Origin of the sequence: Pseudomonas sp. YJ42 (genome assembly GCF_047225135.1) — a bacterium.
Taxonomy (GTDB): Bacteria; Pseudomonadota; Gammaproteobacteria; order Pseudomonadales; family Pseudomonadaceae; genus Stutzerimonas; species Stutzerimonas stutzeri_E.
On the sequence record NZ_CP178378.1, the window covers coordinates 3,161,285 to 3,388,368 of the forward strand.

The window sequence follows — 227,084 nt, forward strand, 5'->3', positions numbered from 1 at the left end:
CAAGGTAGGTGTCTGCCTGGTGGATCGATGAAGCGTGATCCACCCTACGCCCCCCGCGCCTTGCTACCCTCCGCCCTCAATTAAGGGCGTGACTCACTGTGTAGGGTGGATGTCGCCTCTTACATCCACCGCAATGCCACTGTGATTTGTCTGGTGGAACGGTGAAGCGTGATCCACCCTACGCATCCCGACCCTTGCTACCCTCCGTCCTCCAGTCAAGGGAGTGACCCAGCATGATCGAGCAGACGCTCAAACAGACATTCGGCTACGACGGCTTTCGTCCTGGCCAGGAACAGGCCATTCGTGCCGTGGTGGCGGGCCGCTCGGCGGCAGCCATCTTTCCGACCGGCTCAGGCAAGTCGCTGTGCTATCAACTGCCGGCACTGCTGTTGCCGCATCTCACCCTGGTGGTCTCGCCGTTGCTGGCGCTGATGCAGGACCAACTCGCCTTTCTGCACCGCCACGGCATTGCCGCCGGCAGCATCGATTCGGCCCAAAGCCGTGAGCAGACCAGTGCGACCATGGCACGGGCCAAATCGGGCGAACTGAAGATCCTGATGATTTCGGTGGAGCGGTTGAAGAACGAGCGCTTCCGCAACTTCATCAGCCAGGTGCCGATCTCGCTGCTGGTGGTGGACGAGGCGCACTGCATCTCCGAATGGGGTCATAACTTTCGCCCTGACTACCTCAAGCTTCCCGAGTATCAGCGCCAGTTCAACATTCCACAGACGCTGCTGCTGACTGCCACGGCGACGCCGCCGGTCATCGCCGACATGCAGGCCAAGTTCTCGATTGGCGCGGATGACGTGGTGACCACCGGCTTCTATCGACCCAACCTCAATCTGCTGGTGGAGCCGGTCAGCGGCTTCAACAAGCAACGTCGGCTGGTGGAATGGCTGGCAGACAAGGGCGGCCAACCGACCATCGTCTACGTCACTCAGCAGAAGACCGCCGAGCAGGTCGCCGAGCATCTGGCGCAGCGGGGTTTCCCCGCCAGCGCCTATCACGCCGGCATGAACCACGAAGTGCGCGAGGCGATCCAGCGGCGCTTCATGGCGGGCGAGCTGAACTGCATCGTCGCCACCATCGCTTTCGGCATGGGCATCGACAAGGCGGACATCCGCAACGTGGTGCACTACGACCTGCCGAAATCGATCGAGAACTACAGCCAGGAAATCGGCCGTGCCGGGCGTGATGGTCAGGCATCGGATTGCCTGGTGCTGGCCAATCGCGACAGCCTCAGCGTGCTGCAGAACTTCGTCTACGGCGATACGCCGGAACGCGAGGGCATCCGCTGCGTACTCGACGAGCTGCTGCAGGCGGGCGCCGGCGGGCAATGGGAGCTGATGCTCAACCAGCTGTCGGACCAGAGCAACATCCGCCAGCTGCCGCTGAAAACTCTGCTGGTGCAGTTGGAGCTGCGCGGCATCATCGCGCCACGCTTCGCCTATTTCGCCGAGTACCGCTACAAGTACCTGCTCGAACCTGAGGCGCTGATGGCGAAGTTCGAAGGGGAGCGGCGTCAGTTCGTCGAGGCGATCGTGCATAGCTCGGCGCGGGCGCGGACCTGGTGCACGCTGGATTTCGATGGGCTCTATCAGCAGCATGGCGCCGACCGCGCGCGGGTGGTCAAGGCACTGGAATATTTCCAGGAAAAAGGCTGGATCGAGCTTGAGAGCAAGCAGATGACCGAGGTCTATGCGTTGCTCGACGGGGGCTTCGATGCCGAGGCATTGAGCGCCGAGCTGCACGCCTATTTCAGGCAGCACGAGGCGAGCGAGATCACCCGCATCGACAACATGCTGGCGCTGTTCGAATCTGCCGAATGTCTCAGTCAGCGGCTAGCCGCCTACTTCGGCGACCACCAGGCGCCGCAGCGTTGCGGGCATTGCTCGGTCTGCGGGGGGCAGGTGGCGCAACTGCCCGATCCGCCGGCGCTGGCGCCGCTCGCTGAGATCGATGTCGAGGGTCGCTGCGCAGATTTCAGGCAGCGTTACCAACAGCTCAAGGGCGGCGCGCCCAGCGTCGAATGCCTGACGCGCTTTCTCTGCGGGATCAGCGTGCCGGTGTTCACCAAACTCAAGGCCCGTCAGATCCCTGGGTTCGCCTCGCTGGATGCTTATCCCTACGGCGAGGTTCGCGCGCGGTTGGCGCCGTAAATCCCTCGCTGCACCGCCTCAGCGGGCCGTCAGACCAATCAATCGGTCCGCCACGCCCTTGGTCTGGCGTGAGGTTCCGGCGGTGAGATTGCTCGAGTTTTCCAGCACATCGAGCAAGCTGGTGAGCGAGCCGACGTCCGCTGACTGCGTTTCGATGTGCTGCGCCACCGCACGAATCTCGCTGGCCAGGCGGTCGATATCGTTACCGATCTCCTCGGCATTTTTGCCGGTAATTTCGGCCAGCTTGCGCACTTCGTCGGCGACCACCGCGAACCCGCGGCCTTGCTCGCCGGCACGCGCCGCTTCGATTGCGGCGTTCAGCGCCAGCAGATTGGTCTGCCCGGCGATCTGCTGAATGGTCTGCACCACCGACTGAATGCGCTGACTCGACTGCGCCAGATCGCGGGCGCTGCCGACCACCTCGTCGGCTTGATGGACCATCTGCTTGACCGAGGTACCGGCCTGCTCGATGACCGCGCCCTGTTGAGTGATATTCAGCGTCAGGTCGTCCATCGAGCCGTGCAGTTCGGTGGCGCACTGGCTCAGTTGCTCGGACATCGAGCGACGCTCCTCGTCGGCCTGTGACAGCACCTGTCCCAGGTCGGCCAGGCCGCGGAACACCGGGCGGATGTGCTCGTCGAGCCCGTTGACGTCTACCGCACTGCTGTAATCCTGACGCTTGAACTGCTCGATCTGCTTGACCACCACCTGGCTCAAACCCGTGAGCTTCTTGATCTGTCGGCGCAGGAAGAACGCCTTGAACTCACCGTGATATGCGATGAAGTTGTCTGTGTATTCGTCATGAAAGTCATCCTTGCCGTAGGTGCGGAAGAAGAAGACCGCGGTCAGGGTCTGGTTGAGGTTGAGGCCGAGAATTTCGCCGAAGGTGGAATAGCCGGCCACCGGTACGTCATCGAATACCGGATCCATGCCGGCCAGTGCCCGCTCATTGTTCAGCCGACGCAGGATGCAGTCGTTGAGGATGCCCACCAACGGCTTCCCGGGTTTGTTGCGCATGAAACGCTGATAGTCGCGTCGGGTGGTCTCGGCCAGCGGCGTTCGCTTGACCATGATCAGCTCCTCGCCGGGCGCCACGTCGCAGAACAGGTGCACGCGTTCTTTGGCGAAGTCGATCTGCGAAATCGAGCGGACGAAGACTTCATCGCCCACGCGAATGGCGAAGGAATAATCCGACAGACGCTGCTCCAGCTCTTGCGGCGCGCACTTGAGTGCCTCGCACAGCGCTTGGACCATGCTGCGGATGTTGCCTTTGGCGTCCACCACTTGGCTGATGTAGCGGTCCTCCAGCGAGGCACTGAGCACGCTCAGGCTGAGCGAAGTGGGCTCGAAGTTCTGGCTCTTGAACACGCCGAAACGCACGTCCCGGGCGCACTTGAGAAAGACGATCAATGCATGGTTTTGATAACTGCGCTTGCCGTCGTGCAGCTGAGTCTTCTGGAAATCCAGCTTGCCGCCGGCCGAGCCGCCGACGAACAGACAGGGGAAGCGCCCGGATTCGTAGAGCGCTTCCATGAAGAAGGATTCGGATGCCGAAAGGCCGTCGAAGAAGATGTTCGCCAGAGTGTCGCGATAGTCGATTTTCATCGACACCTGCAACTGCTTGATTGACGCGGTGAGCTTGGCGATCCGCTGCGACATGCTCTTGCGTTGTCCCTGTCCACGAATGTCCTCGCTCTCCAACGGCACCCGGACGATTTCAGCGGCGGCAATGACGCTGGCGTCGAACAGCTGCAGCACCACCCGGTCCCACTGCGTGCCAGTGGTGCAGTAAAGCCGCTGATTCTCGCTGGATAGCTCGCCCGAGGTGGTGCACAGGCTGATGGCCGCGTGCGGAAAACGCTGTGAGATCTGCCGCGCCACCTGGTCCAGATCGACATGTGGCGAGACGAATCCGGCGATATAAGTCGGTTCGAAGCGCAGGGCGGCTAGCTGCTGCGCGAGCTTTTGCGCGGTACCGAGCAGACTCAGGGTTCCGTTGGTGGGCGTATGACCTGGCTTGAATCGAGAGAACGAAAACATGGGCGTTACTCGCGCATTGCGGGTGGGTGAGCGGTCCCGAACCCGCCCGTTCCCGATGACCGGATGATTCGCTATCAGCCTCGTGCAGGCATGCCCTGCAGACCGTTCGGCAGCGGCTCGGTGGTTTCAGGTTATCGGCCGCTTCGGCAATGCTGGCTATGCAACCTTGGTGTTCGTTCTGAAGTAGTAGGTGCGCTGGGACGAGGGGCGGGCGCGCTGTTCAGGCCGCAGGCGACCGGCGCGATAGCGGCTGCTGTGATTGTGCAAATTTCGACCAGAGGCCTCTTGTTGTGGAAGAAATTGCCGATAGCCACGGTATTCACCCCAGGAGCGGCGCCATGTCTCGCTTTCTTTCAGATCTCGGATTCCGTTGGAAAATCACCCTGCCCATTGCTGTGCTGGCCCTGTTGCTGGTGTTGATGGGGGGCGTTGGCATGCGTGGCATCGACCGGGTGGCCGACTCAAGCCAGCAGCTGGCCAAGCGACATCTGCCCGCTATCAGCCTGCTGCTCAATGCCGATCGCGACCTTTACCAGGCCTTCGTGGCTGAGCGCAGCCTGCTCGATAGCGACGCCGGCGAACATCGTCAGGCGCTGCGTGACAGTCATACGGAAAACCTCAAGCAGGCCTATGACCGGGTGCAAAAATACGCCGCCACCCAGCCGGGTTCCGAGGCCCTGGCATTGATCGAACAGTTCAATCGCGGCTTTCAACAATGGTCGGAGGTTTCGCAGCGGGTGATCGGTCAAATCGATCTCGAGCGGCAGGCGGCCAGTGCGCTGAGCTTCGGTGACAGCGAAGCGCGCTTCGATGCCATGCGCGATGCCATCGACAAGCTGGGCGAACTCGCAGATGAGGCCGCAGCGGCCGAGGGCGAGGAGGCAATGGCCGAGGGGGCTGCGACCGCCAGGCAACAAGGCGCAGTGCTGGTGGTCGGTTTGCTCGGCTGCACGCTGCTGGTGCTCGGCCTGCCGCTGGTGGTGTTGCGCCCGCTCCGCCGTCTGCTCGACCGTGTGCAGCAGATTGCAGAGGGTGATGGTGACCTGCGCACCCGGCTGGAAGTGCGTTCGGCCGATGAGCTGGGTCAGCTCGGTAACGCATTCAACCGTTTTCTCGACAAGCTGCAGCCGCTGATCGCTGAAGTAAGGCGGATGACCGGTGAGGTCGATGCCGCCGCGCGGGGCATGGCGGGGATGGCCGCGACCAACGATCAGCTGATTAGCCGCGAACACGTGGCGGTCGACCAGGTCAGCACGGCGGCCACAGAGATGAGCGCCGCGGTTCATGAAGTCGCGCAGAATGCACAGAACGCCTCGGATGCGGCGCGGGATGCCGAGCGCCAGTCACGTGAGGGCGCAGCGGCGGTTAGCAACACCATCCAATCGATCCGCCAGCTCGCGCAGGAAGTGGAAAGCACCTCGCAGACCATCGAGGCGCTGGCTGAAGAAACCGCCAGCATTGGCGCCGTGCTCGAAGTCATTCGCGGCATTGCCGAGCAGACCAACCTGCTGGCGCTCAATGCTGCCATCGAAGCCGCACGGGCCGGTGAGCAGGGCCGAGGCTTCGCCGTGGTCGCCGATGAGGTGCGAGCCTTGGCGGCCCGTACCCAGGATTCGACCAAAGACATCCAACTGCGTATCGAGCGCTTGCAGACTGGCGTCGCCAAGGCCGTGCAGGCGATGCATGTCGGCAGCAACAAGGCGCGCGACAGTGTCGAGCGCGCCGCCGGCGTCGATCAGGTGTTGGCCGACACGACGCACTCGGTCCAGCGCATCAACGACATGGCGGCGCAGATTGCCACCGCCTGTGAGGAGCAGAGCAGCGTCACCGAAGAGATCGCGCGCAATATCAGCGATATCCGCGACCTGTCCAATGATGCGGCGGGCAATTCGGCCGAGAGCATGCAGGCTAGCCAGCAGCTCTCATCGTTGTCCCAGAGCCTGGCAGAGTTGGTTGGGCGCTTTCGGGTCTGATCTCAGCGCTCATGCGCCGGCTTTTGCAGCGGCGTTGAGCGTTCCCCACAGCAACTTGCCGAGGCCGGTGTCGTCGGGCAATAGCAGTACGTTGAGCAGAAGTACCAGTATCAGGCCCGCTGCGTAGGCCAGGCTGATCATTCGCTGCCTTCGCCGCCGGCGCGTGTCTGGCGCGTAGGTTGACGAATGCCCGGAGGGTCGGGAGGAGGTTGGGTGCATCGTTGTCTCTACAGGTGGCGAACCGCGGATCGCTGATGGCATTCGGGACAGGCGCGGAGGCGCGGCGAAGTAAAACCGAAATAGAAGCATAATGCCACTATTGCGATAGCGGTCCGACGGACTGCGCGGGGGCTCCCGGCTTCGCGTCTTGCGATTCGCTCATACCCCTGAAACAAACGGAAAAGCTCTCGTTCGTCAGTCTGCCAGTGAGGCGTGCGGTGTCGACCATACTCAAGCGTCGATATTGCCGACCGCAACACCGAACCGGAGGCTTTCATGCAGACGCGCCGCCAGCTGCTTCATCGTTCCGTCCTGTTCGCTACCCTTGCCGTGCTCGGGCCGTCATGGCCGTTGCTGGCGAAAGCCGCCGAGCCGTTACGGATGCGCAAGATTCCGGCCTCAGGCGAATTGCTGCCGGTGATCGGCCTGGGTACCTCGCGTACGCATGACATCCGCCTCGATGACGACGAGATGCAAGCCCTGCTCGAGGTTCTGCGAGTCTTCATCGAGGGGGGCGCCCAACTGATCGACACGGCGCCGAGCTACGGCAACGCCGACCGCGTGGTGGGTGAGCTGGTTCGGCGGCAGAACGTGCGTGAGCGGGTGTTTCTCGCCACCAAGGTCTCCGCCACCGGCCGGGACCGCGGCATGGCACAGCTCGAGAAGAGCTTCGAGGCGTTGCAGGCCGACACGCTCGACTTGGTCCAGGTGCACAACCTGCAGGACACCCGCACCCAGCTCGGCCTGCTGCGCGACCTCAAGGAGCAAGGGCGGATCCGCTATATCGGCGTGACACACTATGTCGAGTCGGCCCACGATCGCCTGCTAGAGGTTCTCAAGCAGGAGCCCGTCGACTTCGTCCAGTTCAACTATTCGGTCAGCGAGCGCAATGCCGAGAAGCGCCTGTTGCCCTATTGCGCAGACAAGGGCATCGCCACGCTGATCAACCGGCCGTTTACCCGTGGCAACCTGCTTTCACGGGTCAAGGGCAAGCCGCTGCCGGCCTGGGCCGCCGAGATCGACGCCAGTTCCTGGGCGCAGATGCTGCTCAAGTTCATCCTCGCCGAACCGGCGGTCACTACGGTGATCCCGGCGACTTCCAACCCCCGTTACATGGCTGACAATATTATGGCGGGGCAGGGAAGGCTGCCGGACGCGCGCCAGCGGCAACTGATCATCGACGCTTTCAGCTGATCACCACATGGCACAGCCTGAGTGTCGCCGCCGTCGGGAGGCCGCATGCCTGCCCATCTAGCCACGCGGTTTTCCGCATCGATCAATGCGCGCCCCGGCGAGCTGCACGCGGCGCTCGCGGGGTTCGGGCTGTTTTTCTGTCTGTTCACCGGCTATTTCATGCTACGCCCGATTCGCGAGTCGATGGGCATCCAGGGCGGGGTCGACAATCTGCAATGGCTGTTCACCGCGACCTTTTTCGCCATGCTGGCGGCGGTGCCGCTGTTCGCCTGGCTCAACTCGCGGGTCGCGCGCATTCATTACATCGATTGGGTGTACGGGTTCTTCTGCCTGAACCTTTTGCTCTTCGCCGGATTGTTCTTCGTGCTACGCGACAGCATCTGGCTGGCGCGCGTGTTCTACGTATGGATCTCGGTCTACAACCTGTTCGTGGTCTCGGTGGCCTGGAGCCTGATGGCCGATGTGTTCGACGCGCCCCAGGCGCGTCGCCTGTTCGCCTTCATCGCCGCCGGTGCCAGTGTTGGCGGCCTGGTCGGGCCGGCGCTGAGCGCCTTGCTGGTGGGGCTGCTCGGACAGTTCGGCCTGATGCTGTTGGCCGCACTGTTGCTGGCTGCGGCCGTGGCGCTCAAGCATTACCTGATGGCGTGGCGCGAAATCCATGGCGCCGGCCGGCCCGGTGCCGAGCATGCCGAAAGTTCGCGGCGGCCGGTCGCCGGTAATCCCTTCAGCGGCCTTACGCGGGTGCTCGGCTCGGGCTATCTGCTGGGAATCGCTGCATTCGTCCTGCTGCTGACCACGGCCAGTACCTTTCTCTATTTCGAGCAGGCGCGGCTGGTAGCCGAGCTGTTTGAAGACCGCGCCGAGCAGGTGCGGGTGTTCGGCGCGATCGACTTCGTGGTGCAGGCCGGTGCGTTGCTGTCCCAGCTGTTCATCACTGGCCGCATCGCCCAGCGCCTCGGTGTGCGGGTGCTGCTGACGGCGGTGCCGGGGTTGGTCTGCCTGGGCTTCATTGGCCTGGCGCTCGCGCCGACCTTCGCCGTGCTGGCGACAGTGATGATCGTGCGAAGGATTGGTGAGTACGCCTTCGTCCGACCGGGACGGGAAATGCTCTTCGCGCCGCTGGACGCCGAGAGTAAATACAAGGCGAAGAACTTCATCGACACCGTGGTCTATCGCGGCGGTGACGCCTTGAGCGGCTGGGCCAAGAGCCTGCTCGACAGTCTAGGTCAGGGCGCCTGGCTGATCGGCGTGGTGGGAGCGATCTGCGCCGCGGTCTGGGGTGCGGTGGGGTGGTTTCTCGGTGGGCGTGCCGATCGTGCCGATGTGACCAAGGCCACAGGGCACGACTAAAGCGGTGCAGCTGAGATTGTTCGCAGCCATGGCTTGATCTTGCCTTCGGGCAGCTTGTTGTGGCGTGCGCTGTCTCGCCTGTGCCGATTCACTGACCTGGGTCAGGAGCGGCAATCGCGCCGCTGATGACAATTCCTTCAAACGAAGCCGCTGAACCTCGGCGATGCGGGCGCCTCGAACCCTTGTAGGTACGTTATCAATCAGGAGTAGTCGTATGCATGTTCAAGTCAACAGCCATCACATCCCCGGCAGTGTCGAGCTGCATGAATGGGTGGGGTCGACCGTGGAGGAGCGGCTGGAGCGCTTCGACGAATTCCTCACTCGGATTGAGGTGCACGTCAGCGACGAGAACGCGCAAAAGGCCGGAGCCGACGATAAGCGCTGCCAGATCGAGGCACGGCCCAAGGGCCATCAGGCGGTTTCGGTAACTCACAAGGCCGATTCGCTGCAGCTGGCGGTCGAGGGCGCGGCGGAAAAGATGCGCCATGCACTCGATCATTTGATGGGCAAGCTGGACAACAACGTCCTGTCTACTGGCGAACTCAACGATCCGTTTCTCGACGAGCAACCGCAGGCCGTCAAGGACGCCATGATCGAGGAAGACTTCCTGGAAAAGCAGGACGAACTCGATAAGTAATTCCAGCCCCGGCGCACAGCCGGGGTCTGTTCCCATCAAAGTTGCGCAGAGCCCGGAACCCATCGCTACCGGTGCGTTTCAAACCCAGCATCTCCTCTCGGTGGGCTTTTCATGCAGATCATTCTGGTGCGTCATGGACGGCCCGATCACCGTGCCAGCCCATGGAGCACGCCGGCCGGCATGCAGCGCTGGGTCGAGCGCTACAACGCCGCCAACGTCGTGGTCGCCGAACGACCGGAAGCGTTGCGCCGCCTCGCTGGTTCCGCCGGCACAGTGCTCTGCAGTTCGCTTATGCGCTGTGTGGAGTCGCGTGACGGGCTTGGTTGCGACTGCCGTTCCGAGCCTGATCCGCTATTTGCAGAGGCGCATCTGCCTTACCCCGATTGGTCGTTCCCACCGATGCCCTCACGCTTCTGGCGCATCACCTTTCGCACGGCTTGGTTCTTCGGTTTTGCCCGGCACACCGAGCCGGTGAGTGACTCGAGGCAACGCGCCCGCGCAGCCGCCGACAAGCTCATCGAATTGGCGCATACCCACGACTGTGTGTTGCTCATGGGGCACAAGATCATGAATGCGTTGATCGCTCGTGAACTGCGCCGGCGCGGCTGGCATGGGCCGGCGTTGCCGCTGCTGTCCGGCTACTGGCACCCGAGTCGTTACCACAAACCGTCCTGATTGGCCTTCCATCGCTGACCTCGCCTGAAGCCTCGCAGTCCGCCCTTCCTGGATGACCTTATGCGTTTGCCTCTCGCTTTGGTTTGCAAGCTGAAACGTTTCAGCTAACGTAATCAGGCATGCATAACAACAAAGGAAAACCTCATGACGCGTTTGCAGCTTCTTTGCGGTCTGGGCCTGTGCCTGTCCAACCCTGCCATGGCCTGGGAACAGGTGCTGATCGACCCTGACAAGCCTGTGCAGAATTGGCGCATCACCAGCCAAGCGCTCGGAATCAAGGCCGAGCAGCCGTTCAGTGTCAGCCTGCGCACCCTGCATGGTGGGCGCCAGGAGGGTGTCAGCCTGATCGAGATCGACAACGGCGCGATGCGGATCACGGTCGTCCCGACGCGCGGCATGAACGTGCTCGAGGCCGTGGCTGGTGATGTGCGCCTGGGGTGGGATTCGCCGGTGGACGAGGTGGTCAACCCGGCCTTTATCGAACTCAACGGTCGCGGTGGTCTGGGCTGGCTGGAAGGCTTCAACGAGCTGGTTACCCGTTGCGGTTTCGAATGGGTCGGCCACCCCGGCGAAGACAATGGCGAGTTGCTCACGCTGCATGGCCGCGCGGCGAATATCCCTGCCTCTCGCGTGGTGCTGGAGATCGACGAGAAGCCACCTTACGCCATTCGCCTGCGTGGTGAGCTGAAGGAAAAGGCGTTCAAGAAGGTCGACTTTTCGATCATGACTGAACTGAGCACCGAGCCCGGCCGCAGCGGTTTCTCGCTGCACGATACCCTGACCAACCAGGGCGACTACGCAAAGGAATATCAGGCGCTGTATCACACCAATTTCGGGACGCCCTTGCTGGAGCAGGGTGCTCGCTTCGTCGCGCCGGTGAAGCAGGTCTCGCCGTTCAACGCTAAGGCCGCCAAGGAGCTCGGTGACTGGCAGACCTATCGTGGCCCGACCCCGGACTACGATGAAACCGTCTACAACGTTGTGCCCTATGCCGATGCCCAAGGCGAAACGCTGGCGATGTTACATAACCGCGACGCCGAGTTAGGTGTCACCGTCGGCTTCAATACGCGCGAGCTGCCGGTATTCTCGCTGTGGAAGAACACCGACACCCACAAGCAGGGCTACGTCACCGGGCTGGAACCGGGCACCAGTTTTTCCTACAACCGTTCCTACCAGCGCCCGCTCGGATTGGTGCCGAAGATCGAACCGGGTGAGCAGAAGCATTTCCACGTGCGCTACGAGTTGCTGGCGAACAAGGCGGCCGTTGCGGACGCCCGTAAACGCATCGAGGCGATCCAGGCTGGCCGCCAGAGCGAGGTCCGCCAGGAGCCGTTGGTCGACCTTGACAAGAACTAATACGCACTCAATGCAAGGTTATTGACGGAAAGCCGGCCTGCGCCTTGCCTGCTACGCTGTGAACCGTTTCCACGGTTCGCCAACGGCCTGTTGATTGAACCGTTGCAGCTGCTCTGCCTTGGGCATCCAAGGCGGGCGCAACCAGCGTCTTGTGAGCATTTGGGGAAGTGCTCATAGTGCGTCGTTCGATGGACGCCACTCACGCAGCTATGGCAAAAGGCTTACAAAAACCTGCGCCATTGGCTGCTTCAGCTCAGGGCGGGGAATGCTTAATCTACTCCCACTCTGAAGCGCAGGACGCGCTCAGGATCAGGATGATCGACCACCGCCAGGATGGCACTCGAACGGATTCGATACGGTCAGAAAAAAACCCGCTTCGGCGGGTTTTTTGCTTTCTGGTCAAAGCTGCATTCGCGACGGCGGTCATTGCGATCATGCAAAGCTACAACTGCATGGCGTTTTGATCGATTTAGACGATCTGCAGCATTTGTTGGACTTTGTGAGTCCGTAAAGATCCTTTCGGTAGGCACCATAGCTTCATCGGTTGGGCACATCCCGCTCACCGTTCAGCCTTCCACCTATCGAGGATAAGACCATGCATACACTCAATCGCGCACTCACCCTGGCCGCCCTGGTCCTGGCTACTACTGCAGCCAACGCCGCCGAGCCCGCCGGCACCGGCACCGGCACCGCCGCGGTACTCGGCAGCGAACGAACTGAAAGCTATGTCACGACGAAAGACGGTGTCAGTCTCTACTACAAGGACTGGGGCCCGCGAGACGGTCAGGTGGTCACCTTCAGCCATGGCTGGCCTCTGAATTCGGATAGCTGGGAATCGCAGATGATGTTTCTGGCCTCGAAGGGCTATCGGGTAGTCGCCCATGATCGGCGTGGACATGGTCGTTCCAGCCAGCCGTGGGACGGCAACGACATGGATCACTATGCCGACGACCTGGCCGCGGTGCTCGACGCGCTTGATCTGAAAGACGCCACCCTGGTTGGCTTCTCCACCGGTGGCGGTGAGGTGGCCCGCTACATCGGTCGTCACGGCACCGCTCGTGTGAAAAAGGCAGTATTGGTCGCCTCGGTTCCGCCACTGATGCTCAAGACAGATAGCAATCCCGATGGTGTTCCGCTGGAAGTCTTCGATGGTCTGCGTCAGGCGTCTCTGGACAACCGCTCGCAGCTTTATCTGGACATCGCGTCCGGGCCCTTCTTCGGCTACAACCGACCCGGCGCGACGCCTTCTCAAGGGTTGATCCAATCGTTCTGGGTGCAGGGCATGCAGGCCGGGCACAAGAATACCTACGACTCGATAGCCGCGTTCTCCGCTACCGATTTCCGCGAGGACCTGAAGAAGTTTGATGTTCCGACCTTGGTGATTCATGGCGACGATGACCAGATCGTGCCGATCGACACCTCGGCCCGTGCGGCCGCTGCCATCATCAAGGATGCCGAACTCATCGTGTATCCCGGCGCTCCGCATGGCCTGGCCGATACTCACAAGGACCGCCTGAATCAGGACCTGCTGGATTTCCTAGAGCAATAAGCTGTCATCGATCGGCCCGGATACCGGGCCGGTCGGTACCTGCTGGCGACCGGCGCCAGCCTCCGTTGCGATTGCGTGCTGGCTCTGGGGCGGGCTCATTAAACATCAGGGCGCATCAGATCAGTGTGCGGGCTCCCTGACAGCGAAACGCCTAATTGGTTGCCGATATAGCGAAAGGCTTACACGGATCGCAGCGATCGGCTATTTAGCTGAGGCCGTCCGAAGCCTAATCTATGCCCATCTCTGAAGCGCAGGACGCGCTCAGGATCAAGGAAGATCGGCCATCGCCAGGACGGCAACCGGAAGGATTCGGGATGGTCAGGAAAAACCCGCTTCGGCGGGTTTTTTGTTGTCTGCAAGAAAGCGGCGGTGAGCCTTAAGCGCTGTGTTCACTGGCCCGCACTGCTGCCCGGTACCGCCGTGATCTGCTCGATCAACCACTGCAGCGCTGCATCCCGCTCGCGCTGGGCCACGCTGACAATGTCCAGCTGAAAGGCGCCGAGGTCGAACGGCAGATTGAAGAGTTGCAGTGGCAGCAACCGGGCGAAATGCCGGGCGAGCTGGGTTGGGAGTACGGCGGCCAGATCGCTGCTGGCCACGATGTGCGCGGCCTGGAGATAGTTGGGCGTGGTATAGACGACGTCGCGGCTGAGCCCTTGGCCTTCCAACCACTGATCGACCATGCCACGCGTCTGGCCGCCATGGACCCAGAGGTGACGCAGGCGCAGAAATGCGTCGAGATTCAGCGTTTTGCCAATCAGCGGATGCCCTTTGCGCACCGCGACCTGCAGTGTCTCGCTGGCCCAGCGGCGGGTGTGGAAACGCGTCGGCACATCGACGAAACGGCCCAGTACCAGATCCAGCTCGCCGTCATCCAGCGCCGCCGCGGGCAGGCTCGGGGTCAGGTGTTGAATCGCCAGTTGGATGCCCGGCGCTACACTCGCCAGACGGGCCATTAGCGAAGGCATGCAGATCAGCTCGACGTAATCAGTCACGGCAATGACGAAGCGCTGGCGGCTGGTGGCGGGGTCGAAGTAATCGCCGGCGTTCAGCGTGTGTTCGATCTGCTGCAGCGCATCGCGAATCGGCACTTCCAGGCTCAGCGCGCGCGGCGTCGGCTGCATGGCGCGCCCGACCCGTACCAGCAGCGGATCATCGAGCAGTTCGCGCAGACGGTTGAGTGCGTTACTGACCGCCGGTTGACTGAGCGAGAGCCGTTCGGCAGCGCGGGACACGTTGCGTTCGCGAAGCAAAGCGTCAAGCACGCGGAGGAGGTTGAGGTCAAAATTGTAGATATTCATTTGGTGAATCTGAAACATCACAAGACTAAATTTCAAAAATAGTATCGTCATCGTCTATGGTTGGTCTCCAGTTTTTTCCGCCTTGCGACGAGGACAGCTGCAATGAGCCAAACCCGCTTCGATATCCAGACCGCCGCCGTGATCGGCGCGGGCACCATGGGCCGCGGCATCGTCATGAGCCTGGCCAACGCCGGTGTGCAGGTGCTGTGGCTGGACAACAATCCCGAGATGCTCGAACAGGCGTTGAGCGTTGTCGCCGATACCTACGCGCATAACGTCCGGCAGGGGCGCATCGACGAAACCCAGGCCGAAGCGCGCCGCGCATGCATCAGCAAGGCCGCCGACTATCAGGCGCTGGCGGACGTGGATCTGGTGATCGAGGCGGTGTACGAGAACCTCGAACTCAAGCAGAACATCTTTCGCGAGCTGGACGGCATCGTGAAGCCGGCCGGCATTCTCGCCAGCAACACCTCGGCGCTGGACATCGATGCCATTGCTGCCGTTACCGGGCGCCCAGAGCAGGTCGTGGGCCTGCACTTCTTCAGCCCGGCGCACATCATGAAATTGCTGGAAATCGTCCGCGGGGCGAAGACCTCGACAGCGGTGCTCGAGGCCTCCACCGAGCTCGGCAAGCGCATGGGCAAGGTCAGCGTGATCGCCGGCAACTGCCCAGGCTTTATCGGCAACCGCATGCTCGCCACCTATGTCCGTGAAGCGCGGATGATGCTACTCGAAGGCGCCTATCCGCATCAGGTGGACGCCGCGCTGCAGGGCTTCGGCTTCGCCATGGGACCGTTCCGCATGTATGACGTGGTCGGCATCGATCTGGAATGGCGCGCCCGGGAGCTGGCGGGCAAAGGGCAGGATGAGCCCGAGGTGCAGGTCGACAATCGCCTCTGCGAGTTCGGCCGCTTCGGCCAGAAGTCGCGCATGGGCTACTACCGCTACGCCGAGGGCAGCCGTCAGGCCGAGCACGATCCGGAAGTGGATGCGCTGGTGCAGCGCGAATCCGAGCGGCTTGGCTTCCAGCGTCGCGAGATTGGCAGTGAGGAGATCCTTGAGCGCTGCCTGCTGGCACTGGTCAACGAAGGCGCGAAGATCCTCGAGGAAGGTATGGCCGAGTCCAGCGCCGATATCGACACCGTCTATCTCTACGGCTACGGCTTCCCCGCCGAAGTTGGTGGGCCGATGACTTGGGCCGATCGCCAGGGGCTGCCGGCCATTCGTGATCGCCTCAACGCCTTGGCTGAGCGTCACGGCCCACATTGGCAGCCGGCTGAGTTGATCGACAGCCTGGCCACCTTGGGTGGTCGCTTCGTCGACTACAAGCGGGAGGCTTGAGCATGGAATACAAGGCTCCCCTGCGTGATATGCGCTTCGTACTGCACGAGCTGTTCGACGCCACTGCCCATTGCGAGCTGCTCGGTAATGGCCTTGATCGCGAGCTGATCGACGGCGTGCTGGAAGAAGCGGCGCGCTACACCGGCGGCGAGATCGCACCGCTCAATCGCAACAGCGACGAAGAAGGCGTGACCCTGGAAAACGGCGAGGTCCGCACGCCGCAGGGCTTCGTCGAGGCATACCGGCAGTACGTCGATAACGGCTGGGCGAGCATGACTGGGCCGACCGAGTATGGCGGCCAGGGCTTCCCGCAGCTGGTGGCGTGCAACTTCCATGAGATGCTGATGGCCGCCTCGCTGTCGTTTCGCATCTATTCCGGCCTCACCGAAGGCGCGGTGCTGGCGCTTTACAAGCACGGCAGCGACGCGCTGAAGAATGCCTATCTGGAGAAGCTGGTCAGCGGCAACTGGAGCGGCACCATGTGCCTCACCGAGCCCCAGGCCGGCACAGACCTCGCGCTGCTGCGCACCAAAGCCGAACCTCAGGCGGACGGTAGCTACCGCGTCACCGGCAGCAAGATCTTCATCTCCGGCGGCGAGCACGACATGAGCGAGAACATCGTGCATCTGGTGCTGGCGCGCCTGCCGGATGCGCCGTCCGGCGTGAAGGGCATCAGCCTGCTGCTGGTGCCCAAGTTCATCGCCAATGCCGATGGCACGCCAGGCGAGCGTAACTCGCTGTCCTGCGGTGCCGTCGAGCACAAGATGGGCATCAAGGGTGCGGCCACCTGCGTGATGAACTTCGATGGAGCGACCGGCTGGATCGTCGGCGAGCCGAATCAGGGCCTGGCGTGCATGTTCACCATGATGAATGACGCGCGTTTCCAGGTCGGCCTGCAGGGCCTAGGCATCGCCGAGCAGGCTTATCAGGGCTCGCTGGCCTATGCCCGTGAACGCCTGCAATCCCGCGGGCTGGCAGGCGTCCAGCATCCGGACAAGGTCGCCGACCCGATCATCGTTCACCCGGACGTGCGGCGCATGCTGCTCACCCAGAAGACGCTGGTGGAAGGCAGCCGCATGCTGGCGACGTACTGCGCGCGGCAGCTGGATCTGGAACACGGCCATCCCGAACCAGGCTATCGCAAGGCGGCGAGCAAGCGCGCGGCGTTGCTGATCCCGATCGTCAAAGCCTTCTTCACCGATATGGGCCAGGAGGTCGCCAGCTTGGGCGTGCAGGTCTATGGCGGGCACGGCTATATCCGTGAGTGGGGCATGGAGCAGCTGATGCGTGACAGCCGCATCACGCAGCTTTACGAGGGCACCAATGGCATCCAGGCGCTGGATTACATCCGTCGCAAATTGCTGGGCGACGGCGGGGCAGAACTGTCGGCGCTGCAGGCGGAGTTCAGCGAGATTTGCGACCAGCAGATCGATCGGCCAGCACTGCATGAAATGGTCAGCAAGGTGCAGGCGCGTATCGGCGAGTGGCGCGAGCTGAGCGCCGAGATAATCGCCGCGACTGGGCGTGATCCGCAGGAGATCGGTGCAGTGTCGGTGGACTTTCTGCAGTACTCGGCCTATGTCTTGTTGGCCGGGCTGTGGCTGCAGGCGGCGGCGCGGGCGCAGGATGCGCTGGAGCAGGGCGCCGGCGAAGAGGCGTTCTATCAGGCCAAGCTGGCCAGTGCGGACTTCTATTTGCGTCGCGTCCTGCCGCGGGCGAGTGCGCATCGGGAAGCGATTCAGGGCGGAGCAGGATGTCTGATGGCGTTGCCGGAGACGGATTTCGCTTTTTGATCGGAATCGTGCAACCCATCAGCCCCGGATAGAGCAGCACCGGGATGCCTTAGGCAACCAAGCGCCTCCGCCAGGAGAGCCCAATATTCGACACAGGAGGCACCGATGCATCCGTTCAGCTTTGCCACAACCGCTCAACTGATCTGCGAACCCGGCTCATCGCGCCGGCTGGCCAGCCTCTGCAAGGAGCGCGGCGCGCGTTCGGTGCTGGTGGTGACCGACCCCGGCATCACCCGCTTCGGCCTGCTCAACGAGGTGCTACCCGGCTTTGAGACGGAAGGGCTGCAGGTCGCCGTTTACGATCAGGTCGTCGCCGATCCGCCAGAAAATATCGTGATGGCTGCGGTCGAGCAGGCGAAAGCATGCGGTGCCGATCTGGTGATCGGCTTCGGTGGCGGCAGCTCGATGGATGTCGCCAAGCTGGTGGCGTTGTTAGCGCATCCAGCGTGTGCGCAATCGCTGCAGGACATCTATGGCGTGGGAAACGCCAAGGGCCAGCGTCTGCCGCTAATCCAGGTGCCGACCACTGCGGGTACCGGCTCCGAGGTCACCCAGATCGCCATCATCACCACTGGCGAGACGACCAAGATGGGCGTGGTCTCGCCGCTGTTGTTGCCGGATCTGGCGCTGCTGGATGCCGACCTCACCCTCGGCCTGCCGCCAGCGGTGACCGCCGCCACCGGTATCGACGCCATGGTGCATGCCATCGAGGCCTATACCAGCGCACTGAAGAAGAACCCGATGTCCGACCTGCTGGCCCGCGAAGCGCTGCGTCTGCTGTCCGCCAATCTCGACGAGGCGGTGCACAACGGCGGTAACCGCGAGGCGCGCCAGGCGATGCTGCTCGGCGCCTGCTTGGCCGGACAGGCGTTCGCCAACGCGCCAGTGGCGGCTGTGCATGCGCTGGCCTATCCGCTGGGCGGCAACTTCCATATCCCTCACGGGCTATCCAATGCGCTGGTGCTGCCGCAGGTGCTGCGCTTCAACGTCAGCGCGGCTACCACTCACTACGGCGAACTGGCACCGATCGTCCTCGGTGACCGGCTGCGTACGGGCGACCCCACTACCTACGCCGAACAGCTGATTGAGGAGTTCGAGCAGATGAGCGCTCGCGTCGGCTTGCCGACTCGCCTGCGCGATGCCGGTGTGCCGGAAGACATGCTGCCGCAACTGGCCAAGGAGGCGATGCTTCAGCAGCGCCTGCTCGTCAACAATCCGCGCGAAGTGACCGAGGCCGATGCCCTGGCGATCTACCAAGCAGCATACTGAGCCGCGCGCTGCGTCGCGTTAGCGTGGCGCAGCGCTTTGCCTACTCAAGGATTTCCAATGGCTGAACAACCGCAGCACCTGCGCGCCGATTATCGCCACTTCCAGCCTATCACCACGCGCTGGCATGACAACGACATCTACGGCCACGTGAACAACGTCGTTTACTACAGCTATTTCGACAGCGCGGTGAATGCCTACCTGATCGAACGCGGTGGGCTGGATATCCATGAAGGCGAAGTGGTCGGCTTCGTGGTCAGCTCATCGTGCGACTACTTTGCATCCATCGCTTTTCCCGATGCGCTGGAAGTAGGCATGCGGGTTGGCAAGCTCGGGAACAGCTCGGTGCAGTACGAATTGGCGATCTTCAAAGTAGGTGAAGAGCAGGCCTGCGCGGCGGGGCGCTTCGTGCATGTGTTCGTGGACCGCGCCAGCAATCGGCCGACGCCGATTCCGGATGGGTTGCGCACGGCCTTGGAGGCTTTGGCGAAATAGCGGGACGAGGGCGAGGCGGGCCTGAAGGAGCGGCCCGCCCGGAACGTATGTATCAGTCGTGATGCTTGTGTTTGTGCTTCCAGTGACCCTTGGCTTTGCCTGGGTGCCCGTAGTAGCGACGATCGTCACGATAACGGCGGTCACGATGATCATCGTCATCGCCATATTCGTTGCCGAGCGCTCCACCAGCGCCACCGCCCACCGCTGCACCGATCAAGCCGCCGGTGCTGCCGCCGACTCGTTGGCCGATGACGTTACCACCGGCGGCGCCCAGGCCGCCGCCGATGGCTGCTTCGGTGCGGCTGCGCTTGTCGGCACCGACCATACCGCCGGCTGCCCCGCCAACCCCGGCGCCGATGGTCGCGCCGGTCGATCCGCCCAACTGTTCGCCGACCACCGTGCCCAAGGCACCTCCCAGCGCGCCACCCACGGCGGCTTCGGTATTGCCCGCCAGGGCGTAGCCGCCACAGGTCAAGCCAAGCGAGAGGAGGAGCAACTGCAGAGACTTCATAGACACCTCGAGGACAGAGCCGCCTTGCGGCGAGAATTGCGCCATAGACTGGTGAGTCCGCGTCGAGTTCCCGCTTCGGTTGTTCGCTTGCCAGCTTTGTGAGCTGGTTCACGATTCATCCGCCAGAGGATAGGAATGCTCTCAGAGCAGGCTCTCGCGACTCCATTGTTCCAGCGCCTGGGTTAACGGCAGCACCTCGCCAGGACGGCTCAAGGCGTACCCGGGTAGTTGACTGATGCGCGCCTGGAATTCCGGGTTCTGCAGCACCCGTAGCAGCGCGGCCATGGCCGGTAGCTCAAGACTATCCTCGCGGCACAGCAGGCAGTAGTGCTCGCGGGCCATGGGCAGGAAGGTCAGACCGAACTGGCGTGCTGCCGCCTCGACCCCGAAGCCGACGTCGGCCATGCCGCTGGCCACGTAGGCGGCCACTGCGGCATGGGTAAATTCCTCGTTGTGGAAACCCTTGATCGCGGTGCTGTCCAGCTCGTCGCGGCGCAATAGATCTTCGAGCAGCAAACGCGTGCCCGAACCTGGCTCGCGGTTGACGAAGCGCAGCTCGCCACGCGCCAGGTCCGCCAACCCCTCGACGCCGTGCGGATTGCCGGGGGCCAGCATCAATCCCTGGGTGCGCACGACGAAGGTGATTACCCGCTGGTCGGGCCGCAGCCACGGCTGTATGCGGTTCATGCTGAGCGCGCCGAGCGGCCCGGCCGGCACATGCAGGCCGGCGACTTCGCAGTCGTGGCGATGCAGGGCGATCATCGCCTCGCTACCGCTGCGAAACTGCACCTCCCACTGCCAGCTCGGGTCGCGCTCCAGCCACTCGCGCAGCGCCGCCACGGCGAAACCGTGGCTGGCGTGAATGCGCAGGCCCGGGTTGCTGGCTTGCAGCACCCGGTTCAGTTCCAGCTCCAGCTCGCCGGCCAGGTTGTCCAGCTGAGGCGATAGCCGCGCGCGAATCCGTTGGTCGGCCCACAGCAGTTTTTCCCCCAGCGGCGCCAGACGTGCGCCCTTGCCGCGTTCCAGATCGATAAGTGGGCTGCCGAAGAAGGCCTGCCATTTGCCCAGCAGGTTCCAGGCATGGCGATAGGAATAGCCGACGCGGGCAGCGGCTTCGGTCAGCTTGCCGGTGTCGTGCACGGCCTGCAGAAGTTCCAGACCTTGGGGATCGAGGCTGCTGCCGTCGCGTTGATGAAAACGCCAACGTGGCTGGATTTCGATGCGTATCATATGCTCAAGACTTCATATTTGTTCGGCTGATTGCCCATGATAGTGTGCCGCACATGGGCGCTCTGCGGCCAAGTATAAGAACTTTTATTCATATGTGGCGATCCTTCGAACGCCACCTGGGATAAGCGTCAATCAACCGTGGGAGGTTGTGAAGAAATCGTCGCGAGTGAAGGCAGATTGCGTTTCGCCGGAGCGCAGCAAGCGGAATGTATTGAAATACATGAGCATTGCGAGCACCGCCCGAAATGCGAGATGCCGAACGCAGTAGATTTCCTCACAAGCTCTGATGCGCTTGTCTCCCGACAGTACCGGTATAGCCGCCGGCTGGAGCATAGAACATGGCCATTCTTCCCCAGCGCTTCGCCCCCGAGCAGTGCCAGGCCGTCGCCCGTGAGGTACTGGCCGCCCACCGCGGTCGGCCAGGCGCCCTGTTACCCATCCTGCACGACATCCAGGATCGCCTCGGTGCGGTGCCGCCGGAGCTGCTGCCGATGATTGCCGAGGACCTCAGCCTGTCGCGTGCCGAAGTGCACGGCGTGGTCAGCTTCTACCACGACTTTCGCGCCACGCCGCCGGGCCGTCAGGTGCTCAAGCTGTGCCAGGCCGAAGCCTGCCGCTCGATGGGGGTCAAGGCCTTGACTGCCGAACTCGAGGAAAAGCTCGGCCTGCCGCTCGGCGAGACCCGCGAAGACGGCAGCCTCACCTTCGAGCCGGTGTATTGCCTGGGCAATTGCGCCTGCGCGCCGAACGCCATGCTCAACGGCGAGCTGCATGGCCGCGTCGATGCCGAGGGTCTGTTGGAACTGTTGGCTGAACAGGAGGTTCGCGCATGAGCGAGTCCATTACCGTTTACGTACCGCGTGACGTCACCGCGCTGAGCCTGGGTGCCGACAAGGTCGCCCAGACCATTGCCGCCGAGGCTGCGGCTCGTGGCCTCGACGTAAAGCTGGTGCGCAATGGCTCGCGTGGGCTGTTCTGGCTCGAGCCGCTGGTCGAAGTCGCCACCGCCGCCGGCCGTGTCGCCTATGGTCCGGTCAAGGCCAAGGATGTCGCCGGACTGTTCGATGCCGGGTTCCTGTCGGGCGGCGAGCATCCGCTGGGCCAGGGTCTGACCGAGGAGATCGAGTACCTCAAGCGTCAGGAACGCCTGACCTTTGCCCGCGCTGGCATCACCGATCCGTTGTCGCTGGATGACTATATCGCTCACGACGGCTATCGCGGGCTCAAGCGTGCTCTGGGCATGACGCCTGAGGCCATCGTCGCCGAGGTCACCGAGTCCGGCCTGCGCGGCCGTGGCGGCGCGGCCTTCCCCACCGGTATCAAATGGCGCACCGTGCTCGGCTGCGAGGCGGCGCAGAAATACATCGTCTGCAACGCTGACGAAGGCGACTCGGGGACCTTCTCCGACCGCATGGTGATGGAAGACGACCCCTATGTGCTGATCGAGGGCATGACCATTGCCGGTCTGGCCGTCGGCGCCACCAAGGGTTACATCTACCTGCGTTCGGAATACCCACACGCCGAGGCGGTGCTGCTCGAGACCATCGCCCGCGCCAACGCCGCCGGCTACCTGGGGGACAACGTGCTCGGCAGCGGTAAGGCCTTCCACCTGGAGCTGCGCCGTGGCGCCGGCGCCTATATCTGTGGCGAGGAAACCGCGCTGCTGGAGAGCGTCGAGGGCAAACGCGGCACCGTGCGGCCGAAGCCGCCGCTGCCGGCCATCGAAGGCCTGTTCGGCCAGCCGACGGTGATCAACAACGTGATCTCGCTGGCCTCGGTGCCGATCATCCTCGACAAGGGCGGCGCCTATTACAAGGATTACGGCATGGGCCGCTCGCTTGGCACTCTGCCGATCCAGCTGACCGGCAACATCGCGCGTGGCGGCCTGATCGAGAAGGCCTTCGGCATCACCCTGCGCGAGCTGCTATATGAATATGGTGGAGGTTCGGCCAGTGGCCGGCCGATCCGTGCGGTGCAGGTGGGCGGCCCGCTGGGTGCCTATCTGCCGGAGTCGCAGTTCGATACCCCGCTGGACTACGAGGCCTTCGCCGCCCTCGGCGCGGTGCTCGGTCACGGCGGCATCGTGGTGTTCGACGATACGGTCGACCTGGCCGAGATGGCGCGCTACGCCATGGAATTCTGCGCGGTGGAATCCTGCGGTAAGTGCACGCCCTGCCGGATCGGTTCGACCCGTGGCGAGGAGCTGCTCGACCAAATCATCGTCGCCCGTTCCGAAGGGCCGCAGCCGGGCCGTATCGAGCTGCTCAAGAGCCTCTGCGACACCATGCTCGGCGCCTCGCTCTGTGCCCTCGGCGGGATGACGCCCTACCCGGTGATGAGCGCTATCAACCACTTTCCCGAGGACTTCGGGGTGTCGCCAGACACCGCCGAAGCCCGCTGATTCGGAGGCACAGACATGGCCCTGTATCGTGAACTCGACTATGGCACCCCCGCCCGCACCGGCGCCCCGGTAACGGTGGAAATCGACGGCACCGCCATCACCGTGCCAGCTGGCACCTCGGTCATGCGCGCTGCACAAGAGGCTGGCATCGCCGTGCCCAAGTTGTGCGCCAGTGACAGCCTGGAGCCGTTCGGCTCATGTCGCCTGTGTACCGTGGAAATCGAGGGCCGCCGCGGTTATCCGGCGTCCTGTACCACTCCGGTTGAGCCGGGTATGAAAGTGCGCACACAGAGCCCCAAGCTCGCCGAACTGCGCCGCGGCACCATGGAGCTGTACATCTCCGATCACCCGCTGGACTGCCTGACCTGCTCGGCCAACGGTAACTGCGAACTGCAGGACATGGCTGGTGTGGTTGGCCTGCGCGAGGTGCGCTACGACCCGGTGAAGACTCACCTGGCCGAGCCCAAAGACGAATCCAACCCCTATTTCACCTACGACCCATCCAAGTGCATCGTCTGCAACCGTTGCGTGCGGGCCTGTGAAGAAGTGCAGGGCACTTTCGCCCTGACGATCGACGGCCGTGGCTTCGACTCGCGAGTGGCCGCCAGCCAGGACGAAAGCTTCATCGATTCCGAGTGCGTTTCCTGTGGCGCCTGCGTGAATGCCTGCCCGACCGCCACCCTGACTGAGAAGTCGCTGATCGAGATGGGCCAGGCCGAACGCAGCGTGACCACCACCTGCGCCTATTGCGGCGTTGGCTGCTCGTTCAAGGCCGAGGTCAAGGGCAACGAAGTGGTGCGCATGGTGCCGAACAAGGACGGCCACGCCAACCACGGCCATGCCTGCGTCAAAGGCCGCTTCGCCTGGGGTTACGCCACTCACCCGGACCGCATCAAGACGCCGATGATCCGCGACAGCATCAGCGAGCCCTGGCGTTCGGTGAGCTGGGACGAGGCGATCGGTTATGCCGCCAGGCGCTTCAAGGAGATCCAGGCGCAGTACGGCCGCGACTCGGTCGGCGGGCTGACCTCCTCGCGTTGCACCAACGAGGAAACCTATCTGGTGCAGAAGCTGGTGCGTGCCGCCTTCGGCAACAACAACGTCGACACCTGCGCGCGGGTCTGCCATTCACCGACCGGCTATGGCCTCAAGGTCACTCTCGGCGAATCCGCCGGTACTCAGGACTTCGACTCGGTGCTGTCCGCCGACGTGGTGTTGGTGATTGGCGCCAACCCCACCGACGGCCATCCGGTGTTCGGCTCGCAGCTCAAGCGCCGCCTGCGTGAAGGCGCGCGGCTGATCGTCGCCGATCCGCGCGGTATCGACCTGGTGCGCAGCCCGCACATCAAGGCCGAACACCATCTGCAATTGCGCCCCGGCAGCAACGTCGCCCTGCTCAACAGCCTGGCTCACGTGATCGTCACGGAAGGGCTGGTCAATGAGGTCTTCGTCGCCGAGCGCTGCGAGGCCGAGGCCTTCGAGCAATGGCGTTCCTTCGTCAGCGAGCAGCGCAACAGCCCCGAGGCCATGCAGGAGCTGACCGGCGTGCCGGCCGCCGAGGTACGCGCAGCCGCCCGGCTGTACGCCACCGGCGGCAACGCCGCGATCTACTACGGCCTGGGCGTCACCGAGCACAGCCAGGGCTCGTCCACCGTCATGGCGATCGCCAACCTGGCCATGGCCACTGGCAACATCGGTCGCCCGGGCGTTGGGGTGAATCCGCTGCGCGGACAGAACAACGTGCAGGGCTCCTGCGACATGGGCTCCTTCCCGCATGAATTGCCGGGCTACCGCCATGTCTCGGATCCGGTGGTGCGGCCTCAATTCGAGGCCGCCTGGGGCGTCCAGTTGCTCGACGAGCCGGGTCTGCGCATTCCCAACATGCTCGCCGCGGCCCACGCCGGCACCTTCAAGGGCCTCTACGTGCAGGGCGAGGATCCGGCGCAATCCGATCCGGATACGCAGCACGTCACCGACGCGCTCAAGGCCATGGAGTGCGTGGTGGTGCAGGACCTCTTCCTCAACGAAACCGCCAAATACGCCCATGTGTTCCTGCCGGGCGCCTCTTTCTTGGAGAAGAACGGCACCTTTACCAACGCCGAGCGGCGCATTTCACCGGTGCGCAAGGTGATGCCCGCGCTGGCCGGCAAGGAAGACTGGGAAGTGACAGTGGCGCTGTCCAACGCCCTCGGCTACCCGATGAACTACACCCATCCGTCGCAGATCATGGACGAGATCGCCCGCCTGACCCCGACCTTCACTGGCGTCAGCTACGCCAAGCTCGACCGGATGGGCAGTATCCAGTGGCCGTGCAACGACGAGGCGCCGGAAGGTACGCCGATCATGCATGAGGACGCGTTCGTGCGTGGCAAGGGTCGCTTCATGGTCACCGAGTACATCCCGACCGAAGAGCGCACCTCGCGCAAGCGTCCGCTGGTGCTCACCACCGGCCGCATCCTGTCGCAGTACAACGTTGGCGCACAGACCCGGCGCACCGCCAACGGCGCCTGGCACGCCGAGGACATTCTCGAACTGCATCCAGTGGATGCCGAGGACCGTGGGATCAACGATGGCGACTGGGTCGGCATCAACAGCCGTGCCGGCGAGACGGTGATGCGCGCCAAGGTCACCGAGCGCATGCAGCCGGGTGTGGTCTACACCACCTTCCACCACCCGGAATCCGGCGCCAACGTGATCACCACCGACAACTCGGACTGGGCCACCAACTGTCCCGAGTACAAGGTGACTGCGGTACAGGTGCACAAGGTCGAGGTGCCGTCGAAGTGGCAGCAGGAGTTCGAGGCCTTCACCCGCGAGCAGGTCGAGTTCCTGCCGCGCATCCAGGTCACCCAGCTGTAAACCCCAGCGGCGGGCCTTCGCGGCCCGCCGTTGGCTCCTGTTTTCTCTTCAGCGCATCGAGGTGTGCAGATGGGCATGAATGCCACGCAACTGATCAAGATGGCCAACCAGATCGGCGCCTTCTTCGCCTCCCAACCCGACCCCGCCCAGGCGCGCAGCGAATTCGCCCAGCACCTCAGGCGCCAGTGGGACCCGCAGATGCGCACCGCACTCTATGCGCATCTGGACGCCCACGGCGGCGAAGGGCTCAGCGAGTTCGCCCTGCAGGCGCTGCAAGGGCTGCGTGAGCAAATCGAACCGCAGGTGGCGTGAGCAGCATAATGTCCCGGTTCGGCGTAGGGTGGATGACGGTCTTTTCATCCGCCGTCGCGGCGCTTATGGTGGATCGATAAAGCGCGATCCACCTACGATCATTGCGAGGAACCCAACGCCATGTCACGCCGTGCCTCCCGTCCGCTCGCCGCTGATCGCATCACCAACCCGGCGCCGGAGGCCTACAGCTACGTCGAGCTGGACGCTGCCGCGCAGCGGGGCAATGCGGTGCTGGCCGAGGAGTGCGCCCTGGCCATCGCCTACAACGGCATCAGCCATGCGGTGATGATGGTCTCGCCCAGTGCCCTGGAGGACTTCGTCGTCGGCTTCAGCCTGAGCGGCGCGCTTGTCGAAAGCGTGGATGAAATCTACGACATCCAGCTCAGCCGTCGCGGCGAGGCGTTCAGCGCCGAGGTGCAGATCGGTAATCGTGCGTTCTGGGCGCTCAAGCAACAGCGCCGTAGTCTCGCTGGCACCAGCGGTTGCGGTCTGTGCGGCGTGGAGGCGATCGAGCAGGCGTTGCCGCAACTGACCACGCTGACGCCCAGCCCCTTGCCGCCGGCCGCGCATCTGCATGAGCTGCGCGCGCGGATCAACGATGCGCAGCGCCTGGCGCGGCAAAGCGGTGCGCTGCACGCCGCGCTGTACGTCGACGAGCACGGCGAAATCGTGCTGTGTCGCGAAGACATCGGCCGGCACAATGCGCTGGACAAGCTGATCGGCGCGCTGCGTCGAGAAGGCCGCGACAGCCGGCGGGGCTTCGCCGTGGTCACCAGCCGTTGCAGCCTGGAGCTGATCCACAAGGCCGTGCGTGCCGGGTTGTCGACGCTGGTCAGCCTGTCGGCACCGACCGACCTCTGCGTGCGCTGGGCGCGCCAGCACCACCTCAATCTGATCCATCTGCCGCACCACAGCGCGCCGCGGGCCTACAGCCCCTGTAATAACGCCGAATAGCCCTTCCGCTTCACGAATGCCGCGGTGTTCTTGTGCCGATCGCGCTTGTGTGAGCGGCCCCAGACGATGCTTCAATGCGCGTTGCGCACAGGTGGGTATCCGGTGCGCTAGGAATCGCTTGCCAGCATGTCGCGCACCCGCGTCGCCAGATGATCGACGGAGAATGGCTTGCTGATCATGTCCATGCCGGTATCGAGAAAGCCGCTGCTGGCCGCCTGCTCGGCGTAACCGGTCATGAACAGCACACGCAACCCGGGGCGGTGCTGACGCGCGATGTCAGCCAGCTGGCGACCGTTCATGCCCGGCAAACCGACGTCTGAGATCAGCAGGTCGATGTGCTCGCCGCTTTGCAGAATCTTCGCTGCGGCATCGCCTTCGGCTGCTTCCAATGCGCGGTAACCGAGCATACCCAATACGTCCAACACCAGCAGACGCACGGCGGGATCATCCTCCACCACCAGCACGGTTTCACCCTGCAGTGCCTGTGGGGCCTGTTTCGAGGGCTCGGACAGCGCTGCTGGCGAAGCCATCCCTTTGTACGCTGGCAAATAGAGCGTGACCTCGGTGCCGTTGCCCGGTTCGCTGCGGATCTGCACGTGACCGCCGGCCTGGCGCGCGAAGCCATAAATCATCGACAGGCCGAGACCGGTGCCCTGGCCGATCGGTTTGGTGGTGAAAAATGGCTCGAAGGCCGCAGCCAACACCTTGCGTGTCATGCCGAAACCGCTGTCGATCACACTGAGGCTGACGTAGCGCCCGGGTGCCAGCTCGCCCACCTCCGATGGGCGCTGCAGATGCACGTTGGCGGTGGCGATGTACAGGCTGCCGCCGTCGGGCATGGCGTCGCGGGCGTTGATCACCAGATTGAGCAGAGCGCTTTCGAGCTGGTTCTCGTCACTGTTGGCCGGCCACAGATCCGGCGCCAACATGGCGTCGATCAGAATATGACTGCCGAGGGTGCGCACCATCAGGTCGCGCATCGATTCGACCAGGGCATTCAGATCGACTCGCTTGAGATTCAGCGGCTGGCGCCGGGCGAAGGCCAGCAGTCGATGGGTCAGTGCGGCGGCGCGATTGGCCGAGTTCACCGCGGCATCGATGAAACGCTGGGTTTCGCCGTGGCGGCCCGACTGGTTGTACCGCTGGATCAGATCCAACCCGCCGATGATACCGGTGAGCATGTTGTTGAAATCGTGGGCGATGCCGCCGGTGAGCTGGCCCACTGCTTCCATCTTCTGTGCCTGGCGCAGGGCTTCCTGTGCCTGTTCGCGGCTGGCCATTTCAGTGACCAGCCGCTCATAGACTTCGGCCAGGGCCTCGGTACGTTCCTGCACCCGGCTTTCCAGCGTCTCGTTGAGTTCGCGCAGTGCCTGCTCGGCCTGCCAGCGCTCGGTGACGTCCTGCGCCAGGACGAAGAATCCCTGTACCTGCCCGTTGGCATCCCGACGTGGCAGGTATTGCACCTGGCTGTGGCGTTCCTGGCCGTCACGGTGTGGACTCGAGGTCTCGAAGCTGATGGTCTGTCCGGCGAGGACCGCTTCGATATGGTTCTGGCGCAGCGCGTAGCCTTCCTCGCCAAGCACCTCGCGCACGGTTTTGCCCCGCAGCCATTCGGGTGAATGCCCGAACCATTCTTTGTAATAGTGGTTGTTGAAACGAAAACGCTGGTCTCGATCGATGTAGCCGATAAGGATCGGCAGCGCATCGGTGATCATACGGATCTCCGCTTCGCTGCGGCGCAGCGCTTGTTCCTCGCTATGGCGCAGGCACAACAACTGCCCGCCGACTGCCTGGCCATCTCTGATCGGGCTGAGGGCCAGATCGAACCAGGCGGCGGCCCCGTCGGCGGTACCGTCCTCTGAAAGACGGTGGTTGCGTAGCAGACACGCCTGGCTGCGGTCGTTGGTTTCGCGGGCTTCGATCAGCTCGGGCCAGATGGCACCCCAGGTGATGGCGACTGGCGCACCCAAAGCGTCAGGATGGTAACGGCCGATCAGCGCGGCATGGGCATCGTTGTACAGCTGCAAGCCGGTCTCGCCCCATAGCACGCACATGGGCAGCGGCGCGTCGAGCAGCGTGTCGAGAAGGATCCGCAGCGGGACGGGCCAGTTTTCGATCGGGCCCAGTGGCGTTGCGCTCCAGTCGTGGCCGCGGATGCGTCCGCTCATTTGACTAGTACCGGCCGGCCAGGGCTCTGGGTTTACTGCCATAGGTTGTCCATCGATGCGCGACGAGCGATTTCGCCGGTCGTCGCGTTTATGCGGCATCGGATGCCTGGTGCGGCGCAGCCAGAGGCTGGGCCTCGTTGTCTTGTCTGTTTGGACGCATCGCCATCCTAATCATTCCTGTCGAATGGCCACTGGCTTATGGGCGACCTCGGGCCGCTGTAATTAAGTCATCACAGCGGCGGTTCAGGCCGGATATCCCTGCAGGCTGCGGATCAGCTCCAGGTAATCGTCGACGGCTGTGAATTCTTCGGTATTTTTTTGCCCGCGCCGACTGTCCGGTTCGCTGACGGCCAACAGGTACGCGATGCCGAAATCACGAGCGCTGCGCAAAACAGGCAGACTGTCGTCGATGAACAGCGATGTGGCCGGGTCGAAGTCCAGATCCGCCTTCAGGGCGTCCCAGAACTGTGCCTGCTCCTTTGGAAATCCGTAGTCGTGAGAGCTGATCAGGCGGTCGAACCAGGGCGCCAGTTCGATTCGCTCGAGCTTCAATGACAGCGAGTCGCGATGGGCATTGGTGATCAGCACCACCCGCTTGCCTGCATCACGCAGGGCGGCGAGGAACTCGTCGGCGGCTGGCCGCAGGGCGATCAGGTCGGCGATTTCGCGCTTCATTTCGCGAATCGGCAGGTTCAGCTCGCGGGTCCAGAAATCCAGGCAATACCAGGTGAGCTTGCCTTCGTGCTCGTTGAATAACGGAGCCAGCTCCAGTTCGGCCATGGCGTAGCTGATGCCGTGCAGTTCGGCGTAACGTTGCGGCAGGAATTCGAGCCAGAAATGATTATCGAAGTGCAGGTCCAGCAAGGTGCCGTCCATATCCAGCAGGACGGTATCGATGTCGGACCAGGGCAGTGAAGCGATCATGGCAGGCTCTTTTTTTCGGCGATTGATGCAATGGTGCGGCAGTGGTCGGTTCGATGCAAAGCGTTCACGGCGATGGCAAAAAGGCGGGTTATGATTGCGGTTCGCGTTTCAAGGATATCCCCATGCGCCAGAAACCTACCGTGCTTGCCCGTGAGATCGTTGCCACCAGCCGTCTGTTCCGTGTCGAGGAGCTGCAGCTGAGGTTTTCCAATGGTGTCGAGCGCACCTACGAACGGCTGGTTGGCCAGGGCACCGGCTATGGCGCGGTGATGATCGTCGCGCTGGATGCCGACGGACGGGCATTGCTGGTCGAGGAATATTGCGGCGGCACCGATACCTATGAGCTGTCGCTGCCCAAGGGCCTGATCGAGCCGGGCGAAGACGTGCTCGATGCTGCCAACCGCGAGTTGAAGGAAGAAGCTGGTTTCGGTGCGCGCCGCCTCGAATTGCTCACCGAGCTATCCCTCTCGCCCGGCTACATGAGCCAGAAAATTCAGGTGGTCCTGGCCCGCGACCTTTATCCCGAACAGCTGCCAGGCGACGAGCCGGAGCCGATGCGCGTCGACCGGATCGATCTGCGCGAGTTGTCGAGCCTGATCCAGAACCCGCAATTCAGCGAAGGACGCGCTCTGGCGGCGCTGTATCTGGCGCGGGACCTGCTGACCGAGCGAGGGGAGTACGTCCGATGAGTCATCCGTATCTGGCCAGGGTCATCGACCTGGTGCGCGACGCCGGGCAGGCGATCCTGCCACATTGGCGCAATGAGGTACGGGTGCACGAGAAGGCGGACGCCTCGCCGGTGACTGCGGCCGACATGGCGGCGCATCACCTGTTGGCCGACGGCCTGCGTGCGCTGGATCCGAACATTCCGGTGCTGTCCGAAGAAGATTGCAATCTGAGCCTGGCCGAGCGCGCCGGCTGGACCCGCTGGTGGCTGGTCGATCCGCTGGATGGAACCAAGGAATTCATTGCCGGCAGCGAGGAGTTCACCGTCAACGTGGCGCTGATCGAGCAGGGGCGGGTGCTGTTCGGCGTGGTAGGCATTCCGGCCAACGGCCGCTGTTACTACGGCGGCGCCGAATTCGGTGCCTGGCGTGCCGAAGCCGATGGCGCGGCCCAGCCGTTGCAGGTGCGCCATGAACCGGCCGAGGGGTTCACCGTGGTCGCCAGCCGTCGTCATTCGAGCCCGGCGCAGGAGCAGTTACTGGACGGGCTGCGCCAGCGCTTCGGCGAGCTGGTGCTGGCCAGCGTCGGCAGTTCGTTGAAGTTCTGCCTGCTGGCCGAGGGCGCTGCCGACTGCTATCCGCGACTGGCGCCAACTTCGCAGTGGGACACCGCCGCCGCCCAGGGCGTGCTCGAGGGTGCAGGGGGCGAGGTGTTGGACATTGGCGGCGCCACGCTGACGTACGAGGCACGTGAAAGCTATCTCAACCCATCCTTCCTGGCGTTGCCACGCGGTGTGGCGTGGCGTGCCGGGCTGATCGAGCTGGCGAACCGCTGAGTCGCTGGGCTATCGGTCATTACACTGAACGCGGTCCGGTTCCGCCAATGCAGTGCGCACCGTGGCCAGCCGGGGGCCTGAGTCGGATCGCTGGAGCAGCGCAGTGTCATTGAAAACCCCTGTCGGGATACGTCAATGGATCTGGCGCGCCTTCGTTCAAAGCGCGCTGATTCCGCTGGTGCTGGTCGAGGTGGTGCTTATCGCGGCCTACCTGCTGACCAACACGGCCATCCGCGATGCGCAGATAGAGTATCTACGCGAGACAGCGCTTGCCGAGCTGCAAGCGGCGGTGGACCGCGAAGCGCGGATCATCAGTCAGCAGTTGCAGCAAGTGGCGAGTACCACCGCCCTGTTTCGCAATTTCACCCTCCGTGCGCTGGAGGACGACAGCCCGGTGCCGCCTGCATCGCTGACCCTGAGTGAGGGTGGGGTGCGCTATAGCCCGATCGATAACGGCGGCGCGGCCAGTTTCTACTCCGCCGCCACCGCGCCCGAGCAGCAGGATCTGGAAAAGGTGGCGCGCTTGCACCGTCTCGATCCGCTGATGAAGGAGTTGCACGCCGGCAACCCGCTGATCGCCAGCCTCTATTTCAACAGCTGGGACAGCTATAACCACATCTACCCCTGGTTCAACACCGCGGAACAGTATCCGCCGGACATGGACATCCCCCGCTACAACTTTTATTACCTGGCCAACTCCTGGCAAAACCCGGCGCGGCGGGTGGTCTGGACCGACGTCTACCTGGATCCGGCTGGGCACGGGTGGATGATGTCAGCCATCGCGCCGGTGTATCGAGGCGATTTCCTGGAAGGGGTCAGCGGTATCGACGTCACGGTCAGCGGCATTCTGCAGCAGATCGGACGTCTGCGAGTGCCTTGGAACGGTTATGCCATGCTGGTCAGCCGCGACCTCGACATCATGGCCCTGCCCGAGGCGGGCGAGCGCCAGTTCGGCCTCGCTGAGCTGACCGAGCACTCCTACGACGAAGCGATTCGGCGAGAGATCTTCAAGCCCGAGGATTTCCGTCTCGGGCGTCGTCCGGGTACCGACAAGCTGGCCAGCGCCGTCGCCGCGCAGGCTGACGGGGTGCAGCGCCTGAGCCTCGATGATGGTCGGCAGCTGGTAGCCTGGGCCACGGTGGAGCCGACGGGCTGGCATCTGCTGGCGGTGGTGGACGAGGCTGCGGTGTTCAGCCAGACCACGACCCTGGCCAGCCATTATCGGCAGATCGGCTATTTGCTGATTGCCGGCCTGCTGCTGTTCTATCTGCTGTTCTTCGCCTATATGTGGCTGCGTGCTCGGCGGCTCAGCCAGGCGCTGCTGGCGCCCATCGCCAGCATCTCACGGATGATGGGACAGATCGGCCAGGGTCAATGGCGGCCTCAGTCGGTCTCGTCCAATATCCGTGAACTGGACGATCTGGCCCAGCACACCCAGGCCATCGGTGGCCAGCTGGAGCTCAGCGAGGCGCAGCGGACGCAGACGCAGAAGCGTCTCGAACTGGTGCTCGAGAGCTCGACCGAAAGCCTCTGGGAAAACGACATGCGCAACGCCACCCTGCAGCTGCGCGGGCGCCTCCCGTACCGCTTCGGCTTGCCCTCGTCGAAACTCGCCTCGGCGCAATTTTTCCAACGCATCCATCCGCGCGATTTGCCTCGCGTGCGTGCCGAGCTGGCGCGTATGCAGTCGGGAAATGCTACGCGCTATGAATGCGAGTTCCGCTTTGCCGACGCGCTCGGTGAATATCACTGGCTGCTGAGTCGCGGCCGCGTGCTCGAGCGCGATCCGCAGACAGGCGAAGCCACGCTGTTGGCGGGTACTCATGTCGACATCGATGCGATCAAGCGGGTCGAAGAGGATCTGCGCCATGCCACGCAACAGGCCCAGGCGGCCAACGAGGCCAAGACCCATCTGATTTCCAGCATCAGCCATGAATTGCGAACACCGCTCAATGCCATCCTCGGCTTCGCCCAACTGATGCGCATGGACTGTTCCCCTGAAACCGACCCGGAGGCGGCCGACTATCTCGACGAAATCCTGCTGGCCAGCCGCCACCTCAATCAGCTCCTCGCTGACATCCTCGACTGGTCGAGCCTGCAGGCCGAGCGGCCGCGGCTGGAGCTCAAGCGGGTGGAGGTCTGTGCGCTGATGCGAGAGTGCGCCGAGCTGGTCGCGCTTGATGTCCAGCGTCATGACTTGCAGCTGGAATTCGACCTGCCAGCGTCACCCATCGAGGTGCTGGCCGAGCCGAGACGGCTGCGCCAGGTGTTGCTCAACCTGTTGTCCAACGCGATCAAGTACAACAACCCGTCCGGCCGGATACGGATGTCCATCGAAACGGCTGCCGGGCAGGTAAGGCTGATGGTCGAGGACACGGGACTGGGCATCGACGAGGCGTTGCAGGCGCAATTGTTCGCGCCGTTCCAGCGTCTAGGACGTGAGCATTCGAATATCCAGGGCGCCGGTATCGGGCTGTCGCTGAGCCTGGAATACGCCAAGCTGATGGGAGGCAGCATCGGTGTGAAGAGCAAGCTGGGTGCGGGGAGCCTGTTCTGGGTCGCGCTGCCGGTGCTCGAGCCGGAGCCTGTACTGCCGCCCCACGAGCGGCCGCGGATCGTCTACGTGGAAGACGATCCGGCCAGCCAGCTGCTGGTACGCAAGGCGTTGGCCGACATCGGTGAAATCAGCGTGATCGATAACGGCCGGACCGCCCTCAAACATGTGCTCGCCGATCCGCCGGAGTTGTTGCTGCTGGACCTCAATCTGCCGGAACTCAAGGGCAAGGAATTGCTGGCGCTGCTACGCCAGACGCCGGCTACCCGGGAGGTTCCGGTCATCGTGCTGAGTGCGTCCAGCGAGCTCGCTGATGAGATCGACTGTCAGGCTCGCCTGGCCAAACCGCTGGACCTGGACGAGCTGCGCAGGCAGGTCCGCGCCTGTCTGCAGCGCTGAACCTCAGCCCGGACTGAGTCGTCGATACCGCTAGTCGGCACGCTCGCCGCAAAGATCGAGGGCGAACCAGTGTTCGGTTTCTGCCTGTGACAAACCTGCGCCGAGCAGCGCGAACAGCTTGCCCAGCGCGGCTTCACGGGTCATGCCACCGCCGGAGATCAACCCTGTGGCCGCCAGCGTGCTGCCGGCGGCGTAGATGCCGAACTCGACGTGACCTTGCGGGCACTGACTGATTGCTGCCAGCACCACACCACGCTCATGTGCATCCTTCAATACCGCCAGCAGCTCGGCATCGTCCGCCGGGCCCGTACCGCTGCCGTAGCATTCGAGCAGCACACCTTGCACGCCGCAGGCCAGCAGGGCGCGTAGATGTGACGCCTCGATGCCCGGGTAGAACGGCAGCACCGCAAGGCTGACCGACCGGCGCGGCTGGCGATAGTCGAGCGTGGCCGGGATGCCTGGCGCACGTTTACCCTGACGCAAACGAGGCGCGACACCGAAGGCATCCAGCGTCGCGGTACCGCGTTTGCTGGCCCGCACGCCGGACATCAGCTTGCCACTGAAGTACAGATATACCCCCGGCTCGATCCCGGCCTGCAGTGCGTGCATGGCGCCGAAGAGGTTGCTCCAGGCATCGCTGTCAGGCGCACCGGCCGGCAGCATGGCGCCGGTCAGCAGCACCGGCACCTCGAGCCCGAGCAGCAAGAAGCTCAGGGCGGCAGCGCTGTAGGCCAGGGTATCGGTGCCATGCAGCACCAGCACGCCATCGCAGCCGTCCTGCTCGACGCCGGCACGAATGGCCTCGACCATGGCCAGCCAGTTGGCCTGGTTCATGTTGGCGCTGTCGATTGCCGGCAGCAGCTCGCGGAACTGCCAGCTGGGCAGGGTCAGCTGGGGTTGCTGATCCTGCTGCTCGCGCAGCCTGCTGGCGAAGCCAGAGGCGGGCATCAGGCCTTCGGCGCTCTGTTGCATGCCGATGGTGCCGCCGGTGTACAGCACCAGGATGTTTCTGGAAGCCGGCATAGGGGGTCTCCTGTCAAAGAAAAGGGGGCCGCAGCCCCCTGTTCATACAGCGCTTGCGGGCACTTAGTGCTGATGCGCCTGGGCGTTGGCAACAGTCCCGTTCGCCGGGGCTTCATTCGTACCGCGGGCTGGCCAGACGGTCAGATCCAGGTCCAGATCGGCGAAGTGCTTCGGATCGAACACCGGCTGTTCGACGCCCGCGTCACGCTGGCTGTCGTAGTCGCGCATCAGGCGCAGCCCGACCTTGAACAGCAGCGCCAAGGCGATCAGGTTGCATATCGCCAGCAGACCCATGGTGACGTCGGCAAAGCCGAACACCGTGCCCAGGTCCTGGATCGAGCCCCACATCACCAGGCCGATCACCATGACGCGGTAGACCTGCACCGGCCAGCGCTTCTCAGTGAAGAAGCCCAGCGCATTCTCGCCGAGGTAGTAGTTGTAGATCAGGGTGGTGAACACGAACAGCAACAGCGCTACGCTGATGAACACCCGGCCCCACTCACCGACAACGGCCGCGACGGCAGTTTGCGTCAGGACCACACCGGCCATCTCGCTGCCCGGCTCGAACACGCCGGAGAGGATGATGATCAGCGCGGTGCAGCTGCACAGCACGATGGTGTCGATGAACACGCTCAACGACTGCACGATGCCCTGTGCCACCGGGTGCTTGACCTCGGCGACTGCGGCCACGTTGGGCGCGCTGCCCAGGCCGGCTTCGTTGGAGAACAGACCGCGCTTGACGCCCATGATGATCGCCGCGCCGATGCCACCGGCGAATGCCGGTTCGAGGCCGAAGGCGCTACGGAAGATGGTGCCGAAGGCGGCAGGGATATCGCCGGCATTGCTGCCGATGACGAAGATCGCCATGGCGATGTAAGAGAACGCCATCACCGGAACCAGCACGTCAGCGAACTTGGCGATGCGCTTGATGCCGCCGAAGATGATCAGGCCGATCACCACCATCAGCACGATGCCGCTGACGAAGGTCGGCACGCCGAAGGTATCGTTCATCGAACTGGCGACGGTGTACGACTGCACGGCGTTGAAGCCGAAGCCGAAGGTCACCAGCAACAGCAGCGATACCACGATACCCAGCCAGCGTTGACCAAGGCCGTGCTGGATGTAGAACGCCGGGCCGCCGCGATAGCCGCCGTCGGGTTCACGGCGCTTGTACAGCTGCGCCAGGGAGCACTCGAAGTAGCTGGTGGCCATGCCGACCAGGGCCACAATCCACATCCAGAAGATCGCGCCTGGGCCGCCGAGCATGATGGCGACCGAGACACCGGCGATATTGCCGGCACCGACGCGGCCGGCGACGCTGAGCATCAACGCCTGGAATGAACTGAGCTGGCCCGGCTGGCGTTTGAAGGCTTCGCCGAAAATCTGAAACATGCTGCCGAAGTAGCGGAACTGGACGAAGCGCGAGGCGATGGTGAAGAACAGGCCGAGGCCTATCAGCATCACGATGAGCAGCTTGCTCCAGATGAGATCGTTGAGAAGATCGAGCATGCGGAAGGGTCTCTCTTGTTGTTTTGGACGAATGTAAGGACGCAGCCGGGGAATGGTTGGCCAGATGCCTCAGTGATGCAATTGCGCGGATCGCGGCGAACTGACGCGAGTTGATGCTAGAATCGCGCCGCTCGCATCACTGGGATCGACTATGCAAGACCACCTCGGCGCCAATCTCAAGCTGCTCTGCAGCCATTACCGGTCGATTGCCGAGGTGTGCCGCAAGCTTTCGATCAACCGGGCGCAATTCAACAAGTACCTGAGTGGCCAAAGCCGCCCCACTGCGCATAACCTCAAACGCATCTGTGATTTCTTCGGGGTCGAGGGCTACGAGCTGAGCCTGCCCGGTGAACAGTTCGCGCAGTTGATCGGTCTGCGACGAAACGATCAGGAGCGCATCGCCGCCAGTGACCCGCTGCTGGAGTTGTTCCAGCCGATGCGCGACAACGCCAACAGCCTGTCCCGTTACTGTGGCTACTACTTCGAATATGCCAATTGCATGTCGGTGCCGGGGCAGATCCTGCTGTCGCTGGTGCATCTACGCGAGGATCGCGGCAGCTTCGTCTTCGAACGCCAGGAACGTCAGGAACAGTCGCGTCCCGACAATCCCAAACAGGAAGACGGCGTGGTGCGCTGCCGCTACCTGGGCGCCGCCTTCTATTTGCAGGATCGACTGTTTCTCATCGACTACGAGTCACTGACCGACAACGAGATGAGCCAGACCATCCTGATTCCCAGCTTCAAGAGCCGTATCAGCCGCCTCAATGGCTTGAAAACCGGTGTCTCCAGCGGAGACCGACGTACGCCGGCCTGTACCCGCGTAGTCTGGGAGTACCTGGGTACCGAGATCAACCGGGTCAATGCCTACCGGCAGGTAATGCTCTACGGGCGGGATGATCCGCGGATCGATCCGGAGATCCGCGATCGGTTGGCCTCAGCGCAAATGCGTGACGGCTTGTTCGAGATCGAGTAGCTGGTGGCGCTTGCGGGTCCGGCACGAAGGTGCCTTCCGCGAGGTCGCTGCTGATTCAGCAGAGTTCGGGGTGCTTGACGCAGCTGCCGTAACCCTCGGTCTTCATCTGATCCAAGGCGCTTTGCAGGCGAGTGATCACTTCATCGGGCGTGTCCTTGTTGAGGGCCAGGTACAGCGGCGACGAGTTGAACACCAGCACCGTGTTCAGGCCGCTCACGCCCTCCTGCTTGGCGTAGTAGCGCCACACCGGGTCGGACGTCGCCCAGAGGTCGATCTTGCCGGTGAGCAACTTCTGCAGGTTTTCCTGATCGCGCAGCGCATTGACCGGTGCAAGACCCTGAGCCTCCACGCGCTGACTCACCGCGCTGCTCTTGTAGGCACCTATCTTGTACCCCTGGGCCTGGGCGAGGCTGGTCAGCTTGAGGTTCGAGCCGGGTGCCGAGAGCAGGACGCTTTCGTATTGCGCGATGGGGCCGACCCACTTGAACAGCGACCGGCGCTCATCGGTCATCGACGTCGAGAACAGGCCGTGGTTAGGCAGATCCAGCGTCGATTGGTAAATGCGATCCCAAGGAAAGCGTAGCGTCATCGAATAGGCGATGCCGGCGCGCTTGAACATCTCGCGCACGGTGTCGGCGCTGATGCCGTGGATATGCTCTTCCTTCGCGAAGTTCTTGCCGCCCTCCGCCATGTTGAAGGGCGGAAAGTTCTCGGTCTGCAGGACCATCTCATAGCCTTTCGGGAGCTCCGCCTGGGCGAACGGTGCGGCAATGAAAGAGCTGAGCAACAGGGTAAGCGTGAGTAGTTTGCGCATGAGGCCTCCAGGAAATCGGCGGAGTCTACGCAAGGGCTGAAAACGGCGGCTTGTGCCGTATCACGCTTTAGCCAGCGGGGTCGACGCCGCCTCGCCCGGATCGCGGCGTTTGTCTGCGGGTTTGCTGGACCGCCGAGTCAGAGCGGCCCAGCGAGGCTCATTCCTTGTTCCTGCTGTTGTATACGTCTTGATCCAGCTCGTTCTCGCTGCGCCCGACCAAGGTAGTGGTCATCAGGTCACCGGCGACGTTCACCGTGGTGCGCGCCATGTCGAGGATCCGGTCGATGCCGGCGATCAACGCCACACCTTCGAGTGGCAGGCCGGCCGAAGTCAGTACCAGTCCGAGCATGATCAACCCCGCACCAGGGATGCCCGCGGTGCCCACTGATGCCAGGGTCGCGGTGAGGATGATCATTAGATACTGCCCGGCATTGAGGTCGATGCCGAACGCCTGAGCGATGAAAAGCGCCAGCACGCCCTGATAGATGGCGGTGCCGTCCATGTTGATGGTGGCGCCAACGGGGAGTACGAAGCCCGCCACGCCTTCGGACACGCCGAGATTCTTGCGTGCGCATTCGATGGAAACCGGCAGGGTGCCGGAACTGCTCGAAGTGCTGAACGCAACCGCCAGTGCCGGTGCAATGCCCTGCAGGAACCGCAGCGGGCTCAACCGCCCCACTAGTCCGAGCAGGCCGCCATAGACGAGCAATACATGGGCAATGCTAGCCAGGTAGATCACGCCGATGACGCCGGCCAGGGGCAGCAGCACTTCGGCGCCGTGGCTGCCGACCACGCCGGCGGTCAGGGCAAAGACCCCGATCGGCGCAACGCGCATCACTAAATCGGTGAGCTTGTAGAAGGTCTCGGCTAGGCCATCGAACAGCCGCACCGCCGGCGCCGCGCGTTCACCGACCAGATTCATGCTCACGCCCAGCGCAATGGCGAAAACGATGATCTGCAGGATATTGCCTTCGGCCAATGCAGTGACCGGGTTGCTCGGGATCAGGCCGACCAGGATGCTGACCAGAGACGGCGCCTGCTTGGCCTCGCCGGTGGTGCTGGCCACCATGTTCATGCCCTCGCCGGGGCTGAACAGCGCACCAAACAGCAGCCCGATGCTGACCGCGAACGCGGTGGTGATCAGGTAGATGGCGATGGTCTTTACGCTGATCCGTCCCAGTTTGGCGCTGTCCTGCATGGAGGTGATGCCGGCCACCAGCGAAACGAATACCAGCGGCACGATGAGCATCTTGATGGCATTGAGAAACAGCGTGCCGATCGGTGCCAGAACCAGCGCGTCCTGCTTGAAAACGAGGCCGGTGACGATGCCCAGGCCCAGGCCGATGAGGATCTGCTGCCACAGGGCCAGGCGGCCGAGCAGGCGCAGGGGATTAGCGAGAGTGGTGCTCTGATTCATGCGGATACCTGTTTGTTGTTCTTATTGAAACGAGCCGTTTGTGGCGGCTCGGTATGCAAGGGCGCCCGGCACAGCGGGCGCCTTTACAGCGGGAAACACCAGCGCGTCAGGCCTTCAGCGGCACCAGCCGCGGTGCGATCATGTTTTCCGGACGCAGGATGTCGTCGAGGGTGGCGTCGTCCAACAGCTGCTCCTCGCGCACCAGCTCCAGCACGCCGCGGCCGCTGAGCAGCGCCTGGCCGGCGATGCGGGTGGCGTTTTCGTAGCCGATGTAGGGGTTCAGCGCGGTGATCAGGCCGATGGAGTTTTCCATCAGACGACGGCAGTGGTCCTCGTTGGCGGTGATGCCGACGATGCAATGCTCGCGCAGCATGTCCATGGCGCGCTGCAGCAGGCGGATCGAGTCGAACAGCTTGAAGGCGATCAGCGGCTCCATGACGTTGAGCTGCAACTGCCCGGCCTCGGCAGCCATGGTCAGCGCCAGGTCGTTGCCGATCACTTCGAACGCCACCTGGTTGACCGCCTCTGGAATCACCGGATTGACCTTGCCCGGCATGATCGAACTGCCCGGCTGGCGCGGCGGCAGGTTGATCTCGTTGATGCCGGTGCGCGGGCCGCTGGAGAGCAGCCGCAAGTCGTTGCAGATCTTCGACAGCTTGACCGCCAGACGCTTGAGCATGCTCGAGAAGGTGACGAAGGCGCCCATGTCCGAAGTGGCTTCGATGAGGTCGGCGGCGGGTTTCAGCGGATGCCCGCTGATGGTCGCCAGGCGTTGCACGGCCAGGGCTTGATAGTTCGGGTCGGCGTTGATGCCGGTACCGATGGCCGTTCCGCCGAGGTTGACCTCGACCAGCAGTTGCGGGGCGATCAGGCGTAGGTGCTCAAGGTCTTCACCGAGCGTGGTGGCGAAGGCGCGGAATTCCTGGCCGAGGGTCATGGGCACGGCGTCCTGCAGCTGGGTGCGACCCATCTTGAGAATGTGCGCGAACTCGGCGGACTTGCCAGCGAAGGCCTGCACCAGGCTGTCGAGGCTGGCCAGCAGGGTGTCGTGGCCCAGCAGCAACCCCAGGCGGATAGCCGTGGGATAGGCGTCGTTGGTCGACTGCGCCATGTTCACGTCGTTGTTCGGGTGCAAGTGGCGATACTCGCCCTTGGCGTGGCCCATGTATTCCAGCGCCAGGTTGGCGATCACCTCGTTGGCGTTCATGTTGGTCGAGGTGCCGGCACCACCCTGGATCATATCGACGACGAACTGATCGTGATGCTCGCCGCGGATCAAGTGCGCACAGGCCTGGCTGATCGCCAGGTGCTTGGCGTCGCTGAGGTGCCCCAGCTCGCGGTTGGCGTCTGCCGCCGCCTGCTTGACCATCGCCAGCGCGACCACCAGCTTCGGGTAGTGTGACAACGGCACGCCGGAAAGATGGAAATTGTGCACGGCGCGTAGGGTCTGGATGCCGTAATAGGCATCGGCAGGTACTTCGAGCGAGCCAAGCAGATCTTTTTCGAGGCGGAAGGATGCAGCGGAGGACATGAGGTTCTCATCCGAGAGAAAAGCGGCATTTGCCGCGAAGGCCGCTACCATAGGACTGAGGCCCTTTCTCGGCCAATGCCGTTAAACACTGGCCTATGCACAATCGGCATAATTGCGGTGTGACGCCGTTAGGCTGGCGAGCGTTATTGCGCTTCATCCCGATCCCATTCCCAGCCTGCCAGGAGCCGGCATGAACATCGAAACCAAGTGGCTGGAAGACCTGGTCGCACTGGCGGCTACTCGCAGCTTCTCCCAGGCCGCCGAGCGACGCTTCGTCACCCAGCCGGCCTTCAGCCGGCGCATCCGCAGCCTGGAGAACACCCTGGGCCTGACCCTGGTGAACCGCGCCCGTACGCCGATCGAGCTGACCGAGGCGGGACAGCTGTTCCTGGTCACGGCACGCAACATGGTCGAACAGCTGGGCGAGGTGGTGCACTACCTGCACAACCTTGAGGGGCAACGCGGCGAGGTGTTGCAGATCGCCGCTGCTCATTCGCTGGCGCTCGGTTTTTTTCCAGGTTGGTTGGCCCGGCTACGTCTCGATGGTGTGCCGGTCAACAGCCGGCTGGTGGCGACCAACGTCGGCGAGGCGGTGCATTCCCTGCGCGAAGGCGCCTGCGACCTGATCCTTGCCTATTACGATCCGGATGCCGCGCTGCAGATGGATCCGGAGCTGTTTCCGTCGTTGTCGCTGGGACGTACCGAGATCGTGCCGGTCTGCGCTGTCGATGACGCCGGCAGGCCGCTGTTCGATCCCGACAGCGGCCAGACCGTGCCGCTGCTGGCCTACAGCGCCGGCGCCTCGCTGGGTCGGTCGGTTAATTTGCTGCTGCGTCAACGCGGCCTGCGCTCGTCCACGGTGTACGAAACGGCGATGGCCGACAGCTTGAAAAGCATGGCGATGCAGCGGCTGGGCCTGGCCTGGGTGCCACGGCTCTCCGTAACCGCCGAGTTGGAGCGTGGTGAGCTGGTGATCTGCGGAGCCGAGCATTGGCGGGTGCCGCTGGAGATTCGCCTGTATCGCTGTGCGCTGGTGCGCAAGGCGCCGGTGCGACTGCTCTGGCGCAAGCTGGAAAGCGGCGCGGGTCAGGTTGCTGAGATGGCGGTCGAGGATTGAGTTGGGCCCGGACACGAGCTTGGCGCATCCGGGCCTGCGCTTAAAGGCTCAGAACAATGCGTCCCTCGATGGTCCCCGCGCGCATCTGGTCGAAGATCTGGTTGATGTCGTCCAGTTTGCCAGCATGGATAGTCGCCTTGACCAAGCCTTCGGCGGCGAAATCCAGCGCTTCCTGCAGGTCGGCGCGGGTGCCGACGATCGAGCCGGTAATGCTGATGGCCTTGAGCACCACATCGAAGATCGGCGTGGGGAAATCGCCTGGCGGAAGGCCAACCAGCGCGACCGTTCCGTGACGGCGAGCCATGCCGATGGCCTGGCCGAAAGCGCTGTTGGACACCGCAGTGACCAGCACCCCATGCGCCCCGCCGATGTCGCGCTGGACGATCGCCACCGGGTCTTCGCTGCGGGCATTGATGGTCAGGCTGGCGCCGAGCTTCTTCGCCAGTTCCAGCTTGGCGTCGTCGACGTCGACCGCCACCACGTGCAAGCCCATCGCCTTGGCGTATTGCACCGCGACATGGCCCAGTCCACCGACACCGGAAATCACCACCCACTGGCCGGGACGGGCGCCGGTCATCTTCAGGCCTTTGTAAACCGTGACGCCGGCGCAGAGGATCGGTGCAATCTCATCGAACGCGACCTTGTCCGGCAGGATGCCGACATAGTTGGGGTCAGCCAGGACATATTCGGCATAGCCACCGTTGACTGAATAACCGGTGTTCTGTTGCGCGGTACACAGGGTTTCCCAGCCGGTCAGGCAATGCTCGCAGCAGCCACAGGCGGTATAGAGCCAGGGCACGCCGACGCGGTCGCCCTCCTTGACGCGCGTCACCCCGCTGCCCACGGCGGCGACGTAGCCGACGCCTTCATGGCCGGGGATGAAGGGCAGGGCGGGGCGTACCGGCCAGTCGCCTTCGGCGGCATGCAGGTCGGTGTGGCAGACGCCGCAGGCTTCGATTTTCACTAGTATCTGGCCGGCACCTGGCACCGGCACTTTCACTTCCTCGATACGCAGTGGTTCGCCGAAGGCATGCACCACGGCGGCTTTCATGGTCTGGGTCATTGGGGAGTCTCCTTTGCATCGGAGCCGCCAGTCTGCTCCCGGCCCCGGGGGCGCACCATTGACTTCGAGCAATACCCGCCGCGATCGACGGCGTGGCCGGACGTACGGTCGCGGGTGCCGGCGGGCGGGGGCTTGCGCTATACTGCGCGGCCTTCGGTCGGACCGGTTCCGGCCATGTACCTGCACGGCCGCGCTGTTTTCAGCGCGGCCGTTGTTCCTGATGCGCCCGCAGGCGCCGAAGAGAGGCACGACGATGACCGCACTGGTAGGCGTGATCATGGGCTCCAAGTCCGACTGGTCCACCTTGAGCCACACCGCAGACATGCTGGAAAAGCTCGGCATTCCGCACGAAGTCACCGTGGTGTCAGCGCACCGCACCCCCGATCTGCTCTTTCAGTACGCCGAACAGGCCGAAGGGCGTGGCCTGCGCGTGATCATTGCGGGCGCCGGCGGCGCCGCCCATTTGCCCGGCATGTGCGCGGCCAAAACCCATCTGCCCGTGCTCGGCGTGCCCGTGCAGTCCTCGATGCTCTCGGGCGTGGATTCGCTACTGTCCATCGTGCAGATGCCCGCAGGTGTGCCGGTCGCTACCCTGGCCATCGGCAAGGCAGGCGCGATCAACGCCGCACTGCTCTCGGCCAGCATCCTTGGCCATGAGTTCCCCGAGTATCACGCCGCGCTGAAGAAATTCCGCGACGAACAGACTCAAACCGTGCTCGACAACCCGGACCCGAGGGACGCGTAAATGAAGATTGGCGTGATCGGTGGCGGCCAACTGGGCCGTATGCTGGCCCTGGCGGGGACGCCGCTGGGCATGAACTTCGCCTTCCTCGATCCGGCACCGGATGCCTGTGCTGCCGCCCTGGGCGAGCACCTGCGTGCCGACTACAGCGACCAGGACCACCTGCGCCAGCTGGCCGACGAGGTCGATCTGGTGACCTTCGAGTTCGAGAGTGTGCCAGCGGAGACCGTTGCGTTTCTCTCGCAGTTCGTCCCGGTCTACCCGAGCGCCGAAGCGCTGCGTATCGCCCGTGATCGCTGGTTCGAGAAGTCCATGTTCAAGGATCTCGGCATCCCGACGCCCGAGTTTGCCGATATCCAATCCCAGGCCGATCTCGACGCCGCGGCGGCCAGCGTCGGCCTGCCGGCGGTGCTCAAGACGCGCACCTTGGGCTATGACGGCAAGGGCCAGAAGGTCCTGCGCAAGCCGAGCGATGTCGCCAATGCCTTCGCCGAGTTGGGCAGCGTACCCTGCATTCTCGAAGGCTTCGTGCCGTTCACCGGGGAAGTCTCGTTGATCGCCGTGCGTAGCCGCGATGGCGAGGTCTGTTTCTATCCGCTGGTTCACAACACCCACGAAGAAGGCATCCTGCGGTTGTCGGTCGCCAGCAGCAATCACCCACTGCAATCGCTGGCCGAGGACTACGCCGGGCGCGTGCTGACCAAGCTGGATTATGTCGGTGTGCTGGCTTTCGAGTTCTTCGAGGTCGACGGCGGGCTCAAGGCGAACGAGATCGCGCCACGCGTGCACAATTCCGGGCACTGGACCATCGAGGGCGCCGAATGCAGCCAGTTCGAGAATCACCTGCGCGCCGTGGCCGGTCTGCCGCTGGGCTCGACCGCCAAGGTCGGCGAGAGCGCCATGCTCAACTTCATCGGTGAAGTGCCGGCCGTGGAGAGTGTCATCGCTGTCGAGGACTGCCATCTGCATCATTACGGCAAAGCGTTCAAGGTCGGTCGCAAGGTCGGCCATGCCACGCTGCGCTGTCCCGACCGTGCCACGCTGGACCGACAGATTACCGCGGTCGAATCGCTGATCAGCCGCGACTGAACTCCGGCCGTCCGGCTTGATGTGATCGCCGGCGAACTGGCTGGCTCGCCTCAGGTCCGAGAATACGTAACACATTTTTTCGGACCTGAGGAGATCGCCAAATGGGCATCATTGGAACCATCATCATCGGCCTGATCGTCGGCCTCATCGCACGTTTCCTGAAGCCAGGCAACGACAGCATGGGTTGGATCATGACCATCCTGCTGGGTATCGGCGGTTCGCTGCTGGCTACCTATGGCGGCCAGGCGCTCGGTCTCTATGAGGCGGGTGAGGGAGCAGGCTTTATCGGCGCCGTGGTCGGTGCGATCATTCTGCTGGTGATTTACGGCATGGTTACCAGCCGTAAGCACTGATCCGCTCGGGGCCGTGCCTGGCGGCCCCGTTTTCCTATCGTTCGGTTGCCATGCGCCAGATATTTCTCTTCCTGCTGCTGTGCTGTGTCTCCTTCGTCCAAGCCGCTCCGGCGGAACTCGACTGGCTCGAGCTGATGCCTGCCGAGGACCGCAAGGCGCTGGAAGAAATGCCGGAGATCGAGCACAACTCCCCTGAAGCCGGTGGTTTCAGCGATCAAGGCGGGCTCAAGCAAGGGAGCGGCCTGCCAGCGGTGATGTATTCGGCCAAGACCGTGCCGTCATTGAATGGCAAGCAGGTGCGTCTCGGCGGCTATCCCGTACCGCTTGAAACCGACAGCAAGGGCCGCAGCACCGAGTTCTTTTTGGTGCCTTATCCCGGCGCCTGCATCCACGTTCCGCCGCCACCGCCGAACCAGATCGTCATGGTTCGCTATCCGAACGGGATTACCCTGGAAGATATCTATGCACCGCTCTGGGTTGACGGCACGCTCGCGATCGAACCGGTGAGCAATGATCTGGCCGATGCGGCGTATGTGATATCGGCGGCCGAGGTGACGCTGGTGGACGAAAGTGACCTCTAAGTCGAAACGCAGTCCGATTCCCCTCGATCAGACCGAGCGTGAGGCTTTCCGCGCGCTCGCAGCCCGGACCGAAGGCATTGACGTGTCGGTCTATCAGAAATTCGATAAGGACCCGTTGGAGCCGATCATCGGCCTCGGTCGGGCGGACGCGCCCATCGCCTTCTTCGGCCGGGATCCGGGACGCGAGGAGGTTCGCTATGGCGAGCCCTTCATCGGTGGCGGTGGTCAACTGGTACGGCGTTCGCTCTACCGGCATCTGCACGGCGAAGACATGCCGGATTTCGAGGCGAGCCGGGCGGTCGGTGCGGGCTTTTTCTGGATCAATACGGTGCCCTACAAACCACTGGGCAATCGCGCCTGGTCGATGGCGGTCAAGCGTCGTTTTCATCCGCTGATGCGCCGGGTGCTGATCGACAACTGGCGCGGTCGCGACATCGTCACGCTCGGGCGCGAAGCCTTTCTCTGGTTCGGCTTGGAACAGCCGCGCGAGGTGCGCCGGCAGCTCGAAGAGTTCTGGCAGCGTGAAGACCGTTTCACGGCCTGTTTCGATATTGAGCTGGCAACGGAACAGGGCACTACGCGAGCGTTTCGTCTGCATCCGCTTCCACATCCCTCGCCGCGCAACCGTGCCTGGTTCGAACGCTTTCCGTCGCTGCTGGAGACACGTCTGCAGCAACTGCTCGATTGAGCGCGTCAGCCTTCGCTGCCATGACGGCGCATGAAGCGGCGATCGATATAATCCTTCCAGCGGCCCAGTAACCGACCTTCGGCCGCCAGGCTGCCCCAGCTCAGCAGCGCCCCTCCGCGACCGTCGGCCAACAGGGCGAGGCTGTGCGTTGGTGGATGGTAATGACGCAGCGGCTGGCCGATGGCTGCTCGACCAAGGTTGGTGGCGAGTACAGCCGCCTGGCGCACCGCGTGAACACCGTTGTGGAGGGCGCCGGGAAGACTGGCGCAATCTCCGCTGGCGAAAACGTGCGGATGAGAGCGGCTTTGCAATGCTGGCGAGACATCAATGAAGCCGCGTGCATCCAGCCGCAAGCCGGATTCGCGCACCCACTCCAGCGGGCTGGGTCCGGTTGCGACGACCAGACGTCGGCCCCGCCAGCGGATCTGGCCGTCGCCGATCAGGGTGTTGCCATGCACCGCCTGGATCGGAGTGTTTTCATGGACTTGCACCTTGGCGTGCTGCAGATGCCTCAGCGCGAGACGGCGCAGGCGTGGCGGATGCGCGGTAAGCAGCTGGCCATCGGAGAACAGCTCGATGGACGGAGCTCGACCGGCCATCGCCAGCGCCAGTTCGACACCTGCCGCGCCGCCGCCGACAATCGCCAGCGGCTCAGGGATTTCCTGCCATTGTTGCCAGCGCCGGATGAAGTCGGCGAACGGCTTCACCGAGAGCAACTCCATACCATCTCCGGATTGCTCCGGTAGCCAGGGCAGGGAGCCCAAGTTCAGTGACAGCCAGGTGCTGCGCAATGTCTCGCCAGTCGCCAGGAGCAGCTCGGGGGTTTCCGGAAGTAGCGCAACCATCGTGCCCTGGATGAACTCGACTTCGGCCGCTGCGCAGAGTTTGGGTAGCGCGATCCGGCATTGGCGTGCCTGGTAATGCTCGGCAATGAGGCCGGGCATCATGCCCGAGTACCAGGCATGGGGATCGGCCGAGATCAGGCCGATCCGGCCCACGGGGCGTTCACGGCTGGCCCATTGGCGCAGCGCGCCGAGGTGGCTATGACCAGCGCCAGCAAGCAGCAGGTCGAAGTCAGTATTCATGGCGCATCAGAGCAAGGCTGATGCGGATGAGGAACAGGGTTGGCTAGGGCTCGTGTGGCGCAGCGCGGCATCCATGACATCGAGATAACCTCCAGAGCATCGCAACTGACCGGCAGGCTGCATCAGTCGCCGCCTGGCGGTTGCCAGGGCGGTGAAGGGATGCTCGTTGCAGTATAGATTCAATGCGCGGCTGGACGCTTGAATCTTGGCTATCGAGGTGGGCGTCGGTTCGGCCTCAGAGCGTTTCGACGTCGATCGAGACACTCAGAGAATGAGTGGCGCCGGGGGCCAGTCGGACCATGTCGTCCAGCACGTTTGCCGTCTCGATGCAAAGCATCCGCTGCCAGGCATCGTCGGCGAACTGTGACAGGCGCTGCGCCTTGGCGACCCATGGGTTCCACAGCACGGCCGAGCGGGAGCCGCGGGTCTTCAGGATAATCCGGCGGTTGAGTCCCGGATCACGCAGGCACAGCGTCGGCGGCAGCTCGAGGTAGATACGGTCGGTCTCGCCATCGAAGGCGAGATCACCCTGCTGCTGGCGTTGCTGCCAGGCGTCCAGGGTTTCGATATAGGGGCAGCCGTCCAGCCCTTCCACCGAGACCTGATGGATGTCGCTGATGGTGAAATAGCTGTGCATTGCCTGGGACAGCGCGATCTCTGCCTGACCACGGTTGTGGCTGGTCAGCGTCAGGTGCAGCCCTTTATGGTCCAGGCGAATCTGCAGCTTCAAGTCCACCGCGTGAGGCCAGCCAGGCAGGCTGCCAGCTTCGTTGCAGGCGAATTCCAGCGTGGCGCCGTCGGCGTCGCTGCACGAATCTTTCAGCAGCCAGTCGATGTTGCGCACCAACCCGTGCGCCGGAGCCGGTTGGCTGCCCCGGTAGGCGTCCTGGATCGGTTGCGGATTGCGGATCAGATCGCCGAACCAAGGCCAGCACACCGGGATCCCGCCGCGCACCGCCTGGCCGCGTTCGAATGACGCCTCTTCGCTGAGCCAGATGACCGGCGACGCATCGCCCTGACGGTAGCTGAGCACCTGCGCGCCCTGTTCGGCGACGATCAGTTCGGCGGCACCGTTGCGGATGCGCCAGCAGGGCAGTTGGTCCATTTCGATGCGCTGAATGTCGGCGGGCATGGCAGTCTCGTTGGCAAATGCTGGGTTGTTCTGACCTTGTTCGCGCCAGGGGATTCCGCACCGGCCGGTTTCGGCTGATCGGGCTGCGGGACGGACTCGATCACTGTCGGAAGTAGTGTCGAGCCGTCGGGTCTCGGTAGCGGGGGCTCAGCGTCCCTGGCAGGCATCCACGCGCAACCATCGCTCCAGCAGTTTGAAACCCTGCATCAGGATGAAAGCGATGATCAGATAGATCAGGCCCGCAGTGAGGAACATTTCTTCGTGCATATAGGTGCGCGCCGCGATTTTGCGTGCCATGCCGGTCAGTTCGAGCAGGGTGATGGTGCTCGCCAAGGCGCTGGCCTTGAGCATCAGAATGACTTCGTTGCTGTAGGCCGGCAGACCGATGCGCGCCGCGCGCGGCAGGATGATGTGCCACATCGCCTGGCTACGCGACATGCCCAGCGCACGCGCCGCTTCGATTTCCCCCGGCGGCACATTCTGGATCGCGCCGCGGATGATTTCGGCGATATAGGCGGCGGTATGCAGCGTCATGGTGATGATCGCGCACCAGTACGGATCGCGCAGGAACGGCCAAAGCGCGCTTTGGCGAACCACCTCGAACTGCGCCATGCCGTAATAGACCAGGAACAGCTGCACCAGCAGCGGTGTACCGCGGAAGAAAAAGATATAGCCGTAGGGCAGGGCGCGCACCGCCAGGATGCGTGAGGAACGGGCGATGCCCAGCGGCAGCGCGAGGATCAGCCCAGCGACGACCGAAGCGCCGACCAGTTGCAGGGTCAGCCAGGCGCCGTCGAGGAAGCTTGGCAGCCACTTGATGAACAGTTCCCAGCTCATGCGGTGCTCCTGGCGAAGCCGCGACCGGCGCGTTTTTCGAGGAAGTACATACCGCTCATGGCGATAACGGTCAGGCCAAGGTAGATGAAGGCGGCGACGACGAAGAAGGTGAAGGGCTCCTTGCTGGCGGTCACGGCGATTTGCGAACTGCGCATGATCTCGTCCAGGCCAATCACCGAAACCAGCGCGGTGTCCTTCATCAGGATCATGAACAGGTTGCCCAGGCCGGGCAGGGCCAAGCGCCACATCTGCGGCAGGATCAGCCGCAGGAATATCCGCGGCTTGCCCAGGCCCAGGGCCAATCCGGCTTCGCGATGGCCCTTGGGAATAGCCAGCAACGCGCCGCGAAAGACTTCGGTGGCATAAGCGCCGAAGCACAGGCCGAGGGCGATGGTGCCGGCGGTAAACGGGCTCAGGGCAAGATTCTCGATACCGAATATCTCACCGATGCCACGCACCAGGCCGATGGTGCCGAAATAGATCAGCAGCACCCAGAGCAGTTCGGGTACGCCGCGCACGATGGTCGAATAGGTGCCGCCTATCCAGCGCAGGGCGGCGAACGGAGAAGTCTTGGCAAGTGCGCCAAGCAGGCCGAGCACGAGGCCCAGGGCCAGCGCCGCGAGGGCCAGTTGAATGGTCATCCAGGTCCCGGCGAGCAGCGCGGGACCGAATCCATGAAGGTCGGGGATCATATGGGCTCAAACACCAAAGCCCGGCCGACCAGATTGGCGACCGGGCCTTGATTCAGACGGATCAGTAGATATCGAAAGGGAAGTACTTCGCGTTGATCTTCTCGTAGGTGCCGTCGGCTCTGATTTCAGCCAGTGCCTTGTTCAGCTTCTCGCGCAGCTCATCGTTGCCCTTGCGCACGGCGATAGCGATCTTGTCGTTATCGAACACCGGCTCACCCTTGAATTCGAAGTCCTTGCCGGCGTCGCTCTTGAGCCATTCCCACTGCACGAAGGAGTCGGCGAGGATGCCATCGACGCGGCCGGAAGCCAGATCGAGGTAGGCATTCTCTTGGGTGTCGTAGAGCTTGATGTCGACCACGCCATCCATGTTGTCTTCCAGCCAGGTGCCAGCGATGGTGGCACGCTGCGCTCCGATGGTTTTGCCCTTCAGATATCCCTCGTCAGTCTTGAAGTCGACCGATTTGGGCGCCACGAACTGCAGCTTGTTGGTGTAGTAGTGGTCGGTGAAGTCGACGGCATTCTTACGCTCCTCTGTGACCGACATGGACGCGGCGAGGAAGTCGAATTTGCCGGCGTTCAGCGCCGGAATGATGCCGTCCCAGTCGGAGGTGACCACTTCGCACTCGACTTCCATCTTGGCGCAGAGTGCGTGGGCGATATCCAGGTCGAAGCCGACCACCTGGCCGCTGGCGTCGATCAGGTTGAAGGGAGGATAGGCGCCCTCAGTACCGATGCGCAGCTTGTCGGCGGCAAAGGCGTTGGCGCCGAGCATCAGGGTGGCGGCGGCAGTCAGCAGAATTTTCTTATAGCTTTTCATGCGATGTGTTGCTCCATTAGCGATGGCTGGACATGAACTGTTTACAGCGTGCCGATTGGGGGTTGTCGAACACCTGCTCCGGCGTTCCTTGCTCTTCGACCAGGCCCTGATGAAGAAAAACCACCTCACTGGAGACCTGTTTGGCGAAATTCATTTCATGGGTAACGAGCAGCATGGTACGACCCTCATCGGCCAGTGACCGGATTACTGCAAGCACTTCTTGTACCATTTCCGGATCGAGCGCCGAGGTCGGCTCGTCGAACAGGATGACCTTGGGTTGCATCGCCAAGGTGCGTGCGATGGCCGCGCGCTGCTGCTGACCGCCGGATAGCTGATTGGGGTAGACATGGCGCTTATCGGCGATGCCCACCTTGGCCAGCAAGGCCTCGGCGCTTTCGGTGGCTTCAGCCTTGCTCAGGCCGAGCACGCGTCGTGGCGCCTCTATGATGTTGTCCAGCACGCTCATGTGCGGCCAGAGATTGAAATTCTGGAACACGAAGCCGAGCTTGCTGCGCATCAGGTTGATCTGCTTGGCGTCGGCTGCCACCAGGTCGCCGTCTTTGGCGCGTTTGAGGCGCAGCTGCTCGCCAGCGACGAGAATCTCGCCCTCGTTGGGGTTCTCCAGCAGATTGATGCAGCGCAGAAATGTGGATTTTCCGGAGCCGGACGAGCCGAGGATGGAAATCACATCGCCGTCGCGCGCGGTCAGCGAGATGCCCTTGAGTACTTCCAGATCGCCGTAGCGCTTGTGCAGGTTGCGGATTTCCAGTGCTGGGATGGCCTCAGCCATTGAGCTTCCTCTTCTCGGACCAGGGCGTTGCGTGGTCCTTTTCTGTGTAAATTGCGCTCCGGCCGACTGCTCGCCCTCCTGGCGAGGCGCAAACCTAGCATGGGCGGGGGCATGCGCCAAGCGCGGCACCATACCAAGCTTCGTGACCGGTTGGTCACCGATGGTTGGCCTCGTTAATCGGTCTTCTATATATAGATGAATTTAGCGCCATTGCCCGAAACCCGGAGCGAAACGCGGACAAACGACGCGACCGCTTGCGCAGAGTCGCGGTCGCTCCTCATGGCTGATCGGGTTTGGGCAGATCGGTTTCGCCGCTCAGCATCTCGTCGTGTTCGTTCATTTTCCACGGCAGGCTTCCCGGCGATATATGCAGGAAGTGCAGGTACTTTTCGAACTGGTCGAGGATGTCGCTGATGATGTCCTGCTGGTCATAGCCGTAAATGTCATAGTGCTGCCCGCCGCGGCGCAGGAAAACCTCGGCGCGATAGTACTGCTCATCAGTATCCGGCCCTTCGGAAAGGGCGAAGGCGGGCATGGCGTAGCCCACCATGCGGATTTCATAGATGAAATCTACCTGGGCTTCCTTGAGCACTTCCAGATAGACGCGAGAGTTGGCTTCGTCCGTATGCACCTCGGCGTTCCACTCTTGGCCGCTGAGTTCGCGCTGCACACGGCGCATGGCCTTGAGCACGGTGCTGCTCATGAAGTCTTCGACCTGCTCGCGGTCTGGGAAGCTGACCATGCCGGCAAGGCGCTTCTTCCACAGACCCGGCCCGGCGTTGCTGGCCAGGCGGCTGCTTTGCATGTGGTTCTGCAGGCTGGTTTCGTGATGCCCTTCGATCACCAGCGCGCGCCACATGCCCAGCGCGGAGATCAGCATGATGATGGCGAACGGCAACGCACTGGCGATGGTCATGGTCTGCAGCGCGCTAAGGCCACCGGCGAGCAAAAGCGCGGCCGCCACCAGCCCCTCCGTACTGGCCCAGAACACGCGTTGCCAGACCGGCGTATGGCTCGCGCCGCCGGCTGCCAGCGAGTCGATCACCAACGAGCCGGAGTCCGACGAGGTGACGAAGAAGGTGACGATCAGCAGCACCGCCAGGAACGAGGTGATAGCGCTCATCGGGAGCAGTTCGAACAATTTGAACAGCGCAATGGCGTTATCGGCCTGCACATCGGCGATCAGCGAGGTGTAGCCCTCGACCATGATCAGATGCAGCGCGGTGTCGCCGAACACCGAAAACCACAGAAAGGTAAAGATCGTCGGCACGAACATCACGCCGAAGACGAACTGCCGAATCGTCCGGCCGCGGCTGATCTTGGCGATGAACAGACCCACGAACGGCGACCAGGCGATTGTCCAGCCGAAGATGAACAGGGTCCAGTTGCCGATCCAGTCGCTGCGCGAATAGGCCTGCAGATTGAAGGTACGCTCGATGATGTTGTTCAGGTAGCTGCCTGTGTTCTGCAAAAAGGTTTCGAGAATGAAGATGGTCGGGCCGGCCAGAAACACGAACAGCATCAGCGCGATCGCGAGAATCATGTTCAGCAGCGAGAGATTCTTCACGCCCTTGTCGAGGCCGGCGACCACCGAGCAGATCGCCATGGCGGTGATGACGGCGATGGCGGTGATCTGGACCCCGATACTCACCGGAATGTCCGGCCACAGATAGTTGATCCCGGCGTTGATCTGGGTAACCGACAACCCGAGCGTCGTGGCGATGCCGAACAGCGTACCGAGAATGGCGAAGACATCCACCACGTGACCGATTGGCCCGTAGATGCGTTCGCCAATGATCGGATAGAGCGCCGAGCGCATGGACAGCGGCAGTCCGTGGCGAAAGGAAAAATACGCCAGCACCAGGCCGGTCAAGCCGTAGATCGCCCAGATATGAAAGCCCCAGTGGAAGAAGGCGATCTGCATCGCCTGCTTGGCTGAGTCGACCGTTTCCGCTGCACCGGCCGGCGGCGAGGCGTAATGCAGCACCGGCTCGGCCACGCCGAAGAACAACAGGGCGATGCCGTAGCCGGCAGAAAACAGCATGGCGAACCAGGCGGGGAAGCTGTATTGCGGTTCCGCGTGGTCAGGTCCGAGCTTGATGCTGCCCCAGGGTGTCATCGCGATACCGACGATAAACACCAGAAAGAACGCCACCGACAGCATGTAGAACCAGCCGAAGTTAGTGGTGATGAACGCCAGCGTAGAGCTGAATACCTTGCCGGCCAGGTCCGGATTGCTGATGGTGCCGAGCACCAGCAGCAGCGTTACGGCGACGGCAGGAATGAACACCGGGAAAAGGATGATGGCTTTGGGTAGCTTCTTCTCTGCATCCATGTGTGTTCGGGCCTCTGGTTGGCGAGTGGAACGGAAAACGCTTTGGCTCTCCAAGCGCGATGGCAATCAGGAAGGTAGACGGCCATTTGCGACGAAATACTCACCAGCATTGCCGTGTGGACGTCCGTTGCTCAAGAGACTGGTCGGACTTCAAACGGGCATGGGGCGCCACGGCGGGGGCAGCGCGACTTGGCGTGGGTTGGTTGAGCGGTCGCTCAGAAGGCCGGCTCCAGTTGGTAACGGCGCAAGATGCTCGGCACCGTACCGTCGGCGATCGCCTCGCCCAATGCATGCTCGAACGCCATGAACTGGGTCTCGCTCACCGTCTTGCGCGACAGCCCGATACCGTAGGTGATCGGGCCCATTTCGCCCGCCTCTCGCAGTCCATCGAGGTGTTCGTCTTCGATCAGGTGCCAGGCCACATCCTGATTGAGCACCGCCAGCCCTTCCTTGCCGAAGCGTCCGGACTGCAGCATGCGCAACAGGCGCCGGTTGTCGGCAGTCAGGTGGAAGTCCACGTCAGGTACGGCCTTGAGGCGTTCGGAGAGGACATAGGAGGTTCCCGAAGGGCCATAAACACCAACCCGTCGGCCGGCCATATCGCTTGGTTGATGGAACACGAAGGTACTGTCATCACGGGCGAAGACGCTGTAGTGAGAAGTCACCAGCATCCGGGTGATGTGGAATATCTGTTGCCGTTGGGGCGAGCGTACCAGTGTGAAGATGCCATCCGCCTGGCCCTGCTCGGCGAGCCGCAGCGCTCGCCGCCAGGGATACAAGGTGATCGTGCAGTCCTGCTGCAAACGTACGCAGACCGTTTGCACCACCTCCACCAGAGGGCCACCCGCATCGACGCCGGCATCCGTGCTGAGCGGGGCGTCAGCGGGGTAGGTAAATGGGGGGAAGTCTTCGGTGACGAAGCGCCACTGCGCTGCGCTGACCTGCGCGGCGCCAAGTAGTAACCAGATCGTTAGAATCGAGAGAACCCTACGCACAGCTTGGCTCCTTGCATTGCGTTAAGCCTTCCTTAGCGGGCGATAGTCAGGGTGGTATGGCGGTCGTCGCCGTACGCTGGTATCAGCCTAGCCCAGAATTAAGTCAGGGCGGCTAAAACGACCTAAGACTTAACGAGCCGGTTTTCCGGTCGTCTGGAGCAGTGGGCGCAACCAGGCGGGTTTTCCCCTCGGGGGCAGCGATAGGCCGAAAGCCCCCGCGCTGACCAGCAGCATCCAGAGAATCGCGCCGAATCCCCTGCCTTGTACAGCCACTAGCAGTGCCAGTGCTGCCCACCAGAGACGAGGCTGCCAACAGCTTCCGGGTCCTCTGGCAGGCCGGGCGAGGGGTAGGTCAGCGGGTCGATCGCCTTGCGGTGCACCATCTGGCAGAGCGCTAGCAGGGCGAACGCGAAATAGCACAGGGCGAATGCCAGCCTTGAAGCGAGCAGCTCAGACACGCTGATTCCCCTCGCGTAAGGCGCGTGTCGCCGGTTGCGGTGCGGTGCGGTGCGGTGCGGACTCGGCCTGGCCGCCGCGTCGCCAGCAGACTAACGCCGGAGAGGGCCAGCAGCATCAGGTCCATGCCAGCTACGGCCGCATGTCCAGCGGATAGGCTGCGCAACAGATGGTCGTCAGTGGTAAGCCAGTTCAGCAACACCGCACCTACCGCCAATCCGGCGGCCAGTTGCAGTTGCCTGCGCCATACCTGCGTCGGGTACAGCACGGCGTGAGCCAGCGCGAGCAACCAGTACAAATTGAACGCCCAACCTTTCAGAGCCGCAGCGCACAACTTGGAGCGCGCCGCATGACTGGATGCGTCGTCATGGATCGTGAAGAGCGCTGTAAAAACGCAGCAGAAAACAAAAAGGCCCACCGCATGGGTGAGCCTTTTCGTTCGGATTAGTGGTGCCCAGGGACGGAATCGAACCGCCGACACGGGGATTTTCAATCCCCTGCTCTACCGACTGAGCTACCTGGGCAACGGGGCGCTATTAGACGGATTTGGCTTTTGCCTGTCAAGCGCGGCCAGGAAAATATTTAGCCAGAACGGGCGTTTAGCGTTGTGCTGGACCTTTTGCAGCGATCTTGGCGTCGCGGGCGGCTTGCGCGGGGCGAGCAGGGCGCGGTGCCTTGCTCGCTCTGGACGCGGCGGATCATTCGCTCGGCGGTACGTAACCCTCGGCCTGGGCGTAATCCTCTCCGGAGAAGAACTTGTCCATCTCGGCTTGCAGGAACTTGCGGTCCTCGGCGTTCATCATGTTCAACCGGCGCTCGTTGATCAGCATGGTCTGGTGCTTCTGCCAGTCGTCCCAGGCCTTCTTCGACACGTTGTTGTAGATGTCTTCGCCCTTCGGGCCCGGATACGGCGGGCGATCGAGGCCGGGCAGTTGTTCTTTATACTTGCGGCAGTTCACGGTGCGGGTCATGACATCTCTCCTGCGTTCAATTCGGCGGCGGCGCGCTTGAGCAGCGTCTTCACCGGGGCGGCGAGCCCCAGTCGCGGCGGGGTGGCGAGGTTATACCAGAGCCAGTCAGGCTCGGCCACGGCATCGCCCTTGGGCTTGACTCTGATCAGCCACGGCTCGATCGCCAGCTGGAAATGGCTGAACGTATGAGTCAGGCCCGGCAGCTCGCGGCGCTGCTGCAGTTGCAGTGCATGCCGTGCGGCGAGCGGGTCAAGCGCGGCCAGATCATCCAGTTCCGGCAGGCTCCAGAGTCCGCCCCATAGTCCGGTGGGTGGACGGCGATAAAGCAGGATGGCGCCTTCATGGTTGGCCAGCAGCGGCATCAGGGTGCGCTTCTGCGGCAATGCCTTGCGTGGTTTGGGCACTGGGAAATCGGTTTCGCGACCGAGCAGATGGGCTCGGCAGCCGCTCTTTAACGGGCAGAGCAGACAGCTGGGCTTGCTGCGGGTGCAGAGCGTCGCGCCGAGATCCATCATCGCCTGGGTGTAGTGATTGACACGCGCTTGCGGGGTCATGCGTTCGGCCAAGTCCCACAGCTGTCTGGCGACTTTCGGCTCTCCGGGATAACCGTCCTGCGCGACGTAGCGAGCCAATACGCGCTTGACGTTGCCGTCGAGTATCGGGGCGCGCAAACCCATGCTCAGGCTGGCGATAGCGCCGGCGGTGGAGCGGCCGATGCCGGGTAGCTCGGCGAGCTGATCGACGCATTGCGGAAATTCGCCGCCGTGCTCGGTGACGATCAGCTTGGCGGTCTTGTGTAGGTTGCGCGCGCGGCTGTAATAGCCCAGGCCGGTCCACAGGTGCAGCACTTCGTCTTCGGTGGCGTCGGCCAGGGCTTCGACCGTTGGCAGGGTGGCCATGAAACGGTCGAAGTAGCCGAGCACGGTGCTGACTTGGGTCTGTTGCAGCATGATCTCCGAGACCCAGACCCGGTAGGGCGTGATGCCCTGCTGCCAGGGCAGATCTTTACGCCCGTGGCGGTCGTACCAGTCGAGCACGGCGGTGCCGAACTGCTCCGGGCTCATGGGGTGGTCAATCATCGGTTGAACAGGCCTTTAAGTGCGTCTTTCAATTCAGGACTGACCTTGTCGCCAAGCTTCTCTTCGATTTTTTCGTTGAGCTTTTCTCCGGCGAGCCTGGCGGCGATCTTGCCGAGGCCGTCCTTATCGAAGCGGCACGCCTTGGCGCCTAGTTCCAGCGGGCCGCGGCAGCGCAGTGGCCATTCGAGGCCGACATAGCGCTCATTGACTGCGCAGGCCGGGTCGGGCATCGCACCTTTGTCGCCTTCGACGACGATACCGACGCGGTAGTCCATGCCCAGCACACGAAGGTCGATGTCGCCGTTGCCGTTGACCGTCAAACCGGGAATGCTGGCCTTCAGGTCCGGGTTGCTGGCGATGCCGTTGTGCAGGTTCAGACTGCCCTTCAATTGGCGGAACGGGGTGTCCTTGCTACGCGGGTCGCTGGAGAGGGGTTTGCGGTTGAGGGTGGCGATGGCGTGGCAGAGTTGCTGCTCGAGGTTGGCATCGACGAGGATGCCATTGTCGACGATGAAGCCGATGTTGCCGTTGAGATTGTCGATCCAGGCCTTCTGGCTGTTGCCCTGGCTGCGAAGGTCGCTGTCCAGGTTGAGCAGGCCCTTGATGATGACCTTTTCATCCTGGCTTTGCAGCAGGCGCTCGACTGGAACGCGGGCGAGGTGGGTCTGGGCGGTTATCAGTGGTATCTCTGGTCGCACGTCGAGGCTGGCCGAGGCTTCCATGCGGCCGTTGTAGATGCCGCCGCGCAGCTCCTGCAGCGTCAGCAGACCGCCAGCGCTGCGTGCCTTGAGCGCGAAACCGTCGAATGGCAGTTTCATTGCGGTGAGGCTACCGATATCCAGGTTGATCCGGGTGTCCAGGCTGCGCAGTGTGCCGATCGGCAGTACCTGCGCTTCGCTCCAGGCTTGCTGGGTCGGTTTGTCAGGCAGAGGCGTGGTGCCGCTGCCGATTGCCGCGGCTTCGGTGGCTTCCACTTCGCTCTGGCGAGTCGCGCCAGCTGCATCGTCCTTGCCTGGCGGCGGCAGGTAATGATCGAGGTTCAGCTGGTCGCCCTTGAGGTCGACGCGCAGTGCCTGCTTGGCGAAATCGCTGATGCCAACCTGGCCGGTAAAGGTGCTGCCGTCCAGCTTCAGGTCGAGTTCTTCAAAGGTCAGGCTGTTCGAAGTCCCGGCCAGGCGAGTGACCAGTTCGGCTTTGCTCAATGCCTTGTTGTCGGCCATGGTCGGAAGCTGCTGGCCGATGCTGTCGAGAAATTCGCGCAGGTTGAATTGGGCGATGGACAGGGTGCCGGCGATCTTCGGCTGCTCCCGCAGATCGCGCGCTTTCAGCTCACCAAGACCACGCAGCTGGTTGGCGGTGAACTTGAGGCTGGTCCACTCGGCAACGTTGGCCGCCAGGTCGGCCAGCAGCTGGCCTTGAGCGCTGAAGGAGAGAGTCTTGCCTTGCAGCGGCTCGCCGGAAGCCTCCCCGCTCAGGCGCAGGTCTTCGAGCTGATAGCGTTGGAGTTTGGTATCGAAGCGCAGCGCGCCTTGCAGTTCGGTACGCGCACGCATCACCGGCTTGTTGCTGCCGAAGAAGGCGTTGAGTTTGACCGGGATCGAGGTGGCTTCGCGAATGGCGCCCGTGCTCAGCTCGATGCCCTCGGCACTGAATTGCTGGCCGCTTTTCGCGTCGTGGTAGGACACTCGGGCATCGCTTATGGTCAGGCTATCGATATCGAGTCGCAGGGGTCGCTTGCGATTGTCGGATTTCTGCTCGTCAGTCGAGGTTTCGGCCGGTTCCGCTGGTGGCGTGTCGCCAGGCTGCGTTTCGCTGGCAACCGGTTGGCCCACGCCTTCCCAGTTGCCCTTGCCGTTTTCGTCGCGGCTCAGGGTCAGGTTGAGGCCGTTGAGCGTGATATCGCTCATCTGCACTTCACGGCTGAACAGCGGGAGCACTCGGACCGAGAGGCCAAGCATACGCAGGTCGGCGAAAGGCTGTTGTGGAGTCCGGACGCTGGCCAGGGTGGTGTCGTGTAGCTCCAGGCCGAGCCAGGGGAACAGGCTCCAGCCGATGTCGCCGGCGATATTCAGCTCGAGTCCGGCCTTGTTGCGGGCAAGTTCGCGAATTTCGTCCTTGTAATCATTGGGATCGAACAGGTGGGTCAGGGCAAAGCCCAATGCGACGATGAGCAGCAGCAACCCGAGGATTACCAGGCCCAGGATCTTGCCGAGCGCTTTCATGGACAGGTCCTTTGTGTTTGGCATTCAAAAGCAGCGAGTATAGCGCTGCGAACCATGGCTTTCGTCGCAGCTGGCGTTGGAGTGGTTACAGGCACCGGGGTTCCTGGCCGGCTGCGCAGGCGCAGGTAGCGGTCCAGCCATAACTAGCTGGGGTCTAGTGGCAGATGTGTCCGTGCGGCCAGCGCCTGGGCTTCGAGGTGCGCCGGCGGCGCTACGAGATGCAGCTCGTTCGAGGCTTCGGCAGCCAGGCGCCGGCACTCGTCCAGGATCCGTTTGCCAACGCCACGACGGCGGGTGACCTTGCGGACGCATAGATGCGAGAGGCGCCAGTGCGGAGCGCCCCGCTGCAACAGGGCCGCGCCGAGCAGGCGATCATTGAAGCGGCCGGCGATCAGGCTACGGTTGGCCAGTCCCGCCTCGATCAGAGCTGTGGCATCCGCATAAGGCGCCAGCAGCCAATCCGGGGCGTCGGCATATATTTTCGCGAGATCGATGCGATCCTGCTGGCTGGGCTCGGTTACGGTTTCGACGAATACGGGCATGTTGACCTGGTGCGCTGTGTGGTTGCGGCAAGCATAACTGCGCCGGCTTGCCAGCGCACGGTGGCGGTGCGCCGTGTTCCGATGTGCTGGATCTCGGGCGATCTGCTTTTGGGGACCCTGAGGCTTTAGCACCACCAGACGAGATGTTTCGACGATCGCCCGTCCGGCTTCCCGCTAGCCGTATTGTGAGCCGCCGGGGCGCGTATCCCCGCAGGCGGGTTTGCGCCTATAATGCCGATCTTTTTAGCCCCACGATCAGCGGAGCTGTCGATGTCCGAACGTACGGCATGCGTAGAGCGCAACACCCTGGAAACCCAGGTCAAGGCCACCATTAACCTCGATGGCACCGGCAAGGCCCGTTTCGCCATTGGTGTGCCCTTTCTGGAACACATGCTCGACCAGATCGCCCGCCATGGGCTCATCGATCTGGATATCGAGTGCAAGGGCGATCTGCACATCGATGACCACCATACTGTCGAGGACGTCGGCATCACCCTCGGCCAGGCCTTTGCCAAGGCGGTCGGCGACAAGAAGGGCATGACCCGCTACGGACATGCTTACGTGCCGCTGGATGAGGCGCTGTCGCGCGTGGTGATCGACTTCTCCGGGCGTCCGGGCCTGCAGATGCACGTCCCTTACACCCGCGCCACCGTCGGCGGTTTCGATGTCGATCTGTTTCAGGAATTCTTTCAGGGCTTCGTCAATCACGCGCTGGTCACCCTGCATATCGACAACCTGCGCGGGCACAACACCCATCACCAGATCGAAACCGTGTTCAAGGCCTTCGGCCGCGCGCTGCGCATGGCGGTGACGCTGGATGAGCGGATGGCCGGGCAGATGCCGTCAACCAAGGGTTGCCTGTAATGCAGACCGTCGCCGTCATCGATTACGGCATGGGTAACCTGCACTCGGTTGCCAAGGCGCTCGAGCACGTCGGTGCTGGCCGAGTGTTGATCACCAGCGATGCGCAAGTCATCCGCGAAGCCGATCGGGTGGTGTTCCCCGGCGTCGGCGCGATCCGCGACTGCATGGCCGAGATTCGCCGCCTGGGTTTCGACGAGCTGGTGCGCGAAGTCAGCGTCGATCGCCCGTTCCTGGGCATCTGCGTCGGCATGCAGGCGCTGATGGAGCGTAGCGAGGAGAACGGTGGTGTCGATTGCATCGGCCTGTTTCCTGGCCAGGTGCGCTTCTTCGGCAAGGATATGCAAGAGGGCGGCGAGCGCCTGAAAGTGCCGCACATGGGCTGGAACGAGGTGGAGCAGGCGATTGCCCATCCGCTCTGGCACAACATTCCCGCCGATGGCCGCTTCTATTTCGTGCACAGCTATTACATCGAAGCGGGAAATCCAAGACAGGTGGTCGGTCGCGGCCACTACGGCAAGGATTTCGCCGCCGCGTTGGCCGACGGCTCGCGCTTCGCCGTGCAGTTCCACCCTGAGAAGAGCCACACCCACGGCCTGCAGCTGCTGCAGAACTTCGCCGCCTGGGACGGCCGCTGGTAATGAGTCGGGCAAAGCTCAAAGCGCCGATCCTGACGCTGGATTCTGTGCAGGAGCAGGCCGCACAGCAGATCATAAAGCGCTTTCTGGAAGATCGTTTCGAGCTGGAGCTCGGCTCTTTCGAAGCGCAGGAAGTGCTTGATCTGTTTGCTCGCGAGATTGCTCCGCTCTATTACAACAAGGCGATTTTCGATGTGCAAACACACCTTAAAGAAAGGTTTGAAAGCATCGAAAGCGACTTGTGGGCGCTCGAGAAGAGCTGACCTTAACCGATATCCGATTTGAACAGGTTCGAGCCATGCTGATTATTCCCGCCATCGATCTCAAGGACGGCGCCTGCGTGCGTCTGCGTCAGGGGCTTATGGACGACGCTACGGTGTTCTCCGACGACCCGGTGGCCATGGCCGCCAAGTGGGTCGAGGCCGGTTGCCGTCGTCTGCATCTGGTCGATCTCAACGGTGCCTTCGAGGGGCAGCCGGTCAACGGTGAAGTGGTCACGGCGATCGCCAAGCGTTATCCGGACCTACCGATCCAGATCGGGGGCGGCATTCGTACCCTGGAAACCATAGAACACTACGTACGCGCCGGCGTCAGCTACGTGATCATCGGCACCAAGGCGGTCAAGCAGCCGGAGTTCGTCACTGAGGCCTGCCGCGCCTTCCCGGGCAAGGTGATCGTCGGCCTGGACGCCAAGGACGGGTTTGTCGCCACCGATGGCTGGGCAGAGGTTAGCAGCGTGCAGGCCGTAGATCTGGCGCGTCGTTTCGAGGCCGATGGCGTTTCGGCAATCGTCTACACCGATATCGCCAAAGACGGCATGATGCAGGGCTGCAACGTCGAGGCGACGGTGGCCCTGGCCAACGCCAGCCGTATTCCGGTGATCGCCTCCGGCGGTATCCACAACATCGGCGATATCCAGAAGCTGCTCGATACCAATACCCCCGGCGTCATCGGTGCCATCACCGGTCGAGCGATTTACGAGGGCACGCTGGACGTGGCCGAGGCGCAGGCGCTCTGCGATCTCAAATTTAAAGACGAATAAAAAGTCGTGAGCTGAAGCCGGAAGCAGCTCGACCGGCTTTCAGCTTCTGGCTCAAGGCTTCAAGCTCTTTTCGGAGAAAAGCATGGCCCTCGCCAAACGCATCATTCCCTGCCTCGACGTGGACAATGGCCGCGTGGTCAAAGGCGTCCAGTTCGAGAACATCCGCGATGCCGGTGATCCGGTGGAAATCGCCCGTCGCTACGACGAGCAGGGCGCCGACGAAATCACTTTCCTCGATATCACGGCCAGTGTCGACAACCGCGACACCACGCTGCACACGGTAGAGCGCATGGCCAGCCAGGTGTTCATCCCGCTGACCGTCGGCGGCGGCGTGCGCAGCGTGCAAGACATCCGCAACCTGCTCAATGCCGGTGCCGACAAGGTCTCGATCAACACCGCCGCCGTCTTTACCCCCGAATTCGTTGGCGAAGCCGCCGAGCGCTTCGGCTCGCAGTGCATCGTGGTCGCCATCGACGCGAAAAAGGTATCCAAACCTGGCGAAACGCCGCGCTGGGAAATCTTCACCCATGGTGGCCGCAAACCCACGGGGCTCGACGCCGTACTCTGGGCGCAGAAAATGGAAGCGCTGGGCGCCGGGGAGATTCTCTTGACCAGCATGGACCAGGACGGCGTCAAGAGCGGCTATGACCTCGGCGTGACCCGCGCCATCAGTGAGGCCGTGCACATCCCGGTGATCGCATCCGGTGGCGTCGGCAACCTGCAGCACCTGGCCGACGGCATCATCGAGGGCAAGGCTGACGCGGTGCTGGCGGCCAGCATCTTCCACTTCGGTGAATACACGGTGCCAGAAGCCAAAGCTTACATGGCCAGTTGTGGCATCGTGATGCGTTGACCGGCGCCGCGCCAGTCAACCAGGAGCACAGCCGCGAACATGCCGCGGCTGCCGCTTCGTCAGGGAGTCACATCATGTTCAAAACCCTGCTTTTTGCGATGGACGTCGACTCTCGCTGATCGCTGGCGCCGTGCAGTCGGCACCAGAGCCGCTAAAGCTGCTCACCGAGAACTTTCCGCCGCTACAACATGGCAGTCGATGGCAAGAACTTCGCGCGTGACGAAAACATCACCGCGATTGCCACCGATATCACTCTCGGAACGTTTAGGCGCACCGGCGTCATTACACGCTAGACACCATCAGCGGCCGCAATCTGTAGCGGTTTGCCTTGCTGCAGCTCCGGTCGACGTGCCGAATCGCAGCGTTTATAGCGCTGCGATGCTCTATTTCGGAACGCCACGCTCGCGTTTCTCTGCTTGCCGGCCGGTATTTCCCTCCCGTTGATCCGTCAGGCAATTGCCTGGCTGTGAATGATGGCAATATGATTCCCTGGATCTGTGCGGTTTTTCACATTGCGGTGGTCGCTGCGCTGCGTCTGGTTCACAAGTTGCTAAACATAATCGAACGAGGTCCGCATGGAGTCTGCTCGGCAGGGCCAGCGCGGTGTCGTATGGGATGTTCGCTGACGTGGGGGAAGGATCGATGAGACGAATTCTAATGGCCGGGCTGTTGCTGTTGATGGCGACTTCGGCCAGGGCCGCACTGCCTGATGACTACAAGCTGGTGTTGCTGACAGAAAACTTTCCGCCATTCAACATGGCGGCGGACGGCAAGAACTACGCTGCAGATCGCAACATCAGTGGAATCAACGCCGAGATCGTGCGCGAAATGTTCAAGCGTGCCGGGATCGCTTACAGCCTGACGCTGCGTTTCCCCTGGGAGCGTATCTACAATCAAGCGTTGGAGCATCCGGACCAGGGCCTGTTTTCCACCACCTACACGCCCGAGCGTGAGCCGTTGTTCAAATGGGTCGGTCCGCTAGCCAGTACCGGCTGGGTATTGCTGGCTCCGGCCGGCAGCCCGATGCGGCTGAGTTCGCTTGACCAGGCGCAGCAGTACCGGATCGGCGCATACAAGAACGATGCGGTCAGCCAGCATTTGGAAAGCCAGGGTTTCGAGCCGATCAATTCACTGCGCGACCAGGAAAACATCGGCAAGCTGCTCAAGGGGCAGATAGACCTATGGGCGACAACCGACCCCGTCGGGCCCTACCTGGCCAAGCAGGAAGGGGTAAGCGGATTGACCACGGTGCTGCGCTTCAACGACGCGCAGCTGTTCCTTGCGCTGAACAAGCAGACGCCAGATGAAGTCGTAACGCGATTGCAGAAAGCGCTGAACGAAATGAAGAGTGACGGCGCTATAGACGCCATCATGCGTCGTTACCTGTGATTCAACCTCAACGATAAAGGCCGTTTGCGCCATGGGCGATCATGGCGCGGTTGCCCCGGGTGGCGATCATCTGGTCGATGTTCACCCAATCGATGCCCTGTGCTCCGAGCTTCGGCAACTCCCGCTCCAACAGGGCAAGTGTGGCCGGGTGTGGATGGCCGATCACCACGACTGAACCTTGTTTGCGAGCCAGCTGTATGGCCGCGCGAAACTGCTCGGCAACGGCTTTGGGGCTGGGGTCGTCATCGAGAAAAATGTCGCGCGACAGGCTGGCCAACCCGATCTTTTGCGCGGCAGCTGCGGCGACGGTTCCGGCGTTGGTGCGGCTGTCCAGAAAGAATAGATGACGTTCCTGCAGCTCGCTCATCAGGGCGGTCATGGGGCGCTGTCGATCGGTCATCTGACTGCCCATGTGATTGTTCACACCGCTGGAATGGGGAACCTTAGCCAGTGCGCTGTCCAGGCGGCGATCCAGCTCCGCCTGCGGTAGTTGTGGCTGCCAGGCGTAGGGGCCGCCGGCGGGGGCCATGGGCAAATGCAGCATGACTGTCTTACCTGCCGTCCTGGCCTGCTCAGCCAGCTTCGTGGCGTGGCGGGTATCTGGCAGAATCGCCATGGCCACCGGGCCGGGCAAGGCCAGTACACGCCTGTCCCGAGCGGCATTCTGGCCCAGATCATCGATCACCAGAGCGAGCTTGGGCATCCGCGCGACGACTGCCAGATCATCTGCGCCTTCTATATCGCCGGCTTCAACGCTGGCCATGACGACCATTAGCAGCGGTGCGAGGATTCCCAGCAGAAGACGTACGACCTTGGGCATCCGCTACTGACCGCGAGTGAGGTTCAACCCCTTGAGCAGATTCAGCGCCTGGCCGAGTTGGAAGTCATCGTCCTGTGGGCGTGGCGAATCGCTGACGATCGGAGCGCCGCTGGGGCGTTCCGGCCCTCCGTTGCCGTTGCCCAGATGGCCGGCCAGATCGGCCTCTCGTATGCCTTCGGCGGCCTGTTCGCGTGTCAGCTTGGCGCGGGTTACCTCGATATCGGGCTCGATGCCCTGAGCCTGGATGGAACGGCCGTTGGGTGTGTAATAGAGCGCAGTGGTGAGTTTCAGGGCGCGGTCATTGTTCAGTGGCAGCACGGTCTGCACCGAGCCCTTGCCGAAGCTGTCTGTACCCATCACGACGCCGCGCTTCTGGTCCTGCAGCGCACCCGCGACGATCTCCGACGCAGAGGCGCTACCGCCGTTGATCAGTACGACCAAGGGAACGCCTTCGCTGGCGTCGCCTGGATCGGCGCTGAAGCGCAGCTCGGAGTTGGCGATGCGCCCTTTGGTGTAAACGATCAGACCATCCGTGAGGAAGTGATCGGACACCTCCACTGCCGCCTGCAGCACGCCACCCGGGTTGTTACGCAGGTCGAGCACCAGGCCGTTGAGTTTCTTGCTATTTTCCTTGCGCAGACGCGCCAACGCCTTGCCGACTTCTTCGCCGGTATTGATCTGGAACTGGGTGACGCGTAAATAGCCGTAGCCGGGTTCGAGCATCTGGCTCTTGACGCTGTTGACCTTGATTACCGCACGGGTGAGCTTGACGGTGAAGGGCTTGCCACCCTCGCGCACCAGCGACAACGATATATCGCTGCCCGGCTTGCCGCGCATCATGCTGACCGCATCCATCATCGACATGCCCTTGGTCGGCTTGCCATCGATCTTGACGATCAGATCGCCCGCCTCGATACCAGCCTTGGAGGCTGGTGTGTCGTCGATCGGCGACACCACCTTGATGAAGCCATCTTCAATGCCGACCTCGATGCCGAGCCCGCCGAACTCGCCGCTGGTGCTTTCCTGCAACTCGGCAAAGGCCTCGGGCTCGAGATAGGCAGAATGCGGATCGAGGTTGCTGAGCATGCCCTTGATAGCATTCTCCAGCAGGGTTTTGTCATCGACTGGTTCGACATAGGCGGCCTTGATCCGGTCCAGCACTTCGGCGAAGGTGCGCAATTCGTCCAGCGGCAGCGGGGCCTTGCGGGTCGCGGTGTCCAGCGCAATTGGCTCTGGCGCCAGCTCTGCGGGCGATTGCTGGGCCCAGGCGCTCCCGTACAACCCCAGCATGATGGTCAGGGCCAGGGTGGTGGGTTGGGCTATACGTCGCAGGTGCAGCATGTCTGACTCCAGTTGTGAGGGGCGCTAGCAGCCGGACCGGCCTATCCTTGCGCGCGACACCATTGTGCTGGATCGCTTGGGCGACCCTGTTGGCGAATGGCGAAATACAGTGCGGCGGACTCTTGTCCGCCACTGGTTCCTACGGTGGCGATCGGGTCGCCTGCCTTGACGATTTCTCCGGCGTCGCGCAGCAAGCTCTGATTGTGACCGTACAGGCTCAGGTAACCATTGCCATGGTCGAGGATCACCAGCAGGCCGGCACCCCGCAGCCAATCGGCGAACACCACCCGGCCGCCGTGCACGGCACGCACCTGGGTGCCGACTTCGGCCCCGATCAGCACGCCATCCCACTTGGTTCGAGCATCACCGCCGCGCGGAGTGCCGTAGCGGGCGACCAATCGTCCGTCCACCGGCCAGGGCAGCTTGCCTTTGGCGCTGGCGAATGGGCCGCCGAAATTTCCTCCGGCGCTGGATACGATCGGCCCTGACGGTGCCGGGGCGGTGCGACCTGCCTGTTGCTGGCGGACTTGTTCTTCGCGTGCCGCTGCGAGCGCGCGTTGGCGCTCCTGTTCGGCTTCACGTGCTTGCCGCGCAAGGGTTTGCTCGATGGTCTTGAGGACTCGCTCCAGTTGCGCCTGCTCCTGCTGACGCGCCTTGAGCTTCTGGTCGCGGGTGGAAAAGTCGCGATCGAGCTTGGCCAGCGTCTGACGGCGCTCCTGACGTACCTCGGCCAGCTGGGCGCGGCGCTCCTGCAATCCGTCCTGCTGCTCGGCGAGCGTCGTCTGCTGCGCCTCGATGTTTGCTTCGACCTTGGCCAGCTGGCTGAGCGTTTCGTTGAAGTTTGCGACCTGCTCGAAACGGGCCTTGCTGAGGTAGTCGTAGTAGGTCAGGGTGCGGCTGAATTTTTCCGGGTTCTGCTGATTGAGCAGAAGCTTGAGATATTCCTGACGCCCGCTCTGGTAGGCAGCCCGCGCCTGGATTCCGATCAGGCGCTGCTGTTCGAGGCGAGCGCCTTCCAGTGTGGTCTTTTCATCATTGAGGCGCTCGAGCTCCGCTTCGCTGCGATCGATTTCCTGCTGCAGCGAGTCCACCTGCTTTTCCAGCTGACCCATCTCGCTTTCGGTGGTTTGCAGCTGTTTCTGGACCGCCGATTTCTCCTGCTCGATCTGCTTGAGCAGCTTTTGTAACTCGGCGACGTCCTTGCGTGCCGCTTCGATTTGTTTACGGGCGTCGGCGCGCTCGTCTGCCATGGCCGAACCGAGCAGACAGAAAAGTGCGAATGCGAGAAGAATACGAGGCATGTAAGGGACAAGCCGGAAGGTTTGGGATCGCCGTAGTATGCCTAAAAAAGCGGCTGGAAGCTCGAGCCCTCAGCTGAAGCGAAGGCTCGGTTTCCAGCTGCCATCGTCAGCTTTGCAGTTCGATGATCGAGCGGCCGGTCATCTCTGCAGGCACCGGCAGGCCCAGCAGCGTCAGCATCGTCGGAGCCACATCGGCGAGCACACCGCCTTCGCGGATCGTCAGGTTGCGCTTGCCGTAATAAATGAAAGGCACCGGTTCGCAGGTATGGGCGGTGTGCGCCTGTCCAGTCATGGCGTCTTCCATCTGTTCGACATTGCCATGGTCGGCAGTGATCAATGCCTCGCCGTCAACCTTGTCCAACGCTTCGGTGATGCGACCTATGCAGGTGTCCAGGCATTCCACTGCTTTCACGGCAGCCTCGAACACGCCGGTGTGGCCCACCATGTCGCCGTTGGCGTAGTTGACGATGATCACGTCGTAGCGCTGCTGCTCGATGGCTTCGACGATGCGATCGGTGACTTCCGGGGCGCTCATCTCCGGCTGCAGATCGTAGGTGGCGACCTGTGGCGATGGAATGAGAATGCGTTCTTCGCCGGGAAACGGCTCCTCACGACCGCCGGAAAAGAAGAAGGTGACGTGGGCGTACTTCTCGGTCTCGGCGATGCGCAGCTGGGTCTTGCCATTGTTCGCCAGGTATTCGCCCAGCACATTGGTGAGGGCTTCGGGTGCGAAAGCCGACGGTGCGGGGATGCTTGCGGCGTACTGGGTCAGCATGACGAAGCCAGCCAGTTTCGGTACGCGCGCGCGCGGGAACTCGTTGAAATCGGGCTCCACGAAGCAGCGGGTCAGTTCGCGCGCGCGGTCGGCACGGAAGTTCATGAACACCACGGCATCGCCATCTTCCACGCGTACCGGCTCGCCGATAGTGGTGGCTTTGACGAACTCGTCGCTTTCGCCGCGCTCGTAAGCGGCGATCAGGCCATCCACCGCATAGTCGGAACGATAGGCCGCCTTGCCGTCGACGATCAGGTGATAGGCCTGCTCGACACGGTCCCAGCGGTTATCGCGATCCATCGCGAAGTAGCGACCGATCAGGCTGGCGACGCGGCCTTTGCCCAGACGGGTGAAGGTGGCCTGCATCAGTTCGATGGAATGTTGGGCGCTTTTCGGCGGAGTATCGCGGCCATCGAGAAAGGCATGCAGATAGATCTTTTCGGCGCCGCGCTTGGCGGCCAGTTCGGCCATCGCCACCAGATGGTCTTGATGGCTGTGTACGCCGCCATCTGACAGCAGGCCGAGGATATGCACGGCCTTGCCCGCGGCGGCGGCCTTGTCGACCGCGGCGCAGATGTTCGGGTTCTCGAAGAACTCGCCGTCCCGGATGGACTTGGTCACTCGGGTGAAGTCCTGATACACCACGCGACCAGCACCCAGGTTCATGTGCCCTACCTCGGAGTTGCCCATCTGGCCGTCCGGCAGGCCCACATCCATGCCGCTGCCGGAAATCAGACCGTGCGGCTGGCTGGTGAGCAGACGGTCATAAACCGGTTTGTTGGCGGCGTGGATGGCATTGAATTCAGGACTGTCGCTGTGTCCGAAGCCGTCGAGAATCATCAGTACCAGGGGTTTGGGCGCGGCAGGCATGTATCTGGCTCCTTGCACGAGGGCGCGAAAAATGGCGGCCAGTCTACTGGCTGGCCCGTTTGGCGTCACGATTCGCAGGGTTCAGCCCGGTGGAGGGGCTGTGTATACTGGCCCGCATTTTATCCCCCGGGTACCCTATTGATGGTCGCTAACCTGATTGAATTTGTCTCCAACCACTATGTACTGGTCAGCATCTTTCTGGTGCTGCTGGTCCTGCTTGCCTTCACCGAGGCGCGCAAGGGCGGCAAGAGCCTGAGCAATCGTGAGCTGACCAATCTGGTCAATCGCGACGAAGGCGTGGTGTTGGACGTGCGTGCGAAGAAGGAGTTCGACGCGGGCCACATCGTCGACTCATTGAACATTCCCTACGAGAAGCTGGTCAGCCGAATGGGCGAGCTGGAAAAACACAAGGGCAAGACGATCATCGTCGTCGACGCCATGGGCCAGCACGCTGGAGCGGCCTGCCGTGAGTTACAGAAGGCGGGCTTTACTGCTGCCAAGCTTGCTGGGGGAATTTCCAGCTGGCGCGGCGAGAATTTGCCAGTGGTCAAGTAAATATGCCAAAAGTCGTCATCTATACCACCGCCTGGTGCCCGTACTGTGTCCGGGCCAAGAGTCTGCTCGATCGCAAGGGTGTCAGTTACGAGGAAATTGCCGTGGACGGCAAGCCGGCCTTGCGTTCCGAAATGGCGAACAAGGCCGGACGTACCTCGGTTCCGCAGATATGGATAGGCGACGAGCATGTCGGTGGCTGCGACGAGCTGCACGCGCTGGAACGGGCAGGTCGGCTGGATCCGCTGCTACAGGCATGATTCGATTACAGCTCTGTCGGGCGGGCGACTCGCATCGGCGCTGGCAGGGCGATCTCCAACACGACATGCACAACAAGAAGGCTTCACATGACTGAACAAGCAAACAACGGCGCAGCGGCTGGTCAGGACGAGCAGGGCGCACAGTTTTCCCTGCAGCGGATCTATGTTCGAGACCTTTCTTTCGAGGCGCCGAAAAGTCCAGAAATCTTCCGTCAGGAGTGGAATCCGAGCGTTGCGCTGGACCTGAACACAAAGCAGAAGTCGCTCGAAAACGATTTCCATGAGGTGGTGTTGACTCTGTCGGTTACCGTCAAGACGGGCGAGGAGGTGGCGTTCATCGCCGAAGTCCAGCAGGCCGGTATTTTCCTGATCAAGGGGCTTGAAGCCCAAGCCATGAGTCACACGCTTGGCGCCTTCTGCCCGAACATCCTGTTCCCCTATGCCCGCGAAACCTTGGACAGCCTGGTCACTCGTGGTTCTTTCCCGGCGCTAATGCTGGCACCGGTGAACTTCGATGCGCTGTATGCCCAGGAAATGGCTCGCATGCAGCAGGGCGGCGAAGCGCCGGCTACCGCTCACTGATTAGCGTCCTTTCGTAAGATCCTCTCGTTACACGCTAGCGCGGGACGCCTGGCGTCCCGCGCTAGCGGTTTACGGTTCTCAGCGTACCTTCACGACCAGTTTGCCCACAGCCTTGCGCTGGGCCAGCGTGTTGATCGCGTTGGCGGTCTGCTCAAGCGCGAAGGTCTGCGATACCAAGGGCTTCAGCTTGCCTTCGGCGTGCCAGGCAAACAGCTGCTTGAAGTTGGCAGCGTTGTCATGCGGCTGACGGCGGGCGAAGCTGCCCCAGAACACCCCTATCAGCGAGGCACCCTTGAGCAGTGGCAGATTGGCCGGCAGCGAAGGTATATCGCCGGCGGCAAAGCCGACCACCAGCATGCGGCCGTTCCAGGCAATGCTGCGAAACGCTTCTTCGAACAGCTTGCCGCCCACTGGATCGTAAATCACGTCTACACCCTGGCCGTCGGTCAGTTCCTTCAGGCGCTCCTTGAGGCTGCTGTCTGTGTAGTTGATCAGCTCATCGGCACCCGCAGCCTTTGCGACCTCGAGCTTCTCGGCGGAGGACGCGGCGGCGATGACTCTGGCCCCCATTGCCTTGCCGATCTCGACGGCGGCCAAGCCGACGCCGCCCGATGCGCCCAGGACCAGCAGGGTTTCGCCGGGCTGCAGGTTGGCGCGTTGTTTGAGTGCATGCATCGAGGTGCCATAGGTCATGCTGAAGGCCGCAGCCGTCTCGAAACTCATGCTAGGTGGAACTGGCAGCACATTGTCTCCCGGGACGGCGACTTGCTCGGCAAAGCTGCCCCAGCCCGTCAACCCCATGACGCGGTCGCCGACTTTCAAGTGGGTAATGTTCTCGCCCACCGCGGCGACCACGCCTGCAGCCTCACCGCCCGGCGAAAACGGAAAGGGCGGCTTGAACTGATACTTGCCTTCGATAATCAGCGTGTCCGGAAAGTTGACGCCGGCGGCATGTACATCGAGCAGCACCTCGCCCTTCTTGACCTGCGGGCTATCGATTTCTTCGATGACGAGTTTCTCGGCCGGGCCGAATTCTTTGCACAGGACAGCTTTCATCGGGTTTTCCTTATTGTCGTCAGAGAGGGGCCATTGCCATTTTCGAGTTCAACCAGTCTAGGAGCCTGCTCGCGGGGTGCAATGAGCATGGTCTGTCCTGATGGCGATACATAAGGCCGGGCTTGGGTCCGCGCGTGGCACTGGTTATGCTGGTGACCGTATCCCTTGGAGTTTTCACGTGAAGCAACTTCTTGCTGTTTTCTTCGCGCTTTGTATGGCGCAGCCGGTTCTGGCCGAAACGTCCGAAGCCGATGCGGCCGCCACCAAAACCATCTATTACGCGTTGGTCCCTGCGTTGGTAGGAAACTACGGTTCGGGCGGCAGGCTGAAGTACTACAAGGCCGACATTGCGCTGCGTGTCAGCGGGAGTGAGGCGGAAGCGAAGGTCAAGCATCACGAGCCGTTAATCCGCAATCAGCTGGTGACGCTATTTTCGCAACAGACCGACGCCAGCCTCGGAGCGGTCGAGGCCAAGGAAACCCTTCGGCAGGAAGCGCTCAAGCAGGTACAGGCGGTGCTCACTCAGGAAGAAGGTGAGCCCTTGGTGGAAGACCTGCTGTTCAATAATCTGATTGTTCAATAGTGGCCCGAGGGCACGGCAGCCCAATGGCTCAGCGCATACCGAGAATGGCGAGCCACTCGCTTTCACTGACCGGCATTACTGAGAGCCTGCTACCCTTCTGTACTAATGGCATCTGCGCGAGAGCCGGCTCCGCTTTGAGTCGAGGTAACGTCAGCGTCGAATCGAAGCGTTCGACAAAGCCGACGTCTACGGCGCTCCAGGGGTTTTTTGTTTCGTGGGCCTTGACGTCAAAATAGCTGCTGTCGGGGTCAAGGGCGGTCGGGTCGGGATAGGCGGTGCGCTGAATTTCTCCTATTCCGGCGATACCAGGCGTGGCGCAGCTTGAGTGGTAGAAGAAGAACCGGTCACCTTCAGCCATCTGGCGAAGGAAATTGCGGGCCTGGTAGTTGCGTACGCCATCCCAGCGACTCGTGCCGAGTTGCTCCAGGTTTCGAATAGAAAATTCGTCCGGTTCGGACTTCATCAACCAATACGGCATGGTCTTTGCTCGCTGCTGATTGCATTGATGGGTTCTCAAACGCAACATCCCCGACAATCGGTCGCAACGCAAGTTTGCGCTGTACCGAGGCATGGCGGAGAATGCCGCGCTTGAGGTTGGCATTGTCGAGTCTGGAAAACTAAAACGATACTGACTCGACGTAACACTGTCGCCTAGCAGGGGGAGGCGAAAACTATGAAACGCAAGCCAGACATTCTTTGGATCCTGGTACTGATTTTTGGCCTCGGGGTCGTGACAACGGGCTACACCCAGGGGTTGTGGGATCGGCCAGGCGACACGTCTTCAATGGTTCCGATCAGTCATTCGCAACAGCTTCAGCGCTGAGCGCGCCCGCCGCATGGACGCGGCCCCAGATATTCCTCAGCTATTCCCGCCTCGCTTCGCATACCAGCCCCGGCCCGTCACCGTAGCCTCCAAGCTCACATCCCAGCTGGCCAATGGCAAGCGATCAACCTTCTGACATTCGTGGGCAAGGCCTAGAAGCGTCGGTTTGTGACCTTTTTTGCGCCTACTGCGGTAGGCCAGGCTGCGATCATAAAAGCCCCCTCCCATGCCCAGCCGGCCACCGTGTTCGTCGAACCCCACCAGCGGCATAAGAATTAGATCGAGGGCCCAGATGGAGCGCTGACGGGCATGACAAAAAACCGGCTCGGAGATACCGAATCGGTTCGGCTTCAGCTGCTCGTTCGGAAGTATTCGCTGGAACACCATGCGCGTGCGTGGCCAGGCATTGAGCACCGGCAAGTAGGTCGCCTTGCCGCGTCGTTGCGCTTCCAGTAACAGCGGGCGGGGATCTATTTCACCGTCGTTGGGCAAATACAGAGCGACGTGGCGCGCACGGCGAAACAGCGGATGCTGAGCCAGTTGCCGATAAAGGTTTCTTGCGGCCTGACGTTGCTGGACGGGCGAGAGCTGGCGGCGAGCTTGTCGCAATTGACGTCGCAGCGCCGGGCGCGAGAGGCCTTCGGCTGCGATCATGAAATGAGGCTCCCCAGCATGCCGCTGCCAGCGTAGGCCCTTGAACCCGAGAGTTCAAGGTGGCGACTACAGAGTACCTTAAGGCTTTCCGTCAGGCGGACATGCACACCGGCACTACGTGTAGCCTCCATGGTGTTGCTTATCGGGAGAGGGTCATCGCCGACTGGCGAACATGCCAGGGAGTGGGCGGAATTATAACGCAATCTGTCTGCCGTTCATCAGTTGCTGGAGGGGTTTGGATCAGTGGCCAGCGCGCTGTCGACCCGCTCAAGCAAAACGCGGACGTGCTCGCGGGCGCTGTTGGCTTCGGCGTCCAGCCGGTCATGCTTGTGTAGCAATTCATGGGTGATGTTGAGCGCGGCCATTACCGCGACACGGTCGGCGCCAATGACCTTTCCGCTGCTGCGGATTTCCCGCATCTTGCGGTCCAGGTACTGCGCGGCGCCTTCGAGGTTGCTGCGTTCTTCGGGTGGGCAGGAAATGCAGTATTCCTTGTCCATGATGTGCACGGTTACGGTGTTCGGCTGGGTCATGAGTCCTGCTCCAGGGCTTTCAGGCGCGAAATCATTGATTCGACCTTCACTCGTGCCATTTCGTTCTTTTCAATCAGATGAGCGCGTTCCTCGCGCCAGGCCTGCTCGCTGTGAAGCAGCAAGCGATTCTGCACCTTGAGTTGCTCGATGCGCTGAATCAGCTGTTCCAGCTTGGCGGTCAGCAATTGCAGATCGGCGTCTTCCATGGGATTCCCGGTAAGTGGCGCGAGCATCTGGCGGTCCGGCTTCGATGGTCTTGGCTCGTTTGCCGATGCTAGGATACAAGGCCTCATTCTAGTCATTAGCGCCACTGCGCGCCTAGCCGCCAATGCCCATTCAGAACTCGCCGTATGCCGCTTTCGCCACATTGCTGACCAGCAGTGCCCAACCCGTCACACCCGCCGAGCTGCACGGGCTTTTGCTCGGGCGCAGCTGTGCCGGCGCCGGTTTCGATGTCGACATCTGGTTGACCGATGCAGCCGAGCTGCTCGGCACCGAGCCCGAGGAGTCGGTGCGCCAGGCGCTTATCGGCTTGCAGGAGATGGTCAAAGGCGAGCTTGCCGGTGACGACATCGCCATCGTGCTGCTGCTGCCCTCCGATGATGCACCGCTCGCCGAGCGCGCGCTTGCCCTGGGGCAATGGTGCCAGAGCTTCCTGACCGGCTTCGGCCTGATCGCCGGTGACCGCGCGCTGAGCGGCGAGGCCATGGAAGTCCTGCAGGATCTGGCAGCCATCGCGCAGATCCAAGACTCCCTGGAGGAGTCGGAGGACGGTGAAAGTGACTACATGGAAGTCATGGAATACCTGCGCGTGGCGCCACTGCTGCTGTTCACCGAGTGTGCAAAGCCGGTACCGCCGGCACCCAAGCCCTCCTTGCATTGAGGACCCAGCCGTTCATGACCCGCATCCCGAAGTCGGAATACAGCCGTCGGCGCAAGGCGCTGATGGCCGAGATGGAACCCAACAGCATCGCCATCCTGCCGGCGGCGCCGATGTACATCCGCAATCGCGACGTCGAGCACATCTACCGCCAGGACAGTGATTTTCAATATCTGTCCGGGTTCCCTGAGCCGGAATCGGTGATTGCGCTGATCCCGGGCCGCGAGCATGGCGAATATGTGCTGTTCTGTCGTGAACGCGATCCGGCGCGGGAACTGTGGGACGGGTTGCGGGCGGGCCAGGACGGGGCCATCTCCGAGTATGGCGCTGATGACGCCTTTCCCATCGGCGATATCGACGACATTCTGCCTGGCCTGATAGAAGGGCGTTCACGGGTTTACTACGCCATCGGCAGCAATCAGGAATTCGATCACCGGTTGATGGAGTGGATCAACACTATCCGCTCCAAGGCGCGTCAAGGAGCGCAGCCGCCGAACGAGTTCGTCGCCCTCGACCATCTGTTGCATGACCTGCGTTTGTACAAATCGACCAACGAGGTGAAGGTGATGCGCGCCGCGGCGGAGATCTCCGCCCGCGCCCATGTTCGCGCCATGCAAGCCAGTCGCCCAGGCCTCTACGAATATCACCTGGAAGCGGAGCTGGACTACGAGTTTCGCAAGGGCGGGGCGAAGATGCCGGCTTACGGCTCCATCGTCGCGGCTGGCAAGAACGCCTGCATTCTGCATTACCGCGAGAACGATGCGGTGCTTAAGGATGGCGACCTGGTGCTGATCGATGCCGGCTGTGAGATCGACTGCTACGCCAGCGACATTACCCGCACTTTCCCGGTCAGCGGTCGCTTTTCAGCCGAACAGAAAGCGATCTACGAGCTGGTGCTGGCGGCCAATGAAGAGGCCTTCAAGCATATTGCGCCCGGCAAGCATTGGAACGAGGCCCACGAGGCTACCGTTCAAGTCATCACGGCCGGACTGGTCGAGCTGGGTCTGCTTCAGGGCGATGTCGAGGAGCTGATCGCCGCCGAAGCCTACAAGCCTTTCTATATGCATCGCGCCGGTCACTGGCTGGGCATGGATGTCCATGATGTCGGCGACTACAAGGTCGGCGGCGAGTGGCGCGTGCTCGAGCCGGGCATGGCGATGACTGTCGAGCCGGGCATCTATATCGCCGCTGACAACCAGGACGTGGCGAAGAAATGGCGCGGCATTGGTGTTCGCATCGAGGATGATGTGGTTGTGACCCGCACCGGCTGCGACATCCTCACCACCGGTGTGCCCAAGACCGTCGCGGAAATCGAGGCCTTGATGGCGACCGCCTCCGAGGTCGCCTAGGCATGGGTCGGCTCGCCATCGTGGGTGGCGGACTGGTCGGTGCCAGCCTGGCGCTGGCGCTGCAGCAGGGCGCCAGGCAACGCGGCTGGACCATCGAGCTGATCGAGCCGTTCGAGCCGGGCAATGAATATCAGCCCAGCTACGACGCGCGCTCCACCGCGCTTTCCTACGGTACCCGGCTGATCTACCAGCGGTTGGGCGTCTGGGAGCGGATTGCCGAGCGTGTTGAGCCGATCAGCCGCATCCATGTTTCCGATCGCGGGCGGGCGGGTGCTGCTCGGCTCGATGCAAGCACCGAGCAGGTGCCTGCACTGGGCTATGTCGTGGAAAACGCCTGGATTGGTCATTGCCTGTGGCAGGCGCTGGATGATCGGGTCGTGGTTCGTCATTGCCCCGCCGAAGTCGAGCGCATGCAGCCCTTGGACGGCGGTTATCGGCTGATCCTGACTGACCGGCAACAGCTTGACTGCGATTTGGCCGTGCTCGCCGACGGGGGGCGGTCCGCATTGCGCGAGCAACTCGGCATCGAGATCAAGTGCACGCCTTATGATCAAACGGCGCTGATCGCCAACGTGACGCCGGGCAAGCCTCATGGCGGACAGGCGTTCGAGCGCTTCACCGATAGCGGGCCGATGGCGCTGTTGCCGTTGCAGGACAATCGCTGCGCCTTGGTCTGGACGCGTTCGGAGCAGGATGCAGCGCGTCTGGCCGCGCTCTCGGAAGCGGAGTTTCTCGGCGAACTGCAACAGGCGTTCGGCTATCGCTTGGGAGGTTTCCAGCAGGTCGGGGCGAGGCATCTCTATCCGCTGATGCTGATAGAGGCAGCAGAACAGGTTCGCTCCGGGTTGGTCGTACTGGGTAACGCCGCGCACAGCTTGCACCCTATCGCAGGGCAGGGATACAACCTGTCTCTGCGAGACACCGAGGCGCTCGCGAATGCGCTATTGAGCAGTCCTAAGGGATTGGGGGATCTGGGTGTGCTGCAGGCTTATCATCGGCAGCAGCGGACGGATCAGCGACTCACCGTGGGTTTTTCCGATCGGCTGACCCAGCTGTTCGGTGATTCGGCCCGTCTTTCCAGCGCGGCGCGCAACGTCGGACTGCTGGGGTTGGATCTCATGCCGCCAGCCAAGAGCTGGTTTGCGCGGCAAGCGATGGGGCTGGGCGTACGCGAACGTTGAGCGTCTTGGGCTGATCGTTCGGAGTGGTCGAGTTGTTTCCTGAACCCGCTCAGCATTGGACCGTTCCGGGCGATTGGAGAGCTACGGCGGGAGCAGTCCTGCCGGGTTGAGTATCGAGCGTGTAATGCGCAGGGCCGTCAGTTCGGCTTGCGGACCCACCAGACATGCCGCAGCCGAAGGCCGGCGCGGTGTAGGAGAGCAGCAATGCAAGCGGACCTCATCATCGTCGGTGCCGGGATGGTCGGCAGTACTCTGGCCTTGGCACTGCAAGACGCCGGCTTCGCCATCAAGCTGATCGATGCCGGCCCGCTGGACGTCCAGACTTTCGCCCCCGACGCCCCATTCGAACCGCGTGTCAGTGCGTTGTCCGTCGCCAGCCAGCGGATTCTCGAGCGTGTCGGCGCCTGGTCTGGAATCGTCCGGCGCCGTGCCAGCCCCTATACCGATATGCATGTGTGGGATGGCTCCGGCACCGGGCAAATTCATTTTTCCGCCGCATCGGTACATGCCGAGGTGCTCGGCCACATCGTCGAGAACGCTGTGGTGCAGAACGCCCTGCTAGAGGTTTTGGAGGCGCATGGCTCGATCGAATTGCTGGCCAACGCACGTCTGGAGCGAATGCAGCAGAACGAACATGGCTGGACCCTGACCCTGGCCGACGGGCAACAACTCAGCGCCGGTCTGGTGGTTGCGGCCGATGGCGCCAACTCCGCGGTCCGCCGTCTGGCAGGTTGCGAAACGCGCGAATGGGATTATCTGCACCATGCCATCGTGACCAGTGTGCGCTGTGCCGAACCGAATCAGCAGACGGCCTGGCAGCGCTTCACCGATGACGGCCCGTTGGCCTTCCTGCCGCTGCAACGCGGAGACGATCCGCATTGGTGCTCCATCGTCTGGTCGGCCACCGAAGACGAGGCTCAGCGTCTGATGGCTCTCGACGATCAAGCGTTCTGTCAGGCGCTTGGGCGGGCCTTCGAATACCGCTTGGGCGAGGTTCTGAAGGCCGATCCGCGCCTTTGTATTCCCTTGCGGCAGCGCCATGCCAAGCGCTATGTGCAACCAGGCCTGGCGCTCATTGGCGATGCTGCGCACACCATCCACCCCCTGGCGGGGCAGGGCGTGAACCTAGGCTTGCTTGATGCCGCAGTGCTTGCAGAGGTACTGCTGGCGGCTACCGCTCGGGGTGCCCAGTTGGGTGATCCCCGTGTATTGGGCCGTTTCGAACGACGCCGGATGCCGCATAACCTGGCCATGATGGCTGCGATGGAAGGCTTCGAGCGCCTGTTCCAGGCCGATCCTCTGCCGCTGCGCTGGCTGCGCAATACCGGCCTGAAAGCGATTCAGGCCATGCCGGAAGCCAAGGCATTGTTCGTGCGTCAGGCTTTGGGTCTGAGCGGTGATCTACCGGATCTGGCACGCGTCTGACCGACGATGGCTCGCGGTCTCCGGGTGGCGCGAATAGTCGCGTTGAGAAAGTAAATGACATTCACTACTATTCAGCCTCGTTCATCAATGAAATGAGGCTGATCCATGCAGGCAAGCAAAGGTTTACTCGCCGCTCTGGCGCTCACTGCGCTGTCGAGCGCTGTACAGGCTGCCGATGAAGTGGTGGTTTACTCCTCGCGGATCGATGAATTGATCAAGCCTGTTTTCGATGCCTACACGGCCAAAACCGGCGTCAACGTCAAGTTCATCACCGACAAGGAAGCGCCGCTGATGGCTCGCATCAAGGCCGAAGGCGAGAACACGCCGGCGGATCTACTGTTGACGGTGGATGGCGGCAACCTTTGGCAGGCCGAGCAGATGGGCATCCTGCAGCCACTGAAGTCCCAGGTGATCCAGGACAATATTCCCGCCCAGTACCGCTCATCCAGCAACGCCTGGACTGGCCTGTCGCTGCGTGCTCGGACCATCGTCTACTCGCCCGAGCGGGTCGAGAAGGGCGAGTTGACCACCTACGAAGCGCTGGCGGACAAGAACTGGGAAGGCCGTCTGTGCCTGCGCACCAGCAAGAAGGTCTATAACCAGTCGCTGACGGCCACGCTGATCGAGACCCACGGCGCTGAGAAGACCGAGGCGATCATCAAGGGTTGGGTGGATAATCTCGCAACCGACGTATTTGCCGATGACACTGCCTTGATTCAAGCAGTCGATGCCGGCCAGTGCGACGTGGGTATCGTCAACACCTATTACTTCGGCCGCCTGCATGCGCAGAATCCTGAGCTGAAAGCCAAGCTGTTCTGGCCAAACCAGGGTGATCGCGGCGTACACGTCAACCTGTCAGGCATCGGCCTGACCAAGTACGCACCGCACCCCGAAGCGGCACAGAAGTTGGTGGAGTGGATGACCTCGCCGGAGGCACAGAACATTTTCGCCGACATCAACATGGAGTTCCCGGCCAACCCGAATGTGAAGCCTTCTGCGGAGGTCGCCGCGTGGGGCGATTTCAAGGCGGACACCATTCCGGTCGAGGTTGCCGGCAAGCGGCAGGCTGAAGCCATCATGCTGATGGACCGTGCCGGCTGGAACTAATCGGCTGCGGCGAGCTGCAAGCAGGTTTCATATCACGGCGCCGGGCAAAGAAAGGCTTCGGCTTCTCGGTCTCGGCGCCACACTGCTTACAGCTATCGCTGTCGTTATACTCGACGCCCCCGGCATGCTCCGGGGGCGTTGTCATTTTTGCTTCCGAGGCCTGAGTGTCCCACCCTGTCGAGCACCGTTGGTACCCTATCTCCCTTGCCGTCGCCGCGCTGGTATTGCTGCCGCTTAGCGTCCTGCTGTTCAGCTGGAGCGACATCGACACGGGCATTTGGTCGCACCTCTGGCAAACCCAGATGCCACGACTGCTTGGCAACACGCTGACGCTGGTCCTGGGTGTCGGCTTAGGGGTGACGGTGCTTGGGGTCAGCCTGGCGTGGCTGACTTCGTTGTGCGAATTTCCGGGGCGGCGCTGGCTTGACTGGGCGCTGATGTTGCCCTTCGCGATTCCCGCCTACGTGCTGGCATTCGTCTTCATCGGCCTGCTGGATTTCGCCGGCCCGGTACAGACGTTGGCACGCGAGTGGTTCGGCAGCGGGGTACGCTTTCCTCGGGTCCGTTCCACCGGCGGGGTGATCATCGTTTTGGTCCTGGTCTTCTACCCCTACGTGTATCTCTTGGCGCGCTCGGCATTCATCGCCCAGGGCAAGGGATTGATGGAGGCGGCGCGAGTCCTCGGGCAGTCGCCCTGGCGAGCGTTCTGGAGCGTGGCATTGCCGATGGCGCGGCCGGCAATCGGCGCCGGGCTGGCCTTGGCATTGATGGAAACGCTGGCCGATTTCGGAGCTGTCGCGGTATTCAACTTCGATACTTTCACCACCGCCATCTACAAGACCTGGTACGGGTTCTTCAGCCTCACCAGCGCGACTCAGTTGGCCAGCCTGTTGCTGCTGGCGGTGATGCTGGTGCTCTACGGCGAACGCCGTGCGCGCGGTGCGGCCAGACCCACCAATGACCGGGCTCGCTCGGCTGTGCTTTATCGACTACATGGAATCAAGGCGCTCGCCGCCAGCAGTTGGTGCGGCCTGGTGTTTCTCTGCGCCTTCGTCGTTCCGGTGCTGCAGCTGCTGGTGTGGCTCTGGCAGCGTGGGCGATTCGATCTCGATGAGCGATATACCGGGTTGATTCTGCATACGCTCTACCTGGGAGGCCTGGCGGCCTTTATCACGGTCGCGGTGGCGTTGCTGCTGGCCTTTGCTCGGCGCCAGGCACCGGTACGCACGGTGAAGACAGCTGTTGGGTTGGCAAACCTGGGCTATGCGCTGCCGGGTTCGGTGCTGGCGGTTTCGATCATGCTCGCGTTCAGCTATCTCGATCGTGAACTGGTCATTCCTCTGTCCGCATGGCTAGGCGGCGCCGGCAAGCCGTTCCTGCTCGGTAGCCTTGCGGCCTTGCTGTTGGCTTATCTGATCCGTTTCATGGCCGTCGCGTTCGGCCCACTGGAAAGCGCGCTGGCGCGAATCCGTCCGTCACTACCGCAAGCGTCGCGCAGCCTTGGTGTGGGCGGGCCGGCGCTGTTTTTCCGGGTATATCTGCCGTTGCTGTTGCCCGGCACGTTGAGCGCTGCACTGCTGGTATTCGTCGACGTGCTGAAGGAAATGCCGGCGACGCTGTTGATGCGCCCGTTCGGGTGGGACACGCTGTCGGTGAGAATCTTCGAAATGACCAGCGAAGGCGAGTGGGCGCGTGCTGCGCTGCCTGCGCTGACGCTGGTGCTGGTGGGCCTGTTGCCGGTCATCCTGTTGATACGCCGTTCGGCCCGACGAGCGGGTTGAGCATTCGCTCCATCGCCGCACCGTGACCTGTCACATCCTTGGGGCTACAATGCGCGCCATTCAAAAATCGTCGGGCTTGTCTGCTCGACTCTAATGAGCTTCACCCACGCCGCTTCGGCGACCTGCCCGGAAGGAGAAACCCATGGGTCAGCGTACTCCCCTCTACGATCAACACCTCGCACTTGGCGCCAAGATGGTCGACTTCGGCGGCTGGGACATGCCGCTGCATTACGGCTCCCAGGTAGAGGAGCATCACCAGGTGCGACGTGATTGTGGAGTGTTCGACGTCTCTCACATGACGGTGGTCGACGTCGCGGGCCCCGACGCCATGAGCTATCTCCAGCGCCTGCTGGCCAACGATGTGAGCCGCCTCGGGCCGGTAGGTAAAGCGCTGTACACAGCGATGCTCAATGAGCGCGGCGGCGTGATCGATGACCTTATCGTTTATCTCACCGACTGGGGCTACCGCCTGGTCGTCAACGCCAGCACTCGCGATAAGGATCTGGCCTGGATGCAGGCGCAGGCGGAAGGCTTTGCCGTCGAAGTGACCGAGCGACCCGAGCTGGCGATGCTGGCTATCCAGGGACCGCAGGCGCGAGCCAAAACGGCTGAGCTGGTCAGTCAGCCTCGGGCCGCGCTGATTCAGGAATTGAAGCCGTTTCATGGCCGGGCCGCTGGGGACTGGTTCATCGGGCGCACCGGCTATACCGGCGAGGATGGTCTGGAGATCATTCTGCCGGCCGAGCAGGCCCCCGATTTTCTCAGTGAACTGGTCGGGGCCGGTATTTCACCAATCGGATTGGGTGCGCGTGACACGCTGCGCCTCGAGGCGGGCCTGAATCTCTACGGCCAGGACATGACCGAAGACGTCTCGCCGCTGCAAGCCAACATGGGCTGGACCGTGGCCTGGGAGCCGGCCGAACGTGACTTCATCGGCCGCGCGGCGCTGCAAGTGCAGAAAGAACAAAGCGACCTGCCGAAACTCGTGGGTCTGGTGCTCGAAGAGCGCGGCGTGCTGCGTGCCCATCAGACCGTGCGGGTCAATGGTGTTGGCGAAGGCGAAATTACCAGCGGCAGTTTTTCGCCTACGCTTGGCAAAGCCATCGCGCTGGCGCGTGTGCCGGCCGCAGCCGGTGACCGCGCCGAAGTGGAGATCCGCGGTAAGTGGTATCCCGTGCGCGTGGTGCAGCCGACTTTCGTGCGTCACGGCAAAGTACTGGTGTAAATTCGGCCAACTGCTTCCTAGCAGCGGGCGGTCGAGCCTGTTTCGTGCCCGCAAACCGACAGTTTTTTTGAGGACATACGAATGAGCGACATCCCCAGCGATCTGCGTTACGCCGCCAGCCACGAGTGGGCTCGCCTCGAAGCGGACGGCAGTGTAACCGTCGGCATCTCCGATCACGCCCAGGAAGCCCTGGGTGATGTGGTGTATGTGGAACTGCCGGAGATCGGCCAGCAACTCACCGCCGGCCAGCAGGCAGGCGTGGTGGAGTCGGTAAAGGCCGCTTCGGACATTTACGCGCCGATTTCCGGAGAAGTGGTCGCGGTCAACGAGCAGCTCACCGACTCACCGGAGATGGTCAACAGCGAGCCCTATGGCAGCTGGTTCTTCCGGCTCCAGCCGAACGACGCTTCTGAACTGGACAAGCTGCTCGACGCAGCGGGTTACAAGGCCTCCTGCGACGCCGAAGCCTAAGCGGTCCCCTAACAAAAAGCCTCGCGATGCAGGTGTGTGAGAATCGATCACATCGGTTTCACAAAAGCCTGTGTGTCGGGGCTTTCCTTTTTCGAGAGAGCAGTGATGTCCCACGTGCCGCGCCTTTCCCAGCTCCAGCAACCTGACGCCTTTTTGCGTCGCCATCTCGGTCCCGATGCGGCTGAACAGCAAGCCATGCTCGACGCGCTGGGCTTGTCCAGCCGTGAGCAGTTGGTCGAACAGACCGTACCGCCGGCGATCCGCCTTCAGGGGGAGCTGGCATTGCCACCGGCGTTGGACGAGCAGGGCGCACTGGCACGGCTGCGCAGCTATGCCGAGCAGAACCAGCTCTGGACCAGTCTGATCGGCATGGGTTATCACGGCACCATCACGCCGCCGGTAGTCCTGCGTAACGTGCTGGAGAATCCGGGTTGGTATACCGCCTATACCCCCTATCAGCCGGAAATCGCTCAGGGCCGTCTGGAGGCGCTGCTGAATTTCCAACAGCTGACCATCGATCTTACCGGGCTGGACCTGGCCAACGCCTCGCTGCTCGATGAGGCGACCGCGGCGGCGGAAGGGATGACGCTGGCGCGGCGCATGGCCAAGAGCAAGAGCAACCGCTTCTTCGTCGATGAGAACTGTCACCCGCAGACGCTCTCGGTGGTGCAGACCCGTGCCGAGGCCTTCGGCTTCGAACTGGTGGTCGGCGCCGTCGAGGATATCGCGGCGCAGGAGGTGTTCGGCGCGCTGCTGCAATACCCCGACACCCACGGCGAGATCCGCGACTTGCGCCCGGCGATCGAGGCGCTGCATGCCCAGCAGGCGCTGGCCTGTGTCGCAGCCGATCTGCTCAGCCTGCTGCTGCTGACGCCACCGGGCGAACTCGGCGCGGATGTGGTGCTCGGTTCGACCCAGCGCTTCGGCGTGCCGATGGGCTACGGCGGCCCGCATGCGGCCTATTTCGCCACGCGTGACGCCTTCAAACGTGCCATGCCTGGGCGCATCATCGGTGTGTCCAAGGATGCCCGCGGTAACACGGCGCTGCGCATGGCGCTGCAGACGCGCGAGCAGCACATTCGTCGCGAGAAGGCCAACTCCAACATCTGCACCGCCCAGGTGCTGTTGGCCAACATCGCCAGCTGCTACGCGGTGTACCACGGCCCCGAGGGGCTCAAGCGCATCGCCCAGCGCACTCATCGATTGACGTCGATTCTGGCCGGCGCGCTGGAGCGGCACGGCATCAAGCGCCTCAACCAGCATTTCTTCGACACCCTGACCCTCGAAGTGGGCGGCGCTCAGACCGCGGTCCTCGAAAGCGCCCGGGCCGCGCGGATCAATCTGCGTATCCTTGGTCGCGGCAAGCTGGGTGTCAGCCTCGATGAGACCTGTAACGAACAGACCGTGGAGCAGCTGCTGGCGGTGTTTCTCGGTGCCGATCACGGACTGGACATCGCGACGCTGGACGCGGGTGAAATCGTCAGTGGCATCCCGACCGAACTGCAGCGCAGCAGCGCTTATCTGACTCACCCGGTTTTCAACACCCACCACAGTGAAACCGAGATGCTGCGCTATCTCAAGCAGCTGGAAAACAAGGACCTGGCATTGAACCAGGCAATGATTCCGCTCGGTTCATGCACCATGAAGCTCAACGCCACCAGCGAGATGATCCCCATCACCTGGCCGGAGTTCGCCAACCTGCATCCCTTCGCTCCGCAGGAACAGGCGCATGGCTACAAGTTGATGATTGACGAGTTGGAGGCCTGGCTCTGTGCGATCACCGGCTTCGATGCGATCTCGATGCAGCCCAACTCCGGCGCGCAGGGTGAATACGCGGGCCTGGTCGCGATCCGCAAGTATCACGAGAGCCGTGGCGAAGGGCAGCGGGATATCTGCCTGATCCCGTCCTCGGCGCATGGCACTAACCCGGCGTCGGCGCAGATGGTCAGCATGCGCGTTGTGATCGTCGAGTGCGACAAGGCGGGCAACGTCGACCTTGAAGATCTCAAGCGCAAGGCCGCCGAAGCAGGCGACAAGCTGTCCTGCCTGATGATTACCTACCCATCGACCCACGGCGTCTACGAGGAAGGCATCCGCGAAATCTGCGAGGCGATCCATGCGCAGGGCGGCCAGGTCTATATGGACGGCGCCAACCTCAATGCGCAGGTCGGCCTGGCGCGACCTGCCGACATCGGTGCGGACGTCTCGCACATGAACCTGCACAAAACCTTCTGCATACCCCACGGGGGCGGCGGTCCTGGCATGGGCCCGATCGGCATCAAGGCGCACCTGCAGCCGTTCGTGTCCAACCATCCGGTGATCGAGTTGCAAGGGCCGAATCCGCAGAACGGTGCGGTCAGTGCGGCGCCCTGGGGCAGCGCCAGCATCCTGCCGATCAGCTGGATGTACATCGCCATGATGGGGCCGCAGCTGCGCGATGCCACCGAAGTTGCGATTCTCAGCGCGAACTACCTGGCGATGCGCCTCGGTGAGGCGTTCCCTGTGCTCTACAGTGGCCGCAACGGCCGGGTCGCGCACGAATGCATCATCGACCTGCGGCCGTTGAAGGCGCAGACCGGTATCACCGAGGAAGACGTCGCCAAACGCCTGATCGACTACGGCTTCCACGCGCCGACCATGTCGTTCCCGGTGCCGGGCACGCTGATGATCGAACCGACCGAGAGCGAGTCGAAGGTGGAGTTGGATCGCTTCGTCGAGGCGATGCTGAGCATCCGCGCTGAGATTGCCAAGGTTCAGGACGGCGGCTGGTCTGCCGAGGACAACCCACTGGTTCGTGCGCCGCACACCCTGGCCGATGTGACCCACCTGTGGGATCGCCCCTACAGCATCGCCGAGGGCGTGACCCCTAGCGCCCACACCCAGGCGCACAAATACTGGCCGGCGGTAAACCGGGTCGACAACGTCTTCGGCGATCGAAATCTATTCTGCGCCTGTGTGCCTGTCGAGGATTACCGGGACTGAACTGCCGCGGTGTAGGCGGATGCCGCTTTCTTGCATCCGCCGCAATTCCGCAGGGTGGATCGTTAAACGTGATCCGCTCTGCGGCGCTGTTGCAGCGTCAGCCTTGTGCTTCTGCGTCTTCTTCCAGCATTCCAAGCAGTTCAGCCAGTTTCAGCTGCGCTTCTTCCACGCCCTGCCGCTTGGGCGCTGAGAATAATTGCACGCTGACCCCATCTCCCCAGCCCTTGCGAATGTCTCGCTGGATCGCCAGCAGGGCGTTTTTCGCCGCACCGAAGGCGAGCTTGTCCGACTTGGTCAGCAGGATATGCAGCGGCATCTCGCTGGCGCTCGACCAGTCGAGCATCATCCGGTCGAACTCGGTCAGGGGGTGGCGGATGTCCATCATCAGGAATACGCCGGCGAGGCTCTCGCGGCTGCTCAGATACGCCTCGAGGTGACGTTGCCAATGCTGCTTCAACGGGATCGGCACCTTGGCGTAACCATAGCCGGGAAGATCGACCAGGCGGTGATCATCATCGAGGCGGAAGAAGTTGAGCAGCTGGGTACGACCCGGCGTCTTCGAAGTACGAGCGAGGCTGGCGTGGGTGAGCGTGTTCAGCGCGCTGGACTTGCCCGCATTCGACCGGCCGGCGAAAGCGACTTCAAGGCCCTCGTCAGCCGGGCATTGATCGACCTTGGCGGCGCTGGTCATGAACGTGGCTTGCTGGCAGAGGCCGAGAATCGGGTTTTTGGGGAGCATGGGCTTTCCGGTGAGTGCGCGGGGTGCGGCAATGGTTCATTTCCGTTTCAAGAGCGCCAGTATATAATGCCGCAGATTTTGTGTGCGCTTTGGTCTTAAAACCGCCCTGTACCACGGTTCCTCCGGCTGTCATGAAGGGCACGTCGGCAGGCCGTTCGGGTGCTAGATCAGGCGCCACTTTTAACGAGCGGGCCATGACCCCAGCGGTCGGCTTGCCGAATAAGATTTCTTTAAACCCCTTTAGCCGTAGTTGGATGAGCTGATGAACAAAGTACTCGTGAGTCTGCTGTTGACCCTTGGCATCACCGGTATCGCCCAAGCGGCTGGAAATGCCGAAGCCGGTAAGGAGAAGGTTGCAGTTTGTGGCGCCTGCCACGGTGCCGATGGCAACAGCGCCGCACCGAACTTCCCTAAACTGGCAGGACAAGGCGAGCGCTATCTGTTCAAGCAGCTGCAGGACATCAAGGCCGGTAGCAGTCCTACCGCCGAGCCTGGTGTTGGCCGCAAGGTACTGGAAATGACCGGCATGCTAGAGCCGTACAGCGATCAGGATCTTCAGGACATCGCCGCCTACTTCGCCAGCCAGAAGGTGACCGTCGGCATGGCGGATCCGGCGCTGGTTGCCCGAGGCGAGAAGCTTTTCCGTGGTGGCAAGGTTGAAGATGGTATGCCGGCCTGCACCGGCTGCCACTCGCCGGATGGCGTGGGTAACAACCTGGCGGGCTTCCCGCATCTGGGCGGCCAGCATGCGGCTTACACCGCCAAGCAGTTGACCGACTTCCGCGAAGGCAACCGCACCAACGATGGCGATGCGGCGATCATGCGGACCATCGCGTCCAAGCTGAGCAACAAGGATATTGAAGCCCTGTCGAGTTACATTCAGGGTCTGCACTGACAGCATCGGCTACGGCCGATAAGGAGGGCGTTCAGGTCGCGAACCTGAACGCCTTTTTTGTTTTTGGCATCGCTACAATGATTGTCAAGATATTGAAAAGCGTCGAAAAGCGCTGGCGAGCAAAGATGATTTGCTGCAGCCTGTGGCGCTGTCGGTCAGCCGCTCAAAGCCAAGGAGTCATCATGCGTAAACTCGTTCTCAGTGCCGTTCTTGTCACCGCCAGCCTGTTCGGCTTGGCCGCTCACGCGGCGGATTTCCAGGCGGGCAAGGAGTATGTCGAACTCAAGACGCCAGTGCCCGTGGCCGAGCCAGGCAAGATCGAGGTGGTCGAGCTGTTCTGGTACGGCTGCCCGCATTGCTATCAATTCGAGCCGACGATCAATCCGTGGGTTGCGCAGCTGCCCGATGATGTGGACTTCAAGCGTATTCCGGCCATGTTCGGCGGCGTTTGGAACGTGCATGGCCAGATGTTCCTGGCCCTCGAGTCGATGGGTGTCGAGCAGAAGGTTCATGACGCAGTTTTCAACGCCTATCACCGCGACGGCAACAAGCTGGAAACGCCTGAGAAAATGGCCGAGTTCCTGGCGGGGCAGGGGGTAGATTCTGAGGCGTTTCTGAAAGCCTACAACTCGTTCGGTGTGAAGAGCCGTGCCGAGCAGGCGAAGAAGCTGGCCATGGCCTACCAAATCACTGGAGTGCCGGTGATGATCGTCAACGGTAAGTACCGTTTTGACATCGGCTCCGCGGGTGGTCCGCAACGTGCGCTGGAAGTGGCCGACTTTCTGATCGATAAAGAACGCGCAGCCCGGTAAGCCCCATGTTGCGCCGTTGGAGTTCACCGCGTCTGGCCGGGTCTCGCCAGGCGAATGTCAATCCGCTCTGTCTGGACTCCAGCGGGCTTCCATGTGACGGTCGGTTGCGCCTGCTCAGCTTCAACATCCAGGTCGGTATCAGTACCGAGCGCTACCACCACTATCTGACCCGAAGCTGGCAGCACCTGTTGCCGCACCCGGGGCGGGCCGGAAACCTCCAGCGCATTGGCGACCTGCTTGGTAATTACGATCTGGTGGCGCTGCAGGAGGCCGACGGTGGCAGCATGCGTTCCGGCTATGTCAATCAGGTCGAACAGCTCGCGCAACTCGGGGCTTTTCCTTACTGGTATCAACAGCTGAATCGCAATCTCGGCCGTTTTGCCCAACACAGCAACGGTGTGCTCAGCCGGCTGGAGCCGCAGGGGCTGGAGGATCATCCACTACCCGGCCCGTCTGGACGCGGCGCCATCCTGCTGCGCTTCGGTGAAGGTGAGGATGCGTTGGTCGTAGTGGTCATGCACCTGGCCCTGGGTGGCGGCGTCAGAACGCGCCAACTGGCTTACATTCGCGAGTTGATCGGTGGCTACCGTCATCAGGTCCTGATGGGCGACATGAATACTCATGCCAGCGACTTGCTCGAGCATTCACCACTACGTGACCTCGGCCTGCAAGCGCCGCAGATCCAGGCAACCTTCCCCAGCTGGCGTCCGCAGCGCTGTCTCGATCACATATTGCTGAGCCCGAGCCTGACGCTCGAGCGTGTCGATGTATTGGCGCAGGCCAGCTCCGATCATTTGCCGGTCGCCGTGGAGATTCGTCTGCCCGATGCGTTGCGTGGCGATATGTTGCCGGTCGCGGCGAGTGCATCGGAATGAGCGATGAAGCACTGCGCTGGAAGGAAAAATACCTGCACTCGCTGGAGCAGCAGGAGCAGCTAGAAAAGCGTTGGAATACGCGACTCGATCTGCTGCGTCGTAGCCTGGTACGCAGCAGTTTTGCCGTAGATGGTGCCGACCCAGCCGTCGAGCAATGCATGCGCGAACTGCGTGAGGTGCTGCGTGACGATGTACAGGATGATCGGTTGGGTGCCCTGGTACCGCGGCTCGAGCGAGCGGTACTGGATACCGAGCGCAGCAAGCAGGAACGACTCAAGCGGCTGACCGAGGCGTTCGATCGGCTGGCCGCGCAGCTGCTTGAATTGCCGCTGCCCAGTGAAATCCGTGGCCCATTGAAAAAATTCTCGCGCCAGATCGGTGATCGCGCCGCCCAATCGCGCGAACTGCCCGGCCTGTTGAGCGAGTTTGGTGAGCTCCAGCGTCAGGTACTGGCTGCGCAGACGGCGGGTGCGCCACCTTCGACGGGCCTGCTGAGTCGCTTGTTTGGCCAGCGAGAACGCACCGCCCAGGCGGCGTCGGATGTTGCCGGTGAATCGTTACCATCCGTGGCGGGAACCAATGGCTCGCGTTCGGAACTGGGCGCTAGGGAGCTGCATGTAACGGCTGAGCAGGCGCGGCAGGTGGTGGACGAAGTTTCCGCCATGACGGAGGCTGAAGCGCCTCGCGAGGCCGTTGATATCGCGCCACGGGATTCCGAAGTGGAAGCTATCCCGGCAGGATCAGCAGCACCCCCGGCAGTGCAGGAGAGCGATCCGTATCTTTTGCCTCCGTCGCCGGAGCAGGCCTATAGCGCCATTGCCGAACGTGTCGAGTCGACCCTGGTCGGCCTGCTCGATGATCTGCAGCTACCCGAGCACCAGCAGCCTCAGGCGCAGGGCCTGCGTGAGCGGATAGAACAGGGTCTGAACTGGTATGAGCTGGTGCCGGTGCTGGATGACCTGGCCCAGCTGATGCTCGCCGTGGCCGACCAGGGGCAGCGTGAATTCGAGAGCTACCTGAAACTGCTGAACGAACGCCTGGCTACGATGCAGGAGAGCCTCAGCGCGGCGCGAGAAGGACACGTGCAGAGCAAGGAAGCGGCCCTCGCCCTGGATGAAGAGCTGCGCCAGCAGGTGGGCGGGCTGCAGAGCAGCATGCTCGAAGCCAAGGATCTGCCGACTCTGAAGCAGGCGGTTCAGACCCGCTTGGATGGACTGTTGGAGACAGTCGACATTTACCAGCGCCAGCGCAGTGAGCACGAGCAGCAGTTGAGTGAGCGACTCGGCACTCTGATCGGACGTGTCGCGAGTCTGGAGCAATCTGCGGCCGGGATGCGCGAGCATCTCGAAGAGCAACGACAGAAAGCCTTGCGGGACCCGCTGACCGAGCTGCCGAATCGCGCCGGCTGGGACGAGCGTCTGGAACTGGAGGTGGCGCGCCAGCAGCGCTATGGCGGCCAACTGCTGCTGGCGGTGCTCGATGTGGACCATTTCAAGCGTATCAACGACAGTTTTGGCCACCTCGCCGGCGATCGGGTACTGAAGATCATTGCCAACGAGTTGCGCAAACGGCTGCGCAAGACTGACTTCATCGCCCGCTTCGGCGGCGAAGAGTTCGCCTTGTTGCTTCCAGAGACGCCGCTCGAAGCGGGGCAACAGTTGCTCGATAGCCTGCGCTCGGGCATTCAGGATTGTCCGTTCCACTTCAAGGGCGCGCGTATCCAGGTGACGCTATCGGGCGGGATTTCTCGTTTCGCCGCGACCGACAGCGCCGAACAAGTATTCGAGCGCGCCGACCGAGCGCTTTACCGGGCTAAAGATGCCGGCCGCAACCGTATCGAAGCGGACTGACCGGTCGCACTGGAGCATCCAGGTCACCTCGGTATAATCCTCCGTCTTGTTCTGCGTCACTTCTCGGCGCTGTCCTGCGGGCGGCTGACCGCTCGACCCAAGCTGAAATCTGCGTCATATCGTTGTCGACCAGGGGTACCGAATGAAAGCCTTGATCCTCGCCGCGTTAGCCGTACTGCTCGCGGGCTGCGCCAGTGGGCCACGTATCGATACCCGCTATACGTCTCTGGGCCAAGACAGCCGGGCTCAGTTCATCGTCTTGCACTACACGTCCAGTGACCTGTCGCGCTCGCTCGAGATTCTCAAGGGAAATGATGTCAGCAGCCATTACCTGATCGGTGAGGCGCCTGCGACGATCTATCGGCTGGTGGACGAGAATCGCCGTGCCTGGCATGCCGGGGAGAGCCAGTGGAACGGTCGGACCTGGCTCAATTCCAGCTCTATCGGTATCGAGTTGGTCAATCGAGGCTATATCGAAGACGCACAGGGGCGGCGGCTCTGGTACCCCTATTCCGAGCAGCAGATCGATGCGCTGATCGTGCTACTCAAGGACATCATGCAGCGCCACGGGCTCAAGCCTGGCGCCGTCATCGGTCACAGCGACATCGCGCCGCAGCGCAAGGTCGATCCCGGTCCGCTGTTTCCTTGGACGCGCCTGGCCGACGCAGGGCTGATAGCTTGGCCGGACGCCGCGACCGTCGAGCGTCAACGCTCCTTGTTCGCGCAGCAGCTACCGGACGTCGCCTGGTTCCAGGTGCAGCTCGCCAGGCAGGGCTACAAGGTGCCGGAACACGGCCATCTGGATCTGGAAACCCGTAATGTGATTGCGGCGTTTCAGATGAAATACCGTCCGACGCGCTTCGATGGCGAGCCGGACGCGGAAACCGCGGCGCTGCTCGCAGCGCTCGCGGTGCAGCCCTGACGTCAGGCGCGAGGGGAGCACGCGATCAATCGCGAGTCGGCCAGTGCCGCGGTGCGATGGAGAGTTGCCGCTTGGTATTGCTCATCGCTCAGCATCGCCAGGAAGGCATCCGGTGAGGGGTATCGCACCAGCAACATTTCATCCCAGTGTTCTTGCTCTGGTGCAATCAGCGCAACCTGAGCTTTGGCCGCCACCTGGACGTCGCCTCCCGCTGCACGGACTTTTTGCAACGCCGTGCGGCTATAGCGGGCATAAGCCTCCTTGCCGCTGCATGGCGCTTGGTCACTGTCGGCCGGATAAGCCGCTTGCTGATTGAAGCGCAGCAGATTGAGCATCAGGATCGGCTCGCCAGCCGGCATCTGTTCGGCGAAGCGTTTCAGTTGTTCGGCGCTGGGATTGAGGCTGGGCATGGGGGCTCCTTTATTGTTCTTCCGACCCCGCTGGCTCAGATCGGCAGGGCGATATAGAAGATGGTGCCGTGCCCGATTCGCGAATGCACGCCGATACGACCACCATGCAGCTGCGCAATCTCCTTGCATAAGGCCAAGCCCAGTCCGGCTCCCCCTCGGCGGCGACCTATCTGCACGAACGGCTCGAAGATTCGCGCCTGTTGACTGTAGGGAATGCCCTCGCCGTTGTCCTCGACGCTGAGTATCACCCGTTCGCCGTGATGTCGGGCCAGCAGCCGGATCTCACCGCTGTCTGGTGTATGACGCAGCGCGTTGCTCATAAGGTTGTCGAGCATCCGCTCCATCTGTTGTCGGTCCAGCAACAGGCTGGGCAGCGGCGACTGCAGTTCCAGTTTGATTTCAATACCGTTCTGCGCCGCCGCAGGCTGAAAGCGCTGCCGCGCTTGCTCGAGAAGTTCGGCCGGTTCGCAAGGCACCCGTTCGAGCTTCTGCTGGCCGCTCTGATAGCGCGAGAAATTCAGCAGGTCGTTGATCAGCGTGACCAGGCGCTGCATCTCCTCGTGCACGGTGCTGAACAGGTCGGCCTCGCGGCTATTGTCAGGGTAATGAGTGCGCTCACGCAGCAGGCTGAATGCCATCTGCATGCCGGTCACCGGCGTGCGCAATTCGTGGGAAGCACGCAGGACGAATTCGTTGCGCACGCGCTCGAAGGTGCGCTGGTCGGTGACATCGTGCAGCACCATGACCGCACCGCTGATACGTCCATCGTGATGGTTCACCGGGCTCATACGCCACGACAGCAGCCTGTGTTCGCCATCGGCTTCGATCACCAGATCTTCCGGTGGGCCTGACAGTGGCTTGTCGTCCAGGACCTGCTGGGCTGCCTCGTCTAGCTCCGGATAGCCGAGCGCCTGGCCGAGGGTCGAACCCAGGTGTTCGCTTTCCCAGGCGAGCTGCCTTTGCGCGACGGGGTTGGCATGCTCCAGCCGGCCCTGGCGATCGATGATCAGTAGGCCGTCGTCGATGCTGTCCAGTAACGCCTGCAAGCGTTGCTGGCCGTCGACCAGCGCCTCGACGTTGGTCTGTTTGAAGTCGTGCAAGGCCTGCGCCATCAAGCCGAAGCGTCGGATCAGCGAAGACAGTTCGGCGATGGGAGAGGTGGGCAGGTTGATGTTGAAATCGCCGCGACCGATCTGGTCGGCCACGCTGGACAACCGTTCGATGGGATCACCGAAGCGCCTTGCGAAGCTATGCGCGGTGATGAAGCCGATCAACAGCACAGCGATGCCGGTCAGGCCGAGCAGTCCGGCGAGCAACTGTGCCCGTTCACGGCTACGAATCTCGGTGTCGCGGATCTGGTCGTAGGCGCTCTGCTGCATATCGACCATCAACTCACGCACGTGATTGAAGGCTTGGCTGAGGGCGTTGTCTTCCAGCAGTGACCAATTTAGGTTCGCCGGGGTTTGCAGCTCATCGATGAAGCGGGCGTATGCATCGCCGATCGCCTGATACGCCTCACGGTCGGCTGGCCGCGCTGCCTGGGACAGTCCCTGTGAAAGCGCCGCCTGGAATACGCTGCGCGATTCCGCGAGGGCAGCGTTGTCGCGTTTTTCGCGCACTAGAAGCAGAAGATGATTACTCAACGCTTGGCGCAATTGCTGGTTGATTTCGATGACCCCGAAATTCTCTCGGATGAGCTTTTCCTGGCTCTGGGCCATCTGCACCACACTGACCAGAGCAAGCAACAGTCCAAGCAGTGCCACCGTCATCAGTGCCGAGAATCCCAGGAACAGGCGGGTCCTCAGCTTCATCTGAAGTTTCATAGGCCGTATTGCTTGCGTTTTCGATAGAGCGTCGAGGCGTCGATGCCGAGAATCCGGGCGGCCTGCTCAAGGGTGTCGCTGGTGCTCAGTACCCCCGAAATATGTGCCTTCTCCAACTCTTCCAGGCTGAGTGGTTCACCGATGCGCGGTGCGTTGCTGACGGTCTGATCGGCCAGTCCGAGGTGACTGACGTCGATCATCGCCTGCGGACAGATGATGCTGGCGCGCTCGACGACGTTGCGCAGCTCCCGCACGTTGCCAGGCCAGCGGTAGGCTTTCAGCGCCGCGATGGCGCTCTCGCTGAAGCCACGCGCCGGACGGCCGTAACTTTTGACGAAGTACGCGAGGAACCGTTCGGCGAGCGCCAATACGTCCTCCGGCCGCTCGCGCATGGGCGGCAGATTTAGCGTGATGACATTCAGGCGGTAGAGCAGATCTTCGCGAAAACGACCTTCACGGACCATTTCCTCGAGGTTCAGGTTGGTCGCAGCGAGAATGCGTACATCTGCGCGCCGTGTGACCGGGTCACCGACGCGCTCGTATTCTTTGTCCTGAATGAAACGGAGCAGTTTTGGCTGTAGGGCCAAGGGAAAGTCGCCGATTTCATCGAGAAACAGGGTGCCGCCGTCCGCCTGATTGACTCGTCCCAGCGTGCTTTCGGTGGCGCCGGTGAAGGCGCCGCGATTGTGCCCGAAAAGCTCGCTTTCCATCAGATCCGCAGACAGCGACGGGCAGTTGATGGTGATGAAGGCCTTCTTCGCACGACGGCTCCAGTTGTGAATCGCCCGCGCCAGCTCGCCTTTGCCTGTGCCGGACTCGCCGAGAATCAGAATATTGGCATCGGTATCGGCCACCTGCCGGGCGGTCTCCAGCACGCCCATCATCGCCGGACTGTGCGAGCCGAGCGCGTCGCTGCGCTTTTGCACCTCGCCTTCGAGTGCCTCCAGGCGAGCCGCCATCTGCCGGACCTCCAACTGCTTGGCTGCCGACAGGCGTAGCTGCTCCGGACTGCACGGCTTGACCAGATAGTCCGCCGCGCCTGCCTGCATGGCATCCACGGCGGTATCCACGGCCGAGTGCGCGGTGACGATCACCACGCGCATCCAGGGTGCGAGGACGCGCATCTGCTGCAGGACATCCAGGCCGTTGTCTTCGCCGAGGCGCAGGTCAAGGAAGCAAAGATCGAACACCTGACGCTGCAGGATCGCCTCGGCTTGTGAGGCGCTGGCGGCCGTGACCACCGTATAACCGCGGTCCTCCAGGCAATAGCGGAAGGTGCGCAGAATTGCGGCCTCGTCATCTACCAGGAGAATGCGGCCACCGGTGTCGGTCGTTTGGTCCATGAATGCTCCAGTCGGGCTGTGTTTGCTGGCAAATCGGTGAAAAAAGTTGAGTGCTTGGCGCTCGGATGAGGCCGAGTATTCAGTGGCGCCTGGTTTAGTCTACGAAAAGCCTTGCAAGTTGCACGGTGGCGAGGCGCATTTCCTGCAGCATGCACGTAAATGCGAAGCGCAACGGTGCGCCAAGCCGCTGATTATAAAGACACAACGTGTCTCTTTGCGCTGGCACGGGGCTTGCGGCTGTCGGTGAGAGCGCCATGGGCGCGCATCGCACCGGAACCCGGAGGACCCTCATGAACGAGAATATGAACCAGCTCAACGAACTGATCGAAATTACCCGAGACGGGCAGCATTTTTACCAGCATGCGCTTGAGGTAGTGAAAGACGTCGAGCTGCAGCATCTGTTTCGGGATATGGCTCAGGCCAAGACTCATATCATTCAGGCGCTATCGGTGAAGGTCGCGGCCAACCAGGAGCAGCCGGCTCAGGGGGGCACCATGGCCGGCAAGCTTCGCGAGATGTACGCCGACACCAAGGCCCGGCTCGGCCATGCCGACGCGGTGTACATCGACCAACTGGATCAGACCGAGGAACGCATCCTCGCGGCGTTTGAAGATGCATTGAAGACGGCTCATCCCGACGTGCGCGCGCTATTGGCCATCGAGCTGCCGAAAATCCGCGCCTGCCACGAACGCATTCATTCACTCAATCACGGCGCCGCCAAGTAGCCAATGTGGTTGGGATTAGGCCGTCGTGCAAATCGCCCGGTATTGGTTGGCGGCATCGTGCAATATAAATTGACGCACCGACATTCATGAATGGTAACTACTTGAAAGATAAGAAAAATATTATTTATATCGACTGGCATGGCGCCTGCAACATAACCCCTAAGAACAGACATGCACCGCATGCTTAGAAGGAGTTGAGGATGAATCGTCAAGCACGCTTCTCACTGGTAGGCAAAGGTTTCCTTACCGCTGCTGTGGTTACGTTGATCGTTGGCGCCGAGCGGCCCATGTCACAACCGCTCAGCCAGACACAGCATGAATCAGCGGAACGAATCCGTATGTATGACGCTCAACCAGTAGGGATCGTGCAAACAGGCCCTGCCCCGAAGACGATTGATTATGTGCAGGTGCGGTCGGAGCAACGCTGGGTTTTCTAGTGGTAGAGCCGCGAGCTGATTGTTTGATATCGGTCCCGCTGAAGATGTCCTGAACCGAAGAGGAGTAACACCATGCTGAGTTGGGCTATTACATTCCTGATCATCGCCATCATCGCTGCGGTTTTGGGCTTCGGTGGTATCGCTGGTACTGCAACGGGCATTGCCAAGATCCTGTTCGTGGTGTTCCTGGTGCTGTTTGTCGCTTCGCTGATTTTCGGTCGAGGTCGCGGCCCACGTGTCTGATGCAATGACGCCGCCCGCAAGGGCGGCTGCAACACTGACGGAGGCAGCACAGGCGGGATGCCAATATTCTGAGGCTTTGCCGCACCGAGGCGAAGCCGGGTAAGAACCGACAGGGTGTTTCATTCGCAAACATCCGTCAGCCCGTGTAGCGGGGGGCCAAGGGGTCGGGACGCTCTGCTTGATGGAGCGACCTAGGGGTACAGGGGGTACCTCCTTAACGGACCAGGCTCAGCGAAAGGCAACCGAAGGTGGGCGACCACCTTCGGCTTGCGATGTCCTTGGGCGCGCTATGCGCTTTCTTTCAAAGATTTCGTAGGCTTCTCTTGCCGCCTGGCCGGATCGGGCTGGCGCGCAACGCTACCCTGTGGGCGTTGCGATCCTGCTTGGCCATCGCCGATGAATCCTTTCCTATTCATGGCCGTTCTCCAACTGCGCCGCTATCATCGCGCGCAGTCACTCGTTGGAGAATCACATGCTCAACGGCCTTTGGCTGGGCTTTTTTCTGGTCGCCGCGATTGCTGCGCTTGGGCGATGGTTGCTGGGTGGCGACCCGGCGGTGTTTGCCGCGCTGGTCGAGAGTTTGTTCGCCATGGCCAAGTTGGCTGTGGAAATCATGATCGTACTGTTCGGCACCCTCACGCTCTGGCTTGGCTTCCTGCGCATCGCTGAAAAGGCCGGTCTGATCGAGTTGCTTGCTCGCCTGCTGGGCCCGCTGTTTAGCCGCCTGATGCCCGAAGTGCCGGCCGGCCACCCGGCGCTGGGGTTGATTACGCTGAACTTCGCCGCCAATGGTCTGGGCCTGGACAATGCCGCCACGCCGATCGGCCTGCGAGCCATGCGCGCGTTACAGGAGCTTAATCCCAGCAAGGCCGTCGCGAGCAACGCACAAATTCTGTTTCTGGTGCTCAACACCTCGTCGCTGACGCTGCTGCCGGTTTCCATCTTCATGTATCGCGTGCAGCAGGGCGCCGAAGACCCGACCCTGGTATTTCTGCCGATCCTGTTGGCGACCACCGCGTCCTCCCTGGCGGGGTTGCTGGCGGTGGCGTTGGTGCAGCGGTTGCGTATCTGGGATCCGGTGGTGCTGGCCTATTTCATCCCCGGTGCGCTCCTGCTCGGGGGCTTCATGGCGCTGCTCGCAGGGCTCTCGGCCACTGCGCTGTCATCGCTGTCGTCGCTGCTTGGCAACCTGACCCTGTTCGGTTTGATCACCGTATTCCTGATTGTCGGCGCGCTGCGCAAGGTGCCGGTCTATGAGAGCTTCGTCGAAGGTGCCCAGGAAGGCTTCGATGTGGCCAAGAGCCTGCTGCCCTACCTGATCGCCATGCTCTGCGCGATCGGTGTGCTGCGAGCATCCGGTGCGTTGGACTTCGGGCTGGACGGCATTCGCTGGTTGGTCGAAGCGCTGGGTTGGGATACCCGCTTCGTCGATGCGCTGCCGACGGCGCTGGTCAAGCCGTTTTCCGGCAGCGCCGCGCGGGCGATGCTGATCGAGACCATGCAAAGCCAAGGTGTCGATAGTTTTCCGGCGCTGGTAGCGGCGACGGTGCAAGGCAGCACCGAGACCACTTTTTATGTATTGGCGGTGTACTTCGGGGCGGTGGGCATCCAGCGTGCCCGGCATGCGGTCGGGTGCGCGCTGGCGGCGGATGCGGCCGGGATCCTGGCCGCTATTCTGGTTTGCTATTGGTTCTTCGGCTGAGCGGAGAGCAGTGTCCGCGCGGGATAAAAAGAACCCGCCAAATGGCGGGTTAAGACGTGGCCCGTTGCCAGAGGCGAAATATCGGCTCGGCCAGGAACATCACCAGGAACAATCGCAGCACCTGCAGCGCGGTAACCAGAGCAACGGATAATTGCAGCGCTTCGGCCGTCAGGCACAGCTCGGTGATGCCGCCCGGCATCATCCCCAGCATCAGAGACGTCTGGTTCAGCGTCGCCGCCCAACCCAGCGCTTCGGCCAGACCCGCCGCGGCGAGCATCGCCAACAGCGTGAACAGCAAAATGCGCAACATGAACCGAGGGGCGGTGCGAAAAAACGGGCGGTCGAAGTGACAACCCAGGGAGCAGCCGATCAGCCATTGACCGAACTGGCCGACGCCTTGAGGCATACCCAGATGCAGGTCGAAAACGGCGCTGGCAGCGGCGCACACCGTCAGCGGACCGAGCATCCAGGGATTGGGCTGATCGAGTTTCTTCCACACCAGCGCCAGCAGTCCTCCGGCCGGTAGCAGCAGCGCCAGCCATGGCCAACTGACCGGTGCCGGCGGCGGGGCATCCACCGGTGGCAGGCTCCAGGTGAAGACCGCGGGAATGATCAGTACCACCAGCAACAACCGCATGCTGTGAGCCGCGGCCACCATTGCCGGCTGCGCGGCGTGCCGTGCAGCCAGATTGACCATTTCACTGGCGCCGCCCGGCATGCTGGAGAAGAACGCCGTGGCGCGGTCCATGCCGCTGCGCCGGAGAATGAAAATGCCGATCAGGCTCAACAACAGGGTGCCCAGCGCGCCGGTGAGGATTACGCCGAAGTGCTCAAGTACCTGCTGCATGACCTCGCTGGTGAAATGCAGGCCGATGGCGCTGGCGATCAGCCATTGTCCGGTCTGCCGACCGCGAGGCACTTCGGCGACCAGCCAGCCACTGCAACGCACTGCAATGACCGCCAGTAGCGAGCCGACCATCCAGGGCAGCGGCCAGTTCGCCAGGCTCGCCAGCCAGCCGCCGAGGGCGCCGACCAATGGCGTCGCCCACCATCCCGGAAGCCAGCGCGGCATGTCAGACGTGCGCCTCGCTCAGTTTGGCGCGGCGGCGCTGGCGCCACCAGCGCAGGCCGGGCAGGGCCAGCATCAACGCGGCCAGGGCCCAGAGGATCAGGGTGATCGGGCTGCCCCAGAGGATGCCCAGGTCACCGGCCGAGATCGACAGCGCGCGGCGCAGGTTGTCTTCCATCATCTCGCCGAGCACAAAGCCGAGGATCAGCGACGACAACGGGAATTCCAGCTTGCGCAACAGGTAGCCGAACACACCGAGGCCGACCATCAGTACCAAGTCGAAGGTCGTGCTGTGCACCGAATACACACCCACCAGGCTGATCGCCGTGATGGCCGGCACCAGCACCCAATTGGGCACGCTGAGCATTTTGGAGAACAGCCCGACCAGCGGGATATTCATCACCAGCAAAATCACGTTGCCGATGAACAGCGAGGCGATCAGACCCCAGACCACGTCGGGTTGCTGCTCGAACAGCAAAGGACCGGGCGTGATGTTGTACAGCGTCAGCGCACCGATCATCACCGCGGTAGTGCCCGAGCCCGGCACGCCCAGGGTCAGCATCGGAATCAGCGAGCCGCAGGCGGAGGCATTGTTGGCGGCCTCTGGCGCGGCCAGACCGCGCAGGTCACCCTCGCCGAACTTGCCCGTGTCGCCGGCCATGCGTTTTTCGCTCATGTAGGTCATTGCGCTGGCAATGGTGGCGCCGGCTCCCGGCAAGGTGCCGATGACGAAACCGGCCAGGGCGCTGCGCACCATGGTCCAGAAGGTCATGCAGAACTCTTTGAAGTTGAACAGCAGGCGCCCGCTGGCCTTGACCGCCTTCTGGCCACTGTGGGTCTTTTCCAGCATCAGTAGCACTTCGCTGACGCTGAAGAAGCCGATCACCACGATGACGAACTGAATACCGTCCGACAGGCTGACGCTTCCGAAAGTGAAGCGATAGACGCCAGTGGTCGCGTCCACGCCGACGGTGGCCAGGCCCAGGCCGATCAAGGCCGCCATCAGGGTTTTCACCGGTTTGTCGCCGACCATCCCGCCTAGGCAGGCAATGGCGAAGATCATCAGCACGAAGTATTCCGCCGGGCCGAAAGCCACCGCCCATTTGGCCAGCAACGGGGCGAACAGCACCACGCCGCAGGTGGCGATGATGCTACCGATGAAGGAGCTGACCGCCGACAGCGACAGAGCGATACCGGCCTTGCCCTGGCGCGCCAGCGGGTAGCCATCGAGGGTGGTCATCACCGCCGCGGCATCGCCGGGAACGTTGAGCAGGATCGCCGAGATGCGACCGCCGTATTCGCAGCCCAGGTATACCGCGGCCAGCAGGATCAGTGCGGTTTCCGGCGGCAGGCCGAGGGCGAAGGCCAGTGGCAGCAGCAGAGCTACGCCGTTGATCGGGCCGAGACCGGGCAGCAGGCCGACGACAGTGCCAACAAAGGCGCCGAACAGCGCCACCAGCAGATTCGTCGGTCGCGTGGCGACATCGAAGCCCTGCATCAAGAAATTCAAGGTTTCCATATTCAGCTCTCCAGCAAGCGCAGCACGCCGAGTGGCAGCGGCACATCAAGCAACAGGTCGAACAGGCCGTAGAGCAGCACGCCCATCAGCACGCCGCTGATCAAGCAGGGCCACAGGCGGCCGTTGAACAACAGGCCCAGGGCGAATGCGGCCAGTGCCGTGGTAATGACGAAGCCGAGCTTTTCGAACAGCAGTGCGTACGCCAACAGCACCAGCACGCAGAGGGCGGCTCGCCGGGCCATGGTCCAATCGAACGGTGGCGTCGGATCGCCGTGTGGTTTGCACAGCAGCCAGAGCGCGCCGCAACCCATCAGAAACAACAGAAGCAGCGGGTAAGCGCGCGGGCCAACCGGATCGTAGGCGAAGGGCGCCTCGAAACCCCAGGCGAGCAACGCAAGGCCGGCGCAGGCGAGTAGCCACGCCGCGGCAAAGACACGAACGTACATGGTGGTTACCTCGGGAGAAGCGGGCCAGTGGTCCCATCCGGAACCCGAGGCCCGCGGGGTGTTACTTGACCAGACCGAATTCGCCGGCGAGTTCCTTGTATTCGGCGACCTGCTTGTTGACGAAGGCCGTGAGTTCATCACCGGTCATCGACAGTGGGAACAGATCACGTTGCTCGCGCAGCTTGGCGAAGTCCTCGTCGGCGAGCAGGGTGTCGAACTGGGTCTTCCACCAGTTGAAGTCTTCGTCGCTGACTTCTGGGCCCATGTAGAAGCCGCGGATCACCGGCCAACTGATGTCGTAGCCCTGCTCCTTGGCGGTCGGCAGGTTCGACAGCTTGCCCGGCAGGCGATCATCGGACAGCACCGCGAGCACGCGGATCTTGCCGGCTTCGAGCTGAGGCGCGACCTCTCCCAATCCGCTGCTGGTGACCTGGACATGGCCGCCGAGCATGGCGGTGAGCGTCTCGCCGCCGCCTTCGAAGGCGACATAGCGAAGTTTCTTCGGATCGACGCCGGCGGCGCGTGCAATCAGTGCGGTTTGCATCCAGTCCTGCCCGCCGATGGTGGCGCCAGCACCGAAGACCACGCTGCTGGGGTCTTTCTTCACCGCCTCGATGAGATCGTCAAGGTTCTGATAAGGCGCATCGGCGCGTACCGAGATGGCGCCGTAGTCGGTGCCGATGCCGGCCAGCCAGCGCACGTTGGTCTCGTCATAGCGACCGAACTTGCCCTGTGCCAGATTCAGTAGCGAGCCGCTGGAAAAGGCGGTGATGGTCGAGGGATCGCCAGCACGCTGGGCGATCACCGCGTTGTACGCCACCGCGCCGACGCCGCCGGGCATATAGGTGACGCGCATCGGCGCCTCGAGCAAACCTTCATCCTTCAGGCCACTCTGGGCCAGCTTGCAGGTCAGGTCGAAGCCGCCACCGGGCTTGGCCGGGGCGATGCATTCGGGTCGCTTGGGTTCGGCCATCAGCTGACTCGAGATCACCAGGCAGGTCGAGAGCAGTGCGAAACGACGGATTGCATTCTTCATGGTGTTTCCTCTGTTTTCTTATTGTGGACGGCTTTACCAGATCGGCAGGCTGTAGCTGACGATCAGGCGGTTCTCATCGGCGTCACGGGCGAAATCGGAACGGAACATGGCGTTACGCATGCGTACGGCGACGTTCTTCAATGGCCCGGTTTGCACCACGTACTTGAGCTCGATATCGCGCTCCCACTCGCTGCCGTTGCTGCCGCCGCTGTATTCGGCGTTGTCGCCGGAAACGTAGCGTGTAAGGAAGGTTAGGCCGGGAATACCGATCGAGGCGAAGTTATAGTCGTAGCGGGCCTGCCAGGAGCGCTCGTCGGCATTGGCGAAGTCGTTGATCTGAACAAAGTTGGCCAGGTAGGGGTCGCCGCCATCGATGTAGGCGTAGCCGGTATCACCGTTCATCTGCTGGTAGGCGAGGCTGACCTTATGGCCACCGAGGCTGTAGCCGAGCATGCCGTTCCAGGCCTGATTGTCGATCTTGCCGGCGTTTGCTGCGCCGGTGTCATCGCTGATCATCAGACGCAGATCGGCGGTCAGCGCCGAGTCCTTGCCCAGCGGCTGGACGGCCTGCAGGTTGAAGAAGTGCTGGCGATAAATGTCATCGAGCTCAGCGGCATAGTAAGTACCGGTGAAGCGGTCGTTGAAATCGTATTTGGCCCCGGCGTAGGTCAGATGGTCGGCTTCGGCGGCGCTGTCGAAACGACCGTTCTTATTGTTCAGTTGCAGGTCTTGGGAATTGGTCGAGGCACGGTCGATGACCTTGTCCAGACGCCCGCCGGTGAGGGTCAGGCCGGTCACCTCGCGGGATTCCAGCATGGCGCCCTCGAACACCTGGGGCAGGGTACGGCTGTCGCTGGCTTTGACCACCGGCGTTTCCGGGATATGGCTGCCGTAGCGCAGTTCGGTCTCGGACAGCTTCGCCTTGGCCGTCAGCCCCAGGCGGCTGAATTCGTCCGGGGTGCTGCCGTCGTCGTGCACTGGGAGCAGATCGGTGCCGGTGCGACCGCCGCCGGAGTCGAGCTTGATGCCGAGCATGCCCATGGCATCGAGGCCGAAGCCGACGGTGCCTTCGGTGAAGCCCGATTCGATATTGAGCAGAAAGCCCTGCGACCATTCTTCGCGCTTGGACTGGCCGGTACCTTCGCGGAAGTCGCGATTGAGGTAGATGTTCTGAGTTTGCAGGGTCGCATGGCTGTCTTCGATGAAATCGGCCTGGGCCAGCGGCGCCAACGAGGCGGCAGTGATGGCGAGGGCAAGACGAGCACGTGCGGGGTTGTTTCTGACGACAGTCAGCATCCTGTATCTCCACTCTTGTTTTTGTTGTGACGGCAATGCCGTTGCAGGTGGATCGAGCCACCTGATTGCGATCCTAGGCGGCGAAACTTTCGCCAGGCTTTCAAGGGCGAAAGCAGCGTGCGGTGCGCCTTGCCGCTACACTGGCGCTCCGTTCCGTGTGTGGCAGAGGACAGGCAAATGCGGATTCTCCTGGTCGAGGACCATCCCCAACTCGCTGAAAGCGTGGCGCAGGCGCTGCGCGCGGCGGGCTGGACGGTGGATCTGCTGAATGACGGGGTGGCGGCCGATCTGGCGCTGGCGACCGAAGACTATGCACTGGCGATTCTCGACGTCGGGTTGCCCCGGCTCGACGGCTTTCAGGTGCTGGCACGCCTGCGCGAGCGTGGCAAGACGCTGCCGGTGCTCATGCTCACCGCACGCGGTGAGGTGACCGATCGCGTGCACGGGCTCAATCTTGGCGCGGATGACTACCTGGCCAAGCCATTCGAGTTGTCCGAGCTCGAAGCAAGGGTCAAGGCGCTGCTGCGGCGCAGCGTAGCCGGCGGTGAGCGCCAGCAGAGCTGCGGTGCGCTGGTGTATGACCTGGACGCCCGGCGCTTCAGCCTCGACCGGCAGCCGCTGAGCCTGACCTCGCGCGAGCAGGCGGTGCTCGAAGCGCTGATCGCTCGACCCGGGCGGGTCATGAGCAAGGATCAGCTGGCGGCGCAGGTTTTCGGTCTCGACGAGGATGCCAGCGCCGATGCCATCGAAATTTACATCCATCGTTTGCGCAAGAAGCTCGAGGGCAGCGCGGTACGTATCGTCACCTTCCGGGGCCTGGGCTATTTGCTGGAGACGGTGGATGGCTGAAACGTTGCCGCCAGGCGCTGGCAGCCTGCGTGCCGGGCTGTTACGCCGATTGGCCGTGCTGCTCACCTTGATGCTGCTGTTCAGCGGCTGGAGTGCCTACTGGAACGGCCGCGCGGCAGCCGATTCGGCCTACGACCGCACGCTGCTGGCCTCGGCTCGGGCCATCGCCGAGGGGCTGGTGGCCAACGACGGCAAGCTGCGCGCCAATGTGCCCTACGTGGCCCTGGACACCTTTGCCTATGACAGTGCCGGGCGCATCTACTATCAGGTGCTTGATACCGAAGGCCGGCTGGTCAGCGGCTATGAGGACCTACCGGCCCCGGACGCCGATGTCCGGCGTACCGACGATTATCCGGCATTGGCCCGCTTCTATGACGGCGCGTTCAGGGGCGAGGGCGTGCGTCTGGTCAGTCTGCTGCAGCCGGTCAGCGAGCCGGCGCTCACCGGTATCGCCGAGATTCGCGTGGCCGAAACCCTGGGTGCCCGCGAACGTATGGCGCGCGGCCTGCTCACCGACACCCTGTGGCGAGTGGGATTGCTGGCGATCACCGCGTTGCTGCTCGTCTGGCTGGCAGTGAGCGCCGCGCTGCGTCCATTGGGCAAGCTCAGCGAGGCTGTGGAGCTGCGCCAACCGGACGACCTGCGACCGTTGCCGCTGGTGACGGTGCAGCGTGAACTGAAGCCGCTGGTTGCCGCACTCAACCATTTCACCGAACGGCTGCGCGGCCAGTTCGAGCGACAGGCGCAGTTCATCGCCGATGCCGCTCATGAGCTGCGCACCCCCTTGGCTGCTCTCAAGGCGCGAATCGAGCTGGGCCTGCGCGAACAACAGCCGCAGCGCTGGCAGGAAACCCTCGAAGAAGCGGAGGCGCATACCGACCGGGTTATCCACCTGGCCAACCAATTGCTTTCGCTGGCGCGCATCGAAAGTGGCGCGCAAGCGATCGCCGAGGGCGGCGCGCAGCGCCTGGATCTGAGCCGGCTGGCCCGTGAGCTGGGGCTGGCAATGGCTGCGCTGGCGCATAAACGAGGTGTCGCGCTGGCGCTGGAAGCAGATCATCCGGTGTGGATTCACGGAGAGCCGACGCTGCTCAGTGAGCTGTTGAGCAACCTGCTGGACAATGCCCTGGCGCATACGCCGAACGGCGGCAATGTGGTGTTGCGCGTGCGTGACGAAGGTGTGCTGGAGGTTGAGGACGATGGCCCTGGGATTGCGCCCGAAGAGCGTGAGAAGGTTTTCGCACGCTTCTACCGGGTACAGCAGCAGGGGCAGGGCGCCGGGCTGGGGTTGGCCATCGTCGGCGAGATCAGCCGGGCCCATCGCGCCACCATCGAGCTGGGGCAGGGCGCTTTGGGCGGGCTGCTGGTCAGGTTGCGTTTCCCACCGAACATCGATTGACTCAGATCAGCTCGTCCGGCTCGGCGAACGCCACTTGATTGCGGCCGTTGCGCTTGGCTCGGTAAAGCGCGGCATCGGCGGCGGCGAGCAAACGGGTCGGGGAACAGGCCATTGGCGGCTGGAGCGTGGCCACGCCGATGCTGATGGTCAGGTCGAGGCGCGTCTCGTCGCAGATCGGGTGCAATGCGGCCACTGCCATGCGGATCCGCTCGGCCTGCTCGCCAGCCTGGTGGGGGTCGACGCCGGGCAGCGCTATGACGAATTCCTCGCCGCCATAGCGCGCCACCACGTCGCCGGCGCGCTGACCATGCTGCTTGAGCGTGGCGGCCACCAGACGCAGGCATTCGTCGCCGAAGGGATGCCCGTAGGTATCGTTGACCTGCTTGAAATGATCGATATCCAGCATAAGCACCGAAAGCGGCTTCTCGACGCGCTGCGCGCGGCGGATCTCCTCGTCGATCATCAGATCGAAGTGACCCCGGTTGGACAACTGCGTCAGGGCGTCGGTGATACTCATCCGGGTGAGTTGTTCGTTGACCCGCTCCAGGCCGCGCTTGGCCTCTTCCAGCGCTCGGGTTCGCTCGGCCACGCGGGCTTCCAGCGCCTCGTTGGTGCGCCGCTGCACCTCCAGCGTCTGCTGCTGCGCTTGCAGACGCGACTCACGTTCCTGAGCCAGCGCCTCCACGGCCCGTAGGGTGCTGTGCTGGGCTTCGATGCGGCGCTCACGTTCGTGGTTGATGCGCTCGGCCAACGCCATCGACAGCAGCACGAACTCGACGAACATGCCGATCAGCTGACCGTTGAGGGTCCAGAGGTTCAACGGCAGCACGCCCTGCAGGGCCAACAGGTGGGCGACGGTGAAGAACAGCAGCGTCGACCAGGCTATGGTGAACCGGCCCGCTGAAGCATTGCCACGGATCCACAGCGTGATGGTCACCGCGATGGTCAAGCCGCAATGGAGCAGTGCTATCGCTTCTATCGCCAGATAGCGCGTCAGGGCCGGTGCGAACAGGATCGCCAGGAGCACTATGGCCCAGTAGCCCAGCAGCAGCCGCGTGACCAGCCAGACCCAGCCGCCATAGCGGCGGATATTCAGGAAGCGACTGGCGAACACCAACGGGGTGAAAAAGCACAGCGCCGCCGAAAGGCCGTAGAACCGATGCGAGAATCTCGGCGATTCAGGCCAGAGGAACAACTGGCCGAATCCGGTGATGGTCAGCACGTAAAACAGCGCACTGAGCAAGTAGATGACATAAAGCAGATAGCTGAGGTCGCGGGTAAACACGAACAGGCTGCAGTTGTAGAGAAGGATTACCAGCATGCCGCCGAAAAACAGGCTGATCATGGCGACATCGGAGATCTTGCTGGAGATGAACCCCGTTTCGTCGGCGATCGTCAACGGCAGCGCGATCAGCTCACGCGACTGCACACGCAGGTAGACCACCGCTTCTTCTTCGGCATGCAGGGCCAGTGGATATACGAAGTTGTGATCGGCCCGTAGTCGCTCACGCATCGGCAGGGTGTCGCCGGCCCGCATCGGCGGGCCCCATTGCTCGCGCGCCGGGTAATACAGCTGTACCCGAACTAGGTCCAAAACCGGCCACTTCAGGCTGAGATACCAGATGCCCTCTCGGGTGGCAGGGTTACGTAGGGTGAATCGCAGCCACACGCCGTCGGGTTGCCGCTGTAAACTGGGCCGCTCGAGGGGTTGCCAGCGCCAGGCAGCGCTACGGGCGGTGTCGAAATCCGCCTCCGGATTACCGGAGAGGTACTCGATGGCCCCAACCTGTAGGTCACGAAGGTTGTGCGAAGCCATTCTCGGCGTGACGTCCGCCGCCGCCTGCCCAACATAGGCCATCAGCAGGACGAACAGGGCGACGATCGACGATGGTTGGCAACGCATTCGCTAAAGCCTTTTGAAGTTCCCTGACACCCAAGCAGGTCGGCGGCTGGTACGGATGTCGTGCTGCTGGCGTCAAAAACGATACGGCTATTGTCGCTTCGATGCCAGCGCCGTGTCCTGACATCGGACGAGCCGGCAAGGCGCTCTGCGCGTTCGGAACGCGCGCCGGGCGGACGAGTCAGATGACGGGCAGGAATCGCTGCCACTGATCGGGGGTGCTTTTCGCATGTGTTTTGCCCCAGGTGTGGCTCGCGAAATCCGATGGCCTGCTAGACTCCCATCTTCTCGCCGATGCTCACGAGGCCGCGCGAGACAATCCAAAACAACCAATAAGGAGTGAATCCATGAAAGGCAAATCCTTGGCATGGATATTTTCCGCCGCTTTGGCGGGGACTGGGCTGAGCGGTGTGGCTCAGGCGCAAGAGCAATTCGTGACCATCGGCACCGGTGGTCAGACAGGCGTTTACTATGTCGCCGGGCAGTCGATCTGTCGCTTCGTCAACCGCAACGCTGAAGACCTCAAGTGCAACGCACCCGCCAGCGGCGGCGGCGTAGCCAACGTCAATGGTCTGCGCAGCGGCGAATTCAACTTCGGCATCATGCAGTCGGACCATCAGTACAAGGCCATGGAAGGTCTGGAGCCATTCAAGAGCGAAGGCAAGATGGATGACATCCGCGCTGTCTTCTCGCTGCAGAGTGAGGTCTTCACCGTGCTGGCGCGCCGCGACGCCAATATCAAGGGCCTGGACGACCTCAAGGGCAAGCGGGTCAACATCGGCAACCCCGGTTCCGGTCAGCGTGACACCCTCGAAGAAATCATGAAGGAAAAGGGCTGGGACAAGTCGGTCTTCGCCCTCGCCGCGGAGCTCAAGCCGGCCGAGCAGGCCAGCGCCCTGGGCGACAACAACATCGATGCCATGACCTATTTCGTCGGTCATCCGAATGGCGCGATTCAGGAAGCCACCACCACCGTCGACGCCGTTCTGGTGCCAATCACCGGCCCTGAAATCGACAAGCTGTTGTCCGAGAAGAGCTACTACACCAAGGCTGAAATCCCAGGTGGCATGTACAAGGGCAATGACAGCGCCACTCAATCGATCGGCGGCAAGGCGGTGCTTTCCACCACTTCCAAGGTCGACGCGGATGTGGTCTACAAGCTGGTCAAGTCGGTGTTCGAGAACCTCGAGCGCTTCCAGCGCCTGCATCCGGCATTCAAGGATCTGAAAGCCGAAGACATGATCAAGGTCGGCCTGTCCGCACCGCTGCACGAAGGCGCCGAGCGCTACTACAAGGAACGTGGCTGGCTGTAACGGGCTCCGGCCTGCTGCATCGAAGCGGCAGGCCTGCCGTCCGCGGCTTTCGTCTGAAAACCCGTGTGCCCCGTGCCACGGGTTTTCGCGGTTCCGATACCTGAAAAAACAGGCCACATTCCATGCAAGACAAAGAACTCTCCACAGAAGAGCTGATCGCCAAAGACGTCGGTGCGCGGATGCCCGAAGGCGCCATGGCGAAACTGATCGCAGGTCTGGCGCTGCTCTGGTCGCTCTTCCAGCTGTGGATCGCCTCGCCGCTGCCCTTCATGTTGCGCATCGGCGTGTTCAACAATACCGAAGCCCGGGCTATTCATTTGGCGTTTGCCCTGCTCCTGGCTTTTCTGGCATACCCCGCATTCAAACGGTCGCCGCGCGATCGCGTGCCATTGATCGATATCGCGCTGGGGCTGATCGCCGCGGCGAGCGCCGGGTATCTCTTCGTCGCCTATGAGCAACTGGCGCAGCGTCCCGGCAACCTGACCACGCTGGATCTGGTCACTGCCTGTATCGGCATTCCCTTGTTGCTCGAGGCCACGCGCCGCGCGCTGGGCCCAGCGCTGGCGATCATCGCGCTGGTCTTCCTCGGCTATAGCCTGGCGGGGCCGTACATGCCCGGCCTACTGGCGCACCGTGGTGTCAGCTTCACGGCCCTGGCCAACCATCAGTGGATCACCACTGAGGGCGTGTTCGGCATCGCGCTGGGTGTGTCCACCAGTTTTGTCTTCCTCTTCGTCTTGTTCGGTGCGCTGCTCGAGCGGGCCGGCGCGGGTCATTATTTCATCCAGCTGGCGTTCAGCATGCTCGGCCATTTCCGTGGCGGGCCGGCGAAGGCGGCGGTGGTGGCGTCGGGCATGACCGGTCTGATTTCCGGGTCGTCGATCGCCAATGTGGTCACCACCGGTACCTTCACCATCCCGATGATGAAGCGCACCGGGTTTTCAGCCGAGAAGGCCGGCGCGGTGGAAGTGGCGTCCTCGGTGAACGGCCAGATCATGCCGCCGGTCATGGGCGCTGCGGCCTTCCTGATGGTCGAGTACGTCGGCATTCCCTACGTCGAGGTGATCAAGCATGCCTTCCTGCCGGCGCTGATCTCCTACATCGCGCTGGTCTACATCGTTCATCTCGAATCGCTCAAGCTGGGTCTCACCGCGCTGCCACGGGCCAGCGTGGCCAAACCGTGGGTGCAGCGGCTGATCGGGTTCGCGTTTGGCGTTGCCCTGATTTCCGGCATTTCATTGGCCGTCTATTACGGTCTTGGCTGGATGAAGCCGGCCCTCGGCGACGCGGCGATCTGGGTGATCGGGGCGCTGTTGACGGCGGTCTACCTGGCCCTGCTGAAAGTCGCGGCGAGCAATCCGCCGCTGCCACCGGAAGACCCCGACGCACCACTCGAGAAGCTGCCGCAGACGCGCCCGGTATTGTTGGCCGGCCTGCATTTCCTGCTGCCGGTGGTCGTGCTGGTGTGGTGCCTGATGGTCGAACGGCTGTCGCCCGGTCTATCGGCCTTCTGGGGCTCGGTGATACTGGTCATCATCCTGTTGACCCAGCGTCCGCTGCTCAGTTGGATGCGCCGCGATGGCACCCACCAGCACGGCACCTTCGTGGACGGTGTGGTCGATCTGCGTGAAGGCTTGATCGCCGGCGCGCGCAACATGATCGGTATCGGCATCGCGACCGCTGCGGCAGGGATCATCGTCGGCGCGGTTTCACAGACCGGTGTAGGTCTGGTGCTGGCCGATCTGGTCGAGCTGCTGTCGATGGGCAACCTGATGTTGATGTTGCTGCTCACCGCGTTCCTCAGCCTGGTCCTCGGCATGGGACTGCCGACTACCGCCAACTACATCGTGGTGTCGAGCCTGCTGGCGCCCGTTGTCGTGGCGTTGGGGCAGCAGAGCGGGCTGATCGTGCCGCTGATCGCGGTGCATCTGTTCGTCTTCTACTTCGGCATCATGGCCGACGTCACGCCACCCGTTGGCCTGGCTTCGTTCGCCGCAGCGGCGGTGTCCAAGGGCGATCCGATCAAGACCGGCATCGTGGCGTTCTACTACAGCCTGCGCACCGCCGCGCTGCCCTTCCTGTTCATCTTCAACACCGACCTGTTGCTGATTGACGTGGACTTCTGGCACGGCGTGGTGATCTTTATCGTCGCGACGGTGGCGATGCTGATTTTCGCGGCTGGCACACAGGGTTACTTCCTGGTACGTAGCCGCTGGTATGAAAACATCCTGCTATTGCTGGTCGCCTTCACCCTGTTCCGTCCCGGTTTCTGGATGGATATCGTCCACGACCCCTATCGTGACATTCCGCCGTCACAGCTGGTCCAGGCGATGGGCGCGGTGGAAGAGAACAGTCAGCTGCGGTTGCGCATACGCGGTGAAGATGCGGTCGGCGATACGCGTGAGTTCAGCCTGCTGGCCGCCATTCCTGACGGCGAATCCGGCGAAGAGAAGCTGGAAAAGTTCGGCCTGATGACTTACGAGGAGGATGGCAAAGTGCTGATCGACAGCGTGACCTTCGGCAGCCCCGCCGCCGAACTGGGTCTGCAGTTCGATCAGGAAATCGTCGCGGTGCGCGCGCCCACCGATCGTATGGTCAAGGAGTGGATGTGGTTGCCCGGCCTCGCGCTGTTCGGCCTGGTGATCTGGTTGCAGAGACGACGCAGGGTACACTGATCGGCGTAACCGACGGTCCGACCCCGGCGTGCTCAGCATCGCCGGGGTTTTTTTCGACCTGCCGAAAATCCGGTCGTCTATGCCTGGCCTGAGCCGACATTGCCAGCCGGGGCGGGCGCAGTTGTGCTTCAGGCCGGCTTGCCGGGTAGCTGATGCTCCGCGGCATTAACGTCAAGGGTCGGTTCGGTCGGGACGCGGCCCTTGCCACTGGCATGGCCTTCCAGCGCCGCATAACCGGCGCTGCAGAACAGCGAATTCAGGCGTTTCATGTCGGCGATCAGCTCCAGATGCGTAGCGCTGGTTTCGATGCTTTCTTTCACCTGTTGATGCAGTCGATGCACGTGGGCATGTGCCAGCTCGCGTTCGAGCTTGCGAAACTGACGCTTCTGCTGCAACAACTGGCGGGCGCTGTGAGTATCGCCGGAAAGGAAAACCGACAGGCCGAGGCTCAGATTGGCGCTGAGGAGTGCGTGCAGCTGGCTGAGTTCGTCCAGCCCCCGGTCAGAGAAGGATCGACGCTTGGAGGTCTTGAGGTTGTGCACTTTGCCGAGCATGTGCTCGATGATGTCGCCGGCCTGCTCCAGATTGATCGCCAATTCGATGATTTCCGCCCAGCGCTGGCTTTCCTGCTCAGCCAGGTCTTCACGCGGCATACGCGCCAGGTAGAGCTTCACACCGCTGTAGAGCGCATCGACATCGTCATCCAGCCGACGGATTTCCTCGCCCGGCTCTGGCCGATCTTCATGCAGCGCTTCGCGCAGGTGCGCCAGCATGGCTTCCACCAGATCGCCGATGCGCAAGGTTTCGCGTACCGCATTGGCCAAGGCCAGCGTCGGCGTATCCAGCGCGGTGGGATCGAGATGTCGCGGCTGCGCAATGCCGTTATCCACCAGCCGCTCCGGCAATAGGCGTTCGCACAGTCTGGCCATCAGGCCCACCGTGGGCAGTAACAGCACGCAGCGCAGCGAGTTGTACGCCAGATGAAAAGCGATGACCTGGGTCTGGACGCTGAAGCCCAGGGTCGCCATCCATTCGACCAATATCGGCAGCAGCGGCAAGACCAACAGACCGGCCAGCTTGTAGAGCAGGTTGCCAAGCGCCACCCGACGAGCCGGCACGGGTTGCGGGGTTGCGTTGAGCCACGCCAGCACGCCGCTGCCGATATTCGCGCCGATGACGACACCGAGGGCGACCGGCAGGCTGATCAATCCGGCACCGGCCAGGGTCGCGGTCAGTAGAACCGCGGCCAGGCTGGAGTACGAGAGCACGGCGAACAACGCCCCCACGACCGCCGCCAGCAGAGTATCGCCGGCCAGCGAGGAGAACAGCACACGCATGCCGCGTGCCTCGGTGATCGGCTCGGCGGTGACCACGATCAGTTGCAGCGCCAGAATGATCAGACCGAGGCCGATCAGCACGCGCCCGAGCTGGCCGGTGCGGGTTTGCTTGCGAGACAGAAACAGGCACACCCCGACCAGGGTGCACAGCGGCGACAACCACGACAGGTCGAAGGTCAGAATCCGCGACATCAACGCCGTACCGACATCGGCACCGAGCATGATCGCCAGCGCCGTGGGCAGGGTCATCAGGCCCTGGGACACGAAGGAGATAGCCAGGAGTGCGGTGGCGTTGCTGCTTTGCACCAGGGCGGTGACACCGATACCGGCAGCGAACGCCAACGGCGAGTTAGCCATGCTGTGGCCCAGCAGCCGCCGTAAATGCGAGCCATAAACGCGCATGATCCCGGTACGCACGATATGTGTGCCCCAGACCAGCAATGCGATGGAGGACAGCAGGTGCAACAACGTCAACATCAGGCACGGCCTTCGGCTGTTCGGTGATCGGCGGCCACGACACGCCACGCCAGAGGCGGTGGTGAGCAGTGGATGATGATCGGTTGACTGTTTCTGGAAGCCGGATGTTCACGAAAGGTTCATCCACGGCGGCGCCGTGGATGCGTCTGTCGTTCAGCGTGGCGAGTAGTAGCCCACACCGAGCAACACATCATCGACCCGGCGGATCAGCGAATGCTTCTGCTCCACCGCATTGGTGGCAGGGTTGCGCCAGACATAGTCGACCGTCCCGATGCCCTTGTCCTTGGCCAGCGCGATCATCTGCTTGAACAAGGGGGTGCCGGCGGCGTCGGTGATCTCGCGAACATCGACACCCACCAGGTTGGGCGAGGCACCGCTGGCGCGGTACTTACCGTCCTCCAGACCGATGACGAAGACATATTCGTCGTTCATCACGAAGCCGCCCTGCGGATCGTTGAAGGCCTTGAAGGCCGCCTCGCCACCCGAGTGCTTCATCAGCGCCACGGCCTTATCCAGCATCTTCTGCGCCTGCTCGGCGGAGGAGCGCGGTATGTAGTAACCGACCACGAGTATCCGGTCGCCAACCTTGCGATACAGGCTGACCTTGTTTTCCACCTTGTTGTCGGCCGGATTCAGCCAGTGGTACTCGACCTGACCGTTATCGGCCGCCTTGGCCTGCTCGATGATCTCGTGAATGAACGGCTTGCCGGCGGCGTCCTTGAGGTCCATCACGTTGAGCCCGACCAGCGCGCGCGACGCGCCGTTGCTGGCGAGCATGGTGCCGTCCAGGCTGAGGGCGAAAACGTAGTGCTGGCCATCGACGAAGCCGCCTTGGCGGTCGTTGAAGGACGCCAGGGCCTGTTCCGGCCCGTTGCTTTGCAGATGCGCGACGGCGCGGTCGAGCAGGGCGCTGGCCTGGCGCGCATGGCTGCGTTCGACCGAGCCTTTGGCCTGGGCACCCTCGGTGGTGGCATAGGCCAGCGGTGAAGCACAGAGGGCTGCGCCCAACGCGAGGATCAGCAGGTTCCGGTTGTTCAATTTCATCGATTGCTCCTAGCCTGAGGCAGGCGACAGGGTGCAGAGGTGCATGAGGGACTGCCTGCAAGGAAATATCCTATTTGCCGTGAGGGAATTGATATTGATCACAAGGACCGTTGATTACCTGCGAAAGGAGTAGGGAAAAACGTCGCACCGGCCATCTGCGACACCGCCCGCGGCGCGAGCGGAACTTGCTACCCTTGGCCGCTGATTCCGTCGAAGCCGCCGCCATGCTCAGCCTCTACCACGCCCCCGATCTGGAAACCCTCGGCGAACTGGCCACGCGCCTGCTCGCCCAGCCACTCGCCGACCCCTTCGCCCCGGCGCGGGTGGTGGTGCCGAGCCAGGGCATGGGCCGCTGGCTGACGCTGGAGCTGGCGCGCAAGCAGGGCATTGCCATGCAGCTGGAGATGCAACTGCCGGCGAAATTCGTCTGGGACTTGAGCCGCACCGTGTTGGGCAGCCTGCCGGAGCAATCGGCATTCTCCCCCACGACCCTGACCTGGCGCCTCTACGGCTGGCTCTGCGAGCCGGTCAATCTCGAACTCGCGCCGCGCCTGGCGCAGTACCTCGATGGCGGCGACGAACGCCGGCGCCTGTCCCTCGCGGCGAAGATCGCCGACGTCTTCGACCAGTACCTGCTCTATCGCGATGACTGGCTGGCGACCTGGGAACGCGGCGAAACCCTCGACCTCGGCCCCGACGAAGCCTGGCAGGCGCTGCTCTGGCGCGAACTGACCAAGGACGGCCACCCGCACCGCGCGCGCCTGCTCGGCGATCTGCTGCAACGTCTGTACCGCGACGAGCCCTTGCCCGGCCTGCCCGAGCGTCTGCTGGTGTTCGGCATCAGCAGCCTGCCGCCACACCATCTTCGCGTGCTCGACGGCCTGGCGCGGCATATCGACGTGGTGGTCTGCGCGCTCAACCCGAGCCGTGAGGCCTGGGGCGAGATTCGTGACATCCGGGAATTGGCCCGGCAACCGGAGAGCGGAGCAGACGATTGGTATCTGGACGTCGGCCATCCGCTGCTGGCCAGCCTGGGTAAACAGGGCCGCGACTTCTTCGATTCCCTGTTCAGTCTGACTGCCAGCGAAGGCAGCCAGGAGTTCGGCCTGTATTCCGAAGACGAAGACCTGCACGATGACAGCCTGCTGCATGCCTTGCAGAACGACATCCTGCGCCTGCGCACCCGCCTGCCCGATGAGCGGATCACCCTGGCCGAGAACGACCGTTCGCTGGAGGTGCATATCGCCCACTCGCCGCTGCGTGAGGTGGAAATCCTCCACGACCAGCTGCTGGCACGCTTCGCCGCCGACCCGGCGCTGACGCCGGATCAGGTGGTGGTGCTGACCCCCGATATCGAGCGTTACGCGCCCTTCATCGAGGCGGTGTTCGCCCCGCGCGAGGGCAGCCCGCGGATTCCCTACAGCCTGGCCGACCGCAGCCTGCGAGCCGAGATGCCGCTGATCGAGGCCTTCCTCGAATTGCTGATGCTGGCCCAAAGTCGCTTCGCCGCCGAGGAAATCCTCGCTTGGCTGGAGCAGCCGGCGATTGCCCGCCGCGCCGGCATCGAAAGCGAGGACCTGCCGTTGCTACGCGATTGGCTGCGTGAAGCCGGGGTGCGCTGGGGCCGCGACGGTGGCCAGCGCGCTCGCTTGGGCCTGCCGTACGAATCAGCGTTCACCTGGCGCCAAGGGCTGGACCGCCTGCTGCTGGGTTTCGCCGCGCCGCCGCAGCTGGCGGGCGACGACGCGCCGCTGCTCGGTGAACACTGGCCGCTGGATGCCCTGGAAGGCGCTCGTGCGCAGTTGCTGGGACGGGTGGTGGAGTTCGTCGAGCGCCTCGGCATGCTGGCCGATCAGCTGGCCCGGCCGCGTCCGCTGGCCGAATGGGCGGATGATTTACAGGTGCTGATCGACACCCTGTTCGACGAGCGCGAAGCCGGCGATACCTTGCTGCTATTGTCCCAGGCCTGCGCGGCGCTGCGTGACCAGGCCCAGGCCGCCGACCTGACCCGACCCATCGAGCTGGAGCTGGTGCATCAGCAGCTTAGCGCGGCGCTGCAGCAAGGCGGCGGCGCCTCGGGCTTTCTAACCGGTGCGGTGACTTTCTGTACCATGGTGCCGATGCGCAGCCTGCCGTTCCGCGTGGTCTGCCTGCTCGGCCTGGACGATGGCGCCTTTCCACGGCGCACGCCGCCGTCGGGCTTCGACCTGATTGGTCGTCACCCGCGGCGGGGCGATCGCGCCCGACGCCTGGACGACCGCTACCTGCTACTCGAAACGTTGCTCTCGGCGCGTGAGGCGCTGTACCTGTCCTATGTTGGTCGCGACCCGCGTGACAACGCCGTGCTGCCGCCCTCGGTGCTGCTCAGCGAAGTGCTCGAAGCGGTGGACATGACCGCCGTGCTGGCCGACGAATCGCGATCCGCCAGCCAGAAGATCCTGGTCGCCCACCCGTTGCAGCCGTTCTCGCCGCGCAATTTCGGCCACGTGCCCTGCGCCGGTTACTCGCTGCCCTGGTTCCTCGCCGCCCAGCGCCTCGCCGAACCGCCGCAGGCCCAGCCGCAACCGTTCGCCAGCCTGCTCGCCGAACCGGATGAGGCCTGGCTGACTATCGAACCCTCGCAGCTGTTGCAGTGCTTCCGCCACCCGGCGCGCTTCCTGTTGGAGCGGCGCCTGGGTTTGCGTCTGGCCGATGCCCAGGAGTCGCTCGCCAGCGACGAGCCGTTCGACCTGGAAATGCCGGCCTGGAACGGCCTGCGGCGCTTGTCCTTGCAGGCGATGGAACACGGCTGGAGCGATGAGGACGAACGCCGCATGGCTTGCGCGGCAGGCTGGCTGCCGACGGGTGAATTGGGACAGGCGCTGTGGGGCAAGCTGCGCGGGCCGGTGCGTGCCTTTGCGCCCCGGCTGTTCGAGCTGCGTCCGGACGCGGCGCCCGAGCCGCTGGCGGTGGACATCACCCTGGCGGGGGTGCGCGTGCATGGCTGGCTCGACGGCGTTACCCCGGCCGGACTGTTCGGCTGGAAGCTCGGCCGCCTTGGCGAATGGGATCTGCCGCCGTTCTGGCTGCGCCATTTGCTGCTCAATCTATCAGCCACGCCCGGCATCGAGCGCAACAGTCTTATGCTATCGCCCGCTGGTGACTGGCAACTCGGGCCGCTGGCCAATGCGGCCGAGCTGCTGGAGCCCTGGCTGGCGGCCTATCGTTGCGCGATCCGCGAGCCGCTGCCATTGCTGCCGCGCAGCAGCCATGCCTTCGCCAGGGGCTACCGCAAACCGAGCCGCGGCAGCGAGCCGCTGGATTGCGCCCGCAAACGCGCCCGCGAAGCCTGGCTGGGTGCGGAGTTCAGCCCCATCGCCGCCGAAGCTGAAGACCCCTGGAATGCGTTGGCCTTTCGGGACCGCGACCCGCTGGACGAACGCTTCGAGGTGCTGGCCGAACAGCTGATCGGTCCCGCGCTGGATGCTCTGGCTGAAGAAGAGGAGGAAGCATGAAACTCGACCTGCTCGATTCGCCCTTCGACGGTCGCTCGCTGATCGAGGCCAGCGCCGGCACCGGCAAGACCTGGACCCTTACCGCGCTCTATGCCCGCCTGCTGCTGGAGGGGCAGCTGTCGGTGGGGCAGATCCTCGTCGTGACCTACACCACTGCCGCCACCGCCGAGCTGCGTGAACGCATCCGCGCGCGCCTGGCCGATCTCTTGGCGGTATATGACGGCACGCCGAGCGATGACGACTTTCTCAATCGGCTCCATGCACGCTACCCGGACGAAGCCTCGCGGCGGCGCCTGCTGCTGGCGGTGCACGGCTTCGACGAGGCGGCGATTTTCACCATCCACGGCTTCTGCCAGCGCGCCCTTCAGGACGCGGCCTTCGAGGCCGGTGGCGATTTCGACAGCGAGCTGACCGCCGATGACCGCGAGATCATCGATGCGCTGCTCGCCGACGCCTGGCGCAGCGAGTTGGCCGATGCCGATCCGGCCTGGGCGCGTTTCCTGGCCAAGAGCCGCATCACGCCGCTGTGGTTGCGCCAACGGCTGCGCAGTCATCTGGGCAAGCCCTATCTGCGGGTCGAGCCGCAGGGCGCGCCGATTAACGCCGATCTGCGTCCTGTCGAAGCCGCCTGGCAGCGCGCCGCAGCGCTGTGGCAAGAAGCGGGCACCGCCTGGATCGCCGAGCTGCTGGCCCATGGCGGGCTCAGCCAGAGCACGCACAAAAGCATCAAGTTTGCGCCTTGGCAAGCAGAGCTGGACGCCTATTTCGCCGATCCGGCAGTGATGTTCGACCTGCCCGAGGGCGCCGCCAAATTCGGCGTCCGCGCACTGAGCAAGGCCTGCAAGAAGGGCCATGATGCGCCCGTCTGCGAATTGGCCCATGCGCTGGACGAACTGGTTGATCAAGTTGCCGAGGCGCTGCCAGCGGGTAAGCAGCGGTTGATCGCGCTGCAGGTCGCGCTGCTGGAACGACTTAACCGCGAGCTGCCCGAACGCAAGGCGGCGCAGCGGCTGCTGGCCTTCGACGATCTGCTCAATCGTCTGGATCAGGCACTGCAAGGCCCGGTCGGTGAGGACCTGGCGGCCTCGTTGCGCGCCACCTACCCGTTGGCGCTGATCGACGAATTCCAGGACACCGACCCGATCCAGTACGCCATCTTCAATCGCATCTATGCCAAGGCCAGCGAGGCGTCGTTGTGTTTCGTCGGCGACCCCAAGCAGGCGATCTATGCGTTCCGCGGCGCGGACCTGGCGACCTACATGACGGCCAAGCAGCAAGCCGATCGCCAGCCCTTCAACCTGCCCACCAACTACCGCTCGACGCCGGAGCTGATTGCCGCGCTGAATCGGTTGTTCGACCATCCGCAGCCGTTCGCTCAACGCGATCTCCAATACCCACCGGTGGGTGCCGCCGAAAGGCCGCGTGCCAGCTTGCGTCTGGTGGAGGAGGGCGAGGCGGCGCCGCTGTCGCTGGTCTGGCTCGGCGACGATTCGCTGGGCAAGGGCGAAGCCGCGCAGCTGGCCGCGAGCGACACCGCACGGCGTATCGCCCTGCAACTGGCAGGCGCCGCTGAGGGCCGCGCCGGTTTCGACAAAAACGGCGTGTTCACGCCGTTGAAAGGTGGCGATATTGCTGTGCTGGTGGCCAACCACCGCCAGGCCGGGATGATCGCCGATGAGCTGGCCGCGCGCGGCGTGCCCAGTGTGCGCCGTGGGCGTGACAGTGTCTGGCGTAGCGAAGAGGCGGGTGAGCTGGCCGCGGTGCTCGCCGCGTACGCCGAGCCCGGGCGCGAAGGGCTGCTGCGCTATGCCCTGGCCACGCGCCTGTTGGGGCGCAGCGCGGCCGATCTCGCCCGTTGCCAAGATGATCAGCAGCAGTGGGATGCCGAACGCGAAGCCGCCGAGCGCTATCACCAGCTCTGGCAGCAACAGGGCTTCATGCGCGTATTCCGTGCTTGGCTCGACGAGCAAGCGGTGGCCGAACGGCTGCTGAGGCGGGTCGATGGTGAACGCCGGCTGACCAACCTCCTGCACCTCGGCGAACTGTTGCAGGCCGAAAGCCTGCTGCGGCCAGGGCTGGAACCGCTGCTCGCCTGGTTCAATGCCCAGCGCGGTAGCGAAGGCGTCGGTGAGGAAGCCTTGCTGCGCCTGGAAAGCGATGCCGAGCGGGTGCAGATCGTCACCATCCACACCAGCAAGGGCCTGGAATACCCGCTGGTGTTCTGCCCGTTCCTCTGGGACGGCAAGCTGCTCGGCAAGAACCGCGACAGCGCCCGCTGCCACGATGGCAGCGGCCAGCCCTTGTTGGATCTGGGCAGTGACGAACTGGACGAAAACCTCGAACGTGCCCGCCAGGAGGTCTTCGCCGAGCAGTTGCGCCTGGCCTACGTCGCCCTGACCCGCGCCCGCGACAGGCTCTGGTTGCACTGGGGCCCGGTGTGTCTGTGCAAGCCGAAGAAGGACGGCAGCCTGGCCGATGAAGGCCTGCACAGCAGCGCCCTGGCCTGGCTCCTTCACGGCCGCGACCTCCCTGGCGAGCAACCGCTGAGCGAACTGGGCCAGCATCTGGCCGAGCTCGATGGCGGCGGCCTGCGTTTGGCCATCGAGCGGCTGGTCCAGCAGAGCGATGGTCATCTGGCCTGCCTGTCGCTTGAACCGCGTGAAGCCAGTGCCCAAGGGTCCGGTCGTGCGGCGGCGCCTGAGCAGCTGTCGCAGCTCAATCGTAGCCTGCACAGCGCCTGGCGAATCGGCAGCTTCTCCGGCCTGGCCGCCGGAATGCATATGGAAGCGCCGGACCGCGACGCCCTGGCCATCCCCGATGCCGGTGAGCCGGGCAATGGCTTCTTCGCCTTCCCCCGCGGCGCCCGTGCTGGGACCTGCCTGCACGCCATCCTTGAAGATTGGGCGCGCGGAAAAGGCGAGCTGCCGGAGCTGGTCGAACCCGCGTTGCAGGCCTATGGCCTGCCGCTGGATTGGAAGGAGATTGCCACGGCGCATCTGCAAAAGGTGCTCGAGACCGACATGGATGGTGCCGGCCTGACACTCGCCGCGTTGCAATCGGCCAGACGCCTGCCGGAACTGGGCTTCACCTTCCCGGTACTGGACCTGGATGTGGCACGGTTGCGCAGCCTATTGGTCGACCCGTCCAACGGCCTTGCCGAACCGTTGCGCGATGCGGCCGTGCGGCTGGAGTTCGACAGCCTCAAGGGCTTTCTCAAGGGCTTTATCGACCTGACCTTCGAGCACGACGGCCGCTGGTACATCGCCGACTACAAATCCAACTGGCTCGGCCCGGACGCCAGCTACTACGGTGGTGAGCGCCTGCTGCAGGCCCTGGCCGGCGAGCACTACTACCTGCAATACCTGATCTACCTAGTTGCTTTGCGCCGCTTCCTGCGCCAGCGCCTGGCCGATTTTCAAGACGAGCAGCTGGGCGGGGCCTTCTACCTGTTCCTGCGCGGGATGCCCGAGGCGGGCGTTTATTTCGCAAGACCCGATGACGCGTTGCTCGATGCGCTGGATCGCTTGTTCGAGGACGGGCGATGAGTGCCCATTCGCGGTCGAGACCGCTCCCACGGCTGGCGGGGCGGGCAGGCCTTTGTGGGAGCGGTCTTGACCGCGAATCGGCCTGCACGGCCCTTTGGTCATTATTTTTTAGGAGCGTCCGATGACCTTCGCTGATCTGCCGCTTGGCCCGCTGGAGCGTGCGTTCGTTGCGAGCTTGCAGCGCCTCGAGCCGCAGACGCCAGATGAGGTGCTGGTCGCCGCGGCACTGTGCTGTGAGGCGCTGGCCAATGGCGATGTCTGCCTGCTGCTTGAACGGCTGGCGGGTAAACGCCCATGGCCGGATCAGGATTTAATCCTGCCGCCGCTTTCGACCTGGCAAGCGCAGCTGGAGGCCTCCTCGCTGATCGGCGCTCCGGGCGACTACGCGCCGCTCACCCTGGCCGGCAACCGGCTCTATCTGTCCCGCTATCAGGCATACGAACAGCAACTGGCCGAACAGCTGCTGACCCGCGCCGCAGACGCACCGGATGTCGATGAAGCGCGGCTGAGCGACAGTCTGGCGCGCTTGTTCGCCTTCAATCAGCAGAGCCCCGATTGGCAGCGTCTGGCCGCGGCGCAGGCGGTGCGCCGGCGCCTGGCGGTGATCTCCGGCGGCCCCGGAACCGGAAAGACCACCACCGTTGTGCGGCTCCTGGCGGCACTGCTGGAACAGCCCGACGGCGAACGTCTAGCCATCGGCCTCGCCGCACCCACCGGCAAGGCCGCCGCGCGCATGGCCGAAGCGATCCGCAACGCCAAGGCCGATCTGCCGGTCAGTGATGTCGTCAAAGAAGCCCTGCCGGACGAGGCGCGTACGCTGCATCGTCTGCTCGGCAGCCGCGGCGATAGCCCCAAGGTGCGGCATGACGCAGCCAACCCGCTGGCGCTGGACGTGCTGGTGGTGGACGAGGCGTCCATGGTTGATCTGGCGCTGATGGCCAAGCTGGTCGCCGCGCTGCCGCCCAAGGCACGGCTGATTCTGCTCGGCGACAAGGACCAATTGGCCGCCGTGGAAGCCGGTGCGGTGTTCGCCGAACTCTGTGAAGGGCGCGGTTTCGATGCCCAAGCCGCCGACGATCTGCAACGCATTACCGGGCAGAACGTCCCCATCGAGACGCCGTGCTCGCGCCTTGGCGATGCGGTGGTCCTGCTGACCCACAGCCATCGTTTCTCCGGCGACAGCGGGATCGGTGAGCTGGCGCGGCGAATCAATGGCGGTGATGCGAAAGGCACTGTCGCGCTGTTGCAGGAGGGCCGCGTCGATCTGGCCTGGAATGCAACGCCAAGCTCGGGCGCCCTGGTCGAGCGACTCGAACAAGGTTATTCACCTTACCTACAGACCGCACGGCAGGCAGACCCAGCAGCGGCCTTCGAGGCCTTCAACGGCTTTCGTGCCCTGACCGCTCAGCGCGAAGGCGCCTTTGGCGTGACCGGTATCAACGAGGCGTTGGAGACGCGCTTCAAGCGTCGCCTCGGTGTGCCGGCGCGCGAACGCTGGTATCCCGGCCGCGCGGTGATGGTCCGGCAGAACGACTACGCGCTGGGCCTGTTCAACGGCGATATCGGCCTGTGTCTGAAAACCGAGCAGGGGCTGCGGGTGTTCTTCGAAGGCGACGAGGGTTATCGCGCCTTCGCTCCGGCAAGGCTGCCAAGTCACGATAGCGCCTTCGCCATGACCGTGCATAAGAGTCAGGGCTCGGAGTTCACAGAAGTGCTGTTGGCCCTGCCCGAGCAACCCAGCCCACTGCTGACACGCTCGTTGTTTTACACCGGGATCACCCGCGCCAAGCGCAAGGTGGAAATCTGGGCGTTGCCGGCACGTCTGACAGAAGCGGTCAGCACCCGCGCCGAGCGCGCTGCTGGGCTGGCCAGCCGGTTGCTGCAACAGGGGACGGCTGATGCGGCTGCGCCGCGCCAGCCACCGATGCCTGAGCCGCCTGGCGACCAGCTCAGCCTGTTCTGAACGGTATCGCAGCAAGAAGCCGGCATGAGCGCCGTTCATGCCGTTGGTTCGTGAAGTGGTTGCGCGTATCGGCGGCTGAATTCTGTTTCGATGAGCCCCTTGCGAACATCGGACACCGTACGCGCAATGAAAATTTTCTTCTTTCTGCTCTGGGGCCTGCTGAGCATGTCGCTCGGCGGCACCGTGTTGCACCGGCTCTGGCTGGAGCCGACCGTTGGCAGCGCTTTTGCGTTGTTTCTGATCGGCTACTACAGCCTGTGCTTCTTCCAACTGATCCGCGCCGCTTACCGGCCCTGGGGACTGTTCGGGCCGCGACGACGCAGTGGCTACTGGCTGTGTCTGGTTCTGCTGCCTTTAGCGCTATTGCCGCTGAGCGCGGCCTACGAGGTATGGGAAGAAGGCGGTTATCGGGTCGACGTGGATGCTCAGAGCACGCGGCTCGGCCTGTTGGTGTTCCGCCAGTTGCTCATCTGGCTGCAGGACTTGGTTGGCTACCTCGGACCGATGCTGGTTCTGGTCGCTGTCGGGCTTGGTCTGGCTGCGCTGCTGTTGCGCCTGTCTCGTGATCAGGTGGTCCGCTAGACGATTGTTCCGGTGCGCCGCGGTTGCGACAGCGGCATTGGGATAGGGTGCGTTCTGGTCATCCGATGACGTTGGGATTTTGCAATGAAGGAACATTGGAGCAGAGGATTGCTATTGAGCCTGGCGGTCAGCCTGGGCGCCCATGCTGCAGAGGTGCGTCTGGTCACCGGCGATGATTACGGCCCACTCACCGGCAGATCGCTGGCGGGCGCCGGCATGCTATCGGAGGTCGTTCAGGCGGCCTTCGCGCTGGACGGTATAACCTCTTCGCTCGCCTGGCAGCCGTGGAACCGGGGCTATCTGATGGCCCAGCGGGGCGAATACGACGCAACCTTTCCATATATCCGCACCGAGCAGCGGGAACGGGATTTCCTCTACTCGGCTCCTTTGTACGTATCGGAGCAGCACCTGTTCAGCCGAGCGGGCGATTCCGTTGAGCTGGAAAATCTGCATCGTCCCGGTGGGTTGCGGCTATGCCTGCCGCTGGGGTGGCAGTTGCCCGCGGCCATTGAGACGCTGGTCCGTCAGGGCGTACTGGAGCGGCACTCGCCGCCAGGCCTGAGTGAGTGCGCCCAATTGCTGCTGCTCGGTCGTGATGATGTATTTCTCGCCGACCTGCATCTGGGCAACTATGCACTGCAAACGACGGCGGCGCCTCGAACAAGCTTTCATGTCTCCGACACGGTTGTCGGTCACCAGACGATGCACCTCATCGTGCCGCGCAACCAGGCGGGCGCTGACCGGTTGATCCAACGGTTCGACCGGGGCCTGGCGGCCCTGCGCGCCAGCGGCGAGTATCGGCGTCTGCTGGAGCGATTGCCTGAGAGCCGCTCCCTGGTCGCTGGTCCCTAGAACTACGGGCTCGATTCAGCTATTCAGTAGCGTCAACACCAGCGGCAGGCTGGCGGCGGCGAGCAACGTCTGCAGGGTGATGATGCCGGCCATCAGGTGGCTATCGCCACCGAGCTGGCGGGTCAGGACATAGGCGGTTGGAGCTGTAGGCAAGGCGAAGAACAGCACCAGAATGGTGGTTTCCATCGTCGGCAGATGAACGATGTGGGCCACGGCAAAGGCCAGCAGCGGCACTGCCAGCAGGCGCAGGGCGCTGTTCCAGCCGAGCGCGGGAATTTCGCCGCCGAGTTCCCGTGGTTTCAGCGCGGCCCCGACACACAGAAGCCCCAGCGGCAGGCTTGCGGCGGCGAGCAGGTTAAGCAGACGATCAGTACCGCCAGGCAAACCCATTCCGGCGAGATTCACCAGAGCGCCGGCCAGGCAGGCGAGAATCAGCGGATTCTTCAGGATCGGCAGTAACAACGAGCGCACGCTGACGCCACGTTCGGCGGTCAACGCCCATACCGACATCACGTTCACGGTGGGCACCATCAAGGCCAGCATCAACGCCGCCAGTGCCAGCCCTTCCTTGCCGAACAGGCTGCCCACCGCAGCCAACCCCAGATAAGTATTGAAGCGCAGCGCGCCTTGGGCGAAGGCACCAAAGCGCGCGGCCGGCCAGCCGCGCACGCGCTTGAGCAGTAGCAGCCCCGCCCATGCCAGGCCCAGGCCCAGCATGACCGCGCCTGCCAGACGCGGTAGCGCCGGGTTGTCCAGCGGCGCGGTAGCTAGACTGCTGAAGAGTAGCGCCGGGAACAGCACGAAGTAGTTGATCCGTTCGGCACCCGGCCAGAAGAACTCGTTGGGAAAGTCTCGCAGTCGCAGGAAATAGCCGGCGATGATCAGGGCAAACAAGGGCCAGAGGGCGAGCAGAAGGGCAGTCACGCGATACATCCAACAATGCAGGTGGTCCGATAGTGGAGCGTAGCGGCGGCGCCGGCAAGTGATGGGCGTGGCAAAGGCCCACGGTAGACGCCTGCGTGCACGTTCATCGGGAAAACGGGCGGCCTGATGTCTAAGTGATATCATCGCTGCGCCAGTACATGAGCGACGCCAATGCAAAGCCTAGAACATCAGTCTGCCGAAGATTTTCGGGATACGCCCTATGGCAGGCAGCTGCTTCAGGGGTTTCGCTTCCTGTTCTTCGTGCCTGAACTGGAACGTGAATTTCGCCGCTACCTGAATCATCAGGCGCGCCTGGCGCAACGGCTAGGTGCTTGCTTGCTGATGTTGGTGGTTGCGGGCTACCTCTATGTCGAACGGCATCTTTTTGCCCAGTCCGATCCGGCCTGGCTGCTCGAGCTCACGCTGCTGCGCCTGCTGGAGATGCTTCCCGGGCTCGGGATTCTGGCCATGTCGCTCTTCCACAAGCGGGTCAGGATCATCGCCAATCGGCTATTTCCAGTGCTGCTGGTACTGGTCGGCATCATCGCTGCGCGCATCGATATCCAGTACGAGATGCTCCAGCCGGAAATGTCGTTCCGCTATGGCGCCGGGCTGTTGATCGTCTGTTCGTTCTTCTTTCTCGGAATCACCTTCTGGCGGGCCTTGATCAGCGCGGCATTGATCGTGCTGATCGACGTGTTGATGGCTGCGATGATTCTTTCGCCCTTCGAGATGAAGGTGCACTGGATTTCGGTCAGCTATTACCTGTTGCTGCTGGTGATCGGGGCGACCAGTCGCTATGTCCATGAATACTCGCAGCGCGAACAATTCCTGGTGCGCAAGCTGCTCGGCTGGGTTGCGCAGCACGACGCACTGACCGGGCTGGCCAACCGTCGCAGCTTCGACACCGCGCTCAACCAGACACTGTTGCAGGCACGGCGTGATCGTCAGCCGCTGGCGCTGCTGCTGCTCGATCTGGATAACTTCAAGGCCTACAACGACAACCTCGGCCATCCGGCCGGCGATGCGCTGATCCGAGACTTCGGTGCCTTGTTGGATGGCTTCTCGCGACGGCCAATGGATCTGGCGGCGCGGGTTGGGGGCGAGGAATTCGCCGTGCTTCTGCTCAATTGCGATGCTGCGTCGGCGCAAGCCATTGCGGGACAGATACTGTCGACGCTCGCCGAACGTGCTATCCCCCATCCCGCATCGGCACAGGGGAATTGCGTCACAACCACCATCGGCGTCGCGATGTGGCAGCCGGGGCAGACCGCCGAACAGCTCTATCAGGCGGCCGATGCCGCACTGTATCGAGCCAAGCAGGCCGGCAAGAATCGCTACGCGTTGAGCCCTGCTCTGTCAGCGGAGTGAGCGCTGCGCCATTCAGCGCCGCGGCGTGACCGGGCGGGTGCGGCCGCTGCCGTCGATGGCGACGAAGACGAATACCGCCTCGGTCACTTTGCGCCACTCACTGGACAGCGGGTCATCGCTCCAGACTTCCACCAGCATGCGAATCGAGCTGCGCCCGATTTCCAACGTCTGGGTATAGAAGGACAGCTGCGCGCCCACGGCCACGGGCACCATGAACGCCATGCGGTCGATGGACACCGTGGCCACGCGGCCGGCTGCCACGCGGCTGGCCATGGCGGTCCCGGCCAGATCCATCTGGGATACCAGCCAACCCCCGAAGATGTCACCGAAGCCATTGGTTTCGCGCGGCAGGGCGGTCAGCTGCAGGGCCAGATCGCCCTGTGGGATTGGGTCTTCCTGTTCGTATTCTTTCATCGGGTTGGACTCGCGGCGCGTTTGTTGTTCTGGCGCGAAATGCCCACGGTAGTGCGGGCCGGGCCGAGTATAGCGGCTGTGCGTGGCCGCAGCGACTGAAGCGAAACAAGTTCCTGGTCGTCACCAGATTGTCATATTCAGTTCATAGAGTGTTCACACGGCCTGCAGACAATGGCCCCCGTTCCAAACACTGACACACCCCTGCTAGGAGCATGGAATGAAACTGAATCGTTTGATGGCGGCCTTGACCTTTGTTGCCGCTGGTGTAGGCGCTGCCAACGCAGTGGCCGCGGTTGATCCGGCACTGCCGGCCTATGAGAAGACCTCCGGCGTTTCCGGCAACCTGTCCAGCGTCGGTTCCGACTCCCTGGCCAACCTGATGACCCTCTGGGCTGAAGACTTCAAGCGCAGCTACCCGAACGTCAACATCCAGATTCAGGCCGCTGGCTCCTCCACCGCACCGCCCGCGCTGACCGAAGGCACGGCCAACCTCGGCCCGATGAGCCGTCCAATGAAGGACAACGAAATCCAGGCCTTCGAAGAGAAGTACGGCTACAAGCCGACTGCAGTGCCGGTCGCTATCGACGCCCTGGCCGTATTCGTCCACAAGGACAACCCGATCAAGAGCCTGGACATCGAGCAGGTCGACGCGATCTTCTCCAGCACCCGTCTGTGCGGTGGCGAGCAGGACATCAAGACCTGGGGTGACGTGGGTCTGACCGGCGAGTGGGCTGGCAAGCCGATCCAGCTGTTCGGCCGTAACTCGGTGTCCGGCACCTACGGTTACTTCAAGGAAGAAGCCCTGTGTAAAGGTGACTTCAAGTCCAACGTGAACGAGCAGCCAGGCTCCGCTTCGGTGGTGCAGTCGATCTCCAGCACTCTGAACGCCATCGGTTACTCGGGCATCGGCTACAAGACTTCCAGCGTCCGTGCTGTACCGCTGTCCAAGGGTGGCGAGGCTTTCGAAGCCAACGAAGAGAACGCTCTGGCTGGCAAGTTCCCGCTGGCTCGCTTCTTCTACGTCTACGTCAACAAGGCGCCGAACAAGCCGCTGAGCCCGATCGACGCCGAGTTCCTCAAGCTTGTGCTGTCGAAGCAGGGGCAGGAAGTTGTGGTCAAGGACGGCTACATCCCGCTGCCGAAGAAAGTGGTCGACAAGACCATGCAAGAGCTGGGTCTGAACTAAGACGTCACGCCAGCCACGCGGCGCTTGCCGCGAGTTGCAGCGACGCCCGCCACGCCCCGCGCGTTGGCGGGCGTCTTCACGTCACCTGGCTGTAATTTTTCTGTCACACAGCTGCATTAAATTAGGCGCCCGACCGGCCATCAAGCCAGGAAACGACTCGCGCCATAGCGGCGTAGCAGTTCAGTTTTAACGGCCTGAGCGGCCAGGACCTTCGCATGAACGATATCGAGACCATGAGCGCGAATTCCGATGTGCAACGGCTGGACTTCAACACCCCTGCGTTGCAACGCAAGCGGCGCGTACGCGCGCTGAAAGACAACCTGGCGCGTTGGTATGTCTCCATAGGCGGGCTCGCCGTGCTCGGCGCGATCTGCCTGATCTTTTTCTATCTTGCTCAAGTTGTTACGCCCATGTTCCAGGGCGCCGAGTTGGACGCACGCGATGCCCAGCAGCCGGCTTGGTTGGCCGATGCCGGCAAGCCGCTGCTGCTGGCCATGGAAGAGCAGAACCAGGTCGCGTTGCGCCTCGGTGACGACGGCGTGGTGCGCTTTTTCAGTGTGAGAACCGGCGAATCCCTGCGCACGGTCGAACTACCGCTGCCGGCCGACAGCCACATCGTATCGGTGGGGGAGGACACGCCCGGCAACCGTCGGATGGTGCTGGGCCTGAGCAACGGCCAGGTGCTGGTGGCCGAACACAATTACAAAGTCAGCTATCCGGAAGGCAAGAAAACCATCACGCCGCAGCTGGACTACCCCTTCGGTAAAGAGCCGCTGAACCTGGACCCGCAAGGACGTCCCATCGAGCACGCGGCCATCAGTCTCAACGGCTCGACCCTGATGGTCGCCGGCGCAACAGACGGCGCGCTGCATGCGTTGAAAATAGCCTCCAGCGAAAACTTGATGACCGGCGAAATCAGCCTGGAAGAGGAGCGGATGGCGCTTCCTCAGCTGTCGGAGCCGATCAAAGCCCTGCGCATCGACCCACGCCATATGTGGCTGTTCGCGGTGAGTGGCCGTTCCAGCGTCGACGTATTCGACCTGCGTCGCAAGCAGCTCAACGGTCGCTACAAGCTGCTCGCGGGCAAAGGCGAAATTACCACCGTGGCTTCATTGCTCGGTGGCATCTCGCTGATGGTCGGCGATTCGGTCGGTGGCGTTGGCCAGTGGTTCATGGTTCGGGGTAACGATGGTCAAGCCGAGCTGAAGAATGTGCGCAACTTTCAGCTGGACGGCCAGCCGATCACCCAGATTCTTCCCGAAGAGCGTCGCAAGGGCTTTCTTGCGCTCGATAGCGCCGGCACCTTGGGCATCTTCCACAGCACTGCCCATCGTACCCTGCTGACCGAACAGGTCACTGACGGCGCCGCTGTCGCCGCCATGTCCCCCCGTGCGACCCGCCTGTTGGTGGAGTCAGGTGATCAGCTGCAGCGTTTTGTCATCGACAATCCGCATCCGGAGATCTCTTGGAGCGCGCTGTGGGGCAAGGTCTGGTACGAAAGCTACCCCGAGCCTGATTACGTCTGGCAGTCGACTTCTGCGACTGGTGACTTCGAGCCCAAGTTGAGCCTTTCGCCACTGGCGTTCGGTACCCTCAAGGCGGCCTTCTACGCGATGTTGTTGGCAGCCCCGCTGGCTATCTGCGCCGCGTTTTACACGGCCTACTTCATGGCGCCCACGCTGCGCCGCAAGGTCAAGCCGGTTATCGAGCTGATGGAAGCCTTGCCAACGGTGATCCTCGGCTTCTTTGCTGGCCTGTTCCTGGCGCCCTATCTGGAAAACCACCTACCCGGCATTTTCAGTCTCTTGTTGCTGATGCCCGTCGGCATCCTGCTGGCCAGCTGGATTTGGAGCCGGATGCCCGAAGGCTTGCGCCTGAGCGTTCCGGATGGCTGGGAAGCGGTACTGCTGATCCCGGTGATCCTGTTCGTGGGCTGGGGCTCGCTGGCGGTCAGTGGTTACCTGGAGAACTGGTTCTTCGGCGGCGACATGCGCCTGTGGCTGTCCAACGAGATGGGCATTCCCTTCGATCAGCGCAACGCTCTGGTGATCGGGCTGGCCATGGGCTTCGCGGTGATCCCGACGATCTACTCGATCGCCGAGGACGCCGTATTCAGCGTGCCGCGCAGCCTGACGCTGGGCTCACTGGCGCTCGGTGCAACCCCTTGGCAGACATTGATCCGCGTGGTGCTGCTCACCGCCAGTCCAGGCATTTTCTCTGCGCTGATGATCGGCATGGGCCGCGCCGTGGGCGAGACCATGATCGTGCTGATGGCCACCGGCAACACGCCCATCATGGAAGCGAACATCTTCGAAGGCATGCGCACGCTGGCGGCCAACGTGGCGGTGGAAATGCCCGAGTCGGAAGTGGGCAGTACCCACTACCGCGTACTGTTCCTCGCGGCGATGGTGCTGCTGATGTTCACGTTCGTGATGAACACCCTGGCCGAGGTGATCCGCCAGCGCCTGCGTCGTAAATACGCCAGCCTGTAACACGAACCACGCCTTCGGGCACCGACGCAGCCCGCTGCGGCTACGACAAGATTTCGAAAAGGTATCGATCCGTGAAAAAGGATTCGCTGAAAACCTGGATCAAGAGCGGCACCCCTTGGGTCTGGATTAATGCCGGTGCTGTTTCCATCGCCGTGATCATGACCCTTGGCCTGCTGGCGGTAATCGCCGTGCGGGGCCTTGAGCACTTCTGGCCAGCTGACGTCGTCGTCAGCGACTACCAGATCCCCGGTGCCGAGCCACGCGTAATGGCCGGTGAAATCGTGCAGGCCGAAGAGGTGCCACGGGCGCGCCTGGCGGCCAGTGGCCTCCCGGTAGATGTCGAGGGCGGCGAGTTCATGACGCGCGAACTGCTCAAGGTCGGCAACCGCGAGGTTTATGGCGCGGACTTCTCCTGGGTCGTCGGCGAGTGGCTGAGCAATCCGCGTAAGCCGGCCGATCTGGTGGCGCTGGAGCGCCGCGAGTGGGGCAACTTCTATGGCGAGTTGTTGAACGTCAAAGAAAGCGGTCAGCTGGTAGCCGAAGGCGACGCAGCATGGCCAGAACTGCAAAAGCGCATTGATCGCATCGACGAGCTGCATGCTGATATCGCCAGGCTGGAGAAGGTCGACATCGGTCGCATCAACCATGGCCTCGAACGCCTGCGTCTGAAGACCCGCAAGCTGGAGCTGGACGATCAGCTCGATGCGGCCGCCCAGGCCGAGCTCGATGCCGAGCGTGCGCGGTGGGATGCCGAATACAAGGCGCTCGAGACCGAGCTGGTCTCGCTCTACACAGGTTTCAATCGCGACAGCATCACCATGCGCACCATGGACGGTCAGGAAAAGGAGATCAGCCTGGGCAAGATCGTCCGCGCCTATCGTCCCAACGCCATGTCGACGCTGGACAAGCTGGGCTTCTATGCCGCCAAGGTTTGGGAATTCGTCAGCGACGAGCCGCGCGAAGCCAATACCGAAGGCGGCATCTTCCCGGCGATCTTCGGCACCGTGCTGATGACCATCATCATGGCGGTGATCGTGACGCCGTTCGGCGTGATCGCCGCGGTTTACCTGCGCGAATATGCCAAGCAGGGCGTGCTGACCCGCATCATCCGCATCGCGGTGAACAACCTCGCCGGTGTGCCCTCGATCGTCTACGGCGTGTTCGGTCTGGGCTTCTTCGTCTATGTCCTGGGTGGCTCGCTCGACCGCATCTTCTACCCCGAAGCGGCGCCGGCGCCGGTGTTCGGTACGCCGGGTCTGATGTGGGCGTCGTTGACATTGGCGATCCTGACCCTGCCGGTGGTGATCGTCGCGACCGAGGAAGGTCTGGCGCGTATTCCGCGAATTCTTCGCGAAGGCTCGCTGGCGCTCGGCGCGACCAAGTCGGAGACATTGTGGAAAGTGGTGCTGCCGATGGCCAGCCCGGCGATGATGACCGGCCTGATTCTCGCCGTGGCCCGTGCGGCCGGTGAAGTGGCGCCGCTGATGCTGGTCGGTGTGGTCAAGCTCGCACCGAGCCTGCCGCTCAATGGTAACTACCCCTACCTGCATCTCGACCAGAAGATCATGCACCTGGGCTTCCATATCTACGACGTCGGCTTCCAGAGCCCCAACGTCGAGGCGGCGCGGCCGCTGGTCTACGCCACCGCATTGCTGCTGGTGCTGGTGATTGCGGTCCTGAACCTCACTGCAGTCGTCATTCGTAACCATCTGCGCGAAAAATACAAAGCGCTCGACCACTAACAGCCGACAGACACGCTGGAGGCCCGGTGCTGCAACCATTGGCAGCCCGCGCTTCTAGCCTCCAGCGATACGGAGACATTTCATGTCACAAGCAAAGACGCATTCCATCGATATCTCTGCGCTGGGTCGCGACAAGCGCGCACTGGACCTGGCCAACGAAGCGATGGCCATCGAAGTGCCCGACCTGAGCCTGTATTACGGCGAGAAGCAGGCGCTGTACAACGTCAGCATGAGCATTCCGCGCCAGCGGGTGACGGCCTTCATCGGCCCGTCCGGTTGCGGCAAGTCGACGCTGCTGCGCTGCTTCAACCGCATGAACGACCTGGTCGACGGCTGCCGCATCGAAGGGGCGATCAACCTCGACGGCACCAACATCTACCGTAAGGGCGAGGACGTCGCCGACCTGCGCCGCCGCGTCGGCATGGTGTTCCAGAAGCCCAACCCGTTCCCCAAGAGCATCTACGAAAACGTCGTCTACGGCCTGCGCATCCAGGGCATCAAGCAGAAGCGCGTGCTCGACGAAACCGTCGAATGGGCACTCAAGGGCGCGGCATTGTGGGATGAGGTCAAGGATCGCCTGCACGAGTCGGCGCTCGGTCTTTCCGGTGGTCAGCAACAGCGTCTGGTCATTGCCCGCACCATCGCCGTACAACCCGAAGTGCTGCTGCTCGACGAACCGAGTTCGGCTCTTGACCCGATCTCCTCGTTGAAGGTCGAAGAGCTGATCTACGAACTGAAGGCCAAGTACACCATCGTCATCGTCACCCACAACATGCAGCAGGCCGCGCGGGTGTCCGACTACACCGCGTTCATGTACATGGGCAAGCTGATCGAATATGGCGACACCGATACCCTGTTCACCAATCCGGCCAAGAAGCAGACAGAAGATTACATCACCGGCCGCTACGGTTGAGGCCTGGCTATGTCAGAGCGCGCCAAGCGGCGTCGGCGGAACTTGCCGTACAAAAACGTACTGTCTGCGTTCCGCCTCCTTGCCTGACACGCTCTGCCAAAGCCCAGACGGATTCAGGTGAATCAATTTACACCGGTGCGCTGCGCACCAGCGCCGCCTAGCGGCAGCCTCCTCGGAGCGAAAACATGATCAGCAAAGACAGCCACACCCAACACATTTCCCAACAGTTCAACGCCGAGTTGGAGGAGGTGCGCAGTCGCCTTCTGGCCATGGGCGGGTTGGTCGAAAAGCAGGTCAACGATGCGGTTACCGCGCTGATCGAAGCCGATTCCGGGCTGGCGCAGCAGGTGCGCGAGGTCGATGACCAGATCAATCAGATGGAGCGCAACATCGACGAGGAATGCATCCGCATCCTCGCCCGTCGCCAGCCGGCGGCATCCGATCTGCGGCTGATCATCAGCATCTCCAAGTCAGTGATCGATCTGGAGCGCATCGGCGACGAGGCGACCAAGATCGCCCGGCGGGCGATCGAACTCTGCGAAGACGGCGAGTCGCCGCGTGGCTACGTCGAGGTCCGCCATATTGGCGATCAGGTGCGTCGAATGGTGCAGGAAGCGCTCGATGCCTTTGCCCGCTTCGACGCCGAGCTGGCTCTGTCGGTGGCGCAGTACGACAAGACTGTCGATCGCGAATACAAGACCGCACTACGTGAGCTGGTCACCTACATGATGGAAGACCCGCGCTCGATCTCGCGCGTGCTCAGCGTGATCTGGGTGCTGCGCTCGCTGGAGCGGATCGGCGACCATGCGCGCAACATCGCTGAAATGGTGATCTATCTGGTGCGTGGCACTGACGTCCGCCACCTGGGCCTGACGCGCATGGCAGAAGAAGTCGCCAAGCGCGACTGAGTTGCCGAGGGTTGGCTGATCGGCGGGCCAGTGCGATAAGAGGGCGGACGAGCGGTCAGCGCGACGCCAAGGCCTCGCTGAGATAATCGATCAGCGCTCGCTGCTTCGGCGGCAGGCGCTGGTTCGGTCGCCACAGCAACCAGGCGGCGCCTTGATACGATCCGGTGTAACGCCATTGCGGCAGCACTTCGCGCAGGTGGCCCTCGGCCAGGGCTTGCGCGGCGGTGAACTGTGGCAAGACGGTGACACCGAGACCAGCCTGCGCTGCTTCGAGCCGCGCTTCACTGTGGTTGCTGATGTAGCGACCACGCACCGTCACCACTTCCTCCTGCGCACCATCGCTGAAATGCCAGCGGTTATCGCCAGCGTGCTCGCCCAGATACAGGCAACTATGTCTCAGCAGCTCCTGCGGATGCTGGGGCGTGCCGTGCATTGTCAGGTATGTCGGGCTGGCGCAAAGCAGCTGCCGGACCGGACCGAGCGGCTTGCCGGCGAGCCCTTCCGGCGGACGGTCGGTCACCTTTACCAGCAGGTCGAAGCCATCGTCGATCAGGTCCGGGCTCTGGTCGCTGATCTGCAGCTGTACGTCGACGTCGACGTAGCGGCGTAGAAACCCCGGCATCAGCGGGCTGATGACGAACTTGCCGTAGGCCTTGGGCACGCTCAGGCGCACCAGCCCGCGTGGGCTGCTCATCAGCCGCTCACCGATGGCCAGGGCCTGGTCGGCAGCATCCAGCATCGTTCGGCAATGTGCATAGAATTCGCGGCCCGCCTCGTTCAGCCGAAGCTGCCGGGTGGTGCGCTCCAGCAGTCGCAACGACAGCTGTTGCTCCAGCCGTGCTATCTGACGGCTCACCGCCGACGCGGTACTGCCGAGCTGTCGCGCCGCCGCCGAGAAACTTCCCGCTTCGACCACACGCACGAACACCGCCATACCTGGGAGCAGCGCGGTCTTGTCATTTGTTCTCATGCTGAACAAGTCCTTTGCCGAATCGCTGGATTATCGTCCTCGGCGTATCAATGGACAATCGGCCCGTTCAGATAAAACGGTGATCACATGCAGAACGGGCGCGGCGTGGTACAACGCAACCTCTGGCTGGCCGATGCCATGCTGTTGCTGGTGGCGGTCATCTGGGGTAGCAGCTACACGGTGGCCAAGCAGGCACTGTGGTTCTATCCCGTGCTGGGGTTTCTGGCGATTCGCTTTGGCCTGACGTTCTTCCTGCTGTTGCCGCAGCTGCGCGGCAGGGGGCGACGGGCGATTCGTCCGGGATTGCCGCTGGGGCTGGTGATGCTGGGAATCTTTCTCTGCGAAACCTGGGGCGTGATGCTCACCAGCGCCAGCAACGCTGCCTTTCTCATCAGCCTGTGCGTGGTGTTCACGCCGTTCGTGGAGTGGGCGATGCTGCGCCAGCGCCCGAGCAATCTGTTGTTCGTCGCCTGCGCGCTGTCGCTAACCGGCGTCTGGTTGCTGACCGGAGGCATGGCGATATCGCTCAATATGGGTGATGGGCTGATGCTTGCAGCCGCGGTGTTGCGCGCCGTACTCGTGTGCCTGACGCGACGCCTGACCGCCGGTCTTGAGGTTCCGCCCTTGGCGTTGACGGCGGTGCAAAGCGGTGTGGTGGCGTCAGGTTGCTTGGTGCTGGGCTTCTCGCTGCCAGATGGCTTACCGGCCTTGCCGCAAAGCCCGGCATTCTGGGCGGCGGCCTTGTATCTGGTGGGCTTCGCCACGCTGTTCGCACTCTATGTGCAAAACCTGGCGCTGGGTCGGACCAGCGCGACGCGGGTATCGCTGCTGATGGGATCCGAGCCGCTGTTCGGCGCGATTATCGCCGGTCTCTGGCTCGGTGAGCGGCTGGGGCTGCAGGGCTGGATCGGAGGATTGCTGATAATCGCGGCGACGTTTTGTGCCTTGCGGTCATCTCTTAGGCCCAAACCGCGCGTGTCAGACGCGGCCGTTGTGGCGAGTGCCTAGCTTCGTTGAAGACTGGTCACCAGTTCCGCCAGTTGCTGCTGCCGTTCGGCCTGCTCCAGGCGGGCGCCAGGATTGAGCGAGGACCATTGCGGATGCGCGCGGCACCGGTGCAGCGCTTCAGGTAGCTTGCCTTCGCGCCACGCCTTATCGTCCGGCGCATCGACGCGGATCGCGTCCATCGCGGCGTGCCCGCGCGCGGCGAGTGCGATCAGCAGCCGTCGCTGGCGCAGGGCGAGCAGGCGCAGCACGGCGTCATCGACGGTCAGCTCGCGCTGGCCTCTGAGCTTGCCCAGCAGGCGATTGCCATAGTGGCGAGCGGTCTGCGCGCCGCCACCGGCAATGGCACCGAGTAATGCCGCTGCGCCCAGAGTGATGCCGCCGACCATCAGGTCGACACCGGCACCTGCGGCCGCCCCGGCCGCCATACCCCCACCGATTTTTACACCGAGTTCCTTGAGCGTCTCCGGATTGAACAGATCGTCGCCCCAGCGACCATCGAGCAGCGGCAGATCGGCGGCCGCTGCATCCTGCGGACGGAAGCCATACAACCGCAACATGGTTTCGACGCAACGCTGCTCGCGGGCGCGCACGGCATCGTGCAGCTCACGAATGGCGCCGCGTTCGAGTTCCGGTTGAGCGGCGACACTGCGCCGGCAAGCAGCGACATCCACCAGCAAGTCGGCGATCAATCGGTTGCCCTCGCTCAGTCGTGCGGCGGCCTGGGCTTCATGGTCGTCGATCAGGCGCTGTAACTTCGGGCGCGACTGCTCCAGCAGCAGCGCCAGGCTTTCGTACAAGCGACGCTCGCCGTCGATCGGCGGCGCCACGCTGTCGAAGCGCACCAATGCATGCAGACCCAGCCGTGCCAGGGCTTCGCGCCACTGTTCTTCACGGTGACCGGGCTGGGCGACGAAGTTGAGTACCGGCAGCAGCGGTTTGCCACAGCCGGCCAGCACCGCCAGCTCGTCCTTGTACTTGGCCAATACCGGCTCGCGGGCATCGATGACGTAGAGGCCGGCATCGCTGGCCAATAGCTGGCGTAGCACCTTGGCTTCCTGTTCGAAACGCTGGCGTGCCTCGCTGCCGTCGAGAAAACGGGCCGTGCGCGCCGGACCATCGAGGCGCTCGCCGGGTCGTTCGATGCGTTCGAGATGGTCGAGCAGGGCGATGGCGTCTTCGAGGCCCGGCGTGTCGTAGAGCTCCAGCAGCGGTTCGCCATCCACCGAGAGCCGTGCGCCTTCGACATGGCGGGTGGTGCTGGGCCGATGCGAGACCTCACCAAAGCTGACATCACGTGTGAGGGTGCGCAGCAGCGAAGTCTTGCCGACATTGGTGTGGCCGACCAGCGCGAGCTTCAGGGGCGCGCTCATGACTGCAATTCCGTCTTGGTGTTTACGAAGCTATGGACGCACTGGCTGGCGTCCGCCGGAATCGAGCCGAGCTCATCAATCATGGCCAGTCTCCAACCAGGTCATGGGGGCGCTGCCCGAATGAGGCAACCCAAGGCTCTCCAGCGCCTGGTGCCAATCCTGCAGCCGATAACTGTCCAGCGCTTCGCCAGCGGGCGCCTGCAACAGCCAGATGCGACTTTGTGCGGCACAACGGCTCAGCTCGCCGATCAGTGCCAAGGTGCCGCGATCGGGCGAGCGGCGCGGATCGCAGGCGATGGCTAGACGTTGTGGTGGGAAGCGGGTCAACTGTTCCAGCAGGCGACGGCGCTGCTCGCGGTCGTCCAGCACGCCGGCGTTAGCCACCGACCTTGGCAGCTTCGGTGGCCAGAGGTGGCTCGGCTCCAGCTCGATGGCTACCAGCACGGCACCTTCGCTACCATCCAGGTGCTCGCCGGCGTGTGGCGTATGCAGCTGGGCCGGAGCGGCATCGTTGACACCGAGGCGTTCGCTGGGTGGCTGCAGACGTTCGCGTAACAGGCGGTAGGCTGGCAATTGCAGGTCCAGGCGCAGCTGCGCACGACCCCGCCGCCAGCGCCACAGACAAAGCAGCGTCAGCAGCAGACGCGGCAGCAGGCCGTAGACCAACACCACGCCGACCAGCCAGCCGGCCCAGCTTTGCCGGGCGGTTTCGGCGCTGCCGGCCAAGGCACCGCTGGCTCGGATCTGCTCGACATCCGGCACACTGAAGCCCAGCAGCGCGGGCAGCGCGCCGAGCGCCTGGGTCAGGCTGATGAAGGTACTTTCGCCGAGAATGGTGGTTTCCCAGACGAAGCCATAACGTCGCGTCGCCAGCAGCGCCAATAGGGTCAGCAGCGCGCTGAACATCGCCAGCAGCCACAAACCGTGTACACCAAGCCCCAGCAGCCAACGGCCGAGGCGGTGTTGTTCCAGCACCGCCAGCAGGGCCGGCGCCAGCTGAACCGCTCGGGCATCACGGGCGAGCTTTTCACTGAGCCAGAGCCACAGGCGGCCCAGTGCACCGCCGGCATCGCCGGCGAAGAAGAATCCCAGCAACCAACCCAGCAACGTCAGTAGATTCAGCCCGAGCAGACTGCCCAACGCCCAGAACACATTGACCGGCCGCACGCCATCACCCAGCGCCGCCAGTCCCAACCCGGCCCCGGTGAACAGGGCCAGGAGGACCAGCGCAAAGCCGGCCAGCCGTGCGCCTTGGCGCCAGTGCTGCAAGGCGTCGATCAATCCGTCACGGCGCGCCAGCCACAGCGCGCGGAACTCAACCAGCTTAGCTAGCTCGCCGCCCTGCGCGCGGGCCTGGCGATTGGCTTCGGCATCATCCAACGGGCCGGCGTGCTCTTCACGCAGGCGTACGGCTTCGGTCAGCCAGAGGCGGTCGAGGGGATTCGGCGGCGACAGTGGAGGTTGGGGCACGCGGCTTCTCGTAGAGGGATTCGGTCCTGAGGATAACCGTTGCCGGCCAGAAGGGTGAAATGGCCGACCCGCTGGCACGACGTGCCGATTCTGCTAGCATCCGCCGCCGATCATCCGATCGCTCTGCGGTTCGCCGCGCCATCTGCCAGGGACAGGCCGATTCGCCAAGCCATGCTTGATCGCCGCCTTGTGCACCTTCAAAAGGAATTTGCTATGAAAGACGTCTTCTTCTTCGACTCCATGCTGACGCCGAAGATCATTATCTTCATCTACTGGCTGGGCTTGATCAGTGTGGTTATCGGTGCGATCGGCACCATGTTCAGCGGATACGGCGGGGGTTTCTGGTCCGGCCTCGGGATTCTGCTGTTCGGCCTGATCGGCACGCGGATCTGGTGCGAGCTGCTGATCGTGCTGTTCAAGATCAACGAGAACCTGCAGAAGATCGCCAATCGTCAGTGATTGGCCTCAGGCGGCATCCGTGCCGCCTGTTTTCAGCGCCAGCCGTTCGGCGTGGCGCCTTGCGTTAACAGCAGCTGATCGAAGAACGACAGATTTCAGGTTCTAGCCGAGGGGATTTTCCTGCGCGCCGTCGTTCGCTGAACGCTTGATGCGCTCCTGCCAATAACGGCGAATGGCGAAAAACAGCGAGAACACGGTGAGCATGATGAAAATCCAAGTGATCGGCCCGCGAAAGAAGATCATCGGATCGCCACGGCCGATCAGCAGCGTGCGCCGCAGGTTGTCCTCGAACATCGGCCCGAGGATGAAGCCGAGCAGAAAGGGCGCGGTGGCGAAGCCGGTGCGATTGAACACATAGCCGACCACCCCGAAGAACAGCATCAGGCCGATATCGAACACGCTGTTGTTCACCGCGAAGGAGCCATAGACGCAGAACATCAGCACGATCGGCAGCAGAATCGCCTTGGGAATGTCCGCCACCAGCGAGAAGTACTTGATCACGCCGTGGCCGACGCAGAGCAACACCGCGGAGCTCAGCATGATTCCGCAGAACAGCGCATAGATCAGGGTGAGGTTTTCCTGGAACAGCACCGGCCCGGGCGTTAGACCATGGATCATGAAGGCACCGAGAATGATCGCGGTGATGACGTCGCCGGGAATACCGAGCGACAGCAGCGGGATCAGCGTCGCGCCGGCCACGCCGTTGTTGCCTGACTCGGCTGCCGCCACACCTTCCAGCTCGCCCTTGCCGAAATTGGCGGCGTTCGGCGAGCGCCGTTTGGCTTCGCTGTAGGAGATGAAGGTGGCCGCGGTGGCGCCGGTACCGGGAATCGCCCCGATGATCACGCCAATGACCGAGCCGCGCACGATGGTCTTGAGGCTGGCCTTCAGCTCCTTGAGTGTCAGGCCGGCGCCGCTGGTAGCGGCGCGAATGTGCGGCTCCGCCTTTTTCAGATAAAAGCTGATCACCTCCGGTACGGCGAACAATCCGATCAGCAGCGGCACGAAGGACACCCGATCCATCAGGTTGTAGCTATCGAAGGTCAGTCGTTGGCTGCCGTAGACCACGTCCATGCCGATGGAGGAGACGATCACTCCGAGACTGGCCGCGATCAGGCCTTTTATCGCGGATTCGCCAGCGATGGAAATAATCACCGTGAGCGAGAAGCAAATCAGCCAGAAGAACTCCGGCGGGCCGAAGTTCAGCGCGATCTTGGCGAGGTAGGAGGCGAACAGGATCAGCGCCAGGTTCGATAGCACGTCGGCGATGCACGACGAATAAAGCGCCATCTGCAGCGCCTTCTTGGCTTTGCCTTGCTGGGTCAGTGGATAGCCATCGAGCAGCGTGCAGGCTGCTGCGGGCGAGCCGGGTGTGTGGATCAGGATCGCGGTGATCGAGCCGCCGTACATGCCGCCCTTGTAGATGCCGACCAGCAGCAGGATTGCCGTCACCGGTTCGAGGCTGAAGGTGAACGGCAGCGCCAGGGCGACCGCCATGGTCGCGGTGAGGCCGGGAATGGCACCAACCACCACGCCGATCAATACGCCGATACCGATCGCGACGAAGTTGTCGACGCTCAGGAACAGGTTCAGGACTTCGGAAAAACCTTCCATTCGGCCACTCGCGGATAAGGACGGAGTTCAGTCCCAGAGCGTGCCCGAGGGCAGCGGGACGTTCAGGACATGGATGAACAGCAGGCTCACGATCCACGGCAAGACGATTGCCAGCGCGTAGAGCCAGAGTTTGCGCACCGGGTGGGCGGCGAACAGCAGCAGGGTGCCGAGTATCCCGGCGGCGATAGCGCCCAGCGGCTCGAACAGCAGCCAGTACGCGCCCAGCCCGGCGAGCATCAGCAGCCAGCGGCGTGGCGGCGCGCCTTCCTCGAGGGCCACCGTGCGCACCGGCGGGCGCAGGCAGCCTTCGATGATGAGTGCCAGCGACAGCACCGCGACCAGCCAACCGGCCACGTTGGGAAGCCAGCGTGGCGACTGCATCGGGTTTTGAACCATCGGCGCTTCTTCGATGTAGTTCGGCACCAGATGGAAAACGAACACCAGCGCGGCCAGCAGCCAGAGGCCGCCGAGCAGCGTATTGATATTGGCCCAGCGCGGACAACCGATGGCGGTTCTCATGCGGGCCTCCGCTTATTGAAGTTCGGCCTGGCCAGCGACGTGTTGCCAGCGCTGGACATCCTCAGCGACATAGTCGCGGAATGCATCGCCTTCCTGGCTTGCCGCTTCGCCGCCGATCTGTGCGGCGAAGTCCCTGAAGCTCTGATCCCCCATGACCTTGTCCAGCGCGCGCTGCAGCGTCTGCACGGCTTCGTCGGGCATGCTGTCGTCAGCGATCAGGCCGAACCAGGCGGTGGTGACGAAGTCGCCGAGGCCGTGATCGGCACCGAGCTTGGACAGCGGCTCGACACCCGGTAGGTAAGGAGAAGGTTCGGCGGAGGTCACCGCCAAGGCCCTGAGCTTGCCGGACTTGATGTGCGCGAGCACGGTGGGCATGTTTTCGAACGACAGGTCCACGTCGCCACTGAGCAGCGCCGGCAGCGCTTCGCCGCTGCCACGGAAGGGCACGTGGGTCATCTTGGTCCCGGTCATGGTTTTGAACAGCTCGCCGGACATATGGATCGAGCTGCCGACGCCGGATGAGCTGAAGGTCATCTCCTTGTCTTTTGCCGCCTTGATGAACTCGTCGACGGTTTTATAGGGGCTGTCCGCCGGCACCACCATGACGTTGGGAATCTCGATGACGTTGCGGATGAATTTGAAATCCTTCACCGGGTCGTAGGGCAGATTCTTGTAGATCACCGGGCCGATGGTGTGGCCGGGGGATGCCATGAGAATGCTGTGGTCGCTGCCACGGCCTCCTCGTGCCATCTGACCGGTAGCCATGGTCGAGCCGGCGCCGGGACGGTTTTCCACCACGACGGTGCCGATTTCCTTCTGCAGCAGGTCGGCGATCTTGCGCGAGAGGACATCGGTGGTGCCGCCCGGTGCATAGGGCACCACCAGGCGAACGGTGTCGGTTGGCCATTCGGCCGCCTGAGCCGCAATGGAAGCGAGCGGGAGAATGGTGCCCAGCAGAAGCAGGCGCAGGGTGCGCTTGAGAGTCAGAGCCATAGGAGAAATCCCGTCTTGTAATTGTTGTGGGCGTCCGACGATTGCTGGCTGGCATAGGGCCATAGTCAGCGGCTCGGACGCATTCACCATAAAGGAACCCGCCCTGCCGAGCCTCCGCTGGACTGAAATGGTGTTCGATTATCGAACACTACCGCGCCTGTCACCGGTTGTGGTTTCGACCCGCTTGGGCCAACTTCGACTCCCCACATTGTCGGTCCGTTAACGAGGAGGCCCCGGTGAGCGTTCTGCACGGCATCAAAGTATTGGATCTAACGCGCATCCTCGCCGGCCCCTGGTCGACCATGGCGCTAGCGGATCTCGGTGCCGAGGTCTGGAAAATCGAGAGTCTGGACGGCGGCGACGATACCCGCAGCTGGATGCCGCCGGCCAAGGAAGGGATCTCGACCTATTACCTCAGCGCCAATCGCAACAAGCAGAGCCTGGCGGTCGACCTGCGCAAGCCGGAAGGTCGCCAACTGATCCTCGAGCTGGCGGCGCACGCCGACGTGGTGGTGGAAAACTTCCTGCCGGCGAGCCTCAAGCGCCTGGGGTTGGACTACGCGGCGCTGTCGGCGGTCAATCCGCGGCTGATCCATTGCTCGATCACCGGCTATGGGCGCGACAATCCGCTGGAGAATCGTCCCGGTTACGACTTCATCATCCAGGCCGAGAGCGGTTTCATGGCGATCACCGGCGAGAAGGATGGCGAGCCCATGCGTCTGGGCGTCGCCTTCATCGACCTGGTTACTGGTATGAATGCGGTCCAAGGCATCCTCGCTGCGCTGTACGAGCGCGAGAAGTCCGGTCTGGGACAGTCGGTGGATATCGCGTTGTCCGACAGCGCACTGCATTTCCTCGCCAATATCGCCTCCGGCTATCTCAATACCGGTAAGGTGCCGCAGCGCTACGGCAACGCCCACGCCAGCATCGTCCCTTATCAGCTGTTCAATACCGCCGACGGTAGCATCGCCCTGGCCGTGGGCAACGACGAGCAGTACCGGCGTCTGTGTCTGGACGTGCTGAAGCAACCGGAGCTGTATAGCGACCCGCGCTTCACCCAGAACAAGAGCCGTACCGAGAACCGCGAGGTGTTGCTCCCGATGCTGCAGGACGCCTTTGCGGGCTGGAACAACGAGGTGTTGATCGGCGCATTGCGCGCGCAGGGGATTCCTGTGGGCGAGGTGAAGAATGTGGCCCAGGCATTCGACTCGGAGACCGCTCGCCATCGCGACCTGGTGATCAGCGCCGAACACCCGGTCGCCGGTGAAGTACGCATGGTGCGCAGTCCGTTGCGCCTGTCGCGCACGCCGACCGTCGCACCGAAGGCACCGCCGTTGCATGGGCAGCACACCGACAGCGTGCTCGGCCGGGTGCTGGGCAAGAGCGAGGCCGCGCTGGCCGAGCTGCGTGCCGCTGGCGCTATTCGCTGAGCGCAGGCGGCGCAGTCCGGCTGGCGACCCGTTCGGATTGAAGCGGAGCGTCGCCCGGCCCGCCAAGCAGGCTGCAGCCGCGTACGCGCCGGCGAGTCCTCGTTGCGATCTTATTGGCCGAGCTGTGCCTGCCCGGCGACACGCTGCCAGCGTTTAACGTCCTCTGCGACATAATCGCGGAAATCGTCACCTTCTTCAGTTGCCAGTTCACCGCCGAGCTGGGCAACGAATGCCTTAAAACTCTCGTTATCGAGCTGCTTGTCCAGCGCGCTCTGCAGCGTCTGGATGGCCTCGTCCGGCATGCTGTCATCGGCGACCAGGCCGAACCAGGCGGTGGTGACGAAGTCGCCTAGACCCAGGTTGGCACCGAGCTTGGACAGCGGCTCGACACCCGGCAGGTAAGGAGAAGGTTCGGCGGAGGTCACCGCCAGCGCCCGAAGCTTGCCGGACTGGATGTGCGCGAGCACCGCCGGCATGTTCTCGAACGACACGTCGACATCGCCACTGAGCAGCGCCGGCAGGGCCTCGCCACTCCCGCGGAAAGGCACGTGGATCATCTTGGTACCGGTCATGGCTTTGAACAGCTCACCGGACATATGGATCGAGCTGCCAACGCCGGCCGAGCTGAAGGTCATCTCCTTGTCTTTCGCTGCCTTGATGAATTGCTCGACGCTTTGGTAGGGGCTGCTCGCCGGCACCACCATGACGTTGGGAATCTCGATGACGTTGCGGATGAATTTGAAATCCTTCACCGGGTCGTAGGGCAGATTCTTGTAGATCACCGGGCCGATGGTATGGCCGGGCGACGCCATGGCGATGGTGTGGTCGGCGCCGCGTCCGCCGCGGGCAAGCTGCCCGGTGGCCATGGTGGAGCCGGCGCCGGGACGGTTTTCGACCACGACGGTGCCGATTTCCTTCTGCAGCAGATCGGCGACCTTGCGCGAGAGGACATCGGTGGTGCCGCCCGGTGCGTAGGGCACTATCAGGCGAACGGTATCAGTTGGCCATTCGGCGGCCTGGACAATGGAAGCGAGCAGGAGCGTGGTGCCCAGCAGCAGGGGCAGCAGGTGTTTGAGGACGGGCTTCATGTTCGTTCCTTCTTGTGGTTGTTCTAGGAATCACCGCCGTTCGCAGGACGATCGGTCGCGGCCAGGCCGTAAAGCTAATACCCCGCCAAGGGGCGGCGGGTTCCCCTCCCGCGAACCCTGAATGCCTGATGATCACTCGACGCGAGGCCCGGCCGCTCAGAGCCGGGCCTCATGTGCCTCAATCGGCGCGCAGGCGCACGGCGATGTCTGGTTGATCGATGAACAGACCGTCGATACCGGCGTCCAGGTAGGCGCGGATATCGGCCTCGATGTCGCCTCGATCGGCAGGCGAGTCGCCCTTACGCAGGTTGGTCGGCAGGAAGGCGTTTTCGGCACGGAAGGTGTACGGATGCACCTTCAGGCCAGCGGCGTGGGCGTTCGGCACGAAGTCAGTAGGCTGACCGAGGTTGTCGTTGGCGTCGCGCGGGATGATGTAGCTTTTCTCCGGACCGACACCGGCGGCGTAACGCGAGATCATCTTCAGACCTTCTGCGGTCGCCATTTGCGCGTAGGTCAGGTCAGTTCCGCGAACCTGCTGATCGTACGGCTGACCGCTGCCGAACAACTGCACCAGGCGTAGCTGGGTCATGCGGCTCAGGGCTTTCAGGTTCTCGACTTCGAACGACTGGATATGCACCGGCGCATTACGGCCGGCGTAGCCGTTGCGGTGGAGGATGCGCACCAGCGGCTTTTCCATGGCCAGGCCGAGCTGCTGGAAGTGGGTCGGGTGCTTGGTTTCGGGGTACAGACCGATGCGGCGGTGTTCGCTCAGCTGCAAGGTTTTCACCAGATCGATGATTTCCTGCAGCGTCGGAATTTCCAGGCTGCCGTCGAGCCGCGCATTACCGGGACGAATCGCCGGGATGCGCTCGATGGCGCGCAGCGTTTTCAGCTCGGCCAGGGTGAAGTCTTCGCTAAACCAGCCGGTGAGCTTCACGCCGTCGACCAGTTGCGTGCGCTTGCGGTCGGCGAACTCGGGATGTTGCGACACATCGGTGGTCAGCCCCAGCTCGTTGTCGTGTCGAGCAACCAACTCGCCGTCGCGGGTCATGACGAGGTCCGGCTCGACATAGTCGGCGCCCTGCAGGATGGCTAACGCGTAAGAGGCGAGGGTGTGCTCGGGCACGTAGCCACTGGCGCCGCGGTGGGCAATGACCAACGGGTGGGGCTCGCCGCGGCCGTTCTTGGCTGCGATCGAGGCGTCGGGCGTGGCGGCAAACGCGGCGATCGGCAAAAGCAGGCTGCAGGCGATAAACAGGTGGCGCAGGGTGGGGCGGCTGTGGCGGGCCATTAGGGCGTCTCCATGAAAGGGGAGCGGTAAGCCTGAAACCTGAGAATGACGACAGATTGACGCTTTGGTAAAGCGAAGATGACCGTTCGATGATGCTGACGTGTATCTGGCGGCGCTGACTGCTCTGCGGGCGCTCTGTTATTCTCGCCGTCATGAATCAGACCTCACTTCCCCTCGCCATGATCGCAGCCCTCGCGGACGACCGCGTAATCGGGCTCGACAACAAGATGCCGTGGCATCTGCCTGCCGACCTCAAACACTTCAAGGCGATGACCCTTGGCAAGCCGATCATCATGGGCCGCAAGACCTGGGATTCGCTCGGCCGGCCCCTGCCGGGGCGGCTGAACCTGGTGGTCAGCCGACAGCCGGACCTGCAACTCGAGGGTGCCGAGACCTTCACCTCGCTCGACGCCGCGCTGACTCGCGCCGAGCAATGGGCGCGCAAACAGGGTGTCGATGAGCTGATGTTGATCGGCGGTGCGCAGCTTTATGCCCAGGCGCTGCCCCGGGCGCAGCGCCTCTACCTGACCCGCATTGAGGCCAGTCCCGAGGGTGATGCCTTCTTTCCGGCCTATGACGAAGCCGAATGGGCGCGCATCGACAGCCAGGCACACCCGACCGAGGGCGACGCCCCGGCGTACCGTTTCGAGACCTGGCAGCGCCGCTGAACCGGATTCGCCCACGCCTTCCTTGACCGGTGCCAAGTCTTCACCTGGCGCCAGGCCCTATGCTATCCATCCGCTCGCCACGAGACAGTTTCCATGCAGGACCAGAGACCGGGCGCGGTGCAGGCCGCCGCCGAGCAAGCCGATGCCGAACCGGCTGAACGCATTGCCGCAATCTTCGTGCGACATCCGCTGTGGGAGGACGCGCTGGCGATGCTGCTCGGCACCGCCATGGTGGCGCTGGGGATCGCCTTCTACAGCCACGCCGGGCTGCTCACTGGCGGCACGGTCGGGCTGGCCTTCCTGCTCAAGTATTTCGCCGGCTGGCCCTTTGGGCTGGTGTTCTTCACCCTGAACATTCCGTTCTACCTGCTGGCGATCTGGCGCATGGGCTGGGGCTTCACCCTGCGCACCGTGATCGCCGTGGGTCTGGTTTCGCTGCTCGCGGAGCTGACGCCGAGGTGGATCCGCTTCGCCGAGTTGAACATCTACTACGCCGCACTGTTCGGCGGCTTCGCCATGGGCGTCGGACTGCTGATGTTGTTCCGCCACAAGGCCAGCCTCGGTGGAGTGAACATCCTGGCGTTGTATCTGCAGGCGCGGGTCGGCCTGCGCGCGGGCACCTTTCAGATGGGCATCGATGCGCTGATCGTGCTCGCTGCCGTGTTCATCGTGCCGCCGGAAAAGGTCGCACTGTCGGTGCTCGGCGCCGTGGCGCTGAACCTGGTGCTGGCGGTCAATCACCGTGCCGATCGCTATACGGGCGTCAGTTGAAGCTCAGCCGAGAGTGACCAGCTGCGTCCGTGGCTGGCCGTCCTCGATGTCCAGCAGGGCCAGGCTGATCGGCAGCGTGAAGCGCCGGCGGCCGGCGCTGCCGGGGTTGAGGTAGAGCACGCCGTTGAGTTCCTCGATCTTCGGCTGGTGCGAATGTCCGGCGATCACTACGTCGACCCGCTCGGCGACGGGATCGATGGACAGGCTCTTGACGTCATGGGTGACATGGATGCGCAACCCGCCGATCTGCAGATCCAGTCGCTCGGGGATAGCAGCGGCCCAGTCACCACTGTCGACGTTGCCGCGTATCGCATCGAGCGGCGCCAGTGCACGCAGCCCCTCCAGCACCTCGGGTTTGCCGATGTCGCCGGCGTGAATGATCCGTTCGCAGCCCTGCAGCGCCGTCAACGCTTCGGGTCGCAGCAGGCCGTGGGTATCGGATATGACGCCAATGCGCATGCTGACTCCAGTCATTTCGAAAATGGTTGAAGGTTAGGGCAACCGAGACTTGGCCGCGGTTCGATATTACGGCAGGCTGGCGGCCGCCGAACGAAGAGGAACGAGTGAATGGAGCGGGTCGATTGCGTGGTCATCGGTGCCGGGGTAGTGGGGCTCGCCGTGGCGCGCAGCCTGGCGCAGGCGGGGCGTGAGGTGCTGATTCTGGAGGCTGAGGCCGCCATCGGCACCGGCACCAGCTCGCGCAACAGCGAGGTTATCCATGCCGGCATCTATTATCCGCAGGGTTCGCTGAAGGCGCGTCTGTGCGTGGCCGGGCGCGATGCGCTCTACGCCTTCTGCGAGAGCCACGGGGTGCCGTATCGCCGCTGCGGCAAGCTGATCGTCGCCACGGACGAATCCCAGCTGGCGGGCCTCGAGACCCTGCAGGCGCACGCGGTAGCCAACGGTGTTGACGACCTGCGGCGGCTCGATGATGGCGAGGTGAAGGCCTTGGAGCCACAGCTCAACGCCGTCGCCGGGCTGCTGTCGCCGAGCACCGGTATCGTCGACAGCCACGCCCTGATGCTGGCGTTGCAGGGCGATGCGGAAGCGGCTGGGGCCCTGCTGGCGCTACGTGCGCCGGTCAGGGCGATGGCGGTGACGGACGCGGGGTTGCGCGTCGAGGTCGGCGGCGATGAGCCGATGACGCTGCTCGCCAACGGCGTGATCAACTGCGCCGGGCATGCGGCACCGGTGATCGCCGCACACACCGAGGGCCTGGCTGCTGATGCGGTGCCGCCGCGCTATTTCGCCAAGGGCAGCTATTTCAGCCTGGCGACCGCGACGCCCTTTAGGCACCTGGTTTATCCGCTACCCGAGCCAGGCGGGCTGGGCGTGCACCTGACTCTGGATCTCGGCGGTCAGGCCCGGTTCGGCCCGGATGTACAGTGGGTCGACGGCCTCGATTACGCGATGGACGAAAACCGCGCCGATGGCTTCTACGCAGCCATCCGCCGCTACTGGCCGGCACTGCCGGACGGGGCGCTGCAGCCCGCCTATACCGGCATCCGGCCGAAGATCAGCGGTCCCGGTGAGCCGGCGGCGGACTTTCGTATCGACGGGCCCGCCGTGCATGGGATTACTGGGCTGGTGAACCTGTTCGGCATCGAATCGCCTGGGCTGACCGCGGCCCTGGCGATCGCCGACGAGGTGAGCCAGCGCCTCGCTGAGGATGCGCGGATCTGTTGATCAGACGGGTTCTTGCCCGGACCTCTCCGGTGATTCGGGCAGAAACCAATTCATTACCAGGGCGCAGATGCCGCCGGTGGCCACACCGGATTCCAACACATTGCGCAGAGCCACCGGCAGGTTCGCGAGGAACTCCGGAACCTGGGAGACACCCAGGCCCAGCGCCAGCGAAACCGAGATGATCAGCAGCGCCCGGCGATCCAGCTGCACGCCCGCGAGAATGTTGATCCCTGCCGCCGCCACCGCGCCGAACATCACCAGCGCAGCACCACCCAGCACTGGCTCGGGGACCGCCTGCAGCACCCCGGCGACCGCAGGGAATAGCCCCAGCGCCACCAGCATCACGGCGATCCACATACCGACGTAGCGGCTGGCGATTCCGGTCAGCTGAATGATGCCGTTGTTTTGTGCGAACACCGAGCTGGGAAAGGTATTGAACAGGCCGGCCAGCAGCGAGTTGGCGCCGTTGACCAGTACGCCACCCTTGATCCGCTGCATCCATACCGGTCCCTCGACCGGCTGGCCCGAGATCTTGCTCGTGGCGGTGATGTCGCCGATGGCTTCCAGCGAGGTCACCAGATAAATCACCACCATGGGAATGAACAGGCTCCAGGAAAAGCCCAGGCCGAAATGCAGCGGCATCGGTACCTGGAACAGCGCGGCCTCGTGCATGCCGGCGAAGTTCAGGCGGCCCAGGTACGCCGCCAGGGCATAACCGATGGCCAGCGCGATGATGATCGCGCAGCTGCGCATCCACACCACCGGCAAGCGGTTGAGCACGACGATGGCAGCCAGTACCACGCTGGACAGCAGCAGGTTTTCCCGACTGGCGAAGGTGCCGTCGCCCATGGCTGCGTAACCGCCGCCCATGCTGATCAGCCCGACCTTGATCAGCGTCAGCCCGATCATCAGCACCACGATGCCGGTCACCAGCGGCGTGATCAGGCGTTTGATGAACGGCAGCACGCGCGAGACGCCCATTTCAATGAAGGAACCGGCAATGACCACACCGAAGATTGCTGCCATGACGGCCTCCACCGGTGTGCCCTGCTTGACCATCAGCACACCGCCAGCGATCAGCGGGCCAACGAAGTTGAAGCTGGTGCCTTGCACGATCAATAGTCCCGCACCGAGCGGGCCGAAGCGTTTGCACTGGACGAAGGTGGCGATGCCGGATATCACCAGCGACATGGACACGATGATGTTGGTGTCGCGTGGCGATACGCCGATGGCTTGGCAGATCAGCAACCCTGGCGTGACGATCGGCACGATGATCGCCAGCAGATGCTGTAGCGCGGCGAGAAAGGCGATCCATGGCCGTGGACGGTCATCGAGTCGGTACAGCAGGTCGTTGGGTGTTTCGGTGCGCTGGGTGAGGGCGTTCATGGCCGTCCTTGCAGAAAAAACGGCGATTCTACGTGCCACAGGTGGCCGGGCACAGCCGAATGCATCGGCCGCTGATCAGAACTTGTTCTGGAAGACCTAGGCGCGGTTTCCGGTGCTACGTGACGCTTGTCCTCCGCAGATACCCGGCAAGGCCATGCCTGGCGTTTGTGCCAGTGGAGTTCAACCTGCGCCATGCGTCACGAACGGTGTGCTCCAAGGCAGTTAGTGTGCCCTCGATACGTCCCGCTTAGCACTCAAGCGCAGCGTCACGCGGCGCGGTATCGGAATCGTTGGAATCCATGACAGCATCATGAACGCACTGCCAGAACGGCAGCGTCATGAATCAATGAAGGGAAGTGCATGCAACGAGCGAGTGAGCAACGACCGTTGATAGTTTACCTGGCGTTGGGCCTGCTCCAGGGCGCGACACTCTGGGCCGCGAGCGAAAGCTGGCCGCACGGAGCGATCTGGCGGTCCTTGTGTTCGGCGTTGATCGTCATCGTCGTGGTAGGCGGGTGGCAGCTGCAGATGCTCTGGGGGCAAATACGCGAGGCGCGACGGTGGGAACTATTGCTGCCGGCGATTCTGCTGCCCGCTGTATTAGCGGCGGCACTGGCGGCTCAGTTCGATCAGCCGCGCTGGTATCGCCTGGAAGAAACCACCGGCACGCTGCTGCTGTGGAGCCAACTCGCCCTGGCCTACATCCTCACGCCCTTCATCCAGGCGCGGGACCCTGCGCATCGTTGGCGTTTCGATTACAACGCCCTCTACCGCCACGCGTGGAACAACGGCCTGTTGCTGTTTATGGCACTGGTGATGCTGGGTGTCTTCTGGTTGTTGATCTGGCTCTGGGCGGGCCTGTTCAGCATGCTCGGGATCGATCAGTTCAAGCGGCTGTTCCGCTCGTCTGGCTTCGTCTGGGTCGCCAGCGCTATGGTCGTCGCCGCTGGGCTGCGCATCGGGTTGGAACGCGGGCAGGTCATCGACGCGCTGCGCAACGTGCTGCAGGCCATGTGTCGCTTCCTGTTGCCGTTGACGGTGGTGATTCTGCTGCTGTTCGTGGTCTTCCTGCCGTTTACCGGGCTGGCTCCGCTCTGGGCGACACGCCACGCCACGCCGATTCTGCTGACGCTGGTGTTCGCGCACGTGGCCTTGCTCAACGGTGTGGTGCAAGACGGCCAGCAGGCCGCCCACTATCCGAGACCGCTGCGGCTGCTGGTCGATGCCAGCTCGCTGTGCCTGCCGTTGCTGGCCGGGCTCGCGATGCATGCGCTGTGGCTGCGTATCGACCAGTACGGGCTGACCCCGGATCGCGTATTGGCTGCGCTCCTGGCGCTGATGGCGATGGTGCATGGCATTGCACTGGTCAGAGCGGTGATCCGGCGTGACCCCGCCTGGCTGAGTGGGCTGCGGCAGAGCAACCCGCCGTTGGCGCTGTTCGCCGCATTTCTGCTGGTGTTGATGCATGTACCGATGCTGAGCCCGCTCCAACTGAGTGCCGCGAATCAGTACCAGCGGCTGCTCGATGCCAGGCTGCCCGCCGAGCGAACCGATCTCGGCGCGCTGCGCTTTCAACTGGGCGAGCCGGGGCGGCGGTATCTGCAAGCGCTACGTGAAAAGCTGGGCGAGCCTTGGGAGGACGAAGCTCGGCGCACTGGCCTGCAAGCCGATCTGCAGCGGCTTGACAAGGCGGATCACTATTGGGCCTGGAAACAGGAGCAAGAGGTCGCGGACGCCCCGCCCGTGCGCTGGATTGGCCAACCTGTGACGGATGAAGATGGCTCGTTGGCACGTTCCGTCAGTAACCAGGGATGCGCTAGCGAGTGCCGCTTGTTTGCGGTGGATCTGGATCGCGACGGCCAATCCGAGGTGTTGCTGCTACGCGGCGCGTCCTGGACGGTGCCGGTATTGGGACGTGATGCGGCAGGTGGCTGGCGCTGGCTCGGGCAGATGCGTGTCACCGGAGGCTCGCTGCCGGACGGCGAGGCACTTGGCGAGCTTCTGGAGCGTGGTGGATTCGAACTGGTTGCGCCCCGATTCAATGCGATCGAAATTGATGGTGCTCGCCTGGAACCGGCAATCAGCGAGCCATGAAAAGCCCGACACGATGGTCGGGCTTTCTTTGCCGCAGTAACCCGAACGATCAGTCGTCCAGCATCGCCTTGTTGCGCACTGCACCCTTGTCGGCGCTGGTGGCGAGCAGGGCGTAGGCCTTGAGGGCGGTGGTCACCTTGCGCGCGCGCGGTGCCGCAGGCTTCCAGCCCTTCTTGTCCTGCTCGATGCGGCGGTGAGACAGCTCTTCATCGCTGACCTGCAGCTGGATGCTGCGGTTGGGGATGTCGATCAGCACCTTGTCGCCATCACGTACCAGGCCGATGGCACCGCCCGCGGCGGCTTCCGGCGAGGCATGGCCGATGGACAGGCCCGAGGTGCCGCCGGAGAAGCGGCCGTCGGTGAGCAGGGCGCAGGCCTTGCCCAGACCTTTGGATTTCAGGTACGAGGTCGGGTAGAGCATTTCCTGCATGCCCGGGCCGCCTTTCGGGCCTTCGTAGCGGATGATGACGATATCGCCGGCCTTCACGTCGTCGTTGAGGATGCCTTTGACAGCGCTGTCCTGGCTCTCGAAGATTTTCGCCGTGCCTTCGAACACATGGATGGATTCGTCCACACCCGCGGTTTTAACCACGCAGCCATCCAGGGCGATGTTGCCGTAGAGCACGGCCAGGCCGCCTTCAGCGGAATAGGCATGCTCGACGCTGCGGATGCAGCCTTCGGCGCGGTCCAGGTCGAGGGTGTCCCAGCGGGTGGACTGGCTGAACGCCGTCTGCGTCGGGATGCCGGCCGGGCCGGCCTTGAAAAAGGTGTGCACCGCTTCGTCCTGGGTCTGGGTAATGTCCCACTGGGTGATGGCTTCTTCCATGCTGCGGCTGTGTACGGTGGGCACGTCGGTGTGCAGCAGGCCGCCGCGGGCCAGTTCGCCGAGGATGGAGAAGATGCCACCGGCGCGGTGCACGTCTTCCATGTGGTACTTCTGGATGTTCGGCGCGACCTTGCACAGCTGCGGCACCTTGCGCGACAGGGCGTCGATGGCGCGCAGGTCGAAGTCGACCTCGGCCTCCTGGGCGGCGGCCAGCAGGTGCAGGATAGTGTTGGTCGAGCCGCCCATGGCGATGTCCAGGGTCATGGCGTTCTCGAACGCACGGCGGCTGGCGATGTTGCGCGGCAGAACCGACTCGTCGCCTTCACCGTAGTAACGCTGGCACAGCTCGACCGCGGTACGCCCGGCGCGTAGGAACAGCTGTTCGCGATCGCTGTGAGTGGCCAGGGTCGAGCCGTTGCCCGGCAGCGCCAGGCCCAGGGCTTCGGCCAGGCAGTTCATCGAGTTGGCGGTGAACATGCCGGAGCAGCTGCCGCAGGTCGGGCAGGCGCTGCGCTCGTATTCGGCGACTTTTTCATCACTGGCGCTTTCGTCGGCCGCGATCACCATGGCGTCTACCAGGTCCAGACCGTGGCTGGCCAGCTTGGTCTTGCCGGCTTCCATCGGCCCGCCGGAGACGAACACCACCGGAATGTTCAGGCGCAGCGCGGCCATCAGCATGCCGGGGGTGATCTTGTCGCAGTTGGAGATGCAGACGATGGCGTCGGCGCAGTGCGCGTTGACCATGTATTCGACCGAATCGGCAATGATCTCGCGCGAGGGCAGCGAATAGAGCATGCCATCGTGCCCCATGGCGATCCCGTCATCGACCGCGATGGTGTTGAATTCCTTGGCCACACCGCCGTGCTTTTCGATTTCACGGGCGACCAGCTGGCCGAGGTCCTTAAGATGCACGTGGCCGGGCACGAACTGGGTGAAGGAGTTGGCGATGGCGATGATCGGCTTCTTGAAATCTTCGTCCTTCATGCCGGTGGCACGCCACAGCGCGCGGGCACCGGCCATGTTGCGGCCGTGCGTGGAGGTTTTCGAGCGGTAATCGGGCATGACGGTTCCTGCGGCTAATCAGCTGGTCGAGTAGTGCATATGGTGAGCGTCACCTGTGCCGCGTGCAACGGCAGGTGACCGTGCGTGCGGAGGGGCCGGATCGAGGCGGGGTATCGCTCGGGCGGCCTGGGCTCATGGGCCCGCCGGGGGATGATGGCGAGGAATGGCCCCGATTCTACGCGCGGTTGCGGCACCGGGGAAGGCTGATGGTCGGGCTTCGCTGGTTGTCGGCGTGCCGGCTCCGGTGGAAGACGCTTCGCGGTCTTCCACCGGGGTGGCCATCCACCCTGCGCGCGGACACGGCGCTGCGGGGAAGTGACGTAGGGTGGATGTCGCTTTCCACATCCACCGTCTTCGCCGCGCTCCTCCTCAGCTGTTCGGCAATATTCGGCAGGTGATGCTTTTGATGTAACGCGTTTCAGGAATCGCCGGATGCACCGGATGGTCAGGCCCCTGGGCGCCGCGTTCGAGTAGCTGGATGTTGCGGTCCAGATGACGTGCGCTGCCGAGCAGGATGTTCTGCAGGTTGTCCTCTTCCAGGTGCATCGAGCAGCTGGCACTGACCAGAATGCCGTCCTTGTTCAGCAGGCGCATGGCGGTTTCGTTCAGGCGGCGGTAGGCGGCCTCGCCGTTCTTGATGTCTTTCTTGCGCTTGATGAAGGCAGGTGGATCGGTGATGACCACGTCGAAGCGCTCTTCAGCGTTCTTCAGCTCCCTCATCGCTTCGAAGGCGTCGCCTTCCACACAGGTCATCTTCTCGGCCACGCCATTGAGTGCGGCGTTGCGCTCTACGCCATCGAGGGCGAAGGCCGAGGCGTCGACGCAGAACACTTCGCTGGCGCCGAACGCCGCCGCCTGCACGCCCCAGCCGCCGATGTAGCTGAACAGGTCGAGCACGCGCTTGCCTTTGACGTAGGGAGCCAGTCGCGCGCGATTCATGCGGTGGTCGTAGAACCAGCCAGTCTTCTGGCCCTGAAGAACGGGCGCTTCGAACTTCACGCCGTTCTCTTCAAGGGCGACCCATTCCGGCACCACACCGAAGGCGGTATCGACGTAACGCTCGAGGCCCTCGGCGTCGCGTGCGCTGGAGTCGTTCTTCCACAGCACGCCGCGCGGCTTGATGACCTGGACCAAGGCTTCGAGCACGGCATCCTTGTTGTGCTCCATGGTCGCCGAGGCCAGCTGCACCACCAGGTGGTCGTGGAAACGGTCCACCACCAGGCCCGGCAAGAGGTCGGAGTCACCGTAGATCAGGCGGTAGCAAGGCTGATCGAACAGACGTTCGCGCAGCGACAGGGCGACCTGGATGCGATGCACCAGTAGCGACTTGTCCAGACTGTGCTTGAGGTCGCGCGACAGCAGGCGCGCGCAGATCAGGTTGTTCGGCGAGACGCCGACGATGCCCAGCGGCTTGCCGCCCGCGGCTTCGAGAATCGCCTGATCGCCAGCGGCAAAGCCGCTCAGCGGCGTGGCAGCGGTGTCCACCTCGTTGCTGTAGACCCACAGGTGACCGGCACGCAGACGGCGATCGGCATTGGCTTTGAGGCGCAGGCTGGGCAGGGTCATCGGGAAGGGCTCCGGGCAAGGGGGCGGGCATTGTATAGGAGCGGCGCGCTTCAGGCCCCTACCTCGAGGAAAAGCGGATCGTCGCGGTGCCGCATGCCGAGTTACCGGGTCGTGCCGAGCGGTGAAACCGCCGACACGGGTCCGGCAGTTGCACGCTCAGCAGTCGTCCGCTCGCTTCCAGCGTCCGCTGTCAGGCGGCGAGCGCCTTGATCAGCGCTTCGCTGAATGCCGGGATGTCGTCCGGCTTGCGGCTGCTGATCAGATGGCCATCGACTACCACCTGCTCGTCGACCCACTGCGCCCCGGCGTTTTTCAGGTCATCGGTCAGCGACGGCCAGCTGGTCATGCGCTTGCCCTTCACCAGATCGGCGGAGGCCAGCAGCCAGGCGCCGTGACAGATAACCGCAATCGTCTTGTTTTCACGCGCCGCGTCACGCACTAGTTCCTGGGCCATCTCATCGGTGCGGATGGTGTCTGAATTAACCACGCCGCCCGGCAGCAGCAGGGCGTCGTAGTCTTCCGTGCGGATACTGTCGAAGGTGTCATCGACGTGGAATTTCGTGGCGGGCGTGGTGTGGTTCCAACCGGTCACTTCGCCGTTCTTTGCGGAGATGATATGAACGGTCGCGCCCTTCTTCTCCAGCGCCTCCTTGGGGCCGGTCAGTTCGACCTGCTCGAAGCCGTCGGTTACCAGAATCGCCACGCGTTTGCCGTTGAGTGATGCTGCCATTTCGAATCCTCCTCGTCGGATTGCATGAGTATTCAGACTGGAGCTACTTGAATCCGACCATCTTCTCGGCCAAAGTTCGCACTCTTTCTTTGATGGCCAAGTGCTATTGGCTGAGCTGAGTCATTCCCATGACAGTCGAGCTTTCCGACGAGCAGATCCGCAGCGTGCTACAGGGCATCAGCGTGCCGCCGCAGCCGCAGATCATGGTCGATCTGCAGATGGAGCAGGTCATGCCGGACCCTGACCTCCGAGCGATTGCCCGCTTGATCAGTCAGGATCCCGGTCTCTCCGGTGCGCTGCTGAAAACAGTCAACTCTCCGCTCTTCGGCCTCGCCAATCGCATTGCCTCGATCCAGCAGGCGGTCAACCTGCTGGGTTGCCGTTCGGTGATCAACCTGATCAACGCGCAATCGATCAAGGGCGAGCTGACCGACGCGGCCATCGTCACCCTCAACCGCTTCTGGGACACCGCGCAAGATGTCGCCATGACCAGCCTGACCCTGGCCAAGCGCATTGGCCATCCGGCGCCGGACGAGGCCTACACGCTGGGGCTGTTTCACAATTGCGGGATCCCGCTGATGCTGGCGCGCTTTCCCGGTTACATGAGCGTGCTGGAGGAAGCCTATGCCAGTGCCAGCGATGCAGTACGCATCACCGACATCGAGAATCGCGTGCTCAGCACCAACCACGCGGTGGTCGGATATTTCGTCGCCCGCTCCTGGAAACTGCCGGTTCATCTGTGCGAGGCCATCGCCAATCATCACAACGCCCTGGCGCTGTTCGATGATGAGTTGAGCGATCCGCAGATCAAGACGCTGCTGGCGATCCTGAAGATGGCCGAGCACATCTGCGCCTGCCATCGTGTGCTCGGTGATCAGCCGGACGACTACGAGTGGGTGACGGTACAGCAGCAGGTGCTCGAATATGTCGGTCTCTCCGAGTACGATTTCGACTACCTCAAGGGCAGCATTCGCGAGCTGGGCGTGGGCTGACCGCACGGCACCAATAGCTGCTAAGGTCGCCTCCCGGTTCATTTTCGATAGCCCGTATGCCTGAACTTCCCGAAGTTGAAACCACCCGCCGCGGCATCGAGCCGCACCTGATCGGTCAGCGTGTCAGTCGTATGATCGTGCGCGAGCGCCGGTTGCGTTGGCCGATCCCGGATGATCTCGATGTGCGTCTGTCCGGCCAGCGCATCGAGGCGGTCGAGCGGCGCGCCAAGTACCTGCTGATCAAGGCGGAGGCAGGCACGCTGATCGCCCACCTGGGTATGTCCGGCAGTTTGCGGCTGGTGCCCGCCGATCTGCCGGTGGGCAAGCACGAGCACGTCGATATCCTGCTCGACTCGGGTATGGCGCTGCGCTACACCGATCCACGTCGTTTCGGTGCGCTGCTCTGGAGCGACGCGCCACTGAGTCATGTCTTGCTCGCCAACCTCGGGCCGGAGCCGCTCAGCGAAGCCTTCGACGGCGACCGGCTGTTCCAACTGTCGCGTGGACGCAGCATGGCGATCAAACCGTTCATCATGGACAACGCGGTGGTGGTGGGCGTCGGCAACATTTATGCGAGCGAGGCGTTGTTCGCTGCCGGTATTGATCCACGACGGCCGGCCGGTACGGTTTCGCGGGCGCGTTATCTGAAGCTTGCCGTCGAGATCAAGCGGATCCTCGCCTACGCTATCGAGCGCGGCGGGACGACGTTGCGCGATTTCGTCGGCGGCGACGGCAAGCCCGGCTATTTTCAGCAGGAGCTGTTCGTCTATGGCCGAGGTGGGGATTTCTGCAAGAGCTGCGGCTCGACGTTGCGCGAGATTCGTCTGGGCCAGCGCGCCAGTGTCTACTGCGGACGCTGCCAGCGATGATGCCGCCCGAGTGTGCAGGCATTGACGGTGTTCACGATCAACAACTGACGGCCACTGCTATAGTGACCGGCACTACAATCATCTGCCTCGTTTCGCCCAGCTGAAGGACCACACCATGAAACTGTTTCGCTCCACTGCTGTTGTCTTGGCCCTTACCACTGGCCTGCTGGCGATGCCGGCCCAGGCGCAATCGGTGCAGCAGAACGCCAGCGGCGATCCGATGTACACCGTCGAGGCACCCAAAGCCTTTTCCATCGTCGGGGATCTGCTGATCGCCCGCCCGCTGCTGATCGCCGCCACGGTCGTCGGTGCCGGCCTGTTCGTCGTCAGCCTGCCGTTCAGTGCCATGGGTGGCGGCATCAAGGAAACCGGGCAGGCACTGGTGGTCGAACCCGGCGCCGCCGCCTTTGCTCGCTGCCTGGGTTGCACCCGCGTCGGCTACAACCGCCAAGACTGACCCAGGCCAGCAGCATCAGGTCGAACCCTTTACTCGATCTGCCTTCCCCCACGGCTTCGCCGCTTGATCGCGCGCGAAGCCGTGTTGTTTTGAGCATTTGATTCGTCGTCGATGAGCCCAGGCGGCTGCGATTTGGCCTCGAGATTTACGGGCGAGCAGGCGTACCCGGAGCGTAGAACCTGTTGTCGGGGCAGGGTGGTTACATGCCGATTGAGGTTGTCAGCTTGGCTGACGGGACGATGTGCCCGGCCTCACTGCCCGGGAGCCACGAGGGTTTGCCTATCAAGCCTTGCCGGTGATGATCAGGTACTTTTGCATCAGTTCGTCTTTGCTCTCGACATTGCTTTCGTCGAGCGGGATGCAGTCCACCGGGCAGACTTGCTGGCACTGCGGTTCATCGTAGTGGCCGACGCACTCGGTGCAGAGATTGGGATCGATGACGTAGATTTCCTCGCCCTGGGAAATCGCGCTGTTCGGGCACTCGGGCTCGCACACGTCGCAGTTGATGCAGTCATCGGTGATTATCAGGGACATCCAGCTAGCTCCAGCTACGGCAAGTGCCGTAGCACAGTAAAGACGACGCGCCAATTTTGCCGCATCCGCTCGCCGGGTGCACGCGGCAGTACTTCTCCGCTTGTCGGCAGGCGCGCCTGATGCGCGCTGCTGGAAGCTCTAGCGCGAGGCGTAGCGCTCGGTCAGCGCTTTCATCACCGAAGGGTGGACGAACTTGGTGACATCGCCGCCGAGGCGAGCGATTTCACGCACCAGGGTCGAGGAAATGTAGGAGAACTTTTCCGATGGCGTCAGAAACAGGCTTTCGACGTCTGGTGCCAGTTGCCGATTCATATTGGCCAGCTGGAATTCATATTCGAAGTCGGACACCGCGCGCAGGCCGCGCAGCAGGACGTTGGCCTTCTGCTCGATGACGAAATGCGCCAGGAGCGTGGAGAAGCCCAGCACCCTGACATTGGGCAGATGCGCGGTCACTTCCTGGGCCAGCGCCACGCGCTGCTCGAGCGGAAACAATGGGTTCTTGTTGGGGCTGGCAGCGACCGCAATGATCACCTCGTCGAACAGACGTGAGGCGCGCTCGACCAGATCGGCGTGGCCCATGGTGATCGGATCGAAGGTTCCCGGATACAGCACTCGATTCATCGCGGCGTCCTGACGCATGCGTGGGGGTTGGATGGTAGCGGCTCGGTTGCGGCAGCGTAAAGCCTCAAAGAGGAGGCCCGCCTCAAGCAGCAGTGGGGCAGGGAAGGGGGATATCGGGACGCAGCCTCAGCGTACGAAGAGCTTGTAGATCAATTTCTGCAGCGCCTTGCCGTAAGGCGGGTAGATCAGTCGGGCGGCGTTGAAGCGTTGCTTGACGAATACTCCCTTGGCCTTGCTGAACGTGAGAAATCCCTCATGCCCGTGGTAATGGCCCATGCCAGAGGGGCCGATGCCGCCGAACGGCAGATCGGCCTGAGCGACATGCAACAGGGTGTCATTGAGGCAGACGCCGCCGGAGTGCGTATGACGCAGTACATGGCGCTGCTCGGCCCGGTCATAGCCGAAGTAATAGAGCGCCAGCGGGCGCGGGCGAGCGTTGATGTAGGTGAGCGCCTGCTCGAGGTTGTCGTAGGCCACGATGGGCAGCAGTGGGCCGAAAATTTCGTCCTGCATGACCTGCATTTCGTCGTTCACGTCGAGCAGCAGGCAATGCGGCATACGTCGGTCCTGAACCTGCTCGAACAGCGGTAGTACGTGCGCGCCCTTGGCCTGAGCATCGTCCAGGTAGCCTTGCAAGCGGGCGTGCTGCCGCGGATTGATGATCGAGGTGTAGTCGGGGTTGTCGGCCAGCTGCGGATAGAAGCGTCGCACTGCCTGCCGATAGGCGTCGACGAAGCCGTCGATGCGTGTCCGCGGCACCAGCACGTAATCCGGGGCGACGCAGGTCTGGCCCGCGTTGAACGTCTTGCCGAAGGCGATGCGTTCGGCGGCATCGGCGAGCGGCACGCCGGTCGAGACGATGGCGGGCGACTTGCCGCCCAACTCGAGGGTGACTGGCGTCAGATTCTCCGCCGCCGCGCGCATGACCTGACGACCGACGCTGGTGCTGCCTGTGAACAGCAGGTGATCGAAGGGCAGCTGCGAGAAGGCGATGCCCACATCGGCCTCGCCCAGCACTGCCGCCACTTGATTCTCCGGAAAGATCTGCGCCAGTAGGTCTTTCAGCAATCGGGCCGTGGCGGGGGTGGACTCGCTCATTTTCAACATCACCCGATTACCGGCTGCCAGCGCGCCGATTAACGGGCCGATGGCCAGATACAGCGGATAGTTCCAGGGCACGATGATGCCGACCACCCCGAGTGGCTGATAGACCACTTTCGCGCTGGCCGGCTGAAAAGCCATCCCGACGCTGCGCCGCGATGGCGTCATCCATTGGCGCAGGTGGCGCTTGGCATGCCGGATGCCGTGCAGGCTAGGCATGATCTCGGCCAGCCGTGTTTCGTCCGCCGAGCGGTTGCCGAAGTCCTCGCTTATGGCCTCGATGATCTGCTGCTGATGATTGGCAAGCAGGTCGTGCAGCGCCTCCAGCGCTTGCAGGCGGTTCTCCCCGGTCGGGCTGGGATCGGCATGAAAGGCGCTGCGCTGGCGCTCGAACAGTGATTGCAGGCGGTCGATCTCGAGGCCGAACTGATTCAGATAAGCGACGTCGGCAAGCACGGGTAATGCTCCGGAGCGGAAGGCAGTTGTCGGTATTAGAGCAAATACTCTAGCCTGTCAATTGAGTGCGCGGCCGAGATCGGCGGGTTATCTTTGCCCGCCAGGTTTAGTGCGATGGATGAATCTCCCCTTAATGTCCCCCAAGCCGAATACCCGCCATCGCATTCTTCAGGCCAGCCTGGAACTGTTCAATGCCCAGGGCGAGCGCAGCGTGACCACCAATCACATAGCGACACATCTGGAAATCTCGCCGGGCAATCTCTATTACCATTTTCGCAATAAGCAGATGATCATCGCCGAGCTGTTCGGTCGTTACGAGGCGGATTTCGAAGGGTTCCTGCGGTTACCCGAGGGACGCGCGTTGACCCTCGAAGACAAGACACGGTACCTCGAGTCACTGCTCGCGGCGATGTGGGACTACCGCTTCCTGTACCGGGACCTGGAGCATCTGTTGGACAGCGATGATCGGCTCGCCGCACGTTATCGCCTGTTCGCCAAGCGCCATTTGCTGAGCGCGCAGCGTATCTATCAGGGCTTCGTCGATGCCGGCATTCTCGACATGACGCCATCGCAAGTGGAGGCGCTGGCAATCAACGCTTGGATCATCGTGACGTCCTGGGTGCGATTTCTCTGCAGCATGCAAAGCTCGCCTGATGAGGTGCTGGACAAGAACAAGCTGCGCCGGGGCATTTTCCAGCTGCTGATGCTCGAGGAAGGGTTTCTGACGGACCGCGCGCGTCCGGCGGTGTCCGCGCTGCTTTCACAGCTTCATGCTCCATTCGCGATGGAACCGTCCGTCAAGACAGCCAAAGGGCAAGAGCCGACGTGATCGTCAGAACCGCTCGCTTGATGGCTGGCAGTTAGCGGCTGGCCAGCCACGCCGGTATCCGCCGCTCCAGGTAATAGCGCGGCTTGAGCGGCGAGCCCTCGACGAAGCCGACATGACCGCCGCGGGCGTGCAGTTCCAGCGTAGTGGATGCTGACAGCTCAGCGGGTTCGGGCACGCTGTGGCGGAATACGAAAGGATCGTCTTCGGCCTGGATCAGCAGGGTCGGAATTCGGATGTCGGGAAGAAAATAGCGGCTCGAGGCGCGGCGATAGTAGTCGCTGGCATCGATGTAGCCGTGCAGCGGTGCAGTGAAACGGCCATCGAAGTCCCAGAAGGTGCGCAGGCCATGCACAGAACCGAGGCGCTGCAGCGCTGACAGATGCTCGGTGTTGCCCTGATTGGCGAACAGGCGCTGCTTGTCCTTCACATAGGCCACCATCTCGCGCATGAAATGCGCCTGATAGACCCGCGAAAACCCGAGGCCGATGCGGTCGGCACACTGGTCGAGACGATAGGGTACCGAGACCGCCACGGCCTTTTGCAGCGGCGCAGCCGCGCCCGTTTCGCCGAGATATTTGAGCAACACGTTGCCACCCAGCGAATAGCCCACCGCATAGAGCGGGGCCAGCGGACGAGCCGCCTGCAGATGGGCGATGATTTCGGCCAGATCGTCGCTGGCGCCGGAGTGGTAGGCGCGTGGCAACAGATTGGGCTCACCGGAGCAACCGCGCCAGTTGATCGCGACGCTGGCCCAGCTGCATTTGGCCAGTTGCCGCTGCAGGCCGAGCACATAGTGAGAGTTGGACGAACCGGTCAATCCGTGCAGTACCAACACCAACGGCGCCGCCGGGTCATGTGGGCCGTGCCAGTCGACGTCAATGAAGTCGCCGTCGGCGAGCCACAGCCGCTCGCGGCGGCGCTGCAGGGGCAGCGAGCGCCGGCAGAAGGGATTCCAGAGCGTCTGCAGGTGCCCACCGCGCAACCACCAGGCGGGAGAGAAGGTCGCGACTGGCTCGGGTGTAACCACGGTTTCCGGAAAGGTCATGGACACTGAACGACCTCGATGCTGGTTGCGATATATCCCGTGGTTCTGCGTTTTGGCGGAGCGCCGTCACGGCGGGCTTCTACCCTGTTGCTCAGGCCTCGCCACTGCGCTCCCACAGTGCGTAGTGGACGCTGCCGGCCTTCTTCTCGCGATGCAGCCGCCAGTTGCCGGGCAGCCCGAGGCTCGACGGCATGGCTTCGCTCTCGGTATAGATCCAGGCATGCTTGGCCAGCCAGCCCTTGTGCTCCAGCAATTCGCAGGCCGGTTGCAGCAAGTTTTTGTTGAATGGCGGATCGAGGAACACCAGATCGAATGGCGTTGGTGTCTGGGTCTCCAGATATCGCAGCGCATCGCTCTGCAGTAACTGGCCCTGACCGCAGTTCAGCGTATCCAGATGCTTGCGCAGGCTGGCGATGGCGTTGGCATTCAGGTCCAGCGCCAGTGCCATACTGGCGCCACGGGAGAGCGCCTCGAGATAGAGTGCACCGCTGCCGGTAAAGGGGTCGAGTACACGAGCGCCGGACATGTAGGGCGCGAGCCAGTTGAACAAGGTTTCCCGGACCCGATCAGGCGTTGGCCGCAGACCTTCGGCATCGGGAAAGCCGAAGCGCCGGCTGCGCCATTCTCCCCCGATGATGCGCAGCTGCCCTTGGCCCCCGTGGGCGGTTGGACGGATGGGTGGGTTGGCCATCAATGCTCCGGAACGCTACTGGGTTGTTCGATGGGCTTCTCGCTCGGTGCCGGCAGCGGCTTCTGCTCGACGTGCGGGCCGGCCGTGACGATCACGAAGCCGTCTGGGCTGAGATGCTTGTTCATCGCCGCCTTGACTTGTTCGACCGACAGCGCTTGGACCTGTTGCATGAAGTCTTCGAGGTAGGTCAGCGGCAGGTTATAGAACCCGATGCTGCCCAGCTGGCCGACGATGTCGGCGTTGCTGGCGGTGGATAACGGAAAGCTGCCGGCAATCTCGCGCTTGCTACGTTCCAGCTCGGCCCGGGTCGGGCCCTTCTCGAGGAACTCGGCAACTAGGCGTTGCACTAGCTCCAGGGTCGCCTCGGAGAGCTCGGCCCGGGTCTGAAGATTGATCATGAATGGTCCGTTGGTCTGCATGGGGCTGAAGCCGGAATAGATCCCGTAGGTCAGCCCGCGCTTCTCCCGTACCTCCTCCATCAGACGGGTACCGAAGCCTCCGCCGCCAAGGATCTGATTGCCCAGATAGAGCGCGGCGTAATCTGGATCACCGCGTGGGATGCCGAGCTGCGCCAGCATCAGATGGGTCTGGTTGGAAGGAAAATCGATGTGCGTCAGGCCTGCCGAGGGCGCGCTCGGAACAGGTGGTGCAGGCAATGCGTTTCCTTGCGGCAAGGCGCTGGAGATTTGCTCGGCAATCGCTTCGGCGTGTTCACGGTCGAGATCGCCAACCAGCGCGATTACCGCGTTGCCGGCCGCATAGGCTTTGGCATGAAAGGCGCGCAGCTGATCGGTGTCGATGCCGGGAATGGTGTCCGGTGTACCCTCGCTGGGGTGCGCGTAAGGGTGGCTACCGTAGAGCTGCTCGAACAGCTCGAGGCTGGCCAGCTTGCCCGGGTTCTGCTTCTGGAGTTCAAAGCCAGCCAGTATCTGGTTCTTGATCCGCTGCAGCGAGTCCTCGGGAAAGGTTGGCTGCCCGACCACTTGGCTGAACAGCTGCAACGCCGGTTCGCGCTTGTCTTGCGCGCTAAGGCTGCGCAGGCTGGCGACCGCCATGTCCCGGTAGGAGCCGTTGCCGAATTCCGCGCCGAGGCCCTCGAAGCCTTCGGCAATGGCGGTGACGTCCTTGCCCTCGACACCTTCGTTGAGCATCGCATTGGTCAGCATGGCCACGCCCGGTACATCGCCGTCCTGGCTGCTGCCTGCGGCAAACGTCAGGCGCAGGTCGAACATCGGCAGTTGATGGGCTTCGACGAACAGCACCCGAGCACCGCCTTCGGTCTGCCAGCTCTGGATATCCAGCGTGCGGCGAGCGAGCGGCTGGTCGCCCAATTCGTCCAATGACTGGATGCGCTGGCCTCGTTCGGCCGCTTCCCGGGCGATCGCCTGGCCGGATTCGGCTGGAGTGGTCACGGTCCCGGCCGAGGGGAGCGGGATCTTTGCCACCGCCTCGCCGGTTTCCTCATTGCAGCCGGTCAGGCCCAGGCCGAACGCCAGCGCCAGAACGAACAGGCCGCGACGCAACAGGTTGCGATCACTCATCGCTGGACTCCTCGGGCAGAACATGGGCAACGCTCAGGCGTGAGCGGGTGAAGAAGGTTCGAGCGGCCTGCTGGATGTCGTCCGGCGTTACCGCCTTGAGCGCGCTGAGCTCTTCATCCATCAGGCGCCAGGACAGGCCGACGGTTTCCAGCTGTCCGATGGTGGTGGCCTGCTGGGTGATGGAGTCGCGCTCGTAGACCAGGCCGGCGATGACCTGGGCGCGCACTCGCTCCAGTTCTTCCGGCGAGGGTGCGCTCCGCTTGAGCTGTTCGAGTTGTTGCCAGAGGCCGGCCTCTACCTCTTCCAGGCTCCGGCCCTTCTGCATATTGGGCGCCGCGCTGAGGACGAACAGCGAGTCGCCGCGGGCGTAGGCGTTGTACCAGGCCGAGGCGCTGGTCACCAGTTCTTCGCCGCGCTCGAGTTGCTGTGGCAGTCGGGCGCTGTAGCCGCCGTCCAGCAGTGCGCTGATCAGGCGCAGGGCATGAATGTGTCGAGGGTTCTCCTCGGTGGCCAAGCTCGGCGTGTTGAACGCCATGATCAGGCTGGGTACCTGTGTCTTCACATGCAGCGTGAGCCGCCGCTCGCCAGGCTCGGCTAGCTCCAGTGGGCGCTTGGCGATGGGAATCGGGTGACTCTCTATCGGACCGAAATAACGCTCTGCCAGCGCCTGTACCTCGTCGCGCGTCACGTCACCCACCACAACGAGAGTGGCGTTGTTGGGTGCGTACCAGGACTGGTACCAGTTACGCAGCTCCTCGACGGTCATGCGATTGAGGTCGGCCATCCAGCCGATCGTCGGGGTGTGGTAACCGCTGGCGGGGTACGCCATGGCCTTGAAGCGTTCATATGCCAGGGCGCTCGGCTTGTCGTCGGTGCGCAGTCGACGCTCTTCCTTGATCACCTCGATTTCGCGGGCGAACTCGTCTGCCGGCAGCTTGAGACTGGCGAGGCGGTCGGCCTCCAGTTCGAAGGCGACGGCCAGGCGGTCGCGCGCCAACACTTGGTAATAAGCGGTGTAATCGTCGCTGGTGAAGGCGTTCTCTTCGGCGCCGAGCTCGCGGAGAATGCGTGAGGCTTCTCCGGCGTCGAGCTTGCGACTGCCCTTGAACATCATGTGTTCGAGGGCGTGGGAAAGGCCGGTCTGCCCGGGCGACTCGTAGCTGGACCCAACCTTGTACCAGAGCTGGGAAACCACGACCGGGGCTCGATGGTCCTCACGCACGATCACCTTGAGACCGTTGTTCAGCATGAATTCGTGGGTGGGCTGGCCGTCGGCCGCGAGGGCTAGCGGCACATACAGGGCGCCGAATAGCAGGACGGCGGCGCGGCGTAGCATCAGGGGCATATTCAGGGCTCGTTCAGGGATGAATCCCGCCGCAACGATGCCGGCAGGCGAGAACACGCAAGGCATGGTACTGGCTGCAGAGGTCAGGGCAAAGCGGTGGAACGTCGGATAGCCTCATGCCGTCGGACGGCTGGGCGGCGGCGCTTAGCGCAGGCGGTTGCGCAGTGCTAGGATAGCCCCCGTCTGGCCGGTGGCGTGGCCGCCGGCGTTTCGCCCTCTTGAGAAAATCTTCTCCATGTTTGGTTCCAACGACGATAAGAAGGCGCCGGCTGCGGCTGGCGAGAAGAAAGGCCTGTTCGGCTGGTTGCGCAAGAAGCCGCAGACACCTGCAGCCGAACCACCGCCTGCCGAGCCGCTGGAAGACAGCCAGCCGTTCGCGGACGAACCCGATACCGCTCTGCTCGAAGAGCAATCGAGCGAAGAGCCCCCGCGCGCCGAATCCGACATCGACCAGCCGGAGCCGCCTGCCGCGCCGGAGATCAAGCCGGAACTGCATGCCGAGCCTGAGCCGGAGCCTGCGGTGGAGCTTGTCCAGCCGCCCAAGGAAGTGCCGGAGGCACCGACCCTGGCCGATATCGCCGTCGAGCCGGCCGCACGTCCCGCCGAGACCAAGCTGGGCTTCTTTGCCCGTCTCAAGCAGGGGCTGTCGAAGACCAGCGCCAGCATCGGCGAAGGCATGGCCAGCCTGTTTCTGGGCAAGAAAGTTATCGACGACGAGCTGCTGGATGAACTCGAAACCCGCTTGCTGACTGCGGATGTGGGTGTCGAAGCTACCACGGCGATCATGCAGAACCTCGCGCGGCGGGTCTCGCGTAAGGAGCTGGCCGACAGCGGCGCGCTGTACAAGGCGCTGCAGGAAGAATTGGCCGGCCTGCTCAAACCGGTCGAGCAGCCGCTGGCGATAGATGCCGGCAAGCAGCCGTTCGTGATTCTGGTGGTTGGCGTCAATGGCGTCGGCAAGACCACCACCATCGGCAAGCTGGCGAAGAAGCTGCAGCTCGAAGGCAAGAAGGTCATGCTGGCCGCCGGCGACACCTTTCGCGCGGCGGCGGTCGAACAGCTGCAGATATGGGGTGAGCGCAACAATATCGCCGTGATCGCCCAACACACCGGTGCCGATTCCGCCTCGGTGATCTTCGACGCGGTGCAGGCGGCGAAGGCCCGAGGCATCGATGTGCTGATTGCCGATACAGCCGGTCGGCTGCACACCAAGGACAACCTGATGGAGGAGCTGAAGAAGGTCCGTCGGGTGATGGGCAAGCTCGACGAGACTGCGCCGCACGAGGTGCTGCTGGTGCTCGATGCCGGCACCGGCCAGAACGCCATCAACCAGACCAAACAGTTCAATCAGTCGGTGGAGTTGACCGGTCTGGCGCTCACCAAACTCGACGGCACCGCCAAGGGCGGAGTGATCTTCGCACTGGCCAAGCAATTCGGCACACCGATCCGCTACATCGGTGTCGGTGAGGGCATCGACGACCTGCGCACCTTCGAGGCGGACGCCTTCGTCAACGCATTGTTCGCCGAGAAGGGTACGAGCGGAGGTAGCGCCTCGTCATGATTCGTTTCGAGCAGGTCGGCAAGCGCTATCCCAATGGCCACACCGGATTGCACGAGCTTTCATTCCACGTGCAGCGCGGCGAATTCCTCTTCGTCACTGGTCACTCCGGCGCCGGCAAGAGCACCTTGCTGCGCCTGTTGCTGGCGATGGAGCGCCCCACCAGCGGCAAGTTGCTGCTGGCTGGGCAGGATCTGGCGCGCATCAGCAATGCGCAGATTCCTTTTCTACGTCGTCAGATCGGTGTGGTGTTCCAGAATCACCAACTGCTGTTCGATCGCACGGTGTTCGACAACGCCGCGTTGCCCCTGCAGATACTGGGATTGAACAAGCGTGAGATCGGACAGCGGGTGATGACCGCGCTGGAGCGCGTCAGCCTCAAGGACAAAGCGCTGCAATATCCTTCCGATCTCTCGACCGGGCAGCAGCAACGCGTCGGTATCGCGCGCGCCGTGGTGCACCGCCCGGCTCTGCTACTCGCCGATGAACCAACTGGCAACCTCGACCCGCGCCTGGCAGCAGAAATCATGGGTGTATTCGAAGACATCAATCGCCTCGGCACCACCGTGCTGATTGCCAGTCACGACCTGGCGCTGATCGCTCGCATGCGCCATCGCATGCTCACCTTGCAGCGTGGCCGCTTGATCGGTGACGGGGAGGCCGCCCGATGAGCGCACCCGAGCAAAATCCGAATCCGGTCGAGCGCGCCGGTGGGGTGCGGAACAAGCCCGAGCAGCCCAGAAGCGACGAGCCGGATTTCAAGACCTTGTTTCACGCCTGGCTGGAAAGTCACCGAGCCAGCGTGGTCGACAGCGTCGGCCGGCTGATCAAACAACCGATCGGCAGCTTCTTCACCTGCCTGGTCATGGCAGTGGCGTTGAGCCTGCCCATGGGCCTGGCGCTATTACTGGACAACGTCGAGCGGCTCGGCGGTTCCTGGCAACGTGCGGCGCAGATTTCGCTGTTCATGCAGCTCGACGTGGACGCGCAGCAAGGCCAGCGGCTTCGCGAGCAGATCCTGGCGATGCCGGATGTTTCGGAGGCCAGCTGGATCAGCCGCGAGCAGGCGCTTGAGGAATTTCAGCAGCTGTCCGGGCTTGGCGAGGCATTACGCGAATTGCCGGACAACCCCTTGCCCGGCGTGATACTGGTGACGCCCAACGAGGTCGATCGGGACAACCTCGAAGCCTTGCGCCAGCGCTTGGCGGAGCTGCCCGGTGTGGAGCAGGCGCAGCTCGACCTGCTCTGGGTCGAACGTTTGACGGCTATTCTGAAACTGGGTGATCGCTTTGTTTTCGGCCTCAGTCTGTTGCTGATCGCGACGCTGCTGCTGGTGATCGGCAACACCATTCGCCTGCACATCGAAAACCGCCGTACCGAGATCGAGGTGGTCAAGCTGGTCGGCGGGACCGACGGTTATGTTCGCCGCCCCTTTCTCTACATGGGCGCCTTGTATGGATTGGGCGCGGGGGTGATTGCCTGGTTGCTGCTGGCTTACGGACTGGGTTGGCTGAACGAGGCGGTGGTCGGTCTGGCCGGCTTGTACGGCAGCGACTTCAGTTTGGCCGGGGTACCGGCTGGAGATGGCATGTCGCTGGTTCTCGGCGCCTTGCTGCTGGGCTATATCGGCGCCTGGTTGGCCGTGGCTCGGCATCTGAGCGAGCTGGCGCCTAGGTAGTAACTCGTTGATTTATAAAGCTTTACTGAAGCTGTAAGGGAACTTTTCCACAGGCTTGCAGTCTGACCCGGCAGTGCTAAACTGCTGCAGCTTCATTATCGGAGGATCTGCATGACTACTAATCTGCAACCTGTTCAAGCCCTGGTCCCGGGAGGCAATCTCGAGGCCTATGTGCAGACGGTCAACAGCATTCCGCTGCTTACGGTCGAGCAGGAACGCGACCTGGCTGAGCGCCTGTTCTACCATCAGGATCTCGAGGCCGCACGTCAGATGGTGCTCGCCCACCTGCGATTCGTCGTGCACATCGCCCGCAGTTATTCGGGATATGGCCTGGCCCAGTCGGATCTGATCCAGGAAGGCAACGTCGGCTTGATGAAGGCGGTCAAGCGCTTCAACCCGGAAATGGGCGTGCGCTTGGTGTCCTTCGCCGTGCATTGGATCAAGGCCGAAATTCACGAATTCATTCTACGCAACTGGCGCATCGTCAAGGTCGCCACGACCAAGGCCCAGCGCAAGCTGTTCTTCAATCTGCGCAGCCAGAAGAAGCGCCTGGCCTGGCTGAACAATGACGAGGTCGAGCGGGTTGCCGACAGCCTCGGCGTTGAGGCCCGTGAAGTGCGTGAGATGGAGAGCCGGCTGACCGGGCACGACATGGCCTTCGATCCGTCCGCTGATGCCGACGACGACAGCGCCTACCAGTCGCCTGCGCATTACCTGGAAGATCACCGTTACGATCCGGCCAGGCAACTCGAGGATGCGGACTGGAGCGACAGTTCCAATTCCAGCCTGCACGAGGCGCTGGAAACCCTGGACGAGCGTAGCCGGGATATCCTCCAACAGCGCTGGTTGAGCGACAACAAGGCGACGCTGCATGATCTTGCAGCCAAGTATGGTGTATCTGCAGAGCGGATCCGACAACTTGAGAAAAACGCGATGAACAAGCTCAAGGGTTCCATTCAGGCCTGATAGGGTCTGATCGTTGTCCAAGAGGCGCTGCAACTGCAGCGCCTTTTTTATGCCCTTGAGTCGAGGGTCACTGCGGCTCAGTTCGCCTGTTGCGACTCAGGGAAGATGCCTGGAGCTTTCCAGGGTATCGGTGAGTGCGATCAACAATTGCGCCGCACTGATGGGTTTGTGTAGCCATGTGATGCCGGTGTCGTAGTCGTTCTGCTCGAACTGGCTGGCCGCTGAAATAACGATGATCGGCAAATCCTGCGTATCGGGGTTGGCGCGTACCTCGTCGATCATCTCGCGGCCGCTACCGTCGGGCAGATGCAAGTCGAGTGTCATCGCCTCGTAACGGGTGCTGGCGAGCTTGATCCGTGCCGCATGCAGGCTCTGCACGCGATCGACCGCATATCCGGCGTCACGTAGCATCAGGTGCAGCAGTCGGCCGGTATCCGGCTCGTCCTCGATCACCAGCAGGCGAGGCTGACCTTGATCGGTTGCCAACGTGGTCGATTCGACTATCGGCAGCTCGCACCAGAAGGTCGTGCCGCGACCCTCCGCCGTATCGAAGCCGACCCGCCCTCCCATGCGCTCGATGAATTCCTTGGTAATGGCGAGTCCCAGTCCGGTGCCGCCTTTCTGGCGACTGTCGGAAGCGTCCGCCTGCGCGAATTTTTCGAACACCCGAGACTGGAAGCTGGGTGGAATGCCCGGGCCTTGGTCGGTCACGTTGATGCGCACGTGACCGGTATCGGACAGGCTGCAATCGAGGACCACTTCGCCACCTTCGGGTGTGTACTTGATGGCGTTCGACAGGAAGTTGGTCAGCACCTGCTGCAGGCGCAAGCCATCGACCCAGACGTTGACCTGCACCGGATCGCGCAGTACGCAATTCACCCCGAAATGCGCGGCGAAGGCCTGGTTGCTGGCCAGGGCTTCTTCCAGTAATCGGCAGAGCGAGTGCTCGCGCATATCGAAGGACATCTTGCCGGCGGCGATTTTTTCCATATCCAGCAAATCGTTGATCAGGTAGCCCAGGCGCAGGCTGTTGCGATGAGCGATTTCCAGCATCTGCTGCACCGCTGGCGGAACCTCGCCCATCGCGCCGCCAGTGACCAGGCCCAGGGCACCGCTGATGGAGGTCAACGGGGTGCGCAGCTCGTGGCTAACGGTGGAGACGAACTCATCTTTCATTTGTTCGATGCGCTTATGCTCGGTCAGGTCCATGCTGGTGCCGCTGATACGCAGCGGCTGGCCATCCCGATTACGTTGAATGTAGCCACGGATCAGGACCGGTATCAGCTTGCCGCTCTTGTGCTGAAAGCGCAGCTCGGTGGTGAAGTGGTCGACCGCCGAAAGCATGGTTTGCGCCAATTGCTTCTTCGCCTGCGGTAAGTCCTCCGGCGCCATGATCCGTTCCCAGAGTTTCAGATCCGAATGCAACTCGCCGGGGCGATAGCCGAGCATGTGCCAGGCGCGTGGTGACGCGTAGAAAGTTCCCGCATCCAGGTTCATGTCCCAGAGGCCGTCGTTACTGCCCTTGAGGGCGAGGCTGAGACGCTCTTCGCTGAGCTGCAGGGCGCGTTTGTTTTCCCTTATGTGTTCGGTCATTTGTTGGGCCAGCGCCTCGGCACGTCTGCGCCTGAGCGTTAGCGAGGAGGTGAGGAAGAACAGCAGGATACTCAGGCCAGCGCCAAGGCCAATCACCAGCTCGTTGCTGACCTTAAAGAACGCGTCGAACTCCGGTAGGCTCTCCAGGCGCAAGGTCCATGTCTGCCCATACAGATCGAGCCGCACGATTTGGCTGTGTTGAGCAGAGTCGCTTCTGGCCTGATTCCTACTGGCGAAGATCAGGTGCTCGGGCAATTCGTCATCCCCGGCATAAATACGCAGGCTCAGGTTCGGATCGGCTGCGCCGAGAATGCCGCGCATCAGGTCATCCATTCGGTAAGGGCTGTAGACGAACCCCTTGAGTGCCTGCAACCGCTGCTGGGGCGAGCGAATTGTTTCGTCAGGCTGGTACAGCGGTACGTACATGAGAATGCCGGCCTGCGTCTTGCCGTGGGTTTCCTGACGTAACCTGACCTTTCCGGTGATATGGGGTTGTCCGGATTTAGCCGCCTGGAGCATGGCGTGTCGACGCACCGGTTCGGTGAACATGTCATAGCCAAAGGCAGCCAGGTTGCGATCGCGGAAGGGGTCTAGATAGACGATCGGCGTGTGCAGCGAGGCGTTTTCGTCGAGTGGATGTACGTCGTATTCGGTGAAGCCTTCGCTGCGAACGCTCTGGATATGCGCCTCGAGACCCTCGGAACGTACCGCCTCGGCAAACCCCACTCCCTGGATGCCGGGATAGTGCTCGGCCAGGTGCAGGCGCTGATTGTAGGCGCGCCACTGCGCTCGCGAGACCGTATCGCTGACATCGAACAGCCCGGCGGCGCCGAGCAGGACCTGTTCGTGGTCAATCATGCGTTTGCCAATGGCTTCGGTGGTAGTGCGTACGAGAAAGTCGAATTGCTGGGCCGCAGCGCGACCCTCTTTCAACTTGAGTTGCTGAAGAATGGCCAGCTGGACCAGCAGGGTGAACGCCAGAACGAGCCAGGCGACGCTGTTGCGTCGGTGGAAGAGTTGTCGCACCTTGTTCGGGGGTGCTTTGGTTGCGGTTACGCTCATGCTCTCGCTGCCGTGCGTTCAGTGCGAATGGCGAGAAGACGACTGCACGTCTGCCGACGACCTCCTACATACGGGGCGTGATCCCGCATCTCGCAACATGGTGGTTGCAGCTTACTCGCTGCGATGGCGCACTGCCATAACGCTCCGTCAGACCGCTTCGCCTGAGGTCCTGCGCAAGACGGTGGTTCGTTGGGCACCGATGACCTTGTCAGCGCTGCTTGGCTGTCTGTAGCTGATTCAGATAATGGCTGCCGCCCAGCTGACGCATTTGCTGACGAATCCAGCTGGCACGTCGACGGACATGCGGGCCGGGGCGCCCTGCGCTCCACTCGCGAGGATTGGGCAGCACGGCGGCCAGCTGGCTGGCCTGGGCGGTGGACAGATAGGCCGCGCCTTTACCGAAGTGATGCTGCGCCGCCGCCTCGGCACCGAAAATGCCGTTGCCCCATTCGACACTGTTCAGATAGACCTCCAGGATGCGTTGCTTCGGCCATAGCAGCTCGATCCAGGCGGTGAACCAGACTTCGAAGCCTTTGCGCACCCAGCTGCGTCCGGACCAGAGGAACAGATTTTTCGCGACCTGCTGGCTCAGGGTGCTGGCGCCACGTAGCGAGCCGCCTTGTTCGTTGTGTGCGAATGCGGCGCGGATGGCGGCGATATCGAAGCCCCAATGATCGGCGAACTTCTGATCTTCGGCAGCGATCACGGCCATTTTCAGATCATCCGGCAGCACCTTCCAGGGCCGCCAGCTGCGTTGCAGGTCGATGCTGTCGTCGCTGATCCAGGATTCGATCTTGCGTTCGACCATGAGTGCTGTGAAAGGCGGTGGAACCCAGCGCAGCACCAGTACCAGCAGCACGGAAAGCGCGGTCAGCCAGAGCAGCAGTTTGGTGAGGCGGCGCAGCAGAGCTCGGAGCATGGGCGTGGTCGGGGGCGGGGTGAACGGGCATTATAACGGCGTCGTCCACTCCTGACTGGAAGCGCCTGAATGATTCGCCTATTCCTTCTGCTCGCTGCGTTCTTCGGACTGACCGGTGTGGCGCTCGGCGCCTTCGCCGCGCATGGCTTGAAAAGCCGCCTCGGCGCCGATTACCTCGCGGTATTTCAGACCGGCGTGCACTACCAGTTATTTCACGCCCTGGCGTTGTTCGGGGTGGCCTTGCTCGCCTTGCATGCACCGAGCCGTCTGTTGGTCGCAGCGGGTGGCTTGTTTGCGCTTGGCGTTCTGTTGTTCTCCGGCAGCCTGTATCTCCTGGCCCTGACGGGTATCGGCAAGCTGGGCATCATCACGCCGTTCGGCGGCACGGCATTTCTGGCCGGGTGGATCTGCCTGATGCTGGCCGCCTGGAATCTCCGCGCCTGATCGCCGAGAGAGATGAATGGCAGCGCTCGTCGCCTTGGTGCGCCGAGGCGATCGGGCTAGAATGCGGACCCTTTGGCAATGGTGGCGATCCCTATGCACATCCAGTTGAACGGCGAGCGCTACGAGCTACCTGACGGTCAGTCGGTGGCCGATCTGCTGCAGCGTCTGGAACTGACTGGGCGCCGGCTGGCGGTCGAACTCAATCGCGACATTGTGCCGCGCAGCCTGCATGCCACGACAGTATTGGTCGAAGGCGACCGGGTCGAAGTCGTGCATGCCATTGGCGGCGGTTGAGGAGGCCGCTACCTCGATAATTCCGGACGTCGCCCGTGCAGCGGCGTACTTCTTCGCTTCATTACAGATGAACAGGATGGTCGCATGAGCCCAGTTCCGCACGACAAACCCTTCACACTTGCCGGCCGCACTTATCAGTCGCGCCTGCTGGTGGGTACCGGCAAGTACAAGGATCTCGACGAGACCCGCGCCGCCATCGAAGCATCCGGCGCCGAGATCGTCACCGTCGCGGTGCGCCGCACCAACATCGGCCAGAACCCGGGCGAGCCCAATTTGCTCGACGTCATCTCGCCAGACCGTTACACCATTCTGCCGAACACCGCCGGTTGCTACGACGCCGATGAAGCGGTACGTACCTGTCGGCTGGCCCGCGAGCTGCTCGACGGCCACAACCTGGTCAAGCTCGAAGTGCTGGCCGACCAGAAAACACTGTTCCCCAACGTCATCGAAACCCTGAAAGCCGCCGAAGTGCTGGTCAAGGACGGCTTCGACGTGATGGTCTACACCAGCGACGACCCGATCATTGCCCGCCAGCTGGCCGACATGGGCTGCATCGCGGTAATGCCGCTGGCCGGACTGATCGGCACCGGTCTGGGGATCTGCAATCCCTACAACCTGCGGATCATTCTCGAAGAAGCCAAAGTGCCGGTGCTGGTCGATGCTGGCGTAGGTACGGCCTCGGACGCCACCATTGCCATGGAGCTGGGCTGCGAGGCGGTCCTGATGAACAGCGCCATCGCTCATGCGCAGAACCCGGTATTGATGGCCGAAGCCATGAAATACGCGATCGATGCAGGCCGCCTGGCCTATCTTGCCGGGCGTATGCCGAAGAAACTCTATGCCAGCGCCTCTTCGCCTCTGGAAGGCCTGATCCGCTAATTTCCATTCCCATTACCGGCCACGTGCTCGCGCGGCCGGTGCTTGTTATCTGCAGGTTTTCCATGAGTGAGACTACCTCCCCGGCCGAGGGCCAACGGCGCATGCGTACCATCAAGAGTTTCGTGATGCGTGCCGGGCGCATGACCGAAGGTCAGCAGCGAGGCCTCGATCAGGGCTGGCCGCGGTTCGGTCTGGAGCTGGCCGACGGCCCGCGCGACTTCGATCAGGTGTTCGGCCGGCAGGCGCCACGGACCTTCGAAATCGGCTTTGGCATGGGGCATTCCACGCTGGAAATGGCGGCGGCGGCACCCGAGCAGGATTTCATCGGGGTTGAGGTGCATTCGCCAGGCGTTGGCGCGCTGCTAAACGGGCTTGTGTCACAAAACCTGACGAACGTGCGGGTTTACAGTTGCGATGCGCTTGAAGTGCTGCGTGAATGCGTTCCCGACGCCAGCCTGGACCGGGTCTTGCTGTTCTTTCCCGATCCTTGGCACAAAAGTCGCCACCACAAGCGGCGCATCGTCCAGCCGGCATTCGCCGAACTGGTGCGGCAAAAACTCAAGATCGGTGGTGTGTTGCACATGGCAACCGACTGGGAAGCTTATGCCGAGCACATGCTCGAGGTCATGAGCATCGCGCCTGGCTATCGCAACCAGGCGGTAAACGGGCAGTACGTCGAGCGTCCACAAGAGCGCCCGACGACCAAGTTCGAACGCCGGGGCGAGCGCCTCGGTCACGGGGTCTGGGACCTCAAGTTCGAACGCGTCGACTGACCGAGAGTGGGCGTTACAGCGCCCATCAGGGCCGTACCACGCGGTCTCAGGAAAATCTGACAAGAGCGGAGCGCCAGGAAGCGCGATCCCCCAACGCACAACTAATAGAGCCCTGTCTTTTGGCAGAGGCCGTCGTCTGCCGCGTCCGTTGCGCGGCAAGGAGCAAAAGCGATGTACAGAAAATTTGGAGTTCTGCTGCTGGCGGCCTGGGTGAGCCAGGCCCACGCCAAGGTGGATGACGCTCAGGCTGCTCGTCTGGGACAGGATCTGACCCCGCTGGGCGCCGAGCAGTCGGCCAATGCCAGCGGCAGCATCCCGGCATGGACCGGTGGTGTACAGGCGCCCGCCAACTACTCGAGCGGAATGCACCACCCGGACCCCTATGCCGCCGACCCGGTGCTGTACCGGGTCGATAGCAGCAATGTCGCGCAATACGCCGCGCTTTTGCCCGAAGGTCTCCGAGCATTGGTTGAGCGCTATCCGGACTTCTATTTGCGTGTGTTCCCGACACGTCGCAGTGCCGCGGCTCCGCAGCGCATCTATGACGAGACGCGCGCCAATGCCGTCGCTGCTGAGCTGATCGCCAACGGCAACGGCATCAAGGGGGCTGTCGCCGGCATCCCGTTCCCGCTGCCCCAGGACGGCATGGAAGTGATCTGGAATCACATCCTTCATTACAAGGGTGAGCAGACCCACATGATCAACAACCAGGCCGTGGTGATCAACGGCAGAGCTAACCTGATCAAACGGGATCGGCACATCTACTACGTCTACAACCGCGAGGGCATGAACAAGACGCAGCTGGACAACACGCTGCTCTACTACAAGTACCGGGTCACCGCTCCAGCAAAGCTCTCCGGGACCTCGCTGGTGGTGCAGGATCCGATCGACCAGGTACTGTCGATCCGCAAGGCTTGGCGCTACAGCCCGAGCGACCGCCGCGTACGGCGCCTGCCCTCGCTGGCCTATGATTCGCTGCAGCCGGATACCAGCGGGTTGGCCACGGCGGATGTGGTGGACACGTTCAACGGCGCGCCTGACCGTTATGAATGGAAGCTGATTGGCAAACGGGAAATGCTGATTCCCTACAACAGCTATGCCGTGCACCAGCAGGGCATACCCTACGACTCGATTGTGGGTGCACGTACCCTGAACCCCGAGCTGCTGCGCTACGAGCAGCACCGCGTGTGGATCGTCGAGGCGACGCTGCGCAAGGGCTTCAATCATCCGTATGCCATGCGTCGCTTCTACATCGATGAGGACAGCTGGCAGATTCTGGCAGTCGATCTGTTCGATCAGGATGCCGAACTGATCGGCCTGCAGGAAAGCCATCCGATCAGCTACTACGAAGTCCCCATGTTTGGCAGCACCCTGGAAACCTTGTACCACCTCAAGGATGGCAACTACTTCGTCGATGGCCTGGATAACAACGAGCCGATGTACGACTTCAGCGCCCAGATGGGGCCGCGAGACTTCTCTCCTGCAGCGCTGCGCCGCGGCGCCAACTGAGCGCTGCGCCCGGCCAGGTGTCTGCGCCGCCTGGCCGAGCCCTGGCTAACCTGGCCAGGGCTGTCTTTTCGAGGGCTGCTGGCACCTTCGCTGCCAGCTCTTCGAGCCTGATCCGTAGCCATCTGCCTGTTGAATACGCTGCCTGGTCCCGGCGAGCGTTCTAATCACCGCGTTGCCGTTGCCGTTGCCGTTGCCGTTGCCGTTGCCGTTGCCGTTGCCGTTGCGGGTCGGCACCTGCGTCGTGCTCGTCCAGCGGCAGAGTGGCATAGCGCAGCGGCACTTGCCGACCCCGAGGGCGCAGTGCCTCGGTAGTTTCTGTGCGCCTGTCATACTCGAACCGCCCGGCCGTTCCGAAGCCACAGGCCGGCAACCTGCGCGAACAGCTACAGCGTTTCTCTGTGGCTGCCACCGACGATTGGCACGTCTGCTGGCTGGGAGCGAGCCACGCTGCCAACATCTTCCCGACGCGCTGTCGATACCGGCTACGCCGGTCGCTTATATGTATATACATTAAGAGGGGGGTTGAGCAGCCGGCCCATCGGATATAAGCGCAAGCATCTGGCAAATAAAAGCACTAAGAGCGCTTGACCGAACAAACTGTCATTTCCTATTGTATATACAATAAGACAGCCAGAGGTCGCCTACGATGCCTTCCACTCCTGACAAACGCCTGCTATGGCGCGCCGTAAGCGTATTCGACGGTATTCAGACCCTGCCCCAGCCGATGGCAGTGATGGTAGAGGCCGGTCGCGTCACGCTTGTGGTGACCATGTCCGAGTTGGATGAGGCGCAGGTCGCCGGCGCATTGGAAGTGGGCTGCGGGGGCGTGATGACGCCCGGTCTGATCGATTGCCACAGTCATCTGGTCTATGCCGGCAACCGCGCCGATGAGTTCGAGCAGCGCCTGGAAGGGGTCGACTACGCTGAAATTGCCAAGGCGGGCGGAGGCATTCTCAGCACCGTGCGTGCCACCCGCGCCGCCAGCGAGGCGCAACTGCTGGCCCAAAGCCTGCCTCGGCTGCAGGCGCTGCTGGCCGATGGCGTGACCACCGTCGAAATTAAATCCGGTTACGGCCTGACGACCGCCGACGAGCTGAAAATGCTGCGTGTGGCGCGCCGACTCGGTGAACAGCTGCCGGTACGAATCACCACGACCTTACTCGCGGCGCATGCGTTGCCACCGGAATTCGCCGATGACAGCGATGGCTACATCGACCTGGTCTGCAACGAGATCATTCCAGCGGCCGCGGCCGAGGGGTTGGCCGATGCGGTGGACGTGTTCTGCGAACACATCGGCTTCAGCCCGGCCCAGTGCGAGCGGGTATTCGTGGCGGCTCAAGCTCAGGGGCTGCCGGTCAAGGCACATGCCGAGCAGCTGTCCAACCAGGGCGCCAGCGCCCTCGCGGCGCGCTATCGAGGGCTCTCGGCCGACCATATCGAGTTTCTCGACGAGGCCGGGGTGCAAGCCATGGCGGCCGCCGGTACGGTTGCGACCCTGCTGCCGGGCGCCTACCACACGCTACGCGAAACCCAACTGCCGCCCATCGCGCTGCTGCGCCAGTACGGGGTGGCGATGGCGGTGGCCGGCGATGCCAACCCTGGAACCGCGCCAATCTGTTTTCCTACCCTGAACCTGAATCTTGCCTGCACGCTGTTTCGCCTGACGCCGCGAGAGGCGCTGGCCGGCATGACCGCACATGCCGCGCAAGCGCTGGGCACACCTGAGCTCGGGCGTATCGCCGTTGGTGCGCCAGCCGATCTGTGTCTGTGGGATGTCCAGACGCCAGCCGAGCTGGCGTACGCGGTACAGCCGGGACGCCTGCGCCAGCGCATCTTTGGCGGTGTTGTCAGCTACGACAAGGAGGCCGCTCGTGATGCACGCTGATCGCCACTCGATGGAGCCCTGGCAAGGCCGCGTTGACCCGGAAGCGGACAGCGCGCGCTGGCACCAGCGCATTCAACCGCTCGCCGGCGACAGCGTACTGGGCCTGGCCTTGCTCGGCTTTGCCAGCGACGAAGGCGTGCGGCGCAATCATGGCCGAGTCGGTGCGGCAAACGGCCCCTTGGCGATTCGCAAGGCGCTGGCCAATCTGGCCTGGCACCGCAGCGGACCGGCCTACGATGCGGGTGACGTGGTCTGTGCCGATGGCGAACTGGAAGCGGCGCAGGCTCGTCTGGGTAGCAATGTCTGCGCATTGCTCGATGCGGGTCATCTGCCGATCGTTCTTGGCGGTGGCCATGAAGTGGCGTTCGGTAGCTGGCAGGGCCTTGCTGGGCATCTGGGCGGTGGTCAATCCGAGCAGCGCTCTCCAGCGATGGCCGTCCCACGGAGGGCCGCCCCGCGGAGGGCCGCCCCACGCATAGGCATCATCAATTTCGACGCGCACTTCGACCTGCGTGATCCGGCCCATGTGCAATCTTCCGGCACGCCGTTCGCGCAGATCGCCGAGCAATGCGAGTTACGTGGTTGGCCTTTCGCTTATGCCTGTATCGGCGTCAGCCGGGCCAGCAATACCCGGGCGCTGTTTCAGCGCGCCGCCGAACTGCAGGTTTTGGTGCGCGAGGACCGCGACATCAGCGAAGCCAGCCTGGCCTCGCTGGGCGCGGATCTGGATCGTTTCATCGCCGGTTGCGACGCCGTCTACCTGACCATCGATATCGACGTGCTGCCCGCCTGCGAAGCACCTGGGGTCAGCGCACCGGCCGCGCGCGGCGTGTCCCTGGCACTGCTCGAGCCGTTGCTCGAGCGCATCCGTGACAGCGGCAAGCTACGGCTGGCCGATCTCGCCGAGCTCAACCCCGAGCATGACATCGACAACCGCACCGCGCGGCTGGCGGCGCGGCTGATTCACCTGCTGTCCCTGACCGGCTGAGCCCACTCCAGCCATTTCTCTGACAAAAACAATTACAGAGGAACATTCGATGATGCTTTGCAGCGTTCGAGCGCTTTGCCGGGAGCACCGCCATGTCTGACCCGGCTACCACTCTCGCCAATGTTTCGCGGGCTCGTGCACTGGCCCGTTTGCTCGGCTACAGCCTGATCGGATTGCTGGTGTTTTTCGTGCCGTTCGATATCGATGGCCGTTCGACCATCCTGCTCGACCACAGCGCCAGCGCCTTGCTCGCCCATGCGCGTCCGCTGGTTGTCGCCATCGCCCTGGGGTTCCTGTTCTACGGCGTGTTGCAGCCCTGGCTCAGCGGCAGCTGGCGCGGCGACCTGACCCGCACGGTGTTCAGCGTGCTCAAGGTGTTCGGCCTGCTGATCGGTGTGGGCTATCTGCTTGGTATCGGTCCAGAGGCGCTCTACCAACCGGGCATGCTGCCGTTTCTGTTCGACAAGCTGGTGCTCAGCCTGGCGCTGATCGTGCCGCTCGGCGCGCTGGCGCTGGTATTTCTGATCGGCTTCGGCCTGCTGGAATTGGTCGGCGTGCTGATGCAGCCGGTCATGCGACCGATCTGGCGCACCCCGGGCAAGTCGGCGATCGATGCGGTGGCCTCGTTCGTCGGCAGCTACTCGGTGGGCCTGCTGATCACCGACCGCATGTACCGCCAGGGCCATTACAGCGTGCGCGAGGCGGCGATCATCGCCACCGGCTTCTCCACGGTATCGGCGCCCTTCATGGTGATCATCGCCAAGACCCTCGGCCTGATGGACATCTGGAACCTGTATTTCTGGAGCGCGATGCTGGTGACCTTCAGCGTCACCGCGGTCAGCGCACGGATCTACCCGCTGTCGCGCCTGCCATCCGAGAGCCGTGTCGAGCCGCCGCTGCCGGCCGGGGAAAGCCGTATCGCCGGTGCCTGGCGCGCCGGCCTCGAACAGGCGGCCCATGCGCCGTCGTTGCCGAGCGCGCTGCGGGAGACCTTCATCGATGGTCTGCGCATGATCGCGGCGATTCTGCCGAGCATTCTCGCGGTGGGCCTGCTCGGCTTGCTCGCTGCCCAGTACACCCCGCTGTTCGATGCCATCGGCGTGCTGCTGTATCCGCTGACCTGGTTGTTCGGCCTCGACCAGCCGATGAAGGTGGCCGGTGCGATTTCCTCGGGCCTGGCGGAAATGTTCCTTCCGGCGATGTTGCTGAAGGATGCCGACGTGCTGGTCAAATTCGTCACCGCGATCGTATCGGTGAGCAGCGTCCTGTTCCTGTCCGCCTCGATCCCCTGCGTGCTCGCGACACGAATCCCCCTGCGTTTGCGCGACCTGTTGCTGGTCTGGCTGCAACGCACCCTGTTGAGCCTGGCATTCAGCATTCCGCTGGCCCACCTGGCGCATTACCTGGGCTGGCTGTAACGCCTGCCGTTTCCGAATTTGTAGAGAGGAGCCTGAAATGACCCGTTTCCGCGACACCGAAATCCGCGCCGCCCGCGGTACCAGCCTGACCGCCAAGAGCTGGCTGACCGAAGCGCCGTTGCGCTTGCTGATGAACAACCTCGACCCGGAAGTGGCCGAGAATCCCAAGGAGCTGGTGGTGTATGGCGGCATTGGCCGCGCCGCGCGCAACTGGGAATGCTTCGACAAGATCGTCGAGGTGCTGACCCGCCTGGAAGACAACCAGACCCTGTTGATCCAGTCGGGCAAGCCGGTCGGCGTATTCGAAACCCACAAGGACGCGCCGCGGGTGCTGCTGGCCAATTCCAATCTGGTGCCGCATTGGGCGAATTGGGAGCATTTCAACGAACTGGATCGCAAGGGCCTGGCCATGTACGGCCAGATGACCGCCGGCAGCTGGATCTACATCGGCAGCCAGGGCATCGTTCAGGGCACCTATGAAACGTTCGTCGAGGCCGGCCGCCAGCACTATGACGGCGACCTCAAGGGCCGCTGGGTACTGACCGCCGGCCTGGGCGGTATGGGCGGCGCGCAGCCATTGGCCGCGACCCTGGCCGGTGCTTGCTCGCTGAACATCGAGTGTCAGCAAAGCCGTATCGATTTCCGCCTGAAGACCCGCTACGTCGATGAGCAGGCCAACGACCTCGACGATGCCCTGGCGCGCATCGACAAATACACTGGTGAAGGCAAGGCGATCTCCATCGCGCTATGTGGCAACGCCGCGGAAATCCTTCCGGAGCTGGTGCGCCGCGGCGTGCGCCCGGACATGGTGACCGACCAGACCAGCGCCCACGATCCGCGCCACGGTTATCTGCCGGCCGGCTGGAGCTGGGACGAGTACGTCGCCCGCGGCAAGACCGAAGAAGAGGTGGTGGTCAAGGCCGCGCGTCAGTCCATGGCCGTCCACGTGCGGGCCATGCTGGACTTCCAGAAGATGGGCGTGCCGACCTTCGACTACGGCAACAACATTCGCCAGATGGCATTGGAGGAGGGCGTCGACAACGCGTTCGACTTCCCCGGTTTCGTCCCGGCCTACATCCGCCCGCTGTTCTGTCAGGGCATCGGCCCGTTCCGCTGGGTAGCGCTGTCCGGCGACCCCGAGGACATCTACAAGACCGACGCCAAGGTCAAGGAGCTGATTCCCGACGACGCGCATCTGCACAACTGGCTGGACATGGCCCGCGAGCGCATCAGCTTCCAAGGTTTGCCGGCACGCATCTGTTGGGTCGGCCTGAAAGACCGCGCACGCCTGGCGCAGGCGTTCAACGACATGGTCGCCAATGGCGAATTGAAAGCACCCATCGTGATCGGCCGCGATCACCTGGATTCCGGCTCGGTAGCCAGCCCCAACCGCGAAACCGAGGCGATGCAGGACGGTTCCGACGCGGTCTCCGATTGGCCGCTGCTCAATGCTCTGCTGAACACCGCGGGCGGCGCCACCTGGGTATCGTTGCACCATGGCGGGGGCGTCGGCATGGGCTATTCGCAGCACGCCGGGGTGGTTATCGTGGCTGACGGTACGCCAGAGGCTCGGGCCCGTCTCGGACGGGTATTGCGCAACGATCCGGGGACCGGGGTGATGCGTCACGCCGACGCCGGTTATGACATCGCCATTCATTGCGCACGCGAGCAAGGACTCGACCTTCCAATGATCGCCGCTACCCAAGGAGCCAACGCATGAGCCTGTTCAATCTGATTCCGGGCCAACTGACCCTGGGCCAGTTGCGCGCCGCCTACCACGACCCGCTCAAGCTCCGCCTGGACGACAGTGCCCACACCGCCATCGAGGCCAGCGTCGCCTGCGTCAACGCGATCATCAGCGAGGGCCGCACCGCCTACGGCATCAATACCGGTTTCGGTCTGCTGGCCTCGACCCGTATCGCCAGCGAAGACCTGGAAAAGCTGCAGCGTTCGCTGGTGCTGTCGCATGCCGCCGGCATCGGCGAGCCGCTGGATGACGCCATGGTGCGGCTGGTCATGCTGCTCAAGGTCAACAGTCTGGCGCGTGGCTTTTCCGGCATCCGCCTCAGTGTCATCGAGGCGCTGATCGCCCTGATCAATGCCGAGGTCTATCCGCATATTCCGCTCAAGGGGTCGGTCGGGGCTTCCGGTGATCTGGCGCCGTTGGCGCACATGTCGCTGGTACTGCTCGGTGAAGGTCGAGCGCGTTACCAGGGCCAGTGGCTACCGGCGCGGGAGGCCCTGGCCATCGCCGGCCTCGAGCCCATGACCCTGGCCGCCAAGGAAGGCCTGGCGCTGCTCAACGGCACCCAGGTTTCCACCGCCTACGCCTTGCGTGGTCTGTTCGAAGCCGAGGACCTGTTCGCCGCAGCCACGGTCTGCGGCAGTCTGACCGTCGAGGCGGCACTGGGCTCGCGGGCACCCTTCGATGCACGCATCCATGCCGCTCGCGGTCAGCGCGGGCAGATCGATGCGGCTAACGCGTATCGCCACCTGCTTGGCGACAGCAGCGAAGTTGGCCATTCCCATCAGGGCTGCGACAAGGTTCAGGATCCGTACTCGCTACGCTGCCAGCCGCAGGTCATGGGTGCCTGCCTGACTCAGCTGCGCCAGGCCGCAGACGTGCTGGCGGTGGAAGCCAATGCGGTCTCCGACAATCCGCTGGTGTTCGCCGCCGAGGGCGATGTGATCTCCGGTGGCAACTTCCATGCGGAACCGGTGGCCATGGCCGCCGATAATATCGCCCTGGCGATTGCCGAAATCGGCGCGCTGAGCGAGCGGCGCATTTCGCTGATGATGGACAAGCACATGTCGCAGCTGCCCCCGTTCCTGGTGGCCAACGGCGGGGTCAACTCCGGTTTCATGATTGCCCAAGTCACCGCCGCGGCCCTGGCCAGCGAGAACAAGGCTTTGGCGCACCCGCACAGCGTCGACAGCCTGCCAACCTCGGCCAACCAGGAAGATCATGTCTCCATGGCGCCGGCGGCGGGCAAGCGGCTGTGGGAGATGGCGGCCAATACCCGGGGTGTCCTGGCCATCGAGTGGCTGGGTGCCTGCCAGGGGCTGGACTTTCGCGAGGGGCTGAAAAGCTCGTCGTTGCTCGAACGGGCGCGCCAGGTGCTGCGGGCCAAGGTGCCTTACTACGTGGAAGACCGCTTCTTCGCGCCGGACATCGCGGCGGCCGATGCGCTGCTCGCCGAGCGCGTGCTCAACCCGCTGATGCCGAGCGGAATGCTGCCTTCGTTTAATCCATAACGCTGTGACGCTCTCCTGGCCTGTCTCTAATGGCAGGCCTTGGGGGCGTTTTGTCGCAAAAAAACAATAAGAACCGAAAGGAACTCCAATGAATTCAGTCGTTTTGGCCGTATTGGCCATGGTCACGCTGTCGATGATGCGGGTCTCGGTGGTCTTTGCGCTGGTGGTCTCCGCGGTGATCGGCGGGCTGACGGCCGGGATGCCGATCGAGGCCATCATCGAGGCCTTCAACGAGGGGCTCGGCGGCGGCGCCTCGGTGGCCCTGGCTTACGCCACTCTGGGCGCGTTCGCTGTGGCGCTGTCGCGTACCGGTATCGCCCAGCGACTGTCGGCCCGGGTCGTCGAGCATCTGGGGCACAGCCGCCATAAGACGGGCGAGCTGGCGCTGGTCAAGTGGGTCATGCTGACCAGCCTGGTGCTGGCCGGTTTCGCCGCCGAGACCGTGATTCCGGTGCATATCGCCTTTATCCCGATCCTGGTGCCGCCGCTGTTGCACGTGATGAATCGTCTGCAGCTGGACCGGCGGCTGACCGCCCGCGCGATCACCTTCGCCATCACCGTGACCTACATGGCATTGCCGATCGGTTTTGGCGCCATTTTTCTCAATGACATCCTGATCGGCAACGTCAACCAGGCCGGCGCAGCCCAGGGACTGGCGGTCAGCCGCGAAATGGCTCCCCAGGCGATGGCGATCCCGGCACTGGGAATGGTCCTCGGGCTGGCAGTCGCTGCGTTCAGCTACCGCCGCAAGCGGGTCTACCAGGAACTGCCGGTCGCCGGCGAGCATCTGCGCAGCAATACCACCCCATTGGGTGCGCGCCAGCTCGGGTTGATCGTTCTCGCCCTGCTACTGGCGCTGGGTGTGCAGTTGTGGAGCGGTTCGATGATATTCGGCGGCCTGGTCGGCTTCGCGGTGATTTCGATCAGCGGAGTGATCCGCTGGGACGAACAGGACGACGTGTTCACCCAGGGCATGCGCCTGATGGCGCTTGTGGGATTCATCATGATTGCCGCTGCCGGCTTCGCGGCTGTGATGAAGGCCACCGGAGAGATCCCCAGCCTGGTCAGCAGCTCGGCAGAGCTGATCGGCGACAATCGAGGCATGGCGGCCTTGATCATGCTGCTGGTGGGGCTGCTGATCACCGTCGGCATTGGCTCGTCGTTTTCCACGGTGCCGATCATCGCCTCCATTTATGTGCCGCTGGGGCTGGGTTTTGGCTTCTCGCCGTTGGCGATCATCGCGTTGGTGGGGACCGCCGCGGCGCTCGGTGATGCCGGTTCGCCCGCTTCGGATTCGACCCTGGGGCCCACTGCAGGGTTGAATGCCGATGGCCAACATGACCACATCTGGGACACCGTGGTACCAACGTTCCTGCACTTCAACCTGCCGCTGATCGCGGCCGGTTGGCTGGCGGCAATGCTGTTCTGATTGCCCTGGCGTGCTCGGGTCCCTGCACCTCGGCCACGGCGGACGTTATCATCCGCGCATCGCGCGTCGACATTAAGGGGGCCTGAGTGGCCAGCAATACACCACGCTACCGGGTCATCGAGCAATATCTGCTCGAACGCATCAGCGCTGGGGATTTTCCGGTCAACCACCAGATACCCGCAGAGGAGCAGCTGGCGCGGGATTTTGGCGTCAGCCGGATGACCGCCAACAAGGCCATCCGTGATCTGGTGCAGAAGGGCTACCTGATTCGCCAAGCCGGGCTCGGCACCTTCGTCACCGATCGCAAGGCCGAGTCTTCGCTGCAGGAGGTGCTGAATATCGCGGCTGAGGTCAGGGCGCGCGGTAACGAATACAGCAACCTGATACTGCGTTGCGAGGCGATCGAGGCGGACGACGAGGTCGCCCTGCGGCTCGGCGTACGGGTCGGCACGCCGACCTTCCACAGCATTCTGGTGCACCGCGAGAACGGCCTGCCGATCCAGTTGGAGGATCGCTACGTCAACCCGCGCTGGGTGCCCGATTACCTACAGACCGATTTCGCCCGGCACACGCCCAACGAGGTGCTGGTGGCCGCCTGCCCGATCTCCGACGTCGAGCATGTGGTCGAAGCCGTGCTGGTCGATCGCCAGACCGCCGAATGGCTGGCCATGGACTCGGCGACCCCTTGCCTGAGCATGATTCGCCGGACCTGGTCCGAGGATCACTTGGTCAGCTACGCGCGGCTGATCCACCCGGGAGACCGCTACAAGCTGCGCTCGGCGCTGGGGCCGCGCGACTTCGCCTCGGCCTCGCTGCGACGTGGCAGCTGACGCCTTCTCGGCGTGCCAAGGCGAGCCGGCTAGGACGATCCGCTCGGTGTCAGGCTGACACGAGTCCCCGCCCGGCTCTGAACGATCGCCTCGATATCGCCGAGCGAACCGATGGCCGCCGACTTGCCGGTATTGCGGCGAACTCGCAGGTGGCCTGTACCTTCGGCCCATCGAGTGCAGCTTGCGGTCCTGGTCATAGTCCGTCGGGATGCCTCCGCCACTGGCACAAATGACCACGGCGCTTTTTTCCAGCAGCCAGCGGATCGGCCGGATTTCGAAGATTCGCTTTGGCCGGGGTCTGGCGACCACGCGGCGGAAGCGGTCGCCGTCCGCTGCGATGCGCCAGCTTTTCTGGGTGGCCAGGCGTTCGGCTTCTTCGCGGCTGTAAACCGGCCCGATCGGCTTGCTCGATTGTTCGAAGGCAGAGTCGTTCGCGTCCACCTCGACCTGGGTCAGCAAGCGACCTGCGGGCCGTTGTCGTGGCGTTCAATTTCCTGCAGCGCATCAGCTGCACGGTATGTCTGGGGAGCCGATGGATCTCGATCGATTTCTGCGCGAGGAGTAATGCCGCTCAGTTACGGTCGGCTACCACGCCGATAATGAACAGCAGCAGCAACAGCACTGGCGCGAGCGTGTAGTTGTTGAACTGAGCCAATCCCTTGGCCAGCCAGGGGCTCAGGTAGATGATGCCGAGGCCGTAGACCAAGGCGCAGAAGACCACGAAGGCCAGGGTGCGCAGAACGAAATTGAGCCCGCCAATGTTCTTCTGCACCCAGGCGTTGAGCGCCGGTCCGAACAGGACGAACAGCGTCGCCACGATCGCCAGCGAAATATCGAACAGGTGGCTTCGGCTCCAGCGCGATAGGGTGGCGATGAGGTCGAGTACAAGATCCATGCGGGGTCCTTAGGGCAGGAAAAGCTGCAGCAGGTCGTTGAGGAATAACTGGCCCTTGGCCGTGGCGGCCAAGCGCTGCGGGTCGCGCTCGAGCAGTCCGCGCGCTTCGGCTTTGCGGCGGCCTTCGACGAGCATCTCCGTCGACAATCCAGTGCGCTCAGTGAACAGTGCTGACGGAACGCCGTCGGTGAGGCGCAGCACATTCATCAGAAATTCGAAGGGTAATTCATCGTCGCGCAGAACCGATTCGCCGGCACGGTAGCGCTTGGCCGGGTCCAGGTAGTCTTTTGGCAATCGGGTCTTCCAACTTCGGCGAATCTGCCCGTCGGGGCTACTGATCTTGCCATGTGCGCCGGCACCGAGGCCGAGGAAGTCACCGAAGGTCCAGTAATTGAGGTTGTGTCGTGCCTGACGTCCGGGCTGAGCATAGGCCGAGGTTTCGTACTGACGGAAGCCATGCTCGGCGAGCAGCACCTGGCCTGCCTCCTGGATATCCCACAGCGTCTCGTCCTCGGGTAGCTGAGGTGGTCGGTTCCAGAATTCGGTGTTGGGCTCGACCGTCAGCTGGTACCAGGACAGGTGAGTCGGCTGCTGGGCGATAGCGGTGCGCAGATCGCCGAGGGCATCGTCCAGGCTCTGCTCGGGCAGTCCGTGCATCAGGTCCAGGTTGAAGTTGTCGAAGCCGGCGGCGCGCGCCATGTCGGCGGCGCGTACGGCTTCGTCGCCGTCGTGGATCCGCCCCAGCGCTTTCAGCTTGGCGGCTTGAAAACTCTGAACGCCGATCGACAGGCGATTGATTCCGAGGTGACGGTAGTCGCGGAATTTCGCTTGCTCGAAGGTGCCCGGGTTGGCCTCCAAGGTGATCTCGACGTCAGCGGCGAAACCGACCCGTTGTTGCAGTCCGTCGAGAATCCGGCCCAGCGCTTGGGCGGAAAACAGACTCGGGGTACCGCCACCGAAGAAGATCGAGGTGAGCCTGCGCCCCTGCACCTGATCCAGATCGCTTTCCAGATCGTCCAGCAGCGCCGCGACATAGGCGTCTTCGGGGAGCGTCGGACCGGCCGCGTGCGAATTGAAGTCGCAATAGGGGCATTTGCGTACACACCAGGGAATGTGGACATAGGCGGCCAGCGGCGGCAGCGCCAGGTGTGGACCCGTGCGCTGAGCCTTGTCCGAGTGGTTCGCGTTGCCAGCTTCCCGGTTGCTGCGACTGCCGGTTTCGCTCATGCGATACCCAGGCGCTGCTTGAGCAGGGCCATGGCACGCGCGCGGTGGCTGAGCTGGTTCTTATCCGCGGGTGTCATCTCGGCGCTGGAACAGTTGCGCTCTGGCACCCAGAACAGCGGGTCATAGCCGAAGCCATGCTCGCCCTGGGCGGCATGCAGAATACGCCCATGCCAGAGCCCCTCGCAGATGATCGGCAGCGGATCCTCGGCATGCCGGACCAGCGCCAGCGCGCAGACGAACTGCGCGCCGCGCTCGGCATCCGGCACGTTCCTGAGCGCATCCAGTAGCTTGGCGTTGTTCGCGGCATCGCCCTGACCATCGGCGTAACGGGCCGAGTAGATCCCCGGCGCGCCACCGAGATGGTCGACCGCCAGTCCCGAATCGTCGGCGAGTGCCGGCAGGCCGGAAACCCTGGCCGCGTTGCGCGCCTTGAGGATAGCGTTCTCGACAAAGGACAGTCCGGTTTCTTCCGGTTCCTCGTCGGTGAATTCGCCAATCGGACGTACACGTACCGTGTCGCCCAGCATGGCCTGCAGTTCCTTGAGCTTGCCGGCGTTATGGCTGGCCAGCACCAGTTCGTTGAAAGGCATCATTCGTCTGGAAAGAATTCCTGGGTGAAATCGAAGTTGATCGGATCGGCGCCCGTGGGTCGTACGTTCAGGTTGAAACGCAGCGTCTCATTGGAGTCGAAGGGAAACTGCGCGAGGTAGTAGATGGCCTCGTCGCCTTCCTTGAGCTGCTTGAAGGTCAGGGGGTAATCCTGACCGAGAAGATTCTTGACCACGCCACTGACCTGCGCGGCCACCGGCTTGCCGGCCTTGATCACCGAGACGTTGACCACGCCCTGGGCCTTGCTGCGCACCAGACCGGCGGCTGCGGCGATGTCCGGTTGGAGAAAGCTGGAATTGAAAGCGATGTAGTGAACGTCGTGCTCACCGACGCTGTACTTGCGCTCGGCCAATGCCGGTAAGGTGAACAACAGGGCGAGCAAGCATATCAGGCTGCGTTTCATGGACGGTTCCTCCATTGATGAAGCGGATCAGCGGCCCGGTCCGGTGACTCGGTATATACCGATCTCGCCGATCAGGTTGGGCCATAGGCGACTTGCCATCCCATGCTTGTGATGGCGATCCACCGCCAGGCGTTCGAGTACCCGGGCTCCGCGTTCACGACACAGCCGCTCGAAATCCTCGAAGGTGCAGAAGTGGATGTTCGGCGTGTTGTACCAAGTGTAGGGCAGGAACTCCGAGACCGGCATGCGGCCCTTGCTGGCCAGATACCAGCGGCAGCGCCAGTGGCCGAAGTTGGGAAAGGTGATGATGCATTCGCGACCGACACGGAGCATTTCCTTGAGCAACACATCCGGGTAATGCACCGCTTGCAGCGCCTGGGTCATGACCACCATGTCGAAGCTGTCGCTGGCGAAATTGCCCAGGCCCTTGTCGAGGTCCTGCTCGATGACGTTGACACCCTTGTCGATGCAGGCGGCGATATTATCGGGATCGATTTCCAGGCCGTAACCACTGACCTGCTTGTGATCTCGCAGCCAGGCCAGTAGCTCGCCGTTGCCGCAACCGAGGTCGAGCACGCGGCTACCCGCCGGTATCCAGTCTTGGATGATTTCCAGGTCGGCGCGCATGTGGGTTCCTTATACGACGATGCGGTTCATGTAGCCGCGAAACGCCTGCAGATAGCGGGGAATGGGAATCAGAAAGGCGTCATGGCCCTGGGGAGCGTCGATTTCCAGGTAACAGACGTTCTTGCGTGCCGCCATCAGCGCATCGACGATTTCATGTGAACGCTCCGGGGAGAAACGCCAATCGGTGGTGAAGGAGATCACGCAGAAGTCCGCCTCGGCCGTCGACAGGGCTTTTGCCAGATCGTCGTCAAACGCCGCCGCCGGATCGAAGTAGTCCAGCGCCTTGGTCATCAGCAAGTAGGTGTTGGCGTCGAAACGACTGGAGAACTCTTCGCCTTGATAACGCAGGTAGCTCTCGACTTGGAATTCGACACTGTTGAAATCGTAGTTGAGCTTCTCGCTCTTCAGGCCGCGACCGAACTTGGTGCCCATGGCGTCATCGGACAGGTAGGTGATATGGCCGACCATTCGGGCCAGCATCAGGCCGCGCTTGGGAATCACGTTGCGTTCCTGGAAGTGCCCGCCGTGGAACTCCGGATCGGACAGGATCGCCTGGCGCGCCACCTCGTTGAAGGCGATGTTCTGCGCCGACAACTTGGACGCCGAGGCGATCGCGACGCAGTGGCGAACCCGTTCCGGATAGCTCATGGTCCATTGCATCGCCTGCATGCCGCCGAGGCTGCCGCCCACCACTGCCGCCCACTGTTCGATGCCCAATACATCGGCCAGGCGTGCCTGGCTGTTGACCCAGTCCTCCACCGTGACGACGGGGAAGTCCGCCCCGTAAGGCTTGCCGGTCAGTGGGTTGATGCTGCTGGGGCCGGTCGAGCCGTTGCATCCACCGAGGTTGTTCAGGCTGACCACGAAGAAGCGGTTGGTGTCGATCGCCTTGCCCGGCCCGATGCAGCTGTCCCACCAGCCGGGTTTATTCTCGTCCATGCTGTGGAAACCGGCTGCATGGTGATGGCCGGACAGCGCATGGCAGATCAGCACGGCATTACTGCGCGCGGTGTTCAATTCACCGTAGGTTTCGTAGATCAGCTGGTAGTCATTGAGCGTGCGGCCGCAGGCAAGTGCCAGCGGTTCGGCGAAATGCTCGACCTTCGGACTCACCAGACCAACGGAATCGGCTGGAATAGCTGTGGGCATCGACCCTGGCTCGTACTGGAAGAAGGCGGCAAAGTCTAAAGGTTAGCGCGCCTCAATTCATCCTCAATCGCAACGCCCGAGTCAACTCAGGCTGGCGCTGGTGAGGCTGACCACTTTGCCCTGGCGACGGATCGGAGCCGGCCGCCGCAGCAATCGCAACATTTCCCCAGCCTGTGCCAACTGTTGCTCCAGCTCGAGGCTGTAGCGTGCCAGCAGACGACCGCGTTGGCTGCTTTGCTGGCTCTCCTGTGCCAGGCTTTTTAGCTGCAGCAGGTGCGCTTCGAGCTGTTGCTTGTGCTCCAATGAATGTTGCATCAACGGCATCAGGGCTTCGTCGGCCCATTGCTCGGCGTCCTGACGCAGGCGCTGATGCATTCCGATGACTTCCTGCACCAGGGTGGCGAAGAAGCGTCGGGTCAGCGTGCGCTGCTCGGTAAGCAGCGTTTTAAGCTGCAGGCGAAACTGGTCGGCTTTGTTCTGCAGTCCCTTCAGCTCTTTCTGGTAAGGGCCGAGCCGAAACAGGGGAGCGTCGACCCCGTGCAGCGGGTTCTGTTCGTTGTGGCGGGCGTAGATCGCCGACACCATCTTGTTTGCTAGCGCCGCCTCATGCTCGAGCGCACCCAGGTCCTGCTCGACCGAACGGAAGAAGTGCAGAATGCTCAGGTTGATACCCAGGGTCGTCAGGCTGCCTGTCAGGCTGCGGCGCAGGCGGGTCAAATGCTCTTCCAAGCGCTCGGCGCGCACGGTGCCGCGCAGCAGCTCGCCCTGACGCTGCAGCAGGCGCTGGTTGGTCTTCAATTGCAGCAGGCGCTTGTGGTGCTGATTGTGATCGTGCCGAGTGCGGGCGGTCAGCTCCAGCAACAGCTGCCCGCTATCCTGACGGCGGTTATCGAGCAGTTCGCTCTGTTCGCGAACCTTGGCCAAGCGCTGGGTCAGGATGTGCTGGCTGTTCTGTAGCAGAGCGAGCACCTGGCGCACCACCTGTTGCTCCAGCAGGCGCTCCTTCTGCGCGAGGATGCGTTCGCAAAGAAGCTGCTCCAGCGCCACCAGTCGGCTGCGCTCAAGCAGTGGCTGATCGCCGCGAATCTTCGCAAGCAGTGCCTGCTTGGCCGAAAGCGGAAGCACGTCGTCGACGGCGATACCCAACTGTTGGGCGGTGCTGCTCTGCATCCTCTGGATCGCATCGTTGACGAACGCGTCGCCGGAGACGTCGTCCCAGAGCACATCGATTTTGTTCAGCACGGCGAACAAACGGTGTCGACCGCCGTCGTCGAGCTGATGGATATGCTGCTGCCAGATATCCATATCGCTGGCGGTCACGCCGGCGTCGGCTGACAACAGAAAAATTACCGCCTGGGCACTCGGCAGCATCGACAGGGTGAGTTCTGGCTCGCTGCCCAGCGCGTTGAGGCCCGGCGTATCGAGTATCCGCAACCCCTGGCGCAACAGGGGGTGATCGAAGTTGACCATCGCGTGCCGCCAGGCCGGCACCATGACTTCGCCGGCCGTCTCCGCTTGTTCCAGTGAGTCGGGATGGAAACCGAGCTGAACGGCTTGCTCCACCGGCATGGATTTGGTGGAAGCGACCTGGGTGAAGGCTTCGACCATGGCGTCCGGCTTGTTCGGATCCAGCGCTATGTTCTGCCAGAAACGCGGATTGCGCTTGAGCTGGGCGATGCTCGTGTCGTCCAGGCGCGACTCGATCGGCAACAGGCGGATATAGGAGCGCTCCGCGCGTGGATCAAAAAACAGTTCGGTTGGGCACATGGTGGTGCGCCCTGCACGCGAGGGCAGGATGCGTTGGCCGTACCCGGAGAAAAACAGGCTGTTGATCAGCTCCGTCTTGCCACGGGAAAACTCGCCGACGAACGCCAGGGTGATGTGATCGGTGCGCAGCAGTTTCAAGGCACGATCAAGCCGCGCATCTACCGCCTCCGAATTGAGGCGGTTGTGCCCCAGCCAGCTGCGGTAGCGGGTGATCTCCCGAACCAGATCACGCTTCCAGGTAACGTAGGCATCCACTTGCCGGTCTAGTCGTTCCATGATCGTGGTGCTTCCTGAAAGGCGGATCGGGCGATTATCCCAATCGCCCGATGCGGGTCAATTGAGAGGGTGTGAACTACCGCTCAAAGGCCGCATGTGGTGCGCAGACGGTTGGCCTCAGATCAGCGAGCGGAGGATATTGGGCATATGCGTCATCATCGCCAAGTTGTTGATCACCAGCATGTCCAGCAGCTTGATCGCCAGAAAAGCGAAGATCGGCGAGATATCCAGCCCGCCAAGATTGGGCAGCAGGCGGCGGAAAGGTGCCAGCGCCGGTTCGCAGATCTGGTTGACCAGTTGAGCGCCGGGGTTGTGGCTACCGGGTGCGACCCAGGACAGGATTACGCTGATGATCAGCGCGTAGAAGAATATGTTCAGAAACAGCCCGGTCACGCCAATCAGCGCCCAGACCAGAAGCTGCAGCGGGTTGCCGATGGTGCCGTAGGCCAGCATCAGGATGGCAGCCATCAGCAGCACTTGAATCACGATGGCCAGCACCAGCGAGGATAGATCGATGCCGCCGATGCTCGGTATCACCCGGCGCAACGGCCGCAGCAAGGGGTGCGTGGCGCGCACGATGAACTGGCTCAGCGGGTTGTAGAAGTCCGCCCGGACCAACTGCAGGATAAAGCGCAGCAGCACGATCAGCAGATAGAGACTGCCGAGCGTCTGGACGATCAGGATCAGGGCTTGTGAGAGTTGCGACATGAAGGCTCCTTAGGGTCTGTTGATGTTTCGTCGCGAGCCGCGTTGCTGCGTCAAATGACGCCAGGCAAGGCGCGGGACGCAGGTAATGGTTGTTCCCTTGACAAGTCTCGCAACGCCGCATGGCGTCATTTGACGCGCAACCCGAAGGGCCGGGCCTGTTTTTGCGCGGTGCGGCGTTATTCGTCGTTCATTTGGAATGACCAAACTTCTCTCCTCATGCCTTGCTCCGCGCAAAAACAAGCTCCGGCGCGGCCGCGAACGAAACGTCAACAGACCCTAATTACCCAGTTGTTCGGCGAGTTCGGCCGAGCGTTGTGCGGCGGCATTCATCGCCTGTTGAACCAGGCTCTCGAAGCCGCCTGTCTGGAAGGCTTTGATCGCCGCTTCGGTGGTTCCGTTCGGCGAGGTGACGCGGCGACGCAGTTCGGCTGCATTGACGTCGCTTTCGCAGGCCATCCGTGCGGCACCCAGCGCGGTGTGCAGTGTCAGCTGCGCCGCGGTGTCGCGTGGCAGGCCCAGGTGCTGGCCGGCGGCGGTCATGGCTTCGATCAACAGGAAGAAATAGGCGGGCCCGCTGCCGGAGACGGCGGTGACGGCGTCGATCAGTTCTTCCTTGTCCAGCCAGAGCGCCAGGCCCACAGCCGATAGCAACTGCTCGGCCTGTTGTTTTTGCTCAACGCTGACCTGAGCACTGGCGAACAACCCGCTGACGCCTTGACGCAATAGCGATGGCGTATTCGGCATGCAGCGCACGATGGCCCGTGGCGTCTGCGGCCCCAGCCATTGCTGCAAGCTGGCGCAGTTGATTCCCGCGGCGATCGACACGATCAGCTGGTTCGATTGCAGATGGACGGCCAGATCGCGGCAGACCGACTGCATCATCTGCGGTTTGACCGCCAGCAGGACGACATCGGCACCGGCAACGGCTTGGCTGTTGTCGGCGAAGGTCTCGATGCCGTGGGTTGACTCCAGCTCGGCGCGCTTGTCAGCGCCTGGATCGCTGGCACAGATGGATGTGGCGGATACGCCTTGGGCACGCAACCCGCCGATCAGGCTGGCAGCCATGTTGCCGCCGCCGATGAATGCGATACGGGGTGTGTTCATGCGTGGGCTCCTTTACTTATGCGCAGGTTTGGCCGGAGCGGTCTGCGGTGGCGACGCGCGGGCGCCGAACAGGGCAGTGCCGATGCGGACCCAGGTGGCGCCTTCTGCGATGGCAGCCTCCAGATCCTGGCTCATGCCCATGGAGAGGGTGTCGAGCTCGAGGTCGAGCTCGTTTTGCAACTGTCGCAGGCGGGCGAAGGCGGCACGCTGCTCGGCGGGATCGTCGGTCGGCTCGGGAATCGTCATCAGCCCCCGCAGACGCAGGCGGGGCAGGGCGGCGATGACCTGAGCCAGTTCTGGCACATCCTGTGGTTCGCAACCGGACTTGCTGGCCTCGCCACTGACATTTACCTGCAGGCAGATATTCAGCGGTGGCAGTGATTCGGGGCGCTGGTCGGAGAGCCGCTGAGCGATCTTCAGGCGGTCGACCGAATGAACCCAGTCGAAGTGCTCGGCGATCGCCTTGGTCTTGTTCGACTGGATCGGGCCGATGAAATGCCAGGTCAATGACAGGTCGGCGAGCTCGGCCTGTTTCTCAAGAGCTTCCTGCAGATAGTTCTCGCCGAAATCGAGTACACCGGCGCTGGATGCCTCGCGAATCGCGGCGGCCGGCTGGGTCTTGCTGACCGCCAACAGGCGTACCTCGTCGGGATCACGCGCCACAGCTTGCGCCGCCTCACGGATGCGCGTTGCGACCTTTGCAATATTGTTCGCTATCGTGGACATTAACTGCGCCTGCCACCTTAGGGTCTGCGCGGCATTCTACCTGCTTGCTTGTAATTGGGGAGTCCCATGGATATCACAGAACTGCTGGCCTTCAGTGCCAAGCAGGGTGCGTCTGACTTGCACCTGTCTTCCGGCTTGCCGCCGATGATCCGCGTTGACGGTGACGTGCGCCGGATCAATCTGCCGGCGATGGACCACAAGCAGGTGCACGCACTGATCTACGACATCATGAACGACAAGCAGCGCAAGGATTTCGAGGAGTTCCTCGAGACTGACTTTTCGTTCGAAGTGCCCGGCGTGGCGCGCTTCCGGGTCAACGCATTCAACCAGAATCGCGGCGCCGGTGCGGTGTTCCGGACCATTCCGTCGAAGGTGCTGACCATGGAAGACCTCGGCATGGGCGAGGTCTTCCGCAAGATCACCGATGTGCCGCGAGGGCTGGTGCTGGTCACCGGGCCGACCGGTTCGGGCAAGTCGACCACCCTGGCGGCGATGCTCGACTATCTGAACAACACCAAATATCACCACATCCTCACCATCGAGGACCCGATCGAGTTCGTCCACGAGTCGAAGAAGTGCCTGGTCAACCAGCGTGAAGTGCACCGCGACACATTGGGCTTCTCCGAAGCCCTGCGCTCGGCGCTGCGTGAAGACCCGGACATCATCCTCGTGGGCGAGATGCGCGATCTGGAAACCATCCGCCTGGCGCTGACCGCCGCGGAAACCGGTCACCTGGTATTCGGCACCCTGCACACCACCTCGGCGGCCAAGACCATTGACCGCGTGGTCGATGTGTTCCCGGCGGAAGAAAAATCCATGGTTCGCTCGATGCTCTCCGAATCGCTGCAGGCGGTGATCTCCCAGACCCTGCTGAAGAAGGTCGGTGGCGGTCGAGTGGCCGCGCACGAAATCATGATCGGTACACCGGCGATCCGAAACCTGATCCGCGAGGACAAGGTGGCGCAGATGTATTCCTCGATCCAGACCGGCGGTTCGCTGGGCATGCAGACGCTCGATTCCTGTCTCAAGGGGCTGCTGGCCAAGGGGTTGATTTCGCGCGACGCAGCCAAAGAAAAGGCCAAACAGCCGGAAAATTTCTAAACCCACGGGTGGTCCGGCGACATCGTCGCCGGCTTCCGCTTCGCTACAACGCGGCTTCGCCAGACTACGAGAACGACGATGGAATTCGAGAAACTGTTGCGCCTGATGGTCGAAAAGGGCGGATCCGATCTGTTCATTACCGCTGGTGTGCCGCCTTCGATGAAGGTCAACGGCAAGATCCTGCCGGTGAACAAGACGCCCATGTCGCCGGAAATGACCCGCGAAACCGTGCATGCCGTGATGAACGAGCAGCAGCGCCGCGAGTTCGCCGAGAACCACGAGTGCAACTTTGCCATCAGCGCGCGCGGCATCGGTCGCTTCCGGGTCAGCGCCTTCTATCAGCGCAACCTCGCCGGGATGGTGCTGCGCCGTATCGAGACCAATATCCCGACGCTCGAAGACCTGAAACTGCCGGACGTGCTGAAAAAGCTGGCGATGACCAAGCGTGGGCTGGTGCTGTTCGTCGGCGCTACCGGCACCGGCAAGTCCACTTCGCTGGCGGCGATGATCGGCTACCGCAACAAGAACTCCAGCGGTCATATCATTTCCATCGAAGACCCCATCGAGTTCATTCACCAGCATCAGAGCTGCATCGTTACTCAGCGCGAGGTCGGTATCGATACCGATTCCTTCGACGTGGCGCTGAAGAACACGCTGCGCCAAGCGCCCGATGTGATCCTCATCGGTGAGGTGCGGACCCGCGAGACCATGGACTATGCGGTCGCGTTCGCCGAAACCGGCCACCTGTGCCTGGCCACGCTACACGCCAACAACGCCAACCAGGCACTGGATCGAATCATCAACTTCTTCCCCGCCGACCGGCAGCAGCAGGTCTGGATGGATCTCTCGCTCAATCTCAAGGCCATCGTCGCCCAGCAACTGATCCCCACGCCCGACGGTAAAGGCCGGCGGGCGGTCATTGAGGTATTGATCAATACGCCGCTGGCGGCTGACCTGATCCGCAAGGGTGAAGTGCACGAACTCAAATCACTGATGAAGCGCTCCACCGACCTCGGCATGCAGACGTTCGATCAGGCGCTCTACAACCTTTACGTGCAGGGCGAGATCACCTACGAAGATGCGCTGCTGCATGCCGACTCGTCCAACGACCTGCGCCTGATGATCAAATTGGGCTCGGAGACCGATGGCGAACATCTGACCTCCGTATCCCAAGGCCTCACTCTGGAAGTCAGCGACGACGACCCGGGTCGCAGCTTCCGCTGATCAGGTCCTTCCTGATTGGCCGATGCGTTTGCCGGGCCGGCTGGCGACCCGTTCGGCCTGACCGTCACGCTGGGCCCCGGCCCTGGCGCGGCTCATCAGCTGTGGAATCAGCGATCCTTCGGGCAGGTTTTTCCAGAAGCGTACCGGCAGATTGCTCTGCATTACTTCCCGGTTGAGCCGCGCCGGGTTGAAGGTACTTTCGTAGTAGGCCTTCCACAGGTGCGCGCCGGGATCCTCGACCGATTGCGCCAGTTGCCGCCAGGCGGGCGGGCAGGGGTTGGCGTAATGCATGGTTTCACCATCCCATAGCACCGCATTGTCCGGGGTTGCGATCAGCCAGGAGTGCAGGCCCATGCGGTCGGCGAAGTGCGGCGCGGCGCTGAGCAAGATGTCGTGGGCCGGTTCGAACCAGGCCACATAGTCCACCACTTCGTCAGCGCCCGCTGGGCTGAAGCGCAGAAAAGCATGCATGTGGTGCGTTTCGCGGCGTACCGCCTTGATCCGTGCGTGCAGTTCACTGCCATCAGCGTCGCCGACCAGCCGGGCCGTCTGATCACCCCTGGCGACCCGCCAGAGAATGCGGTATAGCAGGCTCCATCGGCCGCTAGTTCGAAAGCGCGCCGCGCTCTCCAGTTCGTCGATCAGTTGCCGTGGAATGCGTGTCCGAGACATCGGCTCTGACGGTTCGGGTACATCGGGCTCGTCGAACAAACCACCGCTATCGTCACTGCCGAGCCACTCCACCTGATGAGGGGCGACCTTGCGGCGGAGCAGGTCACGCGCAGCGTCGCGCCAGCCAGCGAAAGTGCCGTCGAAACGTACCTGACGCATCACCACAATCCCATCTGTACGGGACCTTCGCCGAGTTGTTGGCGCAGGACGGCAGATTCCCGCTGGGCCTGGCTCGGTCGATAGTCGAGGGTCACGATGAAGGGTTTGGCCTTTTCCAGCGAGCAGCGAAGGCGCGTCAGGTCCTCGAAGCGAATGCGCTTCTGCCGGCGTAGGGCCACCAGGCGCTGGGCGCTGAGGATGCCGATCCCGGGAATGCGCGCGATCAGCGCCGCTTCGGCGCGATTCAGGTCCACTGGGAAATGCTCACGGTTGGACAGCGCCCAGGCGAGCTTGGGATCGATGTCCAGCGGTAGGTTGCCTGGACCGGCAAGCAGCTCGCCGGCCCGAAAACCGTAACCGCGCATGAGAAAATCGGCTTGGTACAACCGGTGTTCGCGCAGCAGTGGCGGCGCCTCGAAGGGAACGGTCTTGGGGCTGTGCGGAATCGGGCTGAACGCCGAGTAGTACACGCGGCGCAGGCGGAAGTCGCCATACAACGACTGTGCAGTATGCAGAATGGTGCTGTCGTCAGTTGTGTCGGCGCCAACGATCATCTGCGTGCTTTGCCCGGCCGGAGCGAAACGCGGCGAACCTTTCTCCGCCTGGGCTTCGGTCTCTCCTTGATAAATCGAATGCATGGCCTGTTTGATCGTCACCACCTGTTTTTCCGGCGCGAGGCGGAGCAGGCTGGACTCGGTCGGCAGTTCGATATTGACGCTGAGGCGGTCGGCGTAGCGACCGGCCTCGGCGATGAGCAGCGGATCGGCGTCCGGGATGGTCTTCAGATGGATGTAGCCGCGGAACTCATGCTCCTCGCGTAGCAGCTTGGCTACTCGATTGAGCTGTTCCATGGTGTAGTCGGCCGAGCGAATGATGCCGGAGCTGAGAAACAGACCGCTGATGCAGTTGCGACGGTAAAAGTCGAGTGTCAGCGTCACCACTTCTTCCGGCGTGAAACGCGCTCGCGGTACATCACTGGAACGCCGATTGACGCAGTACTGGCAGTCATACAGGCAGAAGTTGGTCAGCAACACCTTGAGTAGTGCCACGCAACGACCGTCCGGCGTGAAACTGTGGCAGATGCCCATACCGTTCGTGGCACCAAGCCCACTGCGGCCTTTCGAACTGCGCTTTGGCGCGCCGCTGCTGGCACATGACACGTCATATTTGGCAGCGTCGGCAAGGACGCTGAGCTTTTCGATCAGCTGCATGAGGATCATCTGTATACTGTTTGCATATACAGTATCACGGTCACCTTATCGCGTAACGGCCCGTTCGGCAGACCGTTCACTCGACCGAGAATCGGATAAGCTCAACGCGCGACTCAATCAGACCAGCGAGGCTCAGATGCGGCAGAACACCCATAGCACCCTGATCGGCTATCTTCTGTGGATATTCGGATTCCTCGGTTCCCACCGCTTCTACTACGGCAAGCCGATTACCGGCACCATCTGGTTTTTCACGCTCGGCTTGTTCTTCGTTGGCTGGATCATCGACCTGTTTCTGATCCCGTCGATGGACCGGGAGGCCGACATGCGCTTTCAGCCTGGCCCGATCGATTACACCGTCGCCTGGATTCTGCTGACCTTCCTCGGCGTGTTCGGCGTGCACCGGATGTATCAGGGCAAATGGATTACCGGCCTGATTTACCTGTGCACCGGCGGGCTGTTCTTCGTGGGCGTGCTTTATGACTTCTGGACGCTGAACAGCCAGGTTTCGATGCGCAACATGGAAAAGCGCTGGTAAAGACGGTTTCGAGGGCGGTCCGACCTTCTGGTCCGGACCGCCTGGGTTTCGAGATCAGGCTTGAAAGGCGACTCTGCCGTCGACGATGGTGTGGCGCACCGCCCCTGGGAGGCAGTGGCCGATGAAAGGGCAATTGCGACCCTTCGAATGCCAGACTTCGCCAGCGAGGGTAGAGCTGCGTGGGTCGAACAGGACCAGATCCGCGGCATCGCCTACCGCCAGGCGTCCCGCCCGAAGCTGCAGTGCGGCGGCCGGACCGCTGCTGAGGCGCGCGATCAGGGTCGGCAGATCGAGCAGGCCATCTTCGACCAGGGTCAATGCGAGCGGCAGAAGAATTTCCGCACTGCTGATGCCCGGCTCGGTTTCGCCGAACGGTGCCTGCTTGGCATCCGCTTCGTGAGGTTGATGATGACTGGAAATCGCCGAAATGACGCCAGCTTTGACTGCTTCGCGCAGGCCGTCGCGGTCGGCGGCGCTGCGTAGCGGCGGTTGCACATGGTAAAGGCTGGAAAAGCCGTGCAGCGCTTCATCGGTCAGGATCAATTGATACATCGCCACGTCGGCGGTCACCGACAGGCCGCGCGCCTGTGCATCGGCGATCATCTGCGCGCCACGAGCGGTGCTGAGCTGGCTGAAGTGGGCGCGGACACCAGTCTGTTCGACCAGCAGCAGATTGCGCGCCAGGGCGATGGTTTCGGCTGTTTCCGGGATCCCGGCCAGGCCGAGAAAAGCGGCGGAAGGGCCTTCATGGGCAAGACCGCCTTCGGCCAGATCGCTGTCCTGGGAATGCATGATCACGGTGAGGCCGAAGGTCGCTGCATATTCCAGCGCGCGGCTCAGGTTCCGGCTGCTGGCGAAGTTGGTCAGGCCATTGCCGAAAGCGACACAGCCGGCATCGCGTAGCGCCACCAGCTCAGCGAGCTGTTCTCCCGCCAGGTTGCGTGTCAGCGCGCCAATCGGAAAGACCTTGGCATGACCGGACTCGCGGGCGCGGTCGAGGATCAGCTCGGCGACCGCGGCGGTGTCCAGCACCGGTTTGGTGTTCGGTGGACAGCACAGGCTGGTGATGCCGCCGGCCGTGGCAGCCAGTGTCTCGCTGGCGATGTTGCCCTTGCGACTGTAACCCGGCTCGCGCAGGGCAACGGACAGATCGACCAGCCCGGGGGCGGCGACCAGCCCCTGGGCATTGATGCTGTGTGCAGCGTTGAAGCCAGCTGGTGCCTGGCCGATGGCGACGACCAAGCCGTCCTGGCAATAGATATCGGTGATTTCATCGCGCCCGTTGGCGGGGTCGATCAGGCGAGCGCCGAGGATTTCGGTTGGCATCAGTTCTGCTCCTCGGCAGCGTATTCGGTTTCGATCTGGCGCTGGGCGGTCTGGCCGCTCATGGCCATGGAGAGCACCGCCATGCGAACCGCGATGCCGTAGGTCACCTGGTTGAGAATTACTGACTGGTCGCCGTCTGCGACCGCCGATTCGATCTCGACGCCTCGGTTGATCGGGCCTGGATGCATGACGATGGCGTCCCGCTTGGCCAGCGCCATGCGCTGTGTGGTCAGCCCATAGAGACGGTAGAACTCGCCCTCGCTGGGCAGCAGGCCGCCCTGCATGCGCTCGCGCTGCAGGCGCAGCATGATCACTACGTCGACATCGCGCAGGCCTTCGGTCATGTCGTGGAAGACACTGACGCCGTATTGCTCCAGGCCGATCGGCAGTAGCGTTTTCGGGCCTATCACGCGAATGTCCGGGCAGCCGAGCGTCTTCAGCGCGAGCATGTTGGAACGGGCTACCCGCGAATGCAGGATGTCGCCGACGATGGCCACCGAGAGCTTCTCGAAGTCACCCTTGTGGCGGCGGATGGTGAGCATGTCGAGCATGCCCTGGGTGGGGTGCGCATGGCGCCCGTCACCGCCATTGATGATTGCGACGTCCGGGCAGACGTGTTCGGCGATGAAATGTGCAGCGCCCGAATCGGCGTGGCGCACGACGAACATGTCGGCCGCCATGGCTTCGAGGTTGCGCAGCGTATCGGTCAGGGTTTCGCCTTTGCTGGTCGACGAGGTGGAAACGTTCAGCGTGATCACGTCCGCCGAGAGGCGCTTGGCCGCCAGTTCGAAAGTGGTGCGGGTGCGCGTGGAGTTCTCGAAGAACACATTGCAGACGGTCTTGCCGCGCAGCAAGGGGACCTTCTTGACTCCTCTGGCACCGACTTCGAGAAAGGAGTCGGCAGTGTCGAGGATTTCGGTAAGCAGCGTGCGAGGCAGGCCATCCAGGGACAGGAAATGGCGCAGCTGACCATTGTCGTTCAGCTGTAGCGGCCGCTTGGCGTCAGTAGGCGTCATCGCGAGGGTCTCAATTGGCGGAGGCGAGGGTCTGGTATTCGAGAGCGAGCGGTGCCGGGCCGAGCAGCTTTACCCTTTGGTCGGAAGGCAACGACAGCGTTGCGCCGACTACGTCCGGCCGGATCGGCAGTTCGCGGGCGTTGAGGTCCAGCAGGCAGACCAGACTGACACTGGCGGGGCGGCCATAGTCGAACAGCTCGTTGAGCGCGGCGCGAACGGTGCGCCCGCTCATCAGTACGTCGTCGATCAATACGAGATGCTGGCCTTCTATTTCGAACGGAAGCGCCGAAGGGCGAACCTGTGGGTGCAGGCCATTCTGGGTGAAATCGTCGCGATAGAACGACACGTCCAGCACGCCGAGGGCTTCCTGCTTGCCGCGCAGTTCCAGCAGCGCTTGGCCTATCCAGACGCCACCGGTGTGGATGCCGATAAAAAGAGGCTCCGATATACCGTGACTGCTCAGGTGTTGATCCAGCGCCGCGGCCATTTCGGGCAGTAGCTGATCGGGGTTCGGCAGGGTCATCGTTTCTCCTTGATAACGCATCAGAGGGTTTGCGCCGTCAGCCAGCCTTCGAGTAAAAGGGCGGCAGCGAGGGCGTCGACCGGGCGTTCGCGGTAACCGCCTTGCTGCCCGCCGCGTAGGCGCTCGCCTTTGGCTTCGTAGGTCGTCAGACGCTCGTCGTGGGTGTGCACCGGCAGGTTGAAGCGGCCGTTGAGGCGCCTGGCGAACTTCTCCGCGCGCGCACTCATTTCGCTGGGGCTGCCATCCATGTTCAATGGCAAGCCGACCACCAGTGCGTCCGGTTGCCATTCTCGTAATAACGCTTCGATCTGCGACCAATCGGGCACGCCGTTCTGCGCCTTGAGCACGCAAAGCTCCCGGGCCTGGCCGGTAATCGCCTGACCGACAGCAACGCCGATCTGCTTGGTGCCGTAATCGAAGCCCAGCAGTAAACGCAGGGCACTCATGCGTGACCGACCTGGCTGCTAAGAAGCCGCAGGTCGACACCCAGCGAGGCGGCTGCAGCCGCAAGGCGCTGGTCGTAGGGAAGGTCAAAAAGAATGTGCGGCTGCGCCGGGCAGCTCAGCCAGGCGTTGTCGACCAGTTCGGCCTCGAGCTGACCCGGTTCCCAGCCGGCATAGCCGAGAGCGATAAAGTGCTGCCTGGGACCGTAGCCGTCGGCGATGGCGAAGAGCACGTCCTGGGATGTGGTCACGCCTAGGTCGCCGAGGCCGAGGGTGGCCTGAAACTGCGCGTCGGCCGGGTGCAGCACGAAGCCTCTGTCGGTCTGCACCGGACCACCGGCGAAAATCGGCAGCTGCTGACTGGCGGGACTGACCGGCTCGTCGGGGCGCAGCTGGTCGAGTATGTCGGCCAGGATCAGTCCGCTCGGACGATTGACGATGAGCCCCATTGCGCCTTCCCGATTGTGTTCCACGAGATAAATCAAGGCGTGGGCGAAATTGGGGTCGGCCATATGGGGCATGGCGATCAGGAAATGATGCTTGAGGTAATTGGGTGAGGTCGCGTTCATGGTTGCTAGCTTAAGCGTTGCGGGCGAGGCCGTGAAGCTGCATGCGCTGGCTTGCCGCGCTGTTGACGCCGGGTGCTGATTCAGCTGATCAACGGCTCGACAATCGGTCGCCGCGCTCGAAGCGCCACGTCCTGATGATCTCGACCTGGTCGAACTTATTCGCCAGCTCTCCCGAGAAAGGCGCAAACGGCGCTGCAAGCCTGACGATGCGCATGGCCGCCTCGTCGAGGACCGCCTGTCCTGAGGATTCGAGCACCCGTAGCTCCTGCACCGCGCCGTTGCGGTCGATGACCACCAGCATGCGAAGGCTGCCATAGATCCGCTGACGACGAGCTTCGTCAGGGTAGTTGAGGTTGCCGATGCGCTCGACCTTCTTGCGCCACTCGTCGCGGTACCAGGCGCTGATATCTCGCATGGTGGCGGCGCTGTTCTGGCGACTGACGCGAGGCCGCTTGGCGTACTGCTCGACTTGCTGCGCAAGCTCCGCCTCGAGGCTGGCGATTTCCGAGCTGAGCTGTGAGCTGTCATAGACAGGCGCCGGCTGCGCCTGGGGCTGTGGCTTGTTTTTCTGCGGTTTTGCCGGCGTCTTGTCTGGCTGCGGCGCACGGGTCGCGACTGCGGTTTTCGGGGCCTCGCTGCGAGTGCTAGGCGGCGGCGGAGAGGCCGGCGTCACCTTGCGCACCTGGGTGTCTTGAAATGGCGCTTGCTCGGTCGTTTTCGGGGACGCCTTGTGCTCCAGCGTGCCGCTACCCTGTTGGTTGTCCTGCGCGAGAAAGTCGGCGTCCTTCGGTTTGTCTTCGCTTTTGAACGTGGACAAGGTGATTTCCAGCGACTTGCTGATCTGCTTCGGTTCGGATAGCGAGAAACCGAGGCCGAGGATCAAGGCTGCATGCAGCGCGGCGGCGAGAAATATCGTGAAGCCGAGACGATCCGCCGGGCGGACGCCGGTATGGGCAGGAATAGGTTGGCGTGTAGCGGCGTTCATCGCATCACAGTCGGCTCGAAGTGCGCGCAGTCTGCCCAGCACGGCTGCAAAAGTCTATGAACCAGGCGACAGCTTTGCTGCGTAAGGTGACGCCGATTTTTGTTGCGGCGCAGCCAGATGCCTATAGGTTACGCGTGGAAGGTGGCGGTTGGTTGGTAGGCCAACCGCGCACTGGTCTCAGGCGTTGGAGCGGCGCTGCAGTTTGGCCTCGATGGCGTCCATCAGACGTTCGCCGATCCGGGTATCGAACGCGTTGTCGATCTCGCGAATGCAGGTCGGGCTGGTGATGTTGATTTCTGTGAGGAAATCTCCGATCACATCCAGTCCGACGAACAGCAGCCCGCGTTTGCGTAGCTCGGGACCGACAATGGCGGCAATCTCTCTGTCTCGATCAGAAAGCGGCTGTGCAACGCCACGCCCGCCGGCGGCGAGGTTGCCGCGGGTTTCTCCTGCCGCCGGGATGCGTGCCAGGCAGTACGGCACCGGTTCACCGTCGATCATCAGTATTCGCTTGTCGCCATCCTTGATCGCCGGAATGTAACGCTGCGCCATGATTTGCCGGCTGCCGTGCTCGGTCAGCACTTCGAGAATCACCGAAAGGTTCGGGTCGCCTTCGCGGTGACGGAAAATCGAGGCGCCACCCATTTCATCCAGTGGTTTGAGAATGATGTCACGCTGCTCGCGGGCAAACTCCCGCAGAATGTCGGACCGTCGACTGACAAGCGTCGGTGGCGTGCATTGCGGAAACTGGGTAGCAAAGAACTTCTCATTGCAATCGCGCAGGCTTTGCGGTCGGTTCACCACCAGCGTGCCGGCTTGCTCGGCAAGCTCCAGCAGGTAGGTGGCGTATACGTACTCGCTGTTGAACGGCGGGTCCTTGCGCATCAGGATGACGTCGAGTTCGCTAAGTGCGCTGTCGATCTCTTCCTCTGCTTCGTACCAGCGCTGGGGGTCGTTGAAGACCTTGAGCGGCCGCATGCGAGCGCGCGCCTCGCCACCTAGCTGATAAAGGTCGCGCTGCTCCATGTAGCAGATGGTCCAGTCGCGAGCTTGGGCTGCCAGCAGCATGGCCAGCGAGCTGTCCTTTTTGAAGGCGATCTGCGCGATTGGATCCATGATGATCCCGACGCGAACAGTCATGCGATGATCTCCGGCGAGGGGCAGAGCGGAGCTGCCAGGGGCTTGAAATGTCGATGCAGATTGGCGGCGGTTGTGCGTTGGGTCAAGGAAAATCCCGCTGCCTTGGCAGCGGATAGCTTGCATTTGAGGAGTGTGCTAAAAAGGTCCGGCGATTGGGTGCAGCCCATCGATGGCAGGGCCTCTGGCGCACTGACATAACGATAAACTACGACTCACCGAGGCGATGGTAGGGCGAAATGGAACAGCACTCCGAGGGCTTGAAGGTCATGGTGATCGACGATTCGAAAACGATTCGTCGCACCGCCGAAACGCTGCTGAAGAAAGTAGGTTGTGATGTGATCACGGCGGTGGATGGCTTTGATGCGCTCGCCAAGATCGCGGATAGCCACCCGCGCATCATTTTCGTCGATATCATGATGCCGAGGCTTGATGGCTATCAGACCTGTGCGTTGATCAAGAACAACAGTTCTTTCAAATCCACCCCGGTGATCATGCTGTCCTCCAAGGATGGCCTGTTCGACAAGGCCAAGGGGCGGATCGTGGGGTCGGACCAGTACCTCACCAAGCCTTTCAGTAAAGAAGAGTTGCTCGGTGCGATCAAGGCGCATGTGCCTGATTTCGCACCGGTAGAGCAAGTATCCTGAAGTTCGGCCCTGTGTGCCGCTGAAGCCTTTCCCACGGAGAAACCATGGCTCGCGTTCTGATTGTTGATGACTCGCCGACCGAGATGTACAAGCTGACGGCCATGCTGGAGAAGCATGGTCATGTCGTTCTGAAAGCTGAGAACGGAGCCGATGGCGTAGCGCTTGCTCGTCAGGAAAAGCCGGACGCGGTACTGATGGATATCGTCATGCCCGGTCTGAACGGTTTTCAAGCTACTCGCCAACTGACCAAAGATGCTGAAACCAGTCACATTCCGGTGATCATTGTGACCACTAAAGACCAGGAAACCGATAAGGTCTGGGGCAAGCGTCAAGGCGCCAAGGATTACCTGACCAAGCCAGTGGATGAAGCGACACTGCTGAAGACCCTGAGCGCCGTACTAGCCGGATAAACGGCGGTTTCGTAATCAAGGGATGTTGCCAGCATGTCGGATACGCCTACGCCGTTTCAGCGACTTCTGGAAATCGATACCCGCTGCCGAGCGCTGGCGGCAGGACTGCCCTCGCAGCAGGAAGCCATCCAAACCTGGGCAGGTATCGGTTTTCGAATGGGGGGGCGACTGTTTGTTGCTCCGATGGGGGAGGTTGGCGAAATACTCCACGAGCCGCGCTATACGTTGTTACCAGGAGTGAAGACCTGGGTGAAGGGCGTGGCAAACGTCCGCGGCCGGCTGTTGCCCGTCATGGATCTGTGCGGTTATTTCGGCCTGGAGCTGTCTCCGTTACGTAAGCAGCGGCGGGTATTGGTGGTCGATCATCAGGAGGTGTTCGCCGGATTGACGGTCGACGAGGTGTTCGGCATGCAGCACTTCCCGGTGGATGCCTTCTCCGAGCAGTTGCCGCCGGTCGAGGCGTCGATCCAGCCCTTTATTCACGGTGTCTTTCAGCGCGAGCAGCCTTGGCTGGTCTTTAGCCCGCACGCGCTTGCCGCGCACCAGACCTTTCTGGACGTGGCGTATTGATTTAGGTGGGGTCGGCTGATGCCGGCCTTTTGGTTCTTGGAAGGAAACGTACGGGTGGTCCAGGCGGGGGCCGGAAAAATGAAAAAAATGAACGCAAATGCTTTGCTGGCAGGGATACGTAGCAATACGCTGATCGCCGGGCTGTTTATCCTTCTCATCGTGTCGATGGTGCTGTTGTTCGTGAACTTTGCGTACATCAATACCCAGGCGGACTATGACAATGAGTACATTGGACACGCAGGTGAGCTGCGAGTTCTGTCTCAGCGCATCGCGAAGAACGCGGTAGAAGCGGCTGCGGGTACGCCGGACGCATTCGGCTCGTTGAAAGACGCACGCAACGACTTTAGCGAGCGCTGGACCTACCTCTCCGAAGGAGACGATCGCATAGGGCTGCCAGCGGTTCCGCAATCGCTGCAGGCCGAAGTCGCTGCGGTGCAGCAGGACTGGGACACGCTACGGCAGAACACGGATGCGATCCTCGCCAGCGAGCAGACGGTTCTTTCCCTGCATCAGGTCGCCACGACCCTCGCCGAAACCATTCCGCAACTGCAGGTCGAGTACGAAGAAGTCGTCGATATTCTTTTGGAAAGTGGCGCCCCGGCTGCCCAGGTGTCCGTTGCTCAGCGCCAGTCGCTGCTCGCGGAACGTATTCTGGGCTCGGTGAACAAGGTGCTGTCCGGTGACCAGGACTCGGTGCAGGCCGCTGACATGTTCGGTCGTGATGCGAGCCTGTTTGGGCGCGTGCTCAGCGCGATGCTCGAAGGCAACGAAGCCATGGGCATTTCCCGCGTTGACGATGCCGAGGCGCTGGATCGTCTGGCTGCGATCTCCGAGTTGTTTCAGTTCGTTTCCGGTTCTGTGGATGAGATTCTCGAAACCTCGCCGGAGCTGTTCCAGGTGCGTGAATCGTCGAACAGCATCTTCGAAGTTTCGCAGACTCTGCTCGACAAGACCTCTGCGCTGACCCAAGGTCTTCAAGGTCGTGCCGATGCCCGATACATCAATGCCCTGGCTGGCTATGTTCTGGGTGCGCTGGCCCTGGCCTCTATCCTGCTGATCGGTCTGGTGATGGTTCAAGAAACACGTCGTCGTCTGAGTGAAACGGCCGAAAAGAACGAACGTAACCAAACGGCGATTCTCCGCTTGCTCGACGAAATCGGTGACCTGGCCGATGGTGACTTGACCGTGGCCGCCACGGTTACCGAAGACTTCACCGGTGCCATCGCAGACTCCATCAACTACTCCATCGACCAGTTGCGCGATCTGGTCGAAACGATCAACCAGACTGCCGTTCAAGTGTCAGGCGCGGCCCAGGAGACTCAGGCGACCGCGATGCACCTGGCCGAAGCTTCCGAGCATCAGGCCCAGGAAATTGCTGGGGCTTCCGCGGCGATCAATGAAATGGCGGTTTCGATTGACCAGGTATCGGCCAACGCCGCTGAATCGTCTGCGGTGGCGGAACGCTCCGTAGCCATTGCCAACAAAGGCAACGAGGTCGTTCATAACACCATTACCGGCATGGATAACATCCGTGAGCAGATTCAGGACACGTCCAAGCGGATCAAGCGCCTGGGCGAATCGTCCCAGGAGATCGGTGACATCGTTAGCCTGATTAACGACATTGCCGACCAAACCAACATCCTTGCCTTGAACGCAGCGATTCAGGCATCCATGGCCGGCGATGCGGGTCGAGGCTTTGCTGTGGTTGCGGACGAAGTACAGCGCCTTGCCGAGCGTTCGTCTGCGGCGACCAAGCAGATCGAAGCGCTGGTCAAGACCATTCAGACCGACACCAACGAAGCGGTTATCTCAATGGAACAGACCACTTCCGAAGTGGTACGAGGTGCGCGTCTGGCCCAAGACGCGGGTGTCGCCCTGGAGGAAATCGAGAAGGTATCCAAGAGCCTTGCGGCTCTGATTCAGAACATCTCCAACGCGGCGCGTCAGCAGGCTTCGTCAGCTGGTCACATTTCCAACACCATGAATGTCATTCAGGAAATTACCTCGCAGACCTCTTCGGGTACCACTGCGACCGCGAAGAGCATCGGTAACCTTGCGAAGATGGCCAACGAAATGCGTCATTCGGTATCCGGCTTCACCTTGCCGGAAACGCAGGATCAGGCCTGACTGATAGCACGGCGGCCGGTCACGGCTGCTGTGAAAGTTCATGAGTAAGGGGCAGGATATGCAGCCAAGCGTTGACTGGTCACTGAGACCCTTGGCTGATATGTCATCAGCCGAGTTTCGTGATTGGCAGGCCTTGCTCGAAGAGCGCTCCGGCCTCGTAGTGACCGAACAGCGGAGGACGTTTCTGCAGGCCAACCTGAGCAGCCGCATGCGCGAAGTTGGTGTGGCTGATTATGCCAGCTATTACCAGCAGGTTACCGATGGCCCACGAGGCGCGGTCGAATGGTCCACCTTGATGGACCGCCTGACGGTGCAGGAAACCCGCTTCTTCCGTCATCCGCCTTCGTTTTCGATGCTTGCTGCTTACATACAGCAGCGTCAGGAATCGCGCGATGCTGCGCTGCCCTGGTCGCTGTGGAGCGTGGGGTGTGCAAGCGGTGAAGAAACCTATTCGCTGGCGATCTGTGCTGCCGAGGCGTTAAAGGGCACGGCGGGCGAGGCGCAATACGGGGTGATCGGTACGGATATCAGCCTGAGCGCTCTGGGCCGATCTCGAGATGGCCTTTACAGTCGTCGTCGGCTCGATCAGTTGGATCCCGACCTGCGCGAACGATATTTCCAGGCAATGCCTGATGAGCGATTCCAAGTAATACCCAGCCTGGCTGCGCGCGTGTGCTTTGCCAGACTCAACGTGCTGGAGCTGGCTGGTGCGCCAATGTCCGATATGGACGTCATTTTTTGTCAGAACCTGTTGATTTACTTCCGTCGCTGGCGCCGCCGCGAAATCCTCAATCGCCTGGTCGAGCGCCTAGCGCCGGGGGGGTTGTTGGTTATCGGCGCGGGCGAGGTGATTGGCTGGCAGCATCCGGAACTGGTGCCGGTAGCCGATAGTCAGGTTCTGGCCTTTACCCGGAAAAGTTTATGAGCGGAGTCGCTATGGGTGATCGGCACGATTATGTCGCCCTGGAGTGGGTGAAAGGCGAAATTGCCGAAACGCTGAAGCAGGCGCGGCAGGCCTTGGAAGCGTTCGTCGAAAACCCGCAGGACTCGACGCGGATGCGCTTCTGTCTGACCTACGTGCATCAGGTGCATGGCACCCTGCAGATGGTCGAGTTTTATGGTGCTGCACTGCTTGCCGAAGAAATGGAGCAGCTCGCCCGTGCGCTGCTTGACGAGCGCGTCGCCAGTCAAACCGAAGCGCTTGAAGTGCTCATGCAGGCGATTCTGCAAATGCCGGTCTATCTGGATCGCATTCAGAGCGCTCGTCGCGATCTGCCAATGGTCGTACTGCCGCTGCTCAATGATCTGCGTGCCGCGCGCGGTGAGAAACTGCTATCGGAAACCAGCCTGTTTTCACCCAACATGTCCGCTCGGGCGCCGGCTTTGTCTGAGGAGTTTCTGGCCCAGCGGCAAACCGAAGACCTTCCGGGGCTGCTTCGCAAGCTACGGCAGATGCTGCAGGTCGCGCTGGTCGGTGTCATCCGCAACCAGGATCTGCCCACCAATCTGGGTTATATGGCACGGGTCTTCGCGCGCCTGGAAATGCTCTGCCGAGATGCACCGCTGGGTGCGTTGTGGCAGATCGCATCGGGCGTCGTCGAGGGGCTCGCCAGTGGGGCCGTCGCCAACGGCACCACGGTCCGGAACCTGCTGCGACAGGTTGACAAGGAGCTCAAGCGGCTTGTTGCGCAGGGCGCCGACGGAATCAACCAGCCGGCACCTGACGAACTGACCAAGAATCTGCTCTTTTACATCGCCAAGGCGCCCACGGAGTCGCCACGCATCAAGGCGTTGAAGGCTGAGTACAGCCTGGACGATGCGCTGCCCGACAGTACGCTGGTTGATGAAGAGCGTGCTCAGCTGGCGGGTCCGGATCGCGGCGCGATGCGTTCGGTGGTGGCAGCGTTGTGCGAGGAATTGGTTCGGGTCAAGGACAGCCTGGATCTATTCGTACGCAGTGACCGTGTGGCCCTGGCCGAGCTGGGGGCACTGCAGCCTCCGCTCAAGCAGATCGCCGATACGCTTGCAGTATTGGGGTTCGGTCAGCCACGCCGGATCATTCTCGATCAGATCGGTGTGGTCGAAGCGTTGGCGCAAGGGCAACAGCAGCCCGACGATGCGGCGCTGATGGACGTGGCGGGTGCGTTGCTATATGTCGAGGCGACATTGGCTGGCATGGTTGGCGGAACGTCTGACGAACGAGGAGAAGAGAGCCACCTCCCGACTACCGATGTTGCGCAGATTCACCGCCTGGTTATCCGCGAAGCGCGTACGGGGCTCGAACAGGCCAAGGACGCGATCATCGAATTCATCGCCTCCCAGTGGAATCATCAACATCTGGCGCGCGTACCGGAGCTTCTGACCCAGTCGCGTGGTGGGTTGGCAATGATTCCGCTTGCTCGCGCGGCGGCGTTGCTGGATGCCTGCAATCGCTACATTCAGGAGCAGCTCCTAGCCAGGCAGGCCATCCCCGACTGGCAGAGCCTGGATACTCTGGCCGATGCTATCACCAGCGTTGAGTACTACCTCGAGCGGCTCAGCGAAGACTGCGGCTCGCAGGGCGATCTGATTCTTGATGTTGCCGAAGAAAGTTTGCAGGCCCTGGGCTACCCGCTGCGTGACCAGCCGTCGACGGATGAGCATGATCCGATCGCTCCTGAAGCGGGCCTCGAGCTGTCCGATCCGCTGGACGAAATCGAGGTGTTGCTGCCCGAACCGGCTCCCGAGTTCCTGAATGACGTGCAGCCAGAGCAGCCAGAGCAGCCCGTCGCCGTCCAGTCCGATGACGCTTCGGCTGCTGAGCTGACAACGGTCGAGACCGATTTGACTATCGATTGGAGTCCTGAGGGCGGAGACGTCCATGCCGACGAGGTTGCCGAATCTGAAAAGCCAGACTGGCCGGGCGAGACCCTCAATCTAGCGGAATCCGTATTTTCGCAGACCGGCGTCACCGAACCAGACGATCAACTGGTGGAGCCTGACACGCAGCCCATCGATGATTCGCTCGGTGACACTGTGGCATGGAGCGAAGCCGACATGGCCGAACTCGATATGCCAGAGGTGGTGCTGCCGGAGCTGATGGAGCAACCGGTTGTTGCCGAGCCGGCGATGAGCATGGAAGACGTCATGGCGGCACCTGTCGTGTCGATCAACCCCCCAGCACAACATGTTCCTCCTACGCTGCTGCCACCACCTGAAAGCGAGGAGCCGGTCGACGAGGACCTGCTCGAGGTTTTCATTGAGGAAGCGGCCGAGGTCCTCGAAACCATCGGCGAGTATCTGCCACGGTGGTGCGCCGACGCCGCGAACAAGGACGCGCTCGGCGAAGTGCGGCGAGCTTTCCATACGCTCAAGGGCAGCGGCCGCATGGTTCGCGCGCTGATCATCGGCGAACTTGCCTGGTCCGTTGAAAATCTGCTCAACCGTGTTCTCGACCGTAGCATCGATGCGAGCGAACCGGTCAAAAAGCTGGTGACCGATGTGGTCGCGCTGATGCCAGAGCTGGTCGAGGAATTTGCGGCCAAGGCGCAACGTCAGCGTGACGACGTCGATCGTTTGGCTGCCAACGCCCATGCCTTGGCCAAAGGGCAGCCAACCGATCCGGATCCACAAGGTGGCGTTGCACTGGATGAGCCGGTGCAGGAGTCAGTTGTTGAAGATGTCCTTGACCCCCAATTGCTGGAGATCTTCCGCAACGAGGCAGAATCGCATCTCACTACGCTGGTCGATTTTCTTGCCGATTGCGCGCAACGCCTTCCGCAACCGGTGACCGATGCCTTGCAGCGGGCGCTGCACACGCTCAAGGGCAGTGCGCACATGGCCGGAATTCTGCCGGTTGCGGAGATAGCCACTCCGCTAGAGAAAATGGTCAAGGAGTTCAAAGCCAATCTGATACCGCTGGATCTGGCCGAGGCAGAGCTTCTACATGCCGCAGAGCAACTGCTGCGCTGTGGATTAGTCAATCTCGAGCACGACCCGTTGGCACCCATCGAAGGGGCCGATGAGTTCATCGCGCAAGTCCATGCGCTGCATCAGGCTCGGCTAGCGGACGCCAGCGAACGTGGCGATAACGAAGCGGGCGAGCCGCGCGATCCCGGCATGATTGCGCTATTTCTCTCGGAAGGCATGAACATCCTGCTGGACGCTGAAGATCTTCTGCGAAGCTGGCGCGAGCACCCGGCCGAGCGCCAGGAGCTGACCGCGTTGCTGGAAGAACTGACGACGCTCGGGCTCGGCGCGCAAATGGCCGATCTGCCGCAGATCGATGCCCTGTGCCAGGTGCTGCTCAACCTCTATGCGGTTGTGCAGGACGGCCGTCTCGCGGTCAGTGCACGTTTCTTCGATGATGCCGAGCAAGGTCACGAGGCGTTGGTCGGGATGATGGATCAGGTTGCGGCTGGTCTACAGGTGACCGGCCAACCCGAACTGGTGGCCCGTCTCGAAGAACTCTTGGCCGAGGCGATCGATCCGCACGCATACGAGCTGCCGTCCGACGATACACAACCGGAACCCTCTATTCCGACTGTTGCGATTGATGGGCTCGTCGAGGACCCTATCGCCGAAGCCGAAGCCGAAGCCGAAGCCGAAGCCGAAGCCGAAGCCGAAGCCGAAGCCGAAGCCGAAGCCGAAGCCGAAGCCTGGCCAACCGAATCCCGCTCGGAGCAGGATGAGCTGGATGAGGAAATGGTCGAGATTTTTCTCGACGAAGCCGTCGACCTGCTTGAAAGCGCCGGTGGAGCCCTGGAGCGTTGGCTGGGAGATCCAGCCAACCAACTAGCACTCTCGGCCCTGCTGCGTGACCTGCATACGCTCAAGGGCGGTGCGCGGATGGCCGAAATTCGGCCGATCGGCGATTTGGCGCACGAACTCGAAACCCTTTATGAAGGGCTTTCGGATGGCCGCTATGTGCATACCGACGATCTCGCAAAGCTGCTGTTACGCAGCCACGACCAGCTTGCAGTGCAGTTGGAACAGCTCCAGGCGCACAAGCCAATGGATGCTGCCACGAAGCTCATCGAGCACATCAAGGCCTACCGGCAAGGCGTCACGCCAACATTTGAAAGTGGTGTTTCCAGATCCGATGAAACGCTAGCTATTGACGATGCACAGGAGGTGGAGCCCTTAGCCGATGCGCCTGACTCGTCAGCGCTGGAGGGCCGGCTTGATCAGCCGATGCTCGCCACGGATATCGACGCGGACCAGGCCGAGGCTGACGCGGCAGCGCCCACCGATGAGGATATCGGCCAAGTCGAAGACGTGCCGGTATCGAACGGCGCTTTGCCCGTCGAGCCGGAAACGCCTGGCGAGGATGATCTGCCGTTCGCGGCAGATGCCGAGGTTGAGGAGCCCGAACCATTCGAGGTGCCGGCACCGGCGCCGATGACGGAACCCGCCAGGGCTGAAACCGACAGTTTCGAGCATCGCGATCCCGAATTGGTCGAAATCTTTCTGGAGGAAGGTTTCGACATCATCGAGCGCGCCAGCGCATCGCTACAGCGCTGGATGGAGGATGTCGGCAATAGTTTTGAAATCGAAGCGCTACAGCGGGATCTGCACACCCTCAAAGGCGGTGCGCGGATGGCGGATATTCGTGAGATCGGCGATCTGGCACATGAGCTTGAGTATCTATATGAGGGGCTGTGCGCTGGTAACTACCGATCTAGTCCGACGCTCTTCACGCTGCTGCAGACTTGTCATGACCGGCTTGCGGCAATGCTCGACGCGGTACGCGCCAACCGCGAGCTGCCGAGTGGGCAGGATCTGATTGCGACCATTCGACGGTTTCGATCGAATCCCGAAGAGCAACTGAGTATGCCCAGTAGCGTTGCCTTGAAGGCGGCCCAAGACGCTGCCCAGGACGCCGCCGAAGCGGAGATTCTGGACATTTTCGTCGAAGAGGCGGATGACCTGCTGGAAGAGATGGACGCCGCACTGGGGCGCTGGGAAGCCACGCGCGACAGCACAGCTCCTCTGGTCGACATGATGCGTGTGCTGCACACGTTGAAAGGGGGCGCGCGGCTGGCGGGGCAAAATCGCCTGGGCGATATGGCGCATGACCTCGAACAGCGCTTAAGCGAAAAGCAGCTGCAGGGCGGTCCTTGGGAGGACAGCCTGTTCCTGGATGTTCAGGGCGGCTATGACGCCTTGCTCAAGGAAGTCGAAGCGATGCGCTCGCGTTTGGTGAGCGAGACTGAATCCTTTTCCGCCGAGCAGGCGCAGGACATTCGACAGGGCGATCCTCCCGAGTCTTCTGTCATCGTGCTTGAAACACCTATCGTGGCCGCCAGTGTTCAGGCGCCGAGCGGCAATACGCCTGCTAAGGTCCTGCCGTTCATCCGTCGTGCTGAGCAGGCTGCACTGGATGCTGCCTCTCGTCGTGCACCGCAGGAACTGGTGAAGGTGCCAGCCGAGCTCCTGGAAGGGTTGGTCAACCTAGCGGGCGAAACCTCGATTTTCCGGGGGCGGGTCGAGCAGCAGGTCAGCGACGTCGGCTTCACGTTGGGAGAGATGGAAGCCACCATCGAGCGGGTACGTGACCAGTTGCGGCGGTTGGATACCGAAACCCAGGCGCAGATTCTCAGCCGCTATCAGGCTGAAGCAGAACGTGCCGGATACGACGATTTCGATCCACTGGAAATGGACCGCCATTCGCAGCTCCAACAGCTTTCCCGTGCACTGTTCGAGTCGGCCTCCGACTTGTTGGATCTGAAGGAAACCCTGGCTGCACGTAATCGTGACGCCGAAACCCTGCTGCTACAGCAGGCACGGGTCAACACAGAGCTTCAGGAAGGCCTCATGCGCACGCGCATGGTTCCCTTCGACCGGCTCGTGCCGCGCTTGCGCCGGATCGTTCGCCAGGTGGCGGGAGAGCTGGGCAAGCAGGTCGAGTTCCACGTAGGCAATGCAACGGGGGAGATGGACCGCAGTGTGCTCGAGCGTATCGTCGCCCCGTTGGAACACATGCTTCGCAACGCTGTGGATCACGGTATCGAAGTCGCCGCCAAGCGGGTGGCGGCGGGCAAGCCCGAACACGGCAACATTCGCCTGGATCTGAGCCGCGAAGGCGGGGATATCGTTCTGGCATTGAGCGATGACGGAGCGGGCATCAATCTCGAAGCCGTTCGTCGCAAGGCGATCGAGCGCGGACTGATGCTGGCTGGCAGCGATCTGTCGGATCATGAGGTCCTGCAGTTTATCCTCGAGGCGGGTTTCTCCACTGCCGAGAAGGTGACCCAGATATCCGGTCGCGGTGTCGGCATGGATGTGGTGCATTCTGAGGTCAAGCAGCTCGGCGGCTCCATGAGCATCGAATCGACGCTTGGCAGCGGTACGCGCTTCCTGATCCGCCTGCCGTTTACCGTGTCTGTCAACCGGGCGTTGATGGTTTACTCAGGCGAGGATCTCTACGCGATCCCGCTGAATACCATCGAAGGTATCGTGCGGGTATCGCCTTACGAACTGGAGGCCTATTACCAGCCAGGTGCTTCGCGTTTCGAGTATGCGGGACAGACATACGAACTGCGCTATCTCGGCGAACTGCTCAACAACGGCCAACGGCCCAAGCTGGTAGGTCAGAGCTTGCCGTTACCGGTGATCCTGGTGCGCTCGAACGAGCACAGTGTGGCGGTACAGGTCGATAGTCTCGCCGGTTCCCGCGAGATCGTGGTGAAGAGCTTGGGTCCGCAGTTTGCCACGGTGCCGGGGATTTCTGGTGCGACCATCCTGGGTGACGGCCGCGTGGTGGTGATTCTCGACCTCCTCGCGACCATTCGTGTATTGCATGCGCATCTACTCACGCAGCAGCAGCCGTTGCGTTTGCTCGGCGAAGACGAGCCGGTTGAGATAGAGGTCGATCGGCCGACCCTGGTCATGGTGGTGGACGACTCGGTCACCGTGCGCAAGGTCACCAGCCGCCTACTCGAGCGTAACGGCATGAATGTATTGACGGCCAAGGACGGTGTCGACGCGATCACCCAACTGCAGGAACGCAAGCCGGACATCATGCTGCTGGACATCGAAATGCCGCGCATGGATGGTTTCGAAGTGGCGACCCTGGTGCGTCATGATGACCATCTGAAGGATCTGCCGATCATCATGATCACCTCGCGAACTGGCGAGAAGCACAGGGATCGAGCAATGGCCATCGGTGTGAATCAGTACCTCGGCAAACCGTATCAGGAATCGCTGCTGCTCGAGACCATTCAGCAGTTGGTCAAGCGCCATGACTGAGGTCGCTGCGGCCCGCATCGGCGTGATCGCCGATACCTCATTGCAACGTCATGTGCTGCAGCAGGCGTTGAGCGCCAATGGCTACAAAGTGGTGCTCAACAGCGATCCAGCGCGGTTACAGGAAGCGGACCTGATGGCGGTCGACGCCGATCTATGGCTTGTTGATCTGGCCCAGACGGAAGATTCGCCATTGGTCAATGCGCTGCTCGAACGAGACAGTTGCCCGGTATTGTTCGGCGAGGGACACGCGCCGGAACGTCATTCCGAACACTATCCGCGCTGGGAGCGGCGCTTGTTTGGCAAGCTGAAGCGATTGGTCGGCGATCCATCCCGGGTCGTGGGTCCATGTCTGGAAGTGCTGCGCGGGCAGGCGGAACGCCCCGCGCGCCTGGAGCTGCCCGGTGCGCTGGCAAATGCCGATTCGCGCGCCGGTGAACCGGCGCGCGAGGTCTGGTTGCTGGCGGCTTCGCTGGGCGGCCCGGAGGCGGTGAAGGCCTTTCTCGACGCATTGCCGAGTGGGTTGCCGCTTGGTTTTGTCTACGCTCAGCACATCGAAGCCAGCTTCGAGTCAGCATTGTCCCAGGTAGTGGGGCGACACAGCCAATGGAACGTCAATCAGAGCCGGGAAAATGACTCCATTCGCTGCGGTGAAGTCGTGGTGGCACCTATCAGCCAGGAAATGAGCTTCGGCAAGGACGGCGCCATGTTGTTCCACGAACGTGGCTGGCCCGAGCCCTACAGTCCTTCCATCGATCAGATGATGCTTAATCTGGCGCAGCAGTTCGGCAGCCGCTGTGGGGTCATTGCCTTCAGCGGTATGGGCAGCGATGGCAACGCTGCGGCCGCCTATGTGTTGCGTCAGGGCGGCAGAGTCTGG

197 protein-coding genes, 1 tRNA gene, 1 other RNA gene and 5 pseudogenes (1 of these 204 cut by a window edge) are annotated in these 227,084 nt (G+C 62.7%); 110 read left to right on the forward strand and 94 right to left on the reverse strand.

Translation table 11 applies throughout. From position 1 onward, the window contains the following. Window positions 1-233 precede the first annotated feature (233 nt). Entirely contained in the window at window positions 234-2,159 is a 1,926-nt protein-coding gene (locus tag ACL0K2_RS14575; RefSeq protein WP_413042910.1) for an ATP-dependent DNA helicase RecQ, read from the forward strand. 18 nt (window positions 2,160-2,177) lie between these two features. Here ACL0K2_RS14575 and ACL0K2_RS14580 read toward each other — a convergent pair. Together ACL0K2_RS14580 and ACL0K2_RS14585 are read right to left on the reverse strand one after the other, a co-directional pair. Next, window positions 2,178-2,552, reverse strand: a pseudogene (locus tag ACL0K2_RS14580) (methyl-accepting chemotaxis protein); the annotation flags it as partial. 492 nt (window positions 2,553-3,044) lie between these two features. Further along, window positions 3,045-4,199 (reverse strand): annotated as a pseudogene (locus ACL0K2_RS14585) (FIST signal transduction protein); the annotation flags it as partial. A 338-nt stretch (window positions 4,200-4,537) separates the two neighbouring features. On the opposite strand from ACL0K2_RS14585, the pseudogene ACL0K2_RS14590 reads away from it, so the two are divergent. Both ACL0K2_RS14590 and ACL0K2_RS14595 read left to right on the forward strand, forming a co-directional pair. After that, window positions 4,538-5,314: pseudogene (locus tag ACL0K2_RS14590) on the forward strand (MCP four helix bundle domain-containing protein); the annotation flags it as partial. A gap of 78 nt (window positions 5,315-5,392) precedes the next feature. Further along, window positions 5,393-6,172 carry a methyl-accepting chemotaxis protein gene (locus ACL0K2_RS14595; RefSeq protein WP_413044475.1) on the forward strand — a complete coding sequence of 260 codons (780 nt, stop codon included), beginning with the start codon at window positions 5,393-5,395 and terminating at the stop codon, window positions 6,170-6,172. A gap of 9 nt (window positions 6,173-6,181) precedes the next feature. Here the strand turns inward: ACL0K2_RS14595 and ACL0K2_RS14600 are convergent, their stop codons facing one another. Then, the gene (locus ACL0K2_RS14600) at window positions 6,182-6,313 is read right to left on the reverse strand and encodes a hypothetical protein (RefSeq protein WP_268988835.1); all 132 of its coding nucleotides are present in this window, start codon (window positions 6,311-6,313) and stop codon (window positions 6,182-6,184) included. Window positions 6,314-6,667: 354 nt separating this feature from the next. Between ACL0K2_RS14600 and ACL0K2_RS14605 the strand changes: the two genes are divergently transcribed. From ACL0K2_RS14605 to ACL0K2_RS14635, 7 genes are all read left to right on the forward strand, one after another. Further along, on the forward strand, window positions 6,668-7,585 hold the full coding sequence (locus ACL0K2_RS14605) for an aldo/keto reductase (protein ID WP_413042911.1): 918 nt from the start codon (window positions 6,668-6,670) through the stop codon (window positions 7,583-7,585). 45 nt (window positions 7,586-7,630) lie between these two features. Beyond that, entirely contained in the window at window positions 7,631-8,935 is a 1,305-nt protein-coding gene (locus ACL0K2_RS14610) for an NTP/NDP exchange transporter (protein ID WP_045164163.1), read from the forward strand. A 214-nt stretch (window positions 8,936-9,149) separates the two neighbouring features. Next, window positions 9,150-9,572 (forward strand): HPF/RaiA family ribosome-associated protein, encoded by a 423-nt coding sequence (locus ACL0K2_RS14615; protein ID WP_045164161.1) that lies wholly within the window; start codon window positions 9,150-9,152, stop codon window positions 9,570-9,572. Between the two features lie 111 nt (window positions 9,573-9,683). Beyond that, window positions 9,684-10,247, forward strand: a complete 564-nt coding sequence (locus tag ACL0K2_RS14620; protein WP_045164160.1) for a fructose 2,6-bisphosphatase — start codon at window positions 9,684-9,686, stop codon at window positions 10,245-10,247. 144 nt (window positions 10,248-10,391) lie between these two features. Continuing rightward, window positions 10,392-11,603, forward strand: a complete 1,212-nt coding sequence (locus ACL0K2_RS14625; protein ID WP_045164159.1) for an aldose 1-epimerase family protein — start codon at window positions 10,392-10,394, stop codon at window positions 11,601-11,603. A gap of 188 nt (window positions 11,604-11,791) precedes the next feature. Then, window positions 11,792-12,067, forward strand: a complete 276-nt coding sequence (locus tag ACL0K2_RS14630) for a hypothetical protein (RefSeq protein WP_155397675.1) — start codon at window positions 11,792-11,794, stop codon at window positions 12,065-12,067. Between the two features lie 131 nt (window positions 12,068-12,198). Beyond that, window positions 12,199-13,152 (forward strand): alpha/beta fold hydrolase, encoded by a 954-nt coding sequence (locus ACL0K2_RS14635; RefSeq protein ID WP_413042912.1) that lies wholly within the window; start codon window positions 12,199-12,201, stop codon window positions 13,150-13,152. Between the two features lie 389 nt (window positions 13,153-13,541). Here ACL0K2_RS14635 and ACL0K2_RS14640 read toward each other — a convergent pair whose 3' ends face one another. Next, window positions 13,542-14,453, reverse strand: a complete 912-nt coding sequence (locus ACL0K2_RS14640; RefSeq protein WP_413042913.1) for a LysR family transcriptional regulator — start codon at window positions 14,451-14,453, stop codon at window positions 13,542-13,544. Between the two features lie 102 nt (window positions 14,454-14,555). Between ACL0K2_RS14640 and ACL0K2_RS14645 the strand changes: the two genes are divergently transcribed. From ACL0K2_RS14645 to ACL0K2_RS14660, 4 genes are all read left to right on the forward strand, one after another. Next, window positions 14,556-15,794: a 3-hydroxyacyl-CoA dehydrogenase NAD-binding domain-containing protein gene (locus ACL0K2_RS14645; protein ID WP_413042914.1), complete on the forward strand. Its 1,239-nt coding sequence runs from the start codon at window positions 14,556-14,558 to the stop codon at window positions 15,792-15,794. 2 nt (window positions 15,795-15,796) lie between these two features. Beyond that, entirely contained in the window at window positions 15,797-17,587 is a 1,791-nt protein-coding gene (locus ACL0K2_RS14650; RefSeq protein WP_045164156.1) for an acyl-CoA dehydrogenase C-terminal domain-containing protein, read from the forward strand. 105 nt (window positions 17,588-17,692) lie between these two features. After that, entirely contained in the window at window positions 17,693-18,856 is a 1,164-nt protein-coding gene (locus ACL0K2_RS14655) for an iron-containing alcohol dehydrogenase (RefSeq protein ID WP_413042915.1), read from the forward strand. Between the two features lie 57 nt (window positions 18,857-18,913). Continuing rightward, window positions 18,914-19,348, forward strand: coding sequence for an acyl-CoA thioesterase (locus ACL0K2_RS14660; protein WP_045164154.1), 435 nt, complete (start codon window positions 18,914-18,916; stop codon window positions 19,346-19,348). Between the two features lie 52 nt (window positions 19,349-19,400). Here ACL0K2_RS14660 and ACL0K2_RS14665 read toward each other — a convergent pair whose 3' ends face one another. Together ACL0K2_RS14665 and ACL0K2_RS14670 are read right to left on the reverse strand one after the other, a co-directional pair. Beyond that, window positions 19,401-19,859, reverse strand: coding sequence for a YMGG-like glycine zipper-containing protein (locus tag ACL0K2_RS14665; protein ID WP_045164153.1), 459 nt, complete (start codon window positions 19,857-19,859; stop codon window positions 19,401-19,403). 141 nt (window positions 19,860-20,000) lie between these two features. Beyond that, window positions 20,001-21,089: a substrate-binding domain-containing protein gene (locus tag ACL0K2_RS14670; RefSeq protein WP_045164152.1), complete on the reverse strand. Its 1,089-nt coding sequence runs from the start codon at window positions 21,087-21,089 to the stop codon at window positions 20,001-20,003. A 338-nt stretch (window positions 21,090-21,427) separates the two neighbouring features. Here ACL0K2_RS14670 and ACL0K2_RS14675 point away from each other — a divergent pair, with 338 nt between their 5' ends. The 5 genes from ACL0K2_RS14675 to fdhD all read left to right on the forward strand — a co-directional run bounded on the left by ACL0K2_RS14675 (window position 21,428) and on the right by fdhD (window position 27,615). Beyond that, complete coding sequence (locus ACL0K2_RS14675; protein WP_168422956.1) at window positions 21,428-21,922, forward strand: formate dehydrogenase subunit gamma; 495 nt, start codon at window positions 21,428-21,430, stop codon at window positions 21,920-21,922. Then, window positions 21,919-23,490 (forward strand): formate dehydrogenase beta subunit, encoded by a 1,572-nt coding sequence (locus ACL0K2_RS14680; RefSeq protein WP_413042916.1) that lies wholly within the window; start codon window positions 21,919-21,921, stop codon window positions 23,488-23,490. Before ACL0K2_RS14675 ends, ACL0K2_RS14680 begins: the two co-directional genes overlap by 4 nt. A gap of 15 nt (window positions 23,491-23,505) precedes the next feature. After that, window positions 23,506-26,349, forward strand: coding sequence for a formate dehydrogenase subunit alpha (fdhF, locus tag ACL0K2_RS14685; protein WP_413042917.1), 2,844 nt, complete (start codon window positions 23,506-23,508; stop codon window positions 26,347-26,349). A gap of 75 nt (window positions 26,350-26,424) precedes the next feature. Continuing rightward, window positions 26,425-26,661: a formate dehydrogenase subunit delta gene (locus ACL0K2_RS14690; protein WP_230623710.1), complete on the forward strand. Its 237-nt coding sequence runs from the start codon at window positions 26,425-26,427 to the stop codon at window positions 26,659-26,661. A 120-nt stretch (window positions 26,662-26,781) separates the two neighbouring features. Further along, window positions 26,782-27,615, forward strand: coding sequence for a formate dehydrogenase accessory sulfurtransferase FdhD (gene fdhD, locus ACL0K2_RS14695; protein ID WP_413042918.1), 834 nt, complete (start codon window positions 26,782-26,784; stop codon window positions 27,613-27,615). Window positions 27,616-27,722: 107 nt separating this feature from the next. Here the strand turns inward: fdhD and ACL0K2_RS14700 are convergent, their stop codons facing one another. Both ACL0K2_RS14700 and yrfG read right to left on the reverse strand, forming a co-directional pair. Continuing rightward, the gene (locus tag ACL0K2_RS14700; RefSeq protein ID WP_413042919.1) at window positions 27,723-29,825 is read right to left on the reverse strand and encodes a PAS domain-containing protein; all 2,103 of its coding nucleotides are present in this window, start codon (window positions 29,823-29,825) and stop codon (window positions 27,723-27,725) included. Between the two features lie 201 nt (window positions 29,826-30,026). Next, the gene (yrfG, locus tag ACL0K2_RS14705) at window positions 30,027-30,707 is read right to left on the reverse strand and encodes a GMP/IMP nucleotidase (protein WP_413042920.1); all 681 of its coding nucleotides are present in this window, start codon (window positions 30,705-30,707) and stop codon (window positions 30,027-30,029) included. A 122-nt stretch (window positions 30,708-30,829) separates the two neighbouring features. Between yrfG and nudE the strand changes: the two genes are divergently transcribed. The 3 genes from nudE to ACL0K2_RS14720 all read left to right on the forward strand — a co-directional run bounded on the left by nudE (window position 30,830) and on the right by ACL0K2_RS14720 (window position 35,161). After that, on the forward strand, window positions 30,830-31,396 hold the full coding sequence (gene nudE, locus ACL0K2_RS14710) for an ADP compounds hydrolase NudE (RefSeq protein WP_045164383.1): 567 nt from the start codon (window positions 30,830-30,832) through the stop codon (window positions 31,394-31,396). After that, window positions 31,393-32,208: a 3'(2'),5'-bisphosphate nucleotidase CysQ gene (cysQ, locus tag ACL0K2_RS14715; protein WP_045164143.1), complete on the forward strand. Its 816-nt coding sequence runs from the start codon at window positions 31,393-31,395 to the stop codon at window positions 32,206-32,208. Before nudE ends, cysQ begins: the two co-directional genes overlap by 4 nt. Window positions 32,209-32,311: 103 nt before the next feature. Next, a complete protein-coding gene (locus tag ACL0K2_RS14720; RefSeq protein ID WP_413042921.1) occupies window positions 32,312-35,161 on the forward strand; it encodes an ATP-binding protein in 2,850 nt (949 codons plus the stop codon). Between the two features lie 30 nt (window positions 35,162-35,191). On the opposite strand, the gene ACL0K2_RS14725 is transcribed toward ACL0K2_RS14720, so the two are convergent. Both ACL0K2_RS14725 and ACL0K2_RS14730 read right to left on the reverse strand, forming a co-directional pair. Then, window positions 35,192-36,184: an asparaginase gene (locus ACL0K2_RS14725; protein ID WP_413042922.1), complete on the reverse strand. Its 993-nt coding sequence runs from the start codon at window positions 36,182-36,184 to the stop codon at window positions 35,192-35,194. A 63-nt stretch (window positions 36,185-36,247) separates the two neighbouring features. Beyond that, window positions 36,248-37,693 carry an alanine/glycine:cation symporter family protein gene (locus ACL0K2_RS14730; RefSeq protein ID WP_413042923.1) on the reverse strand — a complete coding sequence of 482 codons (1,446 nt, stop codon included), beginning with the start codon at window positions 37,691-37,693 and terminating at the stop codon, window positions 36,248-36,250. 151 nt (window positions 37,694-37,844) lie between these two features. On the opposite strand from ACL0K2_RS14730, the gene ACL0K2_RS14735 reads away from it, so the two are divergent. Continuing rightward, window positions 37,845-38,666, forward strand: coding sequence for a helix-turn-helix domain-containing protein (locus ACL0K2_RS14735; protein WP_413042924.1), 822 nt, complete (start codon window positions 37,845-37,847; stop codon window positions 38,664-38,666). Between the two features lie 55 nt (window positions 38,667-38,721). On the opposite strand, the gene ACL0K2_RS14740 is transcribed toward ACL0K2_RS14735, so the two are convergent. From ACL0K2_RS14740 to ACL0K2_RS14750, 3 genes are all read right to left on the reverse strand, one after another. Beyond that, on the reverse strand, window positions 38,722-39,480 hold the full coding sequence (locus tag ACL0K2_RS14740) for a substrate-binding periplasmic protein (protein WP_413042925.1): 759 nt from the start codon (window positions 39,478-39,480) through the stop codon (window positions 38,722-38,724). A gap of 157 nt (window positions 39,481-39,637) precedes the next feature. Beyond that, a complete protein-coding gene (locus tag ACL0K2_RS14745) occupies window positions 39,638-40,897 on the reverse strand; it encodes a dicarboxylate/amino acid:cation symporter (RefSeq protein ID WP_413042926.1) in 1,260 nt (419 codons plus the stop codon). Window positions 40,898-41,003: 106 nt separating this feature from the next. Beyond that, on the reverse strand, window positions 41,004-42,428 hold the full coding sequence (locus ACL0K2_RS14750) for an aspartate ammonia-lyase (protein ID WP_045164136.1): 1,425 nt from the start codon (window positions 42,426-42,428) through the stop codon (window positions 41,004-41,006). A 190-nt stretch (window positions 42,429-42,618) separates the two neighbouring features. On the opposite strand from ACL0K2_RS14750, the gene ACL0K2_RS14755 reads away from it, so the two are divergent. Then, window positions 42,619-43,545: a LysR substrate-binding domain-containing protein gene (locus tag ACL0K2_RS14755; RefSeq protein ID WP_045164135.1), complete on the forward strand. Its 927-nt coding sequence runs from the start codon at window positions 42,619-42,621 to the stop codon at window positions 43,543-43,545. 40 nt (window positions 43,546-43,585) lie between these two features. On the opposite strand, the gene adhP is transcribed toward ACL0K2_RS14755, so the two are convergent. Then, window positions 43,586-44,608, reverse strand: coding sequence for an alcohol dehydrogenase AdhP (adhP, locus tag ACL0K2_RS14760; protein ID WP_239611294.1), 1,023 nt, complete (start codon window positions 44,606-44,608; stop codon window positions 43,586-43,588). 253 nt (window positions 44,609-44,861) lie between these two features. Between adhP and purE the strand changes: the two genes are divergently transcribed. From purE to ACL0K2_RS14785, 5 genes are all read left to right on the forward strand, one after another. Then, on the forward strand, window positions 44,862-45,353 hold the full coding sequence (purE, locus tag ACL0K2_RS14765; protein ID WP_045164133.1) for a 5-(carboxyamino)imidazole ribonucleotide mutase: 492 nt from the start codon (window positions 44,862-44,864) through the stop codon (window positions 45,351-45,353). Next, window positions 45,354-46,439 carry a 5-(carboxyamino)imidazole ribonucleotide synthase gene (locus tag ACL0K2_RS14770; protein ID WP_045164132.1) on the forward strand — a complete coding sequence of 362 codons (1,086 nt, stop codon included), beginning with the start codon at window positions 45,354-45,356 and terminating at the stop codon, window positions 46,437-46,439. It abuts the gene before it with no gap. Window positions 46,440-46,540: 101 nt separating this feature from the next. Continuing rightward, window positions 46,541-46,792, forward strand: a complete 252-nt coding sequence (locus ACL0K2_RS14775) for a GlsB/YeaQ/YmgE family stress response membrane protein (protein ID WP_025243550.1) — start codon at window positions 46,541-46,543, stop codon at window positions 46,790-46,792. A gap of 50 nt (window positions 46,793-46,842) precedes the next feature. Continuing rightward, complete coding sequence (locus ACL0K2_RS14780; protein ID WP_045164131.1) at window positions 46,843-47,373, forward strand: DUF3299 domain-containing protein; 531 nt, start codon at window positions 46,843-46,845, stop codon at window positions 47,371-47,373. A gap of 16 nt (window positions 47,374-47,389) precedes the next feature. Then, entirely contained in the window at window positions 47,390-48,061 is a 672-nt protein-coding gene (locus tag ACL0K2_RS14785) for a uracil-DNA glycosylase family protein (protein WP_239611598.1), read from the forward strand. A 5-nt stretch (window positions 48,062-48,066) separates the two neighbouring features. Here ACL0K2_RS14785 and ACL0K2_RS14790 read toward each other — a convergent pair whose 3' ends face one another. The 14 genes from ACL0K2_RS14790 to panM all read right to left on the reverse strand — a co-directional run bounded on the left by ACL0K2_RS14790 (window position 48,067) and on the right by panM (window position 62,014). Continuing rightward, window positions 48,067-49,146, reverse strand: a complete 1,080-nt coding sequence (locus tag ACL0K2_RS14790) for an FAD-dependent oxidoreductase (protein ID WP_413042927.1) — start codon at window positions 49,144-49,146, stop codon at window positions 48,067-48,069. Window positions 49,147-49,381: 235 nt separating this feature from the next. Beyond that, complete coding sequence (locus ACL0K2_RS14795; RefSeq protein WP_413042928.1) at window positions 49,382-50,278, reverse strand: D-hexose-6-phosphate mutarotase; 897 nt, start codon at window positions 50,276-50,278, stop codon at window positions 49,382-49,384. Between the two features lie 147 nt (window positions 50,279-50,425). Further along, the gene (locus tag ACL0K2_RS14800) at window positions 50,426-51,115 is read right to left on the reverse strand and encodes an ABC transporter permease (protein ID WP_045164128.1); all 690 of its coding nucleotides are present in this window, start codon (window positions 51,113-51,115) and stop codon (window positions 50,426-50,428) included. Next, entirely contained in the window at window positions 51,112-51,807 is a 696-nt protein-coding gene (locus ACL0K2_RS14805) for an ABC transporter permease (RefSeq protein WP_045164127.1), read from the reverse strand. Before ACL0K2_RS14805 ends, ACL0K2_RS14800 begins: the two co-directional genes overlap by 4 nt. Window positions 51,808-51,868: 61 nt before the next feature. Beyond that, a complete protein-coding gene (locus tag ACL0K2_RS14810; protein WP_045164126.1) occupies window positions 51,869-52,624 on the reverse strand; it encodes an ABC transporter substrate-binding protein in 756 nt (251 codons plus the stop codon). 16 nt (window positions 52,625-52,640) lie between these two features. After that, window positions 52,641-53,414: an ABC transporter ATP-binding protein gene (locus ACL0K2_RS14815; protein WP_045164125.1), complete on the reverse strand. Its 774-nt coding sequence runs from the start codon at window positions 53,412-53,414 to the stop codon at window positions 52,641-52,643. A gap of 277 nt (window positions 53,415-53,691) precedes the next feature. Beyond that, the gene (locus ACL0K2_RS14820) at window positions 53,692-55,749 is read right to left on the reverse strand and encodes a BCCT family transporter (protein ID WP_413042929.1); all 2,058 of its coding nucleotides are present in this window, start codon (window positions 55,747-55,749) and stop codon (window positions 53,692-53,694) included. Between the two features lie 215 nt (window positions 55,750-55,964). Next, a complete protein-coding gene (locus ACL0K2_RS14825; RefSeq protein ID WP_413042930.1) occupies window positions 55,965-56,744 on the reverse strand; it encodes a substrate-binding periplasmic protein in 780 nt (259 codons plus the stop codon). 272 nt (window positions 56,745-57,016) lie between these two features. Continuing rightward, complete coding sequence (locus ACL0K2_RS14830) at window positions 57,017-57,202, reverse strand: hypothetical protein (RefSeq protein ID WP_413042931.1); 186 nt, start codon at window positions 57,200-57,202, stop codon at window positions 57,017-57,019. 446 nt (window positions 57,203-57,648) lie between these two features. Further along, window positions 57,649-57,724: transfer RNA gene (locus tag ACL0K2_RS14835), tRNA-Phe, on the reverse strand. A gap of 174 nt (window positions 57,725-57,898) precedes the next feature. Further along, entirely contained in the window at window positions 57,899-58,171 is a 273-nt protein-coding gene (locus ACL0K2_RS14840) for an oxidative damage protection protein (protein ID WP_045164120.1), read from the reverse strand. After that, window positions 58,168-59,235, reverse strand: a complete 1,068-nt coding sequence (gene mutY / locus ACL0K2_RS14845; RefSeq protein WP_413044476.1) for an A/G-specific adenine glycosylase — start codon at window positions 59,233-59,235, stop codon at window positions 58,168-58,170. Before mutY ends, ACL0K2_RS14840 begins: the two co-directional genes overlap by 4 nt. 11 nt (window positions 59,236-59,246) lie before the next feature. Beyond that, complete coding sequence (locus ACL0K2_RS14850; protein WP_413042932.1) at window positions 59,247-61,472, reverse strand: AsmA family protein; 2,226 nt, start codon at window positions 61,470-61,472, stop codon at window positions 59,247-59,249. Window positions 61,473-61,615: 143 nt separating this feature from the next. Further along, window positions 61,616-62,014 carry an aspartate 1-decarboxylase autocleavage activator PanM gene (gene panM, locus ACL0K2_RS14855; protein ID WP_045164118.1) on the reverse strand — a complete coding sequence of 133 codons (399 nt, stop codon included), beginning with the start codon at window positions 62,012-62,014 and terminating at the stop codon, window positions 61,616-61,618. Window positions 62,015-62,284: 270 nt separating this feature from the next. Between panM and hisB the strand changes: the two genes are divergently transcribed. The 7 genes and pseudogenes from hisB to ACL0K2_RS14890 all read left to right on the forward strand — a co-directional run bounded on the left by hisB (window position 62,285) and on the right by ACL0K2_RS14890 (window position 66,797). Beyond that, window positions 62,285-62,878: an imidazoleglycerol-phosphate dehydratase HisB gene (gene hisB, locus ACL0K2_RS14860; RefSeq protein ID WP_045164117.1), complete on the forward strand. Its 594-nt coding sequence runs from the start codon at window positions 62,285-62,287 to the stop codon at window positions 62,876-62,878. After that, on the forward strand, window positions 62,878-63,516 hold the full coding sequence (gene hisH / locus ACL0K2_RS14865) for an imidazole glycerol phosphate synthase subunit HisH (protein ID WP_045164116.1): 639 nt from the start codon (window positions 62,878-62,880) through the stop codon (window positions 63,514-63,516). The genes hisB and hisH overlap by 1 nt, the downstream gene beginning before the upstream one ends. Next, complete coding sequence (locus ACL0K2_RS14870; protein ID WP_239611287.1) at window positions 63,516-63,776, forward strand: DUF2164 domain-containing protein; 261 nt, start codon at window positions 63,516-63,518, stop codon at window positions 63,774-63,776. Before hisH ends, ACL0K2_RS14870 begins: the two co-directional genes overlap by 1 nt. A gap of 35 nt (window positions 63,777-63,811) precedes the next feature. Continuing rightward, window positions 63,812-64,555 carry a 1-(5-phosphoribosyl)-5-[(5-phosphoribosylamino)methylideneamino]imidazole-4-carboxamide isomerase gene (gene hisA / locus ACL0K2_RS14875; protein WP_045164380.1) on the forward strand — a complete coding sequence of 248 codons (744 nt, stop codon included), beginning with the start codon at window positions 63,812-63,814 and terminating at the stop codon, window positions 64,553-64,555. 82 nt (window positions 64,556-64,637) lie between these two features. Continuing rightward, a complete protein-coding gene (gene hisF, locus ACL0K2_RS14880) occupies window positions 64,638-65,408 on the forward strand; it encodes an imidazole glycerol phosphate synthase subunit HisF (RefSeq protein WP_413042933.1) in 771 nt (256 codons plus the stop codon). 98 nt (window positions 65,409-65,506) lie between these two features. Continuing rightward, window positions 65,507-65,689 (forward strand): annotated as a pseudogene (locus ACL0K2_RS14885) (amino acid ABC transporter substrate-binding protein); the annotation flags it as partial. A 361-nt stretch (window positions 65,690-66,050) separates the two neighbouring features. Continuing rightward, window positions 66,051-66,797: a substrate-binding periplasmic protein gene (locus ACL0K2_RS14890; RefSeq protein WP_045164379.1), complete on the forward strand. Its 747-nt coding sequence runs from the start codon at window positions 66,051-66,053 to the stop codon at window positions 66,795-66,797. Between the two features lie 7 nt (window positions 66,798-66,804). Here ACL0K2_RS14890 and ACL0K2_RS14895 read toward each other — a convergent pair whose 3' ends face one another. From ACL0K2_RS14895 to gpmI, 4 genes are all read right to left on the reverse strand, one after another. After that, window positions 66,805-67,560 (reverse strand): divergent polysaccharide deacetylase family protein, encoded by a 756-nt coding sequence (locus ACL0K2_RS14895; RefSeq protein ID WP_413044477.1) that lies wholly within the window; start codon window positions 67,558-67,560, stop codon window positions 66,805-66,807. A gap of 60 nt (window positions 67,561-67,620) precedes the next feature. Next, entirely contained in the window at window positions 67,621-68,958 is a 1,338-nt protein-coding gene (locus tag ACL0K2_RS14900; RefSeq protein ID WP_045164112.1) for a S41 family peptidase, read from the reverse strand. A gap of 41 nt (window positions 68,959-68,999) precedes the next feature. Continuing rightward, a complete protein-coding gene (locus tag ACL0K2_RS14905) occupies window positions 69,000-70,259 on the reverse strand; it encodes a murein hydrolase activator EnvC family protein (protein WP_045164111.1) in 1,260 nt (419 codons plus the stop codon). A 106-nt stretch (window positions 70,260-70,365) separates the two neighbouring features. Further along, complete coding sequence (gpmI, locus tag ACL0K2_RS14910; protein WP_413042934.1) at window positions 70,366-71,904, reverse strand: 2,3-bisphosphoglycerate-independent phosphoglycerate mutase; 1,539 nt, start codon at window positions 71,902-71,904, stop codon at window positions 70,366-70,368. Between the two features lie 141 nt (window positions 71,905-72,045). Here gpmI and ACL0K2_RS14915 point away from each other — a divergent pair, with 141 nt between their 5' ends. The 3 genes from ACL0K2_RS14915 to secB all read left to right on the forward strand — a co-directional run bounded on the left by ACL0K2_RS14915 (window position 72,046) and on the right by secB (window position 73,298). Then, the gene (locus ACL0K2_RS14915) at window positions 72,046-72,459 is read left to right on the forward strand and encodes a rhodanese-like domain-containing protein (protein WP_413042935.1); all 414 of its coding nucleotides are present in this window, start codon (window positions 72,046-72,048) and stop codon (window positions 72,457-72,459) included. A gap of 2 nt (window positions 72,460-72,461) precedes the next feature. Next, window positions 72,462-72,716, forward strand: a complete 255-nt coding sequence (gene grxC, locus ACL0K2_RS14920) for a glutaredoxin 3 (protein ID WP_045164108.1) — start codon at window positions 72,462-72,464, stop codon at window positions 72,714-72,716. 87 nt (window positions 72,717-72,803) lie between these two features. Next, window positions 72,804-73,298 carry a protein-export chaperone SecB gene (secB, locus tag ACL0K2_RS14925; RefSeq protein WP_045164107.1) on the forward strand — a complete coding sequence of 165 codons (495 nt, stop codon included), beginning with the start codon at window positions 72,804-72,806 and terminating at the stop codon, window positions 73,296-73,298. Window positions 73,299-73,376: 78 nt separating this feature from the next. Here secB and ACL0K2_RS14930 read toward each other — a convergent pair whose 3' ends face one another. Beyond that, window positions 73,377-74,354 (reverse strand): NADPH:quinone oxidoreductase family protein, encoded by a 978-nt coding sequence (locus tag ACL0K2_RS14930; RefSeq protein ID WP_239611283.1) that lies wholly within the window; start codon window positions 74,352-74,354, stop codon window positions 73,377-73,379. A 214-nt stretch (window positions 74,355-74,568) separates the two neighbouring features. Between ACL0K2_RS14930 and ACL0K2_RS14935 the strand changes: the two genes are divergently transcribed. Further along, window positions 74,569-74,937 (forward strand): flagellar basal body-associated FliL family protein, encoded by a 369-nt coding sequence (locus ACL0K2_RS14935; protein WP_413044478.1) that lies wholly within the window; start codon window positions 74,569-74,571, stop codon window positions 74,935-74,937. Between the two features lie 28 nt (window positions 74,938-74,965). Here ACL0K2_RS14935 and ACL0K2_RS14940 read toward each other — a convergent pair whose 3' ends face one another. The 5 genes from ACL0K2_RS14940 to ACL0K2_RS14960 form a co-directional block, all read right to left on the reverse strand. Further along, window positions 74,966-75,415, reverse strand: coding sequence for an EVE domain-containing protein (locus ACL0K2_RS14940; protein ID WP_239611281.1), 450 nt, complete (start codon window positions 75,413-75,415; stop codon window positions 74,966-74,968). 381 nt (window positions 75,416-75,796) lie between these two features. Next, window positions 75,797-76,414 carry a 5-formyltetrahydrofolate cyclo-ligase gene (locus ACL0K2_RS14945; RefSeq protein WP_045164102.1) on the reverse strand — a complete coding sequence of 206 codons (618 nt, stop codon included), beginning with the start codon at window positions 76,412-76,414 and terminating at the stop codon, window positions 75,797-75,799. Window positions 76,415-76,420: 6 nt separating this feature from the next. Continuing rightward, a non-coding RNA gene (gene ssrS / locus ACL0K2_RS14950) (6S RNA) lies at window positions 76,421-76,599 on the reverse strand. A 33-nt stretch (window positions 76,600-76,632) separates the two neighbouring features. Next, on the reverse strand, window positions 76,633-76,947 hold the full coding sequence (locus ACL0K2_RS14955; RefSeq protein ID WP_045164101.1) for a cell division protein ZapA: 315 nt from the start codon (window positions 76,945-76,947) through the stop codon (window positions 76,633-76,635). Further along, on the reverse strand, window positions 76,944-77,153 hold the full coding sequence (locus tag ACL0K2_RS14960; RefSeq protein WP_045164100.1) for a TIGR02449 family protein: 210 nt from the start codon (window positions 77,151-77,153) through the stop codon (window positions 76,944-76,946). The genes ACL0K2_RS14955 and ACL0K2_RS14960 overlap by 4 nt, the downstream gene beginning before the upstream one ends. 122 nt (window positions 77,154-77,275) lie before the next feature. Here ACL0K2_RS14960 and ACL0K2_RS14965 point away from each other — a divergent pair, with 122 nt between their 5' ends. From ACL0K2_RS14965 to gcvP, 9 genes are all read left to right on the forward strand, one after another. Further along, window positions 77,276-77,830 carry a YecA family protein gene (locus ACL0K2_RS14965; RefSeq protein WP_413042936.1) on the forward strand — a complete coding sequence of 185 codons (555 nt, stop codon included), beginning with the start codon at window positions 77,276-77,278 and terminating at the stop codon, window positions 77,828-77,830. 14 nt (window positions 77,831-77,844) lie between these two features. Further along, window positions 77,845-79,176, forward strand: coding sequence for a Xaa-Pro aminopeptidase (gene pepP / locus ACL0K2_RS14970; RefSeq protein WP_413042937.1), 1,332 nt, complete (start codon window positions 77,845-77,847; stop codon window positions 79,174-79,176). A gap of 2 nt (window positions 79,177-79,178) precedes the next feature. Beyond that, window positions 79,179-80,357: a 2-octaprenyl-6-methoxyphenyl hydroxylase gene (gene ubiH / locus ACL0K2_RS14975; protein ID WP_045164097.1), complete on the forward strand. Its 1,179-nt coding sequence runs from the start codon at window positions 79,179-79,181 to the stop codon at window positions 80,355-80,357. A gap of 204 nt (window positions 80,358-80,561) precedes the next feature. Continuing rightward, window positions 80,562-81,782, forward strand: coding sequence for a 2-octaprenyl-3-methyl-6-methoxy-1,4-benzoquinol hydroxylase (locus tag ACL0K2_RS14980; RefSeq protein ID WP_045164096.1), 1,221 nt, complete (start codon window positions 80,562-80,564; stop codon window positions 81,780-81,782). A 105-nt stretch (window positions 81,783-81,887) separates the two neighbouring features. Next, window positions 81,888-82,889, forward strand: coding sequence for an extracellular solute-binding protein (locus tag ACL0K2_RS14985; RefSeq protein ID WP_045164095.1), 1,002 nt, complete (start codon window positions 81,888-81,890; stop codon window positions 82,887-82,889). A 164-nt stretch (window positions 82,890-83,053) separates the two neighbouring features. Then, entirely contained in the window at window positions 83,054-84,670 is a 1,617-nt protein-coding gene (locus tag ACL0K2_RS14990; protein WP_413042938.1) for an ABC transporter permease, read from the forward strand. A gap of 142 nt (window positions 84,671-84,812) precedes the next feature. Continuing rightward, the gene (gene gcvT, locus ACL0K2_RS14995; RefSeq protein ID WP_045164092.1) at window positions 84,813-85,895 is read left to right on the forward strand and encodes a glycine cleavage system aminomethyltransferase GcvT; all 1,083 of its coding nucleotides are present in this window, start codon (window positions 84,813-84,815) and stop codon (window positions 85,893-85,895) included. A gap of 81 nt (window positions 85,896-85,976) precedes the next feature. Further along, window positions 85,977-86,366, forward strand: a complete 390-nt coding sequence (gcvH, locus tag ACL0K2_RS15000; protein ID WP_045164091.1) for a glycine cleavage system protein GcvH — start codon at window positions 85,977-85,979, stop codon at window positions 86,364-86,366. Window positions 86,367-86,471: 105 nt separating this feature from the next. Then, window positions 86,472-89,348, forward strand: a complete 2,877-nt coding sequence (gene gcvP / locus ACL0K2_RS15005) for an aminomethyl-transferring glycine dehydrogenase (protein ID WP_413042939.1) — start codon at window positions 86,472-86,474, stop codon at window positions 89,346-89,348. A 97-nt stretch (window positions 89,349-89,445) separates the two neighbouring features. On the opposite strand, the gene yihA is transcribed toward gcvP, so the two are convergent. After that, window positions 89,446-90,087, reverse strand: a complete 642-nt coding sequence (gene yihA / locus ACL0K2_RS15010; RefSeq protein ID WP_045164089.1) for a ribosome biogenesis GTP-binding protein YihA/YsxC — start codon at window positions 90,085-90,087, stop codon at window positions 89,446-89,448. 262 nt (window positions 90,088-90,349) lie between these two features. Between yihA and ACL0K2_RS15015 the strand changes: the two genes are divergently transcribed. The 5 genes from ACL0K2_RS15015 (at window position 90,350) to ACL0K2_RS15035 (ending at window position 95,441) form a co-directional block, all read left to right on the forward strand. Continuing rightward, window positions 90,350-90,982, forward strand: coding sequence for a c-type cytochrome (locus tag ACL0K2_RS15015; protein ID WP_045164088.1), 633 nt, complete (start codon window positions 90,350-90,352; stop codon window positions 90,980-90,982). A 182-nt stretch (window positions 90,983-91,164) separates the two neighbouring features. Then, the gene (locus ACL0K2_RS15020) at window positions 91,165-91,794 is read left to right on the forward strand and encodes a thiol:disulfide interchange protein DsbA/DsbL (protein WP_045164087.1); all 630 of its coding nucleotides are present in this window, start codon (window positions 91,165-91,167) and stop codon (window positions 91,792-91,794) included. 5 nt (window positions 91,795-91,799) lie between these two features. Then, entirely contained in the window at window positions 91,800-92,669 is an 870-nt protein-coding gene (locus ACL0K2_RS15025; RefSeq protein WP_045164086.1) for an endonuclease/exonuclease/phosphatase family protein, read from the forward strand. Further along, window positions 92,666-94,519 (forward strand): GGDEF domain-containing protein, encoded by a 1,854-nt coding sequence (locus ACL0K2_RS15030; protein ID WP_413042940.1) that lies wholly within the window; start codon window positions 92,666-92,668, stop codon window positions 94,517-94,519. The genes ACL0K2_RS15025 and ACL0K2_RS15030 overlap by 4 nt, the downstream gene beginning before the upstream one ends. A 142-nt stretch (window positions 94,520-94,661) precedes the next feature. Continuing rightward, window positions 94,662-95,441, forward strand: coding sequence for an N-acetylmuramoyl-L-alanine amidase (locus ACL0K2_RS15035; RefSeq protein ID WP_413042941.1), 780 nt, complete (start codon window positions 94,662-94,664; stop codon window positions 95,439-95,441). Between the two features lie 2 nt (window positions 95,442-95,443). Here the strand turns inward: ACL0K2_RS15035 and ACL0K2_RS15040 are convergent, their stop codons facing one another. The 3 genes from ACL0K2_RS15040 to algB are packed head-to-tail and all read right to left on the reverse strand — an operon-like array spanning window position 95,444 to window position 99,017. Then, window positions 95,444-95,851, reverse strand: a complete 408-nt coding sequence (locus tag ACL0K2_RS15040; protein WP_045164083.1) for a DUF1330 domain-containing protein — start codon at window positions 95,849-95,851, stop codon at window positions 95,444-95,446. Window positions 95,852-95,886: 35 nt separating this feature from the next. Then, window positions 95,887-97,674, reverse strand: a complete 1,788-nt coding sequence (locus tag ACL0K2_RS15045; protein WP_413042942.1) for a KinB sensor domain-containing domain — start codon at window positions 97,672-97,674, stop codon at window positions 95,887-95,889. Then, window positions 97,671-99,017 carry a sigma-54-dependent response regulator transcription factor AlgB gene (gene algB / locus ACL0K2_RS15050; RefSeq protein ID WP_045164081.1) on the reverse strand — a complete coding sequence of 449 codons (1,347 nt, stop codon included), beginning with the start codon at window positions 99,015-99,017 and terminating at the stop codon, window positions 97,671-97,673. Before algB ends, ACL0K2_RS15045 begins: the two co-directional genes overlap by 4 nt. 290 nt (window positions 99,018-99,307) lie before the next feature. Here algB and ACL0K2_RS15055 point away from each other — a divergent pair, with 290 nt between their 5' ends. The 4 genes from ACL0K2_RS15055 to ACL0K2_RS15070 all read left to right on the forward strand — a co-directional run bounded on the left by ACL0K2_RS15055 (window position 99,308) and on the right by ACL0K2_RS15070 (window position 102,124). After that, on the forward strand, window positions 99,308-99,742 hold the full coding sequence (locus tag ACL0K2_RS15055; protein ID WP_045164080.1) for a ferritin-like domain-containing protein: 435 nt from the start codon (window positions 99,308-99,310) through the stop codon (window positions 99,740-99,742). A gap of 200 nt (window positions 99,743-99,942) precedes the next feature. Further along, window positions 99,943-100,179, forward strand: a complete 237-nt coding sequence (locus ACL0K2_RS15060; RefSeq protein WP_045164079.1) for a hypothetical protein — start codon at window positions 99,943-99,945, stop codon at window positions 100,177-100,179. Window positions 100,180-100,251: 72 nt separating this feature from the next. Beyond that, on the forward strand, window positions 100,252-100,422 hold the full coding sequence (locus ACL0K2_RS15065) for a DUF1328 domain-containing protein (protein WP_003282841.1): 171 nt from the start codon (window positions 100,252-100,254) through the stop codon (window positions 100,420-100,422). A gap of 472 nt (window positions 100,423-100,894) precedes the next feature. Next, complete coding sequence (locus ACL0K2_RS15070; RefSeq protein ID WP_045164078.1) at window positions 100,895-102,124, forward strand: nucleoside recognition domain-containing protein; 1,230 nt, start codon at window positions 100,895-100,897, stop codon at window positions 102,122-102,124. Window positions 102,125-102,173: 49 nt separating this feature from the next. On the opposite strand, the gene ACL0K2_RS15075 is transcribed toward ACL0K2_RS15070, so the two are convergent. From ACL0K2_RS15075 to ACL0K2_RS15095, 5 genes are all read right to left on the reverse strand, one after another. Then, a complete protein-coding gene (locus ACL0K2_RS15075) occupies window positions 102,174-103,196 on the reverse strand; it encodes an AbrB family transcriptional regulator (RefSeq protein WP_239611273.1) in 1,023 nt (340 codons plus the stop codon). A gap of 1 nt (window position 103,197) precedes the next feature. After that, window positions 103,198-104,712 (reverse strand): tripartite tricarboxylate transporter permease, encoded by a 1,515-nt coding sequence (locus ACL0K2_RS15080; RefSeq protein WP_045164076.1) that lies wholly within the window; start codon window positions 104,710-104,712, stop codon window positions 103,198-103,200. Between the two features lie 2 nt (window positions 104,713-104,714). Then, window positions 104,715-105,158: a tripartite tricarboxylate transporter TctB family protein gene (locus ACL0K2_RS15085; protein WP_045164075.1), complete on the reverse strand. Its 444-nt coding sequence runs from the start codon at window positions 105,156-105,158 to the stop codon at window positions 104,715-104,717. Between the two features lie 61 nt (window positions 105,159-105,219). Next, complete coding sequence (locus ACL0K2_RS15090; RefSeq protein WP_045164074.1) at window positions 105,220-106,194, reverse strand: Bug family tripartite tricarboxylate transporter substrate binding protein; 975 nt, start codon at window positions 106,192-106,194, stop codon at window positions 105,220-105,222. Between the two features lie 33 nt (window positions 106,195-106,227). Then, window positions 106,228-107,490 (reverse strand): OprD family porin, encoded by a 1,263-nt coding sequence (locus tag ACL0K2_RS15095; RefSeq protein ID WP_045164073.1) that lies wholly within the window; start codon window positions 107,488-107,490, stop codon window positions 106,228-106,230. A 177-nt stretch (window positions 107,491-107,667) separates the two neighbouring features. On the opposite strand from ACL0K2_RS15095, the gene ACL0K2_RS15100 reads away from it, so the two are divergent. Both ACL0K2_RS15100 and ACL0K2_RS15105 read left to right on the forward strand, forming a co-directional pair. After that, window positions 107,668-108,339, forward strand: a complete 672-nt coding sequence (locus ACL0K2_RS15100) for a response regulator (RefSeq protein ID WP_045164072.1) — start codon at window positions 107,668-107,670, stop codon at window positions 108,337-108,339. Beyond that, window positions 108,332-109,738 (forward strand): sensor histidine kinase, encoded by a 1,407-nt coding sequence (locus ACL0K2_RS15105; RefSeq protein WP_045164071.1) that lies wholly within the window; start codon window positions 108,332-108,334, stop codon window positions 109,736-109,738. Before ACL0K2_RS15100 ends, ACL0K2_RS15105 begins: the two co-directional genes overlap by 8 nt. Before the next feature lies 1 nt (window position 109,739). Here ACL0K2_RS15105 and ACL0K2_RS15110 read toward each other — a convergent pair whose 3' ends face one another. Continuing rightward, window positions 109,740-111,641, reverse strand: a complete 1,902-nt coding sequence (locus tag ACL0K2_RS15110; RefSeq protein ID WP_045164070.1) for a diguanylate cyclase — start codon at window positions 111,639-111,641, stop codon at window positions 109,740-109,742. Between the two features lie 344 nt (window positions 111,642-111,985). On the opposite strand from ACL0K2_RS15110, the gene ACL0K2_RS15115 reads away from it, so the two are divergent. Next, a complete protein-coding gene (locus ACL0K2_RS15115) occupies window positions 111,986-112,951 on the forward strand; it encodes a TAXI family TRAP transporter solute-binding subunit (RefSeq protein WP_045164069.1) in 966 nt (321 codons plus the stop codon). A gap of 122 nt (window positions 112,952-113,073) precedes the next feature. After that, window positions 113,074-115,626: a TRAP transporter permease gene (locus ACL0K2_RS15120; protein WP_045164068.1), complete on the forward strand. Its 2,553-nt coding sequence runs from the start codon at window positions 113,074-113,076 to the stop codon at window positions 115,624-115,626. A 128-nt stretch (window positions 115,627-115,754) separates the two neighbouring features. Here the strand turns inward: ACL0K2_RS15120 and ACL0K2_RS15125 are convergent, their stop codons facing one another. Both ACL0K2_RS15125 and ACL0K2_RS15130 read right to left on the reverse strand, forming a co-directional pair. Beyond that, a complete protein-coding gene (locus ACL0K2_RS15125; RefSeq protein WP_045164067.1) occupies window positions 115,755-117,440 on the reverse strand; it encodes a Na/Pi cotransporter family protein in 1,686 nt (561 codons plus the stop codon). A gap of 153 nt (window positions 117,441-117,593) precedes the next feature. Continuing rightward, window positions 117,594-118,484, reverse strand: a complete 891-nt coding sequence (locus tag ACL0K2_RS15130) for a cache domain-containing protein (RefSeq protein ID WP_045164066.1) — start codon at window positions 118,482-118,484, stop codon at window positions 117,594-117,596. A 224-nt stretch (window positions 118,485-118,708) separates the two neighbouring features. On the opposite strand from ACL0K2_RS15130, the gene recC reads away from it, so the two are divergent. The 5 genes from recC (at window position 118,709) to ACL0K2_RS15155 (ending at window position 128,920) form a co-directional block, all read left to right on the forward strand. Further along, window positions 118,709-121,978 (forward strand): exodeoxyribonuclease V subunit gamma, encoded by a 3,270-nt coding sequence (recC, locus tag ACL0K2_RS15135; protein WP_413044479.1) that lies wholly within the window; start codon window positions 118,709-118,711, stop codon window positions 121,976-121,978. Continuing rightward, entirely contained in the window at window positions 121,975-125,523 is a 3,549-nt protein-coding gene (recB, locus tag ACL0K2_RS15140) for an exodeoxyribonuclease V subunit beta (protein WP_045164065.1), read from the forward strand. Before recC ends, recB begins: the two co-directional genes overlap by 4 nt. 121 nt (window positions 125,524-125,644) lie before the next feature. Beyond that, window positions 125,645-127,486, forward strand: coding sequence for an exodeoxyribonuclease V subunit alpha (recD, locus tag ACL0K2_RS15145; RefSeq protein ID WP_045164064.1), 1,842 nt, complete (start codon window positions 125,645-125,647; stop codon window positions 127,484-127,486). A gap of 126 nt (window positions 127,487-127,612) precedes the next feature. Then, window positions 127,613-128,068 carry a hypothetical protein gene (locus tag ACL0K2_RS15150; RefSeq protein WP_045164063.1) on the forward strand — a complete coding sequence of 152 codons (456 nt, stop codon included), beginning with the start codon at window positions 127,613-127,615 and terminating at the stop codon, window positions 128,066-128,068. A gap of 84 nt (window positions 128,069-128,152) precedes the next feature. After that, entirely contained in the window at window positions 128,153-128,920 is a 768-nt protein-coding gene (locus tag ACL0K2_RS15155; RefSeq protein WP_045164062.1) for a substrate-binding periplasmic protein, read from the forward strand. 15 nt (window positions 128,921-128,935) lie between these two features. Here the strand turns inward: ACL0K2_RS15155 and ACL0K2_RS15160 are convergent, their stop codons facing one another. Then, on the reverse strand, window positions 128,936-129,853 hold the full coding sequence (locus tag ACL0K2_RS15160) for an AEC family transporter (RefSeq protein WP_413042943.1): 918 nt from the start codon (window positions 129,851-129,853) through the stop codon (window positions 128,936-128,938). 162 nt (window positions 129,854-130,015) lie between these two features. Between ACL0K2_RS15160 and ACL0K2_RS15165 the strand changes: the two genes are divergently transcribed. Further along, a complete protein-coding gene (locus ACL0K2_RS15165) occupies window positions 130,016-131,215 on the forward strand; it encodes a diguanylate cyclase (protein ID WP_045164061.1) in 1,200 nt (399 codons plus the stop codon). Between the two features lie 12 nt (window positions 131,216-131,227). Here the strand turns inward: ACL0K2_RS15165 and ACL0K2_RS15170 are convergent, their stop codons facing one another. Then, on the reverse strand, window positions 131,228-131,629 hold the full coding sequence (locus ACL0K2_RS15170) for an acyl-CoA thioesterase (RefSeq protein ID WP_045164060.1): 402 nt from the start codon (window positions 131,627-131,629) through the stop codon (window positions 131,228-131,230). A 217-nt stretch (window positions 131,630-131,846) separates the two neighbouring features. Between ACL0K2_RS15170 and ACL0K2_RS15175 the strand changes: the two genes are divergently transcribed. The 5 genes from ACL0K2_RS15175 to phoU all read left to right on the forward strand — a co-directional run bounded on the left by ACL0K2_RS15175 (window position 131,847) and on the right by phoU (window position 138,870). After that, on the forward strand, window positions 131,847-132,815 hold the full coding sequence (locus ACL0K2_RS15175; protein ID WP_045164059.1) for a PstS family phosphate ABC transporter substrate-binding protein: 969 nt from the start codon (window positions 131,847-131,849) through the stop codon (window positions 132,813-132,815). A gap of 215 nt (window positions 132,816-133,030) precedes the next feature. Further along, window positions 133,031-135,307, forward strand: coding sequence for an ABC transporter permease subunit (locus ACL0K2_RS15180; RefSeq protein ID WP_045164058.1), 2,277 nt, complete (start codon window positions 133,031-133,033; stop codon window positions 135,305-135,307). 71 nt (window positions 135,308-135,378) lie between these two features. Next, window positions 135,379-137,049: a phosphate ABC transporter permease PstA gene (gene pstA, locus ACL0K2_RS15185; RefSeq protein WP_045164057.1), complete on the forward strand. Its 1,671-nt coding sequence runs from the start codon at window positions 135,379-135,381 to the stop codon at window positions 137,047-137,049. An 82-nt stretch (window positions 137,050-137,131) separates the two neighbouring features. Then, a complete protein-coding gene (pstB, locus tag ACL0K2_RS15190) occupies window positions 137,132-137,962 on the forward strand; it encodes a phosphate ABC transporter ATP-binding protein PstB (protein WP_413042944.1) in 831 nt (276 codons plus the stop codon). Window positions 137,963-138,147: 185 nt separating this feature from the next. Beyond that, window positions 138,148-138,870, forward strand: a complete 723-nt coding sequence (phoU, locus tag ACL0K2_RS15195) for a phosphate signaling complex protein PhoU (RefSeq protein WP_025243469.1) — start codon at window positions 138,148-138,150, stop codon at window positions 138,868-138,870. A 55-nt stretch (window positions 138,871-138,925) separates the two neighbouring features. On the opposite strand, the gene ACL0K2_RS15200 is transcribed toward phoU, so the two are convergent. Beyond that, entirely contained in the window at window positions 138,926-139,840 is a 915-nt protein-coding gene (locus ACL0K2_RS15200) for a LysR family transcriptional regulator (protein ID WP_045164055.1), read from the reverse strand. An 87-nt stretch (window positions 139,841-139,927) separates the two neighbouring features. Between ACL0K2_RS15200 and ACL0K2_RS15205 the strand changes: the two genes are divergently transcribed. Then, window positions 139,928-140,848, forward strand: a complete 921-nt coding sequence (locus ACL0K2_RS15205; RefSeq protein ID WP_045164054.1) for a DMT family transporter — start codon at window positions 139,928-139,930, stop codon at window positions 140,846-140,848. Here the strand turns inward: ACL0K2_RS15205 and ACL0K2_RS15210 are convergent. Together ACL0K2_RS15210 and ACL0K2_RS15215 are read right to left on the reverse strand one after the other, a co-directional pair. Next, complete coding sequence (locus ACL0K2_RS15210; protein WP_045164053.1) at window positions 140,845-142,218, reverse strand: GTPase/DUF3482 domain-containing protein; 1,374 nt, start codon at window positions 142,216-142,218, stop codon at window positions 140,845-140,847. The genes ACL0K2_RS15205 and ACL0K2_RS15210 overlap by 4 nt on opposite strands. 75 nt (window positions 142,219-142,293) lie before the next feature. Then, the gene (locus ACL0K2_RS15215; RefSeq protein WP_413042945.1) at window positions 142,294-143,688 is read right to left on the reverse strand and encodes a DUF2868 domain-containing protein; all 1,395 of its coding nucleotides are present in this window, start codon (window positions 143,686-143,688) and stop codon (window positions 142,294-142,296) included. A gap of 213 nt (window positions 143,689-143,901) precedes the next feature. On the opposite strand from ACL0K2_RS15215, the gene ACL0K2_RS15220 reads away from it, so the two are divergent. After that, the gene (locus ACL0K2_RS15220; protein ID WP_045164376.1) at window positions 143,902-144,147 is read left to right on the forward strand and encodes a DUF4282 domain-containing protein; all 246 of its coding nucleotides are present in this window, start codon (window positions 143,902-143,904) and stop codon (window positions 144,145-144,147) included. Window positions 144,148-144,249: 102 nt separating this feature from the next. On the opposite strand, the gene ACL0K2_RS15225 is transcribed toward ACL0K2_RS15220, so the two are convergent. From ACL0K2_RS15225 to ACL0K2_RS15235, 3 genes are read right to left on the reverse strand one after another with little or no spacing between them, the layout of a single operon-like run. Then, a complete protein-coding gene (locus ACL0K2_RS15225) occupies window positions 144,250-145,761 on the reverse strand; it encodes a tripartite tricarboxylate transporter permease (protein ID WP_413042946.1) in 1,512 nt (503 codons plus the stop codon). 27 nt (window positions 145,762-145,788) lie between these two features. Beyond that, a complete protein-coding gene (locus ACL0K2_RS15230) occupies window positions 145,789-146,280 on the reverse strand; it encodes a tripartite tricarboxylate transporter TctB family protein (protein ID WP_413042947.1) in 492 nt (163 codons plus the stop codon). A gap of 12 nt (window positions 146,281-146,292) precedes the next feature. Beyond that, window positions 146,293-147,273, reverse strand: a complete 981-nt coding sequence (locus ACL0K2_RS15235; protein WP_413042948.1) for a Bug family tripartite tricarboxylate transporter substrate binding protein — start codon at window positions 147,271-147,273, stop codon at window positions 146,293-146,295. A gap of 236 nt (window positions 147,274-147,509) precedes the next feature. On the opposite strand from ACL0K2_RS15235, the gene ACL0K2_RS15240 reads away from it, so the two are divergent. Then, on the forward strand, window positions 147,510-148,703 hold the full coding sequence (locus ACL0K2_RS15240) for a CaiB/BaiF CoA transferase family protein (protein WP_413042949.1): 1,194 nt from the start codon (window positions 147,510-147,512) through the stop codon (window positions 148,701-148,703). Between the two features lie 110 nt (window positions 148,704-148,813). Here ACL0K2_RS15240 and ACL0K2_RS15245 read toward each other — a convergent pair whose 3' ends face one another. Continuing rightward, a complete protein-coding gene (locus tag ACL0K2_RS15245) occupies window positions 148,814-149,791 on the reverse strand; it encodes a Bug family tripartite tricarboxylate transporter substrate binding protein (RefSeq protein ID WP_413042950.1) in 978 nt (325 codons plus the stop codon). 178 nt (window positions 149,792-149,969) lie between these two features. Then, window positions 149,970-151,082, reverse strand: a complete 1,113-nt coding sequence (locus ACL0K2_RS15250; protein WP_413042951.1) for a glycerophosphodiester phosphodiesterase — start codon at window positions 151,080-151,082, stop codon at window positions 149,970-149,972. 152 nt (window positions 151,083-151,234) lie between these two features. Between ACL0K2_RS15250 and folA the strand changes: the two genes are divergently transcribed. Beyond that, window positions 151,235-151,750 carry a type 3 dihydrofolate reductase gene (folA, locus tag ACL0K2_RS15255; RefSeq protein ID WP_045164046.1) on the forward strand — a complete coding sequence of 172 codons (516 nt, stop codon included), beginning with the start codon at window positions 151,235-151,237 and terminating at the stop codon, window positions 151,748-151,750. Between the two features lie 93 nt (window positions 151,751-151,843). Next, window positions 151,844-152,521 (forward strand): YitT family protein, encoded by a 678-nt coding sequence (locus ACL0K2_RS15260; protein ID WP_045164045.1) that lies wholly within the window; start codon window positions 151,844-151,846, stop codon window positions 152,519-152,521. Window positions 152,522-152,524: 3 nt separating this feature from the next. Here the strand turns inward: ACL0K2_RS15260 and ACL0K2_RS15265 are convergent, their stop codons facing one another. Next, a complete protein-coding gene (locus tag ACL0K2_RS15265) occupies window positions 152,525-152,980 on the reverse strand; it encodes a metallophosphoesterase family protein (RefSeq protein WP_413042952.1) in 456 nt (151 codons plus the stop codon). Window positions 152,981-153,088: 108 nt separating this feature from the next. On the opposite strand from ACL0K2_RS15265, the gene ACL0K2_RS15270 reads away from it, so the two are divergent. After that, complete coding sequence (locus ACL0K2_RS15270) at window positions 153,089-154,207, forward strand: NAD(P)/FAD-dependent oxidoreductase (protein WP_413042953.1); 1,119 nt, start codon at window positions 153,089-153,091, stop codon at window positions 154,205-154,207. Here the strand turns inward: ACL0K2_RS15270 and ACL0K2_RS15275 are convergent, their stop codons facing one another. Further along, complete coding sequence (locus ACL0K2_RS15275; protein ID WP_413042954.1) at window positions 154,208-155,593, reverse strand: nucleobase:cation symporter-2 family protein; 1,386 nt, start codon at window positions 155,591-155,593, stop codon at window positions 154,208-154,210. 360 nt (window positions 155,594-155,953) lie between these two features. Here ACL0K2_RS15275 and ACL0K2_RS15280 point away from each other — a divergent pair, with 360 nt between their 5' ends. Then, entirely contained in the window at window positions 155,954-157,687 is a 1,734-nt protein-coding gene (locus ACL0K2_RS15280; protein ID WP_413042955.1) for a DUF4153 domain-containing protein, read from the forward strand. Window positions 157,688-157,736: 49 nt separating this feature from the next. On the opposite strand, the gene ilvD is transcribed toward ACL0K2_RS15280, so the two are convergent. The 3 genes from ilvD to ACL0K2_RS15295 all read right to left on the reverse strand — a co-directional run bounded on the left by ilvD (window position 157,737) and on the right by ACL0K2_RS15295 (window position 161,871). Beyond that, window positions 157,737-159,575 carry a dihydroxy-acid dehydratase gene (ilvD, locus tag ACL0K2_RS15285; protein WP_239611256.1) on the reverse strand — a complete coding sequence of 613 codons (1,839 nt, stop codon included), beginning with the start codon at window positions 159,573-159,575 and terminating at the stop codon, window positions 157,737-157,739. Window positions 159,576-159,944: 369 nt separating this feature from the next. Continuing rightward, the gene (locus tag ACL0K2_RS15290) at window positions 159,945-161,141 is read right to left on the reverse strand and encodes a class I SAM-dependent rRNA methyltransferase (protein WP_413042956.1); all 1,197 of its coding nucleotides are present in this window, start codon (window positions 161,139-161,141) and stop codon (window positions 159,945-159,947) included. 190 nt (window positions 161,142-161,331) lie between these two features. Next, window positions 161,332-161,871 carry a type 1 glutamine amidotransferase domain-containing protein gene (locus ACL0K2_RS15295; protein WP_045164038.1) on the reverse strand — a complete coding sequence of 180 codons (540 nt, stop codon included), beginning with the start codon at window positions 161,869-161,871 and terminating at the stop codon, window positions 161,332-161,334. A gap of 182 nt (window positions 161,872-162,053) precedes the next feature. On the opposite strand from ACL0K2_RS15295, the gene ACL0K2_RS15300 reads away from it, so the two are divergent. The 3 genes from ACL0K2_RS15300 to ACL0K2_RS15310 all read left to right on the forward strand — a co-directional run bounded on the left by ACL0K2_RS15300 (window position 162,054) and on the right by ACL0K2_RS15310 (window position 164,189). Next, window positions 162,054-162,863, forward strand: a complete 810-nt coding sequence (locus ACL0K2_RS15300; protein ID WP_239611594.1) for an HDOD domain-containing protein — start codon at window positions 162,054-162,056, stop codon at window positions 162,861-162,863. Between the two features lie 56 nt (window positions 162,864-162,919). Then, entirely contained in the window at window positions 162,920-163,732 is an 813-nt protein-coding gene (gene mutM, locus ACL0K2_RS15305) for a bifunctional DNA-formamidopyrimidine glycosylase/DNA-(apurinic or apyrimidinic site) lyase (protein ID WP_413042957.1), read from the forward strand. A 115-nt stretch (window positions 163,733-163,847) separates the two neighbouring features. After that, window positions 163,848-164,189, forward strand: a complete 342-nt coding sequence (locus ACL0K2_RS15310; RefSeq protein ID WP_045164035.1) for a hypothetical protein — start codon at window positions 163,848-163,850, stop codon at window positions 164,187-164,189. A gap of 282 nt (window positions 164,190-164,471) precedes the next feature. Here the strand turns inward: ACL0K2_RS15310 and ACL0K2_RS15315 are convergent, their stop codons facing one another. The 3 genes from ACL0K2_RS15315 to ACL0K2_RS15325 form a co-directional block, all read right to left on the reverse strand. Further along, complete coding sequence (locus tag ACL0K2_RS15315) at window positions 164,472-164,723, reverse strand: YfhL family 4Fe-4S dicluster ferredoxin (protein WP_025243441.1); 252 nt, start codon at window positions 164,721-164,723, stop codon at window positions 164,472-164,474. A 138-nt stretch (window positions 164,724-164,861) separates the two neighbouring features. After that, window positions 164,862-165,344 carry a pantetheine-phosphate adenylyltransferase gene (coaD, locus tag ACL0K2_RS15320; RefSeq protein ID WP_025243440.1) on the reverse strand — a complete coding sequence of 161 codons (483 nt, stop codon included), beginning with the start codon at window positions 165,342-165,344 and terminating at the stop codon, window positions 164,862-164,864. 126 nt (window positions 165,345-165,470) lie between these two features. Further along, window positions 165,471-166,901, reverse strand: a complete 1,431-nt coding sequence (locus ACL0K2_RS15325) for a coniferyl aldehyde dehydrogenase (RefSeq protein WP_045164034.1) — start codon at window positions 166,899-166,901, stop codon at window positions 165,471-165,473. Between the two features lie 133 nt (window positions 166,902-167,034). Between ACL0K2_RS15325 and ACL0K2_RS15330 the strand changes: the two genes are divergently transcribed. Next, window positions 167,035-167,730, forward strand: coding sequence for a TetR/AcrR family transcriptional regulator (locus tag ACL0K2_RS15330; protein ID WP_045164033.1), 696 nt, complete (start codon window positions 167,035-167,037; stop codon window positions 167,728-167,730). A 31-nt stretch (window positions 167,731-167,761) separates the two neighbouring features. Here ACL0K2_RS15330 and ACL0K2_RS15335 read toward each other — a convergent pair whose 3' ends face one another. From ACL0K2_RS15335 to ACL0K2_RS15350, 4 genes are all read right to left on the reverse strand, one after another. After that, window positions 167,762-168,775 (reverse strand): hydrolase, encoded by a 1,014-nt coding sequence (locus tag ACL0K2_RS15335; protein WP_239611593.1) that lies wholly within the window; start codon window positions 168,773-168,775, stop codon window positions 167,762-167,764. 91 nt (window positions 168,776-168,866) lie between these two features. After that, a complete protein-coding gene (gene rsmD, locus ACL0K2_RS15340; protein WP_239611252.1) occupies window positions 168,867-169,466 on the reverse strand; it encodes a 16S rRNA (guanine(966)-N(2))-methyltransferase RsmD in 600 nt (199 codons plus the stop codon). Next, the gene (locus ACL0K2_RS15345) at window positions 169,466-171,007 is read right to left on the reverse strand and encodes a M16 family metallopeptidase (RefSeq protein WP_413042958.1); all 1,542 of its coding nucleotides are present in this window, start codon (window positions 171,005-171,007) and stop codon (window positions 169,466-169,468) included. The genes rsmD and ACL0K2_RS15345 overlap by 1 nt, the downstream gene beginning before the upstream one ends. Beyond that, entirely contained in the window at window positions 171,000-172,352 is a 1,353-nt protein-coding gene (locus ACL0K2_RS15350) for a M16 family metallopeptidase (protein ID WP_413042959.1), read from the reverse strand. Before ACL0K2_RS15350 ends, ACL0K2_RS15345 begins: the two co-directional genes overlap by 8 nt. Before the next feature lie 235 nt (window positions 172,353-172,587). Between ACL0K2_RS15350 and ftsY the strand changes: the two genes are divergently transcribed. From ftsY to rpoH, 4 genes are all read left to right on the forward strand, one after another. After that, entirely contained in the window at window positions 172,588-173,913 is a 1,326-nt protein-coding gene (ftsY, locus tag ACL0K2_RS15355; RefSeq protein WP_413042960.1) for a signal recognition particle-docking protein FtsY, read from the forward strand. Beyond that, window positions 173,910-174,581 carry a cell division ATP-binding protein FtsE gene (ftsE, locus tag ACL0K2_RS15360; RefSeq protein WP_045164028.1) on the forward strand — a complete coding sequence of 224 codons (672 nt, stop codon included), beginning with the start codon at window positions 173,910-173,912 and terminating at the stop codon, window positions 174,579-174,581. Before ftsY ends, ftsE begins: the two co-directional genes overlap by 4 nt. Continuing rightward, complete coding sequence (gene ftsX / locus ACL0K2_RS15365; RefSeq protein ID WP_045164027.1) at window positions 174,578-175,588, forward strand: permease-like cell division protein FtsX; 1,011 nt, start codon at window positions 174,578-174,580, stop codon at window positions 175,586-175,588. Before ftsE ends, ftsX begins: the two co-directional genes overlap by 4 nt. 111 nt (window positions 175,589-175,699) lie before the next feature. Further along, a complete protein-coding gene (gene rpoH / locus ACL0K2_RS15370; RefSeq protein WP_045164026.1) occupies window positions 175,700-176,554 on the forward strand; it encodes an RNA polymerase sigma factor RpoH in 855 nt (284 codons plus the stop codon). A 96-nt stretch (window positions 176,555-176,650) separates the two neighbouring features. Here the strand turns inward: rpoH and ACL0K2_RS15375 are convergent, their stop codons facing one another. Next, entirely contained in the window at window positions 176,651-179,209 is a 2,559-nt protein-coding gene (locus ACL0K2_RS15375) for a CHASE domain-containing protein (RefSeq protein ID WP_413042961.1), read from the reverse strand. 208 nt (window positions 179,210-179,417) lie between these two features. Then, window positions 179,418-180,128 carry a monofunctional biosynthetic peptidoglycan transglycosylase gene (gene mtgA, locus ACL0K2_RS15380; RefSeq protein WP_045164024.1) on the reverse strand — a complete coding sequence of 237 codons (711 nt, stop codon included), beginning with the start codon at window positions 180,126-180,128 and terminating at the stop codon, window positions 179,418-179,420. A gap of 69 nt (window positions 180,129-180,197) precedes the next feature. On the opposite strand from mtgA, the gene ACL0K2_RS15385 reads away from it, so the two are divergent. From ACL0K2_RS15385 to hutC, 12 genes are all read left to right on the forward strand, one after another. Continuing rightward, window positions 180,198-180,572 carry a DUF423 domain-containing protein gene (locus tag ACL0K2_RS15385; protein WP_413042962.1) on the forward strand — a complete coding sequence of 125 codons (375 nt, stop codon included), beginning with the start codon at window positions 180,198-180,200 and terminating at the stop codon, window positions 180,570-180,572. A gap of 93 nt (window positions 180,573-180,665) precedes the next feature. Then, complete coding sequence (gene thiS, locus ACL0K2_RS15390; RefSeq protein ID WP_045164373.1) at window positions 180,666-180,866, forward strand: sulfur carrier protein ThiS; 201 nt, start codon at window positions 180,666-180,668, stop codon at window positions 180,864-180,866. Between the two features lie 84 nt (window positions 180,867-180,950). Beyond that, a complete protein-coding gene (locus ACL0K2_RS15395) occupies window positions 180,951-181,745 on the forward strand; it encodes a thiazole synthase (protein WP_045164022.1) in 795 nt (264 codons plus the stop codon). A 101-nt stretch (window positions 181,746-181,846) separates the two neighbouring features. Continuing rightward, window positions 181,847-182,518 carry a tRNA (guanosine(46)-N7)-methyltransferase TrmB gene (gene trmB / locus ACL0K2_RS15400; RefSeq protein ID WP_239611592.1) on the forward strand — a complete coding sequence of 224 codons (672 nt, stop codon included), beginning with the start codon at window positions 181,847-181,849 and terminating at the stop codon, window positions 182,516-182,518. 171 nt (window positions 182,519-182,689) lie between these two features. Next, window positions 182,690-184,027: a DUF1329 domain-containing protein gene (locus ACL0K2_RS15405; RefSeq protein WP_045164020.1), complete on the forward strand. Its 1,338-nt coding sequence runs from the start codon at window positions 182,690-182,692 to the stop codon at window positions 184,025-184,027. Between the two features lie 646 nt (window positions 184,028-184,673). Next, window positions 184,674-185,912, forward strand: coding sequence for an imidazolonepropionase (hutI, locus tag ACL0K2_RS15410; RefSeq protein WP_045164019.1), 1,239 nt, complete (start codon window positions 184,674-184,676; stop codon window positions 185,910-185,912). After that, window positions 185,902-186,900 (forward strand): formimidoylglutamase, encoded by a 999-nt coding sequence (gene hutG, locus ACL0K2_RS15415; RefSeq protein ID WP_413042963.1) that lies wholly within the window; start codon window positions 185,902-185,904, stop codon window positions 186,898-186,900. Before hutI ends, hutG begins: the two co-directional genes overlap by 11 nt. Window positions 186,901-186,992: 92 nt before the next feature. After that, complete coding sequence (locus ACL0K2_RS15420; protein ID WP_413042964.1) at window positions 186,993-188,318, forward strand: YjiH family protein; 1,326 nt, start codon at window positions 186,993-186,995, stop codon at window positions 188,316-188,318. Window positions 188,319-188,355: 37 nt separating this feature from the next. Next, complete coding sequence (gene hutU, locus ACL0K2_RS15425; protein WP_045164015.1) at window positions 188,356-190,038, forward strand: urocanate hydratase; 1,683 nt, start codon at window positions 188,356-188,358, stop codon at window positions 190,036-190,038. Continuing rightward, window positions 190,035-191,573: a histidine ammonia-lyase gene (gene hutH / locus ACL0K2_RS15430; RefSeq protein WP_413042965.1), complete on the forward strand. Its 1,539-nt coding sequence runs from the start codon at window positions 190,035-190,037 to the stop codon at window positions 191,571-191,573. The genes hutU and hutH overlap by 4 nt, the downstream gene beginning before the upstream one ends. Before the next feature lie 88 nt (window positions 191,574-191,661). Next, complete coding sequence (locus ACL0K2_RS15435) at window positions 191,662-193,002, forward strand: Na+/H+ antiporter family protein (RefSeq protein ID WP_413042966.1); 1,341 nt, start codon at window positions 191,662-191,664, stop codon at window positions 193,000-193,002. Between the two features lie 86 nt (window positions 193,003-193,088). After that, window positions 193,089-193,832, forward strand: coding sequence for a histidine utilization repressor (gene hutC, locus ACL0K2_RS15440; protein ID WP_413042967.1), 744 nt, complete (start codon window positions 193,089-193,091; stop codon window positions 193,830-193,832). Between the two features lie 29 nt (window positions 193,833-193,861). On the opposite strand, the pseudogene ACL0K2_RS15445 reads toward hutC, so the two are convergent. The 11 genes and pseudogenes from ACL0K2_RS15445 to ACL0K2_RS15495 form a co-directional block, all read right to left on the reverse strand. Next, window positions 193,862-194,303: pseudogene (locus ACL0K2_RS15445) on the reverse strand (carbamate kinase); the annotation flags it as partial. A 100-nt stretch (window positions 194,304-194,403) separates the two neighbouring features. Continuing rightward, on the reverse strand, window positions 194,404-194,727 hold the full coding sequence (locus ACL0K2_RS15450) for a DUF3392 domain-containing protein (protein WP_045164011.1): 324 nt from the start codon (window positions 194,725-194,727) through the stop codon (window positions 194,404-194,406). Between the two features lie 9 nt (window positions 194,728-194,736). Further along, window positions 194,737-195,954 carry a radical SAM family heme chaperone HemW gene (hemW, locus tag ACL0K2_RS15455; RefSeq protein WP_413042968.1) on the reverse strand — a complete coding sequence of 406 codons (1,218 nt, stop codon included), beginning with the start codon at window positions 195,952-195,954 and terminating at the stop codon, window positions 194,737-194,739. Continuing rightward, on the reverse strand, window positions 195,951-196,547 hold the full coding sequence (gene rdgB, locus ACL0K2_RS15460) for an RdgB/HAM1 family non-canonical purine NTP pyrophosphatase (protein ID WP_413042969.1): 597 nt from the start codon (window positions 196,545-196,547) through the stop codon (window positions 195,951-195,953). Before rdgB ends, hemW begins: the two co-directional genes overlap by 4 nt. Beyond that, entirely contained in the window at window positions 196,544-196,966 is a 423-nt protein-coding gene (locus ACL0K2_RS15465; RefSeq protein ID WP_045164009.1) for a DUF4426 domain-containing protein, read from the reverse strand. Before ACL0K2_RS15465 ends, rdgB begins: the two co-directional genes overlap by 4 nt. Window positions 196,967-196,993: 27 nt before the next feature. Beyond that, complete coding sequence (metW, locus tag ACL0K2_RS15470; RefSeq protein ID WP_045164008.1) at window positions 196,994-197,593, reverse strand: methionine biosynthesis protein MetW; 600 nt, start codon at window positions 197,591-197,593, stop codon at window positions 196,994-196,996. Between the two features lie 9 nt (window positions 197,594-197,602). After that, entirely contained in the window at window positions 197,603-198,742 is a 1,140-nt protein-coding gene (gene metX, locus ACL0K2_RS15475) for a homoserine O-succinyltransferase MetX (protein WP_413042970.1), read from the reverse strand. Between the two features lie 81 nt (window positions 198,743-198,823). Next, entirely contained in the window at window positions 198,824-200,785 is a 1,962-nt protein-coding gene (locus tag ACL0K2_RS15480) for a dynamin-like GTPase family protein (RefSeq protein WP_239611241.1), read from the reverse strand. Between the two features lie 117 nt (window positions 200,786-200,902). Continuing rightward, complete coding sequence (locus ACL0K2_RS15485) at window positions 200,903-201,493, reverse strand: YggT family protein (protein WP_045164005.1); 591 nt, start codon at window positions 201,491-201,493, stop codon at window positions 200,903-200,905. Between the two features lie 276 nt (window positions 201,494-201,769). After that, window positions 201,770-202,597 (reverse strand): pyrroline-5-carboxylate reductase, encoded by an 828-nt coding sequence (gene proC / locus ACL0K2_RS15490; RefSeq protein ID WP_413042971.1) that lies wholly within the window; start codon window positions 202,595-202,597, stop codon window positions 201,770-201,772. A gap of 12 nt (window positions 202,598-202,609) precedes the next feature. Further along, on the reverse strand, window positions 202,610-203,323 hold the full coding sequence (locus ACL0K2_RS15495; protein WP_413042972.1) for a YggS family pyridoxal phosphate-dependent enzyme: 714 nt from the start codon (window positions 203,321-203,323) through the stop codon (window positions 202,610-202,612). Window positions 203,324-203,389: 66 nt separating this feature from the next. Here ACL0K2_RS15495 and pilT point away from each other — a divergent pair, with 66 nt between their 5' ends. Further along, window positions 203,390-204,424, forward strand: a complete 1,035-nt coding sequence (gene pilT, locus ACL0K2_RS15500) for a type IV pilus twitching motility protein PilT (protein WP_019339777.1) — start codon at window positions 203,390-203,392, stop codon at window positions 204,422-204,424. A 78-nt stretch (window positions 204,425-204,502) separates the two neighbouring features. Next, window positions 204,503-205,648: a PilT/PilU family type 4a pilus ATPase gene (locus tag ACL0K2_RS15505; RefSeq protein WP_045164002.1), complete on the forward strand. Its 1,146-nt coding sequence runs from the start codon at window positions 204,503-204,505 to the stop codon at window positions 205,646-205,648. Here ACL0K2_RS15505 and ACL0K2_RS15510 read toward each other — a convergent pair whose 3' ends face one another. After that, entirely contained in the window at window positions 205,649-206,479 is an 831-nt protein-coding gene (locus ACL0K2_RS15510) for a TIGR03915 family putative DNA repair protein (protein ID WP_045164001.1), read from the reverse strand. Next, window positions 206,479-207,690, reverse strand: a complete 1,212-nt coding sequence (locus ACL0K2_RS15515) for a putative DNA modification/repair radical SAM protein (RefSeq protein ID WP_413042973.1) — start codon at window positions 207,688-207,690, stop codon at window positions 206,479-206,481. The genes ACL0K2_RS15510 and ACL0K2_RS15515 overlap by 1 nt, the downstream gene beginning before the upstream one ends. 136 nt (window positions 207,691-207,826) lie before the next feature. Here ACL0K2_RS15515 and ACL0K2_RS15520 point away from each other — a divergent pair, with 136 nt between their 5' ends. After that, window positions 207,827-208,225, forward strand: a complete 399-nt coding sequence (locus ACL0K2_RS15520) for an NINE protein (protein WP_045163999.1) — start codon at window positions 207,827-207,829, stop codon at window positions 208,223-208,225. Window positions 208,226-208,279: 54 nt separating this feature from the next. On the opposite strand, the gene ACL0K2_RS15525 is transcribed toward ACL0K2_RS15520, so the two are convergent. From ACL0K2_RS15525 to gshB, 7 genes are all read right to left on the reverse strand, one after another. Next, window positions 208,280-209,551, reverse strand: coding sequence for a dihydroorotase (locus tag ACL0K2_RS15525; RefSeq protein ID WP_413042974.1), 1,272 nt, complete (start codon window positions 209,549-209,551; stop codon window positions 208,280-208,282). Next, window positions 209,551-210,567 (reverse strand): aspartate carbamoyltransferase catalytic subunit, encoded by a 1,017-nt coding sequence (locus ACL0K2_RS15530; protein WP_045163997.1) that lies wholly within the window; start codon window positions 210,565-210,567, stop codon window positions 209,551-209,553. Before ACL0K2_RS15530 ends, ACL0K2_RS15525 begins: the two co-directional genes overlap by 1 nt. A 10-nt stretch (window positions 210,568-210,577) precedes the next feature. Continuing rightward, window positions 210,578-211,090: a bifunctional pyr operon transcriptional regulator/uracil phosphoribosyltransferase PyrR gene (pyrR, locus tag ACL0K2_RS15535; protein ID WP_239611236.1), complete on the reverse strand. Its 513-nt coding sequence runs from the start codon at window positions 211,088-211,090 to the stop codon at window positions 210,578-210,580. A gap of 20 nt (window positions 211,091-211,110) precedes the next feature. Then, complete coding sequence (gene ruvX / locus ACL0K2_RS15540; RefSeq protein ID WP_239611235.1) at window positions 211,111-211,536, reverse strand: Holliday junction resolvase RuvX; 426 nt, start codon at window positions 211,534-211,536, stop codon at window positions 211,111-211,113. Next, window positions 211,533-212,102 carry a YqgE/AlgH family protein gene (locus ACL0K2_RS15545; protein WP_045163994.1) on the reverse strand — a complete coding sequence of 190 codons (570 nt, stop codon included), beginning with the start codon at window positions 212,100-212,102 and terminating at the stop codon, window positions 211,533-211,535. Before ACL0K2_RS15545 ends, ruvX begins: the two co-directional genes overlap by 4 nt. Window positions 212,103-212,190: 88 nt before the next feature. Beyond that, window positions 212,191-213,087 carry an energy transducer TonB gene (locus ACL0K2_RS15550; RefSeq protein ID WP_413042975.1) on the reverse strand — a complete coding sequence of 299 codons (897 nt, stop codon included), beginning with the start codon at window positions 213,085-213,087 and terminating at the stop codon, window positions 212,191-212,193. A gap of 177 nt (window positions 213,088-213,264) precedes the next feature. Next, window positions 213,265-214,227, reverse strand: coding sequence for a glutathione synthase (gshB, locus tag ACL0K2_RS15555; RefSeq protein ID WP_413042976.1), 963 nt, complete (start codon window positions 214,225-214,227; stop codon window positions 213,265-213,267). A 236-nt stretch (window positions 214,228-214,463) separates the two neighbouring features. Here gshB and pilG point away from each other — a divergent pair, with 236 nt between their 5' ends. From pilG to ACL0K2_RS15590, 7 genes are all read left to right on the forward strand, one after another. Next, window positions 214,464-214,871 carry a twitching motility response regulator PilG gene (gene pilG, locus ACL0K2_RS15560; RefSeq protein WP_019339789.1) on the forward strand — a complete coding sequence of 136 codons (408 nt, stop codon included), beginning with the start codon at window positions 214,464-214,466 and terminating at the stop codon, window positions 214,869-214,871. A 44-nt stretch (window positions 214,872-214,915) separates the two neighbouring features. Beyond that, on the forward strand, window positions 214,916-215,281 hold the full coding sequence (pilH, locus tag ACL0K2_RS15565; protein ID WP_045163991.1) for a twitching motility response regulator PilH: 366 nt from the start codon (window positions 214,916-214,918) through the stop codon (window positions 215,279-215,281). Window positions 215,282-215,314: 33 nt separating this feature from the next. Continuing rightward, complete coding sequence (locus ACL0K2_RS15570) at window positions 215,315-215,851, forward strand: chemotaxis protein CheW (RefSeq protein ID WP_045163990.1); 537 nt, start codon at window positions 215,315-215,317, stop codon at window positions 215,849-215,851. A 78-nt stretch (window positions 215,852-215,929) separates the two neighbouring features. Continuing rightward, window positions 215,930-217,978 (forward strand): methyl-accepting chemotaxis protein, encoded by a 2,049-nt coding sequence (locus ACL0K2_RS15575; protein ID WP_045163989.1) that lies wholly within the window; start codon window positions 215,930-215,932, stop codon window positions 217,976-217,978. 58 nt (window positions 217,979-218,036) lie between these two features. Further along, window positions 218,037-218,903, forward strand: coding sequence for a CheR family methyltransferase (locus ACL0K2_RS15580; protein WP_239611232.1), 867 nt, complete (start codon window positions 218,037-218,039; stop codon window positions 218,901-218,903). 11 nt (window positions 218,904-218,914) lie between these two features. Next, entirely contained in the window at window positions 218,915-226,207 is a 7,293-nt protein-coding gene (locus tag ACL0K2_RS15585) for an Hpt domain-containing protein (protein ID WP_413044480.1), read from the forward strand. Beyond that, a protein-coding gene (locus tag ACL0K2_RS15590; RefSeq protein WP_413042977.1) for a chemotaxis protein CheB crosses the window boundary here: on the forward strand, window positions 226,200-227,084 show its 5' portion. The gene runs 168 nt beyond the window's last position; only the first 885 of its 1,053 coding nucleotides appear in the window; it begins with the start codon at window positions 226,200-226,202; its stop codon lies beyond the right edge, outside the window. Before ACL0K2_RS15585 ends, ACL0K2_RS15590 begins: the two co-directional genes overlap by 8 nt.

Excerpts from the sequence above, each read along its gene's own strand:
- ubiH (WP_045164097.1), top strand. The coding sequence starts at position 79,179 with ATGGGTCGGCTCGCCATCGTGGGTGGCGGACTGGTCGGTGCCAGCCTG.
- ACL0K2_RS14805 (WP_045164127.1), bottom strand. The coding sequence starts at position 51,807 with ATGATCCCCGACCTTCATGGATTCGGTCCCGCGCTGCTCGCCGGGACC.
- pyrR (WP_239611236.1), bottom strand. The coding sequence starts at position 211,090 with ATGACCCTGCCGAACCCCGATCAGCTACTGCCCGAAATGGCCGCGGCG.
- algB (WP_045164081.1), bottom strand. The coding sequence starts at position 99,017 with ATGGACCAAACGACCGACACCGGTGGCCGCATTCTCCTGGTAGATGAC.
- ACL0K2_RS15200 (WP_045164055.1), bottom strand. The coding sequence starts at position 139,840 with ATGAGAACAAATGACAAGACCGCGCTGCTCCCAGGTATGGCGGTGTTC.
- ACL0K2_RS14840 (WP_045164120.1), bottom strand. The coding sequence starts at position 58,171 with ATGACCCGCACCGTGAACTGCCGCAAGTATAAAGAACAACTGCCCGGC.
- ACL0K2_RS15570 (WP_045163990.1), top strand. The coding sequence starts at position 215,315 with ATGTCGGATACGCCTACGCCGTTTCAGCGACTTCTGGAAATCGATACC.
- ACL0K2_RS14610 (WP_045164163.1), top strand. The coding sequence starts at position 7,631 with ATGCCTGCCCATCTAGCCACGCGGTTTTCCGCATCGATCAATGCGCGC.
- ACL0K2_RS15330 (WP_045164033.1), top strand. The coding sequence starts at position 167,035 with ATGTCCCCCAAGCCGAATACCCGCCATCGCATTCTTCAGGCCAGCCTG.
- ACL0K2_RS14660 (WP_045164154.1), top strand. The coding sequence starts at position 18,914 with ATGGCTGAACAACCGCAGCACCTGCGCGCCGATTATCGCCACTTCCAG.
- ACL0K2_RS15310 (WP_045164035.1), top strand. The coding sequence starts at position 163,848 with ATGAAACTGTTTCGCTCCACTGCTGTTGTCTTGGCCCTTACCACTGGC.
- ACL0K2_RS15090 (WP_045164074.1), bottom strand. The coding sequence starts at position 106,194 with ATGAAGAATGCAATCCGTCGTTTCGCACTGCTCTCGACCTGCCTGGTG.
- proC (WP_413042971.1), bottom strand. The coding sequence starts at position 202,597 with ATGAACACACCCCGTATCGCATTCATCGGCGGCGGCAACATGGCTGCC.
- ACL0K2_RS15060 (WP_045164079.1), top strand. The coding sequence starts at position 99,943 with ATGAATCGTCAAGCACGCTTCTCACTGGTAGGCAAAGGTTTCCTTACC.
- hisF (WP_413042933.1), top strand. The coding sequence starts at position 64,638 with ATGGCCCTCGCCAAACGCATCATTCCCTGCCTCGACGTGGACAATGGC.
- ACL0K2_RS15025 (WP_045164086.1), top strand. The coding sequence starts at position 91,800 with ATGTTGCGCCGTTGGAGTTCACCGCGTCTGGCCGGGTCTCGCCAGGCG.
- ACL0K2_RS15055 (WP_045164080.1), top strand. The coding sequence starts at position 99,308 with ATGAACGAGAATATGAACCAGCTCAACGAACTGATCGAAATTACCCGA.
- ACL0K2_RS15545 (WP_045163994.1), bottom strand. The coding sequence starts at position 212,102 with ATGAACGCGACCTCACCCAATTACCTCAAGCATCATTTCCTGATCGCC.
- gpmI (WP_413042934.1), bottom strand. The coding sequence starts at position 71,904 with ATGCCTGCCGCGCCCAAACCCCTGGTACTGATGATTCTCGACGGCTTC.
- ACL0K2_RS14810 (WP_045164126.1), bottom strand. The coding sequence starts at position 52,624 with ATGAAAAGCTATAAGAAAATTCTGCTGACTGCCGCCGCCACCCTGATG.
- ACL0K2_RS15020 (WP_045164087.1), top strand. The coding sequence starts at position 91,165 with ATGCGTAAACTCGTTCTCAGTGCCGTTCTTGTCACCGCCAGCCTGTTC.
- ftsY (WP_413042960.1), top strand. The coding sequence starts at position 172,588 with ATGTTTGGTTCCAACGACGATAAGAAGGCGCCGGCTGCGGCTGGCGAG.
- ACL0K2_RS14655 (WP_413042915.1), top strand. The coding sequence starts at position 17,693 with ATGCATCCGTTCAGCTTTGCCACAACCGCTCAACTGATCTGCGAACCC.
- ACL0K2_RS15175 (WP_045164059.1), top strand. The coding sequence starts at position 131,847 with ATGAAACTGAATCGTTTGATGGCGGCCTTGACCTTTGTTGCCGCTGGT.
- ACL0K2_RS14680 (WP_413042916.1), top strand. The coding sequence starts at position 21,919 with ATGAGCGAGTCCATTACCGTTTACGTACCGCGTGACGTCACCGCGCTG.
- ACL0K2_RS14620 (WP_045164160.1), top strand. The coding sequence starts at position 9,684 with ATGCAGATCATTCTGGTGCGTCATGGACGGCCCGATCACCGTGCCAGC.
- ACL0K2_RS14600 (WP_268988835.1), bottom strand. The coding sequence starts at position 6,313 with ATGATCAGCCTGGCCTACGCAGCGGGCCTGATACTGGTACTTCTGCTC.
- ACL0K2_RS14755 (WP_045164135.1), top strand. The coding sequence starts at position 42,619 with ATGAACATCGAAACCAAGTGGCTGGAAGACCTGGTCGCACTGGCGGCT.
- recD (WP_045164064.1), top strand. The coding sequence starts at position 125,645 with ATGACCTTCGCTGATCTGCCGCTTGGCCCGCTGGAGCGTGCGTTCGTT.
- ACL0K2_RS14905 (WP_045164111.1), bottom strand. The coding sequence starts at position 70,259 with ATGCCTCGTATTCTTCTCGCATTCGCACTTTTCTGTCTGCTCGGTTCG.
- ACL0K2_RS14820 (WP_413042929.1), bottom strand. The coding sequence starts at position 55,749 with ATGGATGCAGAGAAGAAGCTACCCAAAGCCATCATCCTTTTCCCGGTG.
- ACL0K2_RS15130 (WP_045164066.1), bottom strand. The coding sequence starts at position 118,484 with ATGAAATTGAACAACCGGAACCTGCTGATCCTCGCGTTGGGCGCAGCC.
- ACL0K2_RS14780 (WP_045164131.1), top strand. The coding sequence starts at position 46,843 with ATGCGCCAGATATTTCTCTTCCTGCTGCTGTGCTGTGTCTCCTTCGTC.
- panM (WP_045164118.1), bottom strand. The coding sequence starts at position 62,014 with ATGCCCGTATTCGTCGAAACCGTAACCGAGCCCAGCCAGCAGGATCGC.
- hutH (WP_413042965.1), top strand. The coding sequence starts at position 190,035 with ATGAGCCTGTTCAATCTGATTCCGGGCCAACTGACCCTGGGCCAGTTG.
- ACL0K2_RS15235 (WP_413042948.1), bottom strand. The coding sequence starts at position 147,273 with ATGGCTCTGACTCTCAAGCGCACCCTGCGCCTGCTTCTGCTGGGCACC.
- ACL0K2_RS14575 (WP_413042910.1), top strand. The coding sequence starts at position 234 with ATGATCGAGCAGACGCTCAAACAGACATTCGGCTACGACGGCTTTCGT.
- ACL0K2_RS14800 (WP_045164128.1), bottom strand. The coding sequence starts at position 51,115 with ATGAGCTGGGAACTGTTCATCAAGTGGCTGCCAAGCTTCCTCGACGGC.
- ACL0K2_RS15290 (WP_413042956.1), bottom strand. The coding sequence starts at position 161,141 with ATGACCCTGCCCAGCCTGCGCCTCAAAGCCAATGCCGATCGCCGTCTG.
- ACL0K2_RS14750 (WP_045164136.1), bottom strand. The coding sequence starts at position 42,428 with ATGTCCTCCGCTGCATCCTTCCGCCTCGAAAAAGATCTGCTTGGCTCG.
- ACL0K2_RS15150 (WP_045164063.1), top strand. The coding sequence starts at position 127,613 with ATGAAAATTTTCTTCTTTCTGCTCTGGGGCCTGCTGAGCATGTCGCTC.
- yrfG (WP_413042920.1), bottom strand. The coding sequence starts at position 30,707 with ATGATCGCTTCACTGCCCTGGTCCGACATCGATACCGTCCTGCTGGAT.
- ACL0K2_RS15485 (WP_045164005.1), bottom strand. The coding sequence starts at position 201,493 with ATGTCGCAACTCTCACAAGCCCTGATCCTGATCGTCCAGACGCTCGGC.
- pilG (WP_019339789.1), top strand. The coding sequence starts at position 214,464 with ATGGAACAGCACTCCGAGGGCTTGAAGGTCATGGTGATCGACGATTCG.
- fdhD (WP_413042918.1), top strand. The coding sequence starts at position 26,782 with ATGTCACGCCGTGCCTCCCGTCCGCTCGCCGCTGATCGCATCACCAAC.
- ACL0K2_RS14595 (WP_413044475.1), top strand. The coding sequence starts at position 5,393 with ATGGCCGCGACCAACGATCAGCTGATTAGCCGCGAACACGTGGCGGTC.
- ACL0K2_RS14895 (WP_413044477.1), bottom strand. The coding sequence starts at position 67,560 with ATGGCCAGCGTTGAAGCCGGCGATATAGAAGGCGCAGATGATCTGGCA.
- ACL0K2_RS14815 (WP_045164125.1), bottom strand. The coding sequence starts at position 53,414 with ATGGCTGAGGCCATCCCAGCACTGGAAATCCGCAACCTGCACAAGCGC.
- secB (WP_045164107.1), top strand. The coding sequence starts at position 72,804 with ATGACTGAACAAGCAAACAACGGCGCAGCGGCTGGTCAGGACGAGCAG.
- ACL0K2_RS15170 (WP_045164060.1), bottom strand. The coding sequence starts at position 131,629 with ATGAAAGAATACGAACAGGAAGACCCAATCCCACAGGGCGATCTGGCC.
- gshB (WP_413042976.1), bottom strand. The coding sequence starts at position 214,227 with ATGACTGTTCGCGTCGGGATCATCATGGATCCAATCGCGCAGATCGCC.
- hisA (WP_045164380.1), top strand. The coding sequence starts at position 63,812 with ATGCTGATTATTCCCGCCATCGATCTCAAGGACGGCGCCTGCGTGCGT.
- gcvT (WP_045164092.1), top strand. The coding sequence starts at position 84,813 with ATGGGTCAGCGTACTCCCCTCTACGATCAACACCTCGCACTTGGCGCC.
- ACL0K2_RS15065 (WP_003282841.1), top strand. The coding sequence starts at position 100,252 with ATGCTGAGTTGGGCTATTACATTCCTGATCATCGCCATCATCGCTGCG.
- ACL0K2_RS15580 (WP_239611232.1), top strand. The coding sequence starts at position 218,037 with ATGCAGCCAAGCGTTGACTGGTCACTGAGACCCTTGGCTGATATGTCA.
- ACL0K2_RS15515 (WP_413042973.1), bottom strand. The coding sequence starts at position 207,690 with ATGCAGCTGATCGAAAAGCTCAGCGTCCTTGCCGACGCTGCCAAATAT.
- ACL0K2_RS14640 (WP_413042913.1), bottom strand. The coding sequence starts at position 14,453 with ATGAATATCTACAATTTTGACCTCAACCTCCTCCGCGTGCTTGACGCT.
- ACL0K2_RS14645 (WP_413042914.1), top strand. The coding sequence starts at position 14,556 with ATGAGCCAAACCCGCTTCGATATCCAGACCGCCGCCGTGATCGGCGCG.
- ACL0K2_RS14605 (WP_413042911.1), top strand. The coding sequence starts at position 6,668 with ATGCAGACGCGCCGCCAGCTGCTTCATCGTTCCGTCCTGTTCGCTACC.
- ACL0K2_RS15260 (WP_045164045.1), top strand. The coding sequence starts at position 151,844 with ATGCAGGACCAGAGACCGGGCGCGGTGCAGGCCGCCGCCGAGCAAGCC.
- ACL0K2_RS14900 (WP_045164112.1), bottom strand. The coding sequence starts at position 68,958 with ATGCTGCACCTGCGACGTATAGCCCAACCCACCACCCTGGCCCTGACC.
- ACL0K2_RS15225 (WP_413042946.1), bottom strand. The coding sequence starts at position 145,761 with ATGGAAGGTTTTTCCGAAGTCCTGAACCTGTTCCTGAGCGTCGACAAC.
- ACL0K2_RS15465 (WP_045164009.1), bottom strand. The coding sequence starts at position 196,966 with ATGAAACGCAGCCTGATATGCTTGCTCGCCCTGTTGTTCACCTTACCG.
- ACL0K2_RS15110 (WP_045164070.1), bottom strand. The coding sequence starts at position 111,641 with ATGCGTTGCCAACCATCGTCGATCGTCGCCCTGTTCGTCCTGCTGATG.
- ACL0K2_RS15210 (WP_045164053.1), bottom strand. The coding sequence starts at position 142,218 with ATGAGCGCGCCCCTGAAGCTCGCGCTGGTCGGCCACACCAATGTCGGC.
- ACL0K2_RS14735 (WP_413042924.1), top strand. The coding sequence starts at position 37,845 with ATGCAAGACCACCTCGGCGCCAATCTCAAGCTGCTCTGCAGCCATTAC.
- ACL0K2_RS15265 (WP_413042952.1), bottom strand. The coding sequence starts at position 152,980 with ATGCGCATTGGCGTCATATCCGATACCCACGGCCTGCTGCGACCCGAA.
- ACL0K2_RS15220 (WP_045164376.1), top strand. The coding sequence starts at position 143,902 with ATGAAAGACGTCTTCTTCTTCGACTCCATGCTGACGCCGAAGATCATT.
- ftsX (WP_045164027.1), top strand. The coding sequence starts at position 174,578 with ATGAGCGCACCCGAGCAAAATCCGAATCCGGTCGAGCGCGCCGGTGGG.
- pilH (WP_045163991.1), top strand. The coding sequence starts at position 214,916 with ATGGCTCGCGTTCTGATTGTTGATGACTCGCCGACCGAGATGTACAAG.
- ACL0K2_RS15480 (WP_239611241.1), bottom strand. The coding sequence starts at position 200,785 with ATGGAACGACTAGACCGGCAAGTGGATGCCTACGTTACCTGGAAGCGT.
- ACL0K2_RS14980 (WP_045164096.1), top strand. The coding sequence starts at position 80,562 with ATGCAAGCGGACCTCATCATCGTCGGTGCCGGGATGGTCGGCAGTACT.
- ACL0K2_RS15510 (WP_045164001.1), bottom strand. The coding sequence starts at position 206,479 with ATGCGTCAGGTACGTTTCGACGGCACTTTCGCTGGCTGGCGCGACGCT.
- ACL0K2_RS15115 (WP_045164069.1), top strand. The coding sequence starts at position 111,986 with ATGAAAGGCAAATCCTTGGCATGGATATTTTCCGCCGCTTTGGCGGGG.
- ACL0K2_RS15095 (WP_045164073.1), bottom strand. The coding sequence starts at position 107,490 with ATGCTGACTGTCGTCAGAAACAACCCCGCACGTGCTCGTCTTGCCCTC.
- yihA (WP_045164089.1), bottom strand. The coding sequence starts at position 90,087 with ATGCTCCCCAAAAACCCGATTCTCGGCCTCTGCCAGCAAGCCACGTTC.
- ACL0K2_RS15030 (WP_413042940.1), top strand. The coding sequence starts at position 92,666 with ATGAGCGATGAAGCACTGCGCTGGAAGGAAAAATACCTGCACTCGCTG.
- ilvD (WP_239611256.1), bottom strand. The coding sequence starts at position 159,575 with ATGCCCGATTACCGCTCGAAAACCTCCACGCACGGCCGCAACATGGCC.
- gcvP (WP_413042939.1), top strand. The coding sequence starts at position 86,472 with ATGTCCCACGTGCCGCGCCTTTCCCAGCTCCAGCAACCTGACGCCTTT.
- ACL0K2_RS14985 (WP_045164095.1), top strand. The coding sequence starts at position 81,888 with ATGCAGGCAAGCAAAGGTTTACTCGCCGCTCTGGCGCTCACTGCGCTG.
- adhP (WP_239611294.1), bottom strand. The coding sequence starts at position 44,608 with ATGACCCAGACCATGAAAGCCGCCGTGGTGCATGCCTTCGGCGAACCA.
- ACL0K2_RS14665 (WP_045164153.1), bottom strand. The coding sequence starts at position 19,859 with ATGAAGTCTCTGCAGTTGCTCCTCCTCTCGCTTGGCTTGACCTGTGGC.
- ACL0K2_RS14935 (WP_413044478.1), top strand. The coding sequence starts at position 74,569 with ATGGCGCAGCCGGTTCTGGCCGAAACGTCCGAAGCCGATGCGGCCGCC.
- ACL0K2_RS15070 (WP_045164078.1), top strand. The coding sequence starts at position 100,895 with ATGCTCAACGGCCTTTGGCTGGGCTTTTTTCTGGTCGCCGCGATTGCT.
- ACL0K2_RS15230 (WP_413042947.1), bottom strand. The coding sequence starts at position 146,280 with ATGAGAACCGCCATCGGTTGTCCGCGCTGGGCCAATATCAATACGCTG.
- ACL0K2_RS15080 (WP_045164076.1), bottom strand. The coding sequence starts at position 104,712 with ATGGAAACCTTGAATTTCTTGATGCAGGGCTTCGATGTCGCCACGCGA.
- pepP (WP_413042937.1), top strand. The coding sequence starts at position 77,845 with ATGACCCGCATCCCGAAGTCGGAATACAGCCGTCGGCGCAAGGCGCTG.
- ACL0K2_RS15155 (WP_045164062.1), top strand. The coding sequence starts at position 128,153 with ATGAAGGAACATTGGAGCAGAGGATTGCTATTGAGCCTGGCGGTCAGC.
- ACL0K2_RS15160 (WP_413042943.1), bottom strand. The coding sequence starts at position 129,853 with ATGTATCGCGTGACTGCCCTTCTGCTCGCCCTCTGGCCCTTGTTTGCC.
- ACL0K2_RS15075 (WP_239611273.1), bottom strand. The coding sequence starts at position 103,196 with ATGCCGCGCTGGCTTCCGGGATGGTGGGCGACGCCATTGGTCGGCGCC.
- ACL0K2_RS15585 (WP_413044480.1), top strand. The coding sequence starts at position 218,915 with ATGGGTGATCGGCACGATTATGTCGCCCTGGAGTGGGTGAAAGGCGAA.
- ACL0K2_RS14775 (WP_025243550.1), top strand. The coding sequence starts at position 46,541 with ATGGGCATCATTGGAACCATCATCATCGGCCTGATCGTCGGCCTCATC.
- recB (WP_045164065.1), top strand. The coding sequence starts at position 121,975 with ATGAAACTCGACCTGCTCGATTCGCCCTTCGACGGTCGCTCGCTGATC.
- ACL0K2_RS15040 (WP_045164083.1), bottom strand. The coding sequence starts at position 95,851 with ATGCCCAGCCTCAATCCCAGCGCCGAACAACTGAAACGCTTCGCCGAA.
- mtgA (WP_045164024.1), bottom strand. The coding sequence starts at position 180,128 with ATGCTCCGAGCTCTGCTGCGCCGCCTCACCAAACTGCTGCTCTGGCTG.
- gcvH (WP_045164091.1), top strand. The coding sequence starts at position 85,977 with ATGAGCGACATCCCCAGCGATCTGCGTTACGCCGCCAGCCACGAGTGG.
- ACL0K2_RS14795 (WP_413042928.1), bottom strand. The coding sequence starts at position 50,278 with ATGCCCGCCGACATTCAGCGCATCGAAATGGACCAACTGCCCTGCTGG.
- ACL0K2_RS15395 (WP_045164022.1), top strand. The coding sequence starts at position 180,951 with ATGAGCCCAGTTCCGCACGACAAACCCTTCACACTTGCCGGCCGCACT.
- ACL0K2_RS15315 (WP_025243441.1), bottom strand. The coding sequence starts at position 164,723 with ATGTCCCTGATAATCACCGATGACTGCATCAACTGCGACGTGTGCGAG.
- ACL0K2_RS15245 (WP_413042950.1), bottom strand. The coding sequence starts at position 149,791 with ATGAAGCCCGTCCTCAAACACCTGCTGCCCCTGCTGCTGGGCACCACG.
- ACL0K2_RS15295 (WP_045164038.1), bottom strand. The coding sequence starts at position 161,871 with ATGGCAGCATCACTCAACGGCAAACGCGTGGCGATTCTGGTAACCGAC.
- pilT (WP_019339777.1), top strand. The coding sequence starts at position 203,390 with ATGGATATCACAGAACTGCTGGCCTTCAGTGCCAAGCAGGGTGCGTCT.
- ACL0K2_RS14650 (WP_045164156.1), top strand. The coding sequence starts at position 15,797 with ATGGAATACAAGGCTCCCCTGCGTGATATGCGCTTCGTACTGCACGAG.
- purE (WP_045164133.1), top strand. The coding sequence starts at position 44,862 with ATGACCGCACTGGTAGGCGTGATCATGGGCTCCAAGTCCGACTGGTCC.
- ACL0K2_RS15125 (WP_045164067.1), bottom strand. The coding sequence starts at position 117,440 with ATGTTGACGTTGTTGCACCTGCTGTCCTCCATCGCATTGCTGGTCTGG.
- ACL0K2_RS15105 (WP_045164071.1), top strand. The coding sequence starts at position 108,332 with ATGGCTGAAACGTTGCCGCCAGGCGCTGGCAGCCTGCGTGCCGGGCTG.
- ACL0K2_RS14960 (WP_045164100.1), bottom strand. The coding sequence starts at position 77,153 with ATGGAAGACGCCGATCTGCAATTGCTGACCGCCAAGCTGGAACAGCTG.
- rsmD (WP_239611252.1), bottom strand. The coding sequence starts at position 169,466 with ATGGCCAACCCACCCATCCGTCCAACCGCCCACGGGGGCCAAGGGCAG.
- ACL0K2_RS15550 (WP_413042975.1), bottom strand. The coding sequence starts at position 213,087 with ATGAACGCCGCTACACGCCAACCTATTCCTGCCCATACCGGCGTCCGC.
- mutY (WP_413044476.1), bottom strand. The coding sequence starts at position 59,235 with ATGAGCCCGGAGCAGTTCGGCACCGCCGTGCTCGACTGGTACGACCGC.
- ACL0K2_RS14930 (WP_239611283.1), bottom strand. The coding sequence starts at position 74,354 with ATGAAAGCTGTCCTGTGCAAAGAATTCGGCCCGGCCGAGAAACTCGTC.
- hisH (WP_045164116.1), top strand. The coding sequence starts at position 62,878 with ATGCAGACCGTCGCCGTCATCGATTACGGCATGGGTAACCTGCACTCG.
- hisB (WP_045164117.1), top strand. The coding sequence starts at position 62,285 with ATGTCCGAACGTACGGCATGCGTAGAGCGCAACACCCTGGAAACCCAG.
- ACL0K2_RS14630 (WP_155397675.1), top strand. The coding sequence starts at position 11,792 with ATGGACGCCACTCACGCAGCTATGGCAAAAGGCTTACAAAAACCTGCG.
- pstB (WP_413042944.1), top strand. The coding sequence starts at position 137,132 with ATGTCACAAGCAAAGACGCATTCCATCGATATCTCTGCGCTGGGTCGC.
- ACL0K2_RS15280 (WP_413042955.1), top strand. The coding sequence starts at position 155,954 with ATGCAACGAGCGAGTGAGCAACGACCGTTGATAGTTTACCTGGCGTTG.
- ACL0K2_RS15250 (WP_413042951.1), bottom strand. The coding sequence starts at position 151,082 with ATGGCCCGCCACAGCCGCCCCACCCTGCGCCACCTGTTTATCGCCTGC.
- ruvX (WP_239611235.1), bottom strand. The coding sequence starts at position 211,536 with ATGAGTGCCCTGCGTTTACTGCTGGGCTTCGATTACGGCACCAAGCAG.
- ACL0K2_RS15420 (WP_413042964.1), top strand. The coding sequence starts at position 186,993 with ATGTCTGACCCGGCTACCACTCTCGCCAATGTTTCGCGGGCTCGTGCA.
- cysQ (WP_045164143.1), top strand. The coding sequence starts at position 31,393 with ATGAGTCATCCGTATCTGGCCAGGGTCATCGACCTGGTGCGCGACGCC.
- ACL0K2_RS15205 (WP_045164054.1), top strand. The coding sequence starts at position 139,928 with ATGCAGAACGGGCGCGGCGTGGTACAACGCAACCTCTGGCTGGCCGAT.
- recC (WP_413044479.1), top strand. The coding sequence starts at position 118,709 with ATGCTCAGCCTCTACCACGCCCCCGATCTGGAAACCCTCGGCGAACTG.
- mutM (WP_413042957.1), top strand. The coding sequence starts at position 162,920 with ATGCCTGAACTTCCCGAAGTTGAAACCACCCGCCGCGGCATCGAGCCG.
- ACL0K2_RS15085 (WP_045164075.1), bottom strand. The coding sequence starts at position 105,158 with ATGTACGTTCGTGTCTTTGCCGCGGCGTGGCTACTCGCCTGCGCCGGC.
- ACL0K2_RS14670 (WP_045164152.1), bottom strand. The coding sequence starts at position 21,089 with ATGATACGCATCGAAATCCAGCCACGTTGGCGTTTTCATCAACGCGAC.
- phoU (WP_025243469.1), top strand. The coding sequence starts at position 138,148 with ATGATCAGCAAAGACAGCCACACCCAACACATTTCCCAACAGTTCAAC.
- ACL0K2_RS15120 (WP_045164068.1), top strand. The coding sequence starts at position 113,074 with ATGCAAGACAAAGAACTCTCCACAGAAGAGCTGATCGCCAAAGACGTC.
- ACL0K2_RS15350 (WP_413042959.1), bottom strand. The coding sequence starts at position 172,352 with ATGCCCCTGATGCTACGCCGCGCCGCCGTCCTGCTATTCGGCGCCCTG.
- hutU (WP_045164015.1), top strand. The coding sequence starts at position 188,356 with ATGACCCGTTTCCGCGACACCGAAATCCGCGCCGCCCGCGGTACCAGC.
- ACL0K2_RS15345 (WP_413042958.1), bottom strand. The coding sequence starts at position 171,007 with ATGAGTGATCGCAACCTGTTGCGTCGCGGCCTGTTCGTTCTGGCGCTG.
- ACL0K2_RS14740 (WP_413042925.1), bottom strand. The coding sequence starts at position 39,480 with ATGCGCAAACTACTCACGCTTACCCTGTTGCTCAGCTCTTTCATTGCC.
- ACL0K2_RS14725 (WP_413042922.1), bottom strand. The coding sequence starts at position 36,184 with ATGCCGGCTTCCAGAAACATCCTGGTGCTGTACACCGGCGGCACCATC.
- ACL0K2_RS15520 (WP_045163999.1), top strand. The coding sequence starts at position 207,827 with ATGCGGCAGAACACCCATAGCACCCTGATCGGCTATCTTCTGTGGATA.
- ACL0K2_RS15575 (WP_045163989.1), top strand. The coding sequence starts at position 215,930 with ATGAAAAAAATGAACGCAAATGCTTTGCTGGCAGGGATACGTAGCAAT.
- folA (WP_045164046.1), top strand. The coding sequence starts at position 151,235 with ATGAATCAGACCTCACTTCCCCTCGCCATGATCGCAGCCCTCGCGGAC.
- ACL0K2_RS15045 (WP_413042942.1), bottom strand. The coding sequence starts at position 97,674 with ATGAAACTTCAGATGAAGCTGAGGACCCGCCTGTTCCTGGGATTCTCG.
- ACL0K2_RS15530 (WP_045163997.1), bottom strand. The coding sequence starts at position 210,567 with ATGACGCCTACTGACGCCAAGCGGCCGCTACAGCTGAACGACAATGGT.
- ACL0K2_RS14945 (WP_045164102.1), bottom strand. The coding sequence starts at position 76,414 with ATGATCGCAGCCGAAGGCCTCTCGCGCCCGGCGCTGCGACGTCAATTG.
- metW (WP_045164008.1), bottom strand. The coding sequence starts at position 197,593 with ATGCGCGCCGACCTGGAAATCATCCAAGACTGGATACCGGCGGGTAGC.
- ACL0K2_RS14915 (WP_413042935.1), top strand. The coding sequence starts at position 72,046 with ATGGTCGCTAACCTGATTGAATTTGTCTCCAACCACTATGTACTGGTC.
- ACL0K2_RS15015 (WP_045164088.1), top strand. The coding sequence starts at position 90,350 with ATGAACAAAGTACTCGTGAGTCTGCTGTTGACCCTTGGCATCACCGGT.
- ACL0K2_RS14625 (WP_045164159.1), top strand. The coding sequence starts at position 10,392 with ATGACGCGTTTGCAGCTTCTTTGCGGTCTGGGCCTGTGCCTGTCCAAC.
- ACL0K2_RS14850 (WP_413042932.1), bottom strand. The coding sequence starts at position 61,472 with ATGAAAGCGCTCGGCAAGATCCTGGGCCTGGTAATCCTCGGGTTGCTG.
- rpoH (WP_045164026.1), top strand. The coding sequence starts at position 175,700 with ATGACTACTAATCTGCAACCTGTTCAAGCCCTGGTCCCGGGAGGCAAT.
- ACL0K2_RS15100 (WP_045164072.1), top strand. The coding sequence starts at position 107,668 with ATGCGGATTCTCCTGGTCGAGGACCATCCCCAACTCGCTGAAAGCGTG.
- ACL0K2_RS15525 (WP_413042974.1), bottom strand. The coding sequence starts at position 209,551 with ATGCCAACCGAAATCCTCGGCGCTCGCCTGATCGACCCCGCCAACGGG.
- ACL0K2_RS14690 (WP_230623710.1), top strand. The coding sequence starts at position 26,425 with ATGAATGCCACGCAACTGATCAAGATGGCCAACCAGATCGGCGCCTTC.
- ACL0K2_RS15035 (WP_413042941.1), top strand. The coding sequence starts at position 94,662 with ATGAAAGCCTTGATCCTCGCCGCGTTAGCCGTACTGCTCGCGGGCTGC.
- ACL0K2_RS15275 (WP_413042954.1), bottom strand. The coding sequence starts at position 155,593 with ATGAACGCCCTCACCCAGCGCACCGAAACACCCAACGACCTGCTGTAC.
- ACL0K2_RS14635 (WP_413042912.1), top strand. The coding sequence starts at position 12,199 with ATGCATACACTCAATCGCGCACTCACCCTGGCCGCCCTGGTCCTGGCT.
- ACL0K2_RS14730 (WP_413042923.1), bottom strand. The coding sequence starts at position 37,693 with ATGCTCGATCTTCTCAACGATCTCATCTGGAGCAAGCTGCTCATCGTG.
- ACL0K2_RS15435 (WP_413042966.1), top strand. The coding sequence starts at position 191,662 with ATGAATTCAGTCGTTTTGGCCGTATTGGCCATGGTCACGCTGTCGATG.
- ACL0K2_RS14745 (WP_413042926.1), bottom strand. The coding sequence starts at position 40,897 with ATGAATCAGAGCACCACTCTCGCTAATCCCCTGCGCCTGCTCGGCCGC.
- ACL0K2_RS15505 (WP_045164002.1), top strand. The coding sequence starts at position 204,503 with ATGGAATTCGAGAAACTGTTGCGCCTGATGGTCGAAAAGGGCGGATCC.
- ACL0K2_RS14615 (WP_045164161.1), top strand. The coding sequence starts at position 9,150 with ATGCATGTTCAAGTCAACAGCCATCACATCCCCGGCAGTGTCGAGCTG.
- ACL0K2_RS14965 (WP_413042936.1), top strand. The coding sequence starts at position 77,276 with ATGCCCATTCAGAACTCGCCGTATGCCGCTTTCGCCACATTGCTGACC.
- ACL0K2_RS15495 (WP_413042972.1), bottom strand. The coding sequence starts at position 203,323 with ATGTCCACGATAGCGAACAATATTGCAAAGGTCGCAACGCGCATCCGT.
- trmB (WP_239611592.1), top strand. The coding sequence starts at position 181,847 with ATGCGTACCATCAAGAGTTTCGTGATGCGTGCCGGGCGCATGACCGAA.
- ACL0K2_RS14870 (WP_239611287.1), top strand. The coding sequence starts at position 63,516 with ATGAGTCGGGCAAAGCTCAAAGCGCCGATCCTGACGCTGGATTCTGTG.
- grxC (WP_045164108.1), top strand. The coding sequence starts at position 72,462 with ATGCCAAAAGTCGTCATCTATACCACCGCCTGGTGCCCGTACTGTGTC.
- fdhF (WP_413042917.1), top strand. The coding sequence starts at position 23,506 with ATGGCCCTGTATCGTGAACTCGACTATGGCACCCCCGCCCGCACCGGC.
- ACL0K2_RS14790 (WP_413042927.1), bottom strand. The coding sequence starts at position 49,146 with ATGAATACTGACTTCGACCTGCTGCTTGCTGGCGCTGGTCATAGCCAC.
- ACL0K2_RS14940 (WP_239611281.1), bottom strand. The coding sequence starts at position 75,415 with ATGCCGTATTGGTTGATGAAGTCCGAACCGGACGAATTTTCTATTCGA.
- thiS (WP_045164373.1), top strand. The coding sequence starts at position 180,666 with ATGCACATCCAGTTGAACGGCGAGCGCTACGAGCTACCTGACGGTCAG.
- ACL0K2_RS14890 (WP_045164379.1), top strand. The coding sequence starts at position 66,051 with ATGAGACGAATTCTAATGGCCGGGCTGTTGCTGTTGATGGCGACTTCG.
- ACL0K2_RS14675 (WP_168422956.1), top strand. The coding sequence starts at position 21,428 with ATGGCCATTCTTCCCCAGCGCTTCGCCCCCGAGCAGTGCCAGGCCGTC.
- rdgB (WP_413042969.1), bottom strand. The coding sequence starts at position 196,547 with ATGATGCCTTTCAACGAACTGGTGCTGGCCAGCCATAACGCCGGCAAG.
- ACL0K2_RS14955 (WP_045164101.1), bottom strand. The coding sequence starts at position 76,947 with ATGACCCAGCCGAACACCGTAACCGTGCACATCATGGACAAGGAATAC.
- ftsE (WP_045164028.1), top strand. The coding sequence starts at position 173,910 with ATGATTCGTTTCGAGCAGGTCGGCAAGCGCTATCCCAATGGCCACACC.
- ACL0K2_RS15405 (WP_045164020.1), top strand. The coding sequence starts at position 182,690 with ATGTACAGAAAATTTGGAGTTCTGCTGCTGGCGGCCTGGGTGAGCCAG.
- hemW (WP_413042968.1), bottom strand. The coding sequence starts at position 195,954 with ATGAGCGAAACCGGCAGTCGCAGCAACCGGGAAGCTGGCAACGCGAAC.
- ACL0K2_RS15375 (WP_413042961.1), bottom strand. The coding sequence starts at position 179,209 with ATGAGCGTAACCGCAACCAAAGCACCCCCGAACAAGGTGCGACAACTC.
- ACL0K2_RS15450 (WP_045164011.1), bottom strand. The coding sequence starts at position 194,727 with ATGGATCTTGTACTCGACCTCATCGCCACCCTATCGCGCTGGAGCCGA.
- coaD (WP_025243440.1), bottom strand. The coding sequence starts at position 165,344 with ATGAATCGAGTGCTGTATCCGGGAACCTTCGATCCGATCACCATGGGC.
- ACL0K2_RS15385 (WP_413042962.1), top strand. The coding sequence starts at position 180,198 with ATGATTCGCCTATTCCTTCTGCTCGCTGCGTTCTTCGGACTGACCGGT.
- hutG (WP_413042963.1), top strand. The coding sequence starts at position 185,902 with ATGCACGCTGATCGCCACTCGATGGAGCCCTGGCAAGGCCGCGTTGAC.
- nudE (WP_045164383.1), top strand. The coding sequence starts at position 30,830 with ATGCGCCAGAAACCTACCGTGCTTGCCCGTGAGATCGTTGCCACCAGC.
- metX (WP_413042970.1), bottom strand. The coding sequence starts at position 198,742 with ATGCCCACAGCTATTCCAGCCGATTCCGTTGGTCTGGTGAGTCCGAAG.
- ACL0K2_RS15270 (WP_413042953.1), top strand. The coding sequence starts at position 153,089 with ATGGAGCGGGTCGATTGCGTGGTCATCGGTGCCGGGGTAGTGGGGCTC.
- ACL0K2_RS15180 (WP_045164058.1), top strand. The coding sequence starts at position 133,031 with ATGAACGATATCGAGACCATGAGCGCGAATTCCGATGTGCAACGGCTG.
- ACL0K2_RS15165 (WP_045164061.1), top strand. The coding sequence starts at position 130,016 with ATGCAAAGCCTAGAACATCAGTCTGCCGAAGATTTTCGGGATACGCCC.
- hutI (WP_045164019.1), top strand. The coding sequence starts at position 184,674 with ATGCCTTCCACTCCTGACAAACGCCTGCTATGGCGCGCCGTAAGCGTA.
- ACL0K2_RS14770 (WP_045164132.1), top strand. The coding sequence starts at position 45,354 with ATGAAGATTGGCGTGATCGGTGGCGGCCAACTGGGCCGTATGCTGGCC.
- ACL0K2_RS15335 (WP_239611593.1), bottom strand. The coding sequence starts at position 168,775 with ATGACCTTTCCGGAAACCGTGGTTACACCCGAGCCAGTCGCGACCTTC.
- ACL0K2_RS14700 (WP_413042919.1), bottom strand. The coding sequence starts at position 29,825 with ATGGCAGTAAACCCAGAGCCCTGGCCGGCCGGTACTAGTCAAATGAGC.